This window comes from Armatimonadota bacterium (assembly GCA_018268395.1).
GTDB lineage: Bacteria > Armatimonadota > Fimbriimonadia > Fimbriimonadales > Fimbriimonadaceae > JAEURO01.
This window is the reverse complement of record JAFDWQ010000009.1, coordinates 55,172-285,857: the sequence shown is the minus strand read 5'-3', so window position 1 is coordinate 285,857 and position 230,686 is coordinate 55,172. Positions and strand designations below refer to the sequence as shown.

Annotated in this window: 207 protein-coding genes, 2 tRNA genes and 1 pseudogene (1 of these 210 only partly in view); 99 read left to right on the top strand and 111 right to left on the bottom strand. The window is 63.2% G+C overall.

From position 1 onward, the window contains the following. Positions 1-11: 11 nt before the first annotated feature. Positions 12-632 (top strand): hypothetical protein, encoded by a 621-nt coding sequence (locus JST30_14885; GenBank protein ID MBS1715612.1) that lies wholly within the window; start codon positions 12-14, stop codon positions 630-632. A gap of 4 nt (positions 633-636) precedes the next feature. Here JST30_14885 and JST30_14880 read toward each other — a convergent pair whose 3' ends face one another. Continuing rightward, positions 637-912 carry a hypothetical protein gene (locus tag JST30_14880; GenBank protein MBS1715611.1) on the bottom strand — a complete coding sequence of 92 codons (276 nt, stop codon included), beginning with the start codon at positions 910-912 and terminating at the stop codon, positions 637-639. A gap of 96 nt (positions 913-1,008) precedes the next feature. Here JST30_14880 and purN point away from each other — a divergent pair, with 96 nt between their 5' ends. Both purN and JST30_14870 read left to right on the top strand, forming a co-directional pair. Next, the gene (gene purN, locus JST30_14875; protein ID MBS1715610.1) at positions 1,009-1,590 is read left to right on the top strand and encodes a phosphoribosylglycinamide formyltransferase; all 582 of its coding nucleotides are present in this window, start codon (positions 1,009-1,011) and stop codon (positions 1,588-1,590) included. Beyond that, positions 1,583-2,218 carry a 1-acyl-sn-glycerol-3-phosphate acyltransferase gene (locus tag JST30_14870; GenBank protein MBS1715609.1) on the top strand — a complete coding sequence of 212 codons (636 nt, stop codon included), beginning with the start codon at positions 1,583-1,585 and terminating at the stop codon, positions 2,216-2,218. Before purN ends, JST30_14870 begins: the two co-directional genes overlap by 8 nt. Here JST30_14870 and JST30_14865 read toward each other — a convergent pair. The 3 genes from JST30_14865 to JST30_14855 are packed head-to-tail and all read right to left on the bottom strand — an operon-like array spanning position 2,212 to position 5,118. Next, a complete protein-coding gene (locus JST30_14865) occupies positions 2,212-3,909 on the bottom strand; it encodes a DUF885 domain-containing protein (protein MBS1715608.1) in 1,698 nt (565 codons plus the stop codon). The two genes, JST30_14870 and JST30_14865, sit on opposite strands and share 7 nt — an antisense overlap. A gap of 20 nt (positions 3,910-3,929) precedes the next feature. Beyond that, complete coding sequence (locus JST30_14860; protein ID MBS1715607.1) at positions 3,930-4,430, bottom strand: hypothetical protein; 501 nt, start codon at positions 4,428-4,430, stop codon at positions 3,930-3,932. Positions 4,431-4,440: 10 nt separating this feature from the next. Beyond that, the gene (locus JST30_14855; protein ID MBS1715606.1) at positions 4,441-5,118 is read right to left on the bottom strand and encodes a VOC family protein; all 678 of its coding nucleotides are present in this window, start codon (positions 5,116-5,118) and stop codon (positions 4,441-4,443) included. A 108-nt stretch (positions 5,119-5,226) separates the two neighbouring features. On the opposite strand from JST30_14855, the gene acs reads away from it, so the two are divergent. Continuing rightward, positions 5,227-7,332 (top strand): acetate--CoA ligase, encoded by a 2,106-nt coding sequence (gene acs / locus JST30_14850; protein MBS1715605.1) that lies wholly within the window; start codon positions 5,227-5,229, stop codon positions 7,330-7,332. Positions 7,333-7,338: 6 nt separating this feature from the next. Here acs and JST30_14845 read toward each other — a convergent pair whose 3' ends face one another. Continuing rightward, the gene (locus tag JST30_14845) at positions 7,339-8,175 is read right to left on the bottom strand and encodes a hypothetical protein (protein MBS1715604.1); all 837 of its coding nucleotides are present in this window, start codon (positions 8,173-8,175) and stop codon (positions 7,339-7,341) included. Between the two features lie 103 nt (positions 8,176-8,278). On the opposite strand from JST30_14845, the gene JST30_14840 reads away from it, so the two are divergent. Next, entirely contained in the window at positions 8,279-9,118 is an 840-nt protein-coding gene (locus tag JST30_14840) for a hypothetical protein (GenBank protein MBS1715603.1), read from the top strand. Between the two features lie 2 nt (positions 9,119-9,120). On the opposite strand, the gene JST30_14835 is transcribed toward JST30_14840, so the two are convergent. The 3 genes from JST30_14835 to JST30_14825 form a co-directional block, all read right to left on the bottom strand. Beyond that, a complete protein-coding gene (locus JST30_14835) occupies positions 9,121-9,576 on the bottom strand; it encodes a hypothetical protein (GenBank protein ID MBS1715602.1) in 456 nt (151 codons plus the stop codon). Between the two features lie 76 nt (positions 9,577-9,652). Further along, entirely contained in the window at positions 9,653-12,061 is a 2,409-nt protein-coding gene (locus tag JST30_14830) for a polyribonucleotide nucleotidyltransferase (GenBank protein ID MBS1715601.1), read from the bottom strand. Between the two features lie 308 nt (positions 12,062-12,369). Next, complete coding sequence (locus JST30_14825) at positions 12,370-14,205, bottom strand: CocE/NonD family hydrolase (GenBank protein ID MBS1715600.1); 1,836 nt, start codon at positions 14,203-14,205, stop codon at positions 12,370-12,372. Between JST30_14825 and JST30_14820 the strand changes: the two genes are divergently transcribed. Both JST30_14820 and JST30_14815 read left to right on the top strand, forming a co-directional pair. Then, positions 14,204-14,476 carry a hypothetical protein gene (locus tag JST30_14820; GenBank protein ID MBS1715599.1) on the top strand — a complete coding sequence of 91 codons (273 nt, stop codon included), beginning with the start codon at positions 14,204-14,206 and terminating at the stop codon, positions 14,474-14,476. The two genes, JST30_14825 and JST30_14820, sit on opposite strands and share 2 nt — an antisense overlap. Continuing rightward, on the top strand, positions 14,473-14,931 hold the full coding sequence (locus tag JST30_14815) for a hypothetical protein (protein MBS1715598.1): 459 nt from the start codon (positions 14,473-14,475) through the stop codon (positions 14,929-14,931). The genes JST30_14820 and JST30_14815 overlap by 4 nt, the downstream gene beginning before the upstream one ends. Before the next feature lie 54 nt (positions 14,932-14,985). Here the strand turns inward: JST30_14815 and JST30_14810 are convergent, their stop codons facing one another. Continuing rightward, positions 14,986-16,149, bottom strand: coding sequence for a class I SAM-dependent rRNA methyltransferase (locus tag JST30_14810; protein ID MBS1715597.1), 1,164 nt, complete (start codon positions 16,147-16,149; stop codon positions 14,986-14,988). Between the two features lie 79 nt (positions 16,150-16,228). On the opposite strand from JST30_14810, the gene msrB reads away from it, so the two are divergent. Further along, a complete protein-coding gene (msrB, locus tag JST30_14805; GenBank protein ID MBS1715596.1) occupies positions 16,229-16,759 on the top strand; it encodes a peptide-methionine (R)-S-oxide reductase MsrB in 531 nt (176 codons plus the stop codon). On the opposite strand, the gene JST30_14800 is transcribed toward msrB, so the two are convergent. Further along, a complete protein-coding gene (locus tag JST30_14800) occupies positions 16,722-17,222 on the bottom strand; it encodes a MarR family transcriptional regulator (protein ID MBS1715595.1) in 501 nt (166 codons plus the stop codon). The two genes, msrB and JST30_14800, sit on opposite strands and share 38 nt — an antisense overlap. A gap of 222 nt (positions 17,223-17,444) precedes the next feature. Here JST30_14800 and JST30_14795 point away from each other — a divergent pair, with 222 nt between their 5' ends. Further along, on the top strand, positions 17,445-17,954 hold the full coding sequence (locus JST30_14795; GenBank protein MBS1715594.1) for a DoxX family protein: 510 nt from the start codon (positions 17,445-17,447) through the stop codon (positions 17,952-17,954). Here JST30_14795 and JST30_14790 read toward each other — a convergent pair. Genes JST30_14790 through JST30_14770 form a run of 5 tightly spaced genes read right to left on the bottom strand, consistent with a single transcriptional unit; the run spans position 17,924 to position 24,057 of the window. Next, complete coding sequence (locus JST30_14790) at positions 17,924-18,877, bottom strand: polysaccharide deacetylase family protein (protein ID MBS1715593.1); 954 nt, start codon at positions 18,875-18,877, stop codon at positions 17,924-17,926. The genes JST30_14795 and JST30_14790 overlap by 31 nt on opposite strands. Before the next feature lie 16 nt (positions 18,878-18,893). Continuing rightward, positions 18,894-19,355 (bottom strand): hypothetical protein, encoded by a 462-nt coding sequence (locus JST30_14785; GenBank protein MBS1715592.1) that lies wholly within the window; start codon positions 19,353-19,355, stop codon positions 18,894-18,896. A 9-nt stretch (positions 19,356-19,364) separates the two neighbouring features. Then, entirely contained in the window at positions 19,365-20,720 is a 1,356-nt protein-coding gene (locus tag JST30_14780) for a hypothetical protein (GenBank protein ID MBS1715591.1), read from the bottom strand. 48 nt (positions 20,721-20,768) lie between these two features. Next, positions 20,769-21,653: a universal stress protein gene (locus JST30_14775; GenBank protein ID MBS1715590.1), complete on the bottom strand. Its 885-nt coding sequence runs from the start codon at positions 21,651-21,653 to the stop codon at positions 20,769-20,771. Between the two features lie 46 nt (positions 21,654-21,699). After that, complete coding sequence (locus tag JST30_14770; GenBank protein MBS1715589.1) at positions 21,700-24,057, bottom strand: glycoside hydrolase family 127 protein; 2,358 nt, start codon at positions 24,055-24,057, stop codon at positions 21,700-21,702. A gap of 219 nt (positions 24,058-24,276) precedes the next feature. Here JST30_14770 and JST30_14765 point away from each other — a divergent pair, with 219 nt between their 5' ends. After that, the gene (locus JST30_14765; protein ID MBS1715588.1) at positions 24,277-27,072 is read left to right on the top strand and encodes an EAL domain-containing protein; all 2,796 of its coding nucleotides are present in this window, start codon (positions 24,277-24,279) and stop codon (positions 27,070-27,072) included. An 89-nt stretch (positions 27,073-27,161) separates the two neighbouring features. Further along, positions 27,162-27,935, top strand: coding sequence for a Fe-S cluster assembly ATPase SufC (sufC, locus tag JST30_14760; protein ID MBS1715587.1), 774 nt, complete (start codon positions 27,162-27,164; stop codon positions 27,933-27,935). Between the two features lie 207 nt (positions 27,936-28,142). On the opposite strand, the gene JST30_14755 is transcribed toward sufC, so the two are convergent. Genes JST30_14755 through JST30_14745 form a run of 3 tightly spaced genes read right to left on the bottom strand, consistent with a single transcriptional unit; the run spans position 28,143 to position 30,849 of the window. Beyond that, positions 28,143-29,252 (bottom strand): hypothetical protein, encoded by a 1,110-nt coding sequence (locus JST30_14755; protein MBS1715586.1) that lies wholly within the window; start codon positions 29,250-29,252, stop codon positions 28,143-28,145. After that, complete coding sequence (locus JST30_14750) at positions 29,249-30,007, bottom strand: hypothetical protein (protein ID MBS1715585.1); 759 nt, start codon at positions 30,005-30,007, stop codon at positions 29,249-29,251. The genes JST30_14755 and JST30_14750 overlap by 4 nt, the downstream gene beginning before the upstream one ends. After that, on the bottom strand, positions 29,980-30,849 hold the full coding sequence (locus JST30_14745) for a UDP-2,3-diacylglucosamine diphosphatase (GenBank protein MBS1715584.1): 870 nt from the start codon (positions 30,847-30,849) through the stop codon (positions 29,980-29,982). Before JST30_14745 ends, JST30_14750 begins: the two co-directional genes overlap by 28 nt. Positions 30,850-30,991: 142 nt before the next feature. Here JST30_14745 and JST30_14740 point away from each other — a divergent pair, with 142 nt between their 5' ends. The 4 genes from JST30_14740 to JST30_14725 all read left to right on the top strand — a co-directional run bounded on the left by JST30_14740 (position 30,992) and on the right by JST30_14725 (position 33,665). After that, the gene (locus JST30_14740) at positions 30,992-32,110 is read left to right on the top strand and encodes a hypothetical protein (protein ID MBS1715583.1); all 1,119 of its coding nucleotides are present in this window, start codon (positions 30,992-30,994) and stop codon (positions 32,108-32,110) included. A gap of 225 nt (positions 32,111-32,335) precedes the next feature. Beyond that, the gene (locus JST30_14735) at positions 32,336-32,935 is read left to right on the top strand and encodes a 4Fe-4S dicluster domain-containing protein (GenBank protein MBS1715582.1); all 600 of its coding nucleotides are present in this window, start codon (positions 32,336-32,338) and stop codon (positions 32,933-32,935) included. Then, positions 32,932-33,435 carry a Rieske 2Fe-2S domain-containing protein gene (locus tag JST30_14730; GenBank protein ID MBS1715581.1) on the top strand — a complete coding sequence of 168 codons (504 nt, stop codon included), beginning with the start codon at positions 32,932-32,934 and terminating at the stop codon, positions 33,433-33,435. The genes JST30_14735 and JST30_14730 overlap by 4 nt, the downstream gene beginning before the upstream one ends. Further along, positions 33,432-33,665 carry a hypothetical protein gene (locus JST30_14725; protein MBS1715580.1) on the top strand — a complete coding sequence of 78 codons (234 nt, stop codon included), beginning with the start codon at positions 33,432-33,434 and terminating at the stop codon, positions 33,663-33,665. The genes JST30_14730 and JST30_14725 overlap by 4 nt, the downstream gene beginning before the upstream one ends. Here the strand turns inward: JST30_14725 and JST30_14720 are convergent. Beyond that, entirely contained in the window at positions 33,662-34,717 is a 1,056-nt protein-coding gene (locus JST30_14720; protein MBS1715579.1) for an MFS transporter, read from the bottom strand. The genes JST30_14725 and JST30_14720 overlap by 4 nt on opposite strands. 116 nt (positions 34,718-34,833) lie before the next feature. Between JST30_14720 and JST30_14715 the strand changes: the two genes are divergently transcribed. Beyond that, positions 34,834-37,023, top strand: a complete 2,190-nt coding sequence (locus JST30_14715) for a molybdopterin oxidoreductase family protein (protein ID MBS1715578.1) — start codon at positions 34,834-34,836, stop codon at positions 37,021-37,023. A gap of 115 nt (positions 37,024-37,138) precedes the next feature. Further along, complete coding sequence (locus JST30_14710) at positions 37,139-38,470, top strand: NarK/NasA family nitrate transporter (GenBank protein MBS1715577.1); 1,332 nt, start codon at positions 37,139-37,141, stop codon at positions 38,468-38,470. Between the two features lie 126 nt (positions 38,471-38,596). Here JST30_14710 and JST30_14705 read toward each other — a convergent pair whose 3' ends face one another. The 7 genes from JST30_14705 to JST30_14675 form a co-directional block, all read right to left on the bottom strand. Continuing rightward, the gene (locus JST30_14705; GenBank protein MBS1715576.1) at positions 38,597-39,637 is read right to left on the bottom strand and encodes a hypothetical protein; all 1,041 of its coding nucleotides are present in this window, start codon (positions 39,635-39,637) and stop codon (positions 38,597-38,599) included. 222 nt (positions 39,638-39,859) lie between these two features. Beyond that, positions 39,860-41,344, bottom strand: coding sequence for a NarK/NasA family nitrate transporter (locus JST30_14700; protein ID MBS1715575.1), 1,485 nt, complete (start codon positions 41,342-41,344; stop codon positions 39,860-39,862). An 11-nt stretch (positions 41,345-41,355) separates the two neighbouring features. Continuing rightward, positions 41,356-42,567 carry a cytochrome bc complex cytochrome b subunit gene (locus JST30_14695; protein ID MBS1715574.1) on the bottom strand — a complete coding sequence of 404 codons (1,212 nt, stop codon included), beginning with the start codon at positions 42,565-42,567 and terminating at the stop codon, positions 41,356-41,358. Continuing rightward, positions 42,557-43,078, bottom strand: a complete 522-nt coding sequence (locus tag JST30_14690; GenBank protein MBS1715573.1) for a ubiquinol-cytochrome c reductase iron-sulfur subunit — start codon at positions 43,076-43,078, stop codon at positions 42,557-42,559. Before JST30_14690 ends, JST30_14695 begins: the two co-directional genes overlap by 11 nt. Before the next feature lie 43 nt (positions 43,079-43,121). Further along, complete coding sequence (locus tag JST30_14685) at positions 43,122-44,189, bottom strand: c-type cytochrome (protein ID MBS1715572.1); 1,068 nt, start codon at positions 44,187-44,189, stop codon at positions 43,122-43,124. Between the two features lie 65 nt (positions 44,190-44,254). Further along, a complete protein-coding gene (locus tag JST30_14680) occupies positions 44,255-44,989 on the bottom strand; it encodes a 4Fe-4S dicluster domain-containing protein (protein ID MBS1715571.1) in 735 nt (244 codons plus the stop codon). Further along, positions 44,989-47,484: a molybdopterin-dependent oxidoreductase gene (locus tag JST30_14675; protein ID MBS1715570.1), complete on the bottom strand. Its 2,496-nt coding sequence runs from the start codon at positions 47,482-47,484 to the stop codon at positions 44,989-44,991. Before JST30_14675 ends, JST30_14680 begins: the two co-directional genes overlap by 1 nt. A gap of 240 nt (positions 47,485-47,724) precedes the next feature. On the opposite strand from JST30_14675, the gene JST30_14670 reads away from it, so the two are divergent. Further along, a complete protein-coding gene (locus JST30_14670; protein MBS1715569.1) occupies positions 47,725-48,894 on the top strand; it encodes an alginate export family protein in 1,170 nt (389 codons plus the stop codon). A gap of 163 nt (positions 48,895-49,057) precedes the next feature. Here JST30_14670 and JST30_14665 read toward each other — a convergent pair whose 3' ends face one another. Both JST30_14665 and JST30_14660 read right to left on the bottom strand, forming a co-directional pair. Next, positions 49,058-50,008, bottom strand: a complete 951-nt coding sequence (locus JST30_14665) for an NmrA/HSCARG family protein (GenBank protein ID MBS1715568.1) — start codon at positions 50,006-50,008, stop codon at positions 49,058-49,060. Between the two features lie 93 nt (positions 50,009-50,101). Then, positions 50,102-51,181: a hypothetical protein gene (locus JST30_14660; protein ID MBS1715567.1), complete on the bottom strand. Its 1,080-nt coding sequence runs from the start codon at positions 51,179-51,181 to the stop codon at positions 50,102-50,104. A gap of 251 nt (positions 51,182-51,432) precedes the next feature. Here JST30_14660 and JST30_14655 point away from each other — a divergent pair, with 251 nt between their 5' ends. Next, a complete protein-coding gene (locus tag JST30_14655) occupies positions 51,433-52,917 on the top strand; it encodes a hypothetical protein (GenBank protein ID MBS1715566.1) in 1,485 nt (494 codons plus the stop codon). Between the two features lie 134 nt (positions 52,918-53,051). After that, entirely contained in the window at positions 53,052-53,570 is a 519-nt protein-coding gene (locus JST30_14650) for a hypothetical protein (protein MBS1715565.1), read from the top strand. 70 nt (positions 53,571-53,640) lie between these two features. On the opposite strand, the gene JST30_14645 is transcribed toward JST30_14650, so the two are convergent. After that, positions 53,641-54,567: a hypothetical protein gene (locus tag JST30_14645; GenBank protein ID MBS1715564.1), complete on the bottom strand. Its 927-nt coding sequence runs from the start codon at positions 54,565-54,567 to the stop codon at positions 53,641-53,643. A 367-nt stretch (positions 54,568-54,934) separates the two neighbouring features. On the opposite strand from JST30_14645, the gene JST30_14640 reads away from it, so the two are divergent. From JST30_14640 to JST30_14610, 7 genes are all read left to right on the top strand, one after another. Beyond that, positions 54,935-56,194 carry a DUF2130 domain-containing protein gene (locus JST30_14640; protein MBS1715563.1) on the top strand — a complete coding sequence of 420 codons (1,260 nt, stop codon included), beginning with the start codon at positions 54,935-54,937 and terminating at the stop codon, positions 56,192-56,194. Further along, on the top strand, positions 56,184-59,078 hold the full coding sequence (locus tag JST30_14635; protein ID MBS1715562.1) for a hypothetical protein: 2,895 nt from the start codon (positions 56,184-56,186) through the stop codon (positions 59,076-59,078). Before JST30_14640 ends, JST30_14635 begins: the two co-directional genes overlap by 11 nt. Before the next feature lie 323 nt (positions 59,079-59,401). Continuing rightward, positions 59,402-60,367 (top strand): hypothetical protein, encoded by a 966-nt coding sequence (locus JST30_14630; GenBank protein MBS1715561.1) that lies wholly within the window; start codon positions 59,402-59,404, stop codon positions 60,365-60,367. A 2-nt stretch (positions 60,368-60,369) separates the two neighbouring features. Further along, positions 60,370-60,813: a type II toxin-antitoxin system VapC family toxin gene (locus tag JST30_14625; protein ID MBS1715560.1), complete on the top strand. Its 444-nt coding sequence runs from the start codon at positions 60,370-60,372 to the stop codon at positions 60,811-60,813. Positions 60,814-61,528: 715 nt separating this feature from the next. Beyond that, positions 61,529-62,233, top strand: coding sequence for a hypothetical protein (locus JST30_14620; protein ID MBS1715559.1), 705 nt, complete (start codon positions 61,529-61,531; stop codon positions 62,231-62,233). Between the two features lie 130 nt (positions 62,234-62,363). After that, positions 62,364-63,413, top strand: a complete 1,050-nt coding sequence (locus JST30_14615) for a hypothetical protein (protein ID MBS1715558.1) — start codon at positions 62,364-62,366, stop codon at positions 63,411-63,413. 210 nt (positions 63,414-63,623) lie between these two features. After that, entirely contained in the window at positions 63,624-63,773 is a 150-nt protein-coding gene (locus tag JST30_14610; GenBank protein MBS1715557.1) for a hypothetical protein, read from the top strand. A 56-nt stretch (positions 63,774-63,829) separates the two neighbouring features. Here the strand turns inward: JST30_14610 and JST30_14605 are convergent, their stop codons facing one another. The 4 genes from JST30_14605 to JST30_14590 are packed head-to-tail and all read right to left on the bottom strand — an operon-like array spanning position 63,830 to position 70,142. Continuing rightward, positions 63,830-66,931: an efflux RND transporter permease subunit gene (locus tag JST30_14605; GenBank protein MBS1715556.1), complete on the bottom strand. Its 3,102-nt coding sequence runs from the start codon at positions 66,929-66,931 to the stop codon at positions 63,830-63,832. Further along, entirely contained in the window at positions 66,931-68,481 is a 1,551-nt protein-coding gene (locus tag JST30_14600; protein ID MBS1715555.1) for an efflux RND transporter periplasmic adaptor subunit, read from the bottom strand. The genes JST30_14605 and JST30_14600 overlap by 1 nt, the downstream gene beginning before the upstream one ends. Continuing rightward, the gene (locus JST30_14595; GenBank protein MBS1715554.1) at positions 68,478-69,680 is read right to left on the bottom strand and encodes a TolC family protein; all 1,203 of its coding nucleotides are present in this window, start codon (positions 69,678-69,680) and stop codon (positions 68,478-68,480) included. Before JST30_14595 ends, JST30_14600 begins: the two co-directional genes overlap by 4 nt. Positions 69,681-69,731: 51 nt before the next feature. Continuing rightward, entirely contained in the window at positions 69,732-70,142 is a 411-nt protein-coding gene (locus tag JST30_14590; GenBank protein MBS1715553.1) for a hypothetical protein, read from the bottom strand. Positions 70,143-70,314: 172 nt separating this feature from the next. Here JST30_14590 and JST30_14585 point away from each other — a divergent pair, with 172 nt between their 5' ends. Both JST30_14585 and JST30_14580 read left to right on the top strand, forming a co-directional pair. Continuing rightward, positions 70,315-74,160, top strand: a complete 3,846-nt coding sequence (locus JST30_14585) for a hypothetical protein (protein MBS1715552.1) — start codon at positions 70,315-70,317, stop codon at positions 74,158-74,160. Between the two features lie 147 nt (positions 74,161-74,307). After that, positions 74,308-75,795, top strand: a complete 1,488-nt coding sequence (locus JST30_14580; GenBank protein ID MBS1715551.1) for a hypothetical protein — start codon at positions 74,308-74,310, stop codon at positions 75,793-75,795. Positions 75,796-75,861: 66 nt separating this feature from the next. Here JST30_14580 and JST30_14575 read toward each other — a convergent pair whose 3' ends face one another. The 3 genes from JST30_14575 to ftcD form a co-directional block, all read right to left on the bottom strand. Next, complete coding sequence (locus tag JST30_14575) at positions 75,862-76,449, bottom strand: hypothetical protein (protein MBS1715550.1); 588 nt, start codon at positions 76,447-76,449, stop codon at positions 75,862-75,864. Next, positions 76,439-77,695, bottom strand: coding sequence for a hypothetical protein (locus JST30_14570; GenBank protein MBS1715549.1), 1,257 nt, complete (start codon positions 77,693-77,695; stop codon positions 76,439-76,441). The genes JST30_14575 and JST30_14570 overlap by 11 nt, the downstream gene beginning before the upstream one ends. 104 nt (positions 77,696-77,799) lie before the next feature. After that, positions 77,800-79,491, bottom strand: coding sequence for a glutamate formimidoyltransferase (ftcD, locus tag JST30_14565; GenBank protein MBS1715548.1), 1,692 nt, complete (start codon positions 79,489-79,491; stop codon positions 77,800-77,802). A 90-nt stretch (positions 79,492-79,581) separates the two neighbouring features. Here ftcD and JST30_14560 point away from each other — a divergent pair, with 90 nt between their 5' ends. Together JST30_14560 and JST30_14555 are read left to right on the top strand one after the other, a co-directional pair. Continuing rightward, on the top strand, positions 79,582-81,099 hold the full coding sequence (locus tag JST30_14560) for an FAD-dependent oxidoreductase (GenBank protein MBS1715547.1): 1,518 nt from the start codon (positions 79,582-79,584) through the stop codon (positions 81,097-81,099). A gap of 342 nt (positions 81,100-81,441) precedes the next feature. Continuing rightward, on the top strand, positions 81,442-81,846 hold the full coding sequence (locus tag JST30_14555) for a hypothetical protein (protein ID MBS1715546.1): 405 nt from the start codon (positions 81,442-81,444) through the stop codon (positions 81,844-81,846). Positions 81,847-81,883: 37 nt separating this feature from the next. On the opposite strand, the gene JST30_14550 is transcribed toward JST30_14555, so the two are convergent. Beyond that, on the bottom strand, positions 81,884-82,273 hold the full coding sequence (locus JST30_14550) for an RNHCP domain-containing protein (GenBank protein ID MBS1715545.1): 390 nt from the start codon (positions 82,271-82,273) through the stop codon (positions 81,884-81,886). A 258-nt stretch (positions 82,274-82,531) separates the two neighbouring features. Between JST30_14550 and JST30_14545 the strand changes: the two genes are divergently transcribed. Further along, positions 82,532-83,566 (top strand): hypothetical protein, encoded by a 1,035-nt coding sequence (locus JST30_14545; protein MBS1715544.1) that lies wholly within the window; start codon positions 82,532-82,534, stop codon positions 83,564-83,566. On the opposite strand, the gene lon is transcribed toward JST30_14545, so the two are convergent. The 5 genes from lon to JST30_14520 form a co-directional block, all read right to left on the bottom strand. After that, entirely contained in the window at positions 83,552-85,927 is a 2,376-nt protein-coding gene (gene lon, locus JST30_14540) for an endopeptidase La (protein ID MBS1715543.1), read from the bottom strand. The genes JST30_14545 and lon overlap by 15 nt on opposite strands. 89 nt (positions 85,928-86,016) lie before the next feature. Beyond that, on the bottom strand, positions 86,017-86,490 hold the full coding sequence (locus JST30_14535; GenBank protein ID MBS1715542.1) for an Hsp20/alpha crystallin family protein: 474 nt from the start codon (positions 86,488-86,490) through the stop codon (positions 86,017-86,019). 1,027 nt (positions 86,491-87,517) lie between these two features. Then, the gene (locus JST30_14530) at positions 87,518-88,537 is read right to left on the bottom strand and encodes a hypothetical protein (GenBank protein ID MBS1715541.1); all 1,020 of its coding nucleotides are present in this window, start codon (positions 88,535-88,537) and stop codon (positions 87,518-87,520) included. Between the two features lie 325 nt (positions 88,538-88,862). Then, positions 88,863-89,270 carry a hypothetical protein gene (locus JST30_14525; GenBank protein ID MBS1715540.1) on the bottom strand — a complete coding sequence of 136 codons (408 nt, stop codon included), beginning with the start codon at positions 89,268-89,270 and terminating at the stop codon, positions 88,863-88,865. A gap of 113 nt (positions 89,271-89,383) precedes the next feature. Beyond that, a complete protein-coding gene (locus JST30_14520) occupies positions 89,384-89,740 on the bottom strand; it encodes a hypothetical protein (GenBank protein MBS1715539.1) in 357 nt (118 codons plus the stop codon). A 716-nt stretch (positions 89,741-90,456) separates the two neighbouring features. On the opposite strand from JST30_14520, the gene JST30_14515 reads away from it, so the two are divergent. Both JST30_14515 and JST30_14510 read left to right on the top strand, forming a co-directional pair. After that, positions 90,457-90,891: a four helix bundle protein gene (locus tag JST30_14515; protein ID MBS1715538.1), complete on the top strand. Its 435-nt coding sequence runs from the start codon at positions 90,457-90,459 to the stop codon at positions 90,889-90,891. Further along, on the top strand, positions 90,888-91,139 hold the full coding sequence (locus tag JST30_14510) for a hypothetical protein (protein MBS1715537.1): 252 nt from the start codon (positions 90,888-90,890) through the stop codon (positions 91,137-91,139). The genes JST30_14515 and JST30_14510 overlap by 4 nt, the downstream gene beginning before the upstream one ends. A gap of 514 nt (positions 91,140-91,653) precedes the next feature. On the opposite strand, the gene JST30_14505 is transcribed toward JST30_14510, so the two are convergent. The 3 genes from JST30_14505 to JST30_14495 are packed head-to-tail and all read right to left on the bottom strand — an operon-like array spanning position 91,654 to position 93,958. Beyond that, the gene (locus JST30_14505; protein MBS1715536.1) at positions 91,654-92,616 is read right to left on the bottom strand and encodes a DinB family protein; all 963 of its coding nucleotides are present in this window, start codon (positions 92,614-92,616) and stop codon (positions 91,654-91,656) included. 25 nt (positions 92,617-92,641) lie between these two features. Beyond that, the gene (locus JST30_14500) at positions 92,642-93,007 is read right to left on the bottom strand and encodes a cupin domain-containing protein (GenBank protein MBS1715535.1); all 366 of its coding nucleotides are present in this window, start codon (positions 93,005-93,007) and stop codon (positions 92,642-92,644) included. Positions 93,008-93,034: 27 nt separating this feature from the next. Further along, entirely contained in the window at positions 93,035-93,958 is a 924-nt protein-coding gene (locus JST30_14495) for a phosphotransferase (GenBank protein ID MBS1715534.1), read from the bottom strand. A 44-nt stretch (positions 93,959-94,002) separates the two neighbouring features. On the opposite strand from JST30_14495, the gene JST30_14490 reads away from it, so the two are divergent. Both JST30_14490 and JST30_14485 read left to right on the top strand, forming a co-directional pair. After that, the gene (locus tag JST30_14490; protein MBS1715533.1) at positions 94,003-94,506 is read left to right on the top strand and encodes a hypothetical protein; all 504 of its coding nucleotides are present in this window, start codon (positions 94,003-94,005) and stop codon (positions 94,504-94,506) included. Positions 94,507-94,558: 52 nt separating this feature from the next. Then, positions 94,559-96,490, top strand: coding sequence for a DUF2961 domain-containing protein (locus JST30_14485; protein ID MBS1715532.1), 1,932 nt, complete (start codon positions 94,559-94,561; stop codon positions 96,488-96,490). A gap of 3 nt (positions 96,491-96,493) precedes the next feature. Here the strand turns inward: JST30_14485 and JST30_14480 are convergent, their stop codons facing one another. Together JST30_14480 and JST30_14475 are read right to left on the bottom strand one after the other, a co-directional pair. Next, complete coding sequence (locus tag JST30_14480; GenBank protein ID MBS1715531.1) at positions 96,494-97,048, bottom strand: hypothetical protein; 555 nt, start codon at positions 97,046-97,048, stop codon at positions 96,494-96,496. Between the two features lie 68 nt (positions 97,049-97,116). Next, positions 97,117-97,554, bottom strand: coding sequence for a hypothetical protein (locus JST30_14475; protein ID MBS1715530.1), 438 nt, complete (start codon positions 97,552-97,554; stop codon positions 97,117-97,119). A 103-nt stretch (positions 97,555-97,657) separates the two neighbouring features. Here JST30_14475 and JST30_14470 point away from each other — a divergent pair, with 103 nt between their 5' ends. The 4 genes from JST30_14470 to JST30_14455 all read left to right on the top strand — a co-directional run bounded on the left by JST30_14470 (position 97,658) and on the right by JST30_14455 (position 100,122). Beyond that, a complete protein-coding gene (locus JST30_14470) occupies positions 97,658-98,011 on the top strand; it encodes a helix-turn-helix transcriptional regulator (GenBank protein MBS1715529.1) in 354 nt (117 codons plus the stop codon). Continuing rightward, complete coding sequence (locus JST30_14465) at positions 98,001-98,537, top strand: DinB family protein (GenBank protein MBS1715528.1); 537 nt, start codon at positions 98,001-98,003, stop codon at positions 98,535-98,537. Before JST30_14470 ends, JST30_14465 begins: the two co-directional genes overlap by 11 nt. 59 nt (positions 98,538-98,596) lie before the next feature. Beyond that, positions 98,597-99,070 carry an SRPBCC domain-containing protein gene (locus JST30_14460; GenBank protein ID MBS1715527.1) on the top strand — a complete coding sequence of 158 codons (474 nt, stop codon included), beginning with the start codon at positions 98,597-98,599 and terminating at the stop codon, positions 99,068-99,070. Positions 99,071-99,312: 242 nt separating this feature from the next. Then, a complete protein-coding gene (locus JST30_14455) occupies positions 99,313-100,122 on the top strand; it encodes an alpha/beta hydrolase (GenBank protein MBS1715526.1) in 810 nt (269 codons plus the stop codon). Between the two features lie 357 nt (positions 100,123-100,479). Here the strand turns inward: JST30_14455 and JST30_14450 are convergent. Both JST30_14450 and JST30_14445 read right to left on the bottom strand, forming a co-directional pair. Further along, a pseudogene (locus tag JST30_14450) lies at positions 100,480-100,685 on the bottom strand (type II toxin-antitoxin system HicA family toxin). After that, positions 100,682-100,882 carry a type II toxin-antitoxin system HicB family antitoxin gene (locus JST30_14445; protein MBS1715525.1) on the bottom strand — a complete coding sequence of 67 codons (201 nt, stop codon included), beginning with the start codon at positions 100,880-100,882 and terminating at the stop codon, positions 100,682-100,684. The pseudogene JST30_14450 and the gene JST30_14445 overlap by 4 nt, the downstream one beginning before the upstream one ends. A 372-nt stretch (positions 100,883-101,254) precedes the next feature. On the opposite strand from JST30_14445, the gene JST30_14440 reads away from it, so the two are divergent. After that, positions 101,255-102,340, top strand: coding sequence for an AAA family ATPase (locus tag JST30_14440; GenBank protein MBS1715524.1), 1,086 nt, complete (start codon positions 101,255-101,257; stop codon positions 102,338-102,340). Positions 102,341-102,852: 512 nt separating this feature from the next. Here JST30_14440 and JST30_14435 read toward each other — a convergent pair. The 7 genes from JST30_14435 to JST30_14405 all read right to left on the bottom strand — a co-directional run bounded on the left by JST30_14435 (position 102,853) and on the right by JST30_14405 (position 109,863). Further along, a tRNA-Val gene (locus tag JST30_14435) sits at positions 102,853-102,927 on the bottom strand. A 22-nt stretch (positions 102,928-102,949) separates the two neighbouring features. Further along, on the bottom strand, positions 102,950-104,593 hold the full coding sequence (locus JST30_14430) for a DUF2961 domain-containing protein (protein ID MBS1715523.1): 1,644 nt from the start codon (positions 104,591-104,593) through the stop codon (positions 102,950-102,952). A 34-nt stretch (positions 104,594-104,627) separates the two neighbouring features. Beyond that, entirely contained in the window at positions 104,628-105,503 is an 876-nt protein-coding gene (gene pstA / locus JST30_14425; protein MBS1715522.1) for a phosphate ABC transporter permease PstA, read from the bottom strand. Next, the gene (gene pstC, locus JST30_14420; GenBank protein ID MBS1715521.1) at positions 105,500-106,456 is read right to left on the bottom strand and encodes a phosphate ABC transporter permease subunit PstC; all 957 of its coding nucleotides are present in this window, start codon (positions 106,454-106,456) and stop codon (positions 105,500-105,502) included. The genes pstA and pstC overlap by 4 nt, the downstream gene beginning before the upstream one ends. Next, positions 106,456-107,478 (bottom strand): PstS family phosphate ABC transporter substrate-binding protein, encoded by a 1,023-nt coding sequence (locus JST30_14415; GenBank protein MBS1715520.1) that lies wholly within the window; start codon positions 107,476-107,478, stop codon positions 106,456-106,458. The genes pstC and JST30_14415 overlap by 1 nt, the downstream gene beginning before the upstream one ends. A gap of 89 nt (positions 107,479-107,567) precedes the next feature. Continuing rightward, positions 107,568-108,812, bottom strand: a complete 1,245-nt coding sequence (locus tag JST30_14410) for an alpha-L-fucosidase (GenBank protein ID MBS1715519.1) — start codon at positions 108,810-108,812, stop codon at positions 107,568-107,570. A gap of 88 nt (positions 108,813-108,900) precedes the next feature. Continuing rightward, a complete protein-coding gene (locus JST30_14405; protein MBS1715518.1) occupies positions 108,901-109,863 on the bottom strand; it encodes a prepilin-type N-terminal cleavage/methylation domain-containing protein in 963 nt (320 codons plus the stop codon). A gap of 160 nt (positions 109,864-110,023) precedes the next feature. Between JST30_14405 and JST30_14400 the strand changes: the two genes are divergently transcribed. Genes JST30_14400 through JST30_14390 form a run of 3 tightly spaced genes read left to right on the top strand, consistent with a single transcriptional unit; the run spans position 110,024 to position 112,632 of the window. Further along, positions 110,024-110,596 (top strand): SIS domain-containing protein, encoded by a 573-nt coding sequence (locus JST30_14400; GenBank protein ID MBS1715517.1) that lies wholly within the window; start codon positions 110,024-110,026, stop codon positions 110,594-110,596. After that, entirely contained in the window at positions 110,593-111,663 is a 1,071-nt protein-coding gene (locus JST30_14395; GenBank protein MBS1715516.1) for a glycosyltransferase family 9 protein, read from the top strand. The genes JST30_14400 and JST30_14395 overlap by 4 nt, the downstream gene beginning before the upstream one ends. Beyond that, on the top strand, positions 111,664-112,632 hold the full coding sequence (locus JST30_14390; GenBank protein MBS1715515.1) for a bifunctional hydroxymethylpyrimidine kinase/phosphomethylpyrimidine kinase: 969 nt from the start codon (positions 111,664-111,666) through the stop codon (positions 112,630-112,632). Between the two features lie 586 nt (positions 112,633-113,218). Here JST30_14390 and JST30_14385 read toward each other — a convergent pair. Further along, positions 113,219-113,881 carry a DNRLRE domain-containing protein gene (locus tag JST30_14385; protein ID MBS1715514.1) on the bottom strand — a complete coding sequence of 221 codons (663 nt, stop codon included), beginning with the start codon at positions 113,879-113,881 and terminating at the stop codon, positions 113,219-113,221. A 108-nt stretch (positions 113,882-113,989) separates the two neighbouring features. Between JST30_14385 and JST30_14380 the strand changes: the two genes are divergently transcribed. The 4 genes from JST30_14380 to JST30_14365 are packed head-to-tail and all read left to right on the top strand — an operon-like array spanning position 113,990 to position 118,816. Next, the gene (locus JST30_14380) at positions 113,990-116,326 is read left to right on the top strand and encodes an endonuclease MutS2 (GenBank protein MBS1715513.1); all 2,337 of its coding nucleotides are present in this window, start codon (positions 113,990-113,992) and stop codon (positions 116,324-116,326) included. Then, positions 116,323-116,733, top strand: coding sequence for a cytidine deaminase (cdd, locus tag JST30_14375; protein ID MBS1715512.1), 411 nt, complete (start codon positions 116,323-116,325; stop codon positions 116,731-116,733). The genes JST30_14380 and cdd overlap by 4 nt, the downstream gene beginning before the upstream one ends. Before the next feature lies 1 nt (position 116,734). Next, a complete protein-coding gene (locus JST30_14370) occupies positions 116,735-117,532 on the top strand; it encodes a hypothetical protein (protein ID MBS1715511.1) in 798 nt (265 codons plus the stop codon). Between the two features lie 48 nt (positions 117,533-117,580). Then, positions 117,581-118,816 carry an adenylate/guanylate cyclase domain-containing protein gene (locus JST30_14365; protein MBS1715510.1) on the top strand — a complete coding sequence of 412 codons (1,236 nt, stop codon included), beginning with the start codon at positions 117,581-117,583 and terminating at the stop codon, positions 118,814-118,816. Here the strand turns inward: JST30_14365 and JST30_14360 are convergent. Then, positions 118,796-119,986: a hypothetical protein gene (locus JST30_14360; protein ID MBS1715509.1), complete on the bottom strand. Its 1,191-nt coding sequence runs from the start codon at positions 119,984-119,986 to the stop codon at positions 118,796-118,798. The two genes, JST30_14365 and JST30_14360, sit on opposite strands and share 21 nt — an antisense overlap. Before the next feature lie 58 nt (positions 119,987-120,044). Between JST30_14360 and JST30_14355 the strand changes: the two genes are divergently transcribed. The 6 genes from JST30_14355 (at position 120,045) to JST30_14330 (ending at position 126,827) form a co-directional block, all read left to right on the top strand. Then, the gene (locus JST30_14355; GenBank protein MBS1715508.1) at positions 120,045-120,980 is read left to right on the top strand and encodes an NTP transferase domain-containing protein; all 936 of its coding nucleotides are present in this window, start codon (positions 120,045-120,047) and stop codon (positions 120,978-120,980) included. 141 nt (positions 120,981-121,121) lie between these two features. Next, the gene (locus tag JST30_14350; GenBank protein MBS1715507.1) at positions 121,122-122,669 is read left to right on the top strand and encodes a hypothetical protein; all 1,548 of its coding nucleotides are present in this window, start codon (positions 121,122-121,124) and stop codon (positions 122,667-122,669) included. A 13-nt stretch (positions 122,670-122,682) separates the two neighbouring features. Next, positions 122,683-123,498, top strand: coding sequence for a twin-arginine translocase subunit TatC (tatC, locus tag JST30_14345; GenBank protein ID MBS1715506.1), 816 nt, complete (start codon positions 122,683-122,685; stop codon positions 123,496-123,498). Positions 123,499-123,553: 55 nt separating this feature from the next. Continuing rightward, the gene (locus tag JST30_14340; GenBank protein MBS1715505.1) at positions 123,554-125,707 is read left to right on the top strand and encodes a DEAD/DEAH box helicase; all 2,154 of its coding nucleotides are present in this window, start codon (positions 123,554-123,556) and stop codon (positions 125,705-125,707) included. 77 nt (positions 125,708-125,784) lie between these two features. After that, a complete protein-coding gene (locus tag JST30_14335) occupies positions 125,785-126,258 on the top strand; it encodes a hypothetical protein (protein ID MBS1715504.1) in 474 nt (157 codons plus the stop codon). 26 nt (positions 126,259-126,284) lie between these two features. Then, positions 126,285-126,827 carry a hypothetical protein gene (locus tag JST30_14330; protein MBS1715503.1) on the top strand — a complete coding sequence of 181 codons (543 nt, stop codon included), beginning with the start codon at positions 126,285-126,287 and terminating at the stop codon, positions 126,825-126,827. A gap of 14 nt (positions 126,828-126,841) precedes the next feature. Here JST30_14330 and JST30_14325 read toward each other — a convergent pair whose 3' ends face one another. Continuing rightward, the gene (locus JST30_14325) at positions 126,842-127,429 is read right to left on the bottom strand and encodes a DNA-3-methyladenine glycosylase (GenBank protein MBS1715502.1); all 588 of its coding nucleotides are present in this window, start codon (positions 127,427-127,429) and stop codon (positions 126,842-126,844) included. Between the two features lie 30 nt (positions 127,430-127,459). Between JST30_14325 and JST30_14320 the strand changes: the two genes are divergently transcribed. Genes JST30_14320 through JST30_14310 form a run of 3 tightly spaced genes read left to right on the top strand, consistent with a single transcriptional unit; the run spans position 127,460 to position 132,964 of the window. Beyond that, entirely contained in the window at positions 127,460-128,377 is a 918-nt protein-coding gene (locus tag JST30_14320; protein MBS1715501.1) for an LD-carboxypeptidase, read from the top strand. Beyond that, positions 128,368-129,750 carry a phosphodiester glycosidase family protein gene (locus JST30_14315; GenBank protein ID MBS1715500.1) on the top strand — a complete coding sequence of 461 codons (1,383 nt, stop codon included), beginning with the start codon at positions 128,368-128,370 and terminating at the stop codon, positions 129,748-129,750. The genes JST30_14320 and JST30_14315 overlap by 10 nt, the downstream gene beginning before the upstream one ends. A 55-nt stretch (positions 129,751-129,805) precedes the next feature. Then, a complete protein-coding gene (locus JST30_14310) occupies positions 129,806-132,964 on the top strand; it encodes a PD40 domain-containing protein (protein MBS1715499.1) in 3,159 nt (1,052 codons plus the stop codon). Between the two features lie 67 nt (positions 132,965-133,031). Here the strand turns inward: JST30_14310 and JST30_14305 are convergent, their stop codons facing one another. The 3 genes from JST30_14305 to JST30_14295 all read right to left on the bottom strand — a co-directional run bounded on the left by JST30_14305 (position 133,032) and on the right by JST30_14295 (position 138,145). Then, positions 133,032-135,656, bottom strand: coding sequence for a glycosyl hydrolase (locus tag JST30_14305; protein MBS1715498.1), 2,625 nt, complete (start codon positions 135,654-135,656; stop codon positions 133,032-133,034). Positions 135,657-135,723: 67 nt separating this feature from the next. Continuing rightward, positions 135,724-136,644, bottom strand: a complete 921-nt coding sequence (locus JST30_14300) for a hypothetical protein (GenBank protein MBS1715497.1) — start codon at positions 136,642-136,644, stop codon at positions 135,724-135,726. Positions 136,645-136,732: 88 nt separating this feature from the next. Continuing rightward, positions 136,733-138,145, bottom strand: a complete 1,413-nt coding sequence (locus JST30_14295) for an FAD-binding oxidoreductase (GenBank protein MBS1715496.1) — start codon at positions 138,143-138,145, stop codon at positions 136,733-136,735. Positions 138,146-138,318: 173 nt separating this feature from the next. On the opposite strand from JST30_14295, the gene JST30_14290 reads away from it, so the two are divergent. After that, the gene (locus JST30_14290) at positions 138,319-138,828 is read left to right on the top strand and encodes a sigma-70 family RNA polymerase sigma factor (protein ID MBS1715495.1); all 510 of its coding nucleotides are present in this window, start codon (positions 138,319-138,321) and stop codon (positions 138,826-138,828) included. Between the two features lie 100 nt (positions 138,829-138,928). Here JST30_14290 and JST30_14285 read toward each other — a convergent pair whose 3' ends face one another. Then, complete coding sequence (locus JST30_14285; GenBank protein ID MBS1715494.1) at positions 138,929-140,116, bottom strand: cytochrome c3 family protein; 1,188 nt, start codon at positions 140,114-140,116, stop codon at positions 138,929-138,931. A gap of 261 nt (positions 140,117-140,377) precedes the next feature. On the opposite strand from JST30_14285, the gene JST30_14280 reads away from it, so the two are divergent. Continuing rightward, the gene (locus tag JST30_14280) at positions 140,378-141,364 is read left to right on the top strand and encodes a cysteine synthase family protein (GenBank protein MBS1715493.1); all 987 of its coding nucleotides are present in this window, start codon (positions 140,378-140,380) and stop codon (positions 141,362-141,364) included. A gap of 151 nt (positions 141,365-141,515) precedes the next feature. Next, a tRNA-Ala gene (locus JST30_14275) sits at positions 141,516-141,591 on the top strand. A 127-nt stretch (positions 141,592-141,718) separates the two neighbouring features. On the opposite strand, the gene JST30_14270 is transcribed toward JST30_14275, so the two are convergent. After that, positions 141,719-142,456 (bottom strand): CPBP family intramembrane metalloprotease, encoded by a 738-nt coding sequence (locus JST30_14270; GenBank protein ID MBS1715492.1) that lies wholly within the window; start codon positions 142,454-142,456, stop codon positions 141,719-141,721. A gap of 106 nt (positions 142,457-142,562) precedes the next feature. Beyond that, the gene (locus tag JST30_14265; GenBank protein ID MBS1715491.1) at positions 142,563-143,768 is read right to left on the bottom strand and encodes a beta-lactamase family protein; all 1,206 of its coding nucleotides are present in this window, start codon (positions 143,766-143,768) and stop codon (positions 142,563-142,565) included. Between the two features lie 83 nt (positions 143,769-143,851). On the opposite strand from JST30_14265, the gene JST30_14260 reads away from it, so the two are divergent. Together JST30_14260 and JST30_14255 are read left to right on the top strand one after the other, a co-directional pair. Continuing rightward, positions 143,852-144,493, top strand: coding sequence for a TetR/AcrR family transcriptional regulator (locus tag JST30_14260; GenBank protein MBS1715490.1), 642 nt, complete (start codon positions 143,852-143,854; stop codon positions 144,491-144,493). A 269-nt stretch (positions 144,494-144,762) separates the two neighbouring features. Next, positions 144,763-146,016 (top strand): adenylate/guanylate cyclase domain-containing protein, encoded by a 1,254-nt coding sequence (locus JST30_14255; protein MBS1715489.1) that lies wholly within the window; start codon positions 144,763-144,765, stop codon positions 146,014-146,016. Between the two features lie 331 nt (positions 146,017-146,347). On the opposite strand, the gene JST30_14250 is transcribed toward JST30_14255, so the two are convergent. After that, the gene (locus JST30_14250) at positions 146,348-147,688 is read right to left on the bottom strand and encodes a PDZ domain-containing protein (GenBank protein ID MBS1715488.1); all 1,341 of its coding nucleotides are present in this window, start codon (positions 147,686-147,688) and stop codon (positions 146,348-146,350) included. 50 nt (positions 147,689-147,738) lie between these two features. Here JST30_14250 and JST30_14245 point away from each other — a divergent pair, with 50 nt between their 5' ends. Then, positions 147,739-148,347, top strand: a complete 609-nt coding sequence (locus tag JST30_14245; GenBank protein ID MBS1715487.1) for a hypothetical protein — start codon at positions 147,739-147,741, stop codon at positions 148,345-148,347. Here JST30_14245 and JST30_14240 read toward each other — a convergent pair. Then, entirely contained in the window at positions 148,328-149,110 is a 783-nt protein-coding gene (locus JST30_14240) for a DUF1080 domain-containing protein (GenBank protein MBS1715486.1), read from the bottom strand. The two genes, JST30_14245 and JST30_14240, sit on opposite strands and share 20 nt — an antisense overlap. Before the next feature lie 40 nt (positions 149,111-149,150). Here JST30_14240 and JST30_14235 point away from each other — a divergent pair, with 40 nt between their 5' ends. After that, a complete protein-coding gene (locus tag JST30_14235; GenBank protein ID MBS1715485.1) occupies positions 149,151-150,404 on the top strand; it encodes an MFS transporter in 1,254 nt (417 codons plus the stop codon). Between the two features lie 147 nt (positions 150,405-150,551). Here the strand turns inward: JST30_14235 and JST30_14230 are convergent, their stop codons facing one another. The 6 genes from JST30_14230 to JST30_14205 all read right to left on the bottom strand — a co-directional run bounded on the left by JST30_14230 (position 150,552) and on the right by JST30_14205 (position 158,731). Beyond that, positions 150,552-151,961, bottom strand: coding sequence for an alpha-L-fucosidase (locus JST30_14230; protein ID MBS1715484.1), 1,410 nt, complete (start codon positions 151,959-151,961; stop codon positions 150,552-150,554). Between the two features lie 345 nt (positions 151,962-152,306). Further along, positions 152,307-153,539, bottom strand: a complete 1,233-nt coding sequence (rocD, locus tag JST30_14225; GenBank protein ID MBS1715483.1) for an ornithine--oxo-acid transaminase — start codon at positions 153,537-153,539, stop codon at positions 152,307-152,309. Positions 153,540-153,556: 17 nt separating this feature from the next. Next, a complete protein-coding gene (gene argH, locus JST30_14220; protein MBS1715482.1) occupies positions 153,557-154,954 on the bottom strand; it encodes an argininosuccinate lyase in 1,398 nt (465 codons plus the stop codon). Further along, positions 154,951-156,135 carry an argininosuccinate synthase gene (locus JST30_14215; GenBank protein MBS1715481.1) on the bottom strand — a complete coding sequence of 395 codons (1,185 nt, stop codon included), beginning with the start codon at positions 156,133-156,135 and terminating at the stop codon, positions 154,951-154,953. Before JST30_14215 ends, argH begins: the two co-directional genes overlap by 4 nt. Next, on the bottom strand, positions 156,132-157,112 hold the full coding sequence (argF, locus tag JST30_14210; protein MBS1715480.1) for an ornithine carbamoyltransferase: 981 nt from the start codon (positions 157,110-157,112) through the stop codon (positions 156,132-156,134). The genes JST30_14215 and argF overlap by 4 nt, the downstream gene beginning before the upstream one ends. A gap of 350 nt (positions 157,113-157,462) precedes the next feature. After that, positions 157,463-158,731, bottom strand: a complete 1,269-nt coding sequence (locus tag JST30_14205; GenBank protein MBS1715479.1) for an aminotransferase class V-fold PLP-dependent enzyme — start codon at positions 158,729-158,731, stop codon at positions 157,463-157,465. 83 nt (positions 158,732-158,814) lie between these two features. On the opposite strand from JST30_14205, the gene JST30_14200 reads away from it, so the two are divergent. Next, the gene (locus tag JST30_14200) at positions 158,815-159,786 is read left to right on the top strand and encodes a Gfo/Idh/MocA family oxidoreductase (GenBank protein MBS1715478.1); all 972 of its coding nucleotides are present in this window, start codon (positions 158,815-158,817) and stop codon (positions 159,784-159,786) included. Here JST30_14200 and JST30_14195 read toward each other — a convergent pair. Then, on the bottom strand, positions 159,783-160,202 hold the full coding sequence (locus JST30_14195; GenBank protein ID MBS1715477.1) for an MGMT family protein: 420 nt from the start codon (positions 160,200-160,202) through the stop codon (positions 159,783-159,785). The genes JST30_14200 and JST30_14195 overlap by 4 nt on opposite strands. A 67-nt stretch (positions 160,203-160,269) precedes the next feature. Here JST30_14195 and JST30_14190 point away from each other — a divergent pair, with 67 nt between their 5' ends. Then, complete coding sequence (locus tag JST30_14190; protein MBS1715476.1) at positions 160,270-160,884, top strand: N-acetyltransferase; 615 nt, start codon at positions 160,270-160,272, stop codon at positions 160,882-160,884. Here the strand turns inward: JST30_14190 and JST30_14185 are convergent. The 3 genes from JST30_14185 to JST30_14175 all read right to left on the bottom strand — a co-directional run bounded on the left by JST30_14185 (position 160,875) and on the right by JST30_14175 (position 163,611). Continuing rightward, positions 160,875-161,732, bottom strand: a complete 858-nt coding sequence (locus JST30_14185) for a hypothetical protein (GenBank protein MBS1715475.1) — start codon at positions 161,730-161,732, stop codon at positions 160,875-160,877. The genes JST30_14190 and JST30_14185 overlap by 10 nt on opposite strands. 31 nt (positions 161,733-161,763) lie before the next feature. Further along, a complete protein-coding gene (locus JST30_14180; protein ID MBS1715474.1) occupies positions 161,764-163,011 on the bottom strand; it encodes a lipocalin family protein in 1,248 nt (415 codons plus the stop codon). 96 nt (positions 163,012-163,107) lie between these two features. Beyond that, complete coding sequence (locus JST30_14175) at positions 163,108-163,611, bottom strand: ferritin-like domain-containing protein (GenBank protein ID MBS1715473.1); 504 nt, start codon at positions 163,609-163,611, stop codon at positions 163,108-163,110. Positions 163,612-163,784: 173 nt separating this feature from the next. Between JST30_14175 and JST30_14170 the strand changes: the two genes are divergently transcribed. Together JST30_14170 and JST30_14165 are read left to right on the top strand one after the other, a co-directional pair. Beyond that, positions 163,785-164,138 (top strand): hypothetical protein, encoded by a 354-nt coding sequence (locus tag JST30_14170; protein ID MBS1715472.1) that lies wholly within the window; start codon positions 163,785-163,787, stop codon positions 164,136-164,138. A gap of 44 nt (positions 164,139-164,182) precedes the next feature. Continuing rightward, on the top strand, positions 164,183-165,286 hold the full coding sequence (locus JST30_14165) for a hypothetical protein (GenBank protein ID MBS1715471.1): 1,104 nt from the start codon (positions 164,183-164,185) through the stop codon (positions 165,284-165,286). Between the two features lie 13 nt (positions 165,287-165,299). On the opposite strand, the gene JST30_14160 is transcribed toward JST30_14165, so the two are convergent. After that, entirely contained in the window at positions 165,300-165,962 is a 663-nt protein-coding gene (locus JST30_14160) for a DUF2461 domain-containing protein (protein MBS1715470.1), read from the bottom strand. Positions 165,963-166,003: 41 nt separating this feature from the next. Next, positions 166,004-166,720, bottom strand: a complete 717-nt coding sequence (locus tag JST30_14155; GenBank protein ID MBS1715469.1) for a hypothetical protein — start codon at positions 166,718-166,720, stop codon at positions 166,004-166,006. A gap of 330 nt (positions 166,721-167,050) precedes the next feature. Here JST30_14155 and JST30_14150 point away from each other — a divergent pair, with 330 nt between their 5' ends. Then, positions 167,051-167,983: a DNA topoisomerase IB gene (locus JST30_14150; protein ID MBS1715468.1), complete on the top strand. Its 933-nt coding sequence runs from the start codon at positions 167,051-167,053 to the stop codon at positions 167,981-167,983. Here JST30_14150 and JST30_14145 read toward each other — a convergent pair. Continuing rightward, complete coding sequence (locus tag JST30_14145; protein ID MBS1715467.1) at positions 167,958-168,773, bottom strand: SDR family oxidoreductase; 816 nt, start codon at positions 168,771-168,773, stop codon at positions 167,958-167,960. The genes JST30_14150 and JST30_14145 overlap by 26 nt on opposite strands. Before the next feature lie 337 nt (positions 168,774-169,110). Between JST30_14145 and JST30_14140 the strand changes: the two genes are divergently transcribed. Beyond that, a complete protein-coding gene (locus JST30_14140; protein MBS1715466.1) occupies positions 169,111-170,172 on the top strand; it encodes a mechanosensitive ion channel family protein in 1,062 nt (353 codons plus the stop codon). A gap of 9 nt (positions 170,173-170,181) precedes the next feature. Here JST30_14140 and JST30_14135 read toward each other — a convergent pair whose 3' ends face one another. The 3 genes from JST30_14135 to JST30_14125 are packed head-to-tail and all read right to left on the bottom strand — an operon-like array spanning position 170,182 to position 173,141. Continuing rightward, the gene (locus JST30_14135) at positions 170,182-171,102 is read right to left on the bottom strand and encodes a TIM barrel protein (GenBank protein MBS1715465.1); all 921 of its coding nucleotides are present in this window, start codon (positions 171,100-171,102) and stop codon (positions 170,182-170,184) included. A 4-nt stretch (positions 171,103-171,106) separates the two neighbouring features. Further along, the gene (locus tag JST30_14130) at positions 171,107-172,351 is read right to left on the bottom strand and encodes a Gfo/Idh/MocA family oxidoreductase (GenBank protein ID MBS1715464.1); all 1,245 of its coding nucleotides are present in this window, start codon (positions 172,349-172,351) and stop codon (positions 171,107-171,109) included. A gap of 16 nt (positions 172,352-172,367) precedes the next feature. Next, positions 172,368-173,141, bottom strand: a complete 774-nt coding sequence (locus JST30_14125; GenBank protein ID MBS1715463.1) for an SUMF1/EgtB/PvdO family nonheme iron enzyme — start codon at positions 173,139-173,141, stop codon at positions 172,368-172,370. On the opposite strand from JST30_14125, the gene JST30_14120 reads away from it, so the two are divergent. Further along, the gene (locus JST30_14120; protein MBS1715462.1) at positions 173,140-174,072 is read left to right on the top strand and encodes an FAD:protein FMN transferase; all 933 of its coding nucleotides are present in this window, start codon (positions 173,140-173,142) and stop codon (positions 174,070-174,072) included. The genes JST30_14125 and JST30_14120 overlap by 2 nt on opposite strands. Here JST30_14120 and JST30_14115 read toward each other — a convergent pair. Together JST30_14115 and JST30_14110 are read right to left on the bottom strand one after the other, a co-directional pair. Further along, entirely contained in the window at positions 174,007-174,591 is a 585-nt protein-coding gene (locus tag JST30_14115; protein ID MBS1715461.1) for a PEP-CTERM sorting domain-containing protein, read from the bottom strand. The two genes, JST30_14120 and JST30_14115, sit on opposite strands and share 66 nt — an antisense overlap. Positions 174,592-174,734: 143 nt before the next feature. Next, a complete protein-coding gene (locus tag JST30_14110; GenBank protein MBS1715460.1) occupies positions 174,735-175,211 on the bottom strand; it encodes a hypothetical protein in 477 nt (158 codons plus the stop codon). Positions 175,212-175,340: 129 nt separating this feature from the next. On the opposite strand from JST30_14110, the gene JST30_14105 reads away from it, so the two are divergent. Together JST30_14105 and JST30_14100 are read left to right on the top strand one after the other, a co-directional pair. Further along, positions 175,341-175,658: a hypothetical protein gene (locus tag JST30_14105; GenBank protein MBS1715459.1), complete on the top strand. Its 318-nt coding sequence runs from the start codon at positions 175,341-175,343 to the stop codon at positions 175,656-175,658. Between the two features lie 192 nt (positions 175,659-175,850). Then, entirely contained in the window at positions 175,851-176,948 is a 1,098-nt protein-coding gene (locus JST30_14100; GenBank protein ID MBS1715458.1) for a hypothetical protein, read from the top strand. Positions 176,949-177,020: 72 nt separating this feature from the next. Here the strand turns inward: JST30_14100 and JST30_14095 are convergent, their stop codons facing one another. Continuing rightward, the gene (locus JST30_14095) at positions 177,021-178,499 is read right to left on the bottom strand and encodes a DUF1501 domain-containing protein (GenBank protein ID MBS1715457.1); all 1,479 of its coding nucleotides are present in this window, start codon (positions 178,497-178,499) and stop codon (positions 177,021-177,023) included. A 135-nt stretch (positions 178,500-178,634) separates the two neighbouring features. On the opposite strand from JST30_14095, the gene JST30_14090 reads away from it, so the two are divergent. Beyond that, positions 178,635-179,024, top strand: a complete 390-nt coding sequence (locus JST30_14090; protein MBS1715456.1) for a hypothetical protein — start codon at positions 178,635-178,637, stop codon at positions 179,022-179,024. A 70-nt stretch (positions 179,025-179,094) separates the two neighbouring features. Here the strand turns inward: JST30_14090 and JST30_14085 are convergent, their stop codons facing one another. After that, positions 179,095-180,564 carry a DUF1501 domain-containing protein gene (locus tag JST30_14085; GenBank protein ID MBS1715455.1) on the bottom strand — a complete coding sequence of 490 codons (1,470 nt, stop codon included), beginning with the start codon at positions 180,562-180,564 and terminating at the stop codon, positions 179,095-179,097. Positions 180,565-180,681: 117 nt separating this feature from the next. On the opposite strand from JST30_14085, the gene rpsO reads away from it, so the two are divergent. Continuing rightward, positions 180,682-180,963, top strand: coding sequence for a 30S ribosomal protein S15 (gene rpsO, locus JST30_14080; protein MBS1715454.1), 282 nt, complete (start codon positions 180,682-180,684; stop codon positions 180,961-180,963). Between the two features lie 93 nt (positions 180,964-181,056). Here the strand turns inward: rpsO and JST30_14075 are convergent, their stop codons facing one another. The 5 genes from JST30_14075 to JST30_14055 all read right to left on the bottom strand — a co-directional run bounded on the left by JST30_14075 (position 181,057) and on the right by JST30_14055 (position 186,225). Next, entirely contained in the window at positions 181,057-182,478 is a 1,422-nt protein-coding gene (locus JST30_14075; protein MBS1715453.1) for a Gfo/Idh/MocA family oxidoreductase, read from the bottom strand. Further along, on the bottom strand, positions 182,475-183,527 hold the full coding sequence (locus JST30_14070; protein MBS1715452.1) for a DUF1080 domain-containing protein: 1,053 nt from the start codon (positions 183,525-183,527) through the stop codon (positions 182,475-182,477). Before JST30_14070 ends, JST30_14075 begins: the two co-directional genes overlap by 4 nt. A 68-nt stretch (positions 183,528-183,595) precedes the next feature. Further along, the gene (locus JST30_14065; protein ID MBS1715451.1) at positions 183,596-184,144 is read right to left on the bottom strand and encodes a thymidine kinase; all 549 of its coding nucleotides are present in this window, start codon (positions 184,142-184,144) and stop codon (positions 183,596-183,598) included. Between the two features lie 35 nt (positions 184,145-184,179). After that, positions 184,180-184,557, bottom strand: a complete 378-nt coding sequence (locus JST30_14060) for a zinc ribbon domain-containing protein (protein MBS1715450.1) — start codon at positions 184,555-184,557, stop codon at positions 184,180-184,182. A gap of 39 nt (positions 184,558-184,596) precedes the next feature. Continuing rightward, the gene (locus JST30_14055) at positions 184,597-186,225 is read right to left on the bottom strand and encodes a hypothetical protein (GenBank protein MBS1715449.1); all 1,629 of its coding nucleotides are present in this window, start codon (positions 186,223-186,225) and stop codon (positions 184,597-184,599) included. A gap of 225 nt (positions 186,226-186,450) precedes the next feature. Between JST30_14055 and JST30_14050 the strand changes: the two genes are divergently transcribed. Beyond that, positions 186,451-187,272, top strand: coding sequence for a helix-turn-helix transcriptional regulator (locus JST30_14050; protein MBS1715448.1), 822 nt, complete (start codon positions 186,451-186,453; stop codon positions 187,270-187,272). An 18-nt stretch (positions 187,273-187,290) separates the two neighbouring features. On the opposite strand, the gene JST30_14045 is transcribed toward JST30_14050, so the two are convergent. The 4 genes from JST30_14045 to JST30_14030 all read right to left on the bottom strand — a co-directional run bounded on the left by JST30_14045 (position 187,291) and on the right by JST30_14030 (position 191,533). Continuing rightward, the gene (locus JST30_14045) at positions 187,291-188,412 is read right to left on the bottom strand and encodes a phosphopentomutase (protein MBS1715447.1); all 1,122 of its coding nucleotides are present in this window, start codon (positions 188,410-188,412) and stop codon (positions 187,291-187,293) included. 65 nt (positions 188,413-188,477) lie between these two features. Next, positions 188,478-189,038, bottom strand: a complete 561-nt coding sequence (locus JST30_14040) for a hypothetical protein (GenBank protein MBS1715446.1) — start codon at positions 189,036-189,038, stop codon at positions 188,478-188,480. A gap of 75 nt (positions 189,039-189,113) precedes the next feature. After that, complete coding sequence (locus JST30_14035) at positions 189,114-190,214, bottom strand: glycosyltransferase family 4 protein (protein MBS1715445.1); 1,101 nt, start codon at positions 190,212-190,214, stop codon at positions 189,114-189,116. After that, a complete protein-coding gene (locus tag JST30_14030) occupies positions 190,211-191,533 on the bottom strand; it encodes a hypothetical protein (GenBank protein ID MBS1715444.1) in 1,323 nt (440 codons plus the stop codon). The genes JST30_14035 and JST30_14030 overlap by 4 nt, the downstream gene beginning before the upstream one ends. A 70-nt stretch (positions 191,534-191,603) precedes the next feature. On the opposite strand from JST30_14030, the gene wecB reads away from it, so the two are divergent. From wecB to JST30_13995, 7 genes are all read left to right on the top strand, one after another. Continuing rightward, complete coding sequence (gene wecB, locus JST30_14025) at positions 191,604-192,683, top strand: UDP-N-acetylglucosamine 2-epimerase (non-hydrolyzing) (protein MBS1715443.1); 1,080 nt, start codon at positions 191,604-191,606, stop codon at positions 192,681-192,683. Beyond that, entirely contained in the window at positions 192,680-193,921 is a 1,242-nt protein-coding gene (locus JST30_14020; GenBank protein MBS1715442.1) for a glycosyltransferase family 4 protein, read from the top strand. The genes wecB and JST30_14020 overlap by 4 nt, the downstream gene beginning before the upstream one ends. A 64-nt stretch (positions 193,922-193,985) precedes the next feature. Next, on the top strand, positions 193,986-195,029 hold the full coding sequence (locus JST30_14015; protein MBS1715441.1) for a DegT/DnrJ/EryC1/StrS family aminotransferase: 1,044 nt from the start codon (positions 193,986-193,988) through the stop codon (positions 195,027-195,029). Between the two features lies 1 nt (position 195,030). Continuing rightward, positions 195,031-195,648, top strand: a complete 618-nt coding sequence (locus tag JST30_14010) for a GNAT family N-acetyltransferase (GenBank protein ID MBS1715440.1) — start codon at positions 195,031-195,033, stop codon at positions 195,646-195,648. Positions 195,649-195,729: 81 nt separating this feature from the next. Next, positions 195,730-196,851, top strand: coding sequence for a DegT/DnrJ/EryC1/StrS family aminotransferase (locus tag JST30_14005; GenBank protein ID MBS1715439.1), 1,122 nt, complete (start codon positions 195,730-195,732; stop codon positions 196,849-196,851). 16 nt (positions 196,852-196,867) lie between these two features. Further along, on the top strand, positions 196,868-197,689 hold the full coding sequence (locus JST30_14000; protein MBS1715438.1) for a transketolase: 822 nt from the start codon (positions 196,868-196,870) through the stop codon (positions 197,687-197,689). Continuing rightward, on the top strand, positions 197,686-198,645 hold the full coding sequence (locus JST30_13995; protein MBS1715437.1) for a transketolase: 960 nt from the start codon (positions 197,686-197,688) through the stop codon (positions 198,643-198,645). The genes JST30_14000 and JST30_13995 overlap by 4 nt, the downstream gene beginning before the upstream one ends. Before the next feature lie 60 nt (positions 198,646-198,705). On the opposite strand, the gene JST30_13990 is transcribed toward JST30_13995, so the two are convergent. Then, complete coding sequence (locus JST30_13990) at positions 198,706-199,029, bottom strand: hypothetical protein (protein ID MBS1715436.1); 324 nt, start codon at positions 199,027-199,029, stop codon at positions 198,706-198,708. 82 nt (positions 199,030-199,111) lie between these two features. Between JST30_13990 and JST30_13985 the strand changes: the two genes are divergently transcribed. Beyond that, positions 199,112-199,909, top strand: a complete 798-nt coding sequence (locus JST30_13985) for a sugar transferase (GenBank protein ID MBS1715435.1) — start codon at positions 199,112-199,114, stop codon at positions 199,907-199,909. A 1-nt stretch (position 199,910) separates the two neighbouring features. Here the strand turns inward: JST30_13985 and JST30_13980 are convergent, their stop codons facing one another. Then, on the bottom strand, positions 199,911-201,242 hold the full coding sequence (locus tag JST30_13980) for a hypothetical protein (protein MBS1715434.1): 1,332 nt from the start codon (positions 201,240-201,242) through the stop codon (positions 199,911-199,913). A 79-nt stretch (positions 201,243-201,321) separates the two neighbouring features. Between JST30_13980 and JST30_13975 the strand changes: the two genes are divergently transcribed. The 7 genes from JST30_13975 (at position 201,322) to JST30_13945 (ending at position 209,800) form a co-directional block, all read left to right on the top strand. Further along, the gene (locus tag JST30_13975) at positions 201,322-202,680 is read left to right on the top strand and encodes an SLBB domain-containing protein (protein MBS1715433.1); all 1,359 of its coding nucleotides are present in this window, start codon (positions 201,322-201,324) and stop codon (positions 202,678-202,680) included. A gap of 59 nt (positions 202,681-202,739) precedes the next feature. Further along, a complete protein-coding gene (locus JST30_13970) occupies positions 202,740-204,677 on the top strand; it encodes a polysaccharide biosynthesis protein (protein ID MBS1715432.1) in 1,938 nt (645 codons plus the stop codon). Between the two features lie 164 nt (positions 204,678-204,841). Then, positions 204,842-207,016: an ATP-binding cassette domain-containing protein gene (locus tag JST30_13965; protein ID MBS1715431.1), complete on the top strand. Its 2,175-nt coding sequence runs from the start codon at positions 204,842-204,844 to the stop codon at positions 207,014-207,016. Next, positions 207,013-207,996: a GNAT family N-acetyltransferase gene (locus JST30_13960; protein MBS1715430.1), complete on the top strand. Its 984-nt coding sequence runs from the start codon at positions 207,013-207,015 to the stop codon at positions 207,994-207,996. The genes JST30_13965 and JST30_13960 overlap by 4 nt, the downstream gene beginning before the upstream one ends. Further along, positions 207,993-208,487: a DUF1854 domain-containing protein gene (locus JST30_13955; GenBank protein MBS1715429.1), complete on the top strand. Its 495-nt coding sequence runs from the start codon at positions 207,993-207,995 to the stop codon at positions 208,485-208,487. The genes JST30_13960 and JST30_13955 overlap by 4 nt, the downstream gene beginning before the upstream one ends. A 28-nt stretch (positions 208,488-208,515) precedes the next feature. Then, positions 208,516-209,103 carry a hypothetical protein gene (locus JST30_13950; GenBank protein MBS1715428.1) on the top strand — a complete coding sequence of 196 codons (588 nt, stop codon included), beginning with the start codon at positions 208,516-208,518 and terminating at the stop codon, positions 209,101-209,103. Between the two features lie 82 nt (positions 209,104-209,185). Then, complete coding sequence (locus JST30_13945; protein MBS1715427.1) at positions 209,186-209,800, top strand: hypothetical protein; 615 nt, start codon at positions 209,186-209,188, stop codon at positions 209,798-209,800. Here JST30_13945 and JST30_13940 read toward each other — a convergent pair. Next, complete coding sequence (locus tag JST30_13940) at positions 209,797-210,810, bottom strand: hypothetical protein (protein ID MBS1715426.1); 1,014 nt, start codon at positions 210,808-210,810, stop codon at positions 209,797-209,799. The two genes, JST30_13945 and JST30_13940, sit on opposite strands and share 4 nt — an antisense overlap. Positions 210,811-210,832: 22 nt before the next feature. On the opposite strand from JST30_13940, the gene JST30_13935 reads away from it, so the two are divergent. Next, a complete protein-coding gene (locus JST30_13935; GenBank protein ID MBS1715425.1) occupies positions 210,833-212,455 on the top strand; it encodes a DUF3142 domain-containing protein in 1,623 nt (540 codons plus the stop codon). Continuing rightward, positions 212,452-214,785 (top strand): tetratricopeptide repeat protein, encoded by a 2,334-nt coding sequence (locus tag JST30_13930; GenBank protein MBS1715424.1) that lies wholly within the window; start codon positions 212,452-212,454, stop codon positions 214,783-214,785. The genes JST30_13935 and JST30_13930 overlap by 4 nt, the downstream gene beginning before the upstream one ends. Before the next feature lie 6 nt (positions 214,786-214,791). On the opposite strand, the gene JST30_13925 is transcribed toward JST30_13930, so the two are convergent. The 11 genes from JST30_13925 to sufD all read right to left on the bottom strand — a co-directional run bounded on the left by JST30_13925 (position 214,792) and on the right by sufD (position 224,353). After that, positions 214,792-215,361: a hypothetical protein gene (locus JST30_13925; GenBank protein MBS1715423.1), complete on the bottom strand. Its 570-nt coding sequence runs from the start codon at positions 215,359-215,361 to the stop codon at positions 214,792-214,794. Positions 215,362-215,366: 5 nt separating this feature from the next. After that, the gene (locus JST30_13920; protein ID MBS1715422.1) at positions 215,367-217,586 is read right to left on the bottom strand and encodes a S9 family peptidase; all 2,220 of its coding nucleotides are present in this window, start codon (positions 217,584-217,586) and stop codon (positions 215,367-215,369) included. A gap of 33 nt (positions 217,587-217,619) precedes the next feature. Then, on the bottom strand, positions 217,620-218,360 hold the full coding sequence (locus JST30_13915; GenBank protein MBS1715421.1) for a hypothetical protein: 741 nt from the start codon (positions 218,358-218,360) through the stop codon (positions 217,620-217,622). Then, positions 218,357-219,070, bottom strand: coding sequence for a hypothetical protein (locus JST30_13910; GenBank protein ID MBS1715420.1), 714 nt, complete (start codon positions 219,068-219,070; stop codon positions 218,357-218,359). The genes JST30_13915 and JST30_13910 overlap by 4 nt, the downstream gene beginning before the upstream one ends. Before the next feature lie 25 nt (positions 219,071-219,095). After that, the gene (locus JST30_13905; GenBank protein ID MBS1715419.1) at positions 219,096-220,010 is read right to left on the bottom strand and encodes a glycosyltransferase; all 915 of its coding nucleotides are present in this window, start codon (positions 220,008-220,010) and stop codon (positions 219,096-219,098) included. A 1-nt stretch (position 220,011) separates the two neighbouring features. After that, a complete protein-coding gene (locus tag JST30_13900; protein MBS1715418.1) occupies positions 220,012-220,353 on the bottom strand; it encodes an iron-sulfur cluster assembly accessory protein in 342 nt (113 codons plus the stop codon). A gap of 2 nt (positions 220,354-220,355) precedes the next feature. Next, entirely contained in the window at positions 220,356-220,823 is a 468-nt protein-coding gene (locus JST30_13895) for an Rrf2 family transcriptional regulator (protein MBS1715417.1), read from the bottom strand. An 83-nt stretch (positions 220,824-220,906) separates the two neighbouring features. Next, positions 220,907-221,263 (bottom strand): DUF59 domain-containing protein, encoded by a 357-nt coding sequence (locus JST30_13890; GenBank protein MBS1715416.1) that lies wholly within the window; start codon positions 221,261-221,263, stop codon positions 220,907-220,909. Between the two features lie 12 nt (positions 221,264-221,275). Then, a complete protein-coding gene (locus JST30_13885) occupies positions 221,276-221,725 on the bottom strand; it encodes an SUF system NifU family Fe-S cluster assembly protein (GenBank protein MBS1715415.1) in 450 nt (149 codons plus the stop codon). 54 nt (positions 221,726-221,779) lie between these two features. Then, a complete protein-coding gene (locus tag JST30_13880) occupies positions 221,780-222,997 on the bottom strand; it encodes a SufS family cysteine desulfurase (protein MBS1715414.1) in 1,218 nt (405 codons plus the stop codon). A gap of 21 nt (positions 222,998-223,018) precedes the next feature. Continuing rightward, a complete protein-coding gene (sufD, locus tag JST30_13875; GenBank protein MBS1715413.1) occupies positions 223,019-224,353 on the bottom strand; it encodes a Fe-S cluster assembly protein SufD in 1,335 nt (444 codons plus the stop codon). Positions 224,354-224,933: 580 nt separating this feature from the next. Between sufD and JST30_13870 the strand changes: the two genes are divergently transcribed. The 5 genes from JST30_13870 to JST30_13850 all read left to right on the top strand — a co-directional run bounded on the left by JST30_13870 (position 224,934) and on the right by JST30_13850 (position 229,542). Next, the gene (locus tag JST30_13870; protein MBS1715412.1) at positions 224,934-226,223 is read left to right on the top strand and encodes an adenylosuccinate synthase; all 1,290 of its coding nucleotides are present in this window, start codon (positions 224,934-224,936) and stop codon (positions 226,221-226,223) included. 1 nt (position 226,224) lies between these two features. After that, positions 226,225-226,608, top strand: a complete 384-nt coding sequence (locus JST30_13865) for a VOC family protein (protein MBS1715411.1) — start codon at positions 226,225-226,227, stop codon at positions 226,606-226,608. 83 nt (positions 226,609-226,691) lie between these two features. Then, the gene (locus tag JST30_13860; protein MBS1715410.1) at positions 226,692-227,480 is read left to right on the top strand and encodes a redoxin domain-containing protein; all 789 of its coding nucleotides are present in this window, start codon (positions 226,692-226,694) and stop codon (positions 227,478-227,480) included. A 15-nt stretch (positions 227,481-227,495) separates the two neighbouring features. Further along, the gene (locus JST30_13855) at positions 227,496-227,786 is read left to right on the top strand and encodes a TlpA family protein disulfide reductase (GenBank protein MBS1715409.1); all 291 of its coding nucleotides are present in this window, start codon (positions 227,496-227,498) and stop codon (positions 227,784-227,786) included. Positions 227,787-227,901: 115 nt separating this feature from the next. After that, positions 227,902-229,542 carry a serine hydrolase gene (locus tag JST30_13850; protein MBS1715408.1) on the top strand — a complete coding sequence of 547 codons (1,641 nt, stop codon included), beginning with the start codon at positions 227,902-227,904 and terminating at the stop codon, positions 229,540-229,542. Here the strand turns inward: JST30_13850 and JST30_13845 are convergent. Next, positions 229,539-230,324, bottom strand: coding sequence for a hypothetical protein (locus JST30_13845; protein MBS1715407.1), 786 nt, complete (start codon positions 230,322-230,324; stop codon positions 229,539-229,541). The two genes, JST30_13850 and JST30_13845, sit on opposite strands and share 4 nt — an antisense overlap. Positions 230,325-230,446: 122 nt before the next feature. On the opposite strand from JST30_13845, the gene JST30_13840 reads away from it, so the two are divergent. After that, on the top strand, positions 230,447-230,686 hold the beginning of the coding sequence (locus JST30_13840; protein ID MBS1715406.1) for a DNA cytosine methyltransferase. Its footprint extends 873 nt past the window's final position; the window shows 240 of its 1,113 coding nt (coding positions 1-240); the start codon lies at positions 230,447-230,449; its stop codon lies beyond the right edge, outside the window.

Here is a 230,686-nt window from a genome sequence, read left to right as displayed (position 1 = left end):
GAGGGGTAACCATGTTGAGGGCCATTCTCACGGTCGCAGCGCTGGCCGGCGTTTGCGCGTCATTTGCACAAGTCACGTCTTTGGTGACGATTCCGATCGCCGACATCAAGGGTGTCCGCGAAGCCGAGGTCGGGCACTACGTGTCCGGCACCGAGCGGAACGTCGACAAACGCTACTACCATTCGAGCTACCTGCTCGTCGGCATCTCCGAGTATGTGGAAGCCGCTGCAGCGACCGATTGGTCCGGACTCAATACCTGGGCGTTCAAAGTCCAGCCCGTCGCAGACAAGGGCGGTCGGTGGGCCGTCGGATTGGGCTACCAGGCCATTCGGGGCGGTGAGAGCACGCCGTTCGCGGTCGGCCGCTACAATGTCGGCCCGGTCAGGTTCCATGGAGGCTGGATCCGTAACGACCGCGACAGGTTTGTCTGCGGTTGCGACGTTCAGATCTGTCCGGGTCTGACCCTGGCCGCCGACCACACGTCGAGCGTGGGCGGATCGACTTGGGCGGGCCTGTTCTACAGCGTTCCGGGCATCGCCGGCCTCACGGCGAACGTCAACGTTGGCGTTCCGAACGACCATGCCGATCCGGTCAATCACACGATCGGGCTGGTCTACGCGTTCCGCTTTTGACGACCTAGCGACCGACGTCGCTGAGACAGACTTTGATGACGCCGTGGCGTTCGCGCGAGCGGATCGTCACGGTGTCCCCTTCACGGAAAGCGGTCGTCCGGGCGGTGTTCGTGTGATAGGGGCTGACCACGACGGTGCGTTCCCGGCCGTCCTGACGCACGGTCCATGTCTCACGCACCTCTCGTCCTTGACGCCCGGCGAAAGACGAGTGGCGGTCGATGTGGACGATGGTGAAGCTGTCGATCACGGGAGGCTGCGGGGTCGCGACGGAAAAGAGCATAGGAGCGGAACCTTCATTCCACCTCTACGCAACATCGGTGCCGCGTCTTCGCAGGGCGGCGATGAACCGGGAATTTGACGGGGGTAAAACGCCCCTGTGAACCGGGTGGCGGTCCTTGTCGGCTCCAAAGGCCGGGGTTCGAACATGACCGCCCTGGTCCGAGCGTGCCGTTCGGGAGAGGTTCCTGCCGAAATCGTGCTGGTGGTCTCGCCGCGCGACGACTCGCCCGCCTTCGAGACCGCCCAGGCCCTCGGCGTCCCCGTGGTCGCCCTGTCACCGAAGGAAGCCGACTATGCCGGACGGCTCGTCGACGTCCTCCGTGGGGCTGAAGTCGGCACGTTGTGCTTGGCCGGACTCATGACGAAGCTGCCGGTCGAAGTCCTCGACCGATGGCCCGGCCGGATCCTGAACATCCACCCGGCTTTGTTGCCCCGGCACGGGGGGAAGGGCATGTACGGGCGGCACGTCCATGAGGCCGTTTTGGCGGCCGGAGACCTTGAATCCGGCTGTACCGTCCACATCGTCACCGAAAACTACGACGAAGGTCCGATCGTGCTCCAACTGACCTGCCCGGTTTTGCCTGACGACACGCCGGAGACCTTGGCCGAGAGGGTCTTGGCTTTGGAACACCGCGCCTTTCCGCTCGCGTTAAAGAAAGTCGTGGAGGGGGATGAGTAACGAAGACGACCGGCATTCGCTCGGTCTGAGGATCGCTTTTCCGTTCCTTAAGATCGTGGCCTGGTCGCTGTTCGCCTTCTTTGCCGCCCCGATCCGGGTCAAGGGCGCGAAAAACGTCCCCAGGACGGGTCCGCTGCTCGTCTTCTCGAACCATGTGTCGAACAGTGACCCCGTTCTCGTCCAATACGCGAGCCCGAGGTTGTTGCACTTCATGGCCCGTAGGGAGCTGTTCACGATGGGGCTGATGGGCCGCTTCATCAGGTGGTTCAAGGCGTTCCCCGTGACCCAAAGCTCCGCCGACAAGGGCGCGATCCGGCGTGCCCTCGACCTCGTCGGATCGGGGCACGCGGTCGGTGTCTTCCCTGAAGGGCAACTCAGTCCGGACGGCCGTTTGATCGAACTTCTGCCGGGCGCGGCCCTGCTCGTCCGGAAGACCGGCGCTCCCTGCGTCTGCGTCGGAATCCGCGGTGTCGAAAAGATGATGCCGTATCCGACGGCGACCCCGAGGTGGGCCTTCACGACCGTGACCGCCCATTGGGGCGAGCCACGGAGTTTCGGGCCTGACGCGAAGGCCGAAGACATCCTCGACTGGATCGGATCCGAACTTCGACGCCTTTCGGGTCAGTGATCTGACGCGAGGACGTTCCGGCCGGGCTTCCAGTCCTTTGTGACCTCACGGTCCGTCAAGCTGAGCCGGACGCCTTCCATCGGCATCGGACCGAGCCTGAGCACGGCGTCATGGAACTGCTTCGGGGTCATGGACTTCGGGACGAGTTCCTTGTAGAGGGCCCGTAGTTGAAGCCCGCCGATCATGTAGGCCGCCTGGTAGAGGGGAGAGTACATGTCCCCGACATAGCGGCGGACTTCCGAGGTCGCCGTCCATCGCTCGTGGCCGACTTTGTCGACGAGCGTGTCGATCATTTGCGCCGAGGTCATCTCTCCCAGGTGGTACTTCAGCGACACGATGATCCGGGCACAGCGGTGCATCCGCCAGAACAGCATGCCGACTTTGTCCATCGGCGATTGCGGAAAGTCCAGGTCCCAGAGAAGCATCTCCCAATGCAGGGCCCACCCTTCGACGAAGAACGGGGTCGAAAACGTTTTGCGGTAAGCGTTGTACCGGTCGGCCATATAGAGCTGCAGGTGATGGCCGGGGATGAGCTCATGATGGGTCACGGCCCGTAGGAAGTGACGGTTGTTCCCTCTCATCGCCATGAGTTTCGTGTCGTGCGACATTTCGGGCACGGGATACGACGTCGCCATGTGCTGGCCGCCGTAGAACGCGAACGGCCAGTTCTTCTGCTGTTCGGCGGTCAGCATGTTCACCCGCCAGGTTTCTTTGACGAGCGGTTCCAGCGTCACGAGGTCGCGGGACTCGACGAACTCGACGGCTTCCCGCCCTTGGGCCATCACGAGGTCGTCCTGCTCTCCTGGGGCCACGTGGTCGGCTTTCGTCCGTTCGATCGCCGCCTTCCAGTCGTCGCCGCACCCCATTTCGCGCGATGCCTTGATCATTTCCTTGAGGCACCAGTCGTATTCGTGTTCGGCGATCGCGACGAGTTCTTCCGGCGTATAGGCCAACATCTCGCGTTTGAGATCGTCTTCGAGCCGCTTCCTGCCGATCGGGTCGCCGACAAGGGGATCGTTCTCGGCCCCGCGCTGTCCTGCGACGTCTTCTTTGAGGAACTTTTCGAGGCCTTCGAGCGCTTTGACGCACTCCTCGTAGGGCTTGGCGCACCACCAGGAAAAGCTCGGCTTGTAACCGTTGGAGTGGTCGTACCAGCGTCGGAACACTCTGGACAGTGCGTCCAAGGTCTTGGAGGCCCGCAAGGCTTCGGACGGGTCGGCTTCCTTCTTTTCGAGCGCGGTGCGGGCCGATTCGAGCGCTTTCTCGGCTTCCCTTCGCACCGTCTCGATCTCCGTGGCAGCGCTTTCTGGATCGAGCTTTTCTAACGTCCAGCGCCCTTCTTCGAGAGCGACGATCCTGCGTGCGAAAGGCAAGAGCCGGAGGGTCGGGGCGTTCTTGGCCTCTTCGGTGGACAGTGACCTTCGCTCCGCTTCCAACAGGTTCTTCAGTAAGAGCCAGTCGACCCGGCCTGCTCGGTCCAGACGGCCGAAGTCGACCGACTCGAGTCCCTTAAGGGTCTCGGTGACAAGGGCCTCTGTCCTGGCCGCGCCCTTTTGGCTGAGAGGTACATCGTAGTAGCGTTCGATGGACTCGAGATCGGTGGCATAGCGTCGGACGGTGTCTTCCATAGTCGGGCCTGCCGGACGTCCCGCAAACCCGAGAAGTAGGACGGCCGGGATCATCGCGGGCATCAGAGGAATCTACCCGTGGATCACGGGCAGCCGTTCGAGGCTGCGGCCATGGCGGCCAGTTCGTCAGGCCCCGTGATCACGACGTTGGGATCGACGGCCGAAACGAAATCTTCGAGCGACACTCCGACGAGGCCGGACTCGCGGGACATCTCCTCGTAAAAGTCACGGACGACGTCTCCGACAGAAGGCGCGCCCCGGTACCCGTGGACCCACAAACCTGGCTTGTCCGAAGCGCTCTTGTAGGCGACCGAAGCCGTCCAAAGCATCTCCTGGATCTGGATCTCGCCCGCGAGGGGGTCTGGGAGCCACCGTCCGTGGGCGACGAGCAGTCCCTGGCCCACGAGGGCCGACGTCAGGCGTTCCCCGGTCAGGTTCGTGAACGATTGGATCAAGAGCCGGTGAGAGGGGTCGGCGATCGTCACGATCGAACCGTTGGACACGGGTGAGACGTATGCCCAAGGTTTCACTCCGTGGCGCTTCGCTTCCTCCGCGACATGCTCGAAGGCGACGTTCAGGACCATTCCGGCCTGATTATAGAGGACAGACCACAGCCGTCCGTGCTTCCGGAGCGGCTTCGACGCACCAGTGGACGCCGTACGGGTCGACCACGGCGTTCCCGTCCGACTTGCGGCATCCGTTCGTCAGGAGTTTCTTGACCGGCGCGTCGGCTCTGAGCCAGACCATCGGAGCGGTGCCGACGCCGAACCGGAACCGGAGTCGGACGGGCCCGCTCCCGACGACGTAGGAACCGTCCGGAAGACGGCTGAACGGGCTGTCGAGCACCTCTGAATAGAACGACGCTGCTTCGTGCGGATCCGGGAGTCCGGCGCCGATGCACGGCTTGATGAGGGCGGGTTCGAACCCTTCCAGGTCGAAGCTTCCCAGCCCGGAACTGTCTTGATGGATGTTGAAGACGAGGCCGAACGGGTCGCGGGCCAGGCACGATTGACCGGGACCGCGCCAGACGAGTTCTTCAAAGCCGAACGACCGGACGAGCTGCCGTGCTTGGGCATGGTCGTCCGTGGCGAGTTCGAAGACAAGAGGTCTAGGCTGTCCCGGATCGATGAAGAACCGTAACGGCCCGCCCCAGAGTTCGATCCCGGCGTCCGTTCCGACGATCTCCATGTCGAGGACGTCGCACAGGAAGCCCGCCGCCGCTCCGGGGTCCGGAGTGACGAGACCGACGCACGGACTGACTACCAATGCCATCACCCACTTCCTGTCTGCTCGTTCCGTACTTGGGCGCAAGCGGTCTATGGCGAATTGCCGGCTTTTGGTCGGCGGTCGTCGCGTGCACGCGGATAGAATCGGTTCGACATGTCGGATACGCTCGACACCCTGCTGGTCGAAGGACGCAAGTACCCGCCGGATCCCGCGTTCGTGGCCCAGGCGAACGTGAACGACCCCGCCGTGTACGCCGATGCGCTCGCCGATCCGGTCGCGTTTTGGGAAGCATGGGCGAAGGAACTGGCCTGGTCCGAGCCTTGGTCGGTCCCGTTGGTCTGGGAGCGGCCGTACGCCCAATGGTTCGTCGGCGGAAAGCTGAACGCTTGCTTCAACTGCGTCGACCGGCACGTCGAGGCAGGGCGTGGCGACAAGACGGCCTTCATAGGGGAAGGCGAACCCGGTGACGTCCGGACGTTCACGTACTCCCAGGTCAAAGACGAGGTCTGCCGGATCGCGAACGCCTTGAAAGGTCTCGGGGTCAAGAAGGGCGACCGGGTGTGCGTCTACATGCCGATGGTGCCCGAGCTTCCGATGGTCATGCTGGCCTGCGCCCGGATCGGCGCGGCTCATTCCGTGGTCTTCGGCGGCTTCTCGGCCGAATCGCTCCACGAGCGGATCAACGACGCAGGGGCCAAGGTCGTCGTGACGGCGGACGGGGGCTGGCGCCGAGGGGGCGTGGTCCCGCTGAAACGGATCACGAACGACGCTCTGGACTTAGGGTGCCCGACCGTCGAGAGCGTCCTGGTCCTCGACCGGATCGAGTCTTCAGCGTCCCAACTCGACAAGTTCGACCTGGGCTCATGGGTGCCGGGCCGCGACGTCCATTGGCGTGACGCGGTCCTCGACCAGTGCACGGAGTGTCCGTGCGAACCGATGGACAGCGAGGACCTCCTGTACATCCTTTATACGAGCGGGTCGACCGGTAAGCCGAAAGGCATCATGCACACGACGGGCGGATACTTGGTCCAAACCTACGCGACCACGAAGTGGGTGTTCGACCTCAAGCCGGACGACGTTTACTGGTGTACGGCCGATTGCGGCTGGGTGACGGGTCACAGCTACATCGTGTACGGGCCGATGGCCAACGCGGCGACGATGGTCGTTTACGAGGGGACGCCGGACACGCCCGACAAAGACCGGTTCTGGCGGGTCGTGGAAAGGCACAAGGTGACGGTCCTGTATACGGCCCCCACCGCGATCCGGACTTTCATGAAGTGGGGCGACCACTTTCCGGAACGGTGCGACCTTTCGTCCCTTCGCTTGCTCGGTTCGGTCGGTGAGCCGATCAATCCGGAAGCCTGGATCTGGTACCGACGGACGATCGGGAAGGACGCCTGCCCCGTCGTCGACACGTGGTGGCAGACCGAGACCGGAGCGATCATGATCACGCCCCTTCCGGGTATCACGGCCACCAAGCCAGGATCGGCCACGCAGCCGTTTCCCGGCATCAAAGCGGCGGTTTACAGCGAGTCAGGCAGCGAGATCACGCCTGTGCAGGGCGCACTGGGTTACTACGCTCGTTCTCATGATGGCCAAGCCCCTTCGACCGGGTCCGAAGTCGGTGGCATTCTCACGATCGAGGGGCCCTGGCCTTCGATGCTCCGAGGCATTTGGGGCGACCCGGACCGGTTCCAACGGACGTATTGGAGCCGGTTCGAAGGCGCCTACTTCCCCGGCGACGGCACAAAGGTCGATGAAGACGGCTACTTCTGGCTGCTGGGCCGGATCGATGACGTCATGCTCGTCAGCGGTCACAACATCTCGACGATGGAGGTCGAGAGCGCGCTCGTCGACCACCCGGCGGTCGCCGAGGCGGCCGTGATCGGCAAAGCCCATGACATCAAGGGTCAGGGTATCGCGGCCTTCGTGATCCTGCGGCAGCACGTCGACCGTGTGCCCGGCGAAGACGTCCGTACGGAGTTCGAGCGCGGGGTCGGACACCTCGACCCGCACGACGACGACCCGCTGGCCCTCGCCCAGCAACTGAAGACCCATGTCGCCCACAAGATCGGTGCGATCGCGCGGCCCGACGACGTTTACTTTTGCGCCGAACTGCCGAAGACCCGTTCGGGCAAGATCATGCGCCGCCTCCTAAGGGACGTCGCCGAGGGCAGAGCTTTGGGCGATACGACCACGCTGGCCGACCCGGCCGTCGTCGCAGCCCTCAAGGACAAGTACGAAGGGACCGAAGGTTAGAGAGCTTTAACGTCCGACGGGGCCGACGTGATCCAGCGGAACGGCGAACCGGGCGATCACTTGCGTCGCGATGAGGCCGTAACCCGCATCGCGGGGATGGACGTCGTCCTCACCGATCCATGTGAGGGCCAGTTCCTGGCCCACGAACAGCGGATAGTCGGTCGCGAACCGGGCGTTCGCCCGCTTGGCGAGCGACTGGAGGATCACGTTGAGCTTTGGGATCGCGTAACGGCCGATCCGGTCTTCGGGAGATCCCGGGAACGCTCCATAGGGGTTGTAATAGCCGGGTACGACGATCTTGGCCGTCGGGCACTGCTGGCGGATCAGCGCGAACTGGGAACCGACGTTCGACCGGACCGTTGCAAGGGCTTGGTCCGCTAGGGCCTGTTGTTGCTCGAACGGCAGGGCCAAGAACTGTGAACTCAGAAGTTCGAGAAGGTCGTTCGCCCCCATGGCGTACGTCACGTGAGTGATCACGTGACCCTTGCCCAGTTCGCTGGCGACCTTCGACTTGAAGAGGTCGGCCTGGCTCTTCCGGAACAAGACCGGGTAGTTCGAGTTTAAAAGCGCGCCGATCTCGCTCGTGTCGAAGAAGCTGTCGGAGTCTTCGCCCGGGACGGAAAGGTTGATGACGACGGGCCTGACGCCGCCCTGCTGAGTACCGATCCAGTCTGCGACAGGGCGGACATAGCCTTTGTCTCCGGGGCCACGGCTCGTATCGTCCGGTTGATAGCCCCAACCCACCGAGTCGCCAAGCGCGATGTACGTCTTCGTCTGCGCGAAGGCCGGGACCGTACCGGCCAGGACCGCGAACAGCACGAACGACCGAAAGCGGAGCGTCATGCCCTTCATTATCGCCCGTAAGCGCGCTCGACGCGGCTAAGCGGTCGTCGAGGCCGGCACATCTGCCGGCTCCCCTTGCCTGGCGATGTGGAACGCAAGCACTATGAGCGTGCGTGGCGTCTTCGCGGCCTTTGCCGTCTTAGGGATCATCGAAGCCGGAGTGGTCTTGCCCCGGATTTCGCAGGCCGGACAATTGGCCGAATCCGCGACGGCGACGTCGATCAGTGGATCGATGCATTCGTTGAACAACACCAACATCCATGCTCCCGGAAAGGCGAGGGCGCTCGCGCGCCAGGCTTCAGAGGCCCGTGGCGGCTCCTATCAGCCAGAAGAGCCCGTCTCTTCGCCATCGAAGGGGCGCAGGGCGGCCCAAGGCCAGGCAGGTCCTGCCGAAGTCGCGTTGTTCGACGAGAAATCGGCCGTCAAAGGTCGGACGTACGCGACGGACGGCACGGTCGTGTTCGACGGCATCGTCGAGAAACACCGCGTCGTGGTGCTCGTCCGGATCGATGGCCCGAACAAGTTCCAGTTGCTCGGATTCCGTCCGCTCGACGCGCAACTTCCGGCGTTTCCCGAGAAGGCTCAGGTCCAGGTTTCGGGAACCTACGCGGGCAAGATCCGCGAGCCTCAGTCCGGAAGCATGATCCACGGTTTCGACAAAGCCGTCTTCTCGGCCGTTGGAGCCTCCCCTCAAAGTACGGCCGCGACGACTCAGCCGAAGCCCGAGGAGAAACCGACGTTTTCCTCGGCCCTCAAAGGCTGGACGTTCCGGGGGACGGCCCAGGTCGACGGACAGTCGACCGGAGTGTTCGTCAATGAGAACCGCGTCAAATATGCGCAAGCCGGCGACGAGCTCGCGGACGGCGTCAAGGTCAAAAAGGTCTTTAACGGAAGCGTCCGGATCGTCGCCGACCACAAAACGCTCGACTTGATGCCCTGGTAAGCCTAGAACTTGAACATGGCGTAGGCCGCGATCGCGAGCCCGATCCCGACGGCGAGGCACGCGATGGTGTAGCCGATCAAGACGTTGCCTTGCGGGTGTCCTTTGGACTTCGCTTGGGTCGCCATGTAGATCGCGACAGCGCCAAGTCCGACGGGGCAGACGCAGATCGAGACCGCGCCCAGGATCCAGGCTGCGATCGCCTGGCTCTTCCCCAAGTCGACAGGCTTCGACGGATGCGGGTAGGGCACGTACGACCAGTCCGCTTGTCCGTAGGATTGGCGCTGCTGTTCTTCCGGATAGAGTTCCGGCAACGACTTGGCCGGAAACGGGGCGCCCCCGACTTCAGGTTCGAGCAACGTGTCGGGCAGGAGCCGCCCTTCGGCCTTCCATTGTCGAAGGACGGCCAGGTCGGCGGGACCGTACTTCTCGCCGTCGGAGCCGTGCACGTAATGCTGCATCTGGTTCGTTCTTACCCAATAGGCGCAAAACAGGGCGCAACCTTGCGGTCGCGCCCTGTCCACTGTCGGTGGCGTCTTAGCGGCGCGGCCGGAACCGTGCGTTGACGTCTTCGTCCCGTTTCTTCGTCGGGAATTCTTCGGGAACTTCCGGAACGCTTTCGGACGGACCGCTTTCTTCGGACCGGCTGCGACGTCGCGGAGCCTCTTCTTCGACCGTCTCGACGGCGGCCCGGGTCTCGCCCCGGTCGCGGTCTCGGAAGCCGCCCCGGTCACGGCCGCCGCGGTCGCGTCCCCCGCGGTCGTCACGTCCGCCCCTTCCGCCCCGGTCGCGTCCTCCGCGGTCGCGGTCGCCGAAGGCCGGTCTCGGCGAGGCCGGCGGGTTCGGATCGTTGAGACGGGCGTTGTCCGGGTTCAAGTCGAGGGCGGTGAGGTTGACGCGGCCTTGGCCGTCCACCTCGAAGACCTTGACGTTGATCACGTCGCCCACGCTGACGACGTCGTCCGGTCGGCCGATCCTTGCCTTCGTGAGCTTGTCAAGCGGGACCATGCCGTCCTTGCCGCCGGGCATCTCGACCATGGCGCCGCGGCCCATGAGTCTCGTCACCTTGCCCGTGAACTCTGTGCCGACTTCGAGCGACATCGTGCTCGCCTTGACCATGGCGATGGCCTGCTCGGCCGCGTCGCCGCCCGTCGAGGCGATCAACACGCGACCGTCTTGCTGGACGTCGATCTCGACGCCGGTCGCTTCGGTGATCTTGCGGATGTTCGCGCCGCCCGGTCCGATGAGGGCGCCGATCTTCGACGGCTCGATCTGGATGGTCTCGACGCGAGGGGCGTTCGGGTTAAGGCCTTTCCTCGGTTCGGGGATCTCGGCGTCGATGACGTCGAGGATTTCGAGCCGGGCGTCGAGCGCCTGGTCGAGCGCTTCCGCCAAGACCTTGTCGGGGATGCCTTCCAGCTTCGTATCGAGCTGCAGCGCGGTGATGCCCTTGCGGGTCCCAGCGACCTTGAAGTCCATATCGCCGGAGAAGTCCTCGACGCCTTGGATGTCGGTCAGGACGACGAACTTCTTGCCGTCGCTCATGAGGCCCATCGCGATGCCGGCCACAGGAGCCTTGATCGGGACGCCGGCGTCCATGAGGGCGAGGGTCGAGCCGCAGACCGACGCCATCGACGTCGAGCCGTTCGATTCGAGGACCTCGCTGATGAGGTGCATCGTGTACGGGAAGTTCGGGTCGTCGAGCGGGATCACCGACCGGAGCGACCGTTCGGCAAGGGCACCGTGGCCGACTTCTCGGCGGCCCGCGCCCCGGAGCATCCGGACTTCGCCGACCGAATAGGGCGGGAAGTTGTAGAAGTGCATGTAGCGCTTGTCGCCCTCTTCCTCGTCGAGCGTGTCCATCATCTGGGCGTCTTTCGGCATGCCCAAGGTCAGGACTGTCATGACCTGCGTCTGACCGCGGGTGAAGAGGCCCGACCCGTGGACACGGGGCAGCAGGCCGGCCACCGCCTCGAGCGGGCGGATGTCGCGGACGCCGCGGCCGTCAGGCCGCTTCCCGTCGTCGATGATCGACTTGCGGAGGATTTCCTTGATCGCTTTGTCGACGGCGCCCGGTATCTGGGCGGCCTCGTCGGGGAACTTTTCCTTGTACTTGGCGATGAGTTCTTTGGCCAAGTCGTCCATCGCCGACTCGCGCTTGGCTTTGTCGGGGTCGAACATGTTGGCCGCGATGAACTTCGCTTCCTTTTTCTTGATCTCTTCGGAGAGCTTTTCGTCCGCCTTGACGACGATCGGGACGCGCTTGGCCTTGCCCGCCGTCTTGGCGAACTTCTCGAACTCCTCACAGATCTTCTGGATCGCCTTGTGGCCGACCTTCAAGGCTTCGGCCATGACCTTTTCGGAAACTTCGTCCGCGCCGGCTTCGACCATGCTGATCGCGCCCTTGTGTCCGGCGACGATGAGGTCCAGATCGGACTGTTTCAGTTCCTCGTTGCTGGGGAACAGCACGAACTTGCCGTCGATGCGTCCGACCCGGACGCAGGCGATGGGGCCGTTGAACGGGATGTCACTGACGGCGAGCGCGGCTCCGGCCGCATTGACGGCCATCACGTCCGGCGGGACGGTCTTGTCGACGCTGAAGGCCATCGTGATGACCTGGACGTCGTTGCGCATGCCCTTCGGGAAAAGGGGGCGGATGGGGCGGTCGATCAAGCGGCTGACAAGGACGGCCTTGTCGCTCGGCCTACCGCCGCGCTTGATGAACCCGCCAGGAATTTTGCCGATCGCATATTTGCGTTCTTCAAAGTCGCAGACGAGGGGGAGAAAGTCGATGCCTTCTCGAGCTTCCTTGCTCATCGTAGCCGTACCGAGGACGACGGTCTGGCCCATGCCGAGAAGGACCGCTCCGCCCGATTGTTTCGCCACGCGACCGGTCTCGACGCTGATGGTCTTGCCACCAACCTCGAAAGAGTGGGAATGGATCATAGTTTTCACTCGCTGGGAGTACGGAAGGCTGCTTCCGCCCGCGATGCCGTCACGCCGCGTCTTGGCAGACGGTCCGGCCCGCAGAGCTGCCGCGCCGATCGGCGCGGGATTGGCCTCGAAGCGGCAACATGCCACCGCACTCCGTGGCCAAGCGAGTCTGAATGCCGCTCATCGCAACGTCCCTTGGGGCGCTCCGAAGAACGGCACGCATCCAGGTCTTGGCTCTGGCCCGAAAGGATACCAGAGTCGGGGGGGGCCGAAAAGGGCACGGGCCCGGCCTTAACCGTTAAGCCTCTGTGATCCTTGTCTCACATCGTGCCGACGGTGAGCTTGGACAATCCTTCGGAACCCCGATAGATCCTCACGGTCGATTTGACGAAGGCTTCAGGGCCGCACGTGTAGATGTTACAGAACGTTTGTGGGTTCCTGTCGGCTAACGGGAACCATGAAGATTGCACTTGCACCATGATGCGGTGTCCCTTGAGGAACGTGTGATAGACGTCCGGTAAGGGGAACTTAACAGAGTCGGACTTATCCGGAACGAACGGAGACGGGTTCTGATAGCTATGGCGGTATTTGCCCCGCAAGATGTCGCCCCGGACGAGCTGTTGGAACCCCGACATGTCCTTGTCCCGGGCGCCTTTCGACCCGTCCGGCCAGACGTCGATCACTTTGACCACGAAATCGGCGTCGGTCGTGCTCACGGATGCCACGAGATCCGCTACGACCGGGCCTGCCCATGTGACGTCCTTGGCCAGCACTCTGGTCTGATACGTCAGGACGTCAGGTCTTTGAGAGGCGAACCTCTGGTCGGCGAGCATGTAGGTCCGCGAACGGCCCCGTAACGTCCCGCCTTCGTACGGGACCGGGTCCATCGGGTCGCTCACGTATTCGTCATAGGCCTCTGTGACCTGGAAACCGGGCTGCGCGGTCGTCGACAGGCTCTTGGCCGGTCCGAAGTAATAGGCGGTCGGTTTGACCGACTTAGGGGGCCAGGCCGGCAGTTTGTGCCATTCGTTCCGACCTGTTTCGAAGACCGTGGCTTCCGAGACGTTCGGCTTGCCGTCCTTCAGCAAGAACGCTTCGAAGAACGGGTATTCGACTTCGTCCATGAAGAACTTGGAGGTGTTCGATCCGAACGGGACGTCACCGAGCGACGCGAAGGAACCGCTCGCCCAGCCTCCGTGCGACCACGGTCCCATCACGAGCGCGTTCCACGTGCGGTTCTGGGCTTCCGTCGACCGATAGACGTGTAGGGCGCCGAAGAGGTCTTCGGCGTCGAACCAGCCACCGACGTTCAAGACGCCGCAGGTCACGTTCTTCATGTTGTGGCCGACGTTGCGCGCCTGCCAGAACTCGTCGTAATCCGGGTGCGAGGTCGCGTCGTTCCAGAACTTGCTTTTTCCTCCGAAATATTCGGGCCCGTTCGCGTTCTTGATCGGCCCGAGGTCCAGGAAGAACTTGTAGGCGTCGCCCTTGATGTCGAACCGGAAGACGGGGGGCCAACTCGCCGACGGGTTGTTCTTCGGCGCACCCATGCCGCTGAAGAAGCTGAAACAGTCCTGAAGGAAGAACGCGCCGTGATGGTGCATGTCGTCTCCGATGAACCACTCGCTCGTCGGTGCTTGGGGCGAGACGGCTTTCAGCGCGGGATGGTTCGAGATCGCACCGAGGGCGGTGTAGCCGCCGGGATAACTGATCCCCCACAGGCCGACGCGGCCGTTGTTCTCCGGAACGTTCTTGACGAGATAGTCGACCGTGTCGTACGTGTCGGTGCTCTCGTCGACGTCGTTTTTCCCGGTCGTGAACTGGAGTTGCGGTCGGACGTCTTCGAACACGCCTTCGGACATGTGGATGCCGCGCACGTCCTGGTACGCGAAAATGAATCCGGCTTCCTGAAACTTCTGGCTGCCCCTGTGCCCTCGATAGTTGTCCGGGCCGTAAGGGCCGGCTCCGTAGGGGGTCCTTTCCAGTAAGACCGGGTGCTTGCCCGGTTTTCCTTTGGGAACGTAGACGCTGGTGTAGAGCCGTGTCCCGTCCCTCATGGGAATGCGGTACTCGTACTTGGTGTACTTGTCCTTAAGGCCCTGTCCGGCCGCAGGCAGCACGAGAAACGCGATCAGGAGGAGCGGAGTGCGGCGCATGCTCCAGAGTACCGCCGTAGCCGCGCCGCGGTTGCGGTTTCCACTCTGTACGAAGCTTTTCGCGTGGTACAGTGAAGCGGTGAAGGCCCTCGCTTGGGAGGCCGTTTTTGGATCCGGATACTTTGGCACGATCGATCTCGAAGGGACCGCCGGAGCAGACGCCGACGGCTCTACGGGCGTTCCGCCGACAGACGCTTCAACGTCGGTCGAGCGAATACGTCCGATTGAGGACGACGTGACGAAAGAGCGTCCGGAGGCCAAGACGTCTTGACCCTACCGCCCCAGGTTTCCGAAGTCGTCGGCCCCTTGTTCAGCGCCATGGCGCTGGACAAAGCGATGGGCCAGGCCGTGGTGCGCCACAGGGCCGATCAGACCGTCCTGAAGCTTGCACGCGGCATCGTCGCTGACCCCGTTCTGGACAAGAGCCCGATGCTGGCTGCCGGAGTCTGGCTTTACGTCGACGAGCTCGAAGCGGCCCATGTCCTTTGCCAATCGTCGTCGTCCCTGACGGGCAGCTTTTGGCACGCGATCGTCCACCGCCGGGAGGGCGATTTTTCCAACGCGCTTTACTGGTACCGGCAAGCCCGCCACCACCCGGTCATGGACCGGATCCCCGGATACGATCCTGAAGAGATCGTGCGGTTGGCCCAGGAGAACGATCCTTCCGCCGTCGCGCTTCAGCGGAAGGAATGGGCGACGCTGTTCGAATGGTGCGCGTTCAACTGAGTGGGCACGCCCGATCACCTTCGCGGTCGTTCTGTTCCTGACTGGTTTGAAGAGCTAAGGGGATTTTCGCAGCCACGCGCATTTGAGATACAGAGACTCGGGGAAGCTCAAGGGAGCGGGGTGGTCGAGGTCTTGAACCGTCACGTCCTCAAGGGTCAACCGCGTGCCCGCGTCGCCGGCCGCTAGGCGGCACGTTTCGAGCAGTTCGTGCAGTCCGAGCTGGTACGAGCAGGAACACACGACCATCTTGCCTCCCGGTTTCAGCAGGGGCAAAGCGTTCTTGACCAGCTTCCAGACCGCCCACTTGAGCGAGTCGCGCTTTTCGGCCGTCTTCGCGATCGCGGGAGGATCGAGGACGATCCAATCGTAAGGTCCAAGAGAATCGGACTCAAGGTATTCGAATGCGTTCGCTTGGACGAACACGGCCTCCAGTCCGTTTCGGGCAGCGTTTTCGCGGGCCCGTTCGATGGCCGGTCCGTTGAGGTCGATCCCATAGGCCAGCGCGCCGTTTTGGGCGGCGGTCAGGGAAAACGCGCCCGTGTAACAAAAACAGTCCAGCACTTTCTGGCCTTTCTCCACCCTCTCGGAAAACCGCCGTTTGGTCTCTCGCTGGTCCAAGTAGTGGCCGGTCTTCAGTCCGCTGGACAACGGGACCGAGTAAGTCAGGCCACCTTCGACGATGTCGACGTCATCCGGTACGGCTCCATAGAGCAAGCCCGATTTCGGGGAAAGGCCCTCCTCCTCGCGCCCGGCCATTTCGCTCCGTTCCAGAACGCCTTCGGCTCCAGTGACCTGGGTCAAAGCGGGAAGCCAAGCTTCACGGAGCCGTTCCATTCCCAACGACCGGACCTGGACGATGACCGAAGAACCGTAACGGTCGGCGATCAGGCCTGGTAGGCCGTCAGCTTCGCTGTGCGAGAGCCGCCATGCCTCGAGCCCTGGGAAAAGCCGTTCGCGCAGGGCTTGGGCCGCCGACCACCGCTCGACGAAGAACGCCTCGTCCAGGGGCCGGTCTTCGAGCGAGAAGATCCTGAACTGGAACCGGCTTTTTGCGTTGTAGGTTCCTCTGGCGAGGAAGCGGCCTTCATGGTCGACCAGACGGGCGACGGAACCGTCTTCGACGCCGTCGGCGCGGCACTCCCCGCGCTGGATCCAAGGGTAGCCGTTCGTGACCTTCCGTTCTTTGCCCTTTTTCAAGTGGACGACGCCTTCGGGCATGGGGGTCCATCATACTTTCGGCCGGGTCCGGGAACCCGGACCCTACCCGCCGGATTAAAGTGGAGAGTCGGAGAAGCGAATGACACCAAACGTCGGAGTGACCGTCGCCCTAGGAGCAGCCGCTGCCCTTGCCCTGGCGTTTTCCGCCGCTCGACAGGAGAAACCGAAAGTGGACGCACCCGTCGTGAACCTGAACATGGAAAGCCCGAAACGTGCCGACAAAGTCGTCAAGACCGATGCGGAGTGGAAGGCACAGCTGACTGAAGAGCAGTACAAGATCTTGCGCCACGCGGGGACAGAACGTCCGTTCTGCGGCATCAACCTCGAGAACAAGGGGGCGGGCGTCTATGAGTGCGTCGGGTGCGGCCTACCGCTCTTCAAGTCCGACGGCAAGTTCAATTCCGGTACGGGATGGCCGTCGTTCTTTAATCCGATCGACAAGGCGAACGTCTGGTACAAGTCGGACCGCGAGTTCGGGATGGTCAGGACGGAAATCCTCTGCGCCCGTTGCGACGGTCATCTTGGGCACGTCTTTGACGACGGCCCCCCGCCTACGGGGCTTCGCTACTGCATCAACGGCACGGTTCTGAAGTTCGTCCCGGACAAGTAGCGTTCCCGTGCCCCCGGAAGCCTCCCGTCGACTCGATGACGCGTTGGAGGATTCCTGTGAGCGCACTGGCTTCTTCGTCCGTGATCTTCGAACCGAAGACCTCCTGGATCTTCTGGTTGTAGATCGGCCAAGCGTCTTCTCGCGCTTTTTGACCCGCCGGCGTCAGGACGGCGTGCTGACCGCGACGGTCTGACGGGCACTGTTTCCGTTCCACGTACCCCTGCTCGACCAGCCTGTCGACAAGACGGGTCAAGCCCGAACGGCTCAAGAGCACCCTTTCGGCCAGTTCGCTCATGCGAAGTGCGCCGTGCTCTTCGTATTCCAGGGTGACAAGGACATCGTACCAACTGAGGGGAAGGACGTTCGCAGCCGCAAAATCTCGGTCGAGCCGCTCGATCAAGCGAGCGTGTACCGTCAGAAGAGAGCGGAACGCCTCCTGTTTCACTTCGTTCAGACCGTCCATAAGAATAGAGACCCATTTAGTTGCACGCGCAACGATCGTAGGCGTTCATAATATTGTGTCAGCAATGATTGCATTCGCAAGCACCTCTGCGGCCCGGTCCGGCCGTTCGTCGGATCGGGGCCCGTCAGCAAACCTGCGTCGAAGTTCCATTATGGACCCTAAAGGGCAGAGAAACCTGTCACACACCCGGGGCCAAGCCCGCTTGACGAGGAGGCCGTCAGCGTGAAGGCATCTTGGCAAAGGGTGCTATCGACGTCGGACGACTTCGCTCTGACCGTCCTTCGGATCTCGGCGGCCGTGGTCGTCTGGCCCCACGGCGCCCAAAAGCTGTTGGGCTGGTTCGGGGGGCACGGCCCGGAAGGAACGGTCGGGTTCATGGGCCAGGCTCTGGGAGTTCCACCGGCGCTCGCGTGGCTCGTCATCATCGCCGAGTTCTTCGGGAGCATCGCCTTGGCCCTTGGCCTCCTGACGCGGGTCGCCGCTCTCGGGATCTTCTCGACGCTCGCCGTCGCGGTCGTGATGGTCCACCTTCCGAACGGGTTCTTCATGAATTGGACGGGCCAGCAAAAGGGCGAGGGGATCGAGTACTTCTTGTTCGCGCTGCCTGTGCTGGCGATCCTTCTCTGGCGCGGTGCGGGTGCGTGGTCGGTCGACAAGGCTTTGACGGGCCTTGGTCCACCCGCTGTCTCGTCGTCCGGACCCTACGAGAGGGGGCCGAAGCTTTCCTCGTGACGGTCCGGCGAACCTGCCGGGCCTCCGTCCCAGACCGGGACGTCTTGTGGCGAGCGTGGGGTCGGATCCGGCCCCTCCCGCCTTGGGCCGGAGTCGGTTTTCGCCCGGACAGGCGGCTTTTGCCTCACGAGCCGGGCCGGGGCCGTTTCCGGTTTCGGTACGGCCGGCTTCACGGAATACGCGTTCGTCGCAACGAAGACGGGCCGGGGGAGCCGGGCCAGCATCTGGCTCGCCGTGACGAAGCCGAACCCTTTGGCCCTGAGGTCGCGGATGATCAGGGGCAAAGCGGCGGCCGTGTCCGGCGAATCGTGGAGCAAGACGACGCTCCCGTCCTTGACCTGCCGCATCACGCGCGCCCGGATCGTGTCCGGTGCGACGGGGACATAGTCGGCGGCGACCACGTTCCAATGTACGGTCACGTAGCCGAGTTCGCGTGCGAGGTCCAGGACGCTTCGGTCGTAGGACATTCCGGGCGGACGCAGCAACGACATTTTCGCGCCGGTCGCCCGCTCGACCGAGGACGCGCACGCGCGGATCTCCTGCTTCGCGCTCTCCAGCGCCATCTGGGTCAGCCGCTTGTGGGAATACGTGTGGTTGCCGACTTCGTGTCCTTCTTGCATCATCCGCCGCACCAAGGCGGGTTCTTTTTCAACGACTTTGCCGACGACGAAGAACGTCGCACGGACGTTGGCGTCGCGAAGGGCGTCCAGGATCTTGGTCATCGACTCCCGGTGCGGCCCGTCGTCGAACGTGAGGCACACTTCGCGCAGGTGCGGGTTCCCGGACACGAGCAGGTCTCCGCGAAGGTCGAACGTCTCCCGGGTCATCGCCTTGGGACGGAGAACGGCGTAGGCACCGAAGGCGACGGCGACCAAGACGGCAGGCGTCCAGCGCGAACTCCAAATCCTTTTGAAACCGGTCATGACGTAGGTTCCGCCGTCAGAACGCCATCGTACCGCTCGAGACGTCCGTCCGCGACTCGATATCCTTCATTTGGACGGCAAAGTTCCGGAACAGTGTCCAGTAGCGGCTGTCTGGGTCCAAGCCTTCCCAAAAGTGGACGCTCCGGGCGCACAAGTCCACATAGTAGCCGAACATATAGCTCGCGACGGGTGGTTTGAGCAGTCCGCTGTTGACCATGAGCGCCACTTCCTCGAAGAACCCGAGGAAACTCCGCCTGTCTTGCACGGGCAGTCGGGCGAGAGCGGGATCGTCGCTTTGCAGCAACGGGAGGCACTCGTTGAAGATCGGCGACTCCAAGAAACGCCGCCTCATTTGGACGAACGTCTCGGCCCGCTCTTGTCGTCCACGTTGCGCGAATTCGAGCGTGCCTTTGACGAACGTGATCAAGGCGATCAGTCCGGCGAGAACGATCGAAACGTCCTTGACCTGCTCTAACACGGGCCGAGGTTACTGCTCCTTGCGCGGGCTCTTAGGCCTCCGGCTCCACCATCCGTAAACACCGGACCCCGCCCCGACCGCGCAGAAGACTAGGAGCCAGTCCCCTAGAGTCTTGTAGACGGTTCCATGGGTCATTCCGACCCGGGCAGCGACCGTTTCTTCCGTTCCTGATCCGGCCATCGCGAGGACGGCCCCGTTGGAATCCGTGACCATCGAGTATGCGTTGGCTTCGGCGCGGACGATGGCGACGCCCAGTTCGGCCGATCGGAACGGCGTGTAGGCGGCATGGATCGCTTGGGTGACTCCGTACGGAGATGCCGGATCGAGCGTCGGGAGCAGGATCACGTTGACGCCCCGGACGAGAGCGGTCTCCCGCATCACGGCAGGGAAGCAGGAATCGAAGCAGACGTTCAACCCGAACGGGCCCGCCGATGCGGCCTCTTCGCCAGGCGTGTGGGTGTTGCGCTCTCCGCCGAAGAGCTTTCGCTTCCGATACGAGCCGAGGATGCGGCCCTCCGAGAACACGGCCATCGTGTTGTGGGGCAGGGGCCGTTGCGCGTCGTCGTACGTGGTCGCGAAGTTCGGCGCGTCCGGGGTCGAAGCAAGGGAGCAAAGTCGGGAAACGTCTCCGCCGGACACGAACAGGATGCCCGAGGCCTCGGGCCAGACGACGATGGCGGGCACGACGCCGTCGCGAGGGCCGAGGGACCGGACCAGGACGTCTTCATCGTCGGCCGACGACTGGACGGCGACGGCCAAAGCTTTGCCGGGCGCAGGAGGAAACTTCAGGAAGCCGAGCGCCGCCGCCACGACCGCCACAGTAGCCCATATCGCGCTGTTCCGGCGCGTGGACGTCGCGATGCCGAAGTTGACCGCCCAACCGAGGAGCGAGACGCCCCAAATTCCGGTGACCGACGCGATCCGCAGCAACGGGTGGTGCGTCCCTTGCGTCAGCGCCCAGTGGACGGGCAGGTACACCAGCGTCGCGGCCTCGAACAGGACGGCCCACGCCGCCCAAAGGAGCGGAGTCCACCAAACGGTGGTATCTGGCCTGCTTTCGCCTACGATGCCGTGGACGGCGGCGTTCACGACGCCGAACACGGCAAACCCCGCGTAGATCCAACCCGGATCGGCATCGGTCAACGTTGGGGCGCACCAGAGGCCCCGGGCCGCCAAGGCTCCGGCGAGCATCATCGACCCAAGTCCCGAAACGAAGCCAAGGACGAACCCTCGACCCTTCGAAGCGTAGAGGGTCGGGACGAACGCGATCCACGCCAAAGGTGCGGCGCCGACGGGCGGGAGGGACGCCTGGAACAGGGCGCCCGAAAGGGCGATCGCGAGGAACGCCCATAGCCAGGGTCTCACCTTGTCCATGGTGGACAGGACGGTGGAAGCGAGGTGTCTGGTTCGAAGTCAGGCTCTGACCAGAAGCAGGTTGTAGTCTTCCCGGACGACATGGTGCAGCGCGACGCTCCCCAAGAACAGCCGTTCGATGAACCCGTGGCCTTTCGCTCCCATCACCATAAGGTCGGCCGCGTGCTCCTTCATCGCCCGGGACAGGACGGCGTTCGCGTCGCCCTCGACGACGTGGCTCTCGACCGGGCAGCCCAACGCTTGCAACCTGGTCTTTGCCGCTTCGGTCCGCTGGGCGAGGAAGTCCTTGACCGAGACGATCGCTTCACCCGGGATCTGGGGCATGTCCCTCTCGGTCAGGGCGACGATCGCGGAATCGGTCGTGTCGGCCGTCACCAAGACGACTTTGACGATCCCTGCGGGCCGCATCGCCACGAAACGGTCCAGGGCACGGTCGCAATAGTCAGAGTGGTCGTGGGCAAAGAGCACTGTGAGCCCATTGTCCGATGACGGGCTCTTTCTCCCGATCAAGACCGACTGTTCGGCCGAAACGGCCAGGTCCCGTGACACGCTTCCGGTCAAAAACTTCTCGAACAGCGAGCGGACGGGCCCGCCGATGACGACAAGGTCCGCACCCTTTTCCTTGGCGACGTCCGTGAGGCAACCTGCAGGCTGACCGGACAGGACGGTCGATTCGCACCGGATTCCGCGGCCGATCAATTCGTCAGAGGCCTCCTTGACGACCGCATGCCCCGCGTTTTGAAGGTCTTCGACGAGAAGCGACATGACCCCCATGGACGCGAACTCGCCTGAGCCAGCGGCCGTCACCACAGGTTCGACGACGTTGACGACGACGGCTTCGAGGTCGGGAAACTTGAGGGCGGTCAAGACTTCGACAGCCTGCTCGAAGTTGCGTGCCAAGTCCGTACCGATGACGACTTTCATAGTTGTGCCCTGATTCTGTCTACGCTGTCCGAGGGTGCCGCGTCGCTCAGTCCCCGGCCGCCCACACGCGCCATTCGTGAATACCGGCCGCCCATCCGTCCTTCATCTTCACCGACAGTCGAAGGGCTTGGGTCGTGACCGTCCGGAACGTCGCCTCGCACCACGAATCTTTCTTCACGTCGAACTTCGCTTCGATCGGTTTCCAGGTGCCGCCCGATTCGTATTCGACCTTCCAAGACTCCGGCAGTCGACATTCGCCGCGTCCCGTATCGTCGAACCAGTACACCTGCAACCGGCCCGTCGTCACGGGCTTCGTCCACGTGTACTGCACCCATTCCGTCCCGCCTTTGTGGGGCCACCAATGGGTGAGGGCGGCAGGTTGTTCGCCGCTCGACTTCGGTTCGGCACCGTCGTTGATCCCGGACGGCTGGGCGTTGCCGCTGACGAACGACAAGGACACTTTGGCGTCGTGTTCGAGGCCCGCGACCACGGGCGGGGGCGGGTTGACTGGGAACCAGACCTTCATCAGCCCGGCCTTCCGGTTGTCCCAGGCGTAATAGGGGACCATCGTCACTTCGGACTGTCCGACGCTTCCGGCGTCGCGGTAGAGGCCGCCTTCCCACTTTGCGCTCGGCGAGACCGTTCCATGGGCTTTGAGGACCACGGCCCCACCGAAGAGGTCGGGACGGCGCACGACATCGAGCGCGACCATCGCCGGGATCGCCGTCCGGTCGAGGGGGGCTTCATTGTCGGTCTGCTCGGCACAATAGACGAGCGGCCCTCGCATGTAAGCCAGCTTGCCTGCGTCGTCTTTGACCATAGGGTTGGCTTGAACGGCCCTCGCCGGCATGTCGAGGCGGACCGTCAGGCGGTCGCCCGGCTTCCACGACCTCTTGAACTCCGCATACCCGTCGGTCGTCGCGGGCAGGGACGTGGACCGGCCGTTGACCTGGACCTTGGCACTGCGGCACCAATCCGGGATCCGGACCCGAAGTCCGAACGGCCTTTGCGGGGACGACCGGACGGTGAACTCGACCGTGCCGTCCCAAGGGTAATCGGTCTTGACGTCGACCTTGACGTCTCCGCCTGCGACACGGGCCTTGACCGATCCTTGGACGAAGAGGTTCACCCAGAGGGCTTCGGACGACGTCGCGTAAGCGTATCCGCCGAGCTGGGCCAAGGTCCGAGCGACGTTGGGCGGACAACACGCACAGCCGAACCAGTCCTGTCGGTGGTGTCCTCCCCTCGATTCGAGCGGGTTGACGTAGAAGTAGCGCTTACCGTCCATCGAGTACCCCGCGAGCACCCCGTTGTAGAGCGAGCGCTCCATGACGTCCGCGTACCGGGCGTCGCCGTAAAGGACGGCCAAGCGGTGGTTCCACATCACCATCGCCACCGATGCGCACGTTTCTTGATAAGCCGTGGCGTTCGGAAGGTCATAGTCGACGGTAAAGCCCTCGTTACTTCCGCTCGGGCCGATACCGCCGGTCAGGTACATCTTCTTTAGGACGGTGTTCTTCCAAACCCGATCGACCATTTGGAGGAGTCCGTCGTCCCCGGTCTCCCGGGCGACGTCCACGACCCCCGACATGAGATAGCCGGCGCGGACGGCGTGCCCGACGATCGCATCGTGCTCCCGGATCGGGACGTTGTCCTGGTAGTACTCGCCGTCATATTTGTCGAGCGGGACGCCCTGCTCCTTGGCAAAAAACTTGGAGCCCCTCGCTTCGATGAAGTAATTGGCCAAGCGGAAGTACTCCCTGTTCCCCGTCTCTTTCCAGAGTTTGACAAGGGCCAGTTCGATTTCCGGATGGCCGCAATAGCCTTCGCGCTGTCCAGGCCCGTCGCCGAACGTCCGGCACAACAGGTCGGCGAACTTCGTCGCGACGGACAGGAGGTTCGAGCGGCCCGTGGCGGCGTGGTGCGCGACGGCGGCTTCGAACAAGTGGCCGGCACAATAGAGCTCGTGGTTCCAAGCGAGGTTCGTGAACCGCTTGTCCGGCGCGTTGATCTGATAATACGTGTTGAGGTAGCCGTCAGGCATCTGGGCGGCGGCGATCTTCTCGATGACGCCGTCGAGCCGTTTGGAGAGCGCTGGGTCAGGGTCCGTGGCCAGGCTGTAGGAACACGCTTCGATGGTCTTGTAAAGGTCGGAATCCATGAAGACCAGTCCCTTGAACCCCGTGCGCTTTCCAGCAGCGGCGAGTTCGAGGTCTTCGATGTTCCCCGCCTTCTCGAGCTGGTCGAGGCTGTGGGCCAGGCTCACCTTCCGGTTGGTCTCGCGCCGGGGCGACCAGAAGCGGTCTTGGACCGTGACCTGGGTGAAGGGGACCGGTTCCAGCTTGACCAGAGGCCGGGCGTGGCTCCTTGGCAGGATCGCGGTCATCAGCGCAGCGACGAGCATGCCGTCATTCTAACCGAGACGGGCAGGGCCGTCCGTGTCGCCTGGAACTGGCGCCGCACCTGAATGTCCTCAGAATCGGCGACTTTCAACCGGTAACGGTGAGGGGCGGGCCGACTCCCGCACCCGGAACAACCTCACGGGAAGGCGGGATCTGGCGAGGGTCGCTCCAGCCCGTCCTATGGGACGAGGCGCCAGGGCCGTCTCGGGCAAAGGAGACGAATGAGGTTAAGGCAGCGGACGCTCGTCATTCTCCTCGTAACGGCCGCAAGCCTCGTTGCGGCGACGAGCGGGCTGTCGCAGTTCGTCCTGGGACGCAGCTTCACCGAACTCGAACGACAGCACGTCGAGCAGGACGTCTCCCGCACCCTGGACGCGATCAAGGAAGCGTCCGACGACGTCCACGGCAAGAGCATCGACTGGTCGGAGTGGGACGACACCTACAAGTTCATGGCCGACAAGAACCCGGCCTACATCGAATCCAACCTCTCGACCGTCAGCCTCGAAATTGACGCCATCCTCTACGTCGGCGCAGACGGGAAGCTGTTCTACTCCCGCTCGCTCGACCGGATACCGGGCACGAAGAGCCCGGACGCGGCCGCCGTCTACCGGCAACTGCGGTTCGACCGTCCGCTCGCCGAAAGGCCGGGCAAGGGTCGGGCGGCCTGCGGGATCATCGAACATCAAGGCGCCCTGACCGCGTTCTCGGTCCGACCGATCATGACGACGGCGGGAACGGGTCCGGCGAGGGGTTGGATCGTCTTCGTCCGGTACTTCGACGGGGCGTTCCTCGGAGCCGTGTCCCGCCAGGTGCACCTGCCGCTCCGGCTCTTGCCGGGCGACCGGGCCCGCCTTTCGGAGTCGGACACGAAGGCTCTGGACGGTCTCGAAGGTCATGCCGGGCGTTTCGTCGCTCCGATCGACGAGTTCAACATCGCGGGCTACACCTTGGTGAAGGACGTCTTCGGCAAGAACGTCCGGATCCTCAAGATCATCGAACCGCGCTCGATCTATCTCCAGGGACAACGAAGTACGAGCTTCCTCACCGAGCAGTTGGCGGTCGTCGCCTTCGCCTTTACCCTCGTCACGTTGTTCGCGTTGGAGGCGTCGGTCTTGCGCCGGCTCACGAAGCTGACCCAAGAAGTCGACGAGATCACGGACGAGACCGACGTCAGGATCCGCGTGGGGGTCACGGGCCAAGACGAGATCACGAGCCTATCGTCCAAGATCAACAGCCTTCTCGAGAGTCTGGGAAGGACTCATGAGAGCCTCAAGGACAGCGAGGACAAACTCAGGCAGAGCCACGACGGTCTCGAGCGGAAGATCCTGGAACGCACGGAAGACCTGCGCCGCCTCAACGAGTCGCTCCAGTTCGCGGTCGAGGGGATCGCGATCTTCGACAGCGAGGGTAAGTGCGTCAAGGTCAACTCGGCTTTCGAAAGGATCCTCGGGTTCGAGTCCGGAGAGATGACGTCGGACCAATGGAACATCGCCTTCGACCCGAGCCAGCAGGCCAAAGTCCGGGTCGGGTTCCTCGAAGCCTGCAGCCACGGGAAGGCGGAGTTCGAAGCTGAAGCACGGACGAAGTCCGGCGACCGGATCTTCGTCGAGATCGTCCTCGTCGCCTCGGGGCACGGGAACGGGCAACAAGGTTTCACCCACGTGTTCATGAAGGACATCACGGACCGTAAGGTCTTGGAGTTGGAACTCGAGCGCCAGGCCTTTCAGGACAACGTGACGAGACTGCCGAACCGACTGTTGTTCCTCGACCGGCTCAATCACGGGATCCAGATGCTCCGGCGGAAGACCTCCGGGCTTTGCGTCATGTTCCTTGACCTCGACAACTTCAAAGTCGTCAACGACAGCTTGGGACACGACGCGGGCGACACGATCCTCGTCGAAGTCGCGGCCCGGCTGCAAGACTGCGTCCGGCCAGGCGACACGGTCGCCCGTTGGGGAGGCGACGAGTTCGTCCTCCTCCTCGAAGATCTCCCCGACGCCGATTCCGCGCTGCACGTCGTCCATCGGATCGCCGAACGCCTCAGGGCCCCGATCCGGTTCGAAGAGTCCGAAATCTACGTCTCGGCCAGCATCGGGATCCGGCACACGGACAGCGGCGACACGACGACCCCGGCCCTGCTGCGGGACGCGGACACCGCCATGTACCACGCGAAAGGGAGCGGCAAGTCGACGTTCGCCATGTTCGAACCTTCGATGAACATGCGGGCGGTCGAACGGCTCGAGATCGAGACCGGACTGCGGCAGGCCTTGGTCAACGACGAGTTCGAGATCGTCTACCAGCCCCTGATCGGCCTGGCCAAGGGCGAGATCCAAGGCGTCGAGGCCTTGCTCCGTTGGCGTCATCCGTCGAAGGGACTGATCCCGCCCGGGCTTTTCATCCCGATCGCCGAGGAAACGGGGTCGATCATTTCGATCGGCGCTTGGGTCTTGGAACAGGCGTGCCGTCAGGTCAAAACGTGGCAGAGCGTCTTGGGCCTTCCCGACTTGGGCGTCAGTGTCAACCTCTCAGGGAAGCAACTGCAGCGCCCGGACATCGTCGAGACGGTTTCGGACGTGCTCCATAAGACGGGCCTGGAACCGAGGCACCTCAAGCTCGAGATCACGGAGTCCGTGCTGATCGAGAACGTGGAGGAGGCCAACGTCAAGCTCGTCGCCCTTCGCGACCTTGGCGTCCTGCTCGCGATCGACGACTTCGGCACGGGCTATTCGTCGATGGCGAGCCTGGGGAACTTCCCCCTGGACACGGTCAAGATCGACCGTTCGTTCGTCAGCCAACTGGACTCCGAGACGAAGGCCGTTCCGATCATCAGCGCGATCCTGATGTTGTCCGAGGCCATGAACCTGGACGTGACGGCCGAGGGCCTGGAGTCCCTGGGGCAGGTCGAACAGCTCCGCGACATGGGCTGTACGACCGGACAAGGCTATCACCTGGCCAAACCGATGAGCGCCGAGGACTTCGCCCGGTACGTCCAAGACCAGGGTTCGGCCGCCGCTTAGAGACCCGCTCGGGGCGCGGACGCCGGCGGTCTGCGGTGGGCCGGCTCCCGGAACCCTCCTTCATAAGACCGTAAACTATTGGCATCACCATGCTTGAGATCCAGAACCTGCACGCCGTCGTCGCTGAAGAGGGGCGCGAAATCCTCAAGGGTGTGTCGCTCAAGGTCGGCGCGGGCGAGGTCCACGCGATCATGGGGCCGAACGGCAGCGGCAAGTCGACGCTGGCGAACGTCCTCGCCGGTCGTGAGACGTACGAGGTGACCGAGGGTGGGGTCCTTCTCGACGGCGAAGACCTGCTTGCGATGGAGCCCGAGGAGCGGGCCCACAAGGGCGTTTTCCTGGCGTTCCAGTATCCGGTCGAGATCCCGGGAGTCAGCAACGCGTATTTCCTCCGGACGGCCCTGAACGCCAACCGAAAGGCCAACGGGTTGGACGAGATGGACGCGTTCGCCTTCCTGCAGTACATCAAGGAGAAGGTCAAACTGCTCGGTCTGCCTGAAGAGATGTTGACCCGGTCCGTCAACGAAGGGTTCAGTGGCGGAGAGAAGAAGCGCAACGAGATCTTCCAGATGGCGGTGCTCGAGCCGAGCCTTTGCGTCCTCGACGAGACCGATTCGGGGCTCGACATCGACGCCCTTCAGACGGTCGCCAACGGGGTCAACGCCCTACGCTCGCCGGAGCGGGGTTTCCTCGTCGTCACGCACTATCAGCGGCTGCTCAATTACATCGTCCCCGACTTCGTCCACGTCATGATGGACGGGCGGTTGGTCCGTAGCGGCGGGAAGGAACTTGCCCTGGAACTGGAAGAAAAGGGCTACGGCTGGATCGAAGAAGAGGTTGCGGCAGGCGCGTCGTCTCAATAGAAGGGCCGTCTGCTGCCTCTAGACTAGGTTCCGCGGCGTGCGGCATGAGGTCGTTTCCGGAGTCTGGAGGCAGCCAACGTCCTCGACCCGGTCTGCAACGGGACAGTCGCGCTCGGTGGGCTCGCTATGGCGCGTTGCCAGACCGGGCCACCCGTCCAGCTCCATCCGTTCGCTCGATCGAAGCGCAGGATGCCGTCGGTCTCACGCTTACGCCAATTCTTCGAGCCGGGTGACGATCTCTCGTGCGGCCCGTGGCCGCGCATGGACCAGCGCCTGGGCAGACATCCCACTGCGACGAGCGTCGTCGCTCAACAAGCCGCCAAGCACGGAACCGAGATCGGACGCTGACCCGACCCGTACGCCAATCCCTTCATCGACCAGAAACTCGGCGTTCAACTCCTCTTGGCCTGGGATCAGGAACGGCTCGAAGACCACGAACGGAAGGCCCGAAGCCAGCGCCTCGAAGGTCGTGATGCCGCCGGGCTTGGCCACGATCAGGTCGCTCGCATGCATGAAGCCCGCCATCGCTTCGATCGGTTGATGGCCCTTGATCTGCAACCTACGGTCGCCTTGTGCGGCAGCGTTGGCCGACTGGACCGCGGCCTCGCTCCGGCCGCAGACGAGCACGGCTTGGAAATCCCCTTCGAGCGAGCGCAGGGCTGTCGCGACCTCGCCCATCGGCCCGCCTCCGATCCCGCCGCTCGTCACGAGGACCGTCCGCTTGTCCGGATCGAGGCCCATCGCCTTCCGAGCTTCCGAGCGGCCCTGCGGAGCGGCGAACACCGGGTCGATCGGGATGCCCGTCACCGTCGTCCGACCCTTGGCGCGAGGATGGCGCTCGATCAGCGTCGAGAGCGACCACTCGCCGGGGACGAAGAACCAGTCCGGATCGCCGCGCAGCCACATGAGCTGGGGATAGAGGTCGGTGACGACGACCCCTATCTTGAAACGGGTCCGCTTGCGCCAGCGGGCCAGCGCCGGTTGGGGCAAGGAGTGGGTGCACAGCGCCCAGTCGGGACGCTCGGTCTCGAAGTACCGCCGCATGCGGCCGACGAAGGTGTGGTCGAGCCCGGTCTGGAAGTAGTAACTGAAAAGCTTTCTGTCGGAGGCCTTGTAGAGCCGCCCCCAGAGCTGCGGCTTCTTCCGGACGAGCACTTCATAGCCGCCGCGGTACCAACCTCGGAACCCCTTGCCCGTGTGGTCGAGCACGTCGACCGTCGTGGCGTCGTGACCGCGGGCCTTCAGCTCGGCTTCGATCGCCCTCGCCGCGCTCATGTGACCGTTGCCCGTCGACGCGCTGAGGAGCAAGACCTTCACTTCTTCCGCTCCAGCATGCGCCGCAAGACGGGCCAGACTCGGACGCGGTGGTAACGCTGGAGCAGAGCGAGGCCAAGATCTCCGAACACGACGACCGTCGACCAGAGGCTGACGCCTAAGGGCGCGGCCGCCCACGAGAACCAGACCAGGGGCCCGATCGTGAGTGCGCTGAAGAAGTGGACGGTCTCCGAGACCCGGGTTTCGAGTTCGAAGACCACGGTGTGCGACCGTTTCGGAGCGGGGATGAAGTCGACCTTCTTCCCTGAGAAACCGAAGGTCAGCATGTTCATCATGTAGGTCACGAATCGACGGAAGGCCTCCATTCCGATCAGTCTGTAGAAGCGTTCCGTCTCGAACGACATCAGGGCGAACCAGCCCGTCGGCCATGTCGGAGCGATCTTCTTCGGTTCCAGCTTGTCGGGAAGGTGCGGCGCCCAGGTGTCGCACAGCGCCGTCTTGTAGTTCTCGACGGCGAACATGATCCCGTGAAGGACGAAGAGCCCGATCACATAGACGAGCCCGGCCTTATAGGGCCAGACGAGGAACGCGACGAAATGCGGGACGTAGCAGGCGGCCCGGGCCAGGTTGGCGGCGGCGAAGTACCGCGATTCGCGCCGGATCTCGGCCATTTTGGGCTTGTCGACGGACGTCGGCGGTGCGCCCGAAGACGGCGGCAACGTCGGCTCGCGCACGATCCAGGCGACGGCGGCGTAAAGTGCCCGGACGCCTAGAGCCTCGTAGAACTTGACGCGCATGCGCGCTCACCGCGTCTCCGCGTGCGGAACAGCCTCTTCGGTTTGGAGGCCGTCACGTCGGGGTCCGGCCCCGTCCCCCAGACTTCCTTCAAGTCGTCCCACAGGACGAGTTCGAGTTTGCCGTCGTCCCGTTCGACGACGGCGGTGCCGTGTTCGACCCAGTCTCCCGTGTTGATGTAAAGTCCCCCGTCGTCGCCGACCTGGATGCCGGGACGGTGGATGTGGCCGCAGACCACGCCGTCAAAGCCTGCCGAAAGGGCGTTGCTCAGGAGCCGGTCTTCGAAATCGGTCTTTCCCCCGATGTACTTCTTCAGCCTCTTCTTGAGGATCGTGCTGAAGTCGGTCTGTTCCTTTCCGGCCCGTTTGCGGCGCGCATTGACCCAGCCGTTGAACACCGTGACGCTTTCGTAGACCCAAGCGGCGGCCCATGCGAGCGGAACCCATTTGACCGACTTGTCGAGAAGGTCTCCGTGCACGACTTCGAGCCGCTTGCCGTCGGCGCAGACGTGGGTCACGCTGTGGTCGATCCGGATGTTGCCGAAGTCGGAGCCGTTGAGCCGCCGCAGGAAGGCGTCATGGTTGCCGGGGGTGTAGTAGATTTTGACCCCGAGCTTGGACAGGCTGAGGATCTGTCGGACGACGTCGGTATGGGCCTGCTGCCACTTGCCGGCTTTCATGACCACCCAGAGGTCGATGATGTCGCCGACGAGATAGAGATAGTCGCAGTCGACCGCTCCCAAGAACCTCTGGAACTCGTCGACCCGGCAGCCCGCCGAACCGAGGTGCACGTCGGAGACGAACACCGCTCGATACCGGAGCCGGGCAGGGTTAAGGGAGGTCATAAAAAGGGTGGGCCGGTTCCGAATCTACCCGACCCCTGCTTGACCCTCTTAGGAAGCCCCCGTAGAAAAACCGTATGAAGCGGGGGAGGCAGACCGGAAGCGGTCAAGGCCAGGCTATCATGTCCCTTGTCGGAGAGGTCATTTGAAGCACATCGTCTTGTTCACGCTCGCGGCGGCCGCCGCCGCCGCTCATGCCGGACAGCCCGTCGAGCGGTTCCGTGGGGCCGACCGGTTCACGTTCTGCTTCGGTTCTGCCGAAGCCCGGTATGGGAACCTCGACGCGACGGTCACGATCCTTGTCAAGGCGGACTTCCTCGGAGACCAGTCGTTCACTTCGCCGACGACGACGCCCGAAGCGAGGAGCGACAAGGCGGCCGGCAGTTTGGACTTCACGATCAAGCTCTCGGACTTCGATGTCAACCTGCCTCCGGACCCGGTCACGCTGGCGGGTACCGACTTGGGTTCCGACCGGTTGCGGCACGTGGCCGACACGGTGCTTCCCGGCCCCTACCACATCCAAGGCGTCTACAACGGCATCGACGTCGACATCACGGTCCAAAACGTCCACGTCACGGCCAAACTCGATTCGCAAGCTTCCAACTCGGTGACGCTCCCTTGGGTGAATCCGGTCTTGGGCGAACTGTGCGACGTCCAGCTCGACGACGATCCGTCCGGAGGGGGCAGCACCGTCTCCGCAGTCCCGGCCCAAGTCTCGGGCTACATCGTGTCGCCGCTCTTCAAAGTCCGGTCGCTCCGGGTCGACGTGACGGGCATCGACCAGTCGGGCCAAGTGCCGGCGCACTTGATCCGTCCGACCGGGTTCAACGTCGCGCTCGGCAAACTGGGATCGGGGACCACGGCGAGCTTGCGGGAACTCGACGGCGACGCCTTGATGGTCTGCAAGTACCTCGTCCCCAACGCCAACGCGGCGCCGATCAACGTCGAGTTCACCGCGAACGGCCAAGTGCCGCAGTACCTCTCGCTCTGGAGCGTCGGCAGAATGGCGAACTCGGGCCAGTTCAGCCAGACCCTCGAGATGTACGACTTTGCAGGGTCCGGTTATGCCGGCGGTGACGTCCGGACCGATCCGATCGGTACGTCCTTCGTGCCGCGTAAGCTCGACGCGACGGGCGACGTCTCGCGGTATTTCCAAGGTCAAGACGCCCTGCGAGCGCGCTACCGCATCCGTCAGACCGGCATCGCCAGCGTGGCCCTGTGGTGTTCAGAGCACGATCAGGTCGGTTGGATCGTCACGCCCTGATTCACACCGGCTGAATCCTGGACCAGACGGTACGGCCCGTTATCGGATCGGTGCGATAAGCCTTGGCCGCTGTGGTCCGGGCCTATGACGGTCGTCATGTCGTGACCCCGGCGCACGGTGGACACTGTCTTCGGTGGGCGAGGTCGCGCTGACGAAGAAGGGAGTCCTGAGCCGCGTCGGTTCCTTACGAACCCGAGTGCAGGGTGCCCGTTGCATACTGAACGTATGATGGAGAAAAGGTTCTACATCGATCCGAGCCGGTGTATCGGATGCAACGCTTGCGTGGCAGCGTGCGCCGAGTGCGACACGCACGCCGGCGTTTCGATGATCCATCTGGAGACGGTCGCGCGGGGCGACACCGTGCAGACGACCCCGGTCGTCTGCATGCACTGCGACGATCCCGCGTGCGCCGCCGTTTGCCCGGCGGACGCGATCAAACGGACACCGGACGGTGTCGTCCAAAGCTCTCTGAAACCCAGGTGCATCGGATGTACGAACTGTGTGTTCGCCTGTCCCTTCGGTGTGCCGAAGTACGACGCGCAGATCGACCAAATGATGAAGTGCGACATGTGCTACGACCGCACCTCCGTCGGTAAGAAGCCGATGTGCGCGACGGTGTGCCCGTCACAAGCCCTGTTCTTCGGTACGGCCGAGGAGATCGCCGCGCAGCGCGGCGGGACGCCCGTCAACGAGTTCCGGTTCGGCGGCAAGGTCGTCACGACCAAGGTCAGCCTGATGATGCCCGCCGGGCACGCGCGGTTGGACGTGAAGACAGGCGTCCTCGTCCGCAAGACCGACCTGCTCGAGAGTGCGAGGATCCGATGAAAGACGAACGCTTGGCATCTGAGTTTCCGATCGATTGGGACGACGACTCTTACGTGTCCCGTCGCGAGTTCTTCCGTTTCATGACGCTCGCCAGCGGCGGCCTGGCCGTCGGGACTTCGGCGGTCGCCCTCGTCACGTCGCTGCCCATGAAGCCCGAGGAGCACCGTCCCCTCAAAATCGCGTCCGTGGACGACGTGCCCCCCGGTAGTTCGGTGGCTTTCGCCTATCCGGGAGACAAGGACGTCTGCATCTTGATCCGAAGGCGTACAGGCGAGTTCGCGGCCTATTCCCGCCGCTGTACCCACCTCTCTTGTCCGGTCGACTTCGACCCGAGCGCCGAGAGGCTCGTCTGCCCGTGCCATAACGGTGCCTTCGCGGTGGAGGACGGCCGTGTCCTGCAAGGCCCGCCTCCGGAACCGTTGCCGCGGATCGCGCTCGAGATACGGGACGGAGCGGTCTGGGCCGTCGGCGTTCGACGTGGCGAGGGAGGGCGGGCGTGAAGCCGGAGCATAAGCCTCAGCGGGCGCAGAAGGCGCCCGTGTTCGTAGGGCTCCTGCTCTTCAGCGTCGTCCTCGTCCTCCTTCAACTCTGGCTCTTCGTCATGGCGTTCGAGAACATGCTCGCGCACCGGGTGGGAGCCGCTGTCCCGGCAGCGCTCGGGAGCTTGGTGATCCTCGGTGTGAACGCGTGGATGATGGTCGGGGTGAACCGTCTCGACCGTGACGCCTAACCGACGAACGGAACGCCGTCGATCAGTGCGGCTTGGTTCAATGCGACGAGCTTCCTCTTCTCCTGAGGGCTCAAGTCTTGGTGCGGCCCGAAGTCTTGCCCGACCTGGCGCATGACGTTGACGAGGTCGTCGTGGTGAAGAAGGGACTGATACTCCTGCCCGCTGCGGGCGCAAGCAGCCTGAGGCCCCTCGGCCCCTTCCGTCTTGTAGTAGGCCACTCCGATCTGAGCGGGCCGCTGGATGACGTGGAAGAACTTCCCGAACGGCAACCAAAGCAGGAAGACGATGACGGTGAACGCGTGCAAGAGCGAGATGAACGAAAAGTGCGAACCCCCCATCAGCCGATAGCTCGCCGTCAACATCAGGCCCGTGACCGCGACGGAGAACAACAGGAACAGGGGCATAAAGTCGTTGGCCAAGGTCTGGACGGCCCTAGCCCCGCTCTCGAAGACCCGGCGGTGCATGGCAAGACCCACTCCGACGAGCACCATCACGGCGCTGATGTTCAACCCGTTGAAGAACAGGAACGCTAGGAAGCTGTCCGGAGGAAAGGCGATCGTCGGAAGGCCCATGAATTCGACGACATAGTCATGGCCGTTGGCGGCCACGCCGAACTGGATCCAACCCCAACTGAGCGGGAACGTGATCGCGAACGCGAGCAGGCAGCCCCAGGCGAGCGACATGTGGGCGAGCCACCGTTTGGTGCTCCGTTTCTCGATGAAGGTCTGGGCCACGATGTCGTTCCAGAACAGGACGACCAGGCGGACAAGGTTGGCGGCGAGGCGGTCCGGTCGGAAGAACAGTCGCAGACCCGCCGTAAAATAGTGCCAGGTCGGTGGGCGTTGTACCCACATCACGAAGCGGTAGGCGATCGCGAACGCGGCGAAAACGGTGGCCGACGCGTACGCGGCGAGGGCCGGGTCGAACCGACGGAACCAACCGGAACCGACCACGATCGCGACGGTCACCGCGCCGGCGGCCAGGACGGCCGCGACGAGCGCTTTGGCCCGTGCCGTGGAAGCCGTATCGCGCCGTTGATCGCTGGTCACCATGGTCTCACGAATAAAGATAGCCCATCTTCGCCCGCTTTATGCTGTCATGCGTCCGTCCGTCGTCGTATGACAGCCGTCATATCGTGGACCGCCCGAAGGTGCCGCATAATAGCGCTATGGCCCGTCCGCCGGTCGATGTGTCCGTGCTCGCCGAGAAGTTCGGCCCGCACCTCAACCATCAGCCGCCGGGCGGCTGGACCGGACGAGGTGTCCCGGACAAGACCGTTAAGACGCACTGCTGCTTCTGCGGCCAACAGTGCGGCATTCAACTGAAAGTCAAAGACGGGAAAGTCATCGGCTTCGAGCCGTGGGAGGAGTTCCCGTTCAACCGCGGCAAGCTCTGCCCCAAAGGTGTGAAACGCTACTTGCAGGGCAGCCATCCCGACCGGCTGCTCGCTCCCATGAAGCGGATGGAGGGACAAGGCTTCGTTCCGATCGGCTGGCAGGAGGCGCTCTCCACCACGGTGTCCGAGATCCGGCGGGTCCAGGAGGCGTACGGAAGAGACGCGGTCGCGATGCTGTCGGGGGTGTCGCTGACGAACGAGAAGAGCTACCTGGTCGGCAAGTTCGCGCGGGTGGCCCTACAGACCAAAGAACTGGATTACAACGGTCGGCTCTGCATGGTCAGCGCCGGTGCAGGCAACAAGAAGGCGTTCGGGATGGACCGGGCCGCGAATTCGTGGGACGACATCCTTTCCGCGGAAGTCATCCTGTGTGCGGGGACGAACGTCGCCGAATGCTCGCCGATCACGACCGACTACATTTGGCGCGCCCGCGACCGGGGTGCGAAGCTGGTCATGGTCGATCCGCGGGTCACGCCCTTAGCCCGGACGTGCGACCTCCACCTGCCCGTCCGTCCCGGGACGGACTCCGCACTGTTCTCTGCGATGCTCCGTGTCCTGGTCGAAGAAGGGTACGTCGACGAGGCTTTCGTCCGCGACCACACGACGGGCTTCGAAGCCGCCCGAGAGAGCGCGCTGGCGACTTCGCTGGAGGAGGCGTCGCGGATCTGTGGGGTCGAGGTCGAAGACATCCGGCGGGCCGCACGTCTGTGGGGTCAGGCCAAGACCAGCTTCCTCCTCCACGCCCGTGGGATCGAGCACCACACCAAGGGTGTCGACAACGTCCTCGGGTGCATCAACCTTGTGTTGGCGACGGGCCGCATCGGCCGGCCGGGTTGCGGATACGGCACGATCACGGGACAAGGCAACGGACAAGGCGGCCGCGAGCACGGACACAAGTGCGACCAGCTACCCGGAAACCGCGACATTGAGAATCCGGAACACCGGTCGTACATTGCCGGTGTATGGGGCATCCCGGAACCTGAACTGCCGCGGAAGGGCCACTCGGCCCAGGAGATCATGGAACGGATCCATGCCGGAGAGATCAAGGCCCTGATCTCGATTTGCTTTAACCCTTTGGTTTCACTTCCGGACTCGAACTTTACGCGCGATGCCCTGTCCCGTCTCGAGCACTACACCGCCATCGACTTCTTTTTGAGCGAGACCGCCCATCATGCCGACATCGTGCTGGCGGGATCCCTGCACGAAGAGGAAGAAGGGACGAGTACGAGCGCAGAAGGGCGGGTCATCAAGATCAATAAGGCCGTCGATCCTCCCGGCGATGCGCGGACGGACACGTCCATTCTCTTGGACATCGCGCGGAGGTTGGGGCGGGGCGGGTTCTTCGACCACTTCAAGACGAGCGAGGACGTCTTCAACGAGCTCCGCGTCGCGAGCAAAGGAGGGACGGCCGACTATTACGGCATCACGTACGAGCGGATCGTCGACGAAATGGGCGTTTTCTGGCCGTGCCCGGAGATCGGACATCCCGGAACGCCCCGGCTCTTCGAAGACCTGAAGTTTCCGACCGCCGACGGCAAAGCCCACTTCCATCCGACGCCTTACCGTCCCTCGGCCGAAGAGCCCGACGACGACTACCCCGTCATCCTGACGACGGGACGGATCGTGACGCAGTATCTGAGCGGGACGCAGACGCGGCGGATCGGAGGGCTCGTCGACCTGTGCCCGGAACCCTATGTCGAGATCCATCCGACGCTTGCCGGGCGGCACGGTCTTGAGGACGGCGATTGGGCCCGCGTCGAAAGCCGCCGTGGCGCGGTCACCCTCAAGGCCAAGGTGGTGACCACGATCCGGCCAGACACCGTGTTCATCCCCTACCATTGGCCGGGGCGCAAGTCGGCGAACAACCTGACCGTCCGAGCCCTTGACCCGGTGAGCAAGATCCCCGAATTCAAGAAGTCGGTCGTCCGGATCTCAAAGGCCGACAGTCCCGAACCGGACTAAGAGGAACGGTCGTCCTCCCGGGCCGCAAGGCGGTTTGGGCCTAGGGCATGACGGGCGTCATAGCGTGCCTGGACGATGAGGTCAATGATCTTCTTACAGGAGTACGACCTTGTCCTTGACCACCTCGGCCCATCAAGATCCATTGCCCGCGACTTGGAACCCAGAAGACGTCCAAGCATGGGGCGGCGAAGGGAAGCGCCTGGCGTGGCGCACGCTCTGGCTCACGACGTTCGCCTTGTTCCTGTCGTTCAGCACCTGGTTCATGGTGAGCGCCATCGTCGTCAAACTGAGTGGCGTCGGGTTCAAGTTCGACAAGCAGCAACTGTTCTGGCTGACCGCAATGCCGGGCCTGGCCGCTGGGACGCTCCGGATCGTCCATACCTTCCTCATCCCGTTGTTCGGGACACGCAAGACCGTGGCCCTCTCGACCGTGCTCCTCGTCGTGCCGTGCCTGGGCTGGACGGCCGCAGTCCAGAACCCTCAGACGTCGTATACGACCTTTCTCGTCCTCGCCTTTTTAGCCGGACTCGGAGGGGGCAACTTCAGCTCGTTCATGCCGAGCACGTCGCTGTTCTTCCCGAAGACGAAACAGGGGACGGCCCTGGGCATCCAGGCCGGCGTCGGCAACTTCGGCGTGAGCGTAGCGCAGTTCCTCATTCCTGCCGTGATCGGGATGGCTTGGATCGGGACGGGGCAGACGTTCGTGGAGAAAGACAAGACGTCGCATCCGGTCTACCTCCAGAACGCCGCGTTGGTCTGGCTCCCCTTCGTGATCGTAGCTGCGGCCCTGGCGTGGGCCGGGCTGAAAAGCGTGCCCGTTAAGGCCGATTTCCGGCAACAGCTCGACATCTTCCGCGAAAAGCACACCTGGCTCATGACGCTGCTCTATGTCATGACTTTCGGCTCCTTCAGCGGATACTCGGCCGCCTTTCCGCTCCTCATCAAGGAGACGTACGGTCAGTTCCCCGGCGGGCCGGACCCCCTGGCCTATGCGTTCCTCGGCCCGCTGATCGGCGCGGCCGTCCGAGTCCTCTTCGGACCCGTCAGTGACAAGCTGGGCGGCGGCCGCGTGACCATGGTGAGCGGCGTCGGGTTGGTCGTCTGCGCTTTGGGCGTCACGGCGTACACCGCCCCCACGGGCCTCCAACAGTGGGGCGGCTTCCTTGGCTTTATGCTCGGCCTCTTCCTCTTCAGCGGGATCGGCAACGCGTCCACGTTCAAGCAGATGCCGATGATCTTCCCGCCCCGCCAGGCCGGCGGTGTGATCGGGTGGACTTCGGCCGTCGCTGCCTACGGCCCGTTCCTTTTCAGCCTCTCGTTCGGGGCTGTCATCGCCGCGACGGGTAAGCCGACCGTCTTCTTCTTCGTGGCGGCGGCGTTCTATGCCCTTTGCGTCGCCCTCAATTGGTGGTTCTACGTCCGGAAAGGCGCCGAAAAGCCCTGTTGAACCGGTGTAGGACGACGCCGCGAGCGCCCTCTTCCCCAACGGGAAGAGGGCGTCCTTTGTCGCAACGGCGGACGTCGGGGGGAACGCCTCTCCTTCGCCCCCCTGTCCGTCTCGTGGACGACGGGCCTATCCGGGGCCGTTGTCGACCGTCCAGGCCGCGTGGTCGAGTTCGTGGCACCACAGAAGGGTCGAGACCGGGCCCGTCGCGCGGATCCGGTACCGGGCCTTGACCGCACCCTCGTTCCAGTAGCGGTCGAACGGGGCCGTCGCGGTGACGGTCGCAAACGTCGGCGTGGTCGTCACGGGCTGGTCGACCGTGTCGACGGGGTCCCATCGTCCGGCCTGCCAGTCCCAAAGTTCGACGCGCTGGGCGAACAGCCCGTTGTTCGTCGTTTTCGAGAACGTGCGGAAGCCGAAGCGGCCGGTCGGTACTTCAGGCAACAAGGCCTCGAGTTCCACGGACACGGGCGGCGTCGACTGGTTCGGTACGACGTACTTGCACACGACCAGAGAAGTTCCGTCGGTCGTGCCGAGGTTCGCCACCGTTCCAGAAGAGAGCTTCCCAAGGCGGACGGTCGCGATCGTCGGCGGTATGACCGATCCTGCGGGCAGGAAGCGGACGTTGTCGAGATACGCCGTGTCCGGGCTGCCTGTGAACTCGCCGCGGATCCGAAGCGCCGTCAGGTCGGCGAGCACCTGTCGGATCTGGGTCTCGTCGGCAAGGGCTCCCGTCAACGTTCCGATCCGCCAGGCGCTCGACGTATCGAGCGCGATCGAGCGCACTTCAAAGGCAGAGCTCGGTGGCTTCAAGAGATCGAGGACGAGGGTCACGCCCGCGCCGACGAGGGTCACGTCCGGCTGGGTCGCGCCGCTGTCCGCCGAGCCCGTCGCCATCGACTGGTATTCCAGTGTCCCTCCGTACTTGAGGGCGTGGTCGCCCAAATAGGCGGCCGGTGCCTGGAACCCGAAATAAGTGCCAGAGTTCCTGTCGACGATTTTCAAGCTGCCGGGCGGGTTGCCGACCGTCCCCGACCAGCTCAGCGTGCCGTCGTTGTACGCCGTCCAACCTTCGGCGTCGGTGTCGAAGGTGCTGACGGTCTGTGCGTAGGCGCTTCCGATCCCCCCAAGGACCATGAGCGCCGCGAGTGTCGTTCTTGCGTGTCTCATAGCACTTCTTTCGACTCCGGAAACCTCGCTTTTATGACGGGTACCGAGTGCCCATAAAACGTGAATGTTTAGAACGGATTGAAGTCGCGGTGCGGTCGGGACATTGACCGTTAGCCAGGCGCCACGCCCCGCCGTCCGTTAAGAGCGACCGGGCCGACAAGATCCTCAAGATTCCTGCCCGCACCGGGTCTCGGCCTGTGGACGGCGCGGCGGTCCTCGCTCCTAGTCCTGTGCGTGCTCGATCTTCTGATGGGCGGCCATCTTGAGGATGACGAGATGCATCCAGACGAGGCACACGACGGCCAAGGCGCCCAGGAACAGCCAGCACGTCGACCAAAGGCCTGTCGCGTTCAAGACCGCCCCGAAGAGGATCGGGCAGAAGAACCCCCCGAGGCCACCGATCACGCCGACCAGCCCGCCGACGACGCCGACGTCGTGGGGGAAGTACTCCGGGATGTGCTTGTAGACCGCTGCCTTTCCCACGCCCATCATGATGCCGGCAAGGAAGACGATCACCGTGAACACCCACATGTTGGCTTGGAAGAACACGTGCGTCGTCCCCTTGGCGACGAGCTCCTTCTTCTTCACCGTTTGGCCGACCGTGACGGCCGGAGCTTGCCACGACTCGAACGTCGGGAAGATGAGTTCGCCCTCCCGGACTTGCGCCGTCGGGGCCTGCTTCAACTTGTACGTCTTGACCGGACCGTCTTTGGCGCGGACTTGGACCTCCGTCGGGGAGACCGCGACGACCTCGCCCGGACTGTCCGCCATCACGCCTTCGCCCGGCGACAATATCTCCATGCGCGGAGCGACGAGGAGGGCGAACAACACCGCGCAACTGCCGAGCACCCAGTACATCGTCGCCCGGGCACCGAACCGGTCGGACGCCCAGCCTCCGAGGGCCCGGACGACCCCGCTGGGAAGACTGAACGCCGAAGCCATGGCCCCCGCTACGGCGAGCGACACGCCGTAGACGTTCAAGTAGTACGGGACGAGCCACTGCGCGAGCGCGACGAAGGCTCCGAAGACGAGGAAGTAATAGAGCCCGAAGCGCCAGACGCGGACGTCGCGCAAGGGGGCGAGCATCTGCACGGCGCTCTTCGCCGAGGCGTCCTTGTCCGTCCGGTTCTGGGTCGTCATGGCGAAGACGAGGGTCATGACGACCAACGCCGCGCCATAGACCTGCGGCAACGCGCGCCAGCCTTCGATGACGGTCCCGCCTTTCGTGAACGTGGCGAGCAGAGTCGGGGCGGCCAGCGTCGTGAACGCCGAACCCGCGTTGCCGACCCCGAACACGCCCAACGCCGTGCCTTGGCTCTTCTTCGGGAACCAGACCGACGTGTAAGCGATGCCGACCGCGAACGCCGAGCCCGCCGTCCCGAATGCCAAGCCACCAAGCATGAACTGGCCGAAGGTCTCCGCAAAGCTTGTCAGGTACACCGAGACCGCTGAGAACAGCATGACCCCGATGGTGACGGGCTTCCCGCCGAACCGCTCGGTCAGCATCCCGACGGGGAGCCTCAACAAGGAGCCCGACAGGACAGGGATGCCGATGAGCCAGCCGATCTTCGCCTTGTCCGCGACGAGCACCTGGTTGTCGACAAGGAACGTGATCAAGACCCCGTAGAGCGTCCATACGGCGAAGCAGACCGTAAAGGCCAGCGTGTTCATGAAGAGGATACGGTTCGATGCAGAGCGATCTGACATAGGACGGGACCTCAGCGGCCGGATTCCAGGCGCGGGACAGGAGTGACCTCGGGCGTCCCGACCGAAACCTTCTCTGCGGCATGCGCCGCCTTGTGTTCTGGTGGTGTCTCAAGGATGCCTTTGAGGGTCATGATCCCGATCATCAGGATCACGGCCGTTCCAGCGACAATAGTCCAATGCCTATAGGCCGGGTGTCGCGATTTGGCCCGGTCGATCCAAGGGACGAGGAGCATGCCGACTGTCACGAAGCCTGGGATCACCGCCGTCGCGAGCACTTCCCAACCCGCAGGCATGATTTTCAGGAGCTCGTACATGCCAAGGAAGTACCACTCGGGTCGGGGGGCGAAGTCGGCACCGGTAGGGTCGGCGATCGCCTCGAGCGAAGGCGGCATGGACAACGACATGTAGGCCAGGATCCCGACTCCGAGCAGGACGACGATCGCGTCCTTGAACAGTTGGTTGGGATAAAACTTGACGGGCTCGCCCTTTTGCGGGACTACCGGGCCGGCGATGTGGTGCCGCCGGACAAGATAGAGGTGGAGCGCCGTGAAGCCCATCAGCGCTGCGGGCAAGACCATGATGTGGATCGCGTAGAACCGAGTCAGGGTGAGCGCGCCGACTTCTTCACCTCCTCGGATGAGCGTCATAAGGCCTTGTCCGACGACGGGCAACGTTCCTGCGATACGGGTGCCGACCGTCGTGGCCCAGAACGCCTTCTGGTCCCAAGGCAGCAGATAACCCGTGAAGGAAAAGCCGAGGATGACGTTGAAGATCATCACACCGACGACCCAGGTCAACTCTCTCGGCTTCTTATAAGAGCCCCAGAAGAAGACCCGTAAGACGTGTGCGACGGTGACGCATACGATCAGTGTCGAGCCCCAGACATGGAGTCCCCGGACGAACAGGCCGACCGGATGTCCTTCGTTGATGTGTTTGACACTGAGGTACGCGCTCTCAGTACCGGGTGAATAGAACATGGCCAGAGCCAGCCCCGTCACGAACTGGAAGGCCAACAGCGTCATGAGGAGGTTGCCGAGGGTCTGCCACCAGCCGACTCCGGGAGGCATCGGCTCGTCCAGGTTCTTGCGGACGAACCCCCACCAGCCAAGGCGCAGGTCGGTCCAATCCTTGATACTGGGGCGGTCCGCAACGAGCTGTTCTTGCTCGGACTTGACGTGCTTGCCGACGACGGGCTCTTCCGGGGACAGGACATCATGTGGCATCGGTCAACCTCCTGTCGACGAAAACGCGGCCGTCTTTGATCCTGACGGCGTGCTCGGTCAGCGCCCGCGGCGGCGGACCGCTGACGACCTTTCCGTCTTCATCGAACACCCCGCCGTGACAGGGGCAGAGATATTTCTTCTGATCGTCTTTGTAGAGGATCCGGCATCCCAAGTGGGTGCATGCCGGATCGAAGGCGACGATCTTCTCGGGATAGCGCTTCAGGAACACGACGTATTCCCGGGTGACCGTCTGGTAACCGTCGACCACCTTCGCTTTGAAGCGGACTTCTCGCGTCGCTCCGACCGGGATTTCGTCTTGACCGATGACGTCGATCCAGTCGTCCTTCGGCTTCTGTCTCAAAGGTGATCCGATGAACCCGATCACCGGAGTGAAGATCCCGCCAAGTACGGCGAGGTTGATCGCTCCGACGGACCAGGAAAGAAACGACCTCCGTTTCGGATCGGTTTCAACTTTTTGATTCTTACAGTTTTCGCAGTTTCCTTCGCACATGTGTGTCTTCCGATGGCGTCTTGGGACGTCGTGGGTCAGGCCCTTACGGGTAGTAGCGCAGACGGAACTTCTCCGCCGCCTCCGGTTCGACGGACTGCAGCACGTTTCTCGCGATCGCGATGGACTTGTGGTGCCGACCTGGCGAGGGTTCGCGGACGAACCCGAGATCGATCCCGGCTTTGACCACTTCGTCGACGACGGCGGTCAACCCCGCCATGACGGGCACGATGAAGATGTGGTTCATCCGGGTGAACGGCATGCTGACGATCAAGGTCAGCACGGTCAGGAGATGGTAGATGTACACGGGCATGACCCACGTGAACGCACCTGTCCGGCCGAGGACGACCGTCAGGAATCCGCTGAAGACCGAATGCAGCAGCAGGTTTACGAACAGGAAATCGCGCCCGAGCGTCACCCCATTGTCGATGAACTTGTCCGTCCGGTAACGGACCATAACGTACAGGACACCGGTGATCACCGCCGCCCCGCATACGACCGCCAGAATTTTCACCGGATGGTCGAGGGGAAGCTTGGCCCGTGCGGGGTCGTTCACCTGCATCAGGATGTCCGCCAGTCCAAGCCCGAGGAACCCATAGAGCATCAGGCCATGCATCGCCCAACGCTTCTTGCTTGACGCCCAGAGGGACGAGACGAAGAGACCGTCGACCACGAGCGACCGCAGGAAGACGGCTGTTACGCGCCCATAACCCAAGCGGGCCAGGGCCGGTTTCAGGTCTCTCAATTGGGCGAGCTTCAGCCAGTACCTGAGCACCCACAGGCTCAAAAGCAAGGACACGATCCCTGCCGCCAAGAAGAGATGCCCCACGTTCCGGGTCGAGAGGAGCGCGCCGACTTTAAAGGCGATCGGGATCTGGGTCTCGTCCCACGCTCTAGTCCGGACTTCTTGATAGACCGACCGGGCCTTGCCGTCGTCCATTTGGGCGAGACTCGTGCCAGGCATCATGCCACGTCCCTTACGCACCGTGGCTAGGAACTCGACTTCCTTGAGCTTGGTCTGGGCAAGGGGCGGGCCGAGTCCGCCCATCGCGGTCATGCCGTGGCAACCCACGCATGACGAGGAGCCGTAAACATCGGTCAGCGGCTGCTTCATCTCGCTTTGCCCCCAAGCCGAAGCACAGAGACAGGCGGCAACAACGACGATTCGAATCAGATGTTTCATGGGCGCGAGGCCTCCTGGCGGCTCCAAGTCGAATAGGATGCGGTTTCGTTGGGCTCGAACACCTCCGCCTCAGCACGTCCCCCAAGGGTCGAGACTTCCTGTTTGGCCAGCGGGCCGAGGTACATACCCCCTGGCTCGGTACCGGCCTCGGGCAGGAGCTTGAACGGGTCGCGACCTTTGCCGCGCTCTTGCTCGACATAGGCCGAAACGTCGCTCTCTGCGTCCTCGAGATCGCCGAAGATCCGTGCGGTGGTCGGGCAAGCGACCACGCAGGCCGGTTTCAGACCTTCGTCGACCCGATGGGCGCAGTACGTGCACTTCCGGGCCGTACCTTCCTTGAGACGAGGTTTGACGAAGTCCCTCTCGTACGGTTCGTCTTCATTGAGGTACCACTCCTCGTCGTTGCGGTGAAGAATGACGTTGCCATAAGGACATGCCGAAACGCAGGCTCCGGTACCTCGGCAACGGTCCTGATCGATCAACACGATGCCGTCTTGACGCCGAAAGATCGCCTTGTTCGGGCAGGCTTTGAGGCAGGCCGGGTCTTCGCAGTGGTTACAAAGGACGGGGATGTAGAGCCTTTTGACGTCTGGATATGTGCCCGTTTCGACATTCAACACCCTGGCGAAAAACGTGTCCTGCGGCGTGCCGTTCTCCTGCTTACAGGCAATAGTGCAAGCGTCACAGCCGATGCACCGGGCGAGGTCGATCAGCATCGCGTAACGCGCCATTACGACACCTCCCCGCGGCGGCCGTTCAGGGGCCCGTGGTGACGCCTGCCAGGGTCCGTGACCTTGCGCACGTCGACACGGGTGTCCTTCCAATGTTGCCCTGGTGCATAGACCGCGGGTAAGAAGTAGTTCTCGTGCGTCGGTTTGACCTTTTGGTGGGTGTGGACACTGTGGTACTTGCCCTCGGCAAGGTACCTGTCCCACCACCCGTGGTCGATGCAAAGTACGCCGGGTTTGATCGCTTCCGTCACGAGGGCCCACAGCTTGAAGCTGCCGAGGCGGTTGAAGACCTCGACCGTGTCGCCGTCCCCGATGCCACGGGCGGCTGCGTCGATCGGATTGATCTCGACGACGGCCTTCCGGTTCACGTTGAGCAGCACCGGGTTGTTGCTGTGCGTGGAGTGGACGCGCCACTTGCTGTGGGGCGTGACCACGCACAGCGGCATGGCTTGGTCTTCGGCTGTCAGGTGGGAAAAGGCCGGCTTATAGACGGGGATCCGCTCACCTGTCATGCCGAAGACTTTTTCCTCCTTGTAGAACTCCATTCGCCCGGTCTTGACGAACTCTCGATTGGCCCCTTCGGGGAAAGGATAGGCTCGCGGCGGGAAGGGCTTCATGTCGTGGAACTGCTCGTCGCAGCCGCATTCCGGGTCGTGGACGTCGAGCCGCACAGGCCCTTGTCTGAGGCGTTCCAGGGTGATCCCGGCACACTCTCTGCCTCCGTTGGCCAAAAGCATCTCAAGCGCTTCGTCTTCGGTGACAGTGAAATACTTGTCGAAAACGTCCGGGTCGACACGGCGCACGAGCTCCTTCACGATCCAGAACTCGGTACGCGAGTCGTACTGCGGCCGCACGACCTCCTGTTGGACCTGCAGATAGGGGTGGCAGCTCGTCCCCACGAGTTCCTGCTTCTCCCAGAACGTCGGACAGGGGAAGACGACGTCGGCATATTCGGCGGTCGGCGACATCGAGAACTCGAAGACGCAGAAAAGGTCGAGCTTGTCGATCGCTTCTTTGATGAGGTCCGAGAACTCGGTGACGAGCGGGTTCGCATGGCTGCAGAACAGCGCCTTGAACCCGTCCTTGGGATATTTCACCTTTGGGTTGACAGTTTCCGTCGGCCCGCCCATGACAAAGTAGTGCATCGGGCAGGGTTTCGGCCGGACGCCTTCCGGGAACCACCAGGAACTGACGTCCAGACGGAAGTGGTGCTGGCCGCTATAGATGCTGACAGACTCGCCAGGCTTGCCGTGCGCGCCAACGAGCGAAGCCAGAAGTAGGACAGCGCGGATCGTGAGATCGCCGTGGAGCCGGTGGTTCAACCCCATGCCGATCACGATCGAAGAGGGGCGGGTCGTCGCGTACTCCCGGGCCACCTGGCGGATCGTCTCGGCGGGTACGTCGCATATGTTCGCGACCTGCTCCGGACGGTACTCGTCCCGCATGATCGTGTCTTCAAGGATCTGGTAGACAGGCCGACAAACGACGCTTTGCCCGTCGATCGTCACGGTCCTCTCGCCCCGGAACGCGGGCTTAAGACCTTCGGGAAGGCGAAGGGTGTCTGGCGGCAACACGGCCCAACCCTGGACCGCTTCGTCCCAGACGACGAACTCGTCCTCCGAGCCCAACCCGACGTCCGAGGCCCTCAGCCGCATCCCGTTGTCTGACCGGGCAAACGTCGTCACGTCCGTGAACGTCTTCAGGAACTCCCAGTCGACGAGCGATTCTTCGATCACCGTGTAGCACATCGCAAGGGCCATTGCGCCGTCGGTTCCGGGCCGGATGGGGATCCACAGATCGGCTCCTTTGGCCGTTTGGGAACACCGCGGGTCGATGCAGACGATCTTGCAACCGTTCTCTTGCTTCGCGTGTTTCGTGAGGAACTTGGCGTCGGGGATGCGGGTCTGGAAGACGTTGGACGACCAGAGGATCGCGTATTTGGCTTCGGCCCAGCTCTTCGTCTCGCATTCGACGCAGTCGATGCCGACGGTGTGGGTGAAACCCATGCTGATGTCACCGTTGAAGTCGTACGCGGTGGCGAACGACATTCCGAGCGTCGCTGCCATCCGCACTTGGGCGCCCTTTTGCAGGTATCCCGTACCGACCACTTGGTTGAAGAGCAGCAAGTGGTCGGCGCCGTGCTCGGCGATGATCCGCTTCATGTGCCCGGCGACATGGTCGAGCGCCTCGTCCCAGCTCGATTCCCGCCAGCGACCCTCTCCCCGGGCCCCCTGACGGATCAGAGGCTTCTTCACGCGGTCCGGGCCGTAGATCATATGGGTCATCGACATGCCGCGAAGGCAGCCGCGCGGATTGTAGGCCTCGCAGGGATAGTCGGCGGCAGGCTTCAGGTCGACGATGACGTCGTCGACGACCGTCGCCAACCAACCGCAAGCACCCGTGCAGTTCGGGCTGTCCGTCGTGCGCACGACGCGGGCGTTGCCCGACGGCGCCGATGCCGGTTGTCTGCCAGGGACCGCGTGTCTGGTGGCCATCGTGTTCGCTCTGTGCGGAATTCCGCAACCGAAAGCAATTCTCAGCGTCAAATTCGACCTGCGACATGACGTCCGTCATATCGCGCACAAAAAACTCCACCTGCCAGAGAGCCTTCCGCGCGGGCCCTCTTGAGGACGGAAGTCCCGTGTCCTTCGCCGATATGACGGTGGTCATAGCACACCCTTGGTGCGGAGCCCGAAGATGGATAACAACGGCCCGAAGGCCGGAAGGTTGCGACCATGCTTTTCGACTCCCATCCCGTCGACCAGGACAAGATCGAGATCAAGCCCCTGTACGAGTTCCGCTACCGCTTGGAGAGGCGTCTGGAGCGGGACTTCAGTTCTGCCGTTTCCGATGACCGGACCGACCATCTCGGACGACTCAAGGTCGGCATCGAAGGCAAGAAGGGCGACCGACTCAAATTCGGGCTTCAGTACTTGTACGCCCATGCTTGGTCAGAACTGCCGACGAAGCGCGTCGAAGACGAGGCCGGCGACCTGTCGCTCGCCTATGTCCAGTTCAAGTCCGCCCAGAGCACGGCGACGATCGGGCGACAGAAGATCGTGGTCGGTACCGAACGCTTGATCGGAACGGCGGAGTGGGTCAACGTCCCGCGCTCGATGGACGGCATCCGCTTTCAGACGCCGGTCTGGGATGCGTTCGCCTTCAAATTCGGGGTCGGCCAGCCCAAGCCGCAGGACGCCAGGGTGTTCGGCCTGTCCGGCCAATGGAAGTACGGACGCTCGATGGTCGTCCAAAAGCACGACCGCGTCAACGGGCGTAGCGTCGATATCACGACCTTGGCACACGAGTTCAACCGGAAGGTGGGGGATTGGACGATTGAGGCAGAGGCGGCCCTGCAGTTCGGAAAGGTGCAGTCCCGCGACCAGCGGGCATGGGCGTGGCACGCTTCGGCTTCGAGGCCGTTCGGCCCCAAGACGAAGGCGTATGTCGAAGCCGATTCGGCGAGCGGCGGTTCGAACGCGGACACGGTCATGACGTTCGACAACCTCTATCCCACCAATCACAAGTTCTACGGCTCGATGGACTTGCAGGCGTGGAAGAACATGGACGAGTTCGCCGTCGGCGTGGTGCACAAGCCGATGAAACAGCTCGACCTCTCCGCGTCCTGGCGGACGTTCTCGCTCCGTGACCCGTCCGACGCATGGTACGGCGCGGGTGGCGCGCCGAACAAAGGTGCGAACGGCGACTTCGTCGATCCGACCGGATCGAGCGGACGCCGCGTCGGCTCAGAGATCGACCTGGAAGCGACGTTCCGCCCGACGGACAAGGTCTCGCTGGGGCTCGGCATCGGCCTCTTCGAACCGGGCTCGTTCGTCAAGAAGCTGAACGGGGGCTCGGCCGACCGCCAGACGTGGCTGTATTTCCAGGTCGCGGCGAAGTTCTGAGCACGCCTGGACGTGTCGGACCACCCGATGGCCGGTTACCGCGTCCGGCAGACGGGCCCTGTAAGCGTCGCACTGTGGTGCCCCGAGTACGACCAGGTCGGTCGGATCGTCACGACTTAGCACCAGGCCCGCAATGCCCGATGCCCCTGATCCCGAAGTCCGCCTAGGCTTTCGGGAAGTCGGCCTTGTGCTTGTCGAGCCAATCGTCGAACGACAGGAGGTCAGGGTTCAGTCTGCGGGAAGTCTCGAGGCTTCTGGCCGCACAGTACTCTTCCTCAAAGTCGCGCTTGTACTGGAACATGTTGCCGAGGTCGTCCGCGCCCGGGAACCCGAAGCTCCGGTACACGTCAGGCTCGACGGCGTTGTAGCGGACCTCCTTGCCCAAGAGGTGGGTGAGCGACCGGGCCATCTGCTCGCCCGTCAAATGCCCGCCCGAAATGCCGACCCTCTTGCCGGTCCACTCGCTGCCTCCCTTCAACAACCCGTACGCGCAGGCACCGATATCGGCCGCCGCGATTCCAGGAAGCTTCTTGTCACCCATCGGCAACGTGATCGCCAAGACGCCGTCGGGGCCCGGCTGAGGGTGCATGCCGAAGTGGATGAAGTTGTCCCAGTAGAAGCTGGTGAGCATGTACGTCGTCGGGACGCCGGCCTCTTCGAAGACGGCGTCGCTCTCGCCCTTGGCGTCGAAGTGCGGCACCTTGTATTTGCCCATCAGCGTCGGCATGCGGTCGTCGTCGAGCGGCACGCGTTTGCGGGTGTCTTCCAGCGTCGACCACACGACGTGCCCCAGGCCCGCGGACTTCGCGGCTTGGGCCATCTTGCGGGCTTCGTCCTTTTCGCGCTCGGGATCCATGTGGTCCCAATAGAACGTGACGCAATACGCGCCGTGGCACCCGTCGAACGCCCTCTTCAGGCTGTCCTGGTCGTCCACGTCGGCCGTGACGACCTCCACTCCCTTCGCCTTGAGCGCTTCCGCTTTGGGCGAGGCGGCGTCGCGGGTCAACGCCCGGACGGTGAACCCCGAGCCTGGGTCGGCGAGGACGGCGTTCACGAGCCCGCTTCCCTGGGCGCCCGTCGCGCCGATGACGGCGATCTTTCTGCTTTCGGACATGTTGCGGATTATGCGGGTGGCACGGCTCTCGAAGGAGAGACGTCAAGGACTTCGGCACCAGGGCCGGGAGTCCGGCGACTGGGCGCAGGCCCCTCACTTTTCGCCCAGCAGCCGCTTCCTTTCTTTCTCGGACACCTTGACGAGCGAGCGGACCATCAGTGTCTTGTTCGAGACGAACGCTATGTTGAGGAAGTCCGGCGACGTGAAGACCGTACTGGACATCTCGTGGACGAACGGGATGCGTCGGCGCTTCTCGCCACTCGCCTCCACGACGTCCATCCGGTAGCCCCCGTCCTCCTCGGCGATCATGGCGGGCTTTTCATCCAAATGGTCAGCCCGGTGGTCGATCGTGAACGGGCCGAGCCTTCTTCCGTTGAGCCGATAGACGTCGAGGACGAACGGTCCGTCGAAGACCGCGTCCACCCGTGGCAGCGTCGGTTCCTCGATCCTCGCCGCCGTGCCCGTCGCGAAGTCCACCTCGAACATCTCCATGGGGCTGGCTTGCTTCATGGCGGCGACAAGGGCCCGGCCCTTCGGAGTGAGGCCCCGCGCGCTGAGCGCCTCGTATCCCTGGAACGACACGGGCAAAGTCGCGTTCTCCTTCAGCACCCAGGCACGAGGGCCAGAGGTGAGCAAGACCGCGTCGCCGCTTTTCGAGGCCACGAATTGCGCACCGCCCGTGAAGCCGGCGAGGTCCAGCGGTCGGGCGGACTGGCCGGCACGGGACGTCCAGAGACGGTGCACCGTCGAGCCTACTCCTCCGTCGAAGGTCGCGAACACAAGCGTGCTGCCCGCGAAAGTAAAGCCGCCGATCCCCGTCGTGGCGTTCTGTGCGACGAAGACGTCGACCGCCCTTCCGGTGTCCTTGCTCCAGACCCCGATGCGCGTGTTGCCGTGGGGCGACAGGCCGTTCGCGAGCTTGTTCTCGATCGAGCGCGGACTTGCACCCGTGGTCGCCGAGACGGTGGCCAACCGCGTCCCGTCCGGCGACCAGCCGTAGACCTCGTCCGGGGTGACCGGCTTGACCACATAGACGGGTGAGGGGACGTACGCCTCGCCCCCTGCCATGACGAAGGTCGACTGGACGGTCGGCACGACCTGCTGGGCGAGGACGAGCGCAGGCGCGAGGAGCATGATCTCTAGGACGGTCGCCGACCGTCGCTGTTTCCGCACCGGAGCGCGGATCTTGGCGGAGCCTGGGAGTTCCCGAGAACACGGGTCGGTCCGCGGATTCCGGAGATGTGGACAGTCGGGCCTGAGCCGATGCACCAAAGCGCCCGGACGGTTCGAAGTCGCGGACGGGGCGTCGACGGCCGACTCGCCGGGCCGCCCCTACTCCGGACGCCTCGGCGGACCGGTCCACGAGTCCAAAGAGCGGTCTGCATCTGAGCTTGATCCGAAAGTAGGGTCGCTATACTGAGGCCATGCGTGTCGCGGCGGCCCTGTTTGTGACGACCCTTGCCGCGACCTCGAACGCGGCTACGCTGTACTCTTACAAGGTCTACAGGTTGGAGCCGCCGGCGGGGGCCACGTCCTTCGTACCCCTCAACTTCGCCCGTGACGGTCGGATCGTCGGCTACGCCGTTCTCGACGGCGGTCACCGCTCCGTCGCCGGAACGTTAGAGAACGGTCTTTCCTACCTGTCCGACTTTTCGTGGCACCCGGATTCGGCTTGCTTCGGCGGCTCGGTGTCGGGCCGGCTCGCAGGCGAGACGTACGACGCTTTTGGACGCTTGAGCACGATCGCCTGGAACCTCGACGGGACGCTCGTGCAGGTCGGGATCCCTTCCGGGGCGAACTATTCGACTGCGGTCGGTTGCGACACCGCCGGTCGCGTGGCCCTGGGTGCGGCCTCCGGCGACCAGCGGACAGAACGCCCCTACCTGTGGACGGAAGGGACCGGCTTCGAAGTCCGCCAGCCTGCATCGGGGACGAACGCGGCGTGGCCGGCCGACGTGCTCGGAGACGGCACGATCGTGGGTGTATCCCGCCGGTACGTCGGCGGCGCGCTCAACGAGGAACGGGCTACGTTGAGGTCGCCGACCGGAACGGTCGTGTCCCTGCCTCATCCCAGCGGAACGACCCATTCCTTGGCCCTGTCCGCCCGTGATCCTGACCTCGTCGTGGGCTTTGCGGAGATCAGCGGCCGTACGCGCGCGACCGTTTGGGTGTCGGGCGTCGTCAAGCTGCTCCCAGACACGGGCTCGCCGAGCATCGCGCGGGCGGCTGGGGCGAACGGTGACGTGTTCGGCGAGGCCGGCGGATCGTCCACGGTCTGGCTCGGGGGCACCGGCCGAAAGGACATGAACACCTTGCTCGACTTCCGGACGCCGGGCTGGTCGCTGCAGACCGTGCGGGGTGTCGCACCCGACGGCACGGTGCTCGGAACGGGCACGTTCGAAGGCACGCCGGACACGCCGTTCGTCGCTCGGCCCGTCTACGGGCTGGACGTCTATCCCTCTTCCGCGACCGTCAACCTCGGTTGGCTGTCCCAAGGAGACGCCTACAGCCTCACGAAAGTCGACAACGACGTGTTCCGGGTGTGCCGCTTCCTCGTCCCCAACCAGCAAGCACCTCAGATCCAGGTCACCGTCAGTGGTTTCCTCCCGCTGACGAACGTCAGCCGCATGACCCTCGAATCGTGTTCCAGGGCCATGTCGTCCGGGATGTTCGCCCAATGCATCGAGCTCTTCAACTTCGAAACGGGCACTTATGACCTCACGGACGTGAGGACCGACGCCTTGGGCCGCAGTTGGTCGTATCTGGAGCTCGAGGCGACAGGAACGCTCCGTCGGCTCGTCCGCGACGACAACCTGATGCGGGCGCGGTATTCGGTCCGTGCGGTCGGTCCGACGGCCATACCCGGGTGGTGCGTGGAGCACGACATGGTCAGGTGGCACGTCCAGTGACGTCACGGCCCAGAGCCGGCGCGGTGCGGTCGCTTGGGGTTCCGTGCCGCTTTTGCCGTGCCGGCCACCATGCTCCTGAGGGCGTGTCGCCGGGATCGCCCTGAGGGACGGTCCAGGGGTTATAGTCGTCGGTCGTGAGGCCCTTGGTGGCGTACTATTCGGTGACGGGGTGGTCCGTCCGGACCGTCGTCGGGGGAAAGCGTTCTTCGAAGGACGTGCAAGGAAAGTGGTCGGTCGGTGAACCGGATTCGCTCGAGGCGCGCGCAAGGGTCTTGGAAGAGGTGCGCCGGCACTTGGGGGTCGACCAATGGGACGACGCCAAGATCGACGTCGGATTGAGCGGCATCGTGCCGCCCGGGTTCCAGCCGGAGAACCGGGCCGGGCTCTTTAACGCGATGGCGGCCTACCGGGCGAAGTGCGTGGTCACCTTGCGGCCCCGTGCGGGCGTCGACGACTGGTTCGACCGGTGCTCGCGTCTCGAATCCCACCTCGCCGAAGTTCTTGAAGCTGACGACCAGGGGTTCGTCGACGGCAACGACGTCGGAGGCGGCGAGTTCCGCGTGTTCTGCTATGGCAAGCGCAAACCGGCGCTGATGTCCTTGGTCCGAGAGGTCGTCGGCGACCCTGACTGGGCCAAGGTCTCGTTGCGGTAGGCGTGGTCCGTGGACCGGGCTTTGGTCCGTGACGGAGGGAGATTGAGACTTGATGCCACCGGGGTTCGGATCAGCCCTCCACGAGGAGCCGCCCGATCGTCCATCCCCCGACGACCCGGCCGGTCGCGGCTTCGACATAGCGGTATCCCACCACGTACCACCCTGGGCCGGCGGGCGTCTCGACCGACATCGCCCCCTGCGCGAAGTGGTGGAAACCTGCCGTGCGCCAGCGCCTGGTCGGCTTGCGGTTCTTGTTCGGGAGCTTTTCCCAGAGGAGTTCGGTGACGGTCCCGGGCGAGTTCGGTATGTCGGCCGTCCAACGGACGGTGCCCTCTCCTCGAGCGACGCCGCTCGCCCATGAGGCGCGGGTCGAGGGGTGGAGGCCCGAGCTGCCCAAGGCCACACCGGAGGAGAGGGGACACGGGGTGAGGGGCTCGGCGGCGTCCCTGGGCTCGTTATCGCGAGGGTTCCGGCTCCTCTCGCCCTTGTGGGGCCGGGCCGTCGCCCCGTCTGCCCGCGAGAGTGCCTCCGATCGTCCCCTCGCCCCTCCGGGGGAGAGGGGGTAGGGGGTGAGGGGGACGGCGCTAAGGGGCGTTCCGTCAGAGTCCACCGAGAGGACCAAGGCGTCGCCCATGAACACGCCCGTCGGCGGCAGGAGCGGCACCTCGGCGTCCGGGTCGACCTGGAGCACCTTGCACGCCAGCCCGGTGAAGGCGTTGAAGCCGGTCGGCGAATACTCTTGGCCCGTGACGCGGTCGCGGCGGTGCAGCGTCTCCGCATAGTCGTTCCAGGCCTCGACGGTCTCGGTCGGCAGGTCCGGCCAGAGGGCGGAGACGAGCGACATCCGGAGCGCCGCCTCGCGTTGCAGGTCGCTCTGAGCCCGCTTGTACCGCGCGGCCCGGCGCATGACGAGGCCGTTCCGCCCGTTCGCCACGACGACGCCGAAATACGCCCCGCTCGCTTTGCCTAATACCGGGCTCGGTGCGATTTTGGCCATAACCGGATTGTCGGCAGGTCCGCCCGACCTCCGAACCCCTCACGAGCACCGGACGACCCTCTCATGACCCCCGCAAAGCCTGTTTGCGGGGGTGATGCGGGGGTTTGGCGGGGGTGTTGTGGGGGTGGAACGTCTTGCCGCCCCTTGGAAACTCTGATAGGAGATCTATTGAAGCGGGTCTGAACGCCACCCAGAGGTCGAGGCGTCTGGTCACAGACCGCTCGAGCGGCTCGGCTGGACTTATCCAAACACGATTCTGTAGAATCGATTATCAGCGTACGGACTTTCAGGGGAGGAAGCGGGACGGGGCGCAAAGGTTCAATCGAAGGTGTCAGAAGGCAGTCAGATCAAATGTCCGTCTTGCGGCGTGGAGATCCCGCTCGACGAGACCTTGGCCGGGCCGTTGATCGCGAAGGTCAAAGCCGAGGCCGAAGCACGTGTCCAGGCGGAAGCCAAGAAAGCCGCGGAGGCCGAGGACAAGGCGCGCGAGCAGGCCGACGCAGTGGCCGCCCGTGAGCGCGCCGTTGCAGAGCGGGAGTCGTCGGTCCAGGCGCAGGTGGACAAACGCGTCGCCGAAGAGCGCCTCGCGATCCGCGAAAAGGAGCGGGAAGCGCTCCGCCTAGAACTCGCGCCCGAGATCCAATCCGAGCGGGAACGGGCCAAGAAGCTCGAAGCGGACCTGGCGACGGCGCAAGCCAACGAGCTGAGATTGCGCCAGGAGAAGGACGCCTTGGACCAGCGGGCGAGGAGCCTCGATCTGGAGATCGCCCGCAAAGTGGACGAGCAGCGGGTGGGCATCCAGGAGCAGGCGGCGAAGGACGCGGACGAGTCATACCGTCTGAAGATGGCGGAGAAAGACCTTCTCATCCGGCAACTCACGGAGCAGGCGGACGAACTGAAGCGCAAGGGCACCCAGGGATCCCAACAGGCGCAGGGCGACGTTTTGGAGCTTGACTTCGAAGCGGCGTTAAGGTCCGCCTTTCCGCAAGACCTGATCGAGCCGGTGAAGACGGGGGCGTACGGCGGCGACATCTTGCAGCGGGTCCTCGGCAACATGGGCCGGCCCGTCGGCACGATCCTCTGGGAAGCGAAGCGCGCCCAGTCCTGGGGAGGCGACTGGTGCGGCAAGGCCAAGAAGGACGCGGCCGACGCCAAGGCCGAAGTCGCCGTGATCGTCAGCGAAGTCCTTCCGAAGGGGCTCTGCGATTTCGGGCCGCAAGACGGGGTGTGGACCGTGCGTCCGTCGCACGCAGTGATGCTGGGCGTCGCCTTGCGCGAGGGCTTGATGGCAACCGCCGAAGCCCGCCTGAGCGCCTCCGGTCGCGAGACGAAGATGGAACGCCTCTACGCCTACATGACCGGCCCCGAGTTCCGGTCGACCCTGGAGGGCATCGCGTTGCCGTTCAGGGAGTTGCACGAAGAGCTGCTCGCCGAAAAGCGCGCGACCCTTGCACGGTGGCGCCGCCAGGAACGGCGCATCGAGCGGGTGCTGACGAGCGTGGCGGGCTTGCAAGGGGACTTGCAGGGGATTGCAGGAAGTGAGATGGCTGAGTTGCCGGGGTTCCAGTACCCGTCAGAACGTGACAGCTCAGATCGTACGATGGAGCCTGAAGAAGATGAAGTATGACCCACGCGGTTCACTCTGGAGGAGGTGGGATCTTCATCTGCACTCACCTGCCAGCTTCGATTACGGAGACAAGACTGTCTCCCCGGACGATATGGCTGATGGGCTGGCCCACCATGGAGTCCGCCTCGTTGCGGTGACCGATCACCATGTCATCGACACGACTTTCATCTCAGCGATGCAGAAAGCTGGTGAAGGACGTTTAACGGTATTGCCTGGAATTGAACTCAGATCGGAGCTTGGAGGCTCAGAGTGTGTTCACTATATCGGTATCTTCCCGGACGACATTGACCTTGAAGACCTTTGGATCAAGTTGCAGGGCCTTGGTATCTCAGTTGCGGACGTGCAATCCAAGGGCAACGATCATGTATACGTCCCATACGCCGATGGATTCAGGCTCATCCGCGAACTGGGTGGAATTGTTACAGTTCATGCGGGCAAGAAGACAAACAGCATCGAAGCCCTGACAAATGCGGATGTCGTAAAGCAGGCCGTTAAGTCGGACCTAGCAAGCAAGTACATTCATGCCCTCGAAGTAGGCCGTTTGGACGATTGCCCGGGCTACCGAAAGCACGTCTTTCCGGATATCGGGAGAGCACTTCCGCTGATTCTATGCTCGGACAACCATAATATTAGGCAATACTCAACGAAATGCCCGATGTGGGTCAAAGCAGACCCTTCATTTGCGGGACTACTTCAGCTCATCAATGAACCCGAAGACCGTATATTCCTTGGAGATGAACCGCCGAGTTGCGCACGTGTTGAAAAGAAAGCTACAAAGTATATCGATTCTATTTCATTTGAACGCACTGAGCTGGCCAAGGAGGGAGTGAAGTGGTTTGAAGGCGTTGTCCAACTAAATCATGGGCTCGTGGCAATAATTGGTAACAAAGGTTCTGGCAAAAGCGCCCTGGCGGATGTTGCCGCCTTGCTTGGAAACAGTAGACAGGGACGCCAGTTTGCTTTTCTAACATCGAAACGATTCTTGGAACCCAAGGGCAAACTGGGCCCCATGTTTCGCGCAACTTGTCATTGGCGGAATGGTTCAATGCCAAGTGCTCTGCTATCTGAACCACCAGATATCGACAAGCCAGAAACGGTAAAGTACATTCCCCAATTTTTTCTTGAAAGTATCTGCGCAGACCCCAAAGACACTGCCTTTGATCAAGAGTTGCAAGACGTCATCTTTTCACATGTCAGCGAAGCGGAAAGGTTAAACTGTAGCACTTTGGAAGAGCTTATTGAGTTCCTGACAAGCTCAACTACGGACGAAATTGAGATTACAAAAAGAGAGTTGGCAAGTTCCAACCGTGAGATCTTCGGAACTGAAGAGCAACTCTCGGAGAGGTTCAGAGCGAGTCTGGAAGCACTGCTGCAGCATCGCAAATCTGAGCTAGAGGCGCACGACCAGGCCCGGCCGTCTGCCGTTGCAGAGCCAAGTGTGGATCCGGAAACTCAGGCGGCATCCGTGGCGACTAACAAGGAGTTGGCGGATCTTCGGGAGCAACGAACTTCCGTAGCTAACGATTTCCAGGCGTTAGAGGTTCGGGAGCGGGAAGCAGCAAGGCGCGTGGCGGTTGCTGAGCGTTTGCAGGGCAATCTGAAGAATTTGGAGAGGCAATTCGCCAGCTTCACTGCCGAAGCCTCAGAAGACGCAGCAGCTCTCGGCTTAAACCTTCAAGAGATCGTCAAACTGACAATTCTCCAGGATCCACTTGTTTCCGTCAAGGATGCGGCCACAAAGGAGCTCTCCGAGGTCAGGTCCATGCTGGATCCAGAAAGGGAGGAGTCCATAGCTCAGCGACTTGCCGGACTCGACAAGCAAATCGATTTGAAGCGGCTCGAGTTAGATGAGCCCGGCAGGAAGTACCAATCATTTCTAACTTCCCTTCGACAATGGGAACATGATCGCTCCTCAATCGTCGGCTCCCTCGAGGATCCCGAGAGTCTGGTAGGCTTGGAGGGCCGACTCAAGGCGTTGGAGCAACTTCCAGAGAGCTTACGCGCGGAACGCGCGCGCCGAGACGGCATTTGCAGGAACATTGCGAGGGCCAAACTGGGACTGCTTGCTCGGTACATGGAATTGTACAGGCCGGTTCAGGAGTTTATCGAAAACGACCGCGTATTCGCGGAGGCGGAAGGCCTGCAAGTAAGTGCTACCTTTACGTCCACGAAAGTGGCTGATGGGCTGCTTCGATTTATCCATCAGGGTCGCATTGGATCGTTCTATGGAGATGATGAAGGGCGAAAAAGACTGCACGAGCTTATTGCTAGTGCTGACCTGTCGACGGACAACGGGATTCTCGCATTTGCTAGTGAGCTAGAACGTCAACTGAATTACGACTTCAGAGATGGAGACGAAAAGCCCGTCTCTTTGGAGTCACAACTGAAGGCTGGGTTTGAGGCAACCGATGTGCTAAATTACATTTACAGCCTTGAATACGTAGAGCCCATTTTCGAATTGCGGTGGCAGGGCAAGCCGCTAGACAAGCTGTCACCGGGTGAACGTGGCACGCTTCTGCTTGTATTTTACCTGTTAGTGGACCGTCGCGATACTCCTCTCGTGATCGATCAACCAGAGGAGAACTTAGACAATCATACAATTGCTACGATGTTGGTTCCCGCTGTCAAGTCCGCTAGGATGCGGAGGCAGGTTATCATGGTTACTCACAACCCGAATATCGCGGTCGTATGCGATGCTGACCAGATCGTGCACGCGGAACGCGACATTTTGGATGGAAATGCAATCACTTATACTACCGGATCAATTGAGAACCCTACCATCACGCAGTTGATTCTTGATGTCTTGGAGGGCACTAAGCCAGCGTTTGACCTTCGTGATGCAAAGTACAATATCCTTGACCGCGCTAAGAACAATTATAAGTAGAGTTCAGTTCGTCTCAGACCTATGTTGTGCGACAGGTTGAAGAAGCAATTGGTTTGGTGCGATATTGGCACCGATCTAGTGCCGGTGAAGCTTAGGAGCGGTGCGCCCGGCACGGAGTTCCAGCCCGTGGCGAAAACTCACGACAAAGGCTCAGCGCAAAGGGAGTGGTCAGCGCTCGTCGGGGCTCGGGTTTGGGGTCTCGGGTTTCGAGTGTCGATGCGCGGGCATGAACGGCTCGAGGCTCGGGATAATCGACGCGCAAGGAAACGATGGCCGACCCCTACGCCGCCTGGCCAGCGAGCGTAACCTCCCAGTTGTACAATGTGACCCGAACGGAGTCCGTCACGAACGCCACGCAAGAAGTCGCGATCAAAGTGCGAGGGGAGGGGTTTCACGGCCAATACGTGAAGCCTGGGGCTCAGCTCGCCTTCGTGCGCCAGACGACTGACGCGATCCGTGCCGCGACGCGGCTCAAGACGGTCCACCTCTCCAGCGCCAAGGGCCGGCCGTTCCGCTTCCTCAGCAGCATCTGGGACCTCGAGCAAGCGCCCTGGCAGGAGACCGACAAGGGCGAGACGCTCCTCGTCTTCCGCAGCCCGACCCTCGGCGATGCGGCCCCGAAGCTCTTCCAACAGGGCGTCCTCTTTGACGAGGACAAGTTGAACCCCGACTGGACGGCTTTCGACCTGCTTGGCCAAGTCCTCAACGAAGTCCACCAGGCGCCCATAAGCGAGCTGAAGGCGGACTACGGGATGCTCGAACGGGTCGCACGCTTCCGTGGTAGCTTCAATAGAGGCCTCGAAAGCGCGTGCTTCGCGTTCTCCGACCAAGCCCGCCGCAGTGCCGTCATCGATCAGCCCTTGATCGAACGGGCTACTGAAATGTTGCTCCAAACCCCCCATCCGCAACGTGTTCGGGTCGTGGGGCGACTGGACATGCTGAAAATGAGCGACAGCCTGTTCCAAATCATCCTGGACGACGGCATGAAGGTGAGAGGAGCATGGGAGCACGGCAACTTAGATCTGCGGCAGTGGCTGGGTGAAGACGTCCTCCTCGAAGGCATGGCCTCGTTCCGTGCAAATGGAGCGGTCGTCGGTGTGCGGGCTGATGCGGCTCGCCCGGCAAGCGAGGGCGATAGGCTCTTTCGGGCGACTCCGAAGGCATGGTCGCCTAGTCTGCGGTTGCAGGTGGGCAAGGCCGAACCAGGCGCTTTCGCAAGGATCGTCGGCGCCTGGCCCGGGGACGAGACCGACCAAGAGGTCGACGCCTTCCTGCGCGAGATCAGCTAGGCATGGCGTACCTGCTCGACACAGGCATCTTGATCCATGCGGCCCGCAAGTCGACTGCGTTTCAGGCGATCGACGGCGCCTTGGGGTTGGTGCAAGGCGGATTTTTGCCGGTCGTGAGCGTGGTGTCCGTCGGGGAAGTCGAGGCGTTCTCGGTTAAGAGCAAGTGGGGAACGGCGAAACGGCAAGCGCTGGCCCATTTCGTGCGCAATCTGACGGTCGTTGCGGTTCTGCCCGGCCCGCTAGCGAGCCGATACGCGGAGCTCGAGGTCATCAATACGTCACAAGGACTGAACGTCGGCCAAAACGATCTCTGGATAGCCTCTACGACCATCGAACTGGACATGACCCTTCTGACGTTCGACGGCGACTTCGGGAGGTTGCCGCCGCCGTTGCAGTTCATTCAGTTCGACCCATCAACGGGGGCGGTCATCAACCGTAGGCCGTGACGAGTTCCGTCGTGAAACTTCTCGACAAGTCAGTGGCGCGAAACGTGGGGGTGGATTTGATCTGGGTTCCGTGTCGGGGTCTCTACTTTCAGGGAACACAGACCAGGAGTTCCCTGCATAGCCTGGAGACATTGCCGTCGATCTCATGATCTCCACGCCCGCCGAGGCCGAGAAGTCCGCCGCGATACCGGGCAGCGCGCTTTACTGGGCCGAACGCGACTGGCAGGTCGTCTTCGCCACATAGCGTGAATCAAGGGTGACTCGTTGCTTGGGCTTCAGAATATCCTGGTGCGTCACCTGTCTGCGAAAGTGACTACTTGGCCACGGAAGGACACTCGACGGACATACGGTCTTGGGCCTTGAGCTCGATCCCCTGAAGCAAAGGAAGCGCATGCGGTCGTCGACGGGCCAACCCCGATTCAGAGCCGACACCTATAAAAATTCTGCAAAAACGGACAAAAGCCTCCGAATCCGGTGAAGACCACCCCTAGCGGCTGCCGAAAACCTCCATAGGCCAGGGGCGAACGACCTGGTGCAAGGATGGCGAACGGACCTCATGGCATGAGGCAAGGGCGCCGTCAAGGAACGGGACAATGAAGCAACAATCCGAAAACAGCGTCGCCAGGACGGTGACGAATCGGCACAGGACGGACTGCGAAAGGCAGGTCGGGCGAAGAACCACGGCGGGAGCGCCCAGCACACCCGGAGGTGCGGCGTGAAGGCCCTCCTCGGCATGGCCTTCGAAAGCCTCGCAGGGAAAGACGGGGGCACCGTCGCCCGGCGGAGCAAGAACGGCACCATCCTGACCCCCTACGTCATCCCGCGCAACCCGAACACGACGGCCCAAGAAACGTTGCGAAGTTACTTCGGCAAGGGCTCCCGGGCGTTCAAGGCGCTGAACAACACGCAGGTCGCCCAGTGGCAGGCCTATGCGTCGGGCCTCACGTTCCGCGACGACGTCACGGGCAAGACCTACCACCCGACCGACATCGCCGCCTTCATGCAGCTCGCGGTGAAGTTCCTCCAAGTCAATCCGACGGGGACCGTGCCGTCCACGCCTCCGGCCGCTCCGTACCTCGGCGACAACGTGACCGTGACCGCCCTAGCCGGAACCGGCAAGGTCACCTTCACCTCGTCCGGCGCGAACACTCCGAACACGAAGACCGAACTGCTTCTCCAGCCGCTCAAGAACAGCCACTGGAACCCGCAGCCCGACGGTTACCGCAGCAAGGCCTTCTTCGCGTTCGTCGTCGGCACGCTCTCGACGGACGTGACGGTGCCGCCGGGCACCTATGCGGCCGGCTACCGGTTCGTGAACACGGTCACGGGACAGGCGACCGACATGGTCCCGATCGGCGTGCACCAGGTGACGCTGTCCGTCGAAGCGGGCGGCAGCGCGTCGAAGCGCAAAGCCGCTTAGGACGAGTGGCGGGGCCGGACGGTATGCACGCCCTCCGGATCCCGCCACGCTCGCCGCACTCTGGGAGCGCCTCGCGGCCGCTCGCCCGCTTGTTTGAGAATGCGCGGTACCGACAATAAAGGCAATGGCCATGAACCGACGAACATCCGCCTTTTTCGCCGTCATACTCGTCACGGCCTCCGCCCAAGCCTACGGGCCCTATACGATCAAGGTCATTACTGTCGGCTACGGCATTTCCGACGCCGCAGAGGACATCAGCGACAGCGGCATCGTGGTCGGGAACCGTGAGTGGGGCGGCCTGAAGGTGCCTTACTTCTATACCGTCGAAGGTGGCGTCGAGTGGCCAGGCCCCTGCGATGGGAACGAGGCCACGCATTTATGGGACGTTAATAGTTCGAAACTTGCGGTGGGCTTCACTTGGCGATTGGGACAATGGTCGCAAGGGATCACGTGGACGCCACGACAGGGTTATCGGTACCTGGAACCTGCGGTCGGTTTTGACGGATGCGTGCCCTGTCAGGTCAATGACAAAGGGTGGATCGTCGGATATAGCTATAGCAAGTTCACGGGTCAAGAACAGGCGACGTTGTGGCGACCCACTGTGCCCCCAGTCGTCCTGCCCACGAACAACAGTATCGATTCGCGCGCTTTGGCGGTGAACAACCTTGGGGAGATCTACGGCAACTACACTACGCAAAGTGGCCACCCCTATTTGGCGCGTTGGACGGGCACATCGGGGCCGTATCCGCTCGGGCCATCGAAGTTGCCGGGACAAGCGGTCCTTTACGACATTGACGATACAGGAACCATCGCGGGCTACGTGCGCGGAGGCGGCTCGATATACGAACCTGCACTGTGGAAGCGCGGAGAAAAACCGTGGTTCGGGCCGCGGCCTGCCGCATCGTCATATGGCATATTCATCGGGCTGCTCGGCGATGGGCTTGTCTACGGAATGGCAGACGGAAACGGGTACGCCAACGCCTACCTTTGGCGACCAGGGAGCGAGGCCGAATTCCTGACGAACGTCGTGGACTTTGCGGGCCTTGCCTGGATCGCCCCCCGGATCAGTGCCAGCAATCACCGGGGCATGATGGCAGGCTACGGCCATCTCCTTGGTATCCCGACGACGTTCGTGCTGATTCCAAAGGAGCGAACGGCCCGCAGTGTCAGGGGGACGTGACGTCCCCCTTTCCGACTCCGTTCTCGACTTCGGCTCCGCTAACGCGGCGTTCTTTTTGAACTGTGCCTTCTCCGCACCGGCGCGAATTCTCCCAACTCTAAGACGGAACTGCTTCTTCAGCCTCTGAAGAACAGTCACTGGAACCCGCAGCCCGACGGTTACCGCAGCAAGGCCTTCTTCGCGTTCGTCGTCGGCACGCTCTCGACGGACGTGACGGTGCCGCCGGGCACCTATGCGGCCGGCTACCGGTTCGTGAACACGGTCACGGGGCAGGCGACCGACATGATCCCGATCGGCGTGCACCAGGTGACGCTGTCCGTCGAAGCGGGCGGCAGCGCGTCGAAGCGCAAAGCCGCTTAGGACGAGACGGAATACGATGGCCCCCTCTCCCCCGTCAGGGAGAGGGGGCGAAGGGGTCAGGACGGACCGGCGCTCGAGGCCGGGGCCTTACCCTCGAACCAGACGTAGAGCACGGGAAGCACCACGAGCGTCAGCAGCGTCGCGCTGAGGATGCCGCCGATCACGACCGTCGCGAGGGGGCGCTGCACTTCGGAACCGACCCCGGTGTTCACCGCCATAGGCACGAACCCCAAGGCGGCCACGAGCGCCGTCATGAGCACTGGCCGGAGCCGCATCTGCGCGCCTTGACGGACGGCTTCCGCGACCGCCACGCCCGAGGACCGGAGGCGGTCGATGGCCGAGACCATCACGACCCCGTTCAAGACCGCGACGCCCGATAGCGCGACCAGTCCGACGCCTGCCGAGATGCTGAACGGCATCCCCCGCGCCCAAAGGGCGACGATCCCGCCCGTCGCGGCGAGCGGCACTCCGGTGAAGATCAGGAGCGCCTGCTTCACCGAGCCGAAGGTCATGAACAGCAGCGCGAAGATCAGCCCGAGGGCGACCGGCACGACGACCGCCAGCCTCGCCGTGGCGCGTTGCAGGTTCTCGAACTGCCCGCCCCACTCGATATACGTCCCGGAAGGCAGGTCGATGTTCTCCCGGATCGACCGTTGGGCGTCCGTCACGAACGAGCCGAGGTCGCGGCCGCGGACGTTGAGTTGAACCACGACGCGGCGCTTGCCGTTCTCGCGGCTGATCTGGGCCGGAGCGGGCTTGTCGCTGATCGTGGAGAGGCTGGACAACGGGACGCTGGCGCCCGTCGCGGTCGGAACGGGGAGGGACGCGATGGCATCGGGGCTGTTCCTCACTCGTTCCGGCAGCCGGACGACGAGGCCGAACCGCTTGTCCCCGTCGATGATCTGGCCGACCTCCTCTCCGCCCAGGGCGGTACGTACGAGTTCTTGGATCTCGTCCACGGCGACGCCGTGACGGGCGATCGCCGTACGGTCGATATCGATCTGGAGCACGGGAACAGGCTCGACCTGTTCCACTTCCACGTCTTCGGCACCCGGGATCGAACGCACGACGGAGGCGACCTCATCGGCCTTGTCCTTGATGACGTCGAGGTCTTCGCCGAAGACCTTGATCCCCACGTCCGCCTTGACCCCGGACACCAGCTCCGAGAAGCGCATTTCGATGGGCTGCGAGAAGTTGTAGCCCTGTCCGGGCACCTCGTTCAGTTTGCCTTCGATCTCCTCTTGGAGGGCCTGTTTCGTCAAGCCGGGCCGCCAATGCTCCCGGTCTTTCAGCATGATGAAGGAGTCGGTCATGCTGAGCGGCATCGGGTCGGTGGCGACCTCGGGGGTTCCGCTCCGGGAGAAGACGGTGACGACTTCGGGGACCTCTTTGACCTTGCGCTCCGCGGCCGTGACCAGTCGGACGGTCTCGTCGGCATTGACCGTCCTGACCCGGATCGGCTGCACGACCATGTCGCCTTCGTCGAGGGTCGGGACGAACTCGGAACCGAGGGTCGCGGACAGGACGCCTGCGACCGCCAGGAAGACGGCGGCGGCTCCGGCCGTGGCCGCTTTGGCGCGCAATGCGAGGTCGAGGGTCGGGCGATAGACCTTGTCGAAGAACCCCATGACCGGATTGCGCGCCTCCTTCGTGTCGCCCGAAAGGAGAAGACTCGCCAGGACCGGAACGAGGGTAAGGGTCAGGACGAGGGCGCCCAACAGCGCGAACACGACCGTCAGCGCCATCGGTTTGAACATTTTGCCCTCGGTGCCTTCCAGGGCCAAGATCGGCAGATAGACGACAGTGATGATCGTGACGGCGAAGGCGGTGGGTTTCGCCACCTCGCGGGTCGCTTTCCACGTCGTCTCGCTGACTTCCTTCCGGGTCAGCGTGCGCCCGGCGTGTTCTCTGCGCTCAGCGACGCGGCGGACGGCGTTCTCGACGAGCACGACGGCGCCGTCCACGATCAAGCCGAAGTCGATCGCACCGAGGCTCATCAGGTTGCCCGAGACGTGCCAGGTGTTCATCATCCCGATGGCGAAGAGCATCGAAAGCGGGATGGCGGTGGCCACGATCAGGGCCCCGCGGACGTTGCCGAGGAGCGACATCAAGACCACGATCACGAGGGCTCCGCCGACGATGAGGCTGTGCTCGACCGTTTCCACGGTCTTGTCGACCAGGTGCGCACGGTTGTAGACGGTCGTCAGGGTCACGTCCTCGGGAAGCTGGGAGCGGATCGTGGCGACCTTCTTGTCGACTGCTTCGGCGACGGTGCGTCCGTTCGCACCTTTGAGCATCATGGCGATGGCCAAGAGCGCAGGTTCGCCGTCCTTGGTCGAGAGCCCGGTGACGACGGGCGTCCCGTCGACCACGTCGGCAACGTCCCGCACGAGCACGGGCGTCCCGTCCCGGGTGGCTACGGGCATGGACTTCACGTCATCGATTTTCGTGGCGGCACCGACGGAGCGGATCAGCGTCCTTTCGCCTCCTGCGTCCACCACGCCGCCCCCGGCGTTCTGGTTGTTGCTCCTCAGGGCGTCGACCAGGTCGTGGACGCTCAAGCCCCGGGCGCGCAACCTGTCGACGTCTGCGACGACCTGGACCTGCTTGACATGGCCGTCGGCGACGTTGAGTTCGGCGACGCCAGGGACCGCACGGATTTGAGGCCCGATCTGCCAGTCCAACATGGCCCGAAGCTCCGGGATCGGGCGCTTCTTGCTCTCCAGAGAGAACATGTAGATGTCGCCCAGGCCCGTCGAAACAGGCCCCATTTGGGGCCGCTCGACGGTTTCGGGCAGTTGCGGGACGACGCTGCCGAGCCGTTCGTTCACGAGTTGTCTCGCGAAGAACGTGTCGACGTTGTCCTTGAACGTCACGGTCACTTGCGAGAGGCCGTACTGGCTCAAGGAGCGCGTGCCTTCGACCCCGGGGAGGCCTGCCATCGCGGTCTCGATCGGGAACGTGACGAGCCGTTCGACTTCTTCCGGGCCCATGCCTCCGGTCTCCGTATTGACTTGGACCTGGTTGGTCGTAATGTCGGGGACGGCGTCCAGGGTCAAGGACCCCCAGGCCGAGACGCCCCAGAGGACGAGGCCGAACGTCCCGAGCAGAACGAGCAACCGCTGAGTGGCGCTGAAATGGAGAACGCGCTCCAACATCAGTGTTCGTGTCCTTTCAGTCCGCTCTTGACCTTCTCGCTCTTGAGCACGAACGTCCCTTTGACGACGACTTTCTCACCGGCTACCAGTCCGCTCGTCACTTCGACGGTGTCGCCTTGTCGGCGCCCGGTCTGCACCGCCCTTTCTTCGAAGTGGCCCGGTTCGACTTCGACGTAGACGACCGACGTGCCGCCTTCTTGGACCAGGGCGGACGCGTCGACGGTCAGCGCGGCCGCGCCGGGCCCGACGGCGAGGGACACCGTCGCGAACATGTTCGCTTTCAGGGCCCCCGACCGGTTGTCGACAAGGACATGGACCGGGACGGTCCGGCCCTTCTCGTCCAAGCGGCTCCCCACGACCTGGACGATCCCCGGCCATCGGCGTCCGGGAATGGCGTCCACCGAGACCGTGGCAGGCCGTCCGACGGCCGCCGCCGAAGCCTGACGTTCCGGGACGTGCGCCACGACGACGACGCTCGTCAGGTTCTCCACCTCGCACATTTCGTCTGTCCGTTCTACAGCCTGACCGATGGTGACGGTCCTTTCCGTGACGACCCCGCCGATCGGTGACGTGACCGTGACGGTCCCTCCGCTCGCCGGATTGTTGCCGGCTTGGGCCCGGTAGACCGACTGCGCCGCTTGGAGACCGCGCTGGGCGGCGCGGAGCCCGGTCAGCGAAGCCTCGTGCCGGATGCGCGCTTGCTGGAGGTCCTGTCGGGCAGCCCGAACGTCCCCTTCCGCGGTTTGGACCTCTTTCGCGTTCGTGAGGTTTTGCTCGACGATCCGCTGTTCGCGTTGAAAGGCCGACTTGGCCAGGTCGATCCGGCGTTCGGCGTTCTTCTGGCGGATCGTGTCCGTCGCGACTTCGAGCCGCGCCTGCTCCAGTTCCGTACGCGAAATCAGCTCCTGTCGGTACAAACGCTCGGCGCGCTCGAGTTGCGCTTGGTGCAATCCCTGGTCTTGGCGGCCCCGCTCCAGTTCGGCCTCGGCGTCGGCCAACTCCCGTTGTGCGGCTTGGAGGGCGGGTTGGCTGAACGCTCCGGTCTTGGCGAAGTTCCGCTGTCGGGCCAGGCTTTGTTCGGACGTCGCCAATCGGGACTCAGCGGCTTTGACTCCTGCAACGGCTTCGTCCACAGCCCCGCGCGCCGACATCACCGTCTTCTGACCTTCGGTCACGGTCGCGGCCGCGAGCGCGAGGTCCGACGACTGCATCACGACAAGGGCCTGTCCGGCCCGGACCGTGTCGCCGACCTTGACGAGGAGCCGGACGACCTTCCCCGCGACGGGAGGGGTGACGACGGCGCGCCCCTGCGACGTGTTCGAGACCGTCCCCGGAGCCTCGATCTGCATTTGGACGGGAAGGCGCCGGACCGTCGCGACTTGGATCCCGGCCGTCTCCACGGCTTCCCTTGTCAGGACGATCTCTTCCGAGTGTCCGGTCTCCTCGTGGACGTCTTCACCGTGTCCCGGCTCGCCCGCTTTCGCGACGGGGCCCGGTCGGCATCCCGACAGGAAGACAACGAGAACGGAGAGCCAGTAAAGCCGCGTCATGGGCCGACCTCCAACACACGGCCCTCGGCCCTCAGGAGCTTGGCCCGGGCCGACGCCAGCCGGGCTTGGGCCTCTACGTGGGCTTGCTCGATGTCCCGCAACACGCGGGACGCGTCCAGGACTTCGATCAGAGTCGTCGCTTGTTCCGTCAGACCGGGACGGAGGCGCTCGACGAGTTCACGGGCCTGACCGACCAACGCGGCGTGCTCCATGACCTGACCCTCGGCCGCCGCGACTTCGGTCCGGGCGGACCTGCGCTCACCGTCTGCGATCGACCGCGCGTCGGCCAGCGCCTTCTCGGCGGCTTCGACTTTCGCCCTCGCCGCTGCCGTTTCTGAGCGGGCCCTTCCAAAATCGAAGAGCGGGACGTTCAGTTGGACGCGGAACCCGAACCGCCCGTCCGACTCTTGCCATGGCGTCCTACGGGCTTGTAGTTCGAGTTCGGGGGCGCCGACCAAGCGTGCGGCCCGCAGTTCGGCTTGGGCAGCTTGAAGTTCTGCGGCCAGGACTTGGAGGTCTGGCCTGACATCGCCGGGGACGGGCGGTACGACCGCCGTGCCTTCGAGTCTCGGGATCCCTTCGACGCCTTCGTCCGGAACGGTCCGACCGATCAGCGAAGCAAGCCTTTCATATGCGGCCTGACGCTCGCCTTTGCGCAGCTTCGTCTTGAGACGGGCCTGCCCCAAGTCCAGCGAAACCTGTGTGAGGTGGAACCCAGGTTCGACGCCCTCGTCCACCCGCCTGCGCGTGGCGTCGTAGAGGCGGACGTAGATGTCTTCGATCTTCTCAGCGCTCCGGACGAGTTCGTTCGACGAGGCGGCGGCGATGTACGCTTCGACGACTTCTGACTGGACGTCGAGCACGGTCCGCCTGACATGGGCTTCGGCAAAGGCCACGAGGGCGTCGCCAGAGCGGCGCGCGGCGGACGTCCTTCCGAAGACGTCGAGCGGTTGGGTCAGGACCAGATCGTCGTCGCTGCCTCCGGTGGCAAGAGGGTCCGTGACGCCGGCGTGCAACCTGAGTGCCGGGTAGGCGCCCAGAGAGTCGCGGGTCTTGGCCGCCTGTGACGAACGGAGTCGAGCGGCGGCGATGGCCGGTCGGGTCTGACGGGCAGACCCAAGGGCTTGGTCAAGGGTCAAGGGCTGGGCCGACGCGTGAGCGGTCAGCCCGAAAAGCGGGATGAGGAATGCGGTCTTCAAAGTGTTCCGGTCTCGTGACAAGGTCGGGCCCCCCATGCGGGGAGCAAAGGCCTAATCGGAGAGGAACGGCGGCGCGCGCGGATCGGAGGCTGGAGGAGGCCCGGTGGCCGGAGTCCCGGCGTCGTAGACGCTTCGGACGTCGCCGCACTTGAAATCCGGCAACCTCGGGACGACGTCTAGGCAGGGGAGCGCTATCGCGAGATCGACCGTCGGCGAGGCTTTGACGACGGGTTGGTGGTGGCTCCCCTCGTCACAGTCGACCAGGCGGCAACAGTCATGGCAGTCACCATGGTCGGCGGTCAGCTCCGCCTTCGGGGTCGGAGCTTTCGGTCCGACGTCGCACGGAAGGGACGTGCACGTCCCACAAGGGGATCCGTCGGGAAGGACGTACTCGGCGCGGCAGAACCGCGCGTCTCCGAAGAGGAGCGCGACGATGCCGACCAGGACCGCCCAACGGTGCACTGCCGGCATTATGCCGTATGGCCGGTCCTGGACTGTACGGTGGCCCTCATCGGACCATCGTCCTCACGTGCGGAAGCCAGGATGTTCTGGACCGACACCACGTCGAACGCCGCCACTGAGAACAATCTTGACGACTTAGGCATAATGGGCGGCACGCGGTGAGGGCGAACATATGGGACTCTTGAGCCTGTCTCTCGCTTCCGTGCTCTTGGCGGACGTCCAAGTAGCCCGGCAAGTCCGATTCGATGGCCCCGGCTTCATGCTGGCGCACGCTTCGACGACCGAAAAGGGGAAGCTGGTCCTCGAGGAATGGGTGCGGTATCCGGTCGGTGGCTCCGATCAGGAGCCGGCCCAGACCAGGAGCGTCGCCTTTGACGCGAAGTCCGGCGAGACGACCGTCACCAAGTTCGCGGCCTTCGCCCGCGACTCTTCGGGCAAGCTCCAAGCGGCCTATGCGTTCCAAACGTCGTGGAAGGACGGTGTCCCGGGCAAGACGACCGCACAAAAGGCGGGCCCGGACGGCGCATGGGCGGACGTCCGGTTCCGAGTGAACGGTCCGAGACTCATCGACACTCGACGGCCCTTCTCCGTGCAGGTCCTCGAAGTCATCGGGTCGGATTCGGCTCCGCTTGCGCGCGGTTCGGCCGTCCTCTGGAACGGACGCGTCCTCCCGGTCGGTCGGAACGGAGCCGTGGACGTCCCGTTCGCAGGGCACAGTCCGGCGAGGCTCCGGTTCGATTTCCAGGTCTATCCCAGCCTAGGCGACGGCCCTTGCCTGCCGTTCTCCAGATTGTCGGCCGGTTGTCGGTTCGCTACCGAATGCGTGGAGAACCCGGCCGCGTCCGAGCCCCGGGCCACAGCCGCCGACCCTGTTCTTTCGGCGACGCTCGGAGTCCGGGTCCGCGGAGTCGGGCTGTCGCCGACTTGGACGGCCGCGCTACTCGACGGAAGTGGAGGCTCGTTCCCCCTGAAGCTCTCGGTCGGATCTTCGTTCGAGCGGATCTTCATCGGTGACCTGCCCTTTGTCGGGAGGAACGAGAAGTTTTCGCTTTCGGCGAAAGGGCCGGGTGGAAACGCCACGAACCTGCCCCAGACCCTTGTCCGTTCGGACTTCAAGGTCGACCATCAACGCGCCGAACTCGTCGGCCAGCGCGGGACGTACACGTTCACGAGCAACGTCGACGGTTGGATGCGGATCATCGGCGGCGATCCCTTCATTCAACTTGACGAGCACGTCTTCCGCGTCTCGGCGGACAAGCCCAAAGTGGTCGGTTACACGGGCAAGATGGTCGGCGTCTACAGAGTCGCGTTCGACCTGACCCCGACCGTCCCCGAGTCGGAAGACGATCCACCGTGCGAGGCGAAGTGCGGCACCGTCACAGGAAAGACCGATCCGGCGACCGGGAAGACCACGGTCGAAGTCCCCGTTGAACTGAAAGACGAAAAGGGCAAGGGGTTGCCCGGAGACTGCGAGGTCGGCGTCGTCCATGAAGGGGGCGTCGAGACAGGCACGGTGCACTGCGACAAGAACGGACGCGGGACGTTCCAGGTCGAACTCGGAGTCAGCATCGACCTGACGAAGGCGATCGGTCGCGTCCTCAGCGTCCCCGACCGCCAGATCGCGGCCGCACCTCCCGAAGACGAGTGCTGCATCAAGGAGATCACGTTCTTCAACGACAGCGACGCGCCGGTGTACTACCGCGTCTACAACCCGAAGACGAAGTCGTCGCCGCGCGTCGAGTTCTTGACGACGGCTGCGGTCCGGCCCGGCGGAAGCATCACCGTGCGGGGAGATTTCGGCCACTGTGTCCGAGCGGCGGCCTTGCGCCAACCCGCCCAATTCGACGATCCGAAGGGCGTCACAGGCCTCGTGTCCGACCGCCAGTACTGCTGTCACCGCCATGGTGAAGAGGAAATCCGTTCGTCCTTCGAAGGTCTCCGGACGGTCGTCATCGTGTCAGAGGCGTGCCATCCGGCACCGCCCGTGAACGTCCCGCCGCCGCCCGAGCCGCCTAAGACAGACCCGCCTCCACCGACCGACCTTCCCAAAGTCGACTTCGGTCTGGACTGGAAACTGTTCCCTAAACTGTCCTACCCTTGGCCCGGCGAGACGGAAGGGCAGCCTGGACTGTCCCCGCCGCCACCTCCTCCAGCGAGCACGCCGGAGCTACAGCCTTCGGACGGCATCGAAGGCTGGTTCGAACCGGTGCAATCCGTCTGGCAAGACGACGAGTACTTCGCCGACCAGCCTGATAAGCGCATCGTCCGGCTCGCTCCGAACGCGTGGCGGGCCGAGCTCAAGATGGTCGCCGGCAAGCCGACCCTTGTGGCGGGCTTGCTCCGTGATCCCGACGGCGCAGCGAACTTCCACTACAGCATCGTTCTGCGAGGTACGACCCACGGCACCGCCAGAGAGACGGTCTATCTGCGGGTGACGCTTCAGCAGAACGGCGGTTCGTCGTTGGTCTACGAAAGCCCGATGTCCGTGGACTACCTCGCGGTCTCGGGCTCGCCCGGCCCTCCCCAGAGCTTTGAGACCCGGGTCACCAATATGGCCGGCCTTCCTGAAGAGAACAGCACCTTCAGACCGTTCACGTTCTCTCCAGGGCCGTACGAACTCAGGGCCGAGCTCGTGACGAAGGACGGCCGGCCGACCGGGATCTTTGCGACGGTGTCCGGTGAAGCCGTGACGACGACCGCCCCCGCCCTCTATTTCATGCCGGCCTTCTTGACGCCAAGGACCGCGTTGCAGACGCAGGAGTTGATGCGCGCGACCATCGAGGCGTCGCGGGCGACGGGGCTGTGGGGGCAGGCCGTCTTCCCCGTCCCAGCGGGCGGGATGCGCTGTACGCTACTGCCCCTGCACGACTTCACGAAGCTCGATGAGGAAGCCAGCACGCTCGGCGTCACCGGGTGGCTGTGGTCCCAACTGGTCAGTTCTCCCGAAATCGCGCGGGAGGAAGCCCGGACGGAAGGCGTCGCTGCCGCTTTGGCCAACTTCGCGACCGTCTACTCCAGGCTATCAGGCAACGGAAAGGTGATCTGTGTGCTCGACCCCGACGATTTCGATCGGACGTACTTCAAGAGCGACGGCACAGCGGCGTTTACGAAGAACCAAAAGGCGATCGTCATCCAACGGCCCTTCGCCCGGTGGATGACGATCCTGCACGAAACGACGCACGCGTCACCGTTCCTGTGGTCCGTCAACGAGATGCAGTCGGAGTTCTCCCAGGTCTGGCACAACAACCCTGTGCGGGACATCGGCGCAGGCGTGAAGATCTTCCCGAACACTCCGTTCCGTAAGCGGTTCGACATGGCTTGGCCGATGATGGGCCCGGCGAGCGTCGGAGACAACGACAGTTCAAGGTGGATCACTCAGGGGGCGTACAAGCACCTTCTCGACGCGTTCCAAGCAGCTCCCGACCCTGACGTGATCGATGTCAGCGGCGTGTTCGCGCGGATCGGCGGAAACGTGAAGGGACGCCTCGCGCCCGTGTACACGGGTTCGGGAGTCCCGGATCCGGCCTGGAACGGCAAGACCGAGCACGCGATCGTGCTCAAGGACGCGTCGGGCAAAGTCCTGTCGCGCGTGCCCGTCTGCGTGGACTGGACGTGGGGCGACGCCCCGCGCCCCCGATACTCTTCATCGTTCAGCGCACGCATCGAGAGGCCGGCGGGCTTGGCCGGCATCGAACTTGTCGGGCCGGACGGGACCCTCGACAGAGTGGCCTTCAGTCCTGCACCGCCGACCCTCGAGTGGGTCGGTTCGACGCCCCGCGTGACCGACGGGGACAGGCGCGTCAAGTTGGAGTGGAAGGGCGCTTCCTCGAACGGCTCTCCGCTCCTGTACAGCGTGCTGTATTCGCCGGACGGCGAGGTATGGAGCGACGCGCTCGTCGAAAAGACCGCGACCAGCGTGGAGTTCGACTTTGGCGGCGATCTGAAGGCGCCCGTGGTCAAACTCGTCGCCACTGACGGCTCGCGCAGTTCGGAATCGGTGCTGAGCGTGAAGGGCTGAAGGCTCGGGGGAGCGGACAGCCACGGACGTTTCGAACCGAGACGGCGTGACGGTCACGGCGTGATCGGCAGGGCTGAGCCCTCGGCAGGCTCCGTGGAACCTTGACGTGATTCCACGGAGTCATCGAACCGTCGCTATACTGTTGCCATGCGGTCCTTCGCGATGAGCCTGTTCGTGTCCGCATGGTGCTTTTCATCGGCTCAGGTGCTGACCGGCTTCAAGGTCTATCAATTGGACGGGCCTCCAGGAGCGTTATCGTATACGCCCTTGAACATGTCTCGGGACGGTCGCATCGTCGGTTTTGCCCGATTGGAATCAGGAACCTATGCTTATGCGGGTACGCCTGAGGGCGGCTACGATTTCCTCCCCGGTCTTGCATGGCAGCCCGACTCGAAGTGCATGGGTGGGTCCGTGACCGGGCAACTGGCCGGTCAGATTTTCGACGTGATCGGTCGACCGGGCGCGGTGAGTTGGTCGCAAGACGGCACGGTCACTCCCATCGGTATTCCGGACGGTCAGACGCAAGCGACGGGCCTCGGCTGTGACGAGGTCGGCAACGTCGTGGTCCGTGCAGGCAACGGCGATCCCAGGACAGAGAGGCCTTACCGCTGGTCACCGACGTCCGGCTATCAGGTCCTTCAGCCCTTGGCCGGAACGAACGCGGCCTGGCCCTCGGACATGCTTCCGGGAGGCTACATCGTCGGCACAAGCCGTCAGTACCTGGGACAAACGGCGGTGGAAGACCGGGCGACGCGCTGGAACCCGAACGGCGGGCCAGAGTTGTTGCCACATCCCCTGACCTCTTCCCATAGTTTCGCCCTCAGCGGATCGAGCTCCGAGACCGTGGTGGGGTACTGCCAGCTCAGTGGCCGGAACAGGGCTGTCGTGTGGCGGGCCACCGTGCCGACGCTCCTAGACGACGGTGGGCTGACGAGCATGGCACGGGCCGTTTCACCTCATGGCGACGTGTACGGCTTTACCGGGCTGAGCGCGGCGTTCTGGCGCGCTCCGGGATGGGCGCTGTCCGACATGAACACGATGATCGATCCTTCGACCCAAGGATGGACGCTCCAAGAAGTGGTCGCGGTCGGTCCAGACGGCCGCGTCTTCGGCACGGGAACGTTCCACGGGGTTCCCGGAACGCCTTTCATCGCCGTACCCGTCTACGGCGACGACGTCTTTCCAGCGGCCGCCACGGTGAACATCGGTTGGCTGGCCCTCGGGGACTACTTCAGTTTCAGCGCCAACGATGGGGACGTTTTCCGTGTTTGCAAGTTCACGGTCCCAAACCTGCAAGTCCCGCCCGTCCAAGTCACTTTGAGCGCTTTCTCCCCCAATGCCACCTATACGAAACTCAGCCTGGCCGCCGTCTCTCGAGCCATGGTCTCGGGGTTGTTCCGGCAGACTCTCGAGCTTTACGACTTTCGGCGTGGAGACTATGACCCGACGGACGTGCGGACCGATCCGATGACCCGACAGTGGCGATCGGACGAACTTGAAGCGACCGGCGACATCAAGCGGTACATCCGGACGGACAGGCTCGTCCGAGCACGCTATTCCGTCCGGTGCATCGGGCCTTCGTCGGTCCCCGGATGGTGCGTCGAGCACGACCAGGTCAAGTGGCACTTCGAATGAGCCCGCCGCTCCGGTCGTCCGGGTCGGACGGGTCCTTCCTGCTTGATGTGGGGGCCTGGATTCGGCTCAGTCGATTTCGACGGGAAAGGCGACGAGATCGCGAAGGGCTTCGCGGTGGCCGGTCTTGACCCCGTGGAACGCGACGTGGACGTCGCCGTCCGCCTTCCAGCGATCGGTGATTTTGTGGACGGCACCGTCGTCCTTTTCGGACATCTCTTCCGTGCCGCAATCCGTGTAGACGTGGATCTCGATGTCGGACGAGCCCGCTAAGAGACGTTTGTCGATCCGGTCGAAGAGTTTCGCGAGATTGGTGCCCGTCGTCTTCGAGCGCCATTGAAGTTCGGGCTTCAGGCGACGGCCGGCTTCGGCCCCGTCGTTGATGGCGGGCCCGTCGTAAATCTCGGCGGGAGAGGAATCGAACCGGAAAACGACGAGGTGCGACTTGGGCGGCATGTCCTCCATCTGACGGACGATCCGGTTGTACAACTCCTCATGGATCGCCTTGGCGGAAGTCGACGTATCGAGGGCGATGACGACCGTCGAGGGCCTGACGGCGGCGCCGTCGGACTTCTGTCCGGTCTCCGCGTGCGACGTGCCGCATCCGGACAAGAGCGACGCGAGTGCGAGGCATCCGGCCGCAGTTTCAGCTCGCATACGCTTCTCCCTGTGGTGCCTCTTCCGCGGATTGGACGGGCGGCCCATCGGCCGACGCGACGTTGGGCTTGCCGTTCGGAAACTCATCTGCCTTTTCGAATCCTCGAGCGATCTTAAAGTTCGTCAAGTCCCGCTCCTGTTCGGAGATTTCGGTCGAAAGAACGTCGATCTGACCGATCAGGCCTTGAAGGCACTTGAATTCGGCGTTGGACTTGAGCGTGGCCCAGTCTTCGCTCCGCTGGTCGTCGAGGGCTCTCAGCGCGGCGTACTTGGCCGCAGCAGAGTCTCTTTGGTCGCCGTACTCGGCTTCGATCTTTGCGGCAAGGGCGGTGCGGTGGGCGGCCTTTTCGCTTTCGGCCTTGGCGCGCCTCTCGGCTTCTTCCGCCTCAAGTCTTGCTTGGGCCCGTTCGGCCCGCGCACGTTCCCGGTCTTCTCGGCTCGGCTCCTTGAGCCCCTTGATGTACGTCAAGGCGGCGCTGGCGAGGATCAACGGACACGTGATCGCCAAGGCGAGCAAGAACAGTTGGGGATAGGGCGGCACGCTCGACTCTGTGAACGCGCGGTTGACCAGATACTGTCTGAGCGCCATCGCACCGAGGTGGGCGTCGAGAAGGCAACCACCGAGCGTGACCGCGGCAGCGACGGGCAGACGGCCCCAGTAAGGATGGCCCAACGCTTGGGCGTGTGCGACCAGTCGCCACAGGTTGGAAACGAGGATCTTCAGACCCGCGAGGACGCTGAAACCGAGCAGGGGACTGACCGTGAGAACCCAGGTGTCCGTCCGATAGTTGAACCCAGCGATCGTGAACAGTCCCATGCCGACGAAGAACGCGGGCACGATCAGGAGCAGCCAGACGACGACCTCCAACACGACGCCCCACCGTGACTCCTTGCGGTCGGCCGGGTCAGCGGGTCCGTCTTTGAGTTTCGCCGGCTCCTGGGTCGAGCGCGGTTCGGGAGCCATCGGCTCCGGGCGTGCCACAGCGTCCGGAACGACGACTTCTTCCGGCATGGCTCCGACCAGCCGGACGAAGGTGTTCGTCTCGGGGTTGTAACGAAGGCCGATCGTGCCGGCAGTCGTGGCGGCCGAAAGCCGAAGGTCGCGTCTTTGGGCTCTGAGGGCGTCGATCTCCGACTTGCGCTCTTGGACTTCGCGACGGGTCGCTTCACGAAAGCTTTGGACGCGTTCGTAGTGCCGGTCTCGGACCGCGCGCGGGTCGGTAGGATCGTGTCCGTGGTCAGTCATCGGAGGCTTCTCCAAACTGCACACTTTCCGATACAGCCCGTCGCCGTGAAGGGTTGCGGACCGATCCGGCCCCATCGGGACCTTTCCGACACGTTCCGGGTCGCTTATCCGGACATGGTCCTTTCGACCGTCGCCAAGATGTCCCTTTCGAGTGCTACGGCCTTCGCTTCAATCTCTGCCGCTTCTGCAAGGGCCGTCTCGACGAAGCCTTTGTCCTTGATCGAAGCACAGTTGATCTTGACGTTGAGGGCCGCGCCGCGGACGGCTGCGGTCGCCGCCAAGGCACCGACGCCGGCGTCGCTGACCGAGTTCGGATTGCCTGTCTCCGCCATCGCTTTCACCACGGCCATCGCTTCGAGCGAAGTGCGCATGACGGCAAGGGGGATCTCGACCGCGCCCTTCGTCGCGGACTGAACGGCCGCCGACCGAAGCGCCTTTTCGTCGTCCGTCCTTTTCGGCAATCCGAACGCCTCCATCAAGGCGTTGAAAGCGTCGGTGTCGTCGTCGACGAGGCGCAACAGTGTGTCGTGGCAGGCCTTGCCCGCATCGGCGGCGTCGGAAAACTCCTCCCAGCGGTCGTCCCAGCCCCTCTTGTGGCTAGAGAGGTTGGCGACCATCGTGGCAAGGGCAGCCCCCATGGCTCCCATCGTCGCTGAGATCGAACCGCCGCCGGGAGCGGCCGACTCGCTCGCGGTCTCCTCGACGAATCGCCTGACGCTCATGTCGACGAGCCGCTTCGGGCCAGCGTCCCGCATCGCGTATTCGATGACCTTCCTTTGCGGATCGAACGGGCCGAGTTCGTCCAAGCCCATGCTCTTGACCGCGATCTTGATCAGTTCCGAGTCGGAAACGCCCGTCGACCGTTGCTGCTTCTTGAGGAAAAAGCGGCCTGCCTCCAGGAGGCAGGACAGGGGTACCAGGCCGACGAGTTCCGAGCCCGTCACGCGCATTCCACGGGCCTGAGCCCGGTCGCAGGCTTCGTCGAAAACCTTGTGGAGGGGCGTCTCGACGATATCGGTCAAGTTGATCGAGACCTGTGCGACGCCGTACTCCTCGATGAACCATCCGATCGCTTTGACGTTTTTCAGGGCACCCGGCTCGTAGATCGGCTCGCCATTCTCGTCACGAACGACGTCCCCGACGAGAGGGTCTCCGTGGCGTTTGACGCGCCCCCGCTCCCGAATATCGAACGCGACGGCGTTGGCCCGTCGAGTCGATGTAGTATTCAAATTGACGTTGTAAGCCACGAGGATCGGGCGTGCGCCGACGGCGGTCGCCCCTGTTTTCGGTTGAAACGCAGACGGGCCGAAATCAGGCGTCCAACCGGGTTGCCGGAGCTTTTCCTCTAATCCCTCGTACTCGCCGGCCCGGACGTCGGCAAGGTTCCGCCGATGGTCTTGCACGGAGGACCGCTCGTATAGGTACACCGAAAGTCCGGCCTCCTCGCCGAGCCGCCGCGCCAGCGTCTTCGACCACTCCACCGTTTCGTCCATGGTGATGTCCGCGATCGGGACGAGCGGGCACACGTCGAGGGCCCCGAACCTCGGGTGTTCGCCGTGGTGCTTCGACATGTCGATCAGGGCGCACCCTGCCTTCGCCGCTCGGACAGCGGCCTCGACCACGGGTTCGGGCGGGCCGACGAACGTGTAGACGGTGCGGTTCGTCGCCTGACCCGGGTCGACGTCGAGGAGCCTGACGCCATCGACGCTCCGGACGGCTTCTGCGATGGCGCGGATCACGGATTCGTCGCGGCCTTCAGAAAAGTTAGGGACGCACTCGACCAGGGGTCGGCTCATGACGCTGGTTCTACCCTTTGCCTGACACGGCGTCCGGCCCGGCCCCTCTTCCTTATGCTGCTCTTATGTCCGCTGTCGTCGATAGGAACGATGGAAGCGTCCGTCCAGACCGTCAACCGTCAGTCGCTGTGGCTGGCCTCGTCAGACCGCTCTGGATGGCCGCAAGTGCCCCCGGGATCGACGTTCGACGTCCTGATCGTGGGAGGCGGGATCGTGGGCTTCGCGACGGCGTTCTTTTTGCGCGGGAGCGGGCTGAGCGTGGCCCTGATCGAGGGCAGCCGGATGTTGACGGGCGTCACGGGTCACACCACCGGCAAGCTCACGGCGCTCCACGACCTGATCTACGCCCACTTGACCAAAGCGGTCGGTGCGAAAATGGCGTGGGACTACTACGAGGCGAACACTTGGGGCATCCGGTTCGTCCGTGACGCCGTCTCCACGTACGGCATCGATTGCGACCTGGAGGAAGACTTCGCCTGCACGTACGCGGTTTCTGAAGAAGGGCTCCATGCGGTCATGGAGGAGCACAGGGCGTGTCAAGACTTGGGCATTCCGACGACCCTCGACGGGACGTGCGTCCCGTTCGACGTCCGGGGCGGCGTCCGCCTGGACGGCCAAGCCCTTTACCATCCGGTGAAATTCTTGCAAGGCCTCGTCGAAGAGGCGCAGAAAGGCGGTGTGGCGTTCTACGAGCGTTCGCGTTGCATCGAGCTCAGAGAGGGGAGCGACCTGTGCACGGTCAAGTTGGACAGCGGCGAGATCCATGCCGGCCACGTCGTGATGGCGACCAACTATCCGGTCCACGACACGGCCCTTTACGTGGCGAAGCTGTCCCCTTATCGTTCGTATGCGGCAGCGTTCGAACTGGACGGTGACGTCCCAGAGGGCCTGTGCATTTCCACCGATCCCGTGGACATCGGCTCCTTCCGGCGCGCGTCCCTAAGGGGCAAGGACGTCTTGATCGCCGGGCACGGCCACCATAAGGTGGGACAGGAACCGGAGACAGGGCTCTGCTATCAGAAGCTCATCGAGTGGGCACGGGCGCACTTTCCTGTCAAACAGGTGCTCCACATGTGGTCGACTCAAGACAACTTCACGCCCGACAGGGTGCCGTTCGTCGGCAGGCTCAACGCGAAACAGCGGGTCTTGACCGCGACCGGCTTCAACGGGTGGGGCATGGCCCAAGGCTTCGCCGCCGCGCGCATCCTTGCCGACGACTTGACCGGACAGGAGAACCCTTGGTCGGAGCTCTACTCACCGGGCCGGTTCGATTGGGCGATGGTGCCGGAAGCGGTCAAGGAGAACGTCAACGTCGCCGGGCACCTGGTCGGCGGGCTCGTCCGCCCCGCGGAGCGGGACAACCTCGTCGGGCTCGCTCCCGGAGAATCGGTGATCGTTCAACTCCAGGACGGCCATGGTGCCGCCCACTGCACCCAGTCGGGAGAGCTGGTGATCGTGTCCGCATCGTGCACCCACATGGGGTGCCAAGTGACCTGGAACCCGGCCGAAAAGACATGGGACTGCCCGTGTCACGGGTCACGGTTCGCCTACGACGGCACCGTCGTCCATGGTCCGGCCACCAAGCCGTTGGAACGCATGGGGCCATGAAGTCATCCGTCCGCGAAGGAAAGGCTGGATCTCTACCAATCATCGTCTGCCAGACTTGGCACGTTGCGAGCCCTCACTCTCCTTATCGTTCTTCCGATGGTCGTAGCGTGTGCGAAACGCGCGACGGAGCCAAAGGGCACCGGCTATTCCGTTCCGCCCGTCGAACAGTTGAAAGGAAAGGCGACTCTTGCGAGCCCGCCGATAGTCGACTCAGAAAGTGAACAAGGGTGGATCGACTCGGTCTTCTTCTTGAAACCAGATCTGGAAGGGCCAGAGATCAGGTTGTCTGGAACCGCGACTTGGAAAGGCAAACCAATCGCTGTTTCCGTGATCCTTTCCAAGATGTGGAGGAAAGTCCAGCCACAGCCGGACGATCCGCAGCTGACCGTATGGGCGGGCCGAGGCCATCTGGCGATCACGGGCGACGAAGGAGAACGATTCGTCCACAGCGTGTTCACCCGTGCGGGCCAGCTTCAGAAGAACCGGAAACCGCCTGAGGCGGTCTACTTTGCAGTCATGGCCCTCAATTCCGACCCGTCGCAGATGCGAGTCTCCCCTATTGCGATGAAGCTCTTCTTCGGCGAAGAGGAAGCGGAAGGAGTCCCGTATGCAGAAGCGTATTTGAACGTCGACGTGCCTCATCGTAGACTGCAGTTCAACGAAAAGGCCACCGACTATCGAACAGACCTCTTGAAGTTCCTAGACGGGTCAGTCCGCACCTCGGCCGACAAGACCGCCGACCGATGAGGCGCCGATCCTTTGGCCTCTGATTTGAAGTCCGCCCTCACCCCAGCCGCTCCAGAGGGAAGGGCGGCTGGGCGAGGGGCTTGACGGCGAGCGACATCAGCAAGGTCGGGTTGTCGTCCGACGCCGTACGGTTCGAACTCAGCGAACCGCATTTCCGACAACGGTGGATGACGGCCCACTCTCCTCCCTTGCGCACCCAGACGGCGATCGGTTCCATCAAGGCGCCGCAGTCGGCGTCCCTGTCACCGGGTTCGACGTCCAAGTGGACGCAGCACAAGCAGTTCGGACAGTGGTTGCGGTGCTCCGTCCCGAAGCCAAAGCAAGGGACGTAAAGGCCGCAGTTCCGGCACGTGAAGGCCTCCGGAAAGTCCTTCTCACGACGATGGCGCGCCCGCTTCCGGTCGCGCGAATGTGGTTCTGGTTTCAAGTGTCTTGTTCGTTTCTCACAACGGTCCAGGCACGACAAAGCCGTGCGAAGGGACAGAGAAACGCCGGGCCCGAACCCGGATGCGCGGACTAGGCGCGTGCCGGGGAGGCGGCGTTCAAGGACACAAGGACAGTGTTCGTCATAGTCAGCCTCCCGTTAAGGGAACCGACAGTGTACCTCAGCCCGTCGGCGGGTTTCGTCTCGAAGGGCACCAATCCGCACGATCCTGTGCTATTACTAGGGCAGGTGGATCGCGATATGGCGCTTACGACCTTCCGCAATACGATCTTGGTCCTCTGTCTGTCGGTGGCGTCGGCAACGCCACGGCAGGCCAGTCCCCTCGCCCGTTGGATCAAAGGCGACAAGCGCGGCGACCTCAAGACCAATGCTCCCGTCGACGAAAAGGTGCGCAACTGCATCGTCCGGGTGGGCAAGCCGTACCTCTTCTTCCGGGACAAGCCGGTCGGGCCGATCTCGACAGGGACCGTGATCCGTGCCGTCGACCTTGGCGAGAACAAAGGGGTCGACCTCTGGGTGCTCACCGCCGACCACGTCGCACGGCCCGTCAAAGACCGTAAGTTCCTCGGCGTCTATATCGGCTTTGGGGACGACGTCGCCGAGTATCCCAAGTTCAAAGCGAAGGACGTCATCTACGGCGACAAGATCAAGAACCCCGTCGGCGGGAAGCCGATCGACGTTGCGGTCTTGATCGTCCACGTGGACAAGAATACGGACGTCCCTGCCCTCGCACCTCCCAAAATCGCTGAAGTCGACAAGGACAAACCCCTCGTCCTCGCGGGCTACGGACGCGCCGCCTCCGAGTTCAACAACGACGACACCGAACAGTGGTATCAGATCGACCGTTCGATCAAGTTCGGCACGCTCCGGATCGGCTTGGACACCTTGGACGAACGGAAAGCTAACGTCCAGGTCGACTCTGACATCGACCACCCGATCACGTACTTGTTCGACGCGCTCGTCGGCAGCCTCCAGTTCCAACGGGGATTTGTCCCGCCGGACAACAAAGTGCGGACCGAGGTCTCGGGCGACGCCTACGTCCTGAGCGGAGACTCCGGCGGACCGACGCTCCAACAGAAGGGCGAAGACTGGGTGCTCGTCGGCGTCCACTCCCAAAGCAACAAGGAAGACGGCAAGAACCGCGTGTACTCCGGCTACTCCTGGGACGACGTCGACCTCTTCAAGTACAAGACCGAGATCGAGGCTAAGGCTGGGCTCGGCGGATGGCCCGGTCCCACGTTCCTCAGCCTGTTCGTGCTGTCAGAGTTTCGATGACTGGGCGGGAAGCCGTTCCAACGCTAGTTTAAGCACGTCGGAGGCCTTTTCGACGAAGTGCGCCTTCAACTGTGAGCGGATCGCGGCCGGGACCTCTTCGTCGTAGTCCTTCTTGTTCTCCTGTGGCAAGATCAGCTCCACGACGCCAGCACGGTGGGCGGCGAGCACTTTCTCCTTCACCCCACCGATCGGCAACACCTGACCCGTCAGCGTGACCTCGCCCGTCATCGCAAGCCGTGACTTGACCCGCCGGCCCGTGAAGAGCGACGTCAACGCCGTCAACATCGTGATGCCGGCGCTCGGCCCGTCCTTCGGAGTCGAACCTTCCGGAACATGGACGTGGATCTCGTTCTTCTCGAACACGTCGTCCGAAATCTTCAGCTCGTTCGCGTGCGATCGGACGTAGCTCAGGGCCGCCGTCACAGACTCTCGCATGACGTCGCCCAACTGCCCCGTCACGATCAGCCCCTTGCCGGGGAACTTCACCGCCTCGATGAACAGGATGCTCCCGCCGACGGGCGTCCAAGCCAGGCCGACGGCCATGCCCGGGATCAACTCGCGTTCGGTGACCGGGTCGTGCAAGAACCGGGGCGCGCCCAAGGCTTCTTCGACGAACTTCACCGTCACCGTCAACTTGGCGGTGCGTCCTTCCGCAAAGCGCAGCGTCGCCTTGCGGACGACGGACGCGATCTCGCGGTCCAGGTTCCGCACCCCCGCTTCGCGGGTGTAGTGCCGGATGACGTGCACGAGCGCCCGGTCCTGGAATTCCAGCTTCGAAGGCTTGAGCCCGTGCTCGGTGATCTGTTTCGGCACGAGGTGCTTGACCGCGATCTGCAACTTTTCCTCTTCCGTATAGCCACCGAGCTCGATGACCTCCATGCGGTCGCGCAACGGCCCCGGAACCGTGTCCATCCGGTTCGCGGTCGTGATGAAGAACACGTTGCTCAGGTCGAACGGAGCGTCGACATAATGGTCGCGGAACGAGAAGTTCTGCTCCGGATCGAGCACTTCGAGCAGGGCCGAAGCGGGGTCGCCACGGAAGTCCTGACCGAGTTTGTCGATCTCGTCGAGGATGAAGACCGGGTTGTTGGACTCGGCGCGCCTCAGACCGAGGATGATCTGCCCCGGCAAAGCGCCGATGTACGTCCGGCGGTGCCCGCGGATCTCGGCCTCGTCCCTCATCCCGCCGAGCGAGATGCGGACGAACTTCCGGTCCATCGCCCGCGCGATCGAGCGGCCGAGCGAGGTCTTACCCACGCCGGGAGGGCCATAGAAACAAAGGATCGGTTGCCGCACCGGCCCGTCTTGCTTCACCTTGCGCACGGCAAGGAACTCCACGATGCGTTGTTTGATCTTCTCCAGCCCGAAGTGGTCCTCGTCGAGGACTTCCCGTACCCGTTGCAGATCGAGGTTGTCGACCGTCGTCTTGCTCCACGGCAACGCGACCATGGTTTCCACGTACGTCCGCGCCACCGTGTACTCCGGCGAGCCGGGGTTGATCCTGCGCAGGCGGTCGAACTCGCGGTTGACTTCCTTCAAGGCTTCGGCCGGCATCTGCGATTCGTCGATACGTTGCCGGATCTCGACCAGGTCGTCGCCCGCCTCGTCCTCTTCGCCGAGCTCCCGCTGGATCGCCTTCAGCTGCTCGCGCAGGTAGTAGTCGCGCTGGTTCTTGCTCAGTTCGGCCGTGACTTCGCTCTGCACCTTGCTCGAAAGTTCCAGCACGCGCACCTCGCGCCCCAGGATCTCCAGCAACTTGCGCAGCCGCTCCTTCAAGTCGAGCGTCTCGAGGATCGTCTCCTTGGCCTCGACCGACATCGGCATGTGCGCGGCCACGAGGTCGGCCATCACGTTCGGCTCCTGCACCGCCGTGGTCAAACTGCGGAGCTCGTCCGGCAACTGCGGCGCCAGGCGCACGGCCTGGTCGAACAACGCCGCCACCGAACGGCGCAACGCCTCGACCTCCTCCGCGCTTGCGGGATCCAGCGCCGGCTCTTCGATGACTTCGATCCTCGCCCGAAGGTACGGCTTGTCCTGCAGCTTCTCGACGATGCGGAACCGCGACACGCCCTGCACGATCATGCGCACCGTGTCCGGCGTCTTCATCAGCGTGCGGATGATCACCGCGCAGCCGTACTCGTAGACGTCGTCGAACCCCGGCTCGTCCGTCTTCGCCTCGCGCTGGGCGATCGTCCCGATCACCCGGTTGGACGAGGCGACGCTGTCGTCGATCAACTCGATCGCAGCGGGCCGCGCCACGCTCAGGGGCGCGATCAACATCGGATAGACGACCGAATCCCTCAGCGGCAGCAGGTTGAGGACGTCGGGGATGTCCGGCTTCGGCTCGTCCTCGATCCCCATCGCCACGGTCGCGGTGCCTCCGTCAGTGTCCAGGTCCTCCAAATCTTCGACCGGGAGCCCGAGATCCTCGATCGGGCCGTCTTTCGCGCTCACGTGATCCTCCTTCGCACCGTGATCGTCCGCTCGACGATGACGTGGGTCTCTTCCGCGGCCTGAGATTTCGGGATCAGGACGGTCAGCATGCCGCAGGCGATGTGGGCTTGGGCCAGGTTCACGTCTAAAGGAACGTCCGGCAAGCGGATTTCGCGCGCGAACTGCCCATAGTCGATCTCAAGCTGATGGGGCAGCGTCGGGATGTCCGGCCCGAGCGACTCCGCCGCCCGCTCCCCGCGGACGAGGAGCACATGTTTCTCAGGGCTGTACTGGATCACGAACTGGCCCGTCCGCACGCCCGCCAGTTCGGCCTTGACGAGCACGTGGCCGGGCGTCTCGAGCACGTCGATCCTCGGCGCCCATTCCTTCTGCATCGCGAGCTTCGGCGCGGCAGGCACCATCTCGTTGCTGAGGCGGTGCATGTCGAGCCCCATTTGAAGGATCCATTCGTCCAGCTCCTTCCGCGGCATCGTTCCAGTTTACTGGCCACATGCAAAGAGCGGTAGCCCCCTCCTCGCGTGCAGGGGATGTCTCCGAAGGAGAGCCTGCCCTGAGCGAAGCCGAAGGGTGCCCCGAATAGGAGGAGGGGGTTGGGGGTGGAGCAGTTCCGCTTTCCCAATTCCGTGTGCAGGGGATGTCTTGTGCCCCGAACATGAGGAGGGGGTTGGGGGTGGAGCAGTACTGCCGTCCGGTCTAACGTGTGCAGGGGATGAGGCATCTGCTTCAGACGAGGGAGGGGAAGCCCCGAACCCTTGGCCCGACATGCACCGGCCCCTCACCCCCATCCCCCTCTCCCCCAGAGGGGCGAGGGGGTCCGGAACCCCGCTTTCCGGCGGATGGTTCGTGCCCCGAATAGGAGGAGGGGGTCGGGGGTGGAGCACCTTGGCTGCCCCGAGACCCGAGACCCGAGCCCCGAAACCCGACCACCGACGACCGACCCCCGACCCCCGACCGACTAGGCCGCGTTCCACTCGGGAGCTTAACTGACCGAGGTACGACCAGGCCCGAGGATCTTGCGATGCTCTGTGCGAACTGCCACCGAATCGTCCACGCGACGGATGAACCGATGAAAATCGAAGACCTGCGATGGCTTTTGACGGGAGACATCGGCGGGCGGCCAGAACAACTGTGACCTCCCGATGGGTGGCCGGGCTAAAAGGGCATGGCACGCCTGCCCCGTCGCCCTTGGCCGGGGTGCCCGTTTGCAGCCCGGTCCGTAGGAACTTGCCTCCGTCGCCCGACCTGCGTGAATGACCCTTGCGTCCACGGGTGCGGTTCGACCCCGCTTGGTGCAACGGCCGCTGTTTTCAGAGTGTTCCTCACGGAACCAGGACAAAGCCGCACGAACCATTGGCCTTGTCCTGGCCACCCAAGCGAGAGGTCACCCTTGGTTTTGCCACCCGCCGTAACGATCTGAGGCAGAACCGGTAGTTGCGCGGGGGCGGACGTTTCTTCGGGCCCGTTGAGGCGACACGTGAGGAAACAACTTGCCTCAAACTAGTCGTAGTATGGTTCGAGCAGGAACGGGCGGATCTTCGTCTCCCCTTCTTTCTTGGCTTGGCCGCAGATCTTGCCGTTGTTGCTGACGCCCCAGGCCGAGAGGAACGTATAGCCGGCGCCCGTCCAGTCCACGAGGTCTTCAAGGACGGCGTGCCCATATCCCGGGCGCCACAGGAACGAGCGGTCCTGGCCCTGGTACGAGCCCGAGCCCACCACCCAGCGGTCGTCGTTCATGTCCCGCGCACCGCAGAAATCAAACTTTCCCGGGATCGGGCCGAACCGGATGTAGGTACCGTCAGCCAGTCGCAATTGCGGAGCGTCGAGAAAGCTGGATGTCCCGCAGATGTCCCCATGGATGTTCATCGCCGTCGGATAGAGGTCTTTCCCCTGGTAACGGCCAAGGTTGACGTATACGACGCCGCCCAACCAAAGGTGGGGCACGTATCTGTCGCCTGTAGAGTCCGTCTCGAAGTGGACCCCGACGACGTCCCCGTTGTCGTTGATGTCGACCGCGTTGGTGCCCGGCCCGTCGGGCGACTCGCCAAGGTCGATCGTGCCGACGCCAGGCCTGTAGAGCCATCCGTGTCCACGGTTCTCCGGCCAGCTGACGCAGGTGCCGACGACATCGCCATGGACGTTGATGCCGTTCGTAGTCCGGTACTTGAAGCCGGGGAGCATGTCGATCTCGCGGAAGCGCCCTGCAGGGTCGAATGTTCCGGTCCTGTGCCCTCCAACGCTGCTCTGCAGATGGACCGCCATACCACCTGAGTCATTGAGGTCCATCGGCCGAGCTTCGAAGATCCTCGAGAGCGTGGGTGTCTTGTTCCACGCCGACGCCGGCCGCCAGACCCAGGGACGGGCGGTCAAGACCCATCCAGCCGAGTTGACCCTCGTCCCCGTTTCCCTGAAGCTGATTCCAGGCCCAAGGTCGACGACGCGGAAACGCAGCTCTGCCTGCCCCGAAGTGGGCAGCATCGCCGCGACAGCTAGCGAGGTCACCGCGCACGACACCCTCATGGTGTCATTGTAGGCTTGACACGGACAGAGCGCTAGCTCCTGCCGAACGCTTTCGTCGACGGGTGCCCTGACCGTGGGTGACCTCTCGTTGGGTGGCCGGGCTGAAAGGGGATGGCTCGTGCCCGTTGGCAGCCCGGTTCCGTAGGAACTTGCCTTCGTCGCCCGACCTGCGTGAATGACCCTTGCGTCCACGGGTGCGGTTCGACCCCGCTTGGTGCAGCGGCCACTGTTTTCAGAGTGTTCCTCACGGAACCAGGACAAAGCCGCACGAACCATCGGCCTTGTCCTGGCCACCCAACGGTCCTCGCTGGCGCTACTCTGTGTCCTAGCCATCGCTTTCTAATAAGCTGGAAGCTCGGAGAAAGTCTACGATGAGTCCACCGTACTTGGAGTGTCCGAATATGTCCTCCATGCGGGATTGAAGACGATCCTCCAGGCCCCCTCCAATCGATTCTTCGAGAACACCTGATGCCAGCTTGAAGTCCGGACTCTCCGTCCACCAAGGTCTCGGTAAGCTTGCACGACCTAAGAGCCTTTTGTGCAAATCTCCGGCGAGGGGCAGGTTTCCCGATCTCCAGGCCAGCGCTATACCGACCATGAGGACATCGCTGGACGCTGCGTCTCGGGCTGCGGTCTGCTCGATTTCAGACAGCATCGAAGACTCCGAAATCCTTCCGGACAGCAATCTTTTGTTTGCCTCCTCAAAGACTTCGAGGAACGACCGTTCGATCAAAGCCCTACCTCCAGCGGCAAGGGTAACAGGTTAAAGCCGCTCTGTCGATGAATACATTCTGCCATGAGCTGTTCGTGTTCCTCTTTGATGGCAGGTCTTCGACCTCGACAACATCACGCCAAACCCAGCACGTCCAGTGAGACCCGCTCGACCGCATCGCGGGCGCTGGAATCCTCCTGCACCAATTCGCACACGTTCGCCACGATGTCCTCGATCGTGACCCTTCGGGAGATCATGGCGTCACCAAGTCGGCCGACCGCCTTGGCGGCTGCCTGTTTACGTTGGAACACGCCCCAAACGCCCTCACCGCCGGCCATGCGCATGCTCGTGCGTGTGCGGACGTCGGTGTCGGGATCCACCAGGTGTTTCGACACGGCACGAATGAGCTGATTGACCGTCGCGAGCCGGTCATGCTCGAGGGCTTGACGCAGCAGTGCCGATTGCTCCTCTGAAAGTCGGTCGCCTTCCATGTCCCGTGAGGTTCCGGGAACCTACAAGGCTCTTACGCGGGGGTCCACGACCACGTTTCGCCCCCATCCCACACCTGTCGTCCAAGCCTCGTCGAATCCTCGTCTTGCCGCCGTCGCGCCGTCGCCACGGTACGACCACGGAACGACGACGGAACGACCACGGGCCGACGAAGCGTGCAGAAAGGGGCCGCAACCATGATCGGAACGACTGCGAGCGCCGACAATCCCCAACATGGCGACGATCAGGACAGGGGCCTTGATGACCGGGATCAGCGGCGGGCTGGGCAACGCCGTCGTGGTGCAGATGCCCGACGGCACGACCGTGCTCCGCGAGCGACCCAGCCTCAAGGACCCTCGCACCGACGCCCAACTCGACCGCCGCGCCGACTGGCAGGTGGCGATGAAGATCTTCGCCGGTCTCACGTTGGAGGAGCACCAGGCGTGGGAGGCCTTCTGTCGGCGGGTCGCGAATGACGGGGACGGGGGGCCAAGCGGGAAGAAGTGGCGACCGAGCACGCTGTTCCCCGTCCTCGCGAGCACCTACATGCGCCTCCACCCCGGCACCTTCCCGCCCCGCACCCCGCCCGAGGCCGTGTTCCTGGGCGATAACGTTCGGGTTTCGGTGGTCGAGAGTCGGTCGTCGGTTGCCGAGAATCGGTCGTCGGTGGACGAGAGTCGGTCGCCGGTGTTCGGTGAGACGCCATCATCTAGCCACGATGAGTTCGTTCGAGAAACTGGAGGTTTGGCAATTGGCGATGAACCTCATTGCCGATGTCTACAAGAAGACCAGCGAGTTGCCGAAGGAGGAACTCTACGGCCTGACCGGACAGATCAGGCGGGCAGCCGTGTCGATTGCGGCGAACATTGCGGAAGGCAACGGCAGGAACAACCGCAAGGAGTACATCCAGTTTCTGGGAGTGGCGAGCGGGAGCCAAGCCGAGCTTGCGACACTCCTGATGGCAACGATGCGCATTTACCCGAACTTGGATCTCATCGCAGAGCTAGAGGACGCACATCGGATCGGAATGATGCTGACGCGATTGAAGCAGGCTCTCCGCACAATCCCGGCCAACCGTCCCCCGACCACCGCAACCCGACCACCGACCACCGAAACCCGACCACCGAGCCCCGAAACCCGTCCCCCGGCGTGACCTTCACCTCCGACCGCCCGAATTCGCCAGGGGTCACGACCGCCCTCTATCTTCAACGCCTGCGCTCGGTGGCGGAGAAGCCTCGAAAGGGGCACGACAAGCTCCATCGCTTCTATGCCTTCGAGGAAGGCGCCCTGAGCGTCACCGTCCCCGCGCCGCCGGGCGACTACGAGGCGAGCATCAAGCTGGTCGAAGCGTCCACCGGGCAGACGACGGGCCTGGTGCGCGTCGGCCGCGTGAGGGTGTGAGCGAGCCCCCTCCTCGTGTGCAGGGGATGTCTTGTGCCCCGAACATAAGGAGGGGGTTGGGGGTGGAGCAGTACTGCCGTCCGGTCTAACGTGTGCAGGGGATGTGGCATCTGCTGCAGACGAGGAAGGGGGAGCCCCGAACCCTTGGCCCGACATGCACCGGCCCCTCACCCCCATCCCCCTCTCCCCCAGAGGGGCGAGGGGGCATCCGGAACCCCGTTTTCCAGTGGATGGTTTTTGCCCCGAATAGGAGGAGGGGGTTGGGGGTGGAGCAGTTCCGGATCTCCCACCCCTCGCCCCTCCCTCATCTTCGCAGCACGAAGCATCTGCTGCAGACGAGGGAGGGGGAGCCGTAACCACCCAAGACCCCGAACCCTTGGCCTGACCTGCACCGGCCCCTCACCCCCATCCCCCTCTCCCCCAGAGGGGCGAGGGGGCATCCGGAAACCCCACCTGCAGGCGGAGGGGATTATCACCCTCCGCCACCTGCACCATCGTCAGGCGAGGGAGGGGGTCAACGCCGCGAGACCCAGTCCGGCTCGATGCCGCGAGCAAAGAGGAGTTCCTGAAGCTGGCCGACGTGGACGCCGAGGTGGCGCAGGGTGAGCAACACGTGATCGAACTTCGCGAACTCCGGATACCAGGGGAAGCCGCTCTCGGGCGAGTCGAGGTCGAGCGCGGCGATCGTGTCGGCCATCCGGTCGCTGAGGCCGTCGATGTAGGCCACGACGTCGGCCTGGGTGTAAAGGGTGTCGGCGGGGGGAAGCTCCTGCCCTTCGTCGGCGAAGGTCATCGGGGCGTGGCGGACGTGTTTGTCCCACGGAGCGAAGACACCTTCGTTCTGGCCGAGATAGAAGTGGGTGTAGAACGCGGCGTGGTAGGCGATGCGCCAGAAGGTGCGGGGCGGCTTGTCGACGGTCGCGGCCCAAAGGCCGTCGGGGCAAAGTTCGACGCACTCGCGCAGCATGGCGAGCCCGGCGCGAAACTGGCCGGTCAAGGCCTGGCGGAGGTCCATGTGCGGGTTGTTACCCGGTCGGGCCGCCCGCGCGCGTGAAGCCGGCCGGGCCAGAGAGGGTGAGTCGGAGACCCTTAATGCCTTTAGGACTTTGCCGACTCCGAACGCGAAAACGACGAGCCCCAGGACGACGATGTAGGACGCGGTGCGTCCGCCTCTGTACGTCGCTCCCGGCTCGGTCGGGGCCCCGGACGCCAGATACGCTGCGCCCGAACCGGCCAGGAAGAGGCCCAAGAAGCAGATGAGGCTCCCGACCAGGAGCAGACCGCGACGTTCGACCTTGGAACCCACCTCGGGATCGAAACCGCAGAGGACGCAGTAGCGGCCTTCGAGCACGAATTCGTGGTCGCAGAGGTTTTCGTCGAACGGGCGCCTGCCAGGTAGCGGGTCGCCGCAATGGGCGCAGCACACCCACTCGTCCTGAGCCCAGCGTCCGCACTTGACGCTCGTGCACGGCGGCATGTGCGGGGGACCTTACCCGAAGCGTTCAGTGGCCGCGCGGCTGGCTGTCGACGCCCATCGCGCCGACCGGGCTGAGCACGTCGATGATCTCGGAGTCCTCGAGCGCGACGAGGCCGTGGGGGACGTGGGCGGGGATTTCGAGCACTTCGCCGCCCCGCATTTCGAGCTCGCGGGTCTCGGGGCCGTCGGTCGAGCCGAGCGTCCAGCGCACGTGCCCGCGCTCGACGATCGCCACCTGCTCGCTGACGTGGGAGTGCAGCCCGACCACGCAGCCCTTCTCCAGCTTGATCCGCGCGACGAGCATGTTCGCGGCCGTCACCTTCTTGCGGAAAAGGTGGGGGACGGGGTTGTCCGGCTCGATGGCGTCCCAGCGGTGGGGCCTGGCTTCCATGCCTCGATGCTACCGCCGAGGGCGGGGTCAGGGCCTTGCCGAGCGTGCGGCGATCTCGTCCGCCAACTCGACGGCAGATGGGTCGCCGACGTCGAGCCCATAGGCGCAGAGGGCAAGGGCGTAATTGCAAGCGCGGGCTTGGGCAAGGCGTAGGGTGGACGGGTCGGGCCCGCCTCCATAGGCCTGCCAGAAGGCGGCGCGCGAGGGGCCCGAGAAGAACGTGAACGCGAGGGACAGGTCGACGCCGGGATGGCCGATGTGGACGTCGCCCCAGTCGATGACTCCCGTGAGGAGGCATGCGTCGTCGGCGAGTACGTGGCGGGGGTAGAGGTCGCCGTGGACGACGGTGCGGACGCCGTCGAGGACGAGGCCCTGGAGCAGCGCATCGGCCCGGCGCTGCAAGCCTTGGGCCCACGAGGCTCGGTCGGGTCGTTGGCCGGCGATCTCGGCGGCCCGGTTCACGATGCGGCCGAGAAGGCGGAGCGGGTCGGCCCGGGCGATGAGGTCGCCGGGCAGGGCCGAGAGCGGCTTTTCCGTGAACGGTATGGCGTGGAGCGCTCGCAGGAACGTTCCGAGGGCTTCTGCGGCTAGCATCAGGGCCACGTCGGGCCACGTCGACCGGTCGGCGGTCTCGCCCGGGAGGAGCGCGAACCCGAAGAACGGGTATGGGAAGTCGTCGCCAGGCTCGCCGACGAGCTTGATGTCCGGGACGGGTAGCGGGAGCAGCGGCGCAAGCGCAGGCAAAGCCGCGATTTCGTTAAGGACGATCTCGGCCGCGACGGCGCGGGTCGGCATCCGGAACGCGGTGCCGTCGCCATAGGCGAGGCAGAGGTTGTCCCAGCCGCGGCCGACCTCCACCGGAGTCTGGCCCGCAAACGACGGGAAGCGCCGCGCGACGATCGCGTGCGCGGTGGCGAGGTCGAGCGGGACGTCCGGGCGCCAGTCGTTCAAGCCTTCGAGCATACGCGGGAACGCCCGTCGGTATGCTCGCCTCCATGTGGTGCGCCCTCGCCTTCGTGACCGGAGCCGTCCTTCCGGAGCCCCAAGTGACGTTCCCGGACGACTTTCTGGGCGACTGGCGCGGGACGATGGAGTGGCGGACGCCGGGCAAGCCCGAGCCGCAACGCGTGGCGATGAGGATCCGGATCGCAGGGCCGCAAGACGACGGCAGCTACACCTATCGCCTGACCTACGGGGACAAGGAGACGGACGACCGCCCCTATGTGCTAAAGCCGGTCGACAAGGAGAAGGGGCATTGGCAGATCGACGAGCGCAACGGGATCGTGCTCGACCAGTACTGGACGGGCGAACGGTTCGTCGGCGTGTTCACCGTCTCCGGCAACACGATCACGGCTTCCCTCCGGCGGGACGGACCGAAGCTTGTCAGCGAGATGACGACGTTCGAGGCCGCTGCGACGTCGACCACGGGCGACGGCAAGGTCACGACGAACCGGGTCAAGAGCGTCCAACGGGCCGACCTGACGAAGTCGAAGGGTTGACCGTGCAGGGAGCTTGCAGGCGGTGCTAGAGTCGGGTCAGGAACCCTCGATCATGACCGCCCTCGCGTTCGCCGTCCTCGCCGCGCCGCTCCAAGCCGACCTTCTCGTCGGGCTCGGGCCACTCGGCGACCTGAGCCTGCTGCCCCGGCTTCGGACGGGATACAAGATCGGCGCGGTCACGAGCTACGACCGGACGGAAGGCAACGACGACGGATTCAGCGGCAAGTACTCCTTCGTCGCAAAGGAGGGGGACGACCTCGTGCTCGCCGACCTCAAGGGGCCGGGTTGCATCACGCGCATCCACACGCCGACGCCGACGATGGACAAGCTCGAGTTCTTCTTCGACGGCGAAGCCGCGCCGCGCGTCTCGATGCCCTATCGGCACTACTTCGACGGTGAGCACGCTCCGTTCTTGCGGCCGCTGGTCGACATTGCTGGTGGCGGCTGCATGTCGTACGTGCCGATGTTCTACGCGAAGTCGTGCAAGGTCGTGCTCCGCGCGCCGAGGACGCAGTTCTACGACATTAACTTCGTGCAGTTCCCGGCGGGGACGGCCGTGACGACGTTCGATCCCCGCGCGGTGCCTGCCGAAGAGATGAAGCGGGCGTCGCAAACCCTTGGTCGCGTGGGACTCGCGTCGGAGGGCGGAACGAAGATCCCGGTGAAGGCGACGGTGCTCCCTGGCAAGGCCACGACGGTCTTCCAGACGAAGAAGGGCGGGCGCATCAAGGGCTTCGCGTTACAGCCCGCCTCGTCGTTCGTCGGCAAGGGCCGCGACGTGCAGATCCGCATCACGTGGGACGGCGAGGCGTCGCCCTCGATCCTGATGCCGGTCGGCGACTTCTTCGGCTTTGCGTGGGGGCGCCCGGCGATGAGGTCGGCGGTCTTGGGCACGGTCGGTGACACGCTCTACTGCAACTTTCCGATGCCCTATGCGCGGTCGGCGAAGATCGAACTCGTCTCGACGCGGACGGACGGTGCTGGATTCCCCGTGACGGGCGAAGTGGTCGTCGACGACCGTCCGCTCGGCAAGGACGAGGGTCGGTTCTACGCGCATTGGAACCGCGAGAACCCGACGACTCCGGGCCGCCCGTTCACGTGGCTCGAGCGCTCGGGCCGCGGCCATATCGTCGGTCTCTCCCTGCAGGCGCAAGATCAAGAACCAGGCCTGCCGGTTTTCTTCGAAGGCGACGACAAGACGATCGTCGACGGGATCGAAGCGGTGCACGGGACGGGCTCGGAGGACTTCTTTAACGGCGGCTGGTACGCGCTCCCAGGGCGCTGGGAACGGATGTTCTCGCTCCCCTTGAGCGGCTGCCTCGGCTACTACGACTACCTCGGCCGTACGGGCGGCTTCCGGTTCTTGCTGAACGACGCGTACACCTTCGAGAAAGGCATCGTGCAGACGATCGAACACGGACCGGAGAAGAACCAGGTGCCGACTGATTACGTGGGCGTCGCCTACTACTACGCCGACTCACCTCCGCACGGGACGCGCACGGTCGCAAGCCCTGAAGCGCGCCGTGTCGTCGACCCGAAAACGGTGGTCTATGCCGCGAACTGGGCGATGCCGATCGCGACGTTCGGCCTGAGCGGGTGTACGGTCAAGCGCGGGGACGTGCCTGTCGGGAACGGCGGTGTGAGGGTGCTGTCGCTTCGGTCGAGCGGTGCGAACGGGTTCGTCGACTCCCACTTCGGGCTCCGTGCCGACGTGCCTGTCGCCGGCCGTTATCGGGTCAGCATCGACGCGGTCAGGAACAGCGAGGGCGGCACCGTGCGGCTCTCGAACGGGACGCGGTTCATCGGAGAGGCCGTGGACTTTTACGCGGCGACGGCGGCGGAAGCGAAAGGCGTCCTGATGGGCGAGTTCGACGCCGACGAAGGCGAGAACGTCGTCTACTTCCAGATGGTCGGCAAGCACGCCGAGTCGAAGGCGTTCGGCCTCGATCTGGGTTACGTGAGGTTCGAGCGGATCACGCCCTGAACGTCAGAGGCCGGATCCCATCGCGCGGCGCATGTCCTTCTCGGCCTCGTCCGACCAGTAGCCGCACTGGAGCTCGAAGAAGACCGACGTGTACGGTTGGACGTGCGGGGTCTTGATCAGGAGGACTTTGAAGCTCTTGCCCGCTTCATCGAGTTTGGCGATGATGTCTTCGTGTTCGAGCCTCGTGACAGCCCGGCTCCCGAGCGCCTTGCCGAGACCTTGTCGGTACGCCCCGATCCCGGGAGCGTTCTTCTCGGGCACGAAGGCTAGCTCTTTGTCGAGGTAGATGACGGGGCGGACGTGTTTGCTCTTCGCGAGCTCGGCGAGGACGGTCTTGACCGCCGACAACTGGGTGTCGTTCACGACGACCGTCTCGATCCCGGGCGACGTCTGCAACGGGTAGGCGGAGTCCGCGACGACGATCCAGTTGCGGTGACCGAGCGCCGGCAAGCGGACCGCGACGAGGTTCGAGAGGCTCGGTTTTGCTTGGCCTGCGGAGACGGCGAACGACGCGGGGATCAGAGCGGCGAAGAGGACCACGTTGCGAGAGACGGACATAGCTGCACCCGACCGAAGGCTACCTTGTCCTGGGCGTCGGACGGAACGTCGACGGTCAGGCACCGCCGTCAGCCGACGGGTTCGACCGACAGGACCTCGATCGCTGCGCATCCAAAGCTCCCGGAACAGCCCCAGCTCATGTCAAGCCAAACTCTGAACCGCATGGAGTCCACGACTTCGCTTCGGTAGTGGTTCGTAGTGGACGTATCGAGAGGGTCCTCAGCGATGTCGACGATCACGAGTTCGAAGATGACGTTCTGACTTCCGAAGTGCTCAAGGCCTTGAAGCACCAAGCCATGGAACCGAAGCGTCACCTTACATTGACTTAGAGGACCGCCTTCGGGCGCAAGGGCCCAACATTGGATCGCCATCGTGAGGCTCGCCGTCCCGGGTGTCTCTGAATCAAGACCTCTCTGCAATGTGACGAATTGGATTTCCGCGTCATGAAACGAAGGCCAATTGCCGAAGCGCTCGATCACTGGCTGGGCGTTTCGGATCTGATCCATCAACGGAATTCTGGCAAGGTCGAGAGGGTCGGCCCTGTAGACCGCACGGCGGATTTCTGTCCTGCCCCTTGTTTTCCGCCGAAGATGTGATATACTGAACTAGATGGTTCAGTATGGACAAGTGCAGTTCGACGCTTCGTTCGGCGCGCTCTCGGACGCGACCCGGCGAGGCGTCCTCGAGCAGCTCGGGCGGGCGGACGCGTCGGTCACGGCCCTCGCCGAGACGTTCCACATGACCCTGACGGGCATGAAGAAGCACATCGGCGTCTTGGAGAAGGCGGGACTGGTCGTCACCGAAAAGGTCGGGCGCGTCCGCACCTGCAAGCTCGGAACGCGCGGGCTCGACGAAGAAGCCGAGTGGATCGAGTCGTACCGCCGACGCTGGGCCGCACGGTTCGACGAGCTGGACGCCGTGATCGAGGACCTGAAGCGCAAGGAGGAAACCAATGGCCGCTAAGGGCCACCCCTCGAACGAGATCGAAGCGTTCGAGGAACTGGTCTGCGGGTTCACGGGCGGCATCCTCCGCAGGGCGCGGGAGATCCCCGAGGACAAATGGAACTGGAGCTTTTCAGAGCGCACCCCGACCGCCCGCGAGATCTGCGAACACGCGTGGATGTGGCTGTGGACCGACCGACAGGAGATCACGGTGGTCGACCCCGCACAGCAAGCGCCCGTCCCTGACCTCCCGCAGGACCGCGCCGCGGTGCTCGACCTGCTCGAACGGGAGAAGGAGGAATGGCGCGCCCTCTTCCAAACCCTCGACGCGCAGAAGCTGGACGAGGGCCGCTCGAGCCCGGACGGCTACCGCCGGACCGTGCGGGGCGCCTTGTTCCACATGGCGCAGCACATCGTGAGCAAGAGCGGACAGATGACGATGCTGCACTTCGACCTCGGCCTCGATGGAGACGGGCCTTACGACGCTCCCCACCCGAACCGGCTCTTCGGCTTCGGCACGCCAGCCTGGCCGTCGCCCAGGACCTGAAACCACGCTTCAAGGCCTCACGAGACACGGAGGCCGCAAACCGACCCAAGGAAACCCCTATGCAGACCGATCAACAGACTCAAGCCACCCGCGTCGAACGCACGTCCGACCGCGAACTCGTCGTCACCCGCACCGTCGATGCGCCCGCCCGCCTTGTCTGGAGAGCCTGGACCGAGGCCGACCTCTTCAGGAAGTGGTGGGTGCCGCGCTCGTACGGCATGGACCTGCACTCCTGCGAGATGGATGTCCGCGTCGGCGGGCAATACCGCCTGGGCTTCCTCCACGAAGGCGCGACGATGGAGTTCTTCGGCACCTACCTCGAAGTCGACCCGCCCTCGCGCCTCGTCTGGACCAACGAAGAGGACGGCGGCCAGACCGTCACGACGGTGACCTTTACGGAGACGGACGGCAAGACCCTGCTGACGGTGAGCAACCACTATCCGTCGAAGGAAGCCCTGGAAGCCGACGGTTCGACGGGTGCGATGCCCGAGTCGCTCGACCAGCTCGACGAACTCCTCGCGACCTTGGTCTGAAACGCGGGGTGAGACGCCCTGGGCCCCTCTCCTTTTCGATGCCTGTGCGAAAGGGAGAGGGGGCAGGGGGTGAGGGCGCGTCCCTGCTGCTTCCGGACGTGAACCCTCATCCCCGATCCCTTCCTCCTCAAGCCACCATCGGATGACAGTGCGACGATCGCTTCCATAGCAAGACTTGAAACCCTGACACTACAATTCAAAAAACCATGCGTATCGCAGCCCTCCTCGTGACGGCCCTCATAATGACGGTCGTGTCCGCTCAACCGAAACCGACGACGGGCTACGCGCCCGTCAACGGGCTCAAGATGTACTACGAAGTCCACGGCAGCGGCGAGCCGGTCGTGCTGCTCCACGGCGCCTTCATGACCGTCACCAACAACTGGGACGGGTGGATCGGCGAGCTCGCAAAGTCGCGAAAGGTCATCGCCGTCGAGATGCAAGGCCACGGTCGGACGGCCGACACCGCGCGGGACATGAGCTATGAGAACTTCGCCGACGACGTCGCCGCGCTGCTCGACCATCTCAAGGTTCCGAAGGCCGACCTGATCGGCTATAGCATGGGCGGGGCCGTGGCGATGGAGTGCGCGATCCGCCATCCGAACAAGGTGCGTAAGGCGGTCGTCGTCTCGTCCACGTTCCGGCCCGACGGCATGGTCGAAGGCGCGTCCAAAGCGATCGCGGGCCTCACCGCCGACGTCTTCAAGGGGACACCTCTGGAGACCGACTATAAGAAGCTGAACCCGAATCCGGACGACTTTCCGAAGTTCGTCCAGCGGCTCGTCGCCATGTTCGCGAAAGGCTACGACCTCGGGGCCGACAAGCTCAAGGCCACCACGGCGCCGATGTTCTTCATTTTCGGCGACGCGGACGGCATACGGTACGAACACGTCGCAGAGATGTTCCGCCTCAAGGGCGGTGGGACGCACGGCGACATGGGCCCGCGCACGTCTTCGCGGCTGGCGGTCCTGCCCGATACCACCCACGTGACCCTGATGGATCGCATGTCCGTCATCGTGCCGATGGTGAACGACTTCCTCGACGCGAAGCCGTAGCAGTGCTCAGCCCCCTCTCCCCTTCATGTTTCCGTTCAAGAGGGTGAGCCATCGGAACCCCCCGTCGCCTTTTCGATGCCTGTGCGAAAGGGAGAGGGGGCAGGGGGTGAGGGTGTATTCCCTTTGCTTCCGGACGTGAACCCTCATCTCCACACCCCTTCTCCCTCCCGGCACGATCCCTCCGGCAAGGAGAAGGGGCTCCGGAGTCCGTCGGATGGCTGGGTTAGGAAAGCCCTCGGTCCCCCTCGCCCTTTCGACGTTTGTGCGAAAGGGAGAGGGGGCAGGGGGTGAGGGTGCGGCCCTTCTCCTTCCGGACGAAGCCCGCTGGATGGCTGGGGACTGAAGGAAACGCACCCCTCAAAGGTCTCGTTCAAGAACTCCGGTCTGCTTCATCAGGGCCTTTTGCATCCCGATCTTCAGGCTGGACGAGCCGTGGACCGACACGACGGCCCGCTGGTCCCCATCCGGGTTTCGTAGGTGAAATGACTTCCCTTGGACCGGACAAACCGCCAACCCTTCTGCTCCAGAATTTTGATGAAATCCTTGCCCGAAACCGACTTCAAACAGCGATCTCCAGGATCTCGGTGTCCTCGCCGCCCTCAACGGTCTCGTCGAGCCCGAGATAGGCTTCGATGGCTTCCCGCACGTTGAACTCGATCTCCTCGCGGGTCTCGCCCTTGGTGAAGCAACCCGGCAAAGCCGGAACTTCGGCCCAATAGCCGCCTTCTTCAGCCTTGTGAACGAGAACCTTGAGGGTCATGGTCTGGATTGTGCGACATCAGACCTGGCGCGGCCAAGGCTGCGTTCTCCCGGAACCAGGGCTCGTCAGCCGTAGCCTTGCGAAGGTTGGCGCAAAGGGTCTGACAGCCTCCGCTTCATCCTTGCCACCCTGTCGCCTTCGGTTTGCTCTCGTCCGCCGGGGCCTAAGGTGTGGAGGCAGTCGAAGGCGTGATAAGCTGCGTTCTACCAGGGTGCTGCCGAGGGCCGTTCGCGGTCGAAAGGTATCGGGGTTGAGCGCGTCCCCAGGGGACCGGGGTGCAAAAGACATCACCCCGGCCACGCGCCGGTCCGACCAACGTAGCGGTCCCTCCGAGAGGCGGGGAAACCAGGCGGTATCCTAAGTGCCAATCTGATGAAGAAGGCGACCCGAGCAAAGGCGAAAGGGAAGAAACCCCAGTTTCACGAGAAGTTGATTTTGAAGGACTTTACCGCCTTTAGAGAGGTGGAGATTAATTTCGTGCCCGGGGTTAACGCAATAATCGGAGAGAATGGAACTGGCAAGACGCACCTTCTTAAAGCAATTTACGCAGTCCAGAGTGTGGCTCGAAAAGGAGGTGTGTTCGGAGCACCAGAAAAATTTGCTGGTGTGTTTCAAGTTGAGGATGAATCTGCGCTTGTCCGCCGAATTGAGAATCCGAATGCAGTTGCGCGAATCGAAGGTGTCTATGGCGGGGGGCGTTGGTTTCGGAAAATACATCAGTCAGTGAATGGCCGGGTGATCTCTGACGAACCAGGGCCGTGGGTAGGATCGCGTATCGCCGATACCATTGACTTCTCCGAGCCGGTCTTTATGCCCGCCATTGACATGATGGGCCACACCAAGAACTATCTCTCGACTTCGGAACGATATGATATCGATTTCGACGAAACCCTGAGAGACATTGTTGTGTTACTCCTTTCTCCAACTGACAAGAAACTTGATGAATCGCAGAAGAAGATAATCATCAAACTTGAAGAAGCGCTCAGAGGGAACATTGAACTGGAGGGCGAGCGATTCTATCTCGTGAACAAACAAGGCAAGTTCTCTATGCCTACAGTAGCCGAGGGCTTTCGGAAGATTTCAACTCTCATTCGCCTGGTTCAAGTAGGCGTTTTGAAGTCTGGTTCAACTCTCTTCTGGGACGAACCTGAAGTAAATATCAACCCTATTCTGATGGATGAAGTAGTCGGCGCAATATTTGCTTTGTCGCGATCTGGTGTTCAAGTCTTCCTCGCAACTCATAGTTACGTAATTCTTAAGGAGCTGGAAGTCCAGTCAAGAAAAACTGACAGCCTCAGGTTCTTTTCTCTAAAGGCCTCGGAGTCTGGATCAGAGGTGCACCAGGCGTCACGATATCTTGATCTTTCGCCAAACAAGATCGAGCAGCAGTATGGAGAATTATATGATCGGGGCATCACAAAGTTAGCGGAGGCGAGTGTTGAGAGCCGAGTGGACTGAGAACAAACTTGAGTTTGACTTCTCTTCGGCGCTTCAGACTTGCAAGCCCGATGAGCTAGCGGAGCCCATGACCCAACTCGCTCGCCCGCTAAAGTCAATGGACTTCTATGTGTGGTTACCGAAGCTCCTTTGGTTCATTGAAGTCAAGGACCCGGAGGGTACAACGCACCCAGGCGCAACGGCTTCGGTTTGGGCTGAACTCCAGAATGATGCTTTGTTGAAGGAACACCTCCTGCCCAAACTCTTTGGAGCCTACGCACACTTTGTCTTTGAAGATGCAGACCTGTCTGGTCCTGTGCGTTACAGTGTCCTAATCGGTCTCAGCGGTCTTACAAATGCGGATCGATCCATGCTCACGGACAAGATCAGCCGAATTATTTCGAAAATTGGTCCGAAACTCAGGCACGGTCGATATTGGCCCCAACCAGAGGTGCACAATGTTCAAAGTTGGAACGTGGCGTATCCTCACGTCCAGATTACTAGGCGTCCTTAGGCTGAGCAGAATCAATTTTTGGTGGGCGGTACAGGATTTGAACCTGTGACCCCTTCGGTGTGAACGAAGTGCTCTACCGCTGAGCTAACCGCCCGGAGTCCGACGAGGATACCTGCTCAGACACCTTCGTAGTAGATCGGGTTCGTCCGCCAGTCGTTGTCCTTGTCGTATCCGAACGCCCTCACCCGGGGGCGGCGCTCGCGGAGCCGGAGCGACTCGACCATCAACGCCTGCCCGGCGGAGAGGTGGTTCTTGCCGACGAGCCGCAGCGTCGCCGTATAGCGGCCGGGTTCGGGCCAGAAGTCGAGGAAATGGAACTCGCGCATGCCGACTTCGGGCGCGTAGAGGTCCATCGGCGAGCCGAGGACGACGCCGTCGAGGGCGAACTCGAAGGTCCCGTGGTCCGGGCCGAGCCCCATGACGAGCAAGAGGCGCAACGGCTCCTTCACGACGACTTCAAAGGGCAGCTCGACGGTCGTCTCCTCGCCTTCGGCCATCGGCAGGTAGAGCACGGGCCCGTCGAAGTGTTCGGGATAACGCTGGACTTCGCGCCGCTTGGCTTCCGTCGAGCGCCGTCCCGAGTATTCGAGCCGCGGGAGCTCGGCGTCGGGGTCGATGCGCTTCTGTCCGAACTCGAGGTCGGCGGCGACGACGGTCGTCCGCTCGATGGAGGGGAGCTTCCGTTCTCGGGCGTGGGGGGCGCGGGCGGCGAAGGTCGGCTTTCCGGTCTGGTACCAGAAGGCCACGCTGGCGTAGTCGTCCTCGCGGGGGTTCCAACTGTGGGCGCGGTGGTCGGCGTTCTCGTCCGGCGAGATCCAGCCGAACGTCTCGAACTGGACCTTGATCGACTCGTTGAAGACGAACGGGTCGTTGACGTGCCAACGGTAAGCGCTCGTATGTCCGCCGACGATGCCCCACTGGTCGAAGTACGGCACTCCGAAGTACGGCGTCAGCGTGCGTTCGAGGCCCCAGGCGCAGAGGAAGTAGTCCTCGGTGCCGGTCCCCCAGACCGACGGGATCGCTTCGCCGTCGATCGTGACCATCTCGTCGCCTTCGCCGAACCAGTAGGGGCTGCGCGTGCGGACGGAGAAGACGGTGCCGACGTAATGGCCCTTGCCCGTGGTCTCGAGGAGCGTGTACGGCCGGCCCGTTTCGAGGGGGTACGCCTGGGTGTACTGGGCATAGAAGTACGGCGTGTCCTCGGGGAGGCTGTCCTTCTTGATCCAATCGATGTTGTAGTAGAGCAGGCTGATCGGCTTGTCCGACTCGTTGACGATCTCGACGCGCGCGGACTTGTGGAACGGCATGTGCCAGAAGCAGTTGTAGCTGTCGCCGCCTTCGACGATGACGGCGGTGCTGACGACCTCGCTCCGCTTTCCGAAGCACCCGCCGAAGAAGTCGCCGACGGGGGCTTCGACCCCTGGCCGCTCGTCGCCGTCCCAGAAGATCCTCAGGAGCATCTCCTGGTGGTCGGCCGAGCCGTCCTTGGCCCACGGGTGCGCCTCCGGACCGAGGAACGTGATCCACATGTGGGTGATCACGCCCGGCCCTTCGACGTCCATCAGCACGTGGGTCGCGCCGGGCGGCACGCGGAAGTTGTCGCGGTTGCTCTTCTCTTCCAGGTCGCTCTTCGGTGGCGCGGTGGGATCGTAAGTGCCGTCGGGCCCTTCACGGAAGGTCGACGTCGCGCGCATGCTGCGCCCGGAGATCGGGGCGGCGAGCGAACCCATCGGGCCGGGCGAAAAAGGGTGGCCGTTCACGTGGGGCGATTCTGGCACGAGGGGTCGCCTGCGGTCAGCGCGCTCCGCCCAGTTTCGTCGTGCTCTTGTACCGGATCACGATCGCGGCCGAGTTCATGACGAGCAGGACCGAAAGCAGGACGATGATCGCCGCCGCGGCCGCGTCGTGGAACCCGACCTGGGGCCGGGACGACCATTCGAAGACCTGCATCGGCAGGACTGTGAACTTGTCCTTGACCGACTGCGGGACGAAACTGATGTAAGACACGGCGCCGATCGTGACGAGCGGTGCGGTCTCGCCCAAGGCTCGGGAGATCGAGAGGATGATGCCCGTCAGGATGCCCGGCATCGCCGTCGGGAGCACGACCCGCCGTATCGACTGCCACCGGGTACTGCCCAGCGCCAGCGACGCCTCGCGGAGGGAGAAGGGGACGGCGCGAAGGGCTTCGCGCGTGACGAGCACGATCATCGGCAGGATGAGGAGGGTCATCGTCAGCGCGCCCGCGATCACGCTCCGTCCGAGGTCGAACCAACGGACGAAGACGGCCAGTCCGAGAAGTCCGTACATGATCGACGGCACCCCGGCCAGGTTCGAAATGTTGACCTCGATCAGGTTCGCGATCCGACTCTTCTTGTCCGCGAACTCCTCGAGGTAGACGGCCGACGCGACTCCGATCGGCACGGCGAAGAGTGCGGTCAGTCCGACGACCGCGACCGTTCCCGCAAGCGCGGCTTTGATGCCGGCGTTCTTGGGGATGCTCGACGTGAAGTTCGTGAAGAACTGTGGGTTGAGCCGGCCGATCCCTTGTTTGAAGATCGAGAACAGGAGGACGATAAGGATCAACGTGACCGCGACGATGGCCGCGATGCACGCGGCCGTGAAAAGTCTGTCGGCCAGCTTCCGGGACGGACGCCGCGAAGCAAGGGTCACGCGTACACCTGCCGGAGCCTCAACACGAGCTTCCGAGCGATAAAGTTCAACGCCATCGTCATGATGAAGAGCGTCGCACCGAGCGCGAAGATGGTGCGGAACGCCGTGCTTCCGTCTGGAGTGTCCCCATGGCTGATCTGGACGATATAGGCGGTGATCGTCTCGATGCTCTTCCTCGGGTCGGCCGTCAGCGTCGGCGTCTGGCCGGCGGCGAGCGTGACGGCCATCGTCTCTCCGACAGCCCGGGATATGGCGAGGACGATCGCGGCCATGATCCCCGACAGGGCGGCCGGGACCGTGATCTTGCGCGTGACTTCGAACTTGGTCGCGCCGACCGCATAGCCGCCTTCACGAAGCGACCGAGGCACCGCGGACAGCGCGTCTTCACAGAGCGAAGACACGAGCGGCAAGATCATGACCCCGACCACGATCGCGCCCGACAAGGCGTTGAACACTTCGACGCCCGGAATCCAGGAACGCAACCAAGGCGTCACGACGAACAGTGCGAAGAAGCCGTAGACGACGGTCGGGATCCCCGCAAGGACTTCAAGGATCGGTTTGAGCACGCGCCGAAGTCCGGGTTTGGCGTATTCGCTCAGATAGACCGCGGCAAGGATTCCGAGCGGGACGGCGAAGATCGCAGCCCCGACCGTGATCAGCATCGTGCCGCATACGAGCGGTAGGACGCCGAAATGGGGTTCTGCGAACGTCGGAGACCACTTTGTCCCGGTTAAGAACTCGACCGGGGACACGAGTTTGAAGAAGAGGAACGTCTCGCGGGCGAGCACGCCGATGATGCCGGCCGTCGTCAAGATCGAGACCGAAGCGCAGGCGGCCGTGATCCAGCGCACGATCTTCTCGTCGCGCTTCTTGGTCCTGACGTGCTCTCTGGCCCCGGAAACGAACGTTTCCGGGGCCAGGGCTTCCTGTTGGCTCGCTTGGGCGGTGGCCATTACTTGGACTTGGAACCGGACAGGACGTCTTTGATCTTGATCCCCGTTTCGGCGCCGCGGAACACGGTTCCGGTCGTGCCCTTGTTCATGTGGTCTTCCACCGACTTGTAGTCTTCGTCGCTCAGGGGAACGTACCCGACCGTCCGGATGAGGTCCTTACCTCCGGTCAGCAGGAGCTTCACCAGTTCCTTGACCTGCGGTTTTTCATCCAACGACTTCTTGTTGACGTAGATGAACAACGGACGGGACAACGGTTGGTACGTGCCGTCGTTGATCGTTTCCGGACTCGGGGCCACGCCGTTGACCTTCAGGAGTTTCAGCTTGTCCTTGTTCTGCTCGTAATAGGCGTAGCCGAAGTACCCGAGGGCGAACTTGTCGCCGGCGACGCCTTGGACCAACGTGTTGTCGTCCTCGCTCGCTTGATAGTCGCTTCGGCTCGCTTTCTCCTTACCGTTGATCGCCTTCGTGAAGTAATCGAAGGTTCCGGAGTCCGTACCGGCGCCGTAGAGCTTGATCGGTTCTTTCGGGAATCCGGCCCGGACCTGGTCCCATGTCTTGACCGTGCTGTCCGGTGACCAGACGGACTTGAGTTCCGCCACCGTGATGTCTTCGAGAAAGTCGTTCTGAGAGTTCACCACGACGGAAAGGCCGTCGAACGCCACGGGTAGCTCGATGAACTCGATGCCCTTTTCCTTGCAGGCCGCGATCTCCTTCTCTTCGATCGGGCGGGACGCGTCGGCGATATCGATCTCGCCGGAACTGAACTTCTTGAAACCGCCGCCCGTGCCAGAGATCCCGACCGTGACTTTGACGTCCGGGTTCGATTTGCCGAACTCTTCGGCCATGGCCTGCATGATCGGCCCGACCGTGCTGCTCCCGTCGATGTCGACCGTGCCTGTGAGTTTGGCGCCGCCACCGGTCGAGCCGCCCGACGAGGAAGCGGATCCTGAGGTCGAGGGGCCGCATCCACCGAGGAGGGCGCAGGTCGCGATCGCGGTCCAAAAAATCTGTCTCGTGTTCATACAAGGGCCCCGGCGCGTTCCACGCCGCATCGTCCCGACGTTAACAAGGGCCCGTTAACGGATTGTTAAGGACAGGGACGGAAGCGGGGTCAGCGACTGAGTTTCGCGATCCGGACGACGGTGTTCGTCCCATAGGGGTACGTCCCCACGTCGAGCCTCGCGACGCCATCGTGGACGTCAAGGCCGATGGCCGTGCCGTCGTCGAGCCATTCGGCCCGACGGAACGAAGAGTCCACCCCCCTGAACGTCCGGAAACTGGGCTCTTGATCGTCCGACGCCAGGTAGACCGTATCCGCCGTGCGGGTCTGCCGGGTGACGAACAGGTAGAGCCCGTCTCCCACAATGAGGCCGAAGTCTTCGCCTTCTGCCGTCACTCCGCACGGCCGCCCTTGATAGAGAGGTCCGTTCAGCCCGCCGTGCAGGGCCGTCCATTCGCCGACCTTGGCGAGGGCCGCCGACTCGTATTCGGGAAGGCCGCCTTGAGCCGAGGGGCCGATGTTCATGAGGAGGTTCGCCCCGGCGCGTCTCGCGAAGCAAAGCTCCTCGATGACGTGGGCCGGGGAAAGGAAGTTGAAGTCCTTGGCCGCCGTGCCCCAATGGAAGTTCATCGTATGACACATCTCGGCGGCGACGTACTTAGGGGCGCCGTTTCGGTCGATCGGCTCAGGACGTCCACGCTCGAAGGTGACGGCGTCGACTTCCGCGTGGCCGCCGCGTCCCCGTTCGTCGACGCCCGTGTTGTTGACGATGATGGCCTCTGGTTGGTGCCGTCGGATCACATCGTAGAGTTCTCCGACCTGCCAGTCGGCGTCCGGACGGCTCCAATTGCCGTCGAACCAGAACCCGCCGATCGGGCCGTAACCCGTGCAAAGCCTCTCCACGCTCGCTCGCAAGTAACGCTGATATCCGTCCCAATCGGACTCGAAACGAGGATCGTTCCAGTCGAGGGTCGTGTGATAGATCATCGGGACGATCCCGCCACGGTGGCACGCCTCGACGAATTCCCTGACGAGGTCGCGACGGCAGGGCGTCCGGGTCACGTCGAGGTCCGAAAGGCCGTCCGTGTCGTACAGGCTGAATCCTTCGTGGTGGCGTGCGGTCAGTGTGATGTACCGCATGCCCGCCCGTTTCGCCAGCAAGACGAGGGCATCGGCATCGAAATCCTCGGCCGTGAACGAGTCCATCAACCGCAGGTAGTCGGCCCTCCCTGGCTTTTCGAAGTGCTGCACCCATTCGCCTCGGGCCAGTTGCGAGTAAAGCCCCCAGTGGACGAAGAGGCCGAACGCGAGGTCCTCGAAGGCTGAGATCCGGTCGAGGGGTCGAGGGGACGTCATAGGTTCGGCCTCGATTATAGAGGTCATAAAGTAGCGGAACCCGCCCGAAGTCTAGGGCGGGTTCCGAGCGAGCGTCAAGACCTTGCGGTCACTTGACGGGGACGCCGGTCAAGGGGCAGAGGACCGGCTCGCCGCTCTGGTTGTATGCGGCGGTGCCCCAAAGGAAGTTGTCGCACTGGAGGGTCTGAGAGACCTTGAGGCTCTTGGCGTGTCCATCGGCGAAGCACATGGTCACTCCGTTCGATTTACGACCGCTGTTCATGTACACGATGTGCGGGTTCGAGCCATCGCCGAACGGAATCGTGGACTGCTTGTCGAACAGGAGTTCGGCAGCTTTGGAAGACAGCGCGTAGATCGGCTTGTTGTTCGTGTTGCTCGTGTCGTAAGGGATGGTTCCGTTGGCGTCCAGGGCCAAAGCGTCGGTCGGCCTGTGGGCTTTGAACCGGACGCCGCCGGGGCCGCCGCCGCTCACGGCGTTGACGTATTCGGTGAACTCCGTAAGCACGATCGTTCCGGCAGGCTTGTCCAAGGCCGTGGCGCTGACGACCGACTGAGGCTGTCCGATCTTGACGCCGCCCACGCCGCCTCTCGGGCGAGGTAGCACTTGCTCGTTGACCGTGTAGCTCAGGCGGCACGCCTGGTTGTCTTGGATGTTCGGGTTTCCGGCCGTGGCCCCGCCCGGAACGCCGCACCCCTCGTTGTTGCCCATGAAGTTGGTCGGAGGTTGGCCGCCGAGCGGGTCGAAGGGCGACACGAAGATCTGCTTGTTCTTCACGTACGGCATGACCACGCCGCTCCAGTTCTGGATCCCGGTGTCGTCCAGGCTTCCGCCGGCGTTCGGGTCGTTGTAGTAGTAGGCGGGCATGTACACGTCGTCGTTGTCCTGCAAGTACATGTGCATGGCGGTCCCGATCTGTTTGTTGTTGCTGAGCCCGCTCGACTTCTTCGCGGCGAACTTCGCCTGGGCGAAGACCGGGAAGAGGATGGCGGCGAGGATCGCGATGATCGCAATGACCACAAGGAGTTCGATCAAGGTGAAGGCGCGTTTCATGTGGGGGTGCCTCTGGGAGCGACCGGATGATGCCTGGCAGAGCGTTAACACGCGGTTATCCTCGGACCGCCTTAACCGGACCTTCATCCAAGCCGAGCGGGAGGTATGCGGCTGCGCCTTGACAAAGCCGTCGGGAGTCCGACGGAGTACACTTCTACCGATGCCGGCCTCCTTCGCCGCCTCGTTCGCCGAAGCGGCGCGACTTCTCGAGGCCTTTCGACAGGATTCGAAGACGTTGTCCGTTCTCGGAACGGTCGCCGACGCGTTGGTCGCTTGTTTCGAGCGCGGCGACAAGGCGTTGGTCTGCGGGAACGGCGGCAGCCTTGCGGACTCGGTCCACTTCGCGGAGGAGTGGACGGGCCGGTTCCGGCAAGACCGGGAACCCTATCCGGTGCTGGCCCTCGCCGAACCGTCCCATGTCACCTGCGTGGCGAACGACTACGGATTCGACCATGTGTTCGAAAGGGGAGTGAGGGCCTTTGGGAAGACGGGAGACCTGCTCTTCCTGCTTTCGACGTCCGGAAACTCGCGCAACCTCGTGCTTGCCGCCGAGGCGGCCCGAAGCGCGGGCCTGACGACCGTCGGTTTTTTGGGTCGCGGCGGCGGAGACGTGGCACCCCTTTGCGACCTGGTCGTCATGGCTCCGGGCGAGACGTCCGATCGGATCCAAGAACTGCACATGCTGGCGCTCCATACGTTGATCGAGGTCGTCGAAGAGAGGCTGGCCGCGTGAGCAAGCGAGTCTTGGTCTATCAAATCGGTGCCTTAGGCGACACGATCGTTTCGATCCCGGCGTACCGGGCGATCCGACGGAACATGCCTGGTGCCCACGTCCAGATCCTGCAAGCCCAACTCGCGCCCGGCCGAGTCTCCCCGTCCGACCTGCTTGTCCGAGAGGGTCTGGTCGACAGCGTCCTGTCCTATCCTCTGGCACGCGACGGGTCCGGACTGAAGACCCGCTTGTCGGCTTGGTGGACCACGGTCATAGCCCGCCCCGACGTCATCGTCTACATCGGCCCGGCCGAAAGGACGCCGGAGGACGTCCGAAGGGACAGGCTCTTCTTCCGCATGACAGGCTTCGCCCGACTGGTCGGGTTCCACGCCGCCGACTACGCTTCCTACCAAAAGCGCGACGCAGCCGGACTGCTTCCACCGATGCCCGCACAAAGCAAGATGCGGCTCGATCGCTTGGCGTTGGACGGGTTCGACACGAAGCCGGACGACTTGCGACTGCCGTTGCTCCATCCTGACCGGTCCGAACAGGAGCGGGCCTTGGAGTGGCTTTCGGCGAGGCGGCGACACCCTGACCGGAAACTGCTTGCCATGGGCATTGGTTCGGCCCAAGGGAGCACGAAGTGGCCGCTCGAACGGTTCGAAGCCGTCGGCAAAGCGATGCTCGATGCAGGTTCAGTCGAAATCGTCGTCGTCGGAGGGCCGGCCGAAAAGGAGGCGGGGGAAGGCCTCGTCGCAGCCTGGGGCGACGGCCTGGTCGCAGCGGGCGAATTCGACGCCCACGGATCGGCCGCCCTGCTCAAGCTCGCGGACCTTTATGTCGGGCTGAACACCGGCACGACCCACGTCGCGTCGGCCGCCGGCGCGGCGATCGTGGCCCTCTATTCAGACCACAACCAGCCCGGTGAATGGGACCCGATGGGGGAAGGTCACACGTTGATCGACCATCGTGGGCCGTGCGGAGGGTGCCGTGTCACCGAGTGCCATGAGCCCGGACACCCTTGCATGAACGGCATCCAGACGGGCCCTGTCATCGAGGCGTTGACCCGGCGGATCAAAGAGGCTTAGATGGACCTCCGGGAAATCGTCGCCGGCTTCGAGGGGTTGCAGGTCGCCGTCCTGGGCGACCTCATGATGGACGAGTACCTCTGGGGGGACGCCTCCCGCGTCTCGCCTGAATCGCCCGTCCTCGTGATCGACGTCCAACGTGAAACGGCCGTCCCGGGAGGGGCCGCGAACGTTGCGGCGAACCTCATGGCCCTCGGCGCGACGACCAAGGTGTTCGGCGCGGTCGGGGACGACGGCGCAGGAGCGGACTTACGTGACAAGCTTGCGGAACGAGGAGCGGACGTCTTGGGCATCGTGACCGACGCCTCTCGGCCGACGACCCGGAAGACAAGGGTCGTCGCCCAGAACCAGCAAGTCCTCCGCATCGACAGGGAGCACGCCCACGATCTTGCCGGTCCCGTCGCGTCCGAATTGGCCCGTCGGCTCCTTGGTTCGATCGACGGCTTGGACGCCGTCCTGGCTTCGGACTACGACAAAGGGGTCGTGAACGAGGCGACCGTGCCACCGGCCGTCGCACGTGCTCGCGCAGGGTCCGTCCCCTTCCTCGTGAACGCGAAACCGGACAACGTCGGCCTCTTGAAGGGGGCTTCGGTGGTCACCCTCAATATCGGTGAGGCCTTGGCGGCGAGTGGGGACAAACGGTTCCGTACGGACGAGATCGGGGTTGCCGGGCAATCCCTTCGGGAAGCGATCGGGTGCGACGCGCTTGTCGTAACGAGGGGGCCGAAGGGGCTGGCCGTCTGGACGGACGATGCTCCGGCCGTCCTCGTGCCGGCAAAGCAAGTGGAGGTCTACGACGTCGCCGGTGCGGGAGACACCGTGGTTTCGACCATGACCTTGGCGGTCGCGGCCGGAGCGGGTCTTCGGGAAGCCGCCGAACTCGCCGTCCATGCCGCGGCGGTGGTCGTCGGCAAGGTCGGCGTCGCGACGGTCACACGCGACGAACTCCTTGCGCACTTTGAAGACTAGGTGAAGGCTGGAGGTCTGAACGGTCCTCAATGCGAGGCACGGCATGCGATTTGGTCGTTCGACGAACTCACACAACGTCTGACCGTCGATCTGTTGTCTCCGACCGCACGTGCCGTCCGCTGCGTTTCTGTACCGTTCGTCGCCCTCATTGCCGGTGCAGGCGGCTTTCTCCTTGCACAGACCCACCTGCCAAAGTCCGACCCCGCACCCATCGTTCTTGCGGTCGTCGCATTGGCACTCTCCACTCGTGTCGCCTCCATTCTTTCGACGAACAAGCTGATCATCGATGTGTCGAACGCTACTTATGAATGGCGACGTACGGGGTGCTGCTTTCTGTCGTCAGTCGAATCAGACGCCACTCCTGCTGACCTTACGGTCCTCACCCTGGAATCAGAGACTTCGGGCCTCTTTCGTCGACGGACGGTCTCCGTCGTTTTGGCGTCCGAGAGCCATGGTTGGGTTATGGAACTCAAGTCAGTGAAAGCCACAGGCCCAAGCGCGCAGGACGACATCGCCGAAGCCCTAGGAGTCGCCACCCGCCTTTCGCACGCTTTGGCGGTCCCGGAGATCAGTCAAGTGTAGACCGTTACTTACTGAACGTCAACACCAACTGGGGACGCAAAGCTTCGTCGTTCGAACGGGAATAGAACTTGTAGACCATCCCCTCTCCGCCGCCTTCCGGCGTGAGCTTCGACGTCAAAGCGATGGCGAGGTCCTTCGACGGCGAGGCCAGGGCTTTGTCGTAGGCGGCCTGGAAACCACCCTTACCTTTCGTCAGGTCGATCTCGACTTTGAACTTGTCTTCGCCTGCGGGCGGCTTGGACCAGCCGGTCCCGTAAACGGTGGCTTCGTCGTTGCTCGGGTGGACCTTCTTGGCCGTGTCGTACTCCCAGTTGGCCTCGTTCCAGTCGATCGTCAGCGAACGGGCTTCGACCGGATTCTTCTCCGCGTCTTGTCCCGTCCATCCCGGCTCCGGCGAGTGGGTCAGGACGAGCTTGGCGCCGGTAAGTTTGGAACCCTCGGGAGCGGCAGGAAGCTCGAATTTCAACATGCTGAAGCTGAACGGCAAGTGACCTTCGAAGGAGGAGCCGAGGGCGGCGTCGCCCGTGCCCCAGACCCTGAGGTAGGGATCCGATGTCTGGTCTTGGGCGAACTGGTAGATCCACACGTCGTCGGTCGGGAACAGTTTCTGTTCCAGCGCGGCCGAGTCTTGCCCGGCAAGAGCGAGTAGGCAAAGGACGGAGACCATGTATCGGATTCTACGCGCCGTCCGCGGCGGCGTCACGGCGGTCGGTGGGTCCCCAGACCGGATTGAGCCCTTTGACGCCGGTCCGCCCCGCCCGAATACAATCGGGACGTGCACGCGTTGCGCGTCCTGGAGTTCGAGACGGTCTTAGAGATGCTGGCCGAGCGGTGCGACACCCCCCAAGGTGCCGCGTCGGCTCGGGCGTCGACACCGTCGTTCGACCCGACCGTGGTCTGGACGGAACTTGAAAAGACGCGCGAAGCCGACTCCGTATTGGTCGCCGACCCGCTTCGAATGAGCGGACTGCACGATGTGGCCGGGCCGCTGAAGCTGGCCGAGAAGGACGCCGTCCTCGACGGGGCTTCCCTTTACAAAGTCGGCGAGTCGCTTCAGACGATGGCTCGGGCGAGAGACGTCCTCCACCGACATCGAGAGTCCGCGCCGATCCTATGGCGGCTTGGAGAGCGGCTTCCAGAGCTGCCGCGAGTGGAGGGGCGCCTCCTTGCCAGCTTGGACGGCGACGGATACGTCCGTGACGAAGCCTCGTCCGAACTGGCTTCGGCACGGAAGAAGAAGGCGTCGGCGGCCCAGAAGACCTTAGAACGGATCCAATCGTACGTTTCCGGTAAAACGCGCGACCTTCTCAGCGACACCGTCTACACGGTCCGTGACGGCCGCTACGTCATCCCGCTGAAAGCCGAGCACAAGGGCAAAGTCAAGGGCATCGTCCACGACACGAGCGCAAGCGGATCGACCGTTTATGTCGAGCCGGAGGACATCGTCGCCCTCGGCAACGAGCTTCGCCAGGCGGAAGCGATGGAGCGCGCCGAGACCGAGCGCGTCTTGAGAGAGCTGAGCCAACTCGTCGGTCGGGAAGCACCAGTGATCCGGGACGGACTCGATGCGGCGTCGGACATCGACCTCGCTCTCGCCCGGGCCAGGTTCGGCCAGGAGTCAGGGGGCTGTCTTCCCGAACGAACCGAAGGCCCTCGCATCGAGGTCCGTGAGGGTCGGCACCCGATGCTTCCGCGGGAGACGTGCGTCCCGGTATCGCTCAAGCTTGGCGGTGAGACCGACGTGCTCTTGATCACCGGGCCGAACACGGGGGGAAAAACTGTCGCCCTCAAGACGGTCGGATTGATCGTCGCCATGGCGCAGTCCGGCATGATGCCGCTGGCCAAGGGGGTCAAATTCGGCTGCTTCAAGCAGATTTGGGCGGACATCGGGGACGAGCAGTCGCTCGAACAGTCCTTGAGCACGTTCAGTGGGCACGTTAAGAACATCGCGCAAGCGCTGCGGAGCCTGGTCCCCGGAGCGCTGGTCTTGCTCGACGAAGTCGGTGCGGGGACGGACCCGGACGAAGGATCGAGCCTTGCCAGGGCCCTGCTCTTGGCCTTCCAGAAGGAAGGAGCCAAAGTCATGGCGTCCACGCACTACGGCGAACTGAAGCTCCTCGCAGCGAACGCGCCCGGCTTCGTGAACGCGTCGATGGAGTTCGACGAAGCGACGTTGCGCCCGTCTTACCGACTGCTCGTCGGAGTGCCCGGCTCGAGCCATGCGCTGAAGATCGCCGAACGGTACGGCCTACCCAGGGGCGTCCTGGAAGAGGCCCAGAGCGGACTTTCCGAACAAGAGGCCGACGTCGCGAAGATGATCGAGCGGTTGCAAGCGGCAGAGCGGAGGGCCGTCGAATCGACGGAAGAGGCCGAACGCCTCGCCACACGCCTCCGTTCCGTCGAGAAGGAGGCCGAGTCGAAGATCAAGAAGGCCGAGGAAGCCCGGAGGTCGGTCCGCGAGCGGGCCACCGAAGAGTTGGAGGCGCTGCTCCGCGAGATCCGGATCGAAGCCTCGGACGTGTTCGAAGCGTTGAAGAAAGACCCCACCCAGGCGGGGTTCGACCGGGCCCGTCAGCGCCTGAAAGAGTTACAGGAAGTCGGTCAAGACTTCGTCAGGGAATCGAAGGAGAAACCCGCCGAGCGGCCCGTCGGACCAGCTGCGTCGGTCATCGTGCGGGGCGCATCGGTCCGGATTTCGGGATTCACCCAGACGGGGACCGTGCTCGAAGATCCGAAGGACGGCAAGGTCTTGGTGCAAGCCGGAGCGTTGAAACTCACGTGCAAGTTGGGAGACCTGACCCCTGTGCCGACGTCCCAAGGCCCGATCCGGGCGCGCGGGGGCTCCGTCTCGTTGAGCAAAGCGATGACCGCCCGCCCGGAGATCCATTTGCGTCAGATGCGTGCCGAGGACGCTGGGGAAGAGCTTGCCCGATTCCTCGACGAAGCTGTCCTGGCGGGCCTCTCGAAAGTCCGGATCGTCCACGGCAAGGGCGAGGGTGTCCTTCGCAAGGTCACGCACGACTTGTTGAAGCGCCACCGCGATGTCCGGTCATATCACGAAGCCGAACCCGAGGAAGGGGGGGCCGGCGTCACCGTCGCCGTGCTGAAATGAGCCCGGAGTATCATGGGCCTCCTGTGGACACGCCCGCACTGCTCGAGGCCGCCAGACTCGCAAGGTCGAACTCGTATGCCCCTTACTCCGTCTACGAAGTAGGCGCTGCCGTGCTCGGCGAAGACGGCACGGTCTACAAGGGATGCAACGTCGAGAACGCTTCGTTCGGCTTGACGGTCTGCGCCGAACGGTCCGCGATCGTCACGATGGTGGGCGCGGGGTGCCGAAGGCTGAAAGCCGTCGCTGTGTCGACAAAGGACGGCGGGACGCCGTGCGGCATGTGCCTGCAGACGATTTTGGAGTTCGCCGGCCAGGACGACGTCCCTATATGGTGTGCGGACGACGAAGGTCAGGTCAGAGGACACACGCTCCGGTCGTTGTTGCCCCAAGGATTCAGGTTAGGTTGAGATGGTGAACAAATTCAGTCTAGCGGCGCTGGTCGCCGCCCTCTTGCTCATCGGTTGCGGCGGCGGCGGCGGCGGCGGTGGCGGCGGTGGCGGGAACGGAGGCGGCAACGGTGGGAACTCCGCCGGGATCGAACCAGGCCAATATCTCGAGTTCATCAGCAACACGAGAGCCGGTACGGACCTCGACCCGTTCAATCTTCAGCCGGGCGACGACGTCCAAGTGACCGTCGCCAACTACGACGGCCAGAACCGCACCGTTCTCGCGGGTCGGAACTACCAGGTCTCAGGCGTCGACCCGAGCACGGTCAGCATCAGTCCGACCGGCCGCCTTCGAGTCTTGAAACCGACGTCCGCGATCTTCACGGTCTCAGCGGACGCGACCGTCGCAGGCCAGTCGAAGTCCTACGCGCAGCAATCGAGCTTGATCCGCTACAACACATACGTTCGAGGCGTCGTTCGAAGTGAGAGCACCGGCGTCGGAATGCAGAAGGTCAACGTCCTGTTCTACGACCAGAGCGGTGCTTTGGTCGCAGGATCCCGGACGACGACGGGCGGGGTCTTTGAGGCGTCCGTCCCCATGTCGTCGAAGACGGTTTCGATCGATTCGGACTCGATTCCCGTGCCGAAGTATTACAAGTCGTATCTGTTCGGCGGCAAGGTCTACGTGATGGACGCTCAGGACTGCCGCGCGAAACTGGGGACGCTGGTCGCCGGCCAGGTCAACACGTTGCCCTCCGCATTGTCGGTGTACCAGCAGTCAGACGGCCCACCGCCACCGCCTAACGGATGCGGCGGCTGACCGAACGTGCAACCTTTAAGACCGCTCAGGCTGTAAAATCCGGTTGACGTGGGCTTAGAAGGCCAGTTGTTACCGAGTAAGAGGACGCTGAGCGACGATACGGTCGTTGAGATCCATATGCTCGCGTCCCGGTTGCGCCAGGATCTGGGCGAACTGGACGACGAAGCCATTCAGGCGATTTCGGAAGCCACGGGCGCGCCCGAGGACTACGTGCGCCTTGCCGTCCGCTCCGCTCCGGTGGAGGAAAGATCGACCTTCATCGACCGGATGAAGGGCGCGTTCACGGCCTTCGACCCGACGCTCCGCCGCGTCACCATCGCCAGTGTCCTTGCGGCCGGTTGTGGGCTCGCGAACGCGGTCGCGGGCGCGACCCGCGATTCGTCCGGCCTGTTCGGCGCCCTGGCGCTCATCGCCGTCATCGGCGCGCTCTGGAACAGTGCCGTCGCCAAGGACGTGCGCGTCGCCCTTTTGTCGGGGGGACTGTTCGGCGCGGTGTCGTTCGTCGTCATGGCCTTGTTCACGTTCCTGTTCAGTCTTCTCCCGCAAGTCCAGCTTCGAGGGCCGCACTCGATGTTCATGCTGTTGACGACGGTGCTCGGCGCGTTCGGCGGAGGCATCGCCCATGCCCTGTTCACGGCGAACCGGAAGAAGCTCGGCTTGCGCGATCCTGCTTCGGAGCGGCAAGAGCTGCTGCACCAGTTGCAAGAGATACAAGAAAAGCTGAAGTCGGACGAGCGGTTCGTGACCTTCGTCAGCCTGGACATCGTCGGTTCCACGGGCCTCAAAGCCGAATCCGATCCCTTGACCGTCGAGTTCACGTTCACGGAGTATCAGAAATTCGTCCAAGCGGTCGTCGAACGACACGGCGGGACGGTCCATTCGACGGCGGGCGACGGGACGACGTGCGTGTTCGAAAACCCGCAGATGGCGTACATCGCGGGTCGGGCTTTACTGGCCGGCCTTTTCGAATTCAACAGCTTTAGGAACCGCCTCGTCCGACCGATCGAGATCCGTGTCGGCGTCCATACGGGCAGCGCCCACATTCCCGGGCAGAACCTTACGAACGTGAATTTTGCCCACGTGATCGATGTCGCCGCGCACATGCAAAAGGCCGCGGCACCGGGCACGATGGTCGTCAGCGAGACCACGGCTAAGTACGTTTCGGGCGGGCTTGCCGGGATCGGATCCGAGGTCGTCGACGTCCACGGGTTCCAAGCCGCCCAATGGCGACCGCGGGTCGCGATCGATGCGCTTCCGAAGGCCTCAGAGGTCGCCGGACTCTAGCGCCAGGTCGCTCGAACCGTCCTGTCCCCCGTCGTCCAGGCCGTCCGGGCCGACGCTGTAAACGCTGAAATCCCCGCCCGCTGACCGGTACACGAACGGCCGGCCCGTGTAAGGGTCCGTGACCAACGATTCCGGAAGTTTCGACAGGTTTGCCGGTGCCTGCCCCGTGACTTTGACCTTGGCCGTGGCCCATGCGGAGAGGGCCAAAAGCCGCGTCCGGGCCAGGCACGCGTCATGGAGGGCCAGGGTCGGTTCCACGGTCTCGAACAAGGCCCTGGAGAACCTTCGCCAAGGGCGGTCTGCGCCGGCCGGCTCCCATGGGGAGCGGTCGACGGCGGGCTTGTCGGCCTGGCCGGCCCAGTGGTCCGCATAGTCCTTGGCTTCCGCCGCGAAGCCCTCGAAGTAGGCCGGGCGCTTAGAGTCGGACAGGTCCTTGAGATAGGAGACGGCGGGCTTAGTGTCTTTGCCGAGCCTCTGGGTCAGGTCGTCGAACCGTTGCGCGCGATAGCAGTCCTGGACGAACTGGACTCCGAGCATCATGCGTCGTTTCTCGTGTTCGATGGCCGCCATGGTCCCCGGGTAGTCCGAGAGGATCTTCCTGAGCCCTGCGTCCAGTCGGGTCAACTGTTGTGCGGAGACCTCGCCGACATGGGGCGCGAACGCTTGTCTGGCCTCGTTGCAGACGGCGAACCCGAGGGACGCGGTCGGAGCGTCGCCTTGGGTCAGGTCCAGTCCGAACTTCGTAGCGGTCAAGAGGTCTTCGACCGCCCTTCCGGTGTCTCCGGATTCGAAGCAGGAGCGGATCCGCCAAGCCAGCCCTCGGCCCAGAAGCCGCCACCCTCGGGCGGACGGTTCCGTGTCGAACGCGGATTCCGGACGATACGAGTAGTCGCAACGGCCTTGGCACGCCTTAGAGAGCCTGTCAAGGCTGGGCCCGAGCCTGTCCATCGCGGATTTTCGGGCCCCGTCGGAAAACGTGACCTTTGCCGAGTCTTCAGGAAGGAGTTTCACGACGGAGTCGGCCAAGGCGACATAGGCCGCGAACGTGCCGCCGGGTGCCGGCCTCGGCGAAGGGCCGCCGTCGGCCCATTCCGGGTACGGCGCGGTCGTCGATTGCCGGCATCCGGATAGCACGGTCAGACCGATCAAGAGGAGTGACGTCCGTGTCACGGTTCTATGGTACCAAGCCCGGCCCTTGCCGGCGCCCCTCTCGTGTCAACATGGGCCCATGAAGGGCGTCGTCCTCGCAGCCGGAAAAGGGACCCGGCTCTACCCTGTGACCAAGGTCGTACCGAAGCCGCTCCTTCCGATCGCGAACCGGTTGACCCTCGAGTACGCGTTCGACCAACTCAAAGGCTGCGGCATCGAAGAGGTCTGCATCGTCGTGGGGGACAACGAACCCCAGATCCGAGAGGCCTTAGGGGACGGCTCGCGGTTCGGTCTGAAACTGGCTTACGCCCGGCAGGTCGAGCCGAAGGGGTTGGCCCATGCGGTCGGCTTTGCCAAGGATTTCGTCGCCGGCGACGACTTCGTCCTTTATCTCGGAGACGCGATCTACGACCGGCCGCTGGAGCCCCACGTCCGAAGGTTCCGCGAATCGGGTTGTGCCAATTTGAACCTCGTCAAGCCCGTCGAAGACCCGAGACGTTTCGGCGTTGCGAACGTCGACGGAGAACGGATCGTCAAGCTCGTCGAAAAACCCGCCGAACCTGAATCGAACCTAGCGATGGCCGGCATGTACGTCTTCGGGCCCCAGATCTGGGACGTACTCCCGGGGCTGGCCCCGAGCGCCCGAGGGGAGTACGAGATCACGGACGCGATCCAGACTCTGGTCGACAACGGTGAGACCGTCCTTGCCGGGGTCTATGAAGGGGAGTGGTTCGACACGGGGACGCTCGACTCCTTCCTGTCCACGACGCGGCACGTCGTGGGTGGAGGCGTCTTGTTCGCAGACGGGGCCCAAGTCGAGGGACCGGTGGGCGAGAACGTCGTCATCGGGGAGGGTGCCAGGGTCGTCTGTCCGCAAGGGATCGAAGACTCGGTCGTCCTACCGGGAGCTGAGATCATCGCGGCGGGCCCGGTCCGGCACTGCCTGATCGGAGGTGCGGTCGATGCGCCTGAGGGACTTCAGGACGTCGTCCGGTTCGGAACGCTGGACGCCTGAAGTCGGCCGTGATCGGCAGACGAACCGAGCAATCCGGGTCCCGGGTGGTGTAACATCCACCGAACGAACCGCGTCGTTTCGTACGACAATACAACTGTGTCTTGTGGCCGGCGGGTTCTCCCAACGGCCGGAGCCGGAAGCATGAAAAGGGTTATCGTCCTCGCACTCGCAGCCTTGGTCGCCAGTAGCGCCTTTGGCCAGGCCAACTTCACGATCCGACGACCGTTGGACGGTTCGACCGTCCGGGAAACGGTCAAGGTCCGGATCCCGAAGAACAGCATTCCGCCCGGCGGTTACATCGGTTTCTACGTCAACGGCCAGTTCTTAGAGGCTGCGCTGCCTGAAATCGACGGTGACGACTACGTCTACCCGTTGAACACGCAGGCCCGGGAGATCGCCGACGGCAACGCGAAGATCGAATGCGTCCTGTTCGTCGATTCGAACGGCAAGCAGCAGATCGTCAACCGGTCCTCGGTCAACGTGACGGTCGACAACCACACCAGCATCAAGGTGCCGGAAGGCGGCGTCAAGCTCCGCTACAAGTTCAAACCGGGCATCGAGCGGGTCTACAATTTCACGTTCAAGCAGGAGGTCGGTACGATCAGTCAGGCTCAAGCCCAGATCGGTAGCCGCATTCCGACGATCGCGACGGACGACACCAAGGTCCGGATCCTGTACGCGACGGACAATTCCTATAAAGTCGCCAGTGGCTACGACGGCTTGATGAGGATCCAGATCCTTCCCGACAAGGGCAAGGACTACGCGACCCTCGTCCCTCCGGGAGACACGGAGCCGAAGCGCGTGCCGCAAGACCAGTTCACGCCGCTTTTCATGCGGATCTCCGACGTCGGCCGTGAAGTCTTCGGCAGCGTCCCGATCTATTTCGGCATGGACGGTCGGAACGGTGCGCCGCCCGCCGTCGACATCTTCCCGCTCCTTCCTTTGCCGGTCCTTCCTTCGAAGGCCGTCCAGAAGGGCGACGCCTGGAACTCCCCGTACCTTATCGGCCGAGTCGATCCTTCGGCGTTCTTGAAGCAAGACCACTTCACGCAGCCGCTGAGCGCACGCGGCGAACTCGCCGAGTTCGTGTGGTTCAAGGGTATGCCGTGCGCGGTCATCCGGACGGTGATGGAGCTCGGCCCGGCCCTGCTCAAGGACGTGAAGGACTTGAACCAGGTCAAGGGCGAAGTCGCGAACGTCAAACTGGTCGGAAAGACCTGGTTCGCCATCGACCGCGGAGTCGTGGCCCGGACCGAAGTCGAACTGACCCAGGACACCCTCGTCGACCAGGCCGCCGCCGGCGGAACGGGCGGCGGTTCGGGCGCTCCGGCGGGCGGATCGAGCGGGAACGTCATGGGCCCGCAAAAGGGCAGCAATGCCGGCGGTGGATCGGCCGGCGTCGCCGACCGACTGAACGACCCGACTTCGGGCGGCTTCTACCGGATCGACCCCCACTTCGACGATGACGGCAATTTCACGTTCTTCCAGCTCGGACGCGGTCGCGGACGGGGCGGCGGAGGAATGATGGGTCCCGGAGCCGGTGCCCCTGGCGACGGTGATTCGGAACAGGGTACGCGCGGCGGCGGACAAGGCCGCTTCGGCCAGCGCGGCAACAACACGGGAGGCTCCGCCAATCGCAAGATGGTGATGCGGATCCGGATTTCCTACGTCTCCGAACTGGAGATGTAAACTGTCAGGGCGCATGGCCCTTGCCAAAACCCGAACGCGTAGGAACTTCTCGGACGATCCCGAGGAGTTCCGCGCTACGTTAGGCGAGCACATCGACGAACTCCGCACGCGGTTGATCCGCGTCGCCGTGTTCCTCGTCGTCGCGTCCGTGATCGGTTGGTTCGGCGCCGTGCCGCTCTATAAGTTCCTGGAGAAGGACGTCCGGAAGTCGATCCCCAACTGGCTGGACTACCGCGAGGTCTTCCCGACGTTCACCGAGCCCTTCATGCTCCAAATGAGGGTCGCGTTCGTGATCGGCCTGGCCTTCACGGTCCCCTACGCCCTGTGGCACGTCTGGCAGTTCGTAAAACCGGGCCTTAAACCCAACGAACGGCGGCCCGTCAAGGCGATGGTCCCCGTCAGCGCGCTGCTCTTCCTCTTGGGATGTGCGGTCGGATGGCTCATGGTGCCACCGACCGTCACTTGGTTCTGCTCGTTCTTCCGCGACTTCCAAGGCTCGACGCTCTATCAGGCGCCCGGCACGATGGTCTTCCTCTTGATCAAGCTCGTGTTCGCCTTCGGGATCGGGTTCCAGCTTCCGATCGTCACGTTCGTTCTTACGAAGGTCGGGCTCATTTCGAGCGAGTCGTTGTTCCGCTACTGGCGTCACGCCACGGTCGCGATCTTCATCCTGTCGATGGTCTTGACACCGTCGGGCGATCCCTTCACGATGATGGCGATGGCGGCCCCGCTGACCGTTCTCTTCTTCGGATCGGTCTGGGCCGTCAAGCTGACGTCCAAGGACAAAGGCAGGGAAAACCCTGACCACGAACTCAACAATCTCGACTGAGCTGCGCTCCGGGCCTTCGGGACAAGCCCTCGAACGACTTCTGACCTCGCGGCCGTTGAGGTGTTGCGTCGTCGATGCGTCCGTACCCCGATGGTCTGACACGCCCCTTACCCTTCACAAGGCCCTCACCGACCGCCTTGCCGAGACGGGGATCGACCGCTTCTACGAACATCAGGCTGAGGCGATCGCCGCAAGTACGGCCGGTCAAGACGTCATGGTCGTCACGGGGACGGGCAGCGGCAAGACCCTTTGCTACAACGTTCCCGTCATCGAGTCGTGCCTCAGTGAGCCGAAGGCGAGGGCCCTCTATCTCTTTCCGACCAAAGCCTTGGCCCAAGACCAAGCGCAGAAGCTCACCGCGCTCTTGCCGGAAGGGCTCACGTGCGGCACTTATGACGGGGACACCAACCAGGCGAGCCGCTCCCTGATCCGGAAACGCGCCCATATCGTGCTGACCAATCCGGACATGTTGCACGTCGGCGTGTTGCCGCACCACGAAAACTGGAAGGACGTCTTGAAATCTTTGCGGTACATCGTGGTCGACGAGGCACACGTCTACCGCGGGGTCTTCGGGTCGCACGTCGGGGGTGTCTTGCGGCGACTCTTGCGGTTGTGCGAGTGGTACCGCAGCCGCCCCCAGGTCATGGCCTGTAGCGCGACGATCGCGAATCCCGGGGAACTGTTCGGAAAGCTGACCGGAAGGACGCCGGTGCTCGTGCGGGACGATTCGGCGGCGAAGGGCCGGCGCCATGTCGTCCTCGTCGCCCCGCCAGAGACAGAAGAGGGATTCAGTCCGAACCGTGACGCGGCCTCGCTCTTGGCCGAGTTCGTATCCAACGGACTTCGGACACTGGCGTTCTCACGTGCTCGGACGACGACCGAACTGGTCGTCCGGCAAGCCCGAGCGATCCTGGAGAAGCAAGGTGGCGACCCGTCCTGGGTCGATAGCTATCGTGGAGGCTACACGCCTAAGGAGCGAAGGGACATCGAGAAGGCCCTCTTTTCGGGACGACTCCGGGGCCTGTCGACGACGAACGCGATGGAACTCGGTGTCGACGTCGGTGGTCTCGATGCGGTCGTCCTCAACGGCTATCCCGGCACCGTCAGTTCGTTTTGGCAACAGGTCGGCCGCGCGGGCCGAGGCGCCCGTGACAGCTTGGCCGTCATGCTGGCCCACGCCGACCCGCTCGAACAGTTCTTGGTCCGGTCCCCCGACCTGCTTCTGGACAAGCCTGTCGAATCGGCCGTCCTCGACCCAGAGAACCCGGACGTGCTCCAGCGGCAACTGTTGTGCGCGGCGCACGAGAGACCGATCGGCGAAGAGGAGCTGACGCGGTTCGGACCGGGGGCTTCGGACGCCGTCGCTGCACTGGTCGCGGACGGATCGTGCCGGTGGTCGGCGGGAAGGCTGTTCTTCGCCTCGTACGAGAGTCCGGCCATGTCCACCGACATCCGAGGATCGGGCTCTGAAAAGGTCTTGATCCTCGAAGGGGCGTCCCCTTTGGCCGAAATGGAGGAATGGCGGGCGCCACAACAGGCGCACGAAGGGGCCGTGTACCTTCACCGTGGACGGTCTTATATCGTGGAGGCCCTCGACCTCGAACGGCGCGTCGCGCGCGTACGGGCCGAGGAGCCCGACTACTTCACGCAAGCCATCGTCCAATCCCTCGTCGAGTCGACGGTCCCCATCGAAGTCGACGGAGACTGGACGCTGTGCGGGGTCAGGGTGACGACGCACGTTCCGAGTTACGTCCGCAAGCGGTCGGACGGGGACGGCGTTCTGGACGAGACGCCCCTTGACCTTCCGCCTCGCACGAAAGATACGGTCGGGGTCAGATGGGATCTGGCAGGTCTGACGGTCGAACAGGCCGGGGTGGTCCATGCCCTAGAGCACGCCCTTCTCTCCGTGGCCCCGGTCATCGCGGGTTGCGATCGGAACGATCTCGGAAGCTGTTGGTACGTCCTGTGCCCGGATACGATGGCTCCGGCGCTTTACGTCTTCGATGCGGTACCCGGAGGCGTCGGACTGGCTGCCCGCCTTTTCCACGAGCGACGGGCCTGGTTGGAACAGGCATCGACGCTCCTTCGTTCTTGTTCTTGCGCGGACGGTTGTCCGGCCTGCCTCCTGGTCTCGCAGTGCGAAAGCGGAAACGACCCCCTGGACAAGCCGGGCGCGTTCGGCATCCTGACTTCGGAACTGGAACGGTAGCGTCCGACGTCATAGCAACCGGTGTCACAGTGATCTACCCTCCAGAGCCTTCCTCCGGATCGAAGTCGTCGAATTTGGTGACCTTGCTCATCGTCGGCGGCTTACTGGTGGCGGGAGCGATCGTCTTGGCACCGGTCTTCATGTCGCCTCACAAGGGTCGAGCGCTCCGTTACCGCAAGGTCTCGAACGTCCGGCAGATCCTCACAGCCGTCCAGATGTACGCGACGGACAACGACGGTCGGCTCCCGCCGGACACTTCGACCGGGCGGACGATCTATGCGGCGGTCGGGTCCTATGTCAGGAACGAGGGCGTGCTGGACACGTTCAATCCGAAGAGCCCTGAGTGGCTGGGCAACGGAAGTCTAGGGGGTCGCGTCGTCGACCGGATTCCAGACCCCTTCCGGACCTTGTTGATCTTCGAGTCCGCGCCGACAGTGCCCCCTGGCGGAAAGGATCCGGTCCGGGTCGTCGGGAATGTCGACGGCATGGCGAGGTCCCTTCCCGAAGCCGTGTTCCAAGAGGCTCTCAAGGACGGGCTCCGGACTCCCTGACGAGCCGCTTCGAGCATAATCGGACCATGCAGCCGGGCGAGTACGCAGACGTTTCCCAGGAACCGAACAAGCCGAAGAAGTCCAGTCCGTGGCTTTGGCTCGGGATCGCGCTCGTCGCGCTGTGCCTGCCGTGTGGAGCGATCTTCGCCGCGGTCTTGATCCCTGTGTTCGCTCAGGCCAAGATCGCGGCCCGACAGACGGCCACACTGAGCAACTTGAAACACCTTGGGCAAGGGGTCCTTCAATACACCGTGGATTACGACGACGTCTATCCGCCGGAGATGATGTCAGCGAACACCGTCTGGCCTTTCGTCTCGAAGTACGTCACTGGACCTTCGGCACGAGACTCGCTCAATCCGGCGTCGCCATTGTTCCAAGGCGTCGCGGCGTTGTCGGCTGAAAAGACCCGAGCCGTGGTCAACCCGGCGGGCAAGTACATGTTCTATGACTCGATGCCTTGGCCCGCGAGTCCGAAACGGATGGTGCTGTTCGTCGACGGCCACGCGAAGAAGGTCGACGAGGCCCAAGTCCAGCTCGAATTGGCCGATGCCACGAATCCGCTCAAGTAGCGGGCTTTCGATCGTCACAGCTTCGGCCAGGGCTTGGAAGCCCAAGAGACGCGCCCTGCGTCGACGAAACGAAGCGGCTCGAGTTCGCCTCGGCCGACGGCGATACCGATACGGACATCGACCGCGATGGCGGTGGGCGGGCCTTCTTCGGCAAGCGTGAGCGGTGAAGCGGGATCGAAGAGGTCGAGTCCATTGAACGACCGATCGATGCCGAACGCCTGACAGAGCTTGCCGGGCCCGGACAGGAGATCGCTGTCCCGAAGGGCCTTGGGCCTTCGGGCCGACATCGTCTCGAGCCCCTCCAACGGCTCAGCCGCGCGGATCAGGACCGCTGAAGCTTCGCCTTCAGGCCTCGCGACGACGTTCAGCATCCAGTGGTTGCCGTAAGTGAAGTAGACGTACGACGTTCCCGGGGCGCCGTACATCACGGCCGTCCGCGGGGTCGGCCCCCTCCAGGCGTGGCTTGCCGGATCCGACTCGCCGCCGTACGCCTCGACTTCGACGATCCGGGCCCGACAGGGTCCAGCCACGAGGATGCACCCTAAGACCCGCTTTGCGGACTCCGCCACAGGCATCGTCCGAAGGTCTTCCTGAAGGGGCATGCCCCATTCTGACCCGGTACGCTGACCGCCATGCTCAAACCTCGCGCGCTCTGTCCTGGGGCGCACGTGCGGATCGTCTCGCCGGCTTCGCCCACGACGTCCGAGTCCATGGAAAACGGGATCAAGCTTCTTGAATCGCAAGGTTATAGGGTCTCGCTCGGAGACAACGTGCTAGCCAAGGACGGATATCTGGCCGGCTCGGACGCGGAGAGGGCGGGCGACGTCCAGGCTGCGTTCGACGATCCAGAGGTGGACGCGGTCCTGTGTTCAAGGGGCGGCTACGGGTGTGCAAGGCTGATGCCTTACTTGGACCTCGACCGCATCGCGGGTTCGGGCAAACCGTTCGTCGGCTTCAGCGACGTCACGACCCTGCACTTGGCCTTGAACCGCCGTGGACTGGTCACCTATCACGCACCGATGCTGTTGTCGTTCTCCGTCGACCGAGAACCCTGGGTCGTCGAGTCGTTCCAAAACCTGCTCAAAGGCGAAGACCCGTTCGTCGCAGGCTCGCCTCGCGGTGAAGCGATCCGGGGCGGCGTCGCGGAAGGGGCCTTGACGGGCGGTTGCCTTTGCCTTCTGACGGACAGCATCGGTACTCCCGACCCGCTGGACTGCGACGGCCGGATCGTCCTGATCGAGGACGTCGACGAACATCCGCACCGGGTCGATGCGATGTTGACGCACCTCTTGAACACGGGGCAGCTTCAAAAGGCGGCCGGCATCGTGGTCGGAGAGATGACCGGGACGGACGAAAAGGTCGATCCAAAGATCGGCGCTTGGCCCTGGAGGCGCATCGTCGAGGACCGTTTGGGCTCTCTCGACGTCCCTACCGTTGTGAACTTTCCGTTCGGACACATGAGGGGGATGCTGAGCCTGCCGCTCGGATTGCGGGTCCGGCTCGATGCTGACGCGGGCCGATTGACCCTGCTGGAGGCGGCATGCGCCTAGCGTGGCTGGTCTTGGCGGCTTTGGTTCCGGTCGTCGCCCCCGCCCAGGTCTGGGAAAAGCTCATCGCGCCCGGGATCGTGTACCACATGGAGGTCGACAACTCCGTCCCTCGGGTCGTCCACGCTATAAGGTTCTCCTCCTCGGCCCCGAACGTCAAAGCCGTACCGACCTTGGCCCAAGGGACCGTTTTCGGCCAACAGGACGATCGCAAAGGTCGCGAAGTCTTGACGGAGACGGTGAAGAAGGGCGAAGCCCTCATCGGCGTCAACGGAGATTTCTTCCCTTGGACGGGCGACCCGCTCGGGGCGATGGTACGGGACGGCGAACTCGTCAGTCGGCCGTTCCCGGGCCGGTCCGTGTTCGCATGGTCGGCGGGTTTCGGTGGCGTGTCCCGATTGACATGGACGGGCCAGGCCGGGTTCAAAGGCGCGACGGTCGAGTTGGACGGACTGAACGAACTGTGTTCGAAGAATAAGACGGTGCTCAACACGTCATGGGCCGGATACGCCCTAGCCGAGGGTGCCAACGTCCACGTGATCCTCGATATCGCAGGGCCGTTGACCCCGACGTGCAAGCTCTCGGGCAAGGTCGTGGCGACCGTGACCGACGAAGACCGTGTTCCCGTCGGGCGCAGTCAGATGGTCGTGACCGCCACCGGGGCCGATGCGGCCCGATGGAAGAGTCTGGTCAAAGGTGACGAGGTCACGTTGGACAGCAAGACTCAGGGGCTGGATTGGTCCCGAGCGAAGAACGTGGTCGGCGGCGGGCCGGTGATCGTCGTCCAAGGCAAACCGGTGATCGCATGGGACGCCGAGGATTTCAATACGGAGTTCGCGACGAAACGCCATCCCCGGACGGCGATCGGTTCGACGGCCAACGGAGACGTTTGGATCGCGGTCATCGAAGGCCGTCAGACCCTGAGCGTGGGTGCGACGATCGAAGAAGCAGGGGTCATCATGGCTCGTTTGGGGTGCCGCGACGCCGTCAATCTGGACGGTGGCGGAAGCAGCGAACTCGTGATCGGCGGCGCGATCGTCAACCGACCGAGCGACGGGTCCGAACGACCTTTGGCGAACTGTGTCCTCCTCTTCGGCGAGCCGGTCCCCTTAGAAGACGGCGAGTACGTGATCCAGGGCAAGGCCCGCTTAGCGGTGGGTTCGGCGACGGACTACAAGGTCGTCGACGGTCGCGGGAAACCCGTACCGGGTTCGACGATCGTTTGGACGGCGACCGGGGACGCATGGATCGACCAGAGCGGGAGGCTCCGTGCGTTGCAGCCGGGAAAGGCGACCGTCCAGGCCTTGGTCGGCGGAAAGGTGCTCAAGATCGTCGTCACTCTCGAAGCCCCACCGAAAGCCGGATCGAAGGGGTAAGTTCCAACCCTGCCTTCCGCACGGAAGAATCCTGCGAAAAGGTAAGGAACCCTTTATGATCGCGACGACATTGGCCGTCGTCACGCTGGCGCAGTCGGCAACGACGGAGATGAAACTCCTTCGCATGCCGGCCGTCAGCGGGGACACGGTCGCCTTTGTTTACGGCGGCGACATCTGGACTTCGGACCTGAAAGGCGGCACTGCGCGACGGGTCACGACGAGTCCAGGCTCGGAGTCCTGGCCGCGCTTCTCACCCGACGGAAAGTGGATCGCCTTTTCCGGTAACTACGACAGTCTTGTCCCTCAGGTCTACGTCGTTTCGGCGGAAGGCGGCGAGCCGCTCCGATTGACGTATGAATCCGAGCCGTGCAACGTCGTCGGCTGGACGCCCGACGGCAAGGTCGCGTATGCGTCGAGTTACGGCTCACCGTTTACGGGCCGACTGTGGCTGATCAGCCCGAACGGCGGGATGCCTCAACGGACGGACTTGGGAGAGTTCACGAACGGTTCGTTCTCGGCAGACGGAAAGCAGATCGCTTACAACCGGAACAATTCGTACGCCTTCAACTGGCGACGGTACAGGGGCGGGACACAAGGCAAGGTGTGCTTCTACGACTTCGCACAACGCAAGTATTGGGAGGTCCCTGGAGCGCGCGAGAACAATTACTGGCCGATGTGGGTCGGCGACAAGGTCTTCTATTTGTCCGATAAGACTCAGGGCAACGTGAACCTCTGGTCGTACGACACGAAGTCGAAATCTTCCAAGCAGGTCACGGACTTCGACGACGGCGACATGAAGAACGCGAGCAACGACGGCTCGCACATCGTCTTCGAGCGGAACGGGACGCTCTACTCCTTCGACGTCGCGACTTCGGCGGTCGAGCCGGTCAAGGTGAAGGTCGCGACCGACGCTCTCCTGGCACGGAGCCGCTACCGCAAGTTCGGCGATTCGGTCGACAACGGAAGCATCAGTCCGAGCGGGAAGCGCGCCGCCCTGGTCGCCCGCGGCGAGATCTACAGCGTTCCCGCCAAGAACGGTCAGACCCGAAACCTGACGGAAGCCGGCGCATCGCGCGAGGAAGACCCGGATTGGAGCCCGGACGGCCAAACGGTGGCGTTCTTGAGCGACAAGACGGGCGAGCGTAGGATCTACACCGTTCCACAGATGGGCGGCGATTGGACGGAGGTTGCCACGCCGAAAGACCAGAAGATCCAGCGATTCGGGTACTTCCCGGACGGCAAGAAGTTCTGGTACACGACCGTGGATTCGACGCTGTTCGTGTACGACCCGGCCACGAAGACGTCCGACAGGGTGTATGCGAACCCGGGCTTCGGCAATACCTTCGACGTCTCGTTCGACGGTAACTGGATCGCTTACTCGCAGGCTCAGCCGAACCTGTTCTCCGCGGTCTACCTCTACAACGTCAAATCGAAGGCTTCGACCAAGGTGACCGAAGGCTACTATGACGATTCGGCCGTCGCGTTCGACTTGAACGGCAAGTACCTCTACTTCGTCTCGAGCCGGACGTTCGGTGCGAACCCGAGCCCCTTCGAAATCGGTCTGTACCAGCAGAACGTCCAACGGGTCTATGCCGCGATCTTGAGCAAGGACCAGACGAGCCCGCTCATGACGGCGGGCGACGAAGAGCCGGTCAAGGAAGAAGGTAAGACCGAAGCCAAACCGGAGTCAAAGCCGGAAGGCATGAGAGTCGACCTCGAAGGTCTCGATCAGCGCGTCGTCCCGCTTCCTTGGGGCCCAGGCAACTACCCCGCTCTGATCGGTGCGGAGAACGGCGTGATGACGATCGCGAACGGGACGCTCTTGAAGTTCGACTTCGACAGCAAGCAGTCGCAACCGATCCTCGCCGGGTTCGGCGGCGGGTCGTTCAATGGGAAGCGGACCAAGGTCTTGTACTTTGCGGCCGGCGTCGTCGGTATCGGCGACGTCCGCCCTGGTCTTGAACCCAATGCCGGACGGATCCCGCTCGGCGACATCGCGACCGAATGGAGCCCTCGCCAGGAATGGGCGCAGATCTACTGGGAAGCGTGGCGGCACGAGCGCGACAACTTCTATGACGTCGACATGCTCGGCCTGGACTGGAAAGCGATCGGCGACAAGTACGCCGCGCTGCTACCCTACTGTTCGAACCGCAGCGACCTGACCTATCTGATCGGGTTGATGATCGGCGAACTCGGTACGGGCCACGCCTACGTCCAGGGCGGGGAGTCCGGCTTCTCGGCTCCGGGGATCCCCACGGGCATGCTCGGGGCAGACTTTGAGACCGCGGGCGAAGCCGTCCGGTTCAAAAAGGTCTACAAGGGCCTGAACTTCGAGCCAGAGCGTCGCGGGCCGCTCGGCGCCCCGGGCGTCAACGTGAACGACGGCGACTACCTGATCGCGATCAACGGCAAGCCCGTCACATCGAAGACCAACCTGCACCGGCTCCTTATCGACAAGGTCGAGAAGGACGTGGTGCTTACGGTCAACGACAAGGCCGGAACGGCCGGTTCGCGCAAAGTGACGGTGCGCCCGATCGCGGACGAAACCGACCTTCGCTACATCAGCTGGGTCGAGGGCAACCGTGAATACGTCAAGAAGGTCTCGGGCGGAAAAATCGGTTACATCCATGTGCCGAACACGAACGTCCAAGGCATCATCGAGTTCGTAAAGGGCTACTATTCCAACTCATCGGCCGAGGCGTTCGTCATCGACGAGCGCTATAACGGCGGAGGCTGGATCCCGACGTTCTTCATCGAATTCTTGACCCGGTCGCCGCAAACGGTCTTCAAACCCCGTTACGGCGTCGACCAAGACCTTCCTGGGCAGGCCCTTGTCGGCCCGAAAGCGATGTTGATCAACGAGTTCGCCGGCTCGGGCGGAGACATGTTCCCCTGGCTGTTCAAGCGGAACAAGATCGGCCCGCTCATCGGGACCCGCACTTGGGGCGGGCTCGTCGGCATCCAAGGTGCCAAGAACCTCGTGGACGGCGGCGGCGTCACCGCTCCGGCCTTCGGCATCTACGACAAGGAGAAGGGCGAGTGGATCGCCGAGAACAAGGGCGTCGATCCTGACATCGAAGTCGACGCGAGACCCGATCAGATCGCTGCGGGCAAGGACGCCGTCCTGGACAAAGCGATCGAGTGGTTGACGGCCGAGATGAAGAAGGTCAAGCGCGACCGTCCCGTCCCTCCGTTCCCTAAGGTCAAAAAGTAAGCGGTAACCCTCCGCTGACAAGACACGGCGGGCGCCTTTCCCCAAAGGAAAGGCGCCCGCTGGACGTTTAATCCGGGTCGATCGACCGGACGACCATCGGTTTGGTCACTTTGTGGTCACCCATCGTGACGGTGACACTGTACTCGCCAGGCCGGACGAAGAACTTCTGGATCCAGGGCTCCTCACCTTGGTCCGAGAGGCGTAAGTGCTCCGGCGGGACAAGGTCCCACGTGACACGGTTCAGGCCCGGCGCGTTACTCCCGGTCAGTTCTTTGATCAAGAGGCCCTTCGCGTCCTCGATCTTGATCTTGACGTCGTCGCCCGTGTATTCGGCCAACCAATACCAGATCCTTACACCCTTTGGTGGGTTCGGTGCCCGGAACACTTTATGAGACCAGAGCCCGCTGATCTGGAGGTGCCGCTGTGGCCGACACGGCCGGACGTCGAAAACGTGCAGCGGCGAGGCCAACACCTGATCGGTGAGTTGACCGAACGGTGACGCGTCGTCCAAGACCCAGATCGAGCGTCCGTGCGTGCCGAGGACGATGTCCTGTTCCCGAGGGTGCTGCCGGATGTCGTCGACGGGTACGGTAGGAAGCGACTTACCGTGGGCTTTGACCCAAGACCGCCCTCGGTCGACACTGACGTAGAAGCCCTTCTCCGTCCCACAGTATAGGACGTCAGGGTTGTTCAGGTCTTCCCGGACGACCTTGACGGAGCGGCCTTTCGGCAAGTCTGCGGTGAAGTCGTTCCAAGTCTTACCGTAGTCTTCCGTCATGAGGACGCACGGGTCGTAGTCGTCGGTCCTGTGGCCGTCGATGCCGGCATAGGCGCGCCCCTTGTCATGGTTGCTCGCGACGATCCGCGACACGTAGCGGCCGGAAACGACCTTCGGCGTGACGTTCTTCCAGGATTTGCCGTCGTCTTTCGTGACATGGATGAGTCCGTCGTCCGAGCCGGCCCACAAGAGGCCGGGGGCGAGCGGGGACTCGTCCAAGGAGACGACCGTACAGTGGGTCTCGGCGTTCGATCCCACGGTTTCGGCCTTGGCGATGTCGGCCGTCGTCAGGTCGGGGCTGATCCGCTCCCAAGCCCCGGTCGAGGGCCGGATCCGGTACACGTGGTTTCCTGCGTGATAGATCGTGTCCTCATGGTGGGCCGAGACCAGGAACGGAGAGTTCCAGTTGAACCTGTGACGGGCTTCGCCTTCCCTCGCTTCAGGCGCCAGATACCTCTTGTCACCGGTGGCGGTGTCGATCCGAGTGATGTTCCCGCCCTGCCACTCCGCGTAGACGACGTCGGGGTCCTCGGGATCGAACGCGGCATGAAAGCCGTCGCCCCAGAAGACGACTTTCCAGTCGGAGTTGACGATCCCGGTCTCGGGGATCTGGGCCTCTTCCATCTTTTCGGAATCGCACTGTGTCGCACTCGGCCCGAGCCACGTTCCGTTGTCCTGAAGGCCGCCAAGGATGCGATAGGGGTCGGAGAGGTCAAGGGCGATGTTGTAGAACTGCCCGGTCGCCATCGTGTCGAGAAAATCGAACGTCTTGCCCTTGTCGAAGCTCTGGTAGACGCCTCCGTCCGTTCCCACCACCAAATGGTCAGGATCGTTCGGATCGACGATGATCGCATGGTGGTCGGCGTGGAGGATGTTGCCGCCACCTTGATGGAACGTCGCGCCGCCGTCGTCGGACGTTTCGAGGGTCCAGCCCAGCATATAGACCCTCTGGTCGTCTGTCGGGTCGAACTTGATCTTACTGAAGTAGAAAGCCCTTGGCGAGCGCACGCTCTGCCTGACCCACGTCTCCCCGCGGTCGTCGCTCCGGAACACGCCGCCGCCCCTCATCCGGTCGTCCCGAATCGAATTGCCCCCGTCCTCCGTGCTCTCGACGACGGCGATCAGTTTCGACGGGTCCTTGGCGTAAACGTCCAATCCGATCCGGCCCGTTTTCGTCGGCAGTCCGCCACCCAGTTTCTTCCACGTCGCCCCTCCGTCCGTGCTCTTGAAAAGGCCGCCGCCTTCGCCGCCGCTCTGAAAGCTCCAGGGGGTCCGGAGCCGCCGGTAAAGGGCGGCGTAGACCGTGTCCGGCGACGACGGGTCCAACAGGACGTCGCAACAACCGGTCCGATCGTCCTCTTGCAGGACCGCCTTCCACGTCTTTCCGCCGTCCGTCGTCTTATAGAGCCCGCGCGTCGCGTTAGGCCCCCAAAGGTGGCCCAGACACGCGGCGTAACAAACGTCCGGGTCACGAGGGTCGACGGCCAATCGCGGGATGTCGTGGGAGTCTTCCAGACTTAGATGGCCCCATGTCTTTCCACCGTCGACCGAACGGTAGACGCCGTGCCCCCAACTGCTCGAATTCCGGCCGTTCCCCTCTCCTGTCCCGACCCAGACGATGTCCTCCACCGCCCCGTCCGCTCCCGTACGCTTGCACCAGACGAGGCTGCCGATCGAACTCGTCTCTTCTTTGTCGAAGACGGGTGAAAACGTCGTGCCCCGGTTCGTGGTCTTCCAAACGCCTCCCGAGGCGTATCCCACAAGGTACGTCTTGGGGTTTCCTGGCTCAAAGCACAGGTCGCTGACACGTCCGCCCATCGACGCAGGCCCGATGCTGCGCCATGGAAGGCGTTTCAGGTCCGATTCGGTCAGGCGTCGGGACGGTTGAGGGCTGGGCTCCTTCGACTTCGCCATGGGCGTCGCCGAGTATACAGGGCCTCAGCCGTCGCGAGTTCCTGCGCCCTTCGCTCGAGACTCGGCTTCAGTCCTTAGCGCCGTCTTTGATCCAGTCGTAGATCGCCTTCTGGTCGGCCTGCGACAGCGGGGCGCGGTTCTTCGGCATCGAGGGTCGAGGTCCGCTGACGACCTTGTACAGGCGGCTTTCCTCAGGCGAGCCTGGTGTGACGAGGTTGGCCGAGATCGCTCCGCGCGAGCTCAGGTCGACGCCGCCCGCCCGGCTTTGCGATCCATGACACGGCATGCAGTTTCGCGACAAGGCCTTCTGGACCGAGGCGAATCCGGCCGCTGCTTCGACCGTCGCCTCGACCTTCTTGGCGCCGGCCGGGACCGCGAAGGCGAACTGGGCCGGGTCCACGTCCTGACCGTTCAACGTCACCTCGCTTCCGATGACGAGCCATTCCTTGTCGCCCTTTTTCAAATTGAAGCCCAAGGCGACTCCCGTCTTGTCTTCGACGTAGACGGTCGCCGTGCCTGGTTCGGGCTTGCTCCAGGCGACGTCGACGCCAGTGACCGGCTTCCCCTTGAGACTGCGTTTCGTCCCGACCTTGGCGGATTCCGCGGTCTGTAACGCCTTCGCGTCGAAGAACGCCGTCCAAGCCCACGTCTCCGGCATGGCCGCGTCGGACTTGCCCGATGCTTCGCCCGCGGGACTCACGGTGTACGAATTGTCGGACTTGCGATAGCGGTAGACGTCCTTCCCGTCGCAGACGACCGTGGTCTCGTCCGTTTCGATCCTGTAGTAGTTCGGCTTCGCGAACGAGAACTTCACCGGCACCGGCGCCCCAGGAAGCTGCTGGAACGTCAACGTGCCCGACACGCCTTTCGCGTCTTGAAGGGCCTTGACGTGGTTCGAAAGCTGGCTCGGAAGGGCGACCTGAGATGCGGCCACGACCGCTGCTCCGACCGTGGTGAAAAGGGCAAAAATGGCAAAGCGTCTCGACATGTCCTCAGTCCGGAACGATTGTGAGGCGCAACGGTTCCGCATTGCAACCGCCTGCCGGGCCGGAAGTCCGGCAAGCGGCCCCGACGGGTCAGTCCTCGATCCCGAAACCGGCGTAGCGGAACAGGTTGGAAGGGTCGACCGACGCCTTGGTCTGCGAAAGACGTTCGGCTTCGTCCGTGTGGAAGACGCCCTCGATCCGCTCCCGCCTGACCCGACCTTCTCCGATCCAGTTCAACGGGCCCCTGCAGACCACGTAGGTCGACAAGGCGGCGAACACCCGTTCGGACTGCTCTTCCATCGCGTCCGGGACGACGGGCCCCATCGGGACGCCCAGGAAGTGCAGCAGGAACTTGGCGCGCCTTCGGTCGCCGGTCGCGTTCAGTGACGGCCCCGTCCTTCCCATAGCGCCTCCGAGGTGGCGGATCTGGACGACCATGTTCGGAGACTCCGACATCGGGCCTGTCGCGCTCAAGAGCGTCGTGAGGGCGTCGTCGTCCAAATCGGCAAGAAGGACTCCGCTCGAGACCGCGGGCAGCGGGTCGACGGGTTCGCGGAAGATCTCGTGGCTCTGGTCGTAGGACATCGGCCGGAACGAGTCGAACTCGGCCCCTGGCAAGGACCGGATCGGAGCCCACAGGGCTTCTGCTTGTCCCGCGTCGGCCAAGGCCGATCCTGCGACCACGACCATAGCCCTGCCCTGCAGCGGCTCGGGGACGAACGGCACCGGCGGAAACCGGATCATCAGGATCGCCGACCCCACCTCTTCCGGCACCTGACCCGTCCATTCCAGGTAAGCCGCGTAGACCGACGGGGCCAGAGCGGCGTCGAACATGACCGAGCCTGCGAACAACGGTGGGTGGGGGTACAGACGGAACGTCATCTCCGTGATCACGCCGAAGCCGCCTCCTCCACCCAGGACCGACCAGAAGAGGTCCGGTTCCGATTCCGGAGATGCTGAACGGACGTCGCCGTCCGAAGTCACGATACGGAAAGAGGCGACCGAATCGGACGCGAGGCCGTATCGTCGCGACAAAAGCCCGTAGCCTCCGCCGAGGGTGTAACCCACGACCCCGACGCCTGGTGACGAACCGGAGACCGGTACGAGGCCGAGCGGGACGGCCTTGCCGATCACATCGGACCATAGGGCTCCGCCACCGACCGTCGCCGTCGCACCCTTCTGGTCGATTTCGACGGCGTTCAAGGCCTTCAGGTCGAGCAAGACGCCATGGCTCACGCCGCGCGGCTGCCCGTGTCCCGTCGTCTGGACGCCGATCGGCAGGCGCTCGTCCCTGCAGAACGCGACCACGGCCCGCACGTCGTCTTCCGATCGGGCCAGGACGACAAAGTCAGGCGTCTGTTCGACCGACAGGTTCCAAGGTGCCTTGACCGTCTCGAAGTCAGGGTCGCCTGGCGTCAGGACGGTGCATCCGACGGCGGCTCGAAGGCGGACGGCTCGGTCGTCTTGTCCGACCTGGGCGGAGGAATCGATGGATAGGCTCACGGTCACTCCCTGTTCCGGACCGTCTGGGACCGGACACTCGCGGGTTTACGGGGACTCGGGCCGGCCGGATTCCGGATTAGGCCGTGTGGCCGGACAGATCAGGACTTTTGCGTCCGGTTCTGACGGCCGGAGCGGGGCTGGGAGCCCAAACGCGGCCTTAGGGACCGGGCAAGATGAAGTCCTTGAAGACAGAGTCCTTCGAACGGCTCGTGCGGAAGCACAAGGACGCCGTCTACCGACAAATGGTCAGGGTCTGTTCGCACCGCGAAGATGCCGAGGACGCCTTGGCGTCGGCCCTTCTCCTAGCGTTCAAATCGGCCGACCGCCTCGAGTCGGACGACGCCTTCCGCGCTTGGCTCGGCACGATCGGAAAACGGGTCTGCTCTCGGATGCGCCACCATCCTGCCATCGAACAAGCGTTCGACTTTGCGATCGAGAACAAGATCGTGCGGGACGAGTCCGACGGCTTTGACATGCACATCCTTTCAGGGTGCGTCAAGGAGGCCGTAGACGAACTTCCGGAGCCCTACCGCAAGGTCTACACGGCCTGCGAGATCGAGGGCGCGACGGTCCCCGAGGCCGCCGAGAGGCTCGGCATCGGTCTGGCAGCCGCCAAGTCGCGCCTGCTCAGGGCGCGAGAAAGGGTCCGTCGCCGCCTCGACCAGTCCATCTGTGCGTTCTGACCCTCGCTCAAAAGTACGGCCCGCCCGGAAGGGCAGGCCGTAGCTCCTCTCCAATCCGCTTACCGCTGTCAAGGACCCGCGGTACCGGTACAAGGAGTCTCTAGTCGTTCACCTTGTGGAAGAACGGCTCGTCCGGTATCTCCCGGTGACAGACGGAGCACGTGTCCAGCGTCCCCGGGTGTCCCTGGAGACGTTGCATCTGGACGTTGTCCCGTTCGGTGACGGTGGGCACGATCGCATGGGGGCTGTTGTGGCACACCACGCACTTCACGCCCTTGTGGCCGAACGAGTCCCGGAAGAGCTTTCCGGCCTGCTCGTACTGGTGGCCTGGGACGTTGTGGCACGAGCCACACCGGGGCTCGTCGACCCACGGCCGCCTGTTCGGGTTACCGACAGCTTTCATGTTCCCGTGGCAACTGACGCAGTCCATCCCCTTCGACAGGTGGACGTCGCGCATGCATTGCGTCTTTGTCCCGGGATGGCAACTGTAGCAGGTGTTCAGAGGATCGTTGCCTAACGCGGCGGGTTTCGCCGCGTACGGACGCTTGGCGTGGGACGAGTGCATCGCCGCCGACATGCTCGGGACGCCCGGCTCGCCGCTCGTCCCTAAGGCCGGGTCGGCATGGCAGCGGGCGCAGAGCACGGGCTTCTGATGGATCAGGTCCGTGCCGTGCTTGCGGTCGTGCCGCTCTAAGATGTCGGTCGCCGGGCTCTTACCGTTCTTAGCCACGTGACAACTGTCGCAGTGGATCTCCCAGGAGACGGGGATCACGTTCTGAGTAATGTCCTTGATGATGCCGTTCTTCCGGACGATGACCTGTGCCAGTTGGAACGGGTCGTCCACGAGGGCGTCCGTCAAGGGCGTCACGGGGATGCCGGTCACGACCCAGTCGTGATCCGCCGGCGAAGCCGTCATGACGCCGGTCAGACCGTTTCCGGTGAGGCCGATGTCAGGTGGCAACGTGACGCCGAAGAGCGACTGGGTGTAGTCCCAGAAGTTGGTCTTCGTGTGGCTGACGGTGTTTCCAGGGATCGAGTACTCCAAGGTCACGCCGGAGGTGACGATGTTGGGATCGTCTGTCCGGTCGATGACCGTGGCCCTGAGAGTGTTGAAAGGGGGAAGGATGCACAGTTCGGAGAAGTCTTCGTTCATGCAGTGCATGCCGAGATCGTTGTACGCGACGACGATCTGGTCTCCGAGAACAGGGGCAGCCTCGGCCTTGGCCTCTCGGCCGCCTCCGGTTCCGCCCAAGAACAATACGGCGACGGACACGGCCAGGAGGGCCACTGTCGCCAGTCTGGACCTTCCCCTTCTGTTTCGGAAGGGACGTTGGGGTTCCATGGTGTACCAACGGCCCCCCGGAATCTGCGAAGGGCCGTAGGGGAAGGCTACAAGACGACCGCTCCCTTCAATCACGGTAAAAAAATATGAGTTCGTCCCAGTGTCGTCAATTCCTACGACACGCCGTTGCCGGATCCGGAGTCCAGGTTCAACGCTGTCCCAAAGTTCCGAAATCTGAGAGGTACATAAGACGGTAAGAGGTCGACCTTGTCGGACACCGAAGCCCTTGCCGTCCTGGACCGTGTCGGGAACACGCCGCTCGTCGAGCTCGAGGGCGTCTTCGTCAAACTGGAATGCGTCAACCCTTGTGGGAGCGTCAAAGACCGGATCGCCGCTTATATCTTGACGAAGGCGCACGAGTCAGGCCGCCTCGAACCGGGCCAACCCATTGTCGAGGCGACGAGCGGCAACACGGGCATCGCCCTCGCCTTCTACGGACGGTTGCTCGGACATCCCGTCACGATCGTCATGCCCGAACACATGACGGACGAGCGGAAAGACCTGATCCGAGGCTTCGGCGCCGATCTGGTCTTGTGTTCCAAGGAAGGTTCGTTCGCGGAGGCTGCCGCTATCCGGGACCGGATCGCCGCAGAAACAGGCGCTTATAGTTCCGACCAGTTCGCCAATCCCCTGAACACCGAATGTCACCGGGAGACGACCGGGCGCGAGATCGTCAGGCAGATGCCGACCGACTTCGCTCGACCCGCGGCGTTCGTGGCCGGAGTCGGGACAGGAGGCACGTTGATCGGAGTGGGGCAAGCCCTGCTCGCGGCGTGGGGTGAGGTCACGGTCGTCGCCGTCGAGCCCCTCGAAGCCGCCGTGATGACGGGCGGAGAGAACGGCCCCCATGGCATCTTCGGGATCGGGGACGGTTTCGTCCCGGACATCGCGGCCGACGGCTCAGGCGGCCTGAACGCGATGATCGACTCTGTGGAGGTGGTCTCCACGGAAGAAGCGACGGAAGAGGCCAAGCGTCTCGCTTCGGAGCACTCGTTGTGCGTCGGCGTGTCCAGTGGGGCGAACTTCCTGGCCGCCCAGCGGCTCAAAGAACGTCACGCGACCGTCGTCACCGTCTTCGCCGACGGACATCAGAAGTACCACAGCGTCGGCCTCGCCGCGTCGGAAGGAGCGTGCCCCTACAGGCACGTCTGCGCCCAAGGCGAGATCGAAAGGCTCCAGTCCCAGTCGACGTGAGGGCCATGAGGCCGCAGCGCCGAAACGTAGGGCCAGGAGTCCGTCCAAGGCCCCAGAGCACCGTCAAGACTGACGTGAGACCGCCCGACATGCTATACTGACGCTCCTTGCCGGAGCTCTTCCGGCCGGGAAATCAGACGCACGTCAGTGTGGGGGTATAGCTCAGCTGGGAGAGCGCTTCCATGGCATGGAAGAGGCCAGGGGTTCGAATCCCCTTACCTCCACCAATTCACTTGTTCGAACAGGTTTCCAAGTTCAACGCCTACTTGGTCGCGCGTGTTCTCAGGTTCAAAGTCGTTCGGACCTCATCCATGAACCTCCACCAGACTTTTCACGGCCCAGAGTGAGGCTCACTTAACGATACTGTCGTTTGGGTCTGCCAAATGCAAACACCATCCAAGGCACGGACAGCACCATCACCATCCAAGCCAGAAGTGCGATTTGGGAGGAAGAGTCGGCAAAGACGACCAACTTGATCAGGTGGGTCGTAAAATGCAGGGCGACGCACGGCCAAATCGAACCGTTTCCGATCTCGAACAACTTGGCGAACGGGAACGATGTCAATAACGCGACCACGAGGGCCACTGCGGCGACAGCAAAGCTCATGGTCGCGAACAGGTAGAGGTGGACAAGGACAAAGGGAAACATCGAAACAAGGGCTGCGCGCCAAAAGTCGCGTCCTTCACGGAGTCGGCGGAACAGAAAACCACGGAACACAAGTTCTTCTGCCAGCCCACCCTGGGCTAGCAGGCCGATCAGAGCAAGTGGCCAATTTTGACGCATGTGTTTTTCGCCCGGCATTAACATGACTATGCCAGCGAGGCCGACAAGTAACAAGGCACTGACAATTGTTCCAATGAGCATGCCTTTCTGCGTTGGGGCTATGAATCCAGACTCCTTGATCGCAACTAAGGGCGGTTGCTTCCAAAGCAAGGCCTCGACGATCAGAAGGACGAGAATCACACCCGGCAACACATAATGTCCCCCCTCACCATAGTTGCTGTCGGTCAGCATGGCGATACCTGTGAGCGCGGTATAGAGAGCGACGAGGCCAATTCCAATACGGAGATTCTTATTCAGTCTGGTCACCACGGTTGCTTCCCAAAGTTGATAATCATGGGCATGTTGCGTCCCGATTCAGAAAAGTTTGGGTGAAAGAGCCGAACTGTGACCACCTTCACCCAATTTTCCGGTCACTTTAGCGAACCAATGTAGGTTCCAGCACTCGGTTGGTCAAACATTGATACACCGTGTTGACGATCCGGTTGAACCGGACAGTCTCGTTAGGGCCGTCAAGATAGCGGTTCATAGCGTATCCGATCGACATCCGTTCGTCGAAGTCGGCAAACGACAAGGATCCGCCCATCCCGCCCCAGGCAGCGATCCGATGGCCCAACGGGTTCGGGAAGACGCACCCTTCGAGCCCAAATCCCATCCCCCAGCGGCATGGCAAGCCAAGAAGCAGGTCGATACCGTCCGCTTGGACTTCCAGTGCACGGTGCCGTCCTTTCTCGGACAACAGGGACTTCCCATTGGCACCGCCGCTTGCGAGCGCCGACATGACCGTAGCAATAGACCGCGCATTGCCGTGACCGTTCGCGGCCCCGATTTCCGCGCGGCGCCATGCCGTCGCCGTGGACGTCATTGGTGTCAAGAGAGGGTTTAGTCCGACCCGCTCGGCAATCGGGTTTCCTATTGGGAGCCGACGGTAAGTCGCAGGAATGAACGAAGCGATCCTATGGTCGCACTCGGGGCCGGTACCGATGTGATAGTCCGCACCAAGCGGCGTCGCGACGTATTTGTCGAAGAACTGTCCGAGCGACATACCCGTGATACGATTGACAAATCCATGGATCAAGTGTCCGAAGTTCATTCCGTGGTAACCGGAGGCCGTGCCCGGCTCCCACCATGGTGTTTGACCCGCCAATAGGCTGGTTGAGCGATCAAGGTCATAGACGTCTTCCCAAGTCATGTCGGCGTCCCAGCCGGCAACACCGGAGGTGTGCCCCAAGACGTTGCGGACGAGAATGTCCTTCTTGCCGTTGACGCCGAATTCTGGCCAGTACTTGGCGACCGGTGCATCGAGATCGAGTTCACCCATGTCGGCCAGGACAAGCGCGGCAACGGCTGACATTGTCTTCGTTACGGAGTGGGTAGTAATGATCGTGTCCCTCTCCCAGGGGCGGACGTATCCAGAGTCGAAGTATCCGCCCCAAATGTCGACGACCGCTTCGCCGTCGATGAACACCGCAATTGAGGCGCCAATGTCATCGCCGGAGTCCAGAAGATCCCGCAGTAGGTTCCAGACCGGCTCGAACCGATTTGAACAGTCACCTTGGACGCGGGCAGCATCGATGTGAGGGTAACGCCATGGAGCCGTGGAGGTTGGAGGGTTGATGTTCATTTTCGTTTCCTTAACGGAATGCTATCGTTCCGTTACGGAAATGGTACCGTTCCCTTGATTGTCTCCGGTGCTATAGTCCCGGTATGACGAAAAGTCGGAGCCGCCGCCCACACGGCAGGCCAACCATTACCCAGACCGAGCAGATTCCGAACCGCTTACTGGACGCTGCGTCCTGGCTGTTCGTCCGTCGAGGATTCTCCGGCACGACCATGGAGGCGATCGCAAAGCGCGCCCGTGCATCGACAAAGACGCTGTACAGTCGATACTCTTCAAAAGAGGATGTGTTAAGGGCCGTGGTGCGACGGATGTTCGATGCCGCACTTCAGGGCGGAGATCAGGATGACTTGAGTTTCGGACAAAGCCCGCGGGAAGATCTGAAGAGGTTGGGAGCGAGCCTTGCCGCTCTTTCCGCCGCGCCAGAGACGGCAGGAGTCAACAGACTGATCTTTGGAGAAGCATTCAAGGTGCCTGAGATCGGCGACCTCTTTCTTGACGTCCATGAAAGCGCGTCTGCTATCGTTAAGCGGCACCTTGAACACTGGATGCGAGAGGGTGACCTAAAGCCGATTGAAAACGTCAACGCCGTTGCCCAGGTTTTTGTCGAAATGGTGGCGTCTGTGCCTCGGATGTGGGCAATGTTGGGAAAAAGACTCACGGACGAAGAGACAGAGCGGATAGTGGCTGCCTCGATTGACGTCCTGATTGACGGATGTGGGCAGCCTTGAGCACGCGCACTTGATACGTCGACTCGACATCTGTACTCGAACGATTGGACTCTCGATTAACGATTTCAGTCCTCGAACGTTCCCCCGATTCGGAGCATCAAATGCAAAACCGCTCGAAACGCGTCCTGTAATCTCCACCGCTTCGAACGGTAAGACCGTTTCGGACCTTCGATCCCGACGTCTTCGACACCGAGCGTCCCCTCTCCCCGTTTTGGCCTTCGAGGCAAAGCCCGACTGAAAAGACGGCTGCGGTACCCTTGCCCCAGATCGTGAAAGAGGAGAGAGACGAGGCGCTCAGCCCAGACCAGCTCCGTAGCGTGCGGAAGCTTCGGTTCGAGCCCGAGCTAGAAGCCGCGTTCACCGAGCAGCACACGGGGGCCACCATCGGCCGGGTCCGGATCGTGTTCGCGTTCCTAGCCTTCTTCGGGTTGCTCGGAGTGGTGGCACGAAAGCCGTCCAACGATCCTGCGACCGCGATCGTGGACATCTCGTTTACGGCGTTCTTCTTCGTCCTGCTCGGGATGGCCTACGCGCACAGGCTGAGGCACTTCGCCACGCCGTCGCTTGCGATCGCCGCTGTCCTGAGCCAGGTGGCCGTCGGACTGACTTCAAAGTCGCCGGATCCTGCCGCCGGGATCATTATCAATCTGCTGTACCTGATCATCATCGTCGCGACGCTTCAGACAAGGTTTCGGATCGCGCTCCTCGTCTGCGCGTCGATGGTGGCAGCGAGGGCTTGGACGTTCAGTTACCGTGACATGTGGAACGGCGCCTCCACTTTGCTCTTCGTGTTCCTGGTGGCGGAAGCGGTCTTTCTGTGCTTGGCCTCGTATCTCAATGAAATGCGGGACCGGAGAAGCTTCTTGTTGGAGCGCTCGCTCGTAGCGGAGAAGGAGAGGTCCAAGGAACTGGTCAGGAACGTGCTTCCGCCGTCCATTGCGGACCGTCTTGCCACGGCGCCGGGCATCATCGCCGAACACCACCAGGCGGCTACCGTGCTGTTCTGCGACATCACAGGCTTTACTCCGTTTGCAGCCAGCAAGCCGCCTGAGACCGTCGTCGGCCTGCTGAACGACCTCTTTTCCCGGTTCGACGCCTTGGTCCAGCAGTTCGAAGTGGTGAAGATCAAGACCATCGGCGACTGCTACATGGTGGCCGGCGGGATCCCTGACCCGTGCGAAAACCACGTCGCCCAAGTCGCCGATCTGGCCCTGGAACTCCGAGGAACGGCCAACGTCGTCGGGGTGGACGTCCGGATCGGTTTCCACACGGGGCCCGTCATCGCCGGAGTATTGGGCACCGAACGTCTGATGTACGACCTTTGGGGGCCGACCGTGAACCTGGCGTCGCGCTTGGAAGGCTCGGCCTTACCCGGCACCATCGCCGTCTCGGACGCGGTCCGCGACGCCCTCGCGGAAACCTACGAGTTCGATGGCCCGTTCGACTTGGAGTTGAAGGGGATCGGGAAGACGGCCGTCTGGCACCTGACACGGCGACGGATCCGCGACCTGGCCCTAGGCTAAGAAGGAGCCCGTCCGCCACGCCACTTGGGAGGACGTCCTTTCAGAAGCACCGCTTGGCCGTGTGGCAAGTCTGGTCCAAGCGTCGCAAGACGGCCATGAGGCACTTAAGGTCGAGAGCCCGGTTCCGGAGCCGGAAGCCTCCTCCCGACGTTCCTCGCCGGTGCACCGCTCCATAGGAAACGTTCTCACGGTCAGGACGCTGCCGCCATCGACCGCTTGATCGCGACGAATCTGAAGAAGTCGCTCTTCTTGTCGGCCTACCTGGCTTTGACCGCAAAGTGGGCCCACTCGTTCCAGCGCCCGGGTTAGGGCGCCGCGCAGAACGGTCGGTCTAACCGGACATGACTTGCGCGATCCAGTCCTTCATCGTTTTTGCGAACGACTTGTTGAACCTTCCCCGCTGAAAGTTCTTGAGGCTCTCTTGCTCGGTCGCGAACTCGTGGAACAGGTGGTCGGACTTCGGTTCGATCTTGAACGTGCCGTACCCTGGATTCGCCCGGTTGACGATGTCTGCGATCAACTTATGGTCGGCGTCGTACGTCACGAAGTCCGATTCTCCGCGGACGGCCAGCACGTGCGAACCGCACTTCGCCCAGTAGCGCGCAAAGTTCGTGTCGTTGAGTTGTCGCCAGAAGTCGAGCGTCTTGCCGTTGAACAGCCCGTTCGGGAAATAGGCGTCCACCAAGGGCGCAAGGTCAGGATGGCTCTTCTTGATCGCGTCGGGGGACTGCTTCTCGATCATCGCCAACGCCATTAACCGGGCTCCGCTGCGAGCGTCGTCGTCGGCGGCCTCGTAGGACTGCCCGGCGACCAGACCTTGGTACCGGATCGTGTCCATCAGGTACTCGAACCAAGTCCGGCCCGCCGTCCCGTAGACGATCAGGCCCTTCACCTTAGTGTCGCAGGCCACCATAGGCCCGAACGAGCCGCCCATGCTGTGTCCGAAGATGAAGACGTTGTCTTTGTCGACCTCAGGACAGTCCATGAGCTGCTCTGCAGCCTTGACATAGATGTCGTACTCGGTCATGAAGTCCATGGTCGCGAAAGGCCCGCCTTCGCTGTCCCCGACGCCGGGCTTCTCGACGCGCATCGTCACGAACCCCGAGTCGGCCATGTCGAAAAGGATCGGGCCGTCGATCGTGCTCACGTCGCCCGTCGCGTCAGCGAGGACGTAGTCATAGGAGACGGGGGAGAAGCCTTGGATGAACAAGAGGCCAGGATGCTTGCCCGCCTTCTTCGGCTTGGTGACGATCGTGCGCATTCGTGCCCCGTGGCTGGTCACGTGCCGGTATTCGACGCTGAACCGCTCGTTGCCCGGATCGCGCGGACGTTCGGTCAAAGCGGAGGAGAGCTCGAGCCGCTTGCCGGCCCGTTCGACCGTAAAGGTCACCTTGCCGCCACTAGGAAGCGTCCGCACCCACTCTCCGAGACCTTGAGCCTTGGCCGTCCTCTCATTGATCTTCACGATAACGTCGCCCGGCTGGAGTCCTGCCTTGGCACCCGTCAACCCGGCGATCGGCTTTCCGACGACGAGACCTTCGCCCTTCGCGAGTCCAGATTTCGCCGCCTGTTCTTCAGATGCCGGAGAAAAAGGTACGCCGAGCACTCCCCGCCTGGGCAGGTCGGGTGCAAAGAACGACGAGACGAGCGCGGGCGCGAAAAGGACGGGCATGAGGACTATTACATTATGTAATACTTCCTGCGTTCCTGCAAGATGGTGACATGGCCGAAAGACCCTTCACGACCGTCGAGATGACCGTCCTCGGGCTGACATGGCTGCGCGGGCCTTGCTCGGTGTACGTCGTCATGAAGGAGCTCTCGCTCTCGGAGTCGACCTTCCACCGCTCCCGTGCGGGAACGGCCTATTCGATCGTCAACCGCCTGCTCAAACTCGGCCTCTTGCGCAAGTCGGACGACGGTCTCGTCTCGGTGACGGCAGCCGGCGAATCGGTCTTGAAAGAGTGGACGGGCCCCGAGGTCCCGATGATGGACGTCGCCCACACCGCCGACCTGCTGAGGTTGAGGTGCTTCTTCTTAGGCGTCCTGCCCGAGTCCGACCGCTTGGCCTTCGTCGATACGTCGCTGGCCAGCCTACGGGAATTCGAACAGCGCTGCGTCGAGCTTGTCCACGCCAATGAAGCGATCGGAGACTACTTCGGTGTCCTGGCGACGGCTTGTCTCGTCCTCGAAACCCGCGCGCGGGCCGCGTGGCTCGAAAGCGTCAGGCCGCTGATCGCATCGCCGCTTCCAAGAGAGGGAGGCTGGGCGTCCTTGGTCCTTCAAGAGATCGGATCCGGTCCGGCCGGGAAAGCTACTCCGCCAGCTCCATGATCTCGATCTTCCGGAACTCGCACGGGTGCGATTCCGATTGGAGCGAGATGGTGCCGGAGTCCAGCATCGCGTCCTTACGGCCCATCAAAAGGGCCGCCCCGTCCTGATCGTTCGGGTCGAGCTGGGCCTTCTCGTACCGGATGACTTCTTTGCCCTCGATCCTGTGGACGATCAGACCGTTACCGTGCACCTCGATCTCAGCCTTGACCCATCGGTCGCCCGGGTATGTGTCCGAATCGGAGTCCGTGCAGTGCTGGGTATGGAAGACCCCGAGGTAGACGATGTTCGTCCCTGGCGTACAGACGTTCCCCGTGTGGCGCTCGCCTTCTTTCGGGCCTCCGAGCAGTTGCACCTCGATCGAGACCGGGAAGTCTTGCCCCTTCCGCATCGTCTTCGGGTCCTGGCCGTGGATCATCACGCCGCTGTTCCTCCAGGCCCACCCTGGTCCGCCGGGGCATTGTTCGCCCGTGAACCGGTACTCCAACCTTAATGTGTAATTCTTAAAGGTTTTCTTATAAAACAAGTGCCCGAACCGCTCGCGGAACTCGCCCTCGTACTTGTCATAGCCGACTTTGATCACTCCGTGCTCCACACGAAAGGTGTCGCCGAAATTGACACCGAGGTCGTAGCCTTTGATCTTCGGCGTCCACCCGTCCAAGTCCTTTCCGTTAAAGAGGCTGACCCACTTGGGCGCCAGGGCTATCGCTGCGACGGTCGTCAGGACCATGTGCGTAGCATAGCCGAGCGGCTCGGAGGGCCCCATTGACCCGCAGACGGCGCCGGCTTAGGCAAACTGGTGTCCAGTGAAGCTGCCCCCTGCCCTCCGCCACCGGGCGTTCCGTAACTACCTTGCGGGCAGTTTCGTGAGCAACGTGGGCAACATGGTGCAGTCCGCCGCGCTCATGTGGCACGTCTTCGACATCACGGGCTTGAGCGCCATGGTCGGCCTGCTCGCGATCGCGCGCGTCGTACCTCTGCTCGTGTTCTCCTTGTTCGGAGGGGTCGTCGCCGACCGTGCCGACCGGCGCAAGGTCCTCCTTCTGACCCAGAGCTGCATGGCGGCCGTGTCGTTGATGCTGCTGGCCCATAGCTTGACCGGGAGCACGTCCGTCGTCCCGCTCTATCTGCTCGTCGCCGTGAACGCCGTCGCGAGGTCGTTCGACGGGCCCGCACGTCAAGCCCTTCAGGTCGGCCTCGTACCACTGAAGGACTTTCCGAACGCGGCGAGCATGAACGGTGTCGCGTGGAGGCTGAGCGACGTGCTCGGGCCCGTCATTGCGGGCGGCTTCCTCATGCTGAACGGCAAGTTGCCTGTAAGTGGGCTCTCGTTGTGCTACGCCTTCAACGTCCTGTCGTTCGTCGCCGTGCTCGTGGCAGTGTGGTTCGTGCCGCCGACGCCTCCGGCGGAAGGCGAGCACCCGAAGAACGTACGCGAGGTTTTCGGACTGATCAAGGAAGGACTGCGGTTCGTGAACGCGACTCCGGTCGTCCGCCAAGCGATGTGGCTCGATTTTTGGGCCACGTTCTTTTCAGGCGCCGAGGCCGTCCTGCCCGCCTTCGCAGCGACGGTCTTGCACCTGGGCCCGGGCGGATACGGCATGTTGGCGGCATCGTCCGGCGTGGGGGCCTTGATCGCTGCGACGGTCCTAACGTGGCTGCCCACGGTCCATCGACAAGGGCGATGGGTCGTGTCGATGATCGCCTGCTATGGCTTCTTTACGGTCTGCTTCGGGTTTTCGAACCATATCGTGACCGCTTGTCTCAGCCTGGCCGCGGTCGGTGCGGCCGATATGGTGAGCACGGTGCTGAGGCAGACCATCCGTCAACTCGCGACGCCCGACGAATTGCGCGGCCGGATGAACGCCACGAGCAGCCTGTTCCACATTTCCGGGCCCCAATTGGGCGACTTCGAGGCCGGCGCCGTCGCCGACTGGAAGGGCGTCCGTTTCTCCGTGGCTCTGGGAGGGTTCTTGTGCCTGTTCGTGGCGGCGAACTGGTCGCGCGCGAAAGAACTCGTGGGTTACGTCCACGAGCCCGTCGAACACGTCTCTGCGTGACCGGACGCTCATCGGGCCATCGACCCTTCGGCCTCACACGCGCCTCTCCCTTGGCAGACCGTTCCGTGTGCCGAGCGTGTGCCAACCGTGTGCCAAGCGTGTGCCGGCGACGTGGCGTGCAGGCCCCGGGAAGGCGACCGGATGCGCCTAGGGGGCTTTGTTCGGATCGAGGAACAGGCCGATCTCGCTGACGGCGGCCCCAGTCCCCTGGAACGTGAAGCGGACCTTGGTGGTCGTGACCGGTCCGATCTGGAAGAGCCGGCAGTTGCCGACCGACTCGGCTTCGGCCACCGTCCGCCACATCGACCCGATCAAGGCCGAAACTTCGACGCGCCGGATGCGCTGACCGAGCGCGATGGCTTCCCTGATCCTGACGGTGTCGAACGCGACCGGCTTTGCGAAACGCATCTCGAGCGAGCCCTTCGACGTGCGCTCAGGAAGCGCCCAAAACGTGGCCGTGTCGCCGTCCGTCGCCTTCGCGGCCGAATGCTGCCCGTCCCTCACGTTCGTCGCACTGACCGTCTTCGCCGTCTTCGCAAGGTCGTGGGCGAAGGCCTCGTCGAGCAGTCTCTTGAACCCGATCAGGGCCTTTTCGTCGTTGGGATGGATGCGGCCCCTTCGGTCCGGGGGCACGTTCAAGAGGAACGACGCGCCGCGTCCGACAGACCTGAAATACAAGTCCTTGAGCTGTTGCGGCGTCTTGACCTTGTCGTTCTCCTTTTCATGCCAGAACCAGCCGGGGCGGATCGAGACGTCGCACTCGGCTGGCATCCAGTACTGGCCGTCGACGTGGCCGTGTTCGCCGTCTTGGTACTTCGTCAGGCCGGGGGCCGGCGCGACGCCCTCTTTTGGGCCGCTCGGCGTGTAGGTCGCCCAGCACGGGTCACCGGCGAATCCGCTCTCGTTGCCGACCCATCGGACGTCGGGCCCGGCGTCGCTGAAGATCACGGCGTCGGGTTGGAGCCGCCGCACGATCGCCCATGTCTCGGGCCAACCGTAGTACGTGGAGGCGTCGATCTTCCGGGTTTCTCGGGCACCGCCGTAGTAGCCGTCGCCCCCGTTAGCCCCGTCGTGCCAGACTTCGAAAATCGGACCGTAGCCTGTCAACAGTTCTTTGAGTTGGGCGCGGTACGTTTCGACGTACTCGGGCCGGCCGTAGCGGGCATCGTGGCGGTCCCATGGCGAGAGGTAGACGCCGAACTTGAGCCCGGCCTTGCGGCACGCGTCGCTCACGAGCCTGACCACGTCCTTCCCGAACGGGCTTTTCGAAACGTTGTGGCCGGTGGTCTTCGTAGGCCAGAGGCAGAAGCCGTCGTGGTGTTTCGCGGTGAGGATGAGTCCCTTCATCCCGGCGCGTTTGGCGACGTCCACGATCTGGTCGGCGCTGAAGTCGGTCGGTGCGAACACGCTCTCCGGCTCGTCGCCTTGGCCCCATTCACGGTCGGTGAAGGTGTTCGTGGTGAAGTGAAGGAACCCGTACACCTCCATCCGGTGCCAAGCCAACTGCCGCTTCGTAGGGATCGGGGCGGGCCCGGACTGCGACAGTGTTAAGGACATGGCCAGTGTGAGGATCGCCGTCGTCACAGGTCCAATCTACCCTTGCTTGACGCTTTTGATCTGCTCCAACGTGAGGTGCTCGCACCGCAATTTTGCAGAATCGCACCTTGGTAGTCCCATTGCACAATCCACATAATTTTGATATTGATGTATAGTTTTGATCAATGGCCGCAAGGCCAAAAGCTTCGCTTACGACCTGGCACGGCCGATGTCGATGCTGAAAAGGTCTAGAGCAGCAAGCCGACAGATCCCGAAGAGGGACACACATCTACAAGACTGCATTCATCGGCCGGGCGGCGACGCCCGGTTCTTTTTTTGAAATCACCGGGCATCGCTCCGTGCGGCTCAGACCGCGAGGGTCACGGTACCTGCGACGGTCCCCAACGCCTTGCCGATGCGGGCGACGATGTCGTCGAGCTCGTCCTCGGTCAAGGTGAGGGGAGGGGCGAAGCGGAACGTTCGGGCACGGGTCTCCTTGGTCAGGACGCCGTTCGCAAGGAACGCTTTCGTCAGGGCCTCCGTGTCCACGCCTTCCTTGACTTCGAGCCCGACGAGGAGGCCCTGGCCCCGGACGTCTTCGACGACGTCCGCGCCGAGCTCCGAGAGGGCCGTGGCCATCCGAGCGCCGAGGGCGGCGGACCGTGCCGACAGGCCGAGGTCGGTCATCTCTTTCATGGCGGCCATGGCGACGACCGAAGCGAGCGGATTACCGCCGAACGTCGAGCCGTGGTCACCGGGCACGAAGACTCCAAGCGCATCACGGGAACCGACGACGGCCGACACCGGCATCAACCCTCCGCCCAGAGCTTTGCCCAGGCACATCATGTCGGGTTTGGCGTCTTCGTGCTGCCAGGCGAAGCGTTCGCCCGTCCTGCAGAAGCCCGTCTGGATCTCGTCCCAGATCAAGAGGACGTTGTTCTCGGTGCAGGTTCGGCGGACTTGGGCAAGGAACCCCTCGGGCGGGAACACGATGCCGCCTTCGGCTTGGACGGGCTCCAACAGGACGGCGGCGGTGTTCGGCGTGATCGCCGCCTCGAGGGCTTCGACGTCACCGAACGGGACGGTCAAGAATCCGGGGGTCAACGGGCCGAAGTGGTCTTTGTACTGGGGTTCGGTCGAGAAGGACACGATGGTCGTCGTGCGTCCGTGGAAGTTGCCTTCGGCGGTGACGATCTCCGCTTGCCCGACTGGGACGCCTTTGACCGTGTACGCCCATTTCCGGGCGATCTTGATCGCGGTTTCGACCGCTTCAGCGCCCGTGTTCATCGGACAGGCCGCTTCCATGCCTGTGAAGTCGCAAAGTTGCTTGAGGAACAGCGCCATCTCGCTCGTATAGACCGCGCGGCTCGTGAGGGTCACTTTGTCCAGTTGCCGTTTCAGGGCCCCGACGACGGCGTCGCTGAGGTGACCGTTCGCTACCGCCGAGTAAGAGCCGATGCAGTCGTAGTACTCGTTCCCAGCCCCGTCCCAAGCCAATGCGCCTTTAGCGCGGACGATGTTCACAGGGAGCGGATGGTAGTTGTGCGCGCCGTAGTCATGGGTCAAGTCCATGGCCTCTTGGCAGGTCAGAGCGTCGATGGCTTCAAAAATCTCGTTCATGGTCTGTTCGGTTCGGACACCAAGTGGTGAAGGTCAAGGGCCGCTTGTGCGGCGGAGAACTGTTCGTCGATGGCCTGAGGAGACGTCCCTCCGTGGCTGTCCCGGGAATCGACGGCCGCAACGGTGGACACGCCGGACAAGGCTTCTGCCAGTCGGGGATCGACGCCTTTCGAGTCGGCGGTGATCGCTCGACCGGAGGCCCGGCACGACTTGACCCATCCTCCGACCGTCTCGTGGGCCTCCCGGAAGGGGACGCCTAGCGCGACGAGCCGTTCGGCCACGAGCGTGGCGGACGGGTGGCCGTTTTCCGCGGCTTCCGCCATGCGGTCGGTATGGAAGTCCGCCGTCTTGAGCATGGACGCCGTCAGTTCCAACGAGTCCAGGCTCGTCTTGACCGCATCGAAGAGGGGCGGCTTGTCCTCCTGTTGGTCCCGGTTGTAACCCAAGGGCAATGCCTTCATCGTGCACATGAACGCCGTCCAGTGCCCGATCACGCGCCCCGTCCTTCCCCGGACCAACTCCGCAAAGTCCGGATTTCGCTTTTGAGGCATGATGCTGCTGCCCGTCGAGAACGCGTCGTCGAGCGTTAAGAACCCGAACTCGGCGGTCGAGAACAGGACGATCTCCTGACAGATGCGCGAGAGGTGCTGCATCAACGTCGCGCACGCATGGAGGGCGTCGCCGACAAAGTCACGGTCGCTGACCGAGTCCAGGGCGTTGGGCGTGGGCCCGGCGAAACCGAGTTCAAGGGCCACGGAGGTCCGGTCGATCGGAAGGGACGTGCCCGCTAGCGCCGACGACCCCATCGGACACAGTCCGAGACTGTCTTGAAGGGCGAGGAACCGCACTTTGTCCCTTTGAAGCATCCAGAAGTACGCTAGGAGAAGGTATCCCAACGTCACGGGCTGGGCCGGCTGTTGGTGGGTGTAGCCGGGCATCAGTGCCGAGCGGTGGCGCTTCGCCAGGCGGAGGAGCGTTCCCTGTGCCTCATGGATCGAGGCGACGGTTTCGTGGCAGCGTTTCCGGAGCCAGAGCTTGGTCATCGTGACGATCTGGTCGTTGCGGCTCCGTCCTGCGTGAAGGCGCTTAGCGGTCTCACCGACGGCTTCTTCGAGCAGGGCTTCCACGGCCCCGTGCAGGTCCTCCGCTCCTTTCGGAAGCGTGATCGTTCCCGAGAGGACGCTGGCGCGCACGGTGTTGAGGCCGCCGACGAGCGTCTGCCCTTCGGCATCGGAGACGATCCCGCACTCGGCCAGCATGGCGGCGTGGGCGAGCGAAACCTCGAACTCCTCCTCGAACAAGGTCACGTCGGTCGCGAGGCTCTGGCCGAACGACCAGGCCAAGTCGTCTGGGGCGGTGTCGAAGGCTCCGCCCCACAACTTGGGGCGGCTCATGTGAGGAGCCTCGCGTGCATCAGGCTGGACAGTCCGTGCGCCTTGACCATCCCTTCCATGGCCGATTGGGAGAACGTCGCGTCATCGAAGCTGGCGACGGCCTCGTTGTAGAGCCCGTACGGGCTCTGCCTTCCGACCACGGTCATGCCGCCTTTGAACAGCTTGACCTTGACCGAGCCGCTGACCCGCTTCTGGACGCTCTGCGAGAACGCGACGAGGTCCTCGAACAACGGGTCGCCCCAAAGTCCGCAATAGGCGAGCTCGGCCCACTGCTGGTCGACCATCGCCTTGAACTTCCGCTCGGCGCCCGTCGAGATATGGCCCTCCAGTTCTTTGTGGGCGCGGATGAGCAGGGCGGCGCCGGGGCATTCGTAGTTCTCGCGGACTTTCATGCCGATCATGCGGTCTTCCATCATGTCGATCCGGCCGACGCCGTGATGGCCCGCCAACCGGTTGGCGAACTGGACGATCTCGAGCGGGCTGAGTTCCAAGCCGTCGATCGCGACGGGAACACCGTGTTGGAAGGAGATTTCGACGGTCTGAGGCTCGTTGGGGGCCACGTCGAACGACGACGTCCACTGGAAGATCTCCTCGGGCGGCGCCGTGTCCGGGTCTTCGAGCAGGCCGCCTTCGATCGAGCGCCCCCAGAGGTTCTCGTCGATGCTCCAGATCTTGTCCTTGGACTGACCGATCGGAGCGCCGACCTGCTCTGCGTATTCGATCTCTTCCGACCGGGTCCAGTTGCGTTCGCGTACGGGCGCTTTGATCGGGATGTGGGGCACGTGCAAGCGGAGTCCGAATTCGATCCGGAACTGGTCGTTGCCCTTGCCCGTGCAGCCATGGACGATGGCGTCGAAGGGGCCGCATTCGACCGCGGTCTCGGCCGCCTTTTTCGCGATCAGGGGCCGGGCGATGGCGGTCGACAGCGGGTAGCCGAAGTAGTCCGCGTTCATGGCCACGGCGGTCATGCAGTAGACCTCGGCGAACTCCTTCTTGACGTCGACGACCGTGTGGGTCGTTCCGAGTTGCGCGGCACGTGCGCCGGCTTGCGCGATGTCCTCGGCGGGTTGGCCGACGTCGACGGTGACGGTGTGGACGTCACTGAACCCCTCGCTCAGGAGGACCGGGACACAGACGGTCGTATCGAGGCCGCCACTATAGACGACGAGCGCCTTCTTCACGCGAGCACCCCGTCGAAGATAAGGCTCATGAGGGCCTTTTGGGCGTGGAGGCGGTTGTCCGATTGCTGGAACACGACCGATCGGTCACCGTCGATGACACCGTCGGTGACCTCTAGGCCGCGGACGGCGGGAAGGCAGTGGAGGAACACGGCGGACGGGTCCGCCAAACCTAGGAGCTCTTCGTTGACCTGGAACTTCGCGAACCTCCGCATGCGGGTCTCGGTCTCTTCCTCTTGTCCCATGCTCACCCACACGTCGGTGATGACGGCGTGTGCTCCGACGACGGCTTCTGCCGGGCTGTAGCTGGCCGTCACGTTCGGGAAGCCGTAAACGTGGTCGGTGGCCTCGTAGCCCGCGGGAGTGCAGACCACGACATCGTGTCCGAGTCGGGCAGCGGTGACGGCAAAGCTGTTCGCGACGTTGTTCCCGTCTCCGATCCACACGAGCTTGAGCTTCTGGCTTCCAAAGACTTCTTCTAAGGTCAGCAAGTCGGCGAGGGCCTGGCAGGGGTGCTCGGCGTCGGTCAGCGCGTTGATCACGGGTACGGACGACCAGGCGGCCAGTTCTTCGATGTCTTCCTGCTTATAGAGGCGGGCGACGATCATCGAGCACCAGTTCGAGAGGACACGGGCGGTGTCGGCGATCGACTCACGCTTGCCCATTTCGATGTCGTTCTTCGTCAGATAGACACCGTGGCCCCCGAGCTCGAAAGCGGCGGTTTCGAACGAGACCCTTGTGCGAAGCGACTGCTTCTCGAAGATCATCGCGAGCAGCCTGTTCTCGACAGGCTCGATGGTCGCGCCTCCCTTGGAGCGGAGAGCCTTTTGAAGCTTGGCGGTATCCAGGACGAGGCGGATTTCGTCGGCCGTCAGATCGGTCGACGAGAGGACGTGTTTGGGTTTGACGGCATGCTGGGGCGCGTCGAAGAGCGGCTTTTGATGAACGGCGGTGACCGCCGCATAGTCGGGTTTGACCATGGTGTTCGACAGGAATCGTCCGGTGCCCGGCGGTGGGCAAAGTCAGCGGTAGGTCGCTTCTGGGGGATTTGCGGGTACCTGTCGGGAACGTCGTCGTCCGGTCGGGTGCGTCCTAGGGCAAATCCCCTAGATTCGTCGTCGGCCTCGTCGGACGGACGTGACAGCGGCGGCCTGGAAGTTGACGTTTCCAAGCTGAACCTCGAACGGGTTCTGGCCGATGCCGGTCATGCAGGCCGCGATCATACCCGTTCCTCGCTCCCCGTTCCGGACAGTCCTCTTGGGCCCGGTCGGCAGCGGAGCCCCCTGGAACTCTCGCCTCCCCTTCCTTGCCTTGCCTTAGTTGACGGGCTTCACGCGATCCCTTGGCGGGCGGCCTCGAGCATCGCTTCTCGGAACCGGTCGATCTCGTCCAGAGTCGTGTAGACGTTGGGCGTCACACGGATGCCTTCGAAGGAGGGATGGCCGATGCCTGTCACAAAGATCCCTTTCTTTTCGAGCAGCCATGCCGCAAGGTCGCCAGGCGGGACGCCTTTGATCTGGACGGTCGTCAGGCCGCACGAGAACTGAGGATCGAGGTTCGTGTGGAAGACGACGTTCTTCTCCTCCCGGAGGACGTCGGTCCATCGGCTGCGAAGATAGCGGAGCCGGTCCGCCTTGCGTCCGGCACCGATCATCTCGTGGAACGTCAGGGCTTCAGCGATGGCGTTATGGTTCGCGGCCGGGTGCGTCCCGATCTCTTCGAACTTGCGGACGTCTTTGTCCTGCGTCGAGCCCGCTGCCATCAAGGGCCAGAGCTTCTCGATCTTGTCCTTTCGGACGGCGAGCATGCCCGTTCCGACCGGCGCCATCAGCCACTTATGGAGCGACGTTCCGTAATAGTCGCAACCCAGCTCTTTCCAGGTGAACGGATACTGGGCAAAAGCATGGGCGCCGTCGACGATGACCGGGACGCCATGGCGCCGCCCCAGCTCGACGACGTCGTGGACGGGATTGATCTGACCCGTCATGAACACGACCTGGCTGACGAGGACCATCTTCGTCTTCGGGGTCAATCCGGACGTAAAGGCGTCGACGATTTCCTTCTTCGACCTCGGCGCGGCGGGAACAGGAACCTGCACCATCTTGATGCCGTGGCGGCGTTCACGGGCTTGGATCGTCGTCACCATCCGAGGGTAGTCCTGATCTGTCGTCAGGACTTCGTCTCCGGGCTCCAGGTCGAACCCCATGAGGCACGTTTCGAGGGCCTCGCTCGCGTTCCTCGTGATCGCGACTTCTTCGGCGTCGCACCCGAACGTTCGGGCTAACCGTCTTCGGACGTGCTCGATTTCTGGTTCGAGGTGGCGCCACATCGTGTAGCTGGGGGCCTGGTTGCTGTATTCCAGTTGGCGGCGCATCGCGTCCTGGACGACGCGCGGCGACGGGCAGACACCGCCGTTATTGAAGTTTACGATCGAGCGGTCGAGCGTGAAGGCCTGCTGGATCTGGGCCCAGAACTCCTCGTCCTGAGCAGTACCCGCGCCGACCGAAGTCCGTTCCGAAGCCCGTTCGACGACGGCGAGGGCGTGGTCTGCGAAGGCGACGGTGGCCGCCGTCGCGAGGAACTTTCGGCGCGAGAGCATGGCCGATGATAGACCGAAGGATCGGGGTCTTGACCATGAGGCTCGTCGTCGGCCCACACGACGCCACCGGGTAACGTGACGGTGTGAACGTTGGAGTCGTCGGAGCAGGAGCGTGGGGGAAGAACATCGTCAAGACCCTTCACGAACTGGGTGCGCTGGCGGGCGTTTCGGACGTCAGCGCGGAGCGGAGGCACGAAGTCCGGGAGCAGTACGGCGTGCCTGTCGTCGGCGATCCTGAAGAGCTGATCGAGCTCGGGCTCGACGCGGTGTGCGTCGCGGCGCCCGCCCCTGTCCATCATCCGCTGGCCAAGCTGTTCTTGCTCGAGGGTCTGCACACGTTCGTCGAAAAGCCCCTCGCCTTGTCCGTCCGGGAGTCGGAAGAGCTCGTCGAACTGGCGAACGAGAACGAGCGCATCCTGATGGTCGGGCACCTCTTGATGTACCAACCGGCCGTCACGTTCATCAAAGACTACGTCTCTTCGGGCCGGCTCGGCAAAGTCCATTCGTTCAACCACTCCCGTTTGAACCTGGGTCGGGCCCGCAAGGTCGAAAACGTGCTCTGGAGCCTCGGGGTGCACGACGTCGCTGTCTGCGTCCACCTGGCGGGTGCCGCTCCGGAGAACGTGACGGCCACGGCCCAATGCGTCCTTCAACCGACGATCGAAGACGACGTCCGTTTGACCCTCCAGTTCGAAGACGGCGTGGTCGGCAACATCCATTCGTCTTGGCTGTGGCCGACGATGCAGCGCCGTCTGACCGTCATCGGCGAGAAGGGCATGCTGGTCTACGACGAGACGACCCAGACGGTGACGCTCCACGACAAGGGGATCAACCCCGACCTTTCGAACCGGAACGACGGTGAGACGGTCGTGTTCGAAGGGGCAGGTCAGCCGCTGACGCTGGAGATGAAGCACTTCCTCGAGTGTTGCGCCGAAGGCAAGAGGCCCGTTTCCGACGGGGTCAACGGCCTGGAGGTCGTCCGGATCTTGGAAAGGGCGTTCCCGTCCGACCAGTTCGCGACCCTTTCCGCAGACACGTCGGCGCTCGGCGTCTAAGGTTCGAGCCCCTCGGACGTCCGGAGTTCGCGGACCTTCTCGACCCCGCAGGAGAGGCGCCCCGCGATCGGGCTCTTCGCGTCGACGACGCGCCAGAACGGGGCGACCTCTTCGAGCCGTGCGCCGGACGCGAGGTCTTCCAACGCGCACTCGGCACAGATCCGCACGAAGATCGACGTCGACGTCGGGCATGACGTTGCGGCGCCGTGGCTTCGGGCGAGCGAGCGGCGCAATTCGGCGACCGTGACCGACGTCCCCCTGGGTATTGCCCGGATCGCGGTATCGACCTCTTTGGGCGTGGACACGAGCATCAGCGCCCCGGCGGGTGCGCCTGCGAAAGGTGCCTTGAGGGTCTCGACCTCTGGAACCCGACCGTTGTCCATCTTTTCCTTCCACGTCTTCCGGCGATGCGCCATACCGTTCTCCCGTTTTCTTGGACGACCGGCCCGCGGGGGCCGGCCGCCGTCCAGCTAGAATCGCGCTATGAGCGCGACTGCTGAAGACCGAGGTTACACCGTCCACGATTCCGCTTTCGTTGACGACGGGGCTCAGATCGGAGAAGGGACGAAGATCTGGCACTTCAGCCATGTGCTCCCCAAGGCCAAGATCGGAAGAGACTGTGTCTTGGGACAGAACGTCGTCGTCATGAACAACGTCGTGGTCGGCGACAACTGCAAGATCCAGAACAACGTGTCGCTCTATGAGGGCGTCGTCCTTGAGGACTATGTGTTCTGTGGGCCGAGCATGGTGTTCACGAACGTTTTGATCCCGAGGTGCGAGTATCCGCGGGCGACGTCAGAGCACTACCTGGCGACCACCGTGAAGCGCGGCGCGTCGATCGGGGCGAACGCGACGATCGTCTGCGGAGTGACATTAGGGGAACGCTGCCTGATCGCGGCCGGGGCCGTGGTGACCAAAGACGTTCCGGCCAACGCGTTGATGATGGGCGTCCCGGCGCGGCAGGTCGGTTGGGCTTGCCGAGACGGTCAGCCCGTGTTCTTCCACGAGATCGAGACTCAGGAGGGGATTGCAGGCGTCGTTCAGCGGTGCGGCGAGCAAGGCCAAATGCTGCTGCGCGAGATCGGTGTTCACTTCTGAACGGAAGGGACCCATGCGGTCGTGCGACCGCCCACTTGCTCTCGGACGATCGGACGCCCGTGGATGTGTTCGACCCCTTTTGCTCCGCCCCACCTGTGGTTGAACAGCCAGTCCGAGGGGTACTTGGACGCGTCGGCGTCGACGTTCACCGAAGTCTCGAGTATGCCGGCGAGCTTCCCGATCAGGGTCTTCAACTCTTTCGGAGACAGGCTCCCCGCTGGCCGTTGGGGTGCGATCTTGGCCTGATAGAGCACTTCGTCGGCGATCCAGTTGCCGACGCCGGCGAACAACCGCTGGTCAAGGAGAAGGGCTTTGATCGGAGCCGACCGTCCACGGAGCCTGTCGGCCAGCGGTCCCGCCGACCAAGGTTGGTCCAACATGTCCGGGCCCAGGCCTTTGACCCCTTCGTCGGCCGAATCCGCCAACCAAAGTCGCGAAAGCCGCCGCCCGTCCGTCATTGCGATGCGGTCGCCGGATTCCGATTCCAAGAGGATCTTGAGGAACCGTGGTCGGCCCGATTCGTCGTCCAAAGGTGCCGCACCATGTTCCCGCAGACGGGTCTCGACTCGGTGACGGTCGTGCCCGGCGGGCGTGACGTCCCGGACCCAACCCGCCATCCCCAAGTGCCCGAAAAGCCACGGCGTCCGGTCGAACTCGAGCCACCAGTACTTCCCCCGCCGACCCACGCGCTTGACGGTCGAACCGACGACCGCGGCCTGGACGACTTCCGCGGGCACACCCTCCAGCACGATTTCGTCCGGGACGACGTCGGCAACGGCGATCCGTTTCCCTAAGAGGGCCCGCTCGATCACCCGTCGGACGGTCTCGACTTCAGGCAGTTCCGGCACGGGCCCATGGTGACACGGACGACGACCGTCTTCAGAGTCCGGCCCTGCTCCACTCCATCTTGCCCTTGCCGCCGTTTGCGGGCTCCGTCACGAGAAACGTGTTCTGCCCTTGCTGTTCGAAACGGTAACGGAAGCTCTCTGACGTCCCGTCTTCGAACGTCAGGGTGACCACGGTGCCGTCCGCGGTCCACGTCCCGTTCCAGCCGTTGCCCCGTCGCGACGACATTCCGCCGACCCAGGTCGAGTTGCCGCCTTGGTCCGTCCCGCCCCCGCTGATGTTGGTCTCTGAGTCGTTCTGATACGTGAAGCTTCCATCGGCCCGGAGTTCGACCTTGACCTTTTCCTCTCGGCCGTATTTGCCGTCGCTTGTGCCGGAGTACCCCCAGTGGTTCCAAACGCCGACAAGCGTGTTGTCTACTTTTCCCTGTCCCCAGCCGACGGACAAGAGGATCTCTCTGAGCTTCTTGTCCCGGGCGAGTACGACTTCCTTCGGCCCGAGCGCCACGACCGCGACGCCGTGGCCTTTGACGATGGTCACATAGGCGCGGACGAAAACGCGCCGTCCCTCGACGCTGCCGATCCACGATACGACGGCCCCTTTCCCCGTCCCCGACGCACAAGGCTCGACTTTGCCGTCCCGCTTCGCGTCCGGCATGAATTCGGCGACCTGGCCGTCCAGGTACGACAAGACTTCGGCCGAGCCGGGATCGGTCGCGCCTTCGGCACTTTCGGCGACGACGACGACGAGCTCGCCCTCCTTCGCGTCGGGAGGCGTCAAACGAAGGAACGACTCCTCTTCTTTCAGGTTCCAGTCGCTGGGATAGCGGAGCTTTCCGCCGCTGGCGTGCGTGTACTCTTTGCCCTCCTTCAAGACGCCGACCGCCTCTTTGCGGAAGGCCGAAGGATCTTGCCGAGTTTCGTCTTTGGCCGGTCCCGGCGAGGCGGGCTTCCTCTTGAAAACGATGTGGTCGGCGTCGGAGAAGTCGTTGCCGGCGGCTAACGCGACATCGAGAGAGTCGCCTGTCAGCTTCATCTTGAACGACAATTTGACGGGGACACCTTCGACCGTCACCGTCCCTGTCGCCTCGTCACCGTTGACGGTACCTGACAGGCGAAGGTCTCCGTCGCCCGACTTCGCCGTGCCCGTCAACGTCGTACCTTGTTGTTCGAGCTTCAGGCTGACCGTGTCCCCACCGTCCTTTGCTTCGTACGTCCCGCTAAAGTCGGCCGCCAGCACGGAAACGAGAAGAGTCAACCCGACGAGGAGCCCCTTGACCATGCGCGCGAGTATACGCGTCCTGTCAGCACGGATTGAGCGTCGAGCGGCCCGGAACGGTGCCCCACTTGTAGAGCGTGTCCCGGGCCGGCCCGACGCCTATCGGGAAGACTCGGCTTTCGCGCGGCGGTTGACGCCGTTGGTGGCGATCCGGGTCAAGACGGAATCGGCCTCTTTTTCTTCGTCCAGCGTCGACTGGAGGAGATCGGCATGCCCGTCATGGCCCAGCATCTGTGCAAACGTCCGCGCCGTCCCATAGCCTGACATTTCGTAGTGTTCGACCTTTTGGGCGGCACCGATCAGTGCGGCGTCTAAGACTTCGGGATCTTTGACGTCGCCCATCAGTTCGTCCGCTTCCTTGATGAGTCCTTTCATAGCGGCGCACTCGTGACCTTCAGGATCTTCTCCCAATTCCGCGAAGATCTGTTCGAGGCGCACCTTCTGACCCTTGGTCACCTCCAAGTGCGCCAAGACCGTGTCCCGAAGTTTCGGGTCCGAAACGGTGTCCGCGACTTTGGGCAAGGCTTTGACGAGTTGGGATTCGGCGCTGTACAGGTCGCGCAGGCTTTCGACATAGAGGTCCTCCATTGATTTGACTGGCATGGGTGTCCACCTTGGACGGGTAGTCCGTCCGCTCCACATAGCTCGCTTCGGAACCTAAGGACCGCGACAGATTGTCGGACCAGTCGCAAGATTTCGGTAAGGCTTCATTCGCGGAAGCGCAAGGGTAAGTCCTTTGAGAAACATGCAGGTGTGAGACGGCGTCTTAGCGAGCGATGACCAAGGACCGCCCACGCACCTACCCGCTCGGGCCGTACGGGCTTAGCATCGTTCTGGGCGTCGCTTTCGGAGTCGCCTGGATATTGCAGACGTATGCCGGATGGAAGGACTTCGCCGCTGAACAGTCCGCCCACGGTCAGCCCCTGACCGTTCTCGGAGACTCCGGATACGTTTGGCACTGGTTGTCCCAGACGATGGAGAACTGGCAGTCCGAATTCCTGCAGTTGCTGACGTTCGTGGCCTTGACCGCCAACCTCGTCCACAAGGGAAGTCCGGAATCGAAGGACACGGACGACGACACGAAAGAGAGGCTGGAACGAATCGAAGAACTGCTAAGTTCTCGAACCTGAACGCTTGATCGCGGTCGCTAGATTCCAGAGTATGATCGGTCGACTTGCGTTGGCTGACCCTTGATCCCGAGCATCCGGACGATCGGCGCACCAAGCAGGACTGGCTCGACAAGGTCGATCGGTTCTGGCGATCTTTCGAGGCTGACTTCGCCCTTGAATTCTCACAAGGGCGTCCGAAGATCGATGAGTTTGTCCAGTGCCTCTCGGCCGTTTCTCCCGGGATCATGTTCGAGGTCTCGCCGACCGCCGTCAAGACGCTCGCCTTGACACCGGAATCCGAAATGGGGCTTCGGCCGTTCGTCGAAGAGATGGTGGGCAGGGCACCAGGACTCCCGGGATGGCGGTTCTGCGCGTACCGACCCTCGGCGCCGATGGAAGAGGCGCACCAATTGGTGGCGTCGAAGTTGGGATCGAGGCCCAAGGCGATCGGTGCCAAGACTTCTCTGGGGCCTCAAGGCCGCGTCGAAGTAGGCTTGGTCTTCCCGCTTTTGAGTAAGCCCGGCCCCGATGCTCTCGGTGCCGAATTCGTCGTATGGAGCGAGGTGCTTTTCGGAGAAGAGCGGCTGGACAAGTGGGCGTGGATGGGTAGACCGTCGACTTCCGTCGGCAAGGGCGGATCGTGGACGAGCAGCGCTGTAGAAGACTTTGACAGGCAAGTCGCGGCGCAATTGAGGACGAGACCGGACGTCCCCTGGTCTCGGAACCGCTCGGAGAAGTGCGCCTTGATGAGGGCCGAGCACCCGGGTGGCGGCACGATCGTGCTGAACACGCGTGACCCGCAACTTTCGAACGCTCAGTTTCAAGACAGGCTCTTTGCGTCTTGCAGGTTCAGCCGTTTCAAGGAGACGTTCGCAACCTTGATCCTTCCGAGGTTCGACGATATTGGACTTCGTTCGGCCATCGAAGACCGACTGGACATCGATCTGACCACACGTGGACTTGGAGGCGTCACAGGATCCCAGACCTGGCCGGATCACTCCCGCATCGACGTTGCGATCGAGAGCCTTGAACGGCTTGACGAAGTCAAGTCCGTCCTTCAGGGGGCCGGGTTACCGAGACAGTCTTGGCTGACGTTCTATGACGCTGACAAGGTCGACGAGTGGTTTGGCTTTCCGGACGACCGGACAGGTCCGCCAAAGTTCCGTTGACCGCGTTCAGAGTCTAGAGGGCACGGGTCAAGAACTCGTTCATGGGCCAAGCCGCCTTGGCATGCCGCATCAAGAAGTCCGGGAGATCGTCCCGTAGCGCTTCGTCGACGGCGTATTCGGCCCACGTATAGAACTGCTTGTGGAAGAGGACGGGAAGGTCCGCCGCGGCTGCCCGGAACTCGGACGGAAGGACTTTGTTCGTCTCGCCTTTGAGGGATCCGAAGACCCGGACGAAGTCAGAGTCGGCGGCCAGACGCCGGAAGTCGTCGGCATGGGCCGCGATGTGCCTCCTCACGGCAAGGATCTGCGGCGGCTCGAGGAAGTAATGGCCACTGGCGACGCCCATGGAACGGGCGTCCAATTGCATGTAGAGTCCGGGCCGCCCGTTCCCCGTTTTGCCACCGCTCGAGATCGAGAGTCCGGCGTTCGTCTTATAAGGACGCTTGTCCTTACTGAACCGCGTGTCCCGATAGATGCGGAACACGGCGTCCTTCGGCGCCATGTCGATCGCCGGATCGAGCGCCTTCATCCTCGGGATCATCTCTTCGGCAAGGGCTAACAGTGGCCCTTTGACGGTGGCTTCGTACCGCTTTTTGTTGGCAGCGAACCAGTCGCGGTCGTTGTTCAGTTCAAGTTCCGCGAAAAAGTCGGAGGCATCCTGGGTCAGCCAAGCCATGCCCCGACTTTACACGTTGGCGGGTCGGCACCGGCGCGTCGTCAGAAACGTGTGCCGGCCGTGAATCCGACGAACAGCCGTTTACCTGTCACGCCAGCCTGGACGGAGAAGGTCGTCGCCCGAGAGAAACGTAGCGCAAAATTGGCCTGGTCGCCGTCGTATTCACCGATCACGCTGAAGTCTCGGGAAAGCACGAGTTCGCCCCCTCCGATGATGTGGTCGTTGAACACGCCGCTACCGTATCCGAGGTGGGCTTTCAGTCCGATGCTCCGCCCCAATTGACCCGCATCGACGGGAGGAGGGATGAGGTCGACGGAGCCGATGACGTAGACGCTTTGGTCGACGGCGTCGAAAGCGTCGACGACGCCGATTCCGATGTCGACGTTCCGGAAATTGGCAGCCTGGATCCGGACCTTTCCGTTCGCGACGGCTTTGCCGTCGCGCCCGTCCCGTTCGATCCATCCGCCGCCGACTTCGATGTCCGTGTAGACGCCGTAGTTGCCGACGATCGATCGCCGACCGTTTTCGAACGCCGTTCCCAGCCGGGCGTCGCCACGGAGCGCGGTGTATGCCGTCGGCACACGGATGAGCCCGCTGGGGCCGTAGAAAGTCGTTTGGACCGTCGGTTCGGGGCCACTTCCTGGCAGGATCGTACCAGGGTCTTGGGCGAAAGCGGCGCAGGGTGTCAAGACGGCGAACGCCCACAGGATGCGCACGGCACGGCCGCCTCGGCGGCGTCGTTTGAAGAAGACTCTCATTCCTTGTTCCTCTCCAGGGCGCCGGTGAAGCCGGAAACCCAGGTGACTCGTGAGACGGACGCTTGAATCAAGTCCTGGCAAGAGGACGAGGCCGCTGCATAGAAGAACAATCAGAACGACCGTCCTTTGTCCCGCAGTTCGAGGACGATCGTCCCGAGATTTGTGACCCCTTGCCTTCCAGGACGAGAAAGAGGGCCGACCATGACATGTCTCGAACCGATGGAAGACGCCCGAACGGCAGGACTCGTCTACACTTCCGACTCTTCCCCCGGGCTTTCAAGGCGAAGGGCAGGTCGGGGTTTTTCGTACAGGACCGCAGACGGAAGGCCCGTGAAGGACTCCAAGACCTTGAGGCGGATCCGGTCGTTGGCCGTGCCTCCCGCATGGACCGACGTGTGGATCTGTCCGCGCGCGAACGGGCACGTGCAGGCGACGGGCCGGGACGCGAAAGGCCGGAAGCAATCCGTCTATCACCCTTCGTGGCGCAACGTCCGAGACGAAGCGAAGTTCCTGCGGCTGAGAGAGTTCGGCCTCGCCCTTCCCGACATCCGTGCCGCCGTAGAGCGCGACCTCTCGTCTCACGGGTTGCCCAAGCGAAAGGTCGTCGCATTGGTCGTCAAGCTCCTTGAAGTGACCCAGATCCGAGTCGGGAACAAGCGGTACGCCGAGTCGAACGGCTCCCATGGGCTTACCACGCTCTCTTCGGACGAACTCGAAGCGGGCAGCGTGGTCCTGCGGTTCCGGTTTCGAGGGAAGAGCGGTCGGTTCCATGAGATCGAGCACCGCGACCGAAGGTTGGCGCGTCTCGTCCGCAAATGTCAGTCCCTGCCAGGTCAGGCCCTGTTCCAGTTCATCGGGGACGACGGCGAGCCTGCGGAAGTGACGTCCACCGACGTCAACGCTTACCTTCAAGAGGTGACGGCCGCGCCGTTCACGGCGAAGGACTTCAGAACGTGGGCCGGAACCCTCGAAGCTCTGCGGCTCATCCGCGAAGCCACCGTAAGCGGCCGGGTCGTCGTGACTTCGGTGGTCAAAGCGGTAGCTGACCTCCTTGGGAACACGGCTGCGGTCTGCCGAAAAGCGTACATCCATCCGTGCTTGCTTGAGACGTTCCAGGACCCTCCGGGTTGGGCTTGTACGCGGTTGCCGCGCGCGACGGTCCGATATCCCGATCCGCTCGAGCGGTTGGCGGTCGAAGTCGTCCTCTCCCCGCGGCCTACGGCGACCCGGATCGACGCTATTCCGGCAGCATCGTCGGTGTGACCCTCATGAGGTCTATCGTCACTCGTCCTGGTCGAGTGAGGACGGTGACGATCGCGTCTGCGATGTCCTCGGCCATCAACATCTCGTTCCGGTCCTCTTTCTGGCGCTGTTCCGACGGGGGGATTCGATCGGCGACCATGTCGGTGCCGACCGACCCCGGCTCGATCAGGCTTACTTTGATCCCCTGTCGGGCCAGGGACTTGCGGAGCGACTGAGAGAAGGCCTGGATCGCAGCCTTGGTCGCGGAATAAACCTGGTCCCCCGGATCGCGCGCGTCCGCGCTGAGCGATCCGACGTGGACGATGTGTCCTCCGCCTCCGGCCGTCATTCGCTCGACCGCCTTCTTGGCGCACGCCATGTGTCCCAGGACATTGGTCTGAAGAAGGTATTCCCATTCGGCGTAGTCCGACTCCATGAGGCCCGATCCACCGATGCCCGCATTGTTGATCAGGACGTCCAGGCCGCCGAACTCTCGGTCGACCTGATCGAACACGTGGTCCAAGTCCGCCTTTCGGGTCTGGTCGGCCGTCGTTCCCAAGGCGGTGGCGCCTGTGCGTGCATGGATCGCTGCCAGAGCGTCGTCAAGCTCCTGGCGGTGCCGGCCGAAGACGAACACCCTCGCCCCCTTTTCGGCCAACCGGACCGCTGTCGCCCGTCCGATCCCGGTCGTCCCGCCCGTGACGAGGATCCTTTTCCCTTCAAGTCCGACTTCCGCGAGCGGCTCGGGGCGGGGGCGGGTGATCGGTTCGTCCGACAAGGTGAGTGCGACGATCCCTGAGCTGGTGGCCATGCCTTCTCAAACGCCGTCTTCGCTCCGAAGTCGCTGCCGGCACGGCCGTCGCCTCTTGGCGGACTTTCGGCACCGCCGTCCAGGTTCAAGCCGATAAGAAAGACGTAAAAAGTCGCGCCGGCCCCTCTTTGACTGCACGAATCTCTCCATAATCAAGAACAAAGGTCGTGGACTGACCGGGGCACCACGAACGAACGATATCTCACCTCCCCCGAACCGCGACGTCAGCCGGGCGACGGCCCTCTGCCCGGCCCGTCGCACTCTCCGGTCCCAAGCGGCATTGCCCCGGAAGTTCTTTGAACCGCCTCCGATCCGGACGGCCTGGTAGCCTCGGCCGATGGAGTGGTTCCTGCCCGAAGCCGCGCGGCCCTATCACAATTGGTTCGAAGCCGCGGTCGCCTTGGGTTTAGGTGCCCTTGCCGCCATCGTCCTAAGGATCCTCGTCGGTGTCCTGTACGCCCGACCTGTAACGAACGGGGTCCCGTTCGCGGTCGCTTCCCGCGGCCCCGTCTTGTCGCTTCTCGTCGGCGGAGTGCTTCTCTCGTCGGCGGATGCGGCAGTAAGGCAGTTCGAGTCGGTCCACGCCGCGACCGTCGCGGCCGTCGAACGTGTGTTGACCGTCGTGTGGATCGGCTTGCTCGCCTATGCGGTCCATTGGTTCACGAAGAGTCGCCTCGAATCGGCGAGACGGGACGCGAAAGATTCGGCCCACATCGATCGGCTCGCGCTGTCCCAGAAGCTGGTCTCAGGCTTTGCCTTCTCGGTCGGCATGTTGCTTGCGATGAGGGCGTCCGGACTCGACGTCACTCCCCTGTTGGCCGGCGGTGCGGTCGGTGGCGTCATCATCGGCCTGGCGCTCCAGGAGAGCCTCTCGAACGTCTTCTCAGGCTTGATGATCAACCTCGACTCGAGCATCGGGCTGGGCGATACCGTACGGCTCCCAACGGGTGAAGAGGGTTTGATCGAGTCGGTCGGCTGGAGGACGACCGGAATCCGGCAATGGGACGGGAGCCTTTTGGTCGTGCCGAACAACCAGTTGTCCAAGCAGATGGTCATCAATCTGACCCGGAACCAGATGCTGTACGTCCTCGACGTCCAAGGACGGATCCCGTTCGGAGCGGACCTATCGCGGGCCGAAAGCCTGTTGGGCACGGCCGCAGCCCGTGTCCAGGCGGAGTATAGCGGCCAGCACGAACTCGCCCGGCCCGTGATCCGGTGGCGCGAAATGGTCGACGGTCACATGGTCTTTAAGATCTTCGTCGAGATCGGGAACGCCCATGACCAATATCGCGCAAGGTCGGCCCTGATGAAGTCGATCTACGAAGCGATGGTCGGAGGCGGGATCCTCGTCGCCGTATCGACTCCGAAGCCCGCGCCGGCCCCAGCCCCTGAGGAATGAAGCCGTCGGTCAGAACGCTTCGCAGGACCGATAGGCGTCGATCACCTTTCGTTCGCCTTCTTTGCCGGACGCGCTGTTGCCGTGCTCCATCCCCAGAATGCCCTGGAACCCTTTGCCGTGGATGTGCGCGAAGATGTTCTTGTAGTTCATTTCGCCCGTGGTCGGTTCGTTCCGGCCCGGATTGTCCCCGATTTGGAAGTACGCCGTTTCCGACCAGGCGAGGTCGATGTTCGGGATGATGTTCCCCTCGGTGATCTGCTGGTGGTACATGTCGAACAAGATTTTGCAGGAGGGGGAGTCCACGGCCCGGCAAACCTCGAAGGCTTGTGGGATCTTGCTGAGGAACAGCCCGGGATGGTCGCGCCAAGGATTCAGCGATTCGAGGACCATGACGAGCCCGTGAGGTTCGAAAACGTCGCAGGCACGGCGAAGGGCATCGACGACGTTGGCCGTTTGATAGCCCGTTTCGAGCCGCTCGGCGAACGTGCCTGGGACGACCGTCATCCACTTCGCGTTGACCCTCTTGGCGACGTCGACCGCCGCCTTACAGTCCGCCAAGAACTTGTCGAGGTGTTCCTTCGCCCCGGTCGTCAGTGTCGGCGACCACGCCGTGTCCATGCTTACGACGAACACGCCCATGGTCATTTGCAGTTTGACCATGGCCTGGGCGATCCGCTCCTGTTCGGCGGCGGGCCGCCCTGCCATACCGTTGTCCTCCCAGGCGTGGAACCCTTCGCCGGCGGCGAACTTCAACTGCTCTACGGCGTCGTTGCCCGCCGATTGGGCGAACATGCCGAAGTGCGGCGCAAACTTCATCTTGAACTGTTCGTTCATCGGTTCCTCTTTGGTCGCGGAAAAGGCGACGCCCGTCAGGCCGGCCGCGCTCACGGCGGCCGCGCCTTTCAGGACGTCTCGGCGGCTGACGCCCATCGCGTCAGGCTAGTTTCGTCTGGCCCGGCATCGCGACCGGCGGCACGCCAAGGTGGCCGAACTCGAGCTTCTCGGGCATCAGGTTCATATCGAGCTTCATCGCGTCGTCCCACGTGACTTCTTGTCCCGTGTATCCGGCGATGCGGCCCAGGATCGCCGTCATCGTGCTTTCGGCGACCTGCACGCCCTCGTTGATGCGCTTGCCGCTCCGGATCGCTTCGATCAGGTGCGTATGTTCGACCACGTAGGGGTTCGGACGGTCGCCTTCGAAGCGCCAGGAGTTCTCGCCCTTAATGGACGTGTTGGCGTTCGAAGAACCCTTCGTCCCGACGATGTGCTCGGCCACCCGGCTCGCCGTACCGTCGATCTGGCGGCACATGCTGACCATCTTCATGCCGTTCGCATACTCGTATTCGGTCGCGAAGTGGTCGAAAATGTGGCCATAGGCAGGATCCGTCCGGACTTGCCGGCCCGCGAGGCAGTTGGCCTTGACCGGGTGTCCCTTCATCGCCCAGTTGATCACGTCCATGTTGTGGATGTGTTGTTCGCAGATATGGTCGCCGCTCAACCAGGTGAAGTACAGCCAGTTGCGGAGCTGCCACTCCATGTCGCTCCACTTCTCTTGACGCGGGTTCATCCAAAGTCCGCCCTGGTTCCAGTACGCATAGGCGGCCACGACCTCGCCCAGCGCGCCGTCGTGGATTTTCTGCATGCACTCGCGGTAAGCCACGTCGTGGCGCCGCTGCGTTCCCGCGACGATGTTGAGCCCCTTCGTGTCCGCCTTTTTGGCCGACTCGATGACCGACCGGATCCCGGACGGGTCCACCGCGACGGGCTTCTCCATGAAGACGTGCTTACCCGCGTCGACGGCCGCAGCCAGATGGACCGGACGGAAGGCGGGCGGCGTCGTCAGGATGACGACGTCGACACCGCTCGCGATCACCTTCTGATAGGCGTCGAATCCCACGAAGCTGCGGTCGGCCGTGACCTTGAACGAGTCCTTCAGTTCTTTCTTAAGGTTGTCGGCGCTACCCTTCAAGTGGTCTTCGAAGACGTCGCCCATAGCCCAGAGCACGACGCCTTGGGCCGCATGGAAGGAATCCATCGCCGCGCCGGTCCCGCGACCTCCGCATCCGATGAGGCCGACCTTGAGAGACGGGCTGTCCTGTGTCACGGCGAAGGCTCCCGGGGCGGCCAGGACGGCGGTGGTCGCTGCGGTCTTTTTCATAAAGTCTCTGCGGGTGATCATGCGGTTGAACCGAGTTTTACCTTTTCTCCTCGCACACGAGCCTCAGTCCGACGAACTGGCCGTTGGCCAACCACCACTTGCTTTTCGGAAGTTGAGGGTCGGCTTCGTTCCACTTGGGCGATTCGGTCTCGCGCCAGGAAAATGTGAGGTCTTTCGCCTTCGTCTTCCACGACCCGCCGCGGATCACGTGCTTACCGTCCTCGGACGAACACCACTCGGCCGCGTTCCCGAGCATGTCGAAAAGGCCCCAAGCGTTGGGCTTCTTCGTCCCCACCTTATGGGTGGTGTCGTCGGCGTTCTGCCAGTGCCAAGCGTTCTCCTCCAGGTCCGGCACCGCGTCGCTGCCGGCGCGGCAGGCGTACTCCCATTCGGCTTCCGTCGGCAGGCGGTACGTCTTGCCCGTCTTTTTCGAGAGCCACGCACAGAAGTCGTTCGCGTTTTTGAAGGACATGCAGATCGCAGGGAAGCCGTGATGGCCGAAATTGATGAAGATCGCCGCGTAGGGCTTGCTGGGACGGGACGTGGCGTCGACTCCGGCTGCCTGGTCGGATTCGGAAAGGTCCAATCGGAGCGTCCAGACGTCGAAGACCTCGAACGGGATCTCGGTCTCGCTCATGTAGATCCCCTTGATCTCGTGGGCCTTGCCTCCGACCGTGATCTGGCCGTCCGGGACCTTGACCATCTTAAACTTGACCAATTGGTCAGGAAGCGACTCTTCGAAGGACGTCTCTTGGGCTTGGCTCATGACGGCTGGTGCGAGGCAGAATGAGAAGGCGAGGAACTTGAACATGGCTGATGCGGATGGACGGGCGCGTTTCACGTTCTCGCAGATGCACATGGGGGTCGCCGTCCGTATTACCCTATTCGCTCCCGACCGTTCTGTCGCTGAAAACAGGGGCAGACGGGCCTTTGCCCGGTTCGCCGGGCTCGACCAGACGATGAGCGACTTCATTCAGACGAGCGAGCTGGGCCTCCTCGTCGCCCGGGCGGGCGAAGGGCCTGTCTCTGTGAGCCAAGACCTTTTCGACGTCTTGTCGCTCGCCCATGACCTCGCCCTCGCCAGCGACGGGGCCTTCGACGTCACTGCCGCGCCCGCGACGCACCTGTGGCGCGCCGCCCTTCGGACCGGCAAGCCGCCTTCCCTTAGAAAAATCGACACTGCCAACCGCATGGTCGGGCCAAACCGGATGCGGTTGGACGCGCGGTCCCGGACGGTCGCCCTCGACCCCGGCACCCGATTGGACCTCGGTGCCATCGGAAAGGGCTACGCGTGCGACCAGGCCCTGGCGGAACTGACAAGGTGCGGCTCGCGTTCGGCCATGGTCGAAGCGGGCGGAGACCTTGCCGTCTCCGGTGCGCCGCCCGGGACCGGGGGTTGGCGGGTCGCCCTCGACGAGGAAGGGCTGGACGTCGTGACGTTGGCCCATCGCGCGGTCTCGACCAGCGGTGGCTCGGTCCAGTCGTTCGAGCACGAAGGGGTCACCTATTCTCACGTCGTCGACCCTCGCACCGGTCGGGCCCTGACCCACGGCCGGCAAACGACGGCCATCGGGACGAGTTGCGCCGTGACCGACGCGCTTGCGACCCTTGCCAACGTCGACCCGATCGCGGCCCGCCTCGTGGCCGAGCGCTACGGGGCCTCCGTCATTCGGCCGTCACGCACGGACGCGCCGTCTGCGTCCGACCGCGACAGCGCCCAATGCGGCGAAGACGACGAGTGACGCCGGTTCAGGGGTCACCACATAATCCAGCGAGTACGTGACAGCGTTCGCTCCAGTCTGTTGGATCCAGAACGTGTAGTCGCTCCCTGTCAACGGCGGGACGAATCCGATCGAACCAGGGCCTTGACCGATAGCCGGAAGGATGTCTTGTCCCAGGTTCCCAGCGCCCGGCCCCATGTGCGAGTAACCGAGGAGTTTGGAGACGTCGGTGTTCGTCGGCGGTTCCGTAAAGACGCTGCCCTCTTGGACCGCGATGAAACCGATCTGGTCGTTACCGACCCAACTCGTCAACCAAAGCTCGCTCAGGACGGCGCCCGTCGGCAAATGAAAATGGACGTACTCACGGTCACCTTGGACCGATGTCGCGATGAGAGTGTTCGTACCGACAGTGAACGTCAAATCGGTCGGCAGGCTCCGGTCGCCGGAAAGGTCTCCGTCGACGCTCTCGTCCCAGATCGTGACGGCATGGGCCGATGCTGCAAAGACGGCGATGGCAAGGGCGGACAGCAAGTGCTTCATAGAATGTTCCGGGCGGCCGATCGGGCCGTCTAGCGCCGGAACGGCCGTCCGCCTTTCGAAGTTCCAAGGCACTCGGAAAACAGACCGGGCGGCGCGTCCTTATGGACGCACCGCCAGGTCGGGCTTGGGACGAGGCTTCGGCGTCAGATCTTAACGTTCAACTGGATGCCGATCGTCCAAGAGTTCGTGTCCTTCTTGAACGGGTAGTTCTGGACGTAACCGATGTTGCTGCCGACGGACATCCGCTCTTTCTTCCACAAGGTCGCGGACACGCCCGTCTCCTGCTGCCAAGTCTTGAAGAGGTCGTGCTTCGTCTTCGTGTAGGCCGTGAACGCCAAGGCGTCGTCCGTCAACCGGTATTTCAAGCTGACGCCCGCGGTCCAGGCCGCCGGCTGGGAAAGGAACCTCGGGGCGGACAAAGACTGCTGCCACCCGGCGTTGGCGCTGACGGTCCAGCGGTCGCGTTTCCAGAGGTTCGCGGACAGCCCGGTCTCGACCTGAGTGCGGCCGAGGAAGTTGGACTTCAGCTTCGAATAGACGCTGAGGTCCATGATCTTCAAGTCTTGGGCTTGGGCCGCGCCGACGAGCAGGGAAAGACAGAGTACGGCCGTTGTCCGCATGGCGCGGGATTGTACTGCCTAAGAGTCCCTTGATTAAGGGCTGACCGTTCCTTAACGGGTCTTAGCCGAAGTCTTCCGGCCTTCGGCTCCGTCCGGTGCCGTCGGTCCACCCTCTGCCAGAATCCGGCGATGGAATGGCAAGCGACCGATCAGTTCGGCAACCTCTTCATCGGCGAATCGGACGCCGAGAGCGTGGAAGAACTCGAGCCGCACGTCGCCCAATTGGTCGCAGCGTTGCACGAACGGGCGGGCGAGACGTTCCGGATCCATCTGGACTGGGGTTATCGCGAAATCTGCGGCCCAGATCCCGACAGCGTGAGCCACGTCTTGCGCGTACCGTGGCTAGGTCGCGCGGACCGGGGCGAGGTCGTGCCGCTGATCGGCCGAATGGTCGGAGCGGCGTGCGAAGCGCAAGGGCTCGGTTCCGTGACGTTCACTTCGGAATAGGTCCGGGCGACCGCGGCCGCCCAAGCTGCATGACCGGCCCGGCATGTGCCCGTGCGTCCTTTGAACCGGAAGGAAACGTTGCGCCCCTCCTGACAAGAAGCTAGGGACGTGTCGAATCCGCCGAACAGAAGACGGGGTTTCGTCCGTGCAGTGGCTTGCTGACGAGCGCCGCTTCAAGGCAATATGGCCACGATGGACTTGAAAACTGTCGTCGTCTCGGTCGCTGCGTCCACGGCTGCCGCGGCACTCGTCGCACCTTATGCCGTCTCGGTGTCGCTGCAATCCACGTCTCCCGGCATCGCCGAGGTCGGGCACACGAACGTCACAGGCAATGCGCTCGCAGGGCGGTTCGGAGCCGGGACTCCTCCGAGCCTCGCGAGGGTCCAGGTCAGCGAAACCGGATCCTTGCAAGGAGTCCGGTCGAGCACGGCCAGCGGCGTGTCGGTCTACGGCTCGAACTCCGCGGCGTCGGGCCTTGGCGCCGGTGGCTACTTCACGAGCTCAAGTGTCGGCGGTCGCGCCATGGTCGCCGAGCAGCTCAGCACCACGGGCAACACGGTCGGCGGCCTTTTCTACAACAGATCGACCACGGGCGGCGTGGCGCTCTGGGGTAAGCACATCGGGGTCTCCGGGGCCACGACAGGCATCTTCGGTGAAGTCGCCTCGACTTCGGGGACGGCCATTTCGGGCCAGAACACGGCGAGCAACAATTCGGCCGTCATCGGCACCGGCACCGATTCGCTGAAGACGACGGGAGCGGTCCCTCGCCACGACTATGCGGGCGGTGCGACGGCGGCCATGGTGCCGATCGCGTACGGCTTCTTTGGCAGTGGTGGGGGCATCATCTCTATCGGTACGGGCAACTGGTCGGTGACTCCCGGTGCCACGGGGGCCTATACGATCGACATTGCCGGAATTGCGGTCTCCAACCCGAACGAGTTGTCCGTCGTCGCGATCCCGTTCGACGGGTCGAACCAGGAGGCCTGTACCGTGGACTTCCCGAGCGGCACAGGTGACTTTGACATCAACGTCTGGCGAGACGGGAACACCGCCGCGAACAGCGACGTTTCGTTCGTCGTCTACCGAGGCGGAGGATTCGGCGCGCTGAACATGCCGGAGGGTCTCTCGAACCCGGCCCAACTCAAGAGATACGGCAACACCGAGGTCTGGGCCAAGAAGGACCCCGTCGGCTTCGAAGCGTGGCGGAAGCGCTACGTCGCATGGCAAGTGGCCGAACTGAAAGCGCGTCAAGCCGACGTTCCGGTCGATTCCGGTTACCCTCGACCCTGACGGTCGTGGCGCAAGCGCAGGCCTCCTCTCCGTCGTGAAGCACCGTTACCGCTTTGACGACAGGAGAGGGCCCTAGCGCAGCCAGTCCGTCACGACGTCGCCGAAGACGTCCGTCAACCGGAAGTCGCGTCCCTGATAGAGGAACGTCAGGCGCTTGTGGTCGATGCCGAGGCAGTGGAGCATGGTCGCATGGAGGTCGTGGACGGAGACGGGGTTTTCGGCGATGTTGTAGGAAAAGTCGTCGGTCTCTCCGTACGATACGCCGCCCTTGATGCCCCCGCCCGCGAGCCAGACGCAGAAGTTGCGCGGGTGATGGTCGCGGCCGTAATCGGTCTCCTTGAGCTCGCCTTGCGAGTAGACGGTGCGGCCGAACTCGCCGCCCCAGACGATGAGCGTCTCGTCGAACATCCCGCGCTGCTTGAGGTCCTTGATGAGGGCCGCAGAGGGCTGGTCGATGTCCTCGGCCTGGAGCTTGACCGCGTTCGGCAGGTTGAAATGGTGGTCCCAACCCATGTGGTAGAGCTGCACGAACCGCACTCCCCGTTCGGCGAGCCGCCTGGCGAGCAGGCAGTTGTAGGCGAAGGATCCGGGCCTGGTGACGGCGGGCCCGTACATTTCAAGCACGGCTGCGGGCTCTTTTTTGATGTCGAGCAGCTCGGGGACCGAGGTCTGCATCCGGAACGCGAGTTCGTACTGTGCGATCCGGGTGTCGATTTCGGGGTCGCCCATGACCGACTTCCGTTCCTGGTTGAGCCCCATGACGTCGTCGAGCATCTCGCGGCGGGTCTCGCGGTCGATACCGTGCGGGTCGGTGAGGAAGAGGACGGGGTCGCCCGTGTTGCGGAACTTGACACCCTGGTGGGCGGTGGGGAGGAAGCCGCTTCCCCAGAGCCTGTCGTAAAGAGGTTGGTCGTCCTTGCGGCCGCTCCCGATGCTGGTGAGGACGACGTACGCGGGAAGGTCGTTGTTGAGGGTCCCGAGGCCGTAGCTGAGCCATGCGCCGATGCTCGGCCGTCCCGCGAGTTGGAACCCGGTCTGGAGGAACGTGACGGCAGGATCGTGGTTGATCGCCTCGGTGAACATCGACTTGACGACACAGATGTCGTCGGCAGACGCGGCGAGGTTGGGAAGCAGTTCGCTGAACCAGGCTCCACCTTGGCCGTGCTGGCTGAACTTGAAGACGCTCGGCGCGACAGGGAACTTTGCCTGTCCGCTCGTCATTCCGGTCAGGCGCTGGCCCATGCGCACGCTGGACGGGAGGTCCTCTCCACGTCGCTCGGCCAGTTTCGGTTTGTAGTCGAAGAGTTCGAGTTGGCTCGGCGCGCCGCTCTGGAAGAGGTAGATGACGCGCTTGGCCTTTGGCGCGAAATGAGGCACGCCTGGTAATCCGCCGAACCGCTTCTCGTCGTCGGGGCCGCCCGTCCGAAGCGTCGCCGCCAAGGATTCGTCGGTGAGGATCGCGGCAAGCGCGGCGAGCCCGACCCCGCCCGTCCGTTTGAGGAACGTTCGGCGGTTGAACCGGTCTTGGAGTTCGAACAGTTCGGGGCGCATGGGCGTGGCCCTAGTGTAGCGGGTTTTGGCAGGCGGGGGGTCCGGGTCGGTAAGAGGGTGGGGTCGCCCGGGCTCAAGCGAGGGTCCCGGCAGGCGGACCGCAATCAGGCGACTTAGTGACCTAAGGAGAATACGATGAACAAACGCCCATTTGGCGCCTTCGCCCTTGCGCTCGTTTCAGCCTTTGCCGCGGCCGCCGACCGAATGTACAGCGGGACGTGGGAAGTGTCCGGCCAAGGTGCCGGCACCCTGATCCTCCGCGTCCGGGAGAACGGCACCGTGACCGGGGCCGTCGTCGGCAACACTGGGGAAAGACGGAGCGGACACCTGTACGGCACCTATGAAGGCAAGCGGTTCAAGCTCTATCTTCGCCTGCGCGGAATGCCTGCCCAGCAGTTCCAAGGCAACTTCACACGGAACGACGAGGAGTCGCACATGGACGGCCTTCAGTACGTCGGCAACAAGCCGAAAGACGACGTGAAGTGGACGATGAACGCGAAGGCCGTGACGGCCCCCACGAAGTAGCGACGGTTCACACGGTCGCCCGAGGCACGGCCTTTGTCCCGTGCCTTGCCCGTTTCAAGGTCCCCAGGGGTCAAGCCAGGAGGCCTTCCACGACCTGGCCTGCGACGTCGGTCAAGCGGAACTCGCGACCCTGGAACGGATACGTCAGCCGTGTGTGGTCCATTCCCATCAAGTGCAGCACCGTGGCATGGAGGTCGTTCACGTCGAGCGGGTCGCTGGCGATCGTGTAACCGAGTTCGTCCGTCGATCCGTACGACGTGCCGGCTTTGATCCCGCCTCCGGCCATCCACATCGTGAAGGCATGAGGGTGATGGTCTCGGCCCTTAAACCGCATGTCGCCCCCGCGGGCTTCGTTCATGGGCGTACGGCCGAACTCGCCGCCCCAGATGACGATCGTGTCGTCGAGCATGCCGCGCTGCTTGAGGTCTTTGATCAAGGCGGCCGCGGCACGGTCGGTCTGGTCGCACAGGTTGTGCAGCCCTTTCACGATGTCGTTGCCGTCCCCCGTACCGTGGTGGTCCCAGCCCCGGTGGTAGAGCTGCACGAACCGGACGCCCCGTTCGACGAGCCTGCGGGCCAGAAGGCAATTGTTCGCAAAGCTCTTCTTGCCTGGTTCCGTCCCGTACATCTCGTGGACTTCGGCGGGCTCTTTCGAGATGTCTGTGAGTTCGGGCACGCTCGTCTGCATCCGGTAGGCCAGCTCGTACTGCGCGATCCGGGTCTCGATCTCCGGGTCGAGGACCCGGGCGTGTTCCATTTGGTTCAGGTCGCGGACGGCGTCTAAGGTGTCGCGCCGGACGTCCGACGAGACGCCTTCCGGGTTCGAGACGAACAGGACGGGATCGCCTTTCGAACGCAGTTCGACACCTTGATAGACGGTCGGGAGGAAGCCGCTGCCATAGCACCACTTCCCGCCGTCCGGGTTGTTCTCGCCAGAAATGAGGACGACATAGCCGGGCAGATCTTTGGACTCAGAACCGAGGCCGTAGGTGAGCCACGCGCCCATGCTCGGCCGGCCGGGGATCTGGAACCCTGTGTTCATGAAGATCTGGGCCGGAGCATGGTTGAACTGGCTCGTGTGGACCGATCGGACGACCGTGACGTCGTCGGCGATCTCGCGGAAATGCGGGAGGAGTTCACTGACCCATTGGCCGCTTTGCCCCGCTTGGGCGAACTTGTGAGGGGAGCCCATGAGTTTGGGCGTGCCGCGGATGAAGGCGAACCGTTCACCCTTCAGGAGTTCGGGAGGACAGTCCTGACCGTCGTACTTCGTCAAGGTCGGCTTGGGGTCGAAGAGGTCGACCTGGCTGGGCGCCCCGGCCATGAACAGGTAGATGACGGACTTCGCTTTGGCAGGAAAGTGCGGCTTCTTCGGCGCCATCGGGTCGTGGCGCTCTTGTCCGAGGGCACGAAAGCCCGGACTCGAAGCGCGGGCGGCTTCCGCGAGAAGACCGGTAAGGGCCAGCCCTCCGATCCCGTAGCCGACTTCCTTGAACAGGGCCCGACGGGTGATGTTCTTAACGTGGCGCTCCCAGTCCATCGCTGACAGCCATTGTACGCTAGGAGCCTCGCAGGGTCCGTGGCCCGAAAGACGGTCCGGGTATGATCCCCCGTTGCGCCCCGGACAGGGGCAAGTACCCGGAGCCTGAAACCAGACATGCCGTTGCCGCAGACGAAGAAGGAAAACGTGATCAAGTCCTACGCCACAAAGGACGGGGACACCGGTTCGACGGAGGTCCAGATCGCCGTTCTGCAGGCCAGGATCGAGCAGATCACGGAGCACCTCAAGGTCAACAAGAAGGATTTCCACAGCCGGGCCGGCCTGTTGAAGCTCGTCGGTAAGAGGCGCAGGCTCGAAGCCTATCTGCGGGCCAAGGACGTGGTCAAGTACCGCGAACTGATCGGAAAACTCGGGATCCGCGAAGTCCGCCCGCGCTGAAGCGCCACGATCGACCGATCCAAACCGGACGGTGCACGTCCGAAAGGCGACAGGCCCTACCAGGCCCGTCGCCTTTGTCGTTTTCCGCCCGGTTCAAAGCTTGTAGAACTGCTCCCAACCCTTTCGCGGGGGTGGGCCGTCGAGGAGGGAATCGGCCAAGGCGTGGTTGGTGATGCGCTTTGTACGTCGGTCGAACTTGAGTTTCGCGTCGACCTGCTGCGCGATGATGCCGACGGCCATCGCCTGGCACAGCGGTGCGGCTACGGCGAAGTTCGAACGGCACTTTTCTTCGCCCTGGCACGCCCGGACAAAGTTCAAGAAGTGGTTCGACGTCGTCTTGGGGACGTCCGGTAGCTTCAGGTCACGGGCCGCCTCCTTGGGAACGATCTCGAGAGTCGACGCGTGCGAACCGCCCTTGAAGGTCAAGCCTTCGCCGTAAATCACCTTTCCAGGCGCCAGGTTCTTGACGTCGATCGTTCCCTTGCTCGGGGCCGGGATGTTCGGGTCCACCACCGAACCTCCAAAGGCGTCGGGCAAGGGCGGCATGTTCTGGACGCCGTCGTACCAGGTGAGCTCGACCGGGGGCATCGAGCCCCGTCGCGGAAACTTGAACGCTAAGGTCGTGGCCTGAGGGAAGATGAAGCGGCTGTGCCCATCGATCCGGACCGGGTCGACCTCTTCGGGCAGTCCGAGGTGTAGGAATTCGTGGGCCGTGTCGAAGATATGGGCGCCCCAGTCCCCCAAAGCTCCGTTCCCATAGTCGAACCACGCCCGCCAATCCCCGTTCAGGTAGCCCTCGTTGTACGGGTGTTCGCGAGCCGTCGCGGTCCAAGCGTCCCAGTCCATCGGGCCGGCCGGCGTCTGGACGGGCAAATAGCCCTCGTAGACTTTGCCGTGCCACCGTCGCGGGCTGTTCATGAACGCCGTGATCTTCGTGACGTTCTTGATGATCCCTGCCTCGGTCCAGGCCTTGAATTGGAAGTAGTTGGCCTCGGAATGCCCCTGGTTCCCCATTTGGCAGGCGACTTTGTGCCGCTTTTCGGCGGCCGCCAGCAGACCGATCTGTTTGAAGCTATGGGCCAGAGGCTTCTCGACGTACACGTGTTTGCCTTGAGAGACGGCGAGCATCGTGACGGCGAAGTGGGAGTGGTCGGGCGTGGCGACGCACACAGCGTCGATCGACTTGCCGACCTTGTCGAACATGTCGCGGAAGTCCAAGAACCGGGCGGCTTGCGGGCACAGGCCGAGGGCGCGAGCCGTCCTCGGCCCGCCGAGCTCGGTGTCGCAGAGGGCCACGACGTCGACGAGGCCGGTGTCCATCAAAGCTTTAAGATCGTCGTACCCCCGGTTACCGATGCCGACGCACGCGAGAGAGACTTTTTCGTTCGGGGACACTCGGCCGAGACGGCTGACCGCCCCGAAGACGCCGGGTGTGGAGGCTGCCCCGCCCAGAGCGAGGGCCCCTTTAAGGAACGTGCGTCGGTCGAGTCGGCCGTGCGTGTCTTTTCCTTTCATTTCGATGCCTCCGTCGTGCGGATCTTGATGTTCTTGAACGACACGCGGTCTCCATGGTCCTGCAGGAGAACGTGGCCGTCGGCCCACAGCCCGAATCCTGGGATTGATTTGAACTTACTGGCCGACACGGCCGCCGAGAAGGCTTCCGAACCACGGTCATATTCCAGGATCTTCGATCCGTTGAGCCAGTGCTCGACGTGCCGTCCCTTGGACACGATGCGGGCCGTGTTCCATTCGCCGACGGGCTCTGGCCGTTTGGCAGGACCGGCGGTCAGAAGGTCGTAAAGCGATCCTAGCGTCCGGTTTCCGTCCCTCCCAAGCTTGGCGTCGGGGTGACGCAGATCGTCCAGGATCTGGTATTCGAGTCCGATCGCCGAGCCGGTGTCCGCCTTCGCCCCGGTCCCGGTCACAGGATCCAGATTAGGCTGGCAGAACACTTTGATCCCGCTGTTGGCGCCCTCGGTGATCCTGAAATCGACAAGCAGTTCGAAGTCGCTGTACCGCGCTGTCGTCACGATGTCGCCGCCTGCAGCAGCCTCCTTTCCTCCCGAAGGAAGGACGCTCAAGACGCCGTCCTTCATCTCCCAACCCTTTGTCGGGAAACCTTGGAGCTTGGCGCCCCGCCATCCCTTGCCAGTCTTTCCGTCCCAAAGGAGGCGCCAACCGTCGGATTTTTCCCGAGCGCTCAGGGTGTTGTCCTGCGGCGTGAGGTCGGTCAGGCGGACGTTCTTCCCTCGGATCTCGGACGCGAGCTTCGAGGCGTCTTGGCCGATCGTATGGACTTGGAAGGCGATGAACCCGTGCAGGGTCATGGCGTCGCGGACCACCGCGCCGGGTTTGCCGTTCGACCAAGTCTCGATCGAGTCACCGACGGCTTCGACGCGGACGTCGTTCCGACCGGCTTGGAGGAACAGCTGGCGTCCCGCTTCCGTGAACGACTTGCCCCCGCCTACGTCGACTCCCCGCTGCAGGTTGACGGGGCGTTGCGCGTCTGCCGACGCCCAGACCATTGCTCCGAGACACGCGGAAAGCACTCGCCAGGTTCCCATGACCGTCGAGGCGAGTATACACACGGGCCGTTCCCGTTCCTTCTGTCCTTGGCTCGCCCTGATACGGGCTATCTCAACCGCTTCTTCCGTTCGCCGCGAAGTTCGTAGCAGTTCCTGCACCGGGCTTCGTAACGTTCGGTCGCTCCGATCAGGACGACAGGATCGTCCTTGTGGGCCGGGCGTCCGTCCACTTGCCGATAGGTGTGGCTGGCCGTGCGGCCGCACTTCATACAGATCGCGCGGAGTTTGACGACCTCGTCGGCGAGCGCCAAAAGCTCGGGCATCGGCCCGAACGGTTGTCGGCGGAAGTCTTGGTCGAGGCCCGCAAGGACGACTTCGACCCCGTTGTCGGCGAGGGTCACGGCCAGGTCCGAGATCGAGCGATCGAAGAACTGGGCTTCTTCGATACAGACGACATCGACGTCCGGCTCGATCGCCGCCCGAAGTTCGGCGACGTCCTTGACCGGCACGGCTTCGTGCTTGACGTCCATGTGGGTGACGACCATCCGGGCGTGGTAACGGTCGTCGAGCGCGGGCTTGAACACTTGCACCTTCTTCTTCGCGTAAAGGGCTCGGCGTGCGAGCCGTATCAGCTCTTCGCTCTTTCCGGCGTACATGCTTCCGCAGACGACCGTGATCTGTCCGAGCCGCTTCACGCCTCTTCCGGCGCCTCCATGTCGGCCTCGAACATCTCCTCCATTTCGTCGCTCATGTCGTCGTCCATCGCTTTCCCCATTTCCCGGACCATGGTCCTCATTTCGGCCGGACTGTCCGGTTCTCCGACGCTCTCGAGGCGGTCGGCGAGTTCCTCGACCCGGTCGTCTTCGCTCCGGCCCTTTCGAAAGCGTGACACGAGTTTGGAGAACGACCGGCCGCCGCAATGGGGACAGACGTCGTCGTGGGCCTCGGCCGTCATGCCGACGAGAAGGGCGAACTTCTTGCCACAGTCATGGCATCGGAACTCGAACACGGGCACCCAAAGAGGCTGACACAGGAGCCGGACAGAGTCAAGGGCCGGCGTCCTCTCCACGCCGACCCTGAAGGCCCGTAACGACCGGCTCTGCAGTGCTTATTCTTCGCCCGGTGCCGGCGGGACGTCGTCCCAGCCTGGGCCGGTCATGGTTTCCGGTTTGAAGGCTGCAAGCGACCTCGTGATCTGGAAGTCCCCTTCGACCGGCGTGCCCGAGAAGTCCGTATTGACGTAATTGCCGTTCGCGTCCAGCGTCCAGATCTTCCCGGCGTCTTGGACGAACGTCAATCCCCTCTCTCCTGGGAAGATCGACTGGATGCCCGTGCCTCGATAGTTCACTGTCCGTCCGACCCACTTTCCTTTGGTGCGGTGGAAGCGCTGAAAGGTCGTCGAGCCTTCCGTCGCCAGGATCGCGTCTCCCGAAACATGGTCGACTTTGAAGTGCAAGGTCGCCATGGAGTCCGGCGGGACGCTGAAGATCTGCAAGACCTTGTCCGTGACGATCGGGCCGAGTTTTTCGTCGCAGCGGAAGATCGTGCTGCCGTCCTGCGACATCATCGCGATACCGTTCCCTTGTACGTCCCAATCGAGGTCGAGCATTTTGGCAGGCGTCGTCCGGGACGACTTCTTGCCCGTGTCCCGGTCGACAAGGACGATCTGGTCGGCTCCAAGGACGGGTTTTCGCAAGACGAAGATGTCGCACGTGCTTCCTCCGACGACGAGCTTCTTCGCGTCCGGTACGTTCGCGATGACGGTGTTGGTCTCTTCCGCCAAGTCGACTTTGTGCACGTCGCCGTTGGCCGTTAAGTAGAACAGTCCGACCTCGCCCGCGTCGAGGCACCAGTCGACAGGGACGTCCGGGATCGAGATCGTGTCCGTTCTCGACAGTTGTTCGTTCGCGTAAATGAACGGCCAATAGAACTTGAAGCTCGTTCCCGCTTGCGGGCCGCCGGAATAGGGCCACGCCGCGTACATCGGCAACATGTTGTGCATGGTGTCGACGATGTAGCGGACGTTGCCCGAACCTTCGTTGTAGGTGTAACGAGCGTGCGTGACCACACCGTGGTCTTCCGTGTCGATCGCCAGATTGGTCGTGGCTTTGTTTACATAGACATAGCCGCTCTGGCTGTTGAGGTTCCCGTCGTCGTTCGGATCGCAGACCGTGATCGTTTTGCCGCCTGAACTCGGATAGTTGTAGCCGACGAGGACCACGGCATGTCCTCCGACACGGTCATAGTCGTTGCCGTCCCACTCGTACTTGCCGCGACCGATGACGACCACGCCTCCGGTCTTGAGGACGTTCTTGATCGTGCCCGTGCCCCAGTCCCAGTCCGGCCCATAGCCGAAGCAATAGACCAGCTTGGACGTGTGGTTGAAGATCCACGAGTTGCCGATGTTCCAGGAGTTCGAGAAGCTGGTCCCCTTGTTCGGATCGGTCGCCATGAGGATGCCCATCGTGAAAATCATCGAGGACATATCGTTGTATCCGGTTCCGAAGCTTCCGTCTTGACCGGGCATGCCGTGATGCGCCATGTACTGGAACACGTCGCAATACGACGTCGGCACGCAGTAGTACTTCCCGTCGTTCGGGAGGGCGCTCCGCTTTTGGTCGAAGTCGTACATGTTCGGTCTCAGGTAGGAATCGGCGGACGCCGCGCAGACCAGGGACGACAGGGCAAGAGCGGTCAGGCCGCTTCGTGAAAGGCTGTGCACATTCAGGAAAGGCATGGAGACATTGTGGCCACCCCTTCCTCCCGTTTCGTTTTGGTTCCGCGCGATTCATCAAGCAATGACCGGTTTTCAGAACTCATGGTCGAATCTGACGCAGTAGAAGCTGAAAGAGTCCCGTTGGAGTCTTAAAATTGCGCACACTTTTGCGCAAATAATGGGTACTTTGAAGAACTTGAGCCTGTAATTTCGCTTCGACCTCGGCCGGAACTTCATAATCTTGGTATGGTCCGCTATCACAAGGCCTCGCTGGCCCAACTCCCGGAACTCCGTACGTGCGGGGCGTTCGGGGACGAAGCAGACCGCACCGAGTGGGTGCAGCCGTCAGACGCCTGGCAGGGTTTGCTCTTCCACAATTCGGGCACGTTCACGATGAACGGGACGGTCTATCCGCTCGAACCGTTCGACCTGTTCATCGTTCCGCCGACGAGCCGGTGCACGGTCGTCCGGTCGGGTTCAGGCGTCACCGTCTACGACTATTTCACGTTTGTCCCCTCGAAGGAACAGCGTGACATCGTCGGACTCCCCGTACGTTCGAGTCTCGGCGGTGAAGGACACTTTTGGGACATCGAGTTCCGTAAGTGCCTGAACCGTCTGCAGTTCTCAAGGACGAGCTCCAACGTGCTGGTCTGGTCCCTGCTGTGGTCGGTCGCCCAGCCAGAGCACGTCGCGCTCAAAAGCGTCTACACCGAGGACGCACAGAGGATCATGGAGTCCCGGATGAGCGAACGCCTCAGGATCGCCGACGTCTGCGCCGAGCTGCACGTTTCCCAGAGTCAGTTGAACCGGCATTTCCTGAGCGACCTGGGTCGCACCCCTCACCAGTTCCTGGCCGATTGCCGCGCGATCCGGGCCCACCACTTGTTGACCACGACGACCGATCCGATCAAGCAGGTCGCGGCGGCCTGTGGAATCCCGAACGTCCAACAGTTCAACCGCTTCGTCAACCTCCGGTTCGGGATCCCGCCGCGAGAATTGCGCAAGAGACGAGGGATCGTCGACGTGTTCAGGACCGGCGACCTCGACAAAGCCCGCGGGAAAGCGTAGTCCGCCGGTCCAGCGTCGCTAGACCAAAGCTTGTCCGCCCGGCCACTCGATCCCGAGATGCTTGGCGACCGTGGCCCCGACCGCGTCCATTCCCACGACGTCGCCCAAGTTTCGGGCGGTCACGCCCGATCCGGCCAAGGCCACCGGCACGTACTCTCGGGAGTGGTCGGTCGATCCTGTCGTCGGGTCGTTGCCGTGGTCCGCGGTCAAGATCAGCAGATCGTCGCTTTGGAGCCGGCCCAAGAGGTTTTCCAGCGTCTTGTCGAACCGCTCGAGACATGCTGCAAAGCCCGCCGGGTCGTTCCGGTGGCCATAGAGCATGTCGAAGTCTTCGAAGTTCGCGAAGACGAGCCGCGCGTCGGAGCCGAGAGCTTCCCACAACAGGGTTTCGTGCTCCGCGTTCGATTGGGTCCGACCGACTGAGCGGAAGCCTCTCCCGTCGAACAACTCGGGCACGACGCCGATGCCGAAGACGCCGCCGATCTTGTCGACAAGGTTGGGCGGGGCGGGCAGGGGGAAGTCCTTGCGGCGTGCCGTCCTTTTGTAGGTGCCCGCCCGGCCTTCGAAGGGCCGGGCGATCACGCGTTGGACGTCGTCGGGCGTCTTGCACATCCGCCGCGCCGTCAGGCAGTACTCGTAGAGCTTTTCGACCGGGACGACGCTCTCGTGACACGCGATCTGGAAAACGCTGTCCGCACTGGTGTAGACGATGGGGAACCCCGTGTCTTCGTGGAGAGGCCCGAGCCGCTCGATGATCTCGGTGCCGCTGGCGGCACAGTTGCCGATCGTCTGGGTACCGATCTCGTCCTCGAAGTCTTTGATCAAGGGGATCGGAAACCCTTCCGGATACGTCGGGAAAGGCCGTTCGGTCACGACCCCCATCATTTCCCAATGGCCTGTGACGCTGTCCTTCCCTTGACTCAGCTCGCGGAGCCGTCCATACCGCCCCTGGGGGGCGTCACCGATCCCGCCGGCGGCAAGGAATCCGAGCGAAGCGAGGTGCGGTGCGCGAAAACCGCCGACCGACTCCCAGACGTGAAGGAGCGTCGAAGGATGGTCGACGTCCCCGAACGCGGGCGCATCGGGAGCCTCGCCTGCACCGACGCCGTCGAGGACGATGACGATGGCCCTCTTGCTCACGCGACATTATGGTCGTGCCGCGCGTTGACCGAGGCGACTCGTCCTCGACAGACCCCCTCTGTTCGCTACTTTCCTCCGGACCGCCTCGACTTGGCCGTGTCCGGAACGGCGCGAGGCGCGGTCCCGCCCGGAACCGGCACAGGAATTCCGTTCCCTGGCCTGGGGCCGATCATCATGGGTCTGGCGCCGCCCGGCAGCATCCCGACCGCGACGACCCGAAGATCGGCCTTATTGACCTTGTAGATCTCGTTGCCCCGCAGGATGAAGAGGAACTGACCGTCGACGACCATGACCGGCGCGGGGCCTTGGGGCATCGGAGCCATCGGCATCGCGACGTCCGGCATCGGCATCCCTGCGGGGCGGCCTTGATCGGGCATCGGAGTGAACCGGTCTCGTGCAGCGGCCGGTCGTGGCCTGTTGTCTTGGAGCGTGTCACCCGGAGCTGCGGCCTGGGGTGCGGTCGTCCCAGAAGTCCTTGTCGCGGTCGCGGCGGGCTCGGCCCTGGTCTCTTGTGCCGGAGGGGCGGCGGGCTTGTCTTGCGCCCGGGCCGAGGCCAAAGGAAGCGCGACGGACAGGGATGCGATACCGACGGCGGCCAAAACGGCGCTGGACAGACTGTTCTTCATAAGCGTCCTCGTACGACGATTATGCGTCAAAGGGGGCCTGATTCCAAATTCCCGACGATGCGCGACCTTTCGGAGTCAGTCCAAGAGGCGGCGATAAAGGTCGAGCAACTTCTCGGACTCGATCGTCCAGTTGTAGCGCTCCAACACGGCGGTGCGTCCTCTCTGCCCGGCGTCTTGGGCCCGTCCGGGATCCGACACGAGCATCATAAGGGCCGAACCGATCGCTGCCGGATCGAGAGGATCGACGAGGACTCCGCACCCTTCCCGTTCGACGATGTCCCGCCAGTGAGGAAAGTCTGAAGCGACGACGGGAAGCCCTGCGGCCATATATTCGAAAAGCTTGTTCGGTTGCGACTCCACATGGTTACGGATCGGATGGTATACGACCAGGCCGGCCCGGCTCTCTGACATCAACGCTGCGACGTCGGCGCGCGACTTCCATCCGAGCGTCTTCACCCGTGGAGCGACTTCGTTGGAAAGCCAAGCGTCGTTCGTCAATCCTCCCGACGGTTCGCCCACGATCGCAAGATCGAGGCCCGGCGCGTGCTTCAAGGCCTCCGCCATTTCCTTCGCACCGCGGACCAAGGACAGACCGCCCACGTACACCGCCTGCGGCGCGCGCTCGGCGAACGGCCGCCCGCCCGCAGGGGCCAGTTCTTCGAGCAGTGGGTAGTTCTGCACCAGGACCGTTTCCGGGTTCGAAAACGCCCGGGCGATCTTCGGCGTCGCCGCCACGACCGCGTCAAGACTACGGTCCGCCGCTTGCTCGGCCGCCGCGACCCGGGACGAGACGAGCCGTCGAAGCGGGCCTGGGATGTAGGCGCGGTCGAGCACCGATTCGGCATGGGACTCGTGGACGTCGTACACGACCTTCTTTCCGCGACGTTTCAGCGCAAGGCCGACCCGGATCAGTTCGGGATCATGGAAGTGGTAGAGGTCCGCGTCGACTTCGATGGCCTTCGACAGGCACCGTCGTGAAGCCCGAAGGAGCCTGTCCCATCGGTCTCTCGGACGGGGAAGGCCATGGATCCGGACACCGTCGCGCTCGGTGTCCCCGTCGTGGGTCACGACCAGGTGGGTGTCGTATCCGGCCGAGGCTAACGTCCGGCACTCCTTCAAAAAGATGCGGACGTCGAACGGCTGATGGACGGTCGACAGATGGCAGACCTTGATCACGCCGTCGCCCCAGCGGGTCGGAACCGTTCGTCACTCATGACCTCGACCTTGAGCGGCGGAAGGACGTAGACGATGAGCAGGATGGCGAGCGTCCCATGGGACAAGATCGACGTGTCAAGGGCGACGTCGGAAAGCTTCATGCCGAGGAAGGACGTCAGGAAGGCCGGGATCAGGAAGCCTCGGTTCAGCGCCATGCTGTCGATCAGTCGGAAGACGGCACCGAGTGCCACGGTCACGGCACCCATGCCGAAGTATCCGAAGTCCGCGAACGCCGAGGCCCAGACGTTGGCGTTGGAGTTGGTCATCGGGCTACCGAAATAGACCGCACCGATCTGCTCCGGGGCCGCGTAGTGGTACGGATTGTCGAAGAAGGCCCTCAAAATGCCGTCGCTCAAGAGCATTTTGGGGTTCGAACTGAAGTACTCGAAGTAGTAACCGGTCAGGAGCCCCTTGACGTCGAACAGGCGCCACGTCGTGACGGTCGGGATCTTCGGATCGGACCGGACCTCCCATAACCCCCAGACCGTCAGTGCGAGCAGTCCGCACAGCGCAGGCATGACGTAGCCGAATTTGTCCCGATAACGGGTCATCAAGGGGTACAGGGCGAGAAGGAAGACCGGGATCATCGCGGAGGTCTTGCTCCCGTCGACCGAGAACCCCACAAGTCCCGCGAACAGGGACAGCCCGACGAGGATCCAAGACCGTCGTGCGATACCGACGGCAAAGGCGAAGGGCTGCATGGCGCTTCCCAGGTTTCCTTTGACGTAGGACATCAGCGATCCCATAGGGATCGACTCGCCTGCCGCACGGCGACGCACGTACATGGATTCGATGCCGAGATCGAAGCGGAACCCGTTCGTCGACCAGACCGCCAAGGTCATCGCGCCGACCAGCGCGACCGTGGCGAACGCGAAGACGTCTTGCGGGACGTCGGGTCGAGGGATGCGCCATCTCGGCAACCGGAAGGTGAACGAGAGGACGTAGAAGCAGACCATGAGGACCGACGAGTACACGAGGTACCGCTCAGGAGGGCCGTTCAGAGTGTGATAGGGGATCCACATGCACGGCACGACGACGGTCGCATAAAGGATCCAGTACGCGACGATCGACGGTCGGGCCAAACGGACGGGCATCCAAAGCGAGGGGGCGACGGCCATCACGTAACCGACCACGGTCCATCCGGGTCCGATGTCCCGGAAGCGAAGGCCCAGAAACCCGTACAAGCCAGCGTCGACGTTGCGATAGACGCCCATGTAAAGGGCGACGAACCCGGCACAGATCAGGACGAGAAGGAACCTGTCGGGATTCTTGTCGCGCACCTTGGACGGCAAGGTTACCTGGGAGGGCGATCCGGAACCAGAGGGCGGTGACCGGCTAGAATCAAAGCCAATGCTCCGTGTCTTGACCGTTGTCGGTGCCCGCCCCCAGTTCATCAAGGCGGCGGCGGTGTCCCGTGCGTTCGTGAGGGTCGGCGGGATCGAGGAGCAGATCGTCCACACGGGGCAGCACTACGACGATGCCATGTCGGAGCAGTTCTTCCGGGAGCTCGACATTCCCTCGCCTGCCGTCAACCTGGACGTCGGTAGCGCGTCCCATGGGGCCCAGACCGGTCGGATGCTAGAAGGCATCGAAGCTGAAATCGCGGCACGGAAACCGGACCGTGTCCTGATCTACGGGGACACGAACTCGACGCTGGCCGGAGCCCTTGCCGCGGTCAAGCTCCATGTTCCCGTGGCGCACGTCGAAGCCGGGTTGAGGTCTTTCAACCGTGCGATGCCAGAGGAGATCAACCGGATCGTGTCCGACCATGTGAGCGACGTCCTTTTCGCACCGACCAAGACGGCCGTCCGAAACCTGGCCGCTGAAGGGATCCGAGGGGACAAAGTGCTCGATGTCGGCGACGTCATGTACGACGCCGCTCTCTTTGCGGGCTCGGGCAATGGCCCCGACATCGGGTTCGAGCCAGGGACGTACGTCGTCGCGACCGTCCACCGCGCCGAGAACACCGACGATCCGGCGAAGCTGACCGCCATCCTGGAAGGACTGGCCGCCGCCGGGCGCCCGGTCGTGCTGCCGATGCATCCGAGGACGAAGAACATCCTTCAGGAACGGGGCCGGTGGGATTGGGCCCAGGCGACGTTCCGGATCCTCGAACCTCTCGGCTACCGCGACATGGCCGCGCTCGTCGCCCACGCTGGAGTCGTCGCTACGGACTCGGGCGGGTTGCAGAAAGAAGCGTTCTTCCATCGCGTTCCTTGCGTGACTCTCCGGACGGAGACCGAGTGGACCGAAACGGTCGAACTCGGATGGAACACGGTCCAGCCTCCGATATCGTCCGATGCGGTCGGTCGGGCCGTCTCGGACGCGTTCGGAACGGCTGGTAGCGATGGGTCGCCCTACGGCGACGGTCACGCGGCGGAGAAGATCGCCTTGGCTTTGGCGGGTACGCCCGTCGGAGCGCCGGCATGACGGTCTGGATCGTCAACCAATACGCGGTCGCTCCGAGCGAACCAGGGGGACTTCGTCCGTTCGCGCTTGCCAAAGAACTGTCCCTTGCAGGCCACGATGTGACGATCGTGGCCTCGAGTTTCAACCACTGGACCCGCTCGGAAACACGGCTGCGCGACGGCGAGGACGCTAAGGTCGAGACCGTCGACGGTGTCCGGTTCGTGTGGCTGAGGGCTCCGGGTTATCCCGGATCGACCGCGCTCCGGTTCTGGAGCATGCTCGCCTTTGCGAAGAACGTCTTCAAGTCGGCCGTGCTCCGGTCGTTCGGGCCGCCTGACGTCATCGTCGGCTCGAACCCTCACCTGTTCGCCGCCTTCGCCGCCTTGAAACTAGCCGAGGACGTCGACGCCGCCTTTGTCTTCGAGGTCCGGGACATTTGGCCGCAAAGCCTGATCGACCTTGGCCGGATGTCCCCTTCGCACCCCGTCGTCCGCACGATGTCTTGGATGGAACGGCGGCTGGTGCGGGGTTCCGGCGCGATCGTCACTCTCCCTCCGACGGGGGCCGAATACTACGTCGAAAAGGGGTTGACCTCCGACGCTTTGTTCTGGGTTCCGAACGGGGTCTATTTACGCGACCTTCCCGATGCGACCCCAGTCCCGTCCAACACTCTGTTCACGGTCCTGTTCGCCGGGATCCATGGGATCGCTAACGGGCTGGACACGGTCTTGGACGCGGCCAAGTTGCTCGAAGACCAGGGATATGGGGACAAGATCCTGTTCCGGCTCTTGGGGGACGGAGGCGAAAAGCCAAGGCTTGTCGAGCGGGCCCGTGCGCTAGGGCTCCGGAACGTCCTCTTTTCGGACCCGGTCGCCAAATCGCAGGTTCCCGACGAGGTCGCCAAGGCGGACGCCGGACTCTTGATCCTGAAGCGGTCGCCCGTCTTCCGATGGGGGGTCAGCCCGAACAAGCTGTTCGACTATATGGGTGCGGGCCGTCCGGTCATCTATGCCGTCGAAGCCTCCAACAACCCCGTGGAAGAAGCCCAAGCCGGGGTCACCGTCCGGGCCGACGATCCGGCAAGCCTGGCCCAGGGTGCCGTACGCCTTTATGAAACGCCGATCGCAGAGAGGCAGGCCATGGGCACGAACGCGCGGGAGTACGTCGAACAGAGACACGACCTTGCCAAGCTCGGGCACGTCCTTGAAGCGGCTTTGAGCCGGGCGGTGACGTCCAAAGAGAGGGCCCGGACCCCTTGAAATGAACACGTCGGACATTGCTCGAGAGCTTCCGAAGCTGACCTATTACCGCGGGAGAGTGGCGATGGCCGCCATCTTGCGCGCCTTAGGCGTGGGGCCAGGAGACGAGGTCGCGACCCAGGCCTTTACGTGTCTGGCCGTTCCGGAAGGGATCCGGGCCACAGGTGCGACACCCGTCTACGTCGACACGGAGGAGCAGGGGGTCAATCTGTGCCCTCGAGACCTGTCCGCCAAGCTTTCGCAGAAGACCAAAGCCGTCATCGTCCAGCACACCTTCGGCATACCGGCGCAGCTCTCCGAGATCCGTTCGGTCCTGAACGAGAGGGGCGTCCCGTTCGTGGAAGACTGTTGTCACACGCTAGCGTCGACATACGTCAACCAAGTGGTCGGGACGTTCGGTATCGGTGCGTTCTATTCGTTCGAATGGGGAAAGCCGATCGTCGCAGGAATCGGCGGCAGTGCGGTCGTCCACGATCCGGCGCTCCGAGCCAAGGTCGAAGAACACTGGGAGTCCTGTCACGGGCCCTCCTGGAAATCCCTCCTGAAAGTCAATCTCCAGTACTGGGCGTTCGAGAGGATGTACCGACCGTCGACGTATTGGAAGGTCCGGGCGACGTTCCAGAAGCTCTCGAAGGCCGGAGCGGCGGAAGGGAACTATCACGATCCCGACGAAGAGTCCCACGAGTTCTCTCAGCGCATGGCCGGACCGTTGGTCGAGCGGTTGCGCCAAAAACTCACGTCCCTCAACCATGTGGTGGAGAACTCCCGTCGCATCGCCGGCCTGTACGACGAGGCGATCGACAGGACAAGGTTCCGGCGTCCGGCCGTTCCCGAGGGTGGACTGCCCGTCTACGCAAGGTTCCCGCTGTTGGCCGCGGACAAAGAACGGTTGCTGGCTCGGGCCGAAGAAGCTCGGGTCGAGGTCGCGGACTGGTACCGCACACCGGTCCACCCGCTCGAGCGTCGCGAATGGGGGGCGGTTGGCCTGGAACCCGGTTCGTGCCCGCGCGCCGAGAAGCTCTCCGACGAGATCGTGTCGTTGCCCCTCAGTCTGAAGGTCACCGACGAAGACGTCCGGAAGACCCTCGCCCTCTTCGAGAGCCTCTGACATGGCGTACGAGGTCGTCCGGGTCGGTGGCGACGGGCCTCAGGGGTCGTTCGTCCAAATGGCCGAAATCCACAAGAGCGAGATCCATGAGGGCTTTCTGAGTTCTTTGGGCGGCCCGTTCCTGACAAAGCTCTACGCCTATCTGTGCGATACCGAGGAAGCGTTCGCGTTCGCGGCCATGGACGGAGAAAGCATGTTAGGCTTCATCGTCGGCGCGATGGACACCGGCCAGGTCTATAAGGGCTTCGCACGGCGCGGCGGGTTCTCCGCGATGGCGGTCCTCGTCCCGAAACTTCTGTCGCCCGCCCGCATCAAGCGGATCCTCGAGACGCTCCTCTATCCCAAGTCGAAGCAGTCCGACGACCTTCCAGAACCCGAGATCCTGAACTTCTGCGTCCGGTCGACTTCCCAGGGCCTAGGGGTCGGCGGGGCCTTGTTCCGAGCCCTTCTTCAAGAGTTCCGGGCTCGCGGGACCGGGTCGATCCGCATCGTGACGGGCGAGACCCAGAAATCGGCCCAGCAGTTCTACGAGGCCAAGGGCTCTCGATTCGTCAAGTCGATCGAAGTCCACAAAGGGACACTGAGCCGCGTCTATGTCCACGACACCTCCGTCTTGTGACCGCGCCGAACCGGGAGGCCGGAAAGGTCCCTAGGTATCCTGCTGTCCAACGTCTCTTTGCTGAGAGGACATGCCGTGACAGTGAGTGCCCCCGCCCGGACCGTGCCGTTCTTCGACTACCGCGCTTTCTTCGCGAGCCGTGAATCCGAGTTCACCGATGCCGTCTTCGACGTGTTGCGGCGTGGCGCCTTCATCCTGCAGCAAGACGGGCGCGATTTCGAATCAGCGCTTGCGGACTATTTAGGGGTCAAGCACGCGATCGGTCTCTCCAACTGTACGGACGCGCTCATCGTCGCCCTTCGGGCCGCCGGGATCGGTCCTGGCGACGAGGTGATCTTCCCCAGCCATACGTTCGTGGCCTCGCCCTCCAGTATCCATTGGGCCGGAGCGACCCCGGTTCCTGTCGACTGTGGGCCCGACCACTTGATCGACCCGGATGCGGCGAGGCGGGCCGTGACTTCGAAGACGAAGGCGATCATGCCCGTCAGCCTGAACGGCCGGACGTGCGCGTTCGACCCCATCCTCGAGATCGCCGACGAACACGGGTTGACGATCGTCGAAGACAGCGCTCAGGCCCTTGGTTCGAAGTACAAGGGCAAGTTCGCCGGCACGTTCGGAGTGGCCGGCACGTTCAGCTTCTATCCGGCCAAGATCCTGGGTTGTTTCGGGGACGGCGGTGCGCTCGTGACCGACGACGACGACGTCGCGCGACAGACGAGACTCTTCCGCGACCACGGTCGCGACGACGAGACCGGAGAGGTCGTCCAGTGGGGCTTCAACTTCCGCCTGGACAACCTTCAGGCCGCGATCCTCAACGTCCAGTTCCAGGACTACGACAAGACGATCGAACGCCGACGCCGCGTCGCGTCCCTCTATCAACTGGGGCTCGGTGACTTGCCCGACGTCACGTTGCCGCCCGCTCCGGATGCCGACCCGGACCACTTCGACGTCTACCAGAACTACGAGATCGAGGCCGACCGCAGGGACGACCTCCGGGTCTTCCTCAAGGAGAAGGGGGTCGGGACGCTCGTGCAATGGGGCGGCAGGCCCGTCCATCAATGGAAAGGCCTAGGATTCGACGTTTCCCTTCCCTTCACGGAGCGGCTGTTCGAGCGGTGCTTGCTGTTGCCGTGCAACCTTTTCGTCAGCGACGACGACGTCCGGTACGTCATCGACCAGGTGAGGAGCTTCTACGGCGCCTGACCTGGCGAGACGCACGATGGCGGAACGGACGTTTCAAAGCACCGAAGAGCTCGCCCTTCGGATCCGACGGCACGCCGTCGAAATGACCCACCTCGGCAATTCGTCGCACGTCGGGGCTTGCCTTTCGATGGCAGACATCGTCGCGGTGCTCTACGGATCCGTCCTCCAGTTCGATCCGTCCCGGCCGCAAAGTCCCGACCGTGACCGGTTCGTCTTGAGCAAGGGGCATGCGGGCGCCGGGATTTACGCCGCGCTGGCCGAGTGCGGGTTTATGCCCGTCGAGAAGCTCAAGACGCACTATCAGGACGGGAGCGACCTGAGTGGACACGTCTCGCACAAGGGGATCCCTGGCGTCGAACTCTCGACCGGGTCACTCGGGCACGGTCTGGGCGTGGGGTGCGGCATGGCTTACGGAGCGAAGCTCGACGGCGAGACATGGCGCACGTATGTTCTATTGAGCGACGGGGAGTGCGACGAAGGTTCGAACTGGGAATCGATCCTGTTCGCAGGACACCACCGGCTCGACAATCTGACGGCCGTCGTCGACTACAACAAGATCCAGTCGCTGGCGCCAGTCCGTGAGACGCTCGAACTCGAACCGTTCGCCGACAAATGGCGCGACTTCGGTTGGGCCGTCGTCGAATCGGACGGTCACGACCACGACGCTTTGAAAGCCGCCTTTTCGGCTGGTCCGGACGGCCGTCCAAAGGTGGTCGTCGCCCACACCACGAAAGGCAAAGGCGTCTCGTTTATGGAAGGCCAAGTCCTGTGGCACTACCGCTCGCCACAAGGCGACGAATACGAGGCGGCCCTTCGAGCCTTGGGGGCCCGTCCATGAGGGACGCTTTCATCGCCCGGTTGACCGAAGTCGCACGTCGCGACCCAAAGGTCATGCTCATCACCGGCGACCTCGGATTCGGCGTCCTCACCAAATTCGCCGACGAGTTTCCGAAGCAGTTCCTGAACGCGGGTGTCGCCGAGCAGAACATGACCCTCCTCGCGACAGGTCTGGCGATGGGCGGTCGAACGGTCTTCACATATTCCATCGCGAACTTTCCCATTCTAAGGCCGCTCGAGATGATCCGGAACGACGCCTGTTACCACGGAGCGAACGTCAAAGTCGTCGGCATCGGTGGCGGGTTCAGTTACGGCTCGCTCGGGATCAGCCACCACGCGACCGAGGACCTTGCCATTTTACGCTCGCTGCCCGATATCACCGTCGTTGCGCCTTGCGACCTCTACGAGACCCAAGAAGCGACTTCGGCCCTGGTTTCCACACCGGGTACGGCTTACCTTCGCTTGGACAAGTCGGTCGCGAAACCTCTGGCCGATACGGTGGAGCCGTTCGTCCTCGGCCGCGCACGGCGTTGGCGCGAGGGCACCGACCTGACGTTCGTCACGTGCGGAGGGATCATGCAGTGCGTCTTGGCTGCGTGCGAGAACCTTGCGACAGACGGGATCCAGTGCCGGATTTTGAGCATGCATACGGTCAAGCCGATCGATCGCGAGGCGATCCTTGCCGCTGCCCGCGAAACGGGCGGAATCGTGACCGTCGAGGAGCACACGTTGGACGGGGGACTGGGCAGCGCTGTTGCGGAAGTCTGTATGGACGCCGGCGTCATCCCCGAGAGGTTCCACCGGATCGGTCTGCGTTCCGGCTTCAGCAGCATCGTCGGAAGCCAAGAGTACTTGCGGAAGGTCTACGGGCTCGATGCTGCCGCCATCGTCGGCGAGGCCCGAAGGATCCTCGCCACAGGCCGAAATGCCGTGGTCTCGGTCGATGCGACGGGTTAGTCTTTCACGGGATCCGTTGCCAAACGGAATGACGAAGCAAGGTCTCTCAAGCCCTGGTCCTCAAATCCAGATCCGGAAGAGAAGCGCCATCAGGGCGATCCCGAGGATAGTGACAGCGATCCCCGCGAGGGTCGACCAGGTCAAGAACACAGGTACGGCCCAAACCAGCCTTTGCGAGGGTTGAAGGCCGTACATGAAGCGGATGTAGGTCGCGAGAAGCGACAGGGCTCCGACCAAGATCATGACGGTGACGGCCGGGCCTTGATGGAGCGGCCCGATAGCGGCAAGACACAGACTGGCGATCACGATCGTCAACGCAGGATGGGCCCACTCCGTCGCTGTCCGAAGCCGGCACGGACCGGTGCCATCGTCGCGGTTCGGCATTCAGTGCTCTCTACGTTGCGGGTTCCGGCGGCGTTTCGAGACCGGCCAGGGGTTACAATAGAGCGCCCGACCCTAGCTGCCCATGATCCGTGCCGCCGATTTTCTCGTTTCGCTCTTCGGACTGATCCTGTTGAGCCCGATCCTCCTCGTTTTCATGCTCCTCGTTTGGCTCCAGGACCGCAAGTCGCCGTTCTATATGGCCCCCCGTGCGGCCAAAGGCGGAGGCACCTTCAAAATGGTGAAGCTCCGGAGCATGGTCCAGAACGCGGACAAGTCGGGAGTCGATTCGACGGCGAACAACGACATGAGGATCACCAAGGTCGGCAAGGTCATCCGCAAGTTCAAACTCGACGAACTGACCCAACTTTGGAACGTCCTGATGGGTGAAATGAGCCTGGTCGGCCCTCGGCCGCAAGTCCAGCGGGACGTCGACCTTTACACGGACGTCGAGCGCCAGATGCTGACCGTCCTGCCGGGCATCACCGATTTCGCGAGCATCGTTTTCTCGGACGAGGGATCGATCCTCGAAGGCAAGTCCGACCCTGATCTGGCCTACAACCAATTGATCCGGCCCTGGAAGAGCAGGCTTGCGCTGTTCTACATCGAGCACCGGTCGTTGAGGCTGAATTTGAAGCTGGTCGGCTTGACGGCCGTCGCGATCGTGAACAAGCCGAAGGCACTGGTCGGCGTCCAGCGGGAGTTGCGGCGGTTGAAGGCCGACGTCAAGCTCGTCGAAGTCGCGGGACGGAGCAACGAACTGACGCCGTTCCCGCCCCCTGGATCGGACAAGATCGTCGATTCGCGAGCGACGCCGTCGGCGGTCGTCGAAGTCCCTGTGGCCGGGGCGCTGACTCCGGACGCCGCGACTCCGGCGTCCTGACTCAGTCGACGAACTTGATGCGTTTCCTCGCGATGACCCATGTCGCCACGAACAGGCAGCACGCTGCCCAAGCGCCTGTCAGGAGACCTTTGCGCGGTGCGATCGGGTCGGGGTCTTCGACGGCTTCGTCGACGATCTCGAAGCGCGCGGGATCGCGTTCCTCGGCGATGATGGCTTGTTCGAGCTGGAACTGAAGGTTCGCCGAAGTCTTGACGGCCGTCTCGAACTCAGACTGCGCGACCTTGACTTTGGACGCGTCGTCGGCGCCTCTCATGGCCAGTTTCCAATACTCGGCGAGGACACGGTCGTAGGACGCCTGGACTTTTTTGAGCGACTCCAGATCGCTCCGCGCGGCGATCAAAGGCGCGTACGTCTTCTGCTGCAGGCTCGTGTTCGCTTTCGCGATCGTCTCGTCGAGCATCTGCCTGCCGGCTTTGGCCCGGGTGGCCGCTTCCTTGAACTCGGGGCTCTTCTCCGTGTACGTGCGGCGCGCGTCGATCAGGTCCTGTCGCCGCTTTTGAAGGTCTTGGGCCAGGCTCTCGAGGGCCTTATCGAGGGATCCCCCCCCGATGGCCTGGAGCGCGTTCGTATCGTTCCCGGACGCAAGCGCCTTTTTGACGCTTTGTTCGTAGTGACCGATCCGCGCCTCGGCGCCCCGGATCGCCGCCGCGGTCTCGCCTTGCTTTTTGACCGCATCGGCAATGAGGCCCTGGATAGGGTCCGGGTCGAAATAGGGATGGTTGCGTCCCGTCAAGACCAAGGTGTTCCGGGCCCGGTCGACGCTGGCTTTCGCGACCTTGAGCCTCTCTTCGTACATCTTACGGTTCCGTTTGGCGATGCTGATCGTCAGTTCGACGGCTCCGGAGCCCAGGTAGTCGTACAGCGTCGTTGCGATCGCCTTGGCCGAGTCCGGCGTGTCCGACTCGGCACCGATGACGAGGAATCCGCTATCGTCGACTTTGAGACGCGTCCGCCGTTTGAGCTCCTCGACGGCTTTCGTCGGTTTCAGCTTCCAACGGTCGGCCAGCCCTAGCTTGTCGACGACGTACTGTCGGCACCTGCGGCTTTCAAGGATCCCCATCGCGACCGTGGGCGTCGAGCCGATGAGTGGCGTCGACGCGGATCCGGGCGTCATCGGGGTCGTCGAAACGTCACCGCCGCCGCTTCCGACGAGGGACTGGGCCAAGGAGGACATCGACGATTGCGCGGCCGGGAAGAGCAAGACTTGCTCGCTGTAATACGTCTTGGGGAGGACCGAGGCCACGAGATAGACGATGACGCTCGAGGCGGCTGTCACAGCCAGGGCCGTCGCGATCTGTCGTCCGAGCGTCATCCTTGAAGCCTAGGGCATTATCCCGCAATGTCGGACGACGCCGTCAAGGTTACTGGGCCCGCGTAGGTAGAATCCCCGGGTGCCCAGGCTTCTACTGGTCTTGTTCGCGGCCTTGATGGCAACGAACCTGTTCGCGCAAGGGCCTTCGCTTCTCAAAGCCGGCGACCTCTTGACGGTCACGACAGCGAACCGGCCGCAATACTCCGGTGACTTTCTCGTGGGTTCGGACGGATCGTTCACGGTCCAGGTCCTCGGTCGGTTCGAAGCTGCGGGCCGTACGTTGAAGGACGTTGAAGCGGGCGTCCGGAAGCGGGTGCGCGAGTTCGTGCGCGACGCCGAAGTCACCGTCATCCTCAAGCAGGAGCTTCCGTCGTTCGTCTACCTGGTCGCTCCGCGCGTCCAAGACGGAGCCGTCATCTGGATCCCGGGAATGACGGTGCGCCAGTTGATCGGAAAGTACAACGATCTGCAGCCGTTGGACTCGTATGCGGCGAAGCTCTATTCGCAGGGGCAGCGGGCGGTCGACATCGATCTGGTCGCGCTGATGCGACAAGGCGACCAGAGCCAGGACAAGGAACTGAAGCCGGGAGACGTGCTCGCATTGCTCCCCGCAGCGGACAAGCCGGTTTGGGTCGTCGGTTCGGTCAGGACGCCTGGCCAGGTGCGCCTCCGTAGTTCGGAAGGGGTCAAAGAAGCGATCGCTGCAGCCGGCGGTGCTTCGGTCTCGACCTCCCCGGCGGAGATGACGGTCCTCCTTCGTCGAGGCCTGGAGACGTTCCGGTCGACCTTGTCCGAAGTTTCGCAGCGCGAAGTCTGGGAGGTCAAAGACGGTGACACTATCGTCGTGCAGGCTCCGCTTGAAGTCGCGGTCTCGGTCGGCGGGTTCGTGAAGAAGCCGGGAGAGGTGTCCGTCCGGGAAGGTTCTCCCCTCATGGCGGCGATCGTCCAAGCGGGAGGCGTCGAAGACCAAGGGACCCTAGAGCGGACGTTGCTGTTCCGGTCCGGAGAAGTCCGGGTGTTCGACGCGAGGTCCTTGGCCGATGGCGGGACCGATCCCGGGGCCAAAGTCCAAAGCGGCGACTTTGTTTACGTTCCTGAAAACAAGCGGGACTACTCGGTCTTAGGGTTCGTGGTCAAACCGGGCCGCAAGCTCATTCCGGACGGTCGGGCCGTCCGATTGGCCGACGCCCTCGCAGCGGCCGACGGGCTGGCACCGAGGGGAACGTACCGGCACGCGGTGGTCCTCAGAGCGGACGGAAAGGGAGTGTATGTCGCAAAACGGTATGATTTCGATACGTACGTGAAAGGCGGAGACGTCGGCCAGAATCCTGAGATCTTGCCGGGAGACATCGTGTTCTTCGATCAAGTTTCAGGGACAAACCTTGGTGATCTGCTGAGGTTCTTGCCAAATCTCCTCCTGTTCGACCGTCTATTTTAATTTGGGGGCCCCTGGTATGATCCACGGGTTGCCTTAGTTCAGGGATCGGAACTCTTGCCATGCAGGGATGGAAACGGCTATCGAAGGCGAGGTGGGCGGCACTTCTTGGTATCGTCGTCGCCGATTTGTTCTTGGTCAACATCGCTCTTGCGGTGTCGGTCGGTATCTCGCACGACGTCCGGTTCCTTGATGCCGTCGTAGGTTACGCCCTACGGGTCGCCCTGCCGGTCAACGTCGTGACCGTTCTGCTGTTCTGGTGGAGAAGGCTTCATCGGATCAATGCCCGGTTCCTCGGGATCGTCGACCTCCTGAACATCTCGGGCGTCGGACTGGCTCTCGGAGTGACCTTGGCCGTGACGATGAGCTTTTCGGCCCCGACCGATTCGCTCACGCGCCAGTGGACGGCCCCCCTTCTTTTCGCCTTGTTCTCCGCGACCCTTCTCGCGATGTGCCGCGTCTACCAGCGGATGGTCGCGTTCCGGGCCGTGGCCCTGAACAGACCGATGCGCCGATCGTCGAGAAGGATCCTTGTCGTCGGTGCCGGCGACCTAGGAGAGGCCCTGCTCGGTGAGATCGCGAAGTCGGAGTTCGGCGACGCCCACGTCGTCGGGTTCATCGATGACGACCCTCGGCTCCACGGGACGACGATCCACGGCGTCCCTGTCCTTGGCGGTGTCGAGTCTGTCCACAAGCACTCCGAAAAACTTGGCGTCACCGAGATCCTGATCGCGATGCCCAAGGCTTCCGAGGACGAGATGCGACGGGTGTTCAACGCGTGCATCCTGACCGAAGCCCGGGTCAGCGCGCTTCCCCCGCTCTCGCGGTTCGTCGACGGTAGCCACGGCCTCTTGAACCACATGCGAGAGATCAGCGCCGACGAGCTGCTGAAACGGTCGTGCGAAGTCGACGGCATGAAGCAGAGCGCGCGTTACCTGAACGGCGAGCGCGTGCTGATCACGGGCGGAGGCGGATCCATCGGCTCGGAGTTGGCCCGTCAAGTCTCCCTTTTCTCGCCGGCCAGTATGATCCTGGTCGGTAAGGGTGAGAACAGCATCTTCGAAATCGACCAGGAGATGCGGCACGCGAACCTCTTCCAGCCGAACCCCGTCATCTGCGACATCCGTGACCGGCAAGGTCTGGGCAAGGTCTTCCGTGAACACAAACCGACGGTCGTGTTCCACGCCGCCGCGCACAAGCACGTCCCCTTGATGGAAGCGGTTCCCATCGAAGCCGTCCGGAACAACGTCTTCGGGACGCTCAACGTGGCCGAAGAAGCGCTGCGTGCCGGGGTCGAGCGGTTCATCCTGGTCTCGACCGACAAAGCCGTCAACCCGTCGAACGTGATGGGAGCGACCAAACGGGTCGCAGAGATGATCGTCTCGGCGATGTCGAAACGGAGCGACACGAGCTTCTCGGCGGTCCGGTTCGGCAACGTCCTGGGTAGCCGCGGCTCGCTCATCCCCACGCTGAAGAAGCAGATCCTTTCGGGCGGGCCGATCACCTTGACCCACCCCGAGATGACCCGGTTCTTCATGACCATCCCGGAATCGGTCCAACTGATCGTACAAGCGGGCGCAATGGGCAACAAAGGCGAGGTCTTCATCCTGGACATGGGCGACCCGGTGTCGATCGTCGATCTGGCGAAAGGCATGATTCGGCTTCATGGACTGGTGCCAGGGCAGGACATCGAGATCAAGTACACCGGGATCCGCCCGGGCGAGAAGATCCATGAAGAGCTGTCGATGGACATCGAGGACCTCTTGCCGAGCGGTCACAAACGCATCCGAATGGTCCGCAGCCAGCAGACCATCGAGTGGGAATGGTTGAAGGCCAAGCTCGACGAACTACAGCGGCTTTGTGACGCGGGCGACGAGTCCGAAGTCCGGGCGTTCCTCATGGAACTCGCCTGGGGCAAGACGATGCCTCCGATGACCGGAAGCGCCGTCGTCTGGGAAGGCGACGTCGCCGAACAGGCCGCCCAAGAGTCGTCCAACTGACCGTCCTAGGCCCTGGTAACCGCTCGGTGCTATGGTGAATCCCTCCTGTCGCCGCCCAGGAGCCGTCACCTCGATCTTTTAGGTTCAAAGTGCCCCGGTCGCGCTGAAGCGACCGACCCTCGACGGGCACCCCGACCCCGGTCCTACGGGCCTCAACCCGTCACATGTTAGCGAAAGAACCCTCCTCTGAGGCGTCTTTGGCGTCGGTTCCGCTCATCGAGCTCAAGGCCGACTTGACCGAAGACGCCCTGTACGGTACACGTCGGCTGGTCGTCACCGCCGACGACGTCGCCGTGCTCGATGCCGGCGGTGCCCGCTTGATGCGGGTGCCGATGTCCGACATCAAGACGGCGCGTCACGAACCCTTGACCAGCGGCGGACGGCTCCTGATCCGGCTCAAATCCGGAGAAGAAGTCACAGCCGTGACCTACTCGTTGGGCGCAGCCCATCTGTTCAGCGAAGCCGCGCGCGGCATCGAGCAACTCGCCGAGGGCCAGGAACTCTCGATCGATCTGAGCGTCGAGGCGACCCATTGTCCGAAGTGCGGGCGCTTGCTCCCCGAAAAGGACGGCGTCTGCCCCTCGTGCATCAACCGCGGCCGGACGCTTCTCCGCGTCGCCGCTTATCTCCTTCCGTATAAGAAGCAGGCCGCTTGGCTCTGCCTCTTCGCGCTGACCAGCACGGGCCTCAACCTTGTGCCTCCGTACATCCAACGTAAGGTCATCGACGGCCTGACCTCGTCGGACCTGAACAGCGGAATGCTGCTCAGTTGGGTCGGCACATGGTTGGCCGTGGCCTTCTGCTGCGCCGGGCTCCAGATCCTGACCGGACGGACGAACGCGTTCTTGGCCGCAAGCATGGCCGCCGACCTCAGGAGCAAGGTCTACCACGCGGTCGAGATGCTGAACGTCAAGTACTTCGACAAGCGGCCTGTCGGTGCGATCGCCAGCCGTGTCACGAACGACACGGAAAGGCTGTGGTTCTTCCTCGTCGACGGCCTTCCCTTCTTCTGGGCAAACGCCTTGTTGGTCGTGGGTGTGCTTTGCATCCTGCTGGCGACGAGTTGGCAGTTGACCCTCGCGATCCTTTCTCCGATCCCGCTGTTCGTGTTCCTCGGCATGCGGCTGTGGAAACCGCTCGGCAACATGTTCCACAGGGTCAGTCAGAAAATGGCCCGGTTACACATGCACTTGAACGAGTCGCTGAGCGGCATCAGGGTGGTCAAGGCGTTCGTCAAGGAAGAGGACGAGTTCGAGCGGTTCGTCAGGCGCAACCACGAATGGCGCGACGCCGCGATGCGGGCCGAGCAGACGTGGCAGTCGCAGTTCGGCATGATGACCTTCTGCGTGACCCTCGGGACGATGATCCTCTGGGGCTACGGTGGCTGGCTCGTCTTGACGAAGGCGCTGACTCTGGGCCAGTTCGTGATGATGAACTCTTACCTCGGTCTCGTCTATGGGCCGATGCAATGGTTCGCCCAGGTCAACAATTGGTTCAGCAGGGCCATGGCCGGCGCCGAGCGCGTGTTCGAAGTCCTCGACCTGACCCCGGAGACCGGGCCCGGCAAGGGCAAGAAGCTCGCGGTCCGCGGCGAAGTCCGGTTTGAGAACGTGCGGTTCGGTTACGACAAATCGAACCCCGTCATCAAGGGCGTATCGTTCACCGCTAAAGAGGGTGAAATGATCGGCCTGGTCGGACATTCCGGGGCGGGCAAGTCGACCACGATCAACCTGATCGCCCGGTTCTACGAACCGGACACGGGTTCGATCTCGATCGACGGCACGGACTATCGGGAGCTCGACCTCCACGACTACCGGAGCCAGATCGGCATCGTCCTCCAAGAACCGTTCCTCTTCGCAGGGACGATCGCGGAGAACATTGCCTACGGCAAGCCGGGAGCGTCCATGGACCAGATCATGGAAGCGGCCCGCGCCGCGAACGCCCACGACTTCATCTTGTCGAAGCCCGACGGTTACGACACGATGGTCGGCGAGCGCGGCGCGAGGATCTCCGGCGGAGAAAGGCAACGCATCAGCATCGCCCGGGCGATCCTTCACGACCCGAGGATCCTCATCTTGGACGAAGCCACGTCCAGCGTCGACGTCGAAACCGAGCAATTGATCCAGCAAGCGATCCAGCGGCTCGTGTCCGGGCGGACGACGTTCGCGATCGCCCACCGTCTCTCGACCTTGCGCAACGCCGACCGGCTGATCGTTCTCGAGAGGGGCGAAGTCAGCGAGGAAGGCACGCACGAGGAACTGATGGCCAAGAACGGGACCTTCGCGAAGCTCGTGGAGAAACAGAGCCAGATCAACCAAGTGGTAGGGGTGACGGGTTGACCGCACCCCTGACTTCAAGGGACGGTTGGTCGGTCCGGGAGGCCCGTATCCCTGAGGATTCCGAAGCTGTCTGCGCGGTTTCGAACCTCTACGATTCGGATCCGCTTTCGGTCGCAGAGTTCGAGCGGCTCCACGCGACCTGGCCCGAAGAGGATCCTCGTTTGCGGCTGGTCGCGGTCGACGGCGACGGTACGGTCATGGCCGCTTCGCACTGTCGCCGTCGAGCTTCCATGGTCCCTGGACTCTTCTCGCTGTCGGTCAACGTCCTGCCCACCTGGTGCCGGAAGGGCATCGGGTCCGAACTCTTGCGCCGGTCCGAAGCGTTCGCGCTTTCGAATGGCGCGACAAAGGTCACCGCGTTCGTGCCCGACGAGTATCCGTCGGGTCGTCCGTTCACCGAGTCCCATGGATACCGTGAGACGCGACGGCTGTTCGAGTCCGTCTTGTCCGTAGCGTCCGTGGACGATTCGGAGACCGAGAGGACGGTCGCCCGGGCCATAGCCGACGGCCTGACGTTCCAAACCCTTGCCGACTTGGGAGACACCGAGGCCGAGCGGCGCCGACTACACGCCGTCACCGTCGAATGCGACCTTGACGAGCCGGCCACGGCCGAATACGGTGGTCTGGAATGGGGCGACTATTGTCGGTCCGTCTTCGAAGCGGAGTGGTACAGGCCGGAAGGCGTGTTCGTCGCCAAACGGGGCGACGAGTGGGCCGGCGTCCATGTCATCGGGCCAATGACGGGCAGTCCGGTCGCCGACATGACGACGGATTTCACGGGCGTCAGAAGGCCTTTTCGCGGCAAAGGGCTCGCGACCGTCCTTAAGCGCCTTGGGGTCCGCTATGCCTTGCATACCGGTGGGACCAGGATCCTGACCCATAACGACTCGACCAACGTCCCGATGCTGGCCGTCAACCAGAAACTGGGCTTTGTGGCCCGTAGCGGCCTACTGTTCATGACCAAGGAGTTCGAAGTATGACCATCGTCGCACCCAAGCCAAGCCCTGAAGACCGTCTCAATCTTTTCTATGAACCGGAGGGCCGACTACGGCTGACCGCCGGCAACGCCAGCTATCTTCAGGTGAAGCCGGTCTGGGCGTCTCCTCTCTCGTTCCCTGGGAAGTTCTTGGCCCTCGTCGACGGCAAGGACCAAGAGATCGTGATGCTGACCGAGGGTCTGCAGACTCTCGAGGCCGAGTCACGCGCGATCGTCGAGCAGGAACTTCACAAGCGTTACCTCAACGCTCGCGTCGTTTCGATCGACGCCGTCAAGACCGAGTTCGGGATCACGTACTGGTCGGTCCAGACAGACCGCGGGCCGCGCGAGCTCGTGACACAAAGCCTTCAAGAAAACGCGAACTGGATGTCGACGAACGTCCTCATGCTGAACGACGTGGACGGAAACAAGTACGAGATCCAGGTCGACACTTTGGACGAGCGGAGCCGAAGGTTCGTCGATATGACCGTCTGATCGCCGAAACCTGAAGTATCCTGAAAGGATGCTGAGCGCGATCGCGGCCGTAGTGCTTTCGACGGGCGGCGTCGAGTCTGCGATGCCGTTGGCCCGTTATCCTGCCAAGAGCGATATGCCGGACACGGTGTCCGCAGGAGGCTGGGGGACGTCCACGAACGGTTCGTGGTCGTTGGCGGAAGTGAACGTCAAGGCCGACAGACTGTCGCTCGTCGTCCAGAAGAACGCGTGTTGCGGCCCTGGCGAAGGGAACTGCCCCATGATCGTCGTCCTCGCCAACGGTTCGGCATCCCCCGTCTGGCTAAGGGCGGAGGACAGTTGGGTCGGTCTGATCCGTGAGGCGAAAGACGCCAAAGGCGTATGGCGTCCCGTCGAGTACCGCCCGACCCCTGACTGTGGCAACAGCCGTCACCGGGTGGCCCTGAACGCAGGACGCTGTTTCTCCTGGGACGTCCCGGAGACGAAAGGAGGTTTCGCGACCAAGAGCCGCTACGTCCTGGTCGGGCAGGACGACACGTTATGGTCGAACGAGTTTGACGCGAAGATCGATCCGGCATCGTTCGTCCCTCCGGCCGATTTCCCGAGACTTCATCAAGTCCCTGCGAAGCGGCTGTGAGTCACAGAGACCAAGCGGGTGAGGGATGACTGTCCTCCTAGGGGCTTGCCTTTTGGTAGGCCAGGATCCGTCGCAAGTCAAGATGCCGCCTCTCGTGCCGTTCGCCGTCGGGGAATCGGTCGAGAGACGCTTGACGGTCACGGCGCTCGAGTGCGAAAGCACGATGAAGGACGTTCGCGAAGGAACGGCCCTTGCCCGGTCCGAGGTCCTGACGGCTTCCGGAGACCGTTTCACGAGAGTGACGGTCGGACTACAGGGGCAGCCGCAGACGGTGTTCACCTTACGGTGCGACAAGTACGCGCTTCTCGTCGAAGCGACCGTCGAAAAGGGAGAGGACCCGAGCGGGTTCCACCGCTTGATGTTGTTCCTTCGGCAACCGCTCCTCAAACCCGGCGTGAGCGCCACCGACGGGACATGGTCCGTCTCCCTTGCGAATCCGCTTCCCGCTTCCAAAGGCGAACTGGACGTCACCTGTCGTCTGGAGCGGCTCGAAGGGGAGAGCCCCCAGTTCCGATTGACGCAGAAGACCGGCCTTCTCAAACTGGGACCGACGGCACAAGCCGAAGTCACGACCGTCCTGACGTTGAACGCCCGGGACGGTCGTGTGGTAGGGGTCGTCGAGTCGGCCGACCTTTATGCCGACGGCATGAAGAAGCAGACCGTCGTGCACGAGGAACGTCCGATGTCCAAGGACTAGCGCAGGCGTTTCAGCAACGTCACACGGCCGATCGGAACCCACTCTGCGACCAGAATGTCGCCGTTCCGGAGGAACACGGCGTCGTGAGGATGGATGAACTTGCCAGGGACGAAGTCGGACCTCGGATGGCCACGTAAGTCGGTCGGTGCCCCGTCGCCGAGTTGCACCGCGACCTTGTTGTCTTCGTCCAAGACGGTGACGATGGACTCGAGGTCCGGGACGAGCAGTTCATGGCCCCGTACGGAGAAGTGGCACGGCAGCCTCATGCCGTCGGTCACGAATTTGACGTGACGTCCGTCAAGGGAAAAGTATTGAAGCCGCCGGTTGGCGCGGTCGGCGACGACGAGCATGGGCTCCTTGCCACGAGGGTCGAGCCATATTCCGTGGGGCTGTTGGACTTTTCCGGGTTCCTTGCCCGGTCCGCCGAAGGTGCGGATCCATTCGCCCTTGATGTCGTAATGATGGATCCAGTTCGACCCGTAGCCGTCGGCGACGTAGAAGTCCCCGTTCGGAGAGAAAGCGACGTTGGTCGGGATGTACGGCGCACCGTCCTTGTAGACGCCCGGCTGTTCGGGCAGTCCCATTTCCCAAAGGACTTTGCCGTCGAGGGTCGTCTTGCTGACGTTCCGTCGGTTCGTGTCGCAATGGTAGATGACCTCCTCCTTTCCTTCCTTTCGGATGTCGAGGCCGTGCGATCCGCCTTTGAACTGAGGCCCCCAGGACGAGAGGAACTTGCCCTTTTCGTCGAAGACGAGGACTCCGTCGGCCGATTCGCTCGTCGGATGGACGGTGTGGCTCAGGTAGATCCGGCCCTTGGAGTCTTGAGCCAACCCGTGAGTGTCCCCGTACTTGATCGTGCTCGGGGGCACGAGCCAGTCCGGCACCCATTCGTACCGGTGCGAACCAGAACCGAGGACGATCTTCTTCTCTTGGCCGCGTGCGAGCGGGGCTACGGTCAAGGCGGTAGCGGCCAAGGCGGACTGGGCAAGGAACTCGCGGCGGGTCGGCATCGGCCACATTCTACTGGCCCCGATGGCGAGATCCGTCGACGTGACGGCTTCGGCCCGGTCGGCGTGCAAGAATAGTGCGGTGAAACTCCGGACGGCCGCGGCACTCTTCGGTGCGGTCGTCCTCGCCGGAGTGATCGGTTCCATCGTTCGGCCCCGCCCGCATCCGGCGCCGCTCCAGCGCTCCTATTGGTACTGGCATTCGCCGTTCGCCCTGACGGCCGAAGAGTGCCGCGACCTCAGGTCCCTCGGGGTCGGCTCCCTCTTCGTCCGGGCGGGGACCTTCAGTCAGAACGGGCGAGAAGCCGTGCCCGTTTTCCCACAGAGCTTCGGTCAAGGTTGCGGCGCGTTCCCCGTCCACTTGGTCTTCAACGGCGACGCCGGCTTCGTCCGTCATTTCGGCGACTTCGAGACGTCCGCCCTGAGTGCTTCGATGTGCGCCGTCATCAGGGACTCCGTCCAAAGGGCGGAACGGGCGGGCGTCCGCGTCGTCGGTGTGCAATTGGACATCGATAGTCCGACCCGGCTCCTCCCACGCTACTCCCAAATCGTCCGGAACGTGCGGGCCGGCCTCGATCGACGACTTCAGTTCTCCGTAACAGGACTGACAAGCTGGCTCGGGACCGAAGGCGCCCTGAGACTTTCTCGTGAAGTGGACTTTATGGTGCCGCAGGCCTATGAGGGAAAGACCGGCACGACCCTCTCGACTGTCAGGCCCGTGTCCGACAAGGCGACCTTGGTCACGGCGATGAAGAAGGCCGAGTCCCTGGCCTGTCCTTACTGGATCGGGATCCCAGCTTACGGCCGAGCCTATCTCTTCGACGATAAGGACAGATTGGTCGGCACCTACAAGGGCCTTGAAGCGCAGGACGCTTTTCGACACCCGTCGTTCCGTTTCGTCGCGGGTTTCGGCTGTGACTCAGGAGGCCGGCGCGTCTCCGGACGGAAAGAATGGAGCGGCGAACGGATCCTCTTGTTCAAAGCGGTCCGACCCGCGCCCGACGGACGAGGAGTCGGCTATTCTCTGGCGTTCACGGTTCCGGCTCCCGATCAACCCGCTGAATCTGAGCGGCTCGTCCAAGCGCAGAGAGGCGAACGTTGCGTCGGGACCATCCTCTTCAGGATGCCACGACAAGGATCGTCCTTTTCGCTGCCTTTGGCTACGGTCCTGTCCAAAGTTCAGGGGCGTTCGCCCCGACCAGGCTTGGACGTCGACGTCACGGCTCGGCAGGACGCCTACGACGTGGTCGACGGCGTTCGGAAGCAGGTCCCCATCGACCTGTGGATCGAAGTCAAGAACACCGGCGACTCTCCGTCGGCCGTGGACCCCGATGCCGTCCGTTTGACGATCGGACTCGACAGACCCGGCATTGAAGGCGTCCGTCTCCGGGATTTCGACTCTGTCCGCTATCAAAGGGGCTCTGGCGAGGGGGGTGTGGAGTGCCGCCCTGGCGAAGCGGACCGCCTCATTTTCACCAAAAGGTTCATCGGTTTTCATGAAAGGTGCGTCATCGGGCCGCTACGTCTGGCTTCAAACGTCCTTCCCCACGTCACAATAGCGTGGAGCGTCATGGAGCCGTCCGGTTTTGACCGAGTCGCCGCGCATCGGGGCCCGATCGCCGTCGCCCTGGGGCAGGCCGGACCGTGAGCCGGGCACTCGTGACCAAAGCGCTGGCCGCCGGATCGGTGCTTGCGACCGTTGCCCTTGCCGCATGGGTCGCGGCGTGTTACGGCGACAACGTCGACTCCGTCCACTTCTATGGCTCTTTCGGTGAACCGGACGTCGATTTCGGTCGCGTCCCCCAAAAGTGGATGGCGCCAGGCTGGAACAACGAAGTCCGGCGCGGCGGGACGAAGTACGGTTGGGAACAGCAGGAAGTCTACGACGAAAGACTCGGTCTTGAGGCGTTCGGCGACGGGCTGGACGAATGGGACGATCAAGGCCCGGCCCGTTTCGCGAAAAAGGTCCGTGCCGCCCGGAACCGGGAAGTCCAAAACGACTTCAAGACAGCCGTCGACATGTACGGAGAGACCGCCGAGACGCGAAGCCTGAAGTCGTTCGTCCAAGACCGTAAGGAACTGATCCGTGAGGGCCTTGACTCGGACGATCTTGGCGTCGGAACCTATCTCCGCGAGAGGTACCTGATCGAGTTCGGCAATCCCAAGGAGAAGGAGCGCGCCGTACTGGCGCTACGGAACCTCAAGGCCGGCACTCGATTGCGGCCCCATGTGGAATACGCCGTCGCCGCCGCCACGGTCTATCCCGACCGACGGTCGCGAGCAGAGGCGTTCGTCAAAGTAGCCGATCTCGCACCGAAAGCTCCTCGTGCTGAATCTGCGCTCGTCATGGCTGCGCGTTCCTGGCTCGAGGACGCTTCCGGGGAAAGACCCGACGTCGTCCAAGGCGAGCCTGTCTTGCGCAGACTGTTGCGACAGTTTCCGGAGACCCGGTTTCGGGGCAACGTCTTGGGCTGGCTGGCACGTTGCCGGGCAGGACAGGGGGACGCCCAAGGCGCCCTTGCCCTCTACGTCCGACAGAGCGCATCGAGCGATCCTTCTGAGGCATGGAAGGGCCATGCCGCCCTCGCGGAACGGGCCGAGTCGGAAGGACGGATTGCGGCCGCGGTCGTTCACGGGATCCGCCAGCGGTCCCTAGAAGTGCCGATCGTTTCCCAGCGGGAATCCGCGAAAGAACTTCGAAGACTGTTCCGGTCCCTCACTTCGGACCAGTCGGCCGACGTACAGAGAGCGGTCCGAAGCGACCCGACCTTGGTCGGGCCTTACTTGACGTTCCGGCTCGAAGACACGGCGATGGACGTCCGGCAAGAACGGAACCTCCTCCGGTTTGCGGCCTCCTGCCTGAACGGGGCGAGGAACGTCGGCCCGGACGCCTTTCCACGGCTCGCACAACTGGCCTATGATTGCGGATCGTATTCACAGGGCCTCAGGTGGGCTAGAGCGGGCCGTTCGGCGCGAGGCCGTAGCAAGGACAGAGCTCTCTACTGCGAGGCTGCCTGCTTGTCGCGGTTGGGGCGGAGGTCGGAGGCGCTCCGCGTGTTCGAACGGCTTTATCGGCGCGGCCCTGAGCCGTACGTCAAGCAGAGCACGGCCGAAAACCTGGCTCTTCTTCACGAGAAGGTCGGAGATCCGGTCCGTGCCTTCGCCTTGTACGACGAATGGGGCTACGAAGACGACGCCGCTGTCATGGCCGACGCCGTTTTGACACCGAAGCAACTGGAGCGGGCGGCCCGAACCGTCAAAGACCCCGCGCGACGAACGGTCCTCGAATTCACATTGGCGATGCGCTATTTCCGGATCGGCGAATACCGGAACGCGCACCGGATCCTGGCGTCCATGCCCCAACCCCTCCGGACACGGGGCGGACTCTCCAAGGACAGGTTCCTGTCCATGCGGGAGTACGTGTATGACGGTGAGCCTCCGAAGATCGTCGACCCGCTGGCCGATGTCGACGCCCTGTGGGCGTTGCGACAGAAGGCCGAGGCCGCTCATGGACAAGAGGCTCGTGCCGAAGCCCTTTACGACATGGCCCGATACGTTCATGACCGCCGCAACTTGATGTTCTACAGCCCCGGGCTTTGGGAGGGCAGGCGGGCCACGTCGTTCTCGGTCTTCTGGAACCCCCGTGTCAACACAGGGGCATGGGGCCGGAAGGTGCGGGCCTACGGCTACGAACACGAGTGCTACGCCCACGTCGTGAGACTCTGCGAAGAACTCGTCGAGAGATGTCCGCGCTCGAACCTCGTGCCGAAGGCTCTGTACACTGCGGGTGTAGCCGCCGAGCGGCTTTCTCGGTTCAACACATGGTGGGAGCCGGAGTCGGCCGGCCTCACAGGGAAGGCGATCGGACTCATGCGGAGGCTCGCCGTGCGCTATCCGAATTCCGTCTTCGCCAAGGACGCGAACAAGTACGCCGCCGAATGGAAGTCTTCGTTGGACAAGCCCGATTGGAACGAATGACCCCGGTCAAGGGTCGGCGACGATCATGTCGAAGACATTGAAGTAGAGGAGGGCGCCACCGCCGAGACAGCAGGCGACGAGGATCCGCTCGCCGAGCCCGACAAAGAGCACGCTCGTCACCGCGCCGACCGTCGCCCCCGACGCAAGGATTTTGACGATGGGCTCGTCCATCTCCCAAGCGATGAGGAACAACCACAAGGTCGTGGCGACGGCACAGCCGATGAACGCAAGTTGGTGGACGTCCGACAAGGGGTTTGTCAACGCGATGACGGCGAGCAAGAGGACGTCCAAGGCGAGGAAGACCGCCGCTCCCCAGCGTCGGTGACGTCCCAGCCGAAAGGCCAAGAGGGACAGGACGGCGGCCGCCGTCAGGAACACCGTGACCGCGGCCCAGTGTCCCCGGGAGAGGCTCAAGCTGATCGCTTCGTTGAGACCGGTCGACCGCCCGGGTTCCGGGACCGACAAGGCTACAGCAGAAGCGACGGACGAGACCGCCATTACCCGGTCCGTCCAGATCCAGGCGAGGCTCCGCCGCCGTCGGCGCCAAACCGGGACGAAACCCTCCTTGACCCGCATCGTCTTCAGTCAGACGCCGTGTTCCAGTCAGGAGGTTCGACTCCGAGGAGGTGCCGGACGAAGAAGTCCCGGCGCTTTCGCTCGCCGTAAGGGCCACCGTCGGTGTGGTCCATGCCTGGCAAGATTAAGAAGTCGAATTCCTTCTTGGCCTTGATCAAGGCGTCGACCAACCGGAGGGTGGATTCTGGCGGAACGTTCCGGTCGAGCTCGCCGACCATGAGCAAGAGCTTGCCTCGAAGGTTCTTGGCGTTGGTCAGGTTCGACTGCTCTTCATAGTGCGGACCGACGGGATAGCCCATCCACTGTTCGTTCCACCACACCTTATCCATGCGGTTGTCGTGGCATCCACAGCTCGAGACCCCGACCTTGTAGAACTCGGGATGGAAGAGAAGAGCGGCGGTCGATTCCTGCCCGCCTGCGCTCGTCCCGTAGACCCCGACACGGTCCAAGTCGACGCTCTTGTCTTTGGAGGCCAACGCCTTCATCCACTGGATCCGGTCGGGAAACCCCGCGTCGGCCAAGTTCTTGTAACACACGTCGTGGAACGCCTTACCCCGGTTGTTGGTCCCCATCCCGTCGATCTGGACGACGATGAATCCCAGTTCAGCGAGTTGTTGCATCCGGGTGACCGGCGTGAACCTACGGGGGACAAAACTGTCGTGCGGGCCGGCGTAGAGGTTCTCGATGACGGGGTACTTCTTCTTCGGGTCGAAGTCCGAGGGCCGACAGACGATCCCCCAAATGTCGGTCTTGCCGTCACGCCCTTTCGCGACGAACGGCTCGGGCTGTCGGAACCGCAGGCTCTTGAGCCCGGAAGCGTCGCACGATCCGAGGTCCGAAGACGTCTTGCCGTCCGCGTCCCGGAACACGAAGGACGGAGGCCCGTCGACGCGGGACACGGTATCGACGAATCCAGAACGGTCGGGCGACCATGCGATCGCATGGTCGCCCGATTCAGGCGTCAAGTCGGTGAGGCCGCTCCCGTCCAGTCCGATCTTGTACAAGTGGAGCCAATAGGGGTTCGTGTCTTTGCCGCAAGCCGTGAACCAGACCTGGCCCGCTGCTTCGTCGACCTTGATGATGTCCTTCACGACCCATGGGCCGCGGGTCAGTTGCCGTTCGACCGACCCGTCGGGGGCGATGACGTAAAGATGGCCCCAACCGTCCCGTTCGGACCGCCAGAGCAACCGTTTCGATCGTTCGAGCAACCTGAGGGAAATGTTGGAGACGTCGACAAAGGTCGGCGATCTTTCGTCGACTAAGACCTTGGAACGGCCCGTCGAAGGTTCGACTTCGTGGACCTTGTACTGCTGATAGCCCCTCACCACATGGTCGACGACCAGCCCTCGACTGTCGGCCCACCATCGGTTCGAGGGAGGATCGTTCCAAGGCGCTCCAGACGTGACCATCGGAGGAAGGTCGGAGGGGATCTCCTTTTTCGAAGCGAGTTCCAAGAAGACGAGTTCATAGCGGTCGATCTGGTCCCCAGGAAGGTCGTACGGTCGAGACGTCAGTTTGGCCCGGCCTCCGCCCGACGGCGACGATTCGATCAGATAGACCTCCTTGCGGTCGCCCTTGAGGACCCGGAACGCGGCCACGAACCTGCTGTCAGGCGACCAGGATGGGCCGACCAGGTCACCCGAGGCGCTTTCCATGACCTTGTTGCCCGCCGCGTCGTTGACGATGACCTTTCCGCCGGACAGGACGACGGAGTACTCACCGTTAGGTGAACGTCCGCTCGGCCCTCGCTGGCGGTTTCTTGGTGCGGCGAGGGTCACGGGTGCGGCCGTTACCGCATAGTCTTTGAGCGAACACGTCCAGCCTTTGTCGAAGGCACGGAACGTGACGGTCTCGCCGTTGTCGGCCAAATCGATCGAAGGGAACGGCAGACTGCCGGAGGACACGGACTTGCCGGAAACCGTCGAGAGGGCCACGGCCAGTCGCTCGTGATCGAAAGCGTCTCGGACCTTTCCGGTCTTCGTGTCGACCGTTCGGAACGCGCGCTCACGGCGAGGCTCCCATTGGACGAACCACATCCGGCCGTCGCCCCAGTGCGGCGTCAACGTCAGGTTCTTGACCAAAGTCGGGGCCGCAGTCCTGATCCGATCGGCACGGGCATAAGAGGCCGCTATCGCCTGCTTGTCCGGCCGGTACGGCGTCTGGGCCAGGACGCCTTGGCGAGGTGAGGCCAGCAGGACGGCGAGGACGAAGGACGCCTGTCGCATGATCCGATCATACAGCCGCGACCGGCGACGGGACTACTGCTGAAGTTGGATTTCGAAGGTCCAGTCGGCGATGTTCAGTTCCGGGGGCGATCCGTTCAGTCCGACGACGTCCTCGAAGTCGGGGTCCCCCGAAGGCGGCTCCGTCTGAAAATTCGTGTTCGTGTACTTGCGGGACGTCCTCGTGTCGAGCAGGATCCAGTTGTTCCACTTCGACGGTATCAGTCCGTCGCCCAGCGCGTCCCAGCCGTGGCCGTCCTGCTCGCGGGCATAGTCGTCCATCGTCAAAACGTTGGCCTGGATGCTCAGGATCGAAGGCACGTCCGCCGTCGGCACAAGTTGGCTGAGGTCGACCTCGAACTGAAGGACGTTCGGTTGCCGACCGTCGCGCGGGTCGCTCCTGCTGATCGCATAGCCGGTCAGGCTCCTTTCGTTGAGCGTGGCGTCCTTGAACTTCCAGATCTCGTACGGGTTCGACCCGTTCGGATTGAACTCGATGTAGTGCGTGCAGTTACCGGCGACAAAGCCATTGCCGACGTTGACGTCCGAGGTCACGGGCTTCGGTCCGTCGTCGGTCGGGTTCGAAACCGTCGAGAGGCGTAAAGGGACGATATACCGGTAAGCGAGCCCGCCGGTCTTGACGGCCCCCTCGAGTTTGACCGTCACGATGATGCGTTTCGTGAACAGGTCGGCACCGCCTGCAGGGAACTTGGCGCAAGCGCTCGTCAGGAGTGCCGCTCCGACGACGAGGGTGAACCGTGCGGCCTTGGCGATCATCCTTGTTGAAGACGGAACAAGATCCGCCGGCAGTTCTCGCACTGCATCACCTTGTCGTGGACGAGGGCGTCGAAGAACTTCTCTGAGACAGGCATGCCGCACGCCTCGCACCTGTGATCGTCGCTCACCATAGCCATACCGACGTCAGACTTCTCTCGGATCCTCTCATAGAGGGAGAAGAGCGGGCCAGGGACAGCCGCCTTGGCCGTGGCCCGCTTGGCAGCCTCCCGTTTGTAGGCTTCCTGGAGGCGTACGTGCTCTTCCTTCGCGGCACTCTGCTTTTCGGCGATCGTGCCCCTGAGGGCCGAAATCCGACGTTCGGCTTCCTCGGCCTTGGCTTTTGCGGGCGGGACCTCTTCGTAGAGTTCGAGGAGCCGGTCATCGATCTTGCCCGAACGCTCTTTCAGGCTCGCGATTTCTTTCTCGAGGTTCTCCACCTCGCGCGGGTTGACGACCTTGCCGCCGTAGAGGTCGGACTCGAACTTCTTGACCTTATCGGCGAGGCCCTTTTGCTCCAGTTCGGCGTCTTTCATCTCGGCCGAGAGTTTTCGGGCCGTCCCGAGGACACCGTCGGGGTCGGACTCGATCTCCTTGATCTGCGCCGCTTCGTCCCGGCCGACATCGAGGGCTTTCGCCCGTTGCTGGAACTCGTACAAGGCGGAGTCGATCAGGTGCAGCTTGTAGAGTGCGAAGAGTCCGCCGTCCGCCATCGCCTCATTATGCCGTCCGGCCCCCTTAAATCAGTTTCCGAAAGACCGGCTTGGGCAGGTAGGTGGCCCAAAGGCGGAGGCGGCTCTTCCACCGGCCCGGATCGTGGCGGAGAGACTCCCGGTATGCAGCGCGACCTCCGGCCGGGTCACCGTTCAGTGTCTTCACGGTCCCCAGGCACGCGTAGTTGTGTGCGACGGCGCGTTCCAGTTCCGCCTCTTGAAAACGGCCGCGGTACGAACCCGTCCGCGAGGCGATCCACTCCCGAAGCTTTTCGTCGTCCCTCCAAATGCGATCGAGCTTGTGCGACGCGTTCGCTCCGTGAACGCGATAGAACGTGAGCGGCCGGTCGACGTAGCCGACGTCGTACTGTTCCGCGATCCGCGTCCACATCTGCCAGTCGCCAGAACCGAAATACGACTCGTCGAATCCACCCAGGCGGTCGAAGCATTCTCGGCGCACGAGCGCAGCGCTCGCGATGATCTTGTTCGCCGAGAGCAAGGCGAGAAGGACGTCACCGGTCGCCGTCCGCGGAAATTCGAACCCGAGGGGGGACCCTTCGGTCCGGCGTCCTTCGCCGTCGATGAACCAACCGTCGGTGTGGCAGAGCCCGACTTTCGGATGGGCGTCCATCAAGGCTAACTGGCGTTCCAGTTTCTCGGGCGCCCAGACATCGTCGTCGTTGAGGACGGCGACGAACTCGCCGCGGGCTTCCCTCAACCCGACGTTGAGGGTCGCGTACGTCCCCAAGTTCTGTGGGTTGAAGACGAGGCGGTGCCCGCCGAGGTTCTCGGTGAGCCAGTCGCGCGTCCCGTCGGTCGAACCGTCGTCGAGGGCGATGACCTCGTAGTCCCGGAACGTCTGGCCCAGCACGCCTTCGACGGCCGCAGGAACGTACTTCAGGTGGTTGAAGCAGGTGAGGAGGATGGAAACGCGGGGCAAGTCAGTCCTTCTTCTTGAGAGAGAAGCTCGTTCCGCACCCGCACGACCGGTCGGCGTTCGGGTTTTCGAACGAAAAACCACCCCCGATGAGGTTGCCCGTCCAGACCAACTTCGCACCCTGCAAGTACTTGGCAGACTTCTCGTCGCAAAGCAACGTCAAGCCGTCGGTTTGGGCCACGAGATCGATAGGAAGGCGGTTGTCTTCGAGCTTCAAGACGTACTCGAGCCCGCTGCATCCGCCTCCCTTGACCCCGAACCGTATACAGGTGTCCTGTCCCCCTTTTCGAAGTTTGAGCGACTTCAGCTGTGCGAGAGCTTCGGGCGCGACTTCGACCGGGAACATCGTCAGGCCATGACCTGTTGTCGGGACGGACTGAAGCTGACGTTGCAGTCGCCCGTCTTCGACTGGAGGATGTCGGCGATCGTCAACCCCTCAAGGGCACCGTCGACCGAGCCCTGGATCTTGCTCCAGAGGGGCCGCAACATGCAGTCTGTCTCGTGGACGCACGTTTCGAGGATGCCGCTGTGCCGCTCGCAGAAGCCGGGGCCGTACATCCGTCCGCCGAGGGCTTCGAGGACCTTACCGACCTCGATCTTCTCGACTTCCATATTGAGCGAATACCCCCCGGCCTGGCCGCGGGTGCTCTTGATGAACCCGCTCTGTCGGAGGATGCTGAGGAGTTTCGCGACGTGGGACGGCGTCAGTCCTTCTCGTTTGGCGATGAGAGGAATCGTCAGAAATCCGTCCCGACCTTCGCGGGCGAGTGACAACAGGCACCGGAGACCGTATTCTTCCTGGGCGCTGAACTTCATGGAATAACCTACTGTTCAAGACCCGGCCCTCTATAAAGAGTACTCAGGCCTCGACTTTATTGTGACACCCTATTCAATCCTCTTTAGTACAGTCCCAGTTCCAAACGGATGTGGTCGGGAATGCGGTCGATAGTGAACGGAGGGTCCCAGACAAGGCTTAGACGGACGGCCGAAACGCCCTTCGTCCGACGGGCCGCGTCCTCCACTTCGCCGGGCAAAGTCTCGGCGACAGGGCACGCCGGACTGGTCAGCGTCATGCTGATATCGACGGACGCGTCCTCCTGGACATCGAGGGCGTAGATGAGGCCCAGATCGTACACATTGACCGGGATTTCAGGGTCATAGACCGTCCTGACAGACTCGATGACCTGGTGTTCGAGCAGCGACCTTTGGATCGAGTTCAGACCCGTCGAAGGCTCGATCGGCTCAGGCACGGACACGCCCTCCTGGTGTCATTCGGTCGTCACCGTGCCGTCGCCGGAAAGGGCGGAGTGCATCGCGTGCCAGGCGAGCACCGCACACTTAATGCGGTTCGGAAACCGGCGCACTCCCGTCAAACAATTGAGAATTCCGAGGTCTTGGCCGTCGTCTAAAACATTGTCATTATTTTCAATGACATGCTGTCTAAAATTATTGAATAGTTCCTCGGCGAAAGCCACCGTCTGCCCCTTGACGGCTTGGGTCATCATGCTTGCACTGGCCTGGCTGATGGCGCAACCCTGACCCGTGAAGGCGGCGTCCGCGATCGTCCCGCCCTCGACTTTGAGCCAGACCTTGATCTGATCGCCGCACAACGGATTGAAGCCCTCCGCCAGGTGGGTGGCGCCAGGGATCTCCCGCCTGTTCCTCGGGTTCTTGCCGTGGTCAAGGATGATTTCCTGGTAGAGGTCGGTGAGGTCCATCAACTTTCCGCGTTCGTCCTGATTATGGTCCGTGACCGGCTCGCGGCACGCGTCCTAGGCGAAGAGCCGCGCGACTTTGTCCAGCCCTCGGACGAGCGCTTCGACGTCGTCTTCCGTGTTATAAGCGGCGAGCGAAGCCCGAGTCGTCGCCGGGACGCCGAACCGCCGCATCAGGGGCTGGCAACAATGGTGGCCCGTTCTGACGGCGACCCCTTCCGAATCCAGTACCGTCCCCACATCGTGAGGATGCGCGGCCTCCATCGTAAAACTGAGAATGCCCGCCTTTCGAGCGGCTTGACCGATGACCGTGATCCCTGGAATCCGGGTCACGGCTTCCGTCGCCGTCCGGAGAAGGTCCGACTCGTGCCGCGCCAAGGATTCGACGTCGTGCCGTTCGAGCCAGTCCAGGGCGGCAGCGAAACCGATCGCCCCAGGCACGTTCGGCGTGCCCGCCTCCAGCCTGTCAGGGAGCTCGGCGAACGTCGTCTCCTCCATCGTGACCGAACGGATCGTTCCGCCGCCCGTCTGGTACGGAGGGAGCCGGTCGAGCAGGTCGAACCGGCCGTAAAGCGCGCCTGTCCCCATCGGGCCGTAGACCTTGTGGGACGCCATTGCATAGAAGTCGGCCCCGATCGACGACACGTCGACGCGGACGTGGGCCAGGGCCTGCGCACCGTCGACCGTCACCAAGGCTCCGGCACGATGGGCTTCCGAAACCATGTCTCCCACCGGGTTCACCGTGCCGATCGCGTTACAGACGTGCTTCACCGCGACCATCTTCACAGGATGCGAAGCCAAGAGCCGAACGTAGTCGTCCAGGTCGATCTCGCCAGAGTCCGTGACCGGGATCGGGACGACTTTCGCCCCCGATAGCGTGGCGGCCTGTTGCCAGGGCACCAGGTTCGAGTGGTGCTCCATCGTGCTGACGAGGACCACGTCACCCTCGGAGAGGTTAGCCCTTCCCCAGCTCGATGCGACGAGGTTGAGGGCTTCGGTACACCCTTTCGTGAACACGATTTCCTCAGGACGGGAGGCGCCGATCGCCCGGGCGACGGTGGCCCGGGCGGCGTCGAACTTGTCCGTGGCCCTTTGTGAGACCGTATGCACGCCCCTATGGACGTTCGCGTTGTCGTACCGGGTGAACGCTTCGACCGCCTGGATCACGGCTTCGGGCCGTTGGGTGGTGGCCGCATTGTCGAGATAGGCGAGGCGCCGGCCGTTCACTTCTTGGTCGAGGGCCGGGAACTCGTTGCGCAAAGGGGCGACGGTCATGGTGTCCTCCCTTTCATGACGTCAAGACAGGTCGACACCGAGCTTGTTGTAGAGCTTCCGCTCCAGGGCGTCCCGGACGTCGTCCATCGTGATCAGTTCCACGACTTCGGCCGCGAAGGCATAGACGAGGACGGCTTTGGCCGTCTCTTGGGGCACTCCGCGCTGGCGCATGTAGAACAAAGGCGTGTCCTCGAGCTGCCCCACGGTCGCACCGTGCGTGCACTTCACGTCGTCCGCGAAGATCTCGAGCTGAGGCTTCGAGTCGATCGTCGCCTGGGGGCTCAACAAGAGGGCCTGGTTCGTCTGTTTCGCGTCAGATTTCTGAGCGTCTTCGTGGACGAAGATCTTGCCGTTGAAGACGACCGTGGCGCCGTCAGCGACGACCTGCTTGTAGATTTCGAAGCTGTTGCACTCGGGGACCGCATGGTCCAGACGGGTGTGATTGTCGATGTGCTGGCTCCCGGCCGCGCAGACGACTCCGTCGAGCCGGGTCACGGCGTTCTTGCCCTCGAGCCATATGGACTGGTCGACACGGGCCGTCGAACTTCCCAGGCAGACGTTGTAGCTCTTGTACTGACTGTCCCCGGCTTGACGCGTCTGCCAGAGCCCGATGTGCAACGAGGTCTCCGCTTGTTCTTGGACGCGGACGTGCTCGACTTGTGCCCCGGTCCGGACGAAGACTTCGGTCATAGGCACGACGGCGCCGTCGGCGCCCGGATCACTGACGTACGATTCGACGATCCTGACGGACGCGTCCTCCTCAGCGACGATCAGAAGCCGAGGGAACACGAGCGGGCGGACCCCTCCGTCGGAAGGTGTCAAACGGTGGACGATCTCGACCACAGGATCAATGGTCGCGCCCTTTGCGACGCGGACGATCGTAGCCTCGGGGAACAACGCCGTGTTCAGCGATCCGAAGACGTGGTCGTCGGGCGAGATCGTGCGGTCGCCGGCCACGGTCGTTCCTGGTCCACTGTGACCGAACAGTCCGTCCGCAGTCCCCTCGCCCAAACGCTCGATCGTCAAGCCTAAGGGAAGCGCGTCCGGTCGACCCGTAATCGTTCCGTCCGTCAGCGAGATCCGGACCGATCCCGGTTCGAGGAACCCTTCGGCCTCCCCAGACCCTAAGCCGGGCGACCTCCGGACGTCCCATTGGCCTTCGCTTAAGGCCCTGACGCTGGTGTACTTCCACTCCTCGTCCTTCGACGTCGGTAGACCCCGGCCGACAAAGGCGTCAAGGGCCTGGCGCCGGATCGTGGCGAGGCCGTCGGAACTGGAGCGGGCGAGGTCGTCGGCCCTCGAGGAAAGGTCGGTCACGGCAAGACCTCCCGTCCCTTGGGCCAAGGGAAGCGTCATGGCCCGAGTCTACGGTATCGGAAGCCCGACCCGGGGTCCACGTGGCCTAAACGTCACGAAAGTGTGCAGGCCTGTCGTCTGTGTTCAATCGTCCAGGCACCGGTCGAGCACAAGGCTCACCGCGCGAATGACGAGACGGTGCCCGAGGGCGATGCGGCGGAGGGGTCGGCTCATAGTTTCCATCCGTGAAAGGAAGCGTGCCCTAACATTGGAGGGAGAACGGCCGGATGTGACAGGGCCTATCGGGGAGTGGTCGAGGCGACCGAGTCCGGAGCCGTGGGCACCGGTCGAAATCCCGCTCGGCTTGCGGGGCGAAACAAGCATGGCAACGTCCTGAAAGAACCCGTTCCCGGGTGGGCCGCTTCTGCCCGGCCCTATTAAGCCGGGACGGATCGACCCCCTTGATTGTACGGTGACTTTGGCCGACCGAGAACTTGGTTCCCGTAAGAAAACAATCGGATTTGGTATCCTCGTCGGGTCGAGATAAGGCTCAACGGTCAAGCGGCCGGCGGATCCTCGAAACCGAACGGGTCCCGCCGGCCGCTTTGTCGTCAGGCGGGCCCGAGAACAGGGATCGAATATGAAGACTCTCGCCATCGTCGGCGCCCAGTGGGGCGATGAAGCCAAAGGCAAGATCGTCGATGTCCTCGGGGCCCGGGCCGACTTCGTCGTCCGCTTTAGCGGCGGGAACAACGCCGGACATACCGTCATCGTCGGAAAGGACGACTTCAAGTTCCACCTCCTGCCCGCGGGAATCCTCTATCCCGGCGTCACCGCCGTCCTAGGGGGCGGAATGGTCGTCTGCCCTAAGGGGCTCATCGACGAACTCGAAGCGACACGTTCCAAAGTGTCCGAAATGGGACGGCTGGTGGTCAGCCCTGCCGCCCATGTCGTGTTCCCCTACCACCGGCTCTTGGACCGGCTCGAAGAGGAAGCGAGGGGACAGAACAAGATCGGCACGACGTCGCGCGGGATCGGCCCGGCTTATACCGACAAAGTCCAGCGCAACGGCATCCGGATGGGCGAGTTCGTAGAACCCGAGGTGTTCCGGCAACGACTGTCCGAAGTCGTCGCCGTCAAGAACAGGTATCTCGAACTCTTCGGGCACGAACCGCTCGATTTGGACGCCCTGCACGACGAATACGCCGGGTACGCCCAGGTGTTGCGGCCGTACGTCCTCGACTGCGAGACGATGCTCCAGGACGCGGTCCGGGACGGCAAGCGGATCGTCTTCGAGGGCGCCCAGGGCACGTTCCTGGACCTCGACCATGGAACGTATCCTTACGTGACGTCGAGCCACCCGGTCTCGGGCGGCGCCTGTCTCGGTACGGGGATCGGCCCCAGGGACATCGGCGGCGTACTCGGTGTCTGTAAGGCGTACACGACCCGCGTCGGCTCCGGCCCGTTCCCGACCGAACTCACCGACGCCATCGGCGACCGGATCCGTGAGCAAGGCAACGAGTACGGGACGACGACGGGACGGCCCCGCAGGTGCGGTTGGTTGGACCTCTTCGCCCTCCGCCACTCCTGTCGCGTCAACTCGGTGTCGGGGCTCGTCCTCACGATGCTGGACGTCCTGAGCGGGTTCGATACGGTCAAGGTCTCGACCGGATACAGAAGGGGCGGGGCGCCCGTCAGAACGTTCCCTTGCTGTCCACACGAATGGACGGGGCTCGAACCCGACCTCGAAACGTTGCCCGGATGGCAGGGCGACCTGCGAAAGGCCCGCGCCGTCAGCGACCTTCCTCTGGAAACCCGCGAGTACGTCGCGTTCATCGAGGAGTTCTGTGGCGTCAAGGCGGCTATCCTGAGCGTCGGGCCGGACCGGGCTGAGACGATCGTGCTCCGCGACGACCTCTTCGGAGCCTGACATGCTGAAACGCAGGGCGCAAGAGACGCTGTACTATGTCGACGACCTGGACGCGGCGATCGCGTTCTACACAGGGACGCTCGGACTGTCGTTGATCGAGAAGTTCGACTTCGGTTTCGCCCTGATCGACGCGGACGGGCTCGGTAGCACGATCGGTCTCATGTCCGCCTCGCTGCACGGCGCGGACGACCTGGGACACGGCCATCCCCGGCCGCGTCTCGTGTTCCAGGTCGAAGACGTCGAGGCCCAGGTCGAAGACCTGAAGTCCAAGGGCGTGACGGTCACGGCCGTCTCGGGTGAAAAGGGACAGACGCGGGCCGCGCACTTTTATGACCCTGACGGGAACCCCTTCTTCATTTGGGAAGACGGCTCCGCAGAATTTTAAGCGTCTCGGTTCCCTTCGTCACGCTCACGGCGATCAGCCTGTATCATGGAAGCGCGCCGGAGCGTCCGGCGCGAGGAGGACGATTGAAGGGAATCCGGACCGTGATGATCGGGGCGCTCGCCCTGACCGTGTGCGCAGGCTTCGCACAAAAGAAGGCTGATCCGCTCGAAGCCGAGTTCACGAAGTTGAACCAAGACTACAACAAGGCTCTCAGCGACTACTACAAGCCGTTCGAGGACGCAAAGACAGATGAAGAGAGGGAGAAGATCAAGTTGGACCCGGCGAAGGATCCGACAAAACGGTTCTTCCCCAAAGCCGTGTCCCTTGCCGACCGGTCCAAAAAGAACAAGAGCCTCTTTTGCCGGGCCGGAACGTTCGCGCTACGAATGGCGATGGGACTCAACGACCAAAAGACGAGCGACCGGTTGCTCGGCGAACTAGAGGCAAGGGCCATCGACCAACCCGAGTTCGGCCACTCCCTCTATCTGCTCGACCAGTACGGGTACGTGTTCTTCCAGGACCGTTCCAAGGCTGCCGAATGGTCGCTGAAGCACTGCGACAAGATCATCGCCGCCACGAAGAACCGGGAAGTCAAGGCCGCGGCCCTGATGCATAAGGCCGAGGTGTACGCGCCGCCCTATGGAGAGTCGAGAGACCTGGCTAAAGGACGCGAGATCTATGTCGCGCTCCGGGACAAGTACGGCGATACGACGTCCGGCAAGCGCGCCGGAAACGAGCTCTTCCGGATCGACCACTTGCAGGTCGGGATGGTCGCCCCGGATTTCGAGGCGACAGACGAATCGGGCAAAGCCTTCAAGTTGAGCGAGTACCGCGGTCAAGTGGTCGTGCTCGACTTTTGGGGCTTTTGGTGAGGCCCTTGTAGGGCGATGATCCCTCACGAGAAAGACATGGTCGCTAGGTTGAAAGACCGACCGTTCGCTCTCATCGGGATCAACAGCGACGGGGACCGGTCGGTCCTCGGAAAAATCCTCAAGGAACAAGGCATCACCTGGCGACAAGCGGTCGACGGTTCGACCGAAGGGCCGCTTGCGAAGAAGTGGGGCGTCAGGGGTTGGCCCACGATCTACGTCCTCGACAAAAAGGGCGTGATCCGCTTCAAGGACCTCCGTGACAAAGAACTCGAAGAAGCGGTCATGAAGCTACTCGCAGAGCCCTGACGGGCGTCGGGACGGGCGGCGACACTCGAGCCACGGTGGTTCCGCCCGTCCGGTTCTTTCCGACGGCCCTAAAACGGCGAAACCAACGACCTCGTTTGGTGGTACCTAATGGCGCATGGCCCGAGCGCTCTTCACCCTTTCTTTCGCGGCCCTCGTCGCATCGTCCTTCGCCCAACTGCCATCGGACTTCGAATCCAAGGTGGACACGGTCTGCAAGGAATGGAACACCAAGTCCGGCCCGGGAGGCGTCGTCGGCGTCGCCGTTGACGGCAAGCTCGTCTTTGCCAAAGGCTACGGACTGGCGAACGTCGAGAGCGGGACTCCGAACACCGCCGACACCGTCATGGACGTCGGAAGCGTCAGCAAACAGTTCACGGCCGTGTGCATGCTGCTCCTTCAGGAAGAAGGCAAACTCGACCTTGACGACGACATCACGAAGTACGTCCCAGAGATCCCGACGTTCGGCAAGACCGTCACGATCCGTCAACTCCTGGAACACGTCTCCGGTCTTCGCGACTACCTCACGCTCATGGCGGTCTCGGGTTGGAACCTGCAAGACCGCAGGACGTTCGAGGACGCCATGGACGTCATGACCTTGCAACAAGGACTGAACAGCGAGCCGGGGGCACGGTTCAACTACTGCAACACGGGCTATATGTTGTGCGCCGTGATCGTCGAACGGGTCTCGGGTTCGACCTTGGCCCGGTATGCGAAGGACAACGTCTTCACACCGCTCGGCATGGACAAGTCGTCGTTCGTCACCGGGGGGTCCGCGATCCTTCCGGACCGCGCGCTGAGCTACCAGAAGGGCCTCCTTGGGCAGACCCAGAACGCGACCTCTGGCATGGAGATCTATGGTGACGGAGGCGTCCACACGACGGTCGCCGACCTCGTCAAGTGGCACGAGAACTTCGTCGACAACAAACTCGGCAAGAAGCGCAAGGAACTCGTTGCGGAAATGCTCGAGGTCGGGGTGACGAACGATAAGAAACCGACGAAGTACGCGCTCGGGCTGTTCGTCGACGACCTGGACGGCGTCCCGCGCGTCCAACACGGCGGAAACTGGCTCGGCTTCAACGCGATGACCCAGCGCTACCCGACCAAACACGTCTCCGTCTTCGCGCTCGGGAACGACGGCACCAACCTCAGCTCTCCCTATGCCGACCAGATCGCCAGGCTCGTCCTCAACCTGCCGGCCCCCGCCGAGAACGCCGAAATCAAGTTAGCGGCCGAAAAACTCAAACCGTTCGAGGGCACGTACGCCTTTCCCGACGGAAGGGTCTTGACCGTGTCCCGGAACGCCGAACAATTGTCGGCACAGGTCACGGGGCAGCAGGCCCTTCCCATCTTCGCTTCGTCCGACACCAAGTTCTTCTACAAGGCCGTCAAGGCGACGTTGGACTTCAAAAAGGACGACTCGGGTTCTGTGGTAGGAGTGACCTTGCGACAAGGGCCGGCTGTCATCGAAATGAAACGCGGCGAGCCGTTTAAGCCGAGTCCGGAGGACCTCAAAGGTTGGGTCGGCACGTACGTCTGCCACGAAATGCCGATGACCATCGACGTCACCGTCGACGGTGACAGGCTCAAGGGCGTGGATCAGGACGGAGACCCGTTCCCTCTCTCGCTCACCTCGAAAGACTCGGCGTCCGTCCCTGGCATGTCGATCAAGGCCGTTCGGGACTCTGGCGGCACGATCCGGTACGTCACGTTGGACGTCGGGCGGGCTGTCGGAATGAGGCTGATCCGGAAGAGCTAATCGTTCGGAAAGCGGGCCGTCTCGTCGACACCGTCAAGGATCGACAAGCGGCCCGACTTGTCCTTCGCCTCGAGCCGGGCCATCGGTTCGCCCCCTTGTTTACGGACGGTGACGCGTCCGAACTGGCCCGTGTCGTCGGACTCCAGCATCGCGACTTTGTTCCCGTTCCGGGTATGGGCGATCACGCGGCCGTCCCCTTTCTCTGTCGAGCCCATAGACGCCAGAACGAAACCGCGGCCGTTGTAGACCATCGCGGTTCCGTTTTGGGAGTCGGCCGTCGCCTGAAAGCCGGTCCATCCGCCCTTTCCGAACACGGACACCGAACCCGATTCGCCCTCCAAGCCCAGCGAAGCCGCCACCTGGTCCTGTCGCCCCAGGACCGAGACCGAACCTGGCGTCAAACGGACGCCGCCCTCGGTCTCGTTCGCGCGGACGTCGATCATCGTGGCCGTCGTCCGACCTAGGACGGCCTCGAAGGCTCTCATCCCTTTGGTCTCGACACTTCGGGCGGTCAGAGTGCCGGCATCCGTATCGCGAACGTCCGCGTAACCGATGGTCGCACGGTCGCTGACGAACTGGCTGACATGTCCGCTATAGGCGTTGAGCGACTGGACGGTGATCGTGTCCGCCACGATCTGCCGCGGATATTGCTGCTGCTGAGGGTTTTGTCTCGGAGCGGCGATGGCGATGAAAGCGAGGACGACGAGGCAGGCCGTCAGCCCCGCCCGATACTTCCGGTTCGTGCTTTCCAGGGCGGCTAGACGTTGCTCGATCGTGTCCATCACCTCTCAGACGTCGCAAGCCCGAAGACGGTGCGACCGGGACGTACTGGGACGCCGGATCGGGGGAGGCGTTTGTCACGTCTCTAGTCCTGGTGCGGTACGCCAGCTTCTTCACGGGCGCCATGGGGCTCGACCTTGGACTGGAACAGGCCGGGTGGGAGTGCGTCTTCGCGAACGAGGCCGACAAAGTCGCGTGCCGGACCGTCCGAGCGAACCGGCCCGACCTGAGGCTGGTCGAAGGCGACATCCGCTCTCTCGAACCCGGCGGTCTACGCATCGGGTCGAAGATCGGTGCGGTCGTGGGCGGGCCCCCTTGCCAAGCTTTCTCGACGGCCGGGCGGCGGCTGGGTCTCAACGACGAA

Coding starts and splice junctions, on each gene's coding strand:
- JST30_14885 (MBS1715612.1), top strand. CDS start 12: ATGTTGAGGGCCATTCTCACGGTCGCAGCGCTGGCCGGCGTTTGCGCG.
- JST30_14880 (MBS1715611.1), bottom strand. CDS start 912: ATGCTCTTTTCCGTCGCGACCCCGCAGCCTCCCGTGATCGACAGCTTC.
- JST30_14870 (MBS1715609.1), top strand. CDS start 1,583: ATGAGTAACGAAGACGACCGGCATTCGCTCGGTCTGAGGATCGCTTTT.
- JST30_14865 (MBS1715608.1), bottom strand. CDS start 3,909: ATGCCCGCGATGATCCCGGCCGTCCTACTTCTCGGGTTTGCGGGACGT.
- JST30_14860 (MBS1715607.1), bottom strand. CDS start 4,430: ATGGTCCTGAACGTCGCCTTCGAGCATGTCGCGGAGGAAGCGAAGCGC.
- JST30_14855 (MBS1715606.1), bottom strand. CDS start 5,118: ATGGCATTGGTAGTCAGTCCGTGCGTCGGTCTCGTCACTCCGGACCCC.
- acs (MBS1715605.1), top strand. CDS start 5,227: ATGTCGGATACGCTCGACACCCTGCTGGTCGAAGGACGCAAGTACCCG.
- JST30_14845 (MBS1715604.1), bottom strand. CDS start 8,175: ATGACGCTCCGCTTTCGGTCGTTCGTGCTGTTCGCGGTCCTGGCCGGT.
- JST30_14840 (MBS1715603.1), top strand. CDS start 8,279: ATGAGCGTGCGTGGCGTCTTCGCGGCCTTTGCCGTCTTAGGGATCATC.
- JST30_14835 (MBS1715602.1), bottom strand. CDS start 9,576: ATGCAGCATTACGTGCACGGCTCCGACGGCGAGAAGTACGGTCCCGCC.
- JST30_14830 (MBS1715601.1), bottom strand. CDS start 12,061: ATGATCCATTCCCACTCTTTCGAGGTTGGTGGCAAGACCATCAGCGTC.
- JST30_14820 (MBS1715599.1), top strand. CDS start 14,204: ATGCTCCAGAGTACCGCCGTAGCCGCGCCGCGGTTGCGGTTTCCACTC.
- JST30_14825 (MBS1715600.1), bottom strand. CDS start 14,205: ATGCGCCGCACTCCGCTCCTCCTGATCGCGTTTCTCGTGCTGCCTGCG.
- JST30_14810 (MBS1715597.1), bottom strand. CDS start 16,149: ATGCCCGAAGGCGTCGTCCACTTGAAAAAGGGCAAAGAACGGAAGGTC.
- msrB (MBS1715596.1), top strand. CDS start 16,229: ATGACACCAAACGTCGGAGTGACCGTCGCCCTAGGAGCAGCCGCTGCC.
- JST30_14800 (MBS1715595.1), bottom strand. CDS start 17,222: ATGGACGGTCTGAACGAAGTGAAACAGGAGGCGTTCCGCTCTCTTCTG.
- JST30_14790 (MBS1715593.1), bottom strand. CDS start 18,877: ATGACCGGTTTCAAAAGGATTTGGAGTTCGCGCTGGACGCCTGCCGTC.
- JST30_14775 (MBS1715590.1), bottom strand. CDS start 21,653: ATGAAAGTCGTCATCGGTACGGACTTGGCACGCAACTTCGAGCAGGCT.
- JST30_14770 (MBS1715589.1), bottom strand. CDS start 24,057: ATGCTCGTCGCTGCGCTGATGACCGCGATCCTGCCAAGGAGCCACGCC.
- JST30_14765 (MBS1715588.1), top strand. CDS start 24,277: ATGAGGTTAAGGCAGCGGACGCTCGTCATTCTCCTCGTAACGGCCGCA.
- sufC (MBS1715587.1), top strand. CDS start 27,162: ATGCTTGAGATCCAGAACCTGCACGCCGTCGTCGCTGAAGAGGGGCGC.
- JST30_14750 (MBS1715585.1), bottom strand. CDS start 30,007: ATGCGCGTCAAGTTCTACGAGGCTCTAGGCGTCCGGGCACTTTACGCC.
- JST30_14745 (MBS1715584.1), bottom strand. CDS start 30,849: ATGACCTCCCTTAACCCTGCCCGGCTCCGGTATCGAGCGGTGTTCGTC.
- JST30_14735 (MBS1715582.1), top strand. CDS start 32,336: ATGATGGAGAAAAGGTTCTACATCGATCCGAGCCGGTGTATCGGATGC.
- JST30_14730 (MBS1715581.1), top strand. CDS start 32,932: ATGAAAGACGAACGCTTGGCATCTGAGTTTCCGATCGATTGGGACGAC.
- JST30_14720 (MBS1715579.1), bottom strand. CDS start 34,717: ATGGTGACCAGCGATCAACGGCGCGATACGGCTTCCACGGCACGGGCC.
- JST30_14715 (MBS1715578.1), top strand. CDS start 34,834: ATGGCCCGTCCGCCGGTCGATGTGTCCGTGCTCGCCGAGAAGTTCGGC.
- JST30_14705 (MBS1715576.1), bottom strand. CDS start 39,637: ATGAGACACGCAAGAACGACACTCGCGGCGCTCATGGTCCTTGGGGGG.
- JST30_14700 (MBS1715575.1), bottom strand. CDS start 41,344: ATGTCAGATCGCTCTGCATCGAACCGTATCCTCTTCATGAACACGCTG.
- JST30_14695 (MBS1715574.1), bottom strand. CDS start 42,567: ATGCCACATGATGTCCTGTCCCCGGAAGAGCCCGTCGTCGGCAAGCAC.
- JST30_14690 (MBS1715573.1), bottom strand. CDS start 43,078: ATGTGCGAAGGAAACTGCGAAAACTGTAAGAATCAAAAAGTTGAAACC.
- JST30_14685 (MBS1715572.1), bottom strand. CDS start 44,189: ATGAAGCAGCCGCTGACCGATGTTTACGGCTCCTCGTCATGCGTGGGT.
- JST30_14680 (MBS1715571.1), bottom strand. CDS start 44,989: ATGGCGCGTTACGCGATGCTGATCGACCTCGCCCGGTGCATCGGCTGT.
- JST30_14675 (MBS1715570.1), bottom strand. CDS start 47,484: ATGGCCACCAGACACGCGGTCCCTGGCAGACAACCGGCATCGGCGCCG.
- JST30_14670 (MBS1715569.1), top strand. CDS start 47,725: ATGCTTTTCGACTCCCATCCCGTCGACCAGGACAAGATCGAGATCAAG.
- JST30_14665 (MBS1715568.1), bottom strand. CDS start 50,008: ATGTCCGAAAGCAGAAAGATCGCCGTCATCGGCGCGACGGGCGCCCAG.
- JST30_14655 (MBS1715566.1), top strand. CDS start 51,433: ATGCGTGTCGCGGCGGCCCTGTTTGTGACGACCCTTGCCGCGACCTCG.
- JST30_14645 (MBS1715564.1), bottom strand. CDS start 54,567: ATGGCCAAAATCGCACCGAGCCCGGTATTAGGCAAAGCGAGCGGGGCG.
- JST30_14635 (MBS1715562.1), top strand. CDS start 56,184: ATGAAGTATGACCCACGCGGTTCACTCTGGAGGAGGTGGGATCTTCAT.
- JST30_14625 (MBS1715560.1), top strand. CDS start 60,370: ATGGCGTACCTGCTCGACACAGGCATCTTGATCCATGCGGCCCGCAAG.
- JST30_14615 (MBS1715558.1), top strand. CDS start 62,364: ATGAACCGACGAACATCCGCCTTTTTCGCCGTCATACTCGTCACGGCC.
- JST30_14605 (MBS1715556.1), bottom strand. CDS start 66,931: ATGTTGGAGCGCGTTCTCCATTTCAGCGCCACTCAGCGGTTGCTCGTT.
- JST30_14600 (MBS1715555.1), bottom strand. CDS start 68,481: ATGACGCGGCTTTACTGGCTCTCCGTTCTCGTTGTCTTCCTGTCGGGA.
- JST30_14585 (MBS1715552.1), top strand. CDS start 70,315: ATGGGACTCTTGAGCCTGTCTCTCGCTTCCGTGCTCTTGGCGGACGTC.
- JST30_14580 (MBS1715551.1), top strand. CDS start 74,308: ATGCGGTCCTTCGCGATGAGCCTGTTCGTGTCCGCATGGTGCTTTTCA.
- JST30_14575 (MBS1715550.1), bottom strand. CDS start 76,449: ATGCGAGCTGAAACTGCGGCCGGATGCCTCGCACTCGCGTCGCTCTTG.
- JST30_14570 (MBS1715549.1), bottom strand. CDS start 77,695: ATGACTGACCACGGACACGATCCTACCGACCCGCGCGCGGTCCGAGAC.
- ftcD (MBS1715548.1), bottom strand. CDS start 79,491: ATGAGCCGACCCCTGGTCGAGTGCGTCCCTAACTTTTCTGAAGGCCGC.
- JST30_14560 (MBS1715547.1), top strand. CDS start 79,582: ATGGAAGCGTCCGTCCAGACCGTCAACCGTCAGTCGCTGTGGCTGGCC.
- JST30_14555 (MBS1715546.1), top strand. CDS start 81,442: ATGTGGAGGAAAGTCCAGCCACAGCCGGACGATCCGCAGCTGACCGTA.
- JST30_14545 (MBS1715544.1), top strand. CDS start 82,532: ATGGCGCTTACGACCTTCCGCAATACGATCTTGGTCCTCTGTCTGTCG.
- lon (MBS1715543.1), bottom strand. CDS start 85,927: ATGGGGATCGAGGACGAGCCGAAGCCGGACATCCCCGACGTCCTCAAC.
- JST30_14535 (MBS1715542.1), bottom strand. CDS start 86,490: ATGCCGCGGAAGGAGCTGGACGAATGGATCCTTCAAATGGGGCTCGAC.
- JST30_14530 (MBS1715541.1), bottom strand. CDS start 88,537: ATGAGGGTGTCGTGCGCGGTGACCTCGCTAGCTGTCGCGGCGATGCTG.
- JST30_14520 (MBS1715539.1), bottom strand. CDS start 89,740: ATGGAAGGCGACCGACTTTCAGAGGAGCAATCGGCACTGCTGCGTCAA.
- JST30_14515 (MBS1715538.1), top strand. CDS start 90,457: ATGAGTTCGTTCGAGAAACTGGAGGTTTGGCAATTGGCGATGAACCTC.
- JST30_14505 (MBS1715536.1), bottom strand. CDS start 92,616: ATGCCGCCGTGCACGAGCGTCAAGTGCGGACGCTGGGCTCAGGACGAG.
- JST30_14500 (MBS1715535.1), bottom strand. CDS start 93,007: ATGGAAGCCAGGCCCCACCGCTGGGACGCCATCGAGCCGGACAACCCC.
- JST30_14490 (MBS1715533.1), top strand. CDS start 94,003: ATGTGGTGCGCCCTCGCCTTCGTGACCGGAGCCGTCCTTCCGGAGCCC.
- JST30_14485 (MBS1715532.1), top strand. CDS start 94,559: ATGACCGCCCTCGCGTTCGCCGTCCTCGCCGCGCCGCTCCAAGCCGAC.
- JST30_14480 (MBS1715531.1), bottom strand. CDS start 97,048: ATGTCCGTCTCTCGCAACGTGGTCCTCTTCGCCGCTCTGATCCCCGCG.
- JST30_14475 (MBS1715530.1), bottom strand. CDS start 97,554: ATGGATCAGATCCGAAACGCCCAGCCAGTGATCGAGCGCTTCGGCAAT.
- JST30_14470 (MBS1715529.1), top strand. CDS start 97,658: ATGGTTCAGTATGGACAAGTGCAGTTCGACGCTTCGTTCGGCGCGCTC.
- JST30_14465 (MBS1715528.1), top strand. CDS start 98,001: ATGGCCGCTAAGGGCCACCCCTCGAACGAGATCGAAGCGTTCGAGGAA.
- JST30_14460 (MBS1715527.1), top strand. CDS start 98,597: ATGCAGACCGATCAACAGACTCAAGCCACCCGCGTCGAACGCACGTCC.
- JST30_14455 (MBS1715526.1), top strand. CDS start 99,313: ATGACGGTCGTGTCCGCTCAACCGAAACCGACGACGGGCTACGCGCCC.
- JST30_14445 (MBS1715525.1), bottom strand. CDS start 100,882: ATGACCCTCAAGGTTCTCGTTCACAAGGCTGAAGAAGGCGGCTATTGG.
- JST30_14440 (MBS1715524.1), top strand. CDS start 101,255: ATGAAGAAGGCGACCCGAGCAAAGGCGAAAGGGAAGAAACCCCAGTTT.
- pstC (MBS1715521.1), bottom strand. CDS start 106,456: ATGGCCACCGCCCAAGCGAGCCAACAGGAAGCCCTGGCCCCGGAAACG.
- JST30_14415 (MBS1715520.1), bottom strand. CDS start 107,478: ATGAACACGAGACAGATTTTTTGGACCGCGATCGCGACCTGCGCCCTC.
- JST30_14410 (MBS1715519.1), bottom strand. CDS start 108,812: ATGACGTCCCCTCGACCCCTCGACCGGATCTCAGCCTTCGAGGACCTC.
- JST30_14405 (MBS1715518.1), bottom strand. CDS start 109,863: ATGAAACGCGCCTTCACCTTGATCGAACTCCTTGTGGTCATTGCGATC.
- JST30_14400 (MBS1715517.1), top strand. CDS start 110,024: ATGCCGGCCTCCTTCGCCGCCTCGTTCGCCGAAGCGGCGCGACTTCTC.
- JST30_14390 (MBS1715515.1), top strand. CDS start 111,664: ATGGACCTCCGGGAAATCGTCGCCGGCTTCGAGGGGTTGCAGGTCGCC.
- JST30_14385 (MBS1715514.1), bottom strand. CDS start 113,881: ATGGTCTCCGTCCTTTGCCTACTCGCTCTTGCCGGGCAAGACTCGGCC.
- cdd (MBS1715512.1), top strand. CDS start 116,323: ATGAGCCCGGAGTATCATGGGCCTCCTGTGGACACGCCCGCACTGCTC.
- JST30_14370 (MBS1715511.1), top strand. CDS start 116,735: ATGGTGAACAAATTCAGTCTAGCGGCGCTGGTCGCCGCCCTCTTGCTC.
- JST30_14355 (MBS1715508.1), top strand. CDS start 120,045: ATGAAGGGCGTCGTCCTCGCAGCCGGAAAAGGGACCCGGCTCTACCCT.
- JST30_14350 (MBS1715507.1), top strand. CDS start 121,122: ATGAAAAGGGTTATCGTCCTCGCACTCGCAGCCTTGGTCGCCAGTAGC.
- tatC (MBS1715506.1), top strand. CDS start 122,683: ATGGCCCTTGCCAAAACCCGAACGCGTAGGAACTTCTCGGACGATCCC.
- JST30_14330 (MBS1715503.1), top strand. CDS start 126,285: ATGCAGCCGGGCGAGTACGCAGACGTTTCCCAGGAACCGAACAAGCCG.
- JST30_14325 (MBS1715502.1), bottom strand. CDS start 127,429: ATGCCCCTTCAGGAAGACCTTCGGACGATGCCTGTGGCGGAGTCCGCA.
- JST30_14320 (MBS1715501.1), top strand. CDS start 127,460: ATGCTCAAACCTCGCGCGCTCTGTCCTGGGGCGCACGTGCGGATCGTC.
- JST30_14315 (MBS1715500.1), top strand. CDS start 128,368: ATGCGCCTAGCGTGGCTGGTCTTGGCGGCTTTGGTTCCGGTCGTCGCC.
- JST30_14310 (MBS1715499.1), top strand. CDS start 129,806: ATGATCGCGACGACATTGGCCGTCGTCACGCTGGCGCAGTCGGCAACG.
- JST30_14305 (MBS1715498.1), bottom strand. CDS start 135,656: ATGGCGAAGTCGAAGGAGCCCAGCCCTCAACCGTCCCGACGCCTGACC.
- JST30_14300 (MBS1715497.1), bottom strand. CDS start 136,644: ATGTCGAGACGCTTTGCCATTTTTGCCCTTTTCACCACGGTCGGAGCA.
- JST30_14290 (MBS1715495.1), top strand. CDS start 138,319: ATGAAGTCCTTGAAGACAGAGTCCTTCGAACGGCTCGTGCGGAAGCAC.
- JST30_14265 (MBS1715491.1), bottom strand. CDS start 143,768: ATGAACATCAACCCTCCAACCTCCACGGCTCCATGGCGTTACCCTCAC.
- JST30_14260 (MBS1715490.1), top strand. CDS start 143,852: ATGACGAAAAGTCGGAGCCGCCGCCCACACGGCAGGCCAACCATTACC.
- JST30_14250 (MBS1715488.1), bottom strand. CDS start 147,688: ATGCCCGTCCTTTTCGCGCCCGCGCTCGTCTCGTCGTTCTTTGCACCC.
- JST30_14245 (MBS1715487.1), top strand. CDS start 147,739: ATGGCCGAAAGACCCTTCACGACCGTCGAGATGACCGTCCTCGGGCTG.
- JST30_14240 (MBS1715486.1), bottom strand. CDS start 149,110: ATGGGGCCCTCCGAGCCGCTCGGCTATGCTACGCACATGGTCCTGACG.
- JST30_14230 (MBS1715484.1), bottom strand. CDS start 151,961: ATGTCCTTAACACTGTCGCAGTCCGGGCCCGCCCCGATCCCTACGAAG.
- argH (MBS1715482.1), bottom strand. CDS start 154,954: ATGAGCCGCCCCAAGTTGTGGGGCGGAGCCTTCGACACCGCCCCAGAC.
- argF (MBS1715480.1), bottom strand. CDS start 157,112: ATGGTCAAACCCGACTATGCGGCGGTCACCGCCGTTCATCAAAAGCCG.
- JST30_14205 (MBS1715479.1), bottom strand. CDS start 158,731: ATGCTCTCGCGCCGAAAGTTCCTCGCGACGGCGGCCACCGTCGCCTTC.
- JST30_14195 (MBS1715477.1), bottom strand. CDS start 160,202: ATGGCGCATCGCCGGAAGACGTGGAAGGAAAAGATGGACAACGGTCGG.
- JST30_14190 (MBS1715476.1), top strand. CDS start 160,270: ATGAGCGCGACTGCTGAAGACCGAGGTTACACCGTCCACGATTCCGCT.
- JST30_14180 (MBS1715474.1), bottom strand. CDS start 163,011: ATGGTCAAGGGGCTCCTCGTCGGGTTGACTCTTCTCGTTTCCGTGCTG.
- JST30_14175 (MBS1715473.1), bottom strand. CDS start 163,611: ATGCCAGTCAAATCAATGGAGGACCTCTATGTCGAAAGCCTGCGCGAC.
- JST30_14170 (MBS1715472.1), top strand. CDS start 163,785: ATGACCAAGGACCGCCCACGCACCTACCCGCTCGGGCCGTACGGGCTT.
- JST30_14160 (MBS1715470.1), bottom strand. CDS start 165,962: ATGGCTTGGCTGACCCAGGATGCCTCCGACTTTTTCGCGGAACTTGAA.
- JST30_14155 (MBS1715469.1), bottom strand. CDS start 166,720: ATGAGAGTCTTCTTCAAACGACGCCGCCGAGGCGGCCGTGCCGTGCGC.
- JST30_14145 (MBS1715467.1), bottom strand. CDS start 168,773: ATGGCCACCAGCTCAGGGATCGTCGCACTCACCTTGTCGGACGAACCG.
- JST30_14140 (MBS1715466.1), top strand. CDS start 169,111: ATGGAGTGGTTCCTGCCCGAAGCCGCGCGGCCCTATCACAATTGGTTC.
- JST30_14135 (MBS1715465.1), bottom strand. CDS start 171,102: ATGGGCGTCAGCCGCCGAGACGTCCTGAAAGGCGCGGCCGCCGTGAGC.
- JST30_14130 (MBS1715464.1), bottom strand. CDS start 172,351: ATGATCACCCGCAGAGACTTTATGAAAAAGACCGCAGCGACCACCGCC.
- JST30_14120 (MBS1715462.1), top strand. CDS start 173,140: ATGGCTGATGCGGATGGACGGGCGCGTTTCACGTTCTCGCAGATGCAC.
- JST30_14125 (MBS1715463.1), bottom strand. CDS start 173,141: ATGTTCAAGTTCCTCGCCTTCTCATTCTGCCTCGCACCAGCCGTCATG.
- JST30_14115 (MBS1715461.1), bottom strand. CDS start 174,591: ATGAAGCACTTGCTGTCCGCCCTTGCCATCGCCGTCTTTGCAGCATCG.
- JST30_14110 (MBS1715460.1), bottom strand. CDS start 175,211: ATGCGGACAACGGCCGTACTCTGTCTTTCCCTGCTCGTCGGCGCGGCC.
- JST30_14105 (MBS1715459.1), top strand. CDS start 175,341: ATGGAATGGCAAGCGACCGATCAGTTCGGCAACCTCTTCATCGGCGAA.
- JST30_14100 (MBS1715458.1), top strand. CDS start 175,851: ATGGACTTGAAAACTGTCGTCGTCTCGGTCGCTGCGTCCACGGCTGCC.
- JST30_14095 (MBS1715457.1), bottom strand. CDS start 178,499: ATGCGCCCCGAACTGTTCGAACTCCAAGACCGGTTCAACCGCCGAACG.
- JST30_14090 (MBS1715456.1), top strand. CDS start 178,635: ATGAACAAACGCCCATTTGGCGCCTTCGCCCTTGCGCTCGTTTCAGCC.
- JST30_14085 (MBS1715455.1), bottom strand. CDS start 180,564: ATGGACTGGGAGCGCCACGTTAAGAACATCACCCGTCGGGCCCTGTTC.
- rpsO (MBS1715454.1), top strand. CDS start 180,682: ATGCCGTTGCCGCAGACGAAGAAGGAAAACGTGATCAAGTCCTACGCC.
- JST30_14075 (MBS1715453.1), bottom strand. CDS start 182,478: ATGAAAGGAAAAGACACGCACGGCCGACTCGACCGACGCACGTTCCTT.
- JST30_14070 (MBS1715452.1), bottom strand. CDS start 183,527: ATGGGAACCTGGCGAGTGCTTTCCGCGTGTCTCGGAGCAATGGTCTGG.
- JST30_14065 (MBS1715451.1), bottom strand. CDS start 184,144: ATGTACGCCGGAAAGAGCGAAGAGCTGATACGGCTCGCACGCCGAGCC.
- JST30_14055 (MBS1715449.1), bottom strand. CDS start 186,225: ATGCCTTTCCTGAATGTGCACAGCCTTTCACGAAGCGGCCTGACCGCT.
- JST30_14050 (MBS1715448.1), top strand. CDS start 186,451: ATGGTCCGCTATCACAAGGCCTCGCTGGCCCAACTCCCGGAACTCCGT.
- JST30_14040 (MBS1715446.1), bottom strand. CDS start 189,038: ATGAAGAACAGTCTGTCCAGCGCCGTTTTGGCCGCCGTCGGTATCGCA.
- wecB (MBS1715443.1), top strand. CDS start 191,604: ATGCTCCGTGTCTTGACCGTTGTCGGTGCCCGCCCCCAGTTCATCAAG.
- JST30_14020 (MBS1715442.1), top strand. CDS start 192,680: ATGACGGTCTGGATCGTCAACCAATACGCGGTCGCTCCGAGCGAACCA.
- JST30_14015 (MBS1715441.1), top strand. CDS start 193,986: ATGGCCGCCATCTTGCGCGCCTTAGGCGTGGGGCCAGGAGACGAGGTC.
- JST30_14010 (MBS1715440.1), top strand. CDS start 195,031: ATGGCGTACGAGGTCGTCCGGGTCGGTGGCGACGGGCCTCAGGGGTCG.
- JST30_14000 (MBS1715438.1), top strand. CDS start 196,868: ATGGCGGAACGGACGTTTCAAAGCACCGAAGAGCTCGCCCTTCGGATC.
- JST30_13995 (MBS1715437.1), top strand. CDS start 197,686: ATGAGGGACGCTTTCATCGCCCGGTTGACCGAAGTCGCACGTCGCGAC.
- JST30_13990 (MBS1715436.1), bottom strand. CDS start 199,029: ATGCCGAACCGCGACGATGGCACCGGTCCGTGCCGGCTTCGGACAGCG.
- JST30_13985 (MBS1715435.1), top strand. CDS start 199,112: ATGATCCGTGCCGCCGATTTTCTCGTTTCGCTCTTCGGACTGATCCTG.
- JST30_13980 (MBS1715434.1), bottom strand. CDS start 201,242: ATGACGCTCGGACGACAGATCGCGACGGCCCTGGCTGTGACAGCCGCC.
- JST30_13970 (MBS1715432.1), top strand. CDS start 202,740: ATGCAGGGATGGAAACGGCTATCGAAGGCGAGGTGGGCGGCACTTCTT.
- JST30_13965 (MBS1715431.1), top strand. CDS start 204,842: ATGTTAGCGAAAGAACCCTCCTCTGAGGCGTCTTTGGCGTCGGTTCCG.
- JST30_13955 (MBS1715429.1), top strand. CDS start 207,993: ATGACCATCGTCGCACCCAAGCCAAGCCCTGAAGACCGTCTCAATCTT.
- JST30_13950 (MBS1715428.1), top strand. CDS start 208,516: ATGCTGAGCGCGATCGCGGCCGTAGTGCTTTCGACGGGCGGCGTCGAG.
- JST30_13945 (MBS1715427.1), top strand. CDS start 209,186: ATGCCGCCTCTCGTGCCGTTCGCCGTCGGGGAATCGGTCGAGAGACGC.
- JST30_13940 (MBS1715426.1), bottom strand. CDS start 210,810: ATGCCGACCCGCCGCGAGTTCCTTGCCCAGTCCGCCTTGGCCGCTACC.
- JST30_13935 (MBS1715425.1), top strand. CDS start 210,833: ATGGCGAGATCCGTCGACGTGACGGCTTCGGCCCGGTCGGCGTGCAAG.
- JST30_13925 (MBS1715423.1), bottom strand. CDS start 215,361: ATGCGGGTCAAGGAGGGTTTCGTCCCGGTTTGGCGCCGACGGCGGCGG.
- JST30_13920 (MBS1715422.1), bottom strand. CDS start 217,586: ATGCGACAGGCGTCCTTCGTCCTCGCCGTCCTGCTGGCCTCACCTCGC.
- JST30_13915 (MBS1715421.1), bottom strand. CDS start 218,360: ATGATCGCCAAGGCCGCACGGTTCACCCTCGTCGTCGGAGCGGCACTC.
- JST30_13910 (MBS1715420.1), bottom strand. CDS start 219,070: ATGGCGGACGGCGGACTCTTCGCACTCTACAAGCTGCACCTGATCGAC.
- JST30_13900 (MBS1715418.1), bottom strand. CDS start 220,353: ATGTTCCCGGTCGAAGTCGCGCCCGAAGCTCTCGCACAGCTGAAGTCG.
- JST30_13895 (MBS1715417.1), bottom strand. CDS start 220,823: ATGAAGTTCAGCGCCCAGGAAGAATACGGTCTCCGGTGCCTGTTGTCA.
- JST30_13885 (MBS1715415.1), bottom strand. CDS start 221,725: ATGGACCTCACCGACCTCTACCAGGAAATCATCCTTGACCACGGCAAG.
- JST30_13880 (MBS1715414.1), bottom strand. CDS start 222,997: ATGACCGTCGCCCCTTTGCGCAACGAGTTCCCGGCCCTCGACCAAGAA.
- sufD (MBS1715413.1), bottom strand. CDS start 224,353: ATGACGCTTCCCTTGGCCCAAGGGACGGGAGGTCTTGCCGTGACCGAC.
- JST30_13870 (MBS1715412.1), top strand. CDS start 224,934: ATGAAGACTCTCGCCATCGTCGGCGCCCAGTGGGGCGATGAAGCCAAA.
- JST30_13865 (MBS1715411.1), top strand. CDS start 226,225: ATGCTGAAACGCAGGGCGCAAGAGACGCTGTACTATGTCGACGACCTG.
- JST30_13855 (MBS1715409.1), top strand. CDS start 227,496: ATGATCCCTCACGAGAAAGACATGGTCGCTAGGTTGAAAGACCGACCG.
- JST30_13850 (MBS1715408.1), top strand. CDS start 227,902: ATGGCCCGAGCGCTCTTCACCCTTTCTTTCGCGGCCCTCGTCGCATCG.
- JST30_13845 (MBS1715407.1), bottom strand. CDS start 230,324: ATGGACACGATCGAGCAACGTCTAGCCGCCCTGGAAAGCACGAACCGG.